The following is a 230,686-nucleotide window of genomic DNA, read 5'->3' as shown; positions in this document are numbered from 1 at the left end:
CGGCCGGCGGCAGGACGGTCGGTCGGCCGCGGGCCGCCCGGCCCGTGTGCCGGGCGTCGCGCGCCGAGCCGCCGGGTCAGTCGGTCGGCCGCTGGTACTTGGCCGCGATCTCCCGGGCCGCGTCCCCGTCCGGGCCGGGCTGCGGGACGAACACCGCCTCGCGGTAGTACTGGAGTTCGGCGATGCTCTCGCGGATGTCCGCCAGCGCCCGGTGGCTGCCGCCCTTCTGCGGGCTGTTGTAGTACGCCCGCGGGTACCAGCGCCGGGCCAGCTCCTTGATCGAGGACACGTCCACGATCCGGTAGTGCAGGTGGCCCTCCAGGGCGGGCATGTCGCGGGAGAGGAATCCGCGGTCCGTCGCCACGGAGTTGCCGCACAGCGGGGTCTTGCCGGCCTCCGGGGCGTGCTCCCGGATGTAACCCAGCACCAGCTGCTCGGCCTCCGCGAGGGTCACACCGTCCGCCAGCTCGTCGAGCAGCCCGGACGCCGTGTGCATCGCGCGCACGACGTCGGGCATGCCCTCCAGCGCCTCCGCGGGCGGACGGATCACCACGTCCACGCCCTCGCCGAGGACGTTCAGCTCGGAGTCGGTCACCAGCACCGCGACCTCGATCAGGGCGTCCCTGTCGAGGTCGAGGCCGGTCATCTCACAGTCGATCCACACCAGACGGTCATTCACGCCACTCACCCTACGGCGCGATCGCGCGAGGCGGACAGCGGCCGGGCCGCCCGGCCGCGTTGCGTCGCACCGGCCGGGGCGCCCGCGGCACCGCCGCCGTCCACAGTCGGATCGGAGGCCCGCTCTGCGGTGCGCTCGGCCGGTTGTCCGCCGCTCCGGTCGGACGGCGGAGCCGGGTGAGCGGCTCCTCGCGGTGCCGTGTGGTCGGCGCGGTGGCCCTGACCCTGACCACGCGCGCTGGGCTGGTCGTAGCCGTTCTCGTCGGCGACGGCGTGCTCCACCGGGCGGTCGGCGCCGCGGCCGCCCGCCCGGTCCCCGGTCCGGTCGGCCGTCGACCGCTCCGTCGGCGAGCGCTCCGCCGCTGTCCGTTCCGCCGCTGTCCGTTCTGCCGTCGACCGGTCCGCGGTGCGCGGCGGGGTCTGGCCGGTGGGCCGCTCGGGCATCGGAGGCCGCGGACGCCGACCGGTCGCCGGCCCCGGCTGCGGGGGCACCAGCAGGCCGGGCCTGCGGCGCGAACCGCCCGCCGTTGCCGTACCGCCGTTGCCGGCGGTGCCGTTCGGCCGGTCGCCGGCAGGTCCGCCCTGATGGACCGCCTGGCCACCGGGCCCGCTCTGATGACCGGGCCCGCCGAGGCCGCCCACGGTCGCCTGGCCCAGCTGGCCCGACTGCGGTGCACCGCCGTGGCCGGCCTGCCCGGGGTGCCCCGGGTGACCGGTGGCGCCGGGGCCGCCGAAGCGGTCGCCCGGGCCGCCCTGCGACGGCACCGAGACCGCACCGGCCGTGCCGATCGGAGCCGCGGCCGGCGCCGGCCGCCGCGCGCGGTAGCTCGTCCGGTACGCCGCCGGGGAGACCCCGAGCTGCCGGCGGAAGTGCCCGCGCAGCGCCACCGGAGAACGGAAGCCGCAGCGCCGGGCGACATCGTCCACCGACAGGTCCGAGGTCTCCAGCAGCCGCTGCGCCTGCAGCACCCGCTGGGTGATCAGCCACTGCAGCGGGGCGCTGCCGGTGAGCGTCCGGAACCGCCGGTCGAAGGTGCGCCGGCTCATGTAGGCACGCGCCGCCAGCACCTCGACGTCGAACTGCTGGTTGAGGTTCTCCAGCGCCCAGGTGACCACCTCGGCGAGCGGGTCGTTGCCGATCTCCTCGGGTAAAGACTGGTCGATGTACTGGGCCTGTCCTCCGCCGCCCCGCCGGTTCGGCACCACCAGACGGCGGGCCAGTGCGTTCGCCGCCTCGGCGCCGTGGTCGCTGCGCACCACGTGCAGGCACAGGTCGATGCCGGCCGCGGTGCCGGCCGAGGTGAGCACGTCGCCGTCGTCCACGAACAGCTCGCGAGGGTCGACGTGGACCCGCGGGTACCGCTTCGCCAGCGTCGGCGCGTACATCCAGTGCGTGGTCGCCGGGCGGCCGTCCAGCAGTCCGGCCGCGGCCAGCACGAAGGCCCCCGTGCACAGCCCGATGATGCGGGCCCCCTCGTGGTGCGCCTTGCGCAGGGCGGCGATCGCCTCCACCGGCGGCGGCTGGGAGATCGACCGCCAGGCCGGGACGACGATGGTGCCGGCCCGGGAGAGCGCCTCCAGCCCGTACGGGGCGGTCAGCGTCAGCCCGCCGGTGGTGGCCAGCGGGCCCTCCTCGCCGGCGCAGACCAGCAGGCGGTAGCGGGGCACGCCGGCGTCCTGCCGGTCCACCCCGAACACCGAGAGCGGGATCGAGCTCTCGAAGATCGGCGCCCCGCCGAAGATCAGGACGGCGACCGTCTCGCGCCGACGCCGGCCCGAGAGCTTGCGGGCCGGCGCGGGGTGCAGGGCGGAGAGCACCGCGGGAGAACCGTGGCCGGCGGGACCGCCCCCGGGTCCGCCGGCGGCGGACATCGCCGAGGGGGGCATCGCCGAGGGGGACAGGGGAGCGCCGGAGGGCGCTGCTCCGGTGTAGTGCGGCTGGTGCGAGGCGGTGTGACCGCCGCCCGGCCCTGCATGACCGGTCGTCAGGAAGCCGTTGCTGCCGCCCGTGCCGTGCTGGACGGCACCGTGCGGGCTGGCGCTGTGGAAGCCGGCGCCGTGCGGGTTCGAGCTTCCCGGGGAGGCGTTGCCGACGGAACCGCCGTGGGCCGGTGCGCCGGGCAGCGGCGAGCCGGTGAGGGGGGAGGACGCGCGCGCGGGGGCGGCTGCGCGGGATGCCGACCCGTCAGCTCTGGCGGGACGGCCCGGGAGGCCGGTCGGCGGCTGGCCGCCGTCAGGACCCGCGTCGCTCCTGCTCACCCTGCTCAAGGCGTTCCAGCCCCCTCGGTGGTGTGGTGTGGTGGTGCGGCACTGCCCGCCAAGATCGAATCTACTGGGTGGACCGTTGCTGTTGTGACAAGTTCACCATCCGACGCTATGTCGACATGGCAATTTGGCGTGATGCATTCGATCACGAAGCGTGGCACCCGTCGACCCCTCTGGGAAGGGGGCGGGCGCAAGCCTGGCTGGTTGTCGCACGACCCGTCCCGGGCGCGTGATGACCCGTCACCCTTGCGGGCGGCTCTGGGCTGCGGCTTTGGCCAACGGCGGGGGGCCGTCACGAGATTGACCGAAAACAGGCGGTACGAAACGGGGCGCACGGGACGCACGTGTGCGCCGGTGCGAGCCCTTCTGCGCAGGGCCGTACCGGCCCCGACGGCTGTGACGGCCGGCGACTAGGGTCCCCTCATGGACACCCGTAGCCGGCTCGAACTGGCCAACGACAACGCCGCCGCCTTCTGGTTGGCCCAAGCACGGTCGCACGGTTGGGAGTTCGTTCGCACGCCGCACTTCACCGCGGTCCGCTGCGACGGGGACGCCGAGGCCCACCGGGTGGTGGTCACCCGCCCCTACGGCGAACCCGAGTCCATGGTGGAGGAGTTGGTGGCGGTCCTCCGCGACTGGCGCACCGCCAGGCTCTGCCTCGAGGACCCGTACGCGCGCCTCGACCTCCGCGGCCACGGCTGCGAGGCCTCGCTCGGGCAGGCGGTGATGGCCCGCGAGCCGGACGGGGCCGGGGTGGGTGCGGCGGTCGCGGGCACCGGCGGCGCTGGTGCCGCCGGTGCGGGTGCGACGGGCGTCGGTACCGCCGGTGCCGGTGCCGGTGCGGCAGGTGTGGACGGAGCGACGGGCGGGCTGCAGGTGCTGCAGGGCGGCACGGCTGTGCTGGAGACGTCCCGGCGGTGGCGTGACCAGCCGGCAGCACGACTGACGGTCGGCGAGGCCCTGGACGCGGACGACCTCGCCGAGGTGGAGCGCACGGTGATCGACGGGTTCCCGATGCCCGCCCGGCTGCCCCACGTCCGCGGAAGCATGCTGCCGCCCGGCCTGCTGCAGACCGACGGCTACCGCGCATGGCTCGCCCGGCTGGACGGCCGCCCCGCCGGTGCCTGCATCAGCTACGACGACGGCACGGCGGTCGGCATCTACTCCGTGGCGACCCTGCCCGAACACCGCTCCCGCGGCGTCGGCCGCGCGGTGGTGGCGGCGGCCCTCGCCGCCCACCCCGACCGGGTCGCCACGCTGGTGGCCACGCTCCTGGGCGAGCCCCTCTACCGCCGGCTCGGCTTCGCCGAGTACGGCGTCTCGCGCTGGTGGCGCTACCCGGCGACGCCGTCCTCGATGACGGTGTAACCGGCCGCGGCGCCTCGCAGGGCGGCCGCGGACGGCGCAACGAACCTCGTCCTGCCGATCTCGGCGGTGACAGCCGACCGGGAGCCCGTCTGGAGGGAGCCTGTCGGCAGGGAGCCGGCCTGTGCGACGCCGGGCTGCCGGGGCGCCGGTCCGGGAGTCGGTGAGAGCTGGGCGGCCGGGGCGACTGCGGCCACCGAGGCGGCTCTCGCGGCGGCCGCCGGCCTGACCTCCAACGGCAGTTGCTGCGCCGTACCGGACGCCGTGGCATCGGCGGTCGCACGGGGGAGTCCTGCTCCGACGCCCGGCAGTCGGGCCGCCCGGTGCTCAGGGGCCGCCCGGCGGGCCGATGCCTGCTGCGCCACGGCGCGGCGGACGGCGCCGCGGTGCACGGTGGCGGCCGTCGGCGCGTTCCGGGCGCTGAGGACGAGCCCGACCGCCTCCGGCAGCCCGGCCGCGCTCAGCGTCGGACGGTACCCCTGCTCGGCCCACGGGCGGCCCAGGTGCAGCCAGACGCTGCGCAGCCCGGCGACCTCGGCCCCGGCGATGTCGGCCGGACCGTGGTCGCCCACCATCCATGTGCTGTTCTCCCACCCGGGAGTGAGCGGTACCCCGCAGCGGCGGGCGCCGATCTCGAAGATCAAGGGGTCCGGCTTCACGCAGCGGGCCTCCTCCGAGATCACCCAGCCGTCGACCAGTGCCCCGAGGCCGGTCCGCCGGATCTTCTCCAGCTGCGGCTTGGTGCCGCCGTTGCTGACGATGCCCAGCGTCCAGCCGGAGGCACGGGCGGCGTGCAGGGCGTCGATGTGGGTGTCCGGGCAGTGGATGTGGGTGTTGATGCCGCGGCGGTAGTGCGCCAGCAGCAGGTCCATGGAGTGGTCGAGGCCGTAGCGGCGCTTTGCGGCGCCGAGTACGGTGCTGCGCGGCACGTAGCCGCTGCCGTCGATTGTGGTGAACCAATCGATGTCGCCGGCGGGCAGGCGGTGTTCGGCCAGGAAGTCCTGGGCCCAGGCTCGGTAGGCGGCGTCCCTGGGCAGCAGGGTGTTGTCGAGGTCGAACAGGAGCAGCGGCATGTCGAAGATGCTGCCAGTGCTCGCGCGTATGCATATGGCAATTGCCAATTGCAGTCCGCCCACAGAGTGAAATGGCCGAATCCGGACGGTGACCGTTCCGTAGCCGACCGCAACGCCCGGTGCGGGTGGGGCGGGGTGTGTGCGTGGGGTGGTCGTGGCCCCCTGTGCTTCAGGGGTGGGTGTGCTGGTCGGGGTGCCTGGGGGGCATGTGACACCCGGGACTCCGGAGGCGGGCTGGCGCCCGTGCGCGGCGCCCGTGCGGAGGCCCGATGTACCTGTGGATGACGGTCGGATCACGTTGTGTGGTCGGCCTGTTGCGCAGTCGGGGGGTTGTCGGTCAAGCTTCCGGGAACCTCCGTGCCCGGTGGCCGCCGGCCGCTGTTCACGGGGCGCGTACAGCACGGTGTGCGCGGTCCTTTCGCGGGAATCCTTGTCGTATCAGGACTCGACTGCTGGGCCGCCTTCCGTGCTCGTCGTACTCTGAGAGGAACAGGTCGCGTTCAGTGGTGCTCGGCGGAGAGCGGCTCGGTGCCGTGGGTGGACCTGCTGCCCCGGCAGCGCTGTCGCGCCCTGTCGGCCCGTTTTCTCCGAATTGCTGTGAGCGATGGCTGGTTTTGAGCCTCCCGTGCCCGCTGGTGCGGATGCCGCCGGGGGCGGTGTGTTGCCGGCCGGTGGCGGGCCCGTCGGTGGCCGCTCGCACGCCCGCCGCGCCGCTCTCGCTGCGGCACGCCACGCAGCCCTCCGCGCCTGGCCGTTGTCGGCCCGCCGCCGTACCGAGCAGGACAGTGCCCGCACGGCTGCTCAGGCACCCTGCAGCGAGCGGCGCCCCGGCAGCGATCAGCGTCCCGGCGGCGAGCGGCGTGGCAGCGAGCAGCGGCCCGGGAGTGCCGGTGGCGGCGGGCGAGGGGGTGACGCGGTGACCGACGGCCAGGGCCCCATGACGGGCCGGACCGAGGGCGACGGCGAGCCCATGCTGAAGGAGCAGGCGGCGCGTCCCTGCGATCCGGTGTTCCAGCACGGTGTGGTGGTGGGCTTCGACGGCTCGCTCTCCAGCGAGCGCGCGCTGGCCTACGCCGTCGGCATGGCACGCAGGTCGCAGTGCGGCCTGGTGATCGTGCACGTGGCGAACCGGCTGCCCGCCACGGTCTGGGCCGGGTGCGAGCCCCCGGTCTTCGTCGACCTTCCCGACCACCGCACGGAGATCCTCGGGTTGGAGCTCGCCTGCGCGGACTTCCTGGCGGGCGTGCCGTGGATCCTCGTCGAGCGGGGCGGCGACATCTGCCACGAGATCGAGGAGGTCGGCCGCGAGTACGCCGCCGACGCGATCGTCGTGGGCAGCACCCGCGGCCTGCTCGGCAAGGTCTTCGGGTCGGTGTCCGGGCGGCTGGCGCGGCGCGCCAACCGCCCGGTGATCGTCATTCCCTGACGGCAGGCCAGGCCCCCGTGGCGGGCTGCCACGGGTCGCCGTACGGCACCCGCACGCCGTGGTCGTGCATGCGGCCGCTGGGGGTCGTACGGGCGGCCGTGCCGCCCCCTGACGGGCTGACAGGGGAGTCGGCGGACGTACTGCTGTCAGGGAGCCGACCGGGGCGTCCTCAGGAGGTCACACCGAGCTCTCGCGCGATGAGCATCCGCTGGACCTCCGAGGTGCCCTCACCGATTTCGAGGATCTTGCAGTCGCGCCAGAACCGGGCGACCGGGAACTCGTTCATGAAGCCGTACCCGCCGTGGATCTGGGTCGCCTCGCGTGCGTTGTCCACGGCGGCCTCCGATGCGTACAGCTTCGCGATCGCAGCCTCCTTCTTGAACGGTTCGGAGTGCAGCAGCCGGGAGGCGGCGTCCCGCCAGGCCAGGCGGGCGGTGTGGGCGCGCATCTCCATGTCGGCGAGCTTGAACTGGATGACCTGATTGGCGCCGATCGGCCGCCCGAAGGCGCGCCGCTGACCGGCGTAGGCGACGGACTGGTCCACGCATCCCTGGGCCAGGCCGGTGGCCAGGGCGGCGATGGCGATGCGCCCCTCGTCGAGGATGCGCAGGAACTGGGCGTACCCGCGGCCGCGGGCACCCAGCAGGTTGGCCGCGGGGACGCGGCAGTCGGTGAAGGACAGTTCGCGGGTGTCGGAGGCGTTCCACCCGACCTTGGAGTACTTCTTGGAGACCTGGAACCCGGGTGTCCCGGTCGGCACGATGATGGAGGAGATTTCCCGGGTTGGCGAGAGCGTCGAGCCGCCTTCACTCGAACGAGTGGACGGTTCGGTCAGGGCGGTCACCGTGACCAGACCCGTGATGTCGGTGCCCGAGTTGGTGATGAAGCACTTGGTGCCGTTGATGACCCACTCGTCGGTCGCCTCGTCGTACCGCGCCGTGGTCCGGGTGGCGCCGGCGTCGGAACCGCCCTCGGGCTCGGTCAGGCCGAACGCGCCGAGCATCTCGCCCGAGGTCAGCCGGGGCAGCCAGGTGCGCTTCTGCTCCTCGGTGCCGAAGCGGTAGACGGGCATCGCGCCCAGCGAGACGGCCGCCTCCAGGGTGATCGCCACCGAGGAGTCGACCCGCGCCAGCTCCTCCAGAGCGATGCAGAGCGCGAAGTAGTCGCCGCCCATGCCGCCGTACTCCTCGGGGAACGGCAGGCCGAACAGGCCCATTTCGCCCATCTCGCGGACGATCTCGTACGGGAACTCGTTCTGCTCGTAGAACTCGCCGATCTTGGGCGCGACCCGGTCGTTCGCGAATTCCGCGACGGTCCGTCGCAGCTCTTCGTACTCGGTGCTCAGCCGGTGGTCGAGCATGGTGATCCTCCTGGATCGCGGCCGGTCGGGCCGGTGTGATGACGGTATTGACGGGGTGTGTCAGGCGGACGGGCCGAGCAGTGCCCGGACGGTCCGCGACTGGCTGGGGCGGCCGAGCTGCCGGGCCATCCAGCCGCTGGTGGCGGCCAGGACGCCCAGGTCGACGCCGGTGTCGATGCCGAGGCCGTGGAGCATCCACACGAGGTCCTCGGTGGCCAGGTTGCCGGTGGCGCTCTTGGCGTACGGGCAGCCGCCGAGGCCGCCCGCGGAGGCGTCCACGACGGTCACGCCGGACCGCAGCGCGGCGAGCGTGTTGGCCAGCGCCTGGCCGTACGTGTCGTGGAAGTGGACGGCGAGCCGCTCCATCGGCACGCCGGCCTCCGCGAAGCCCGCCAGCAGGGCGGTGACCTGGCCGGGGGTGGCGGTGCCGATGGTGTCGCCGAGGCTCAGCTCGGCGCAGCCCATCTCCAGCAGGCGCAGGCCGAAGCCGATCACCTGCGCCGCCGGCACGGGACCCTCCCAGGGGTCGCCGAAGCACATCGAGAGGTAGCCGCGGACGGGCACGCCCGCGTCGGCGGCCCGCTCCACGACCGGGCGGAACATCGCCATGGCCTCGTCGGCGGACCGGTTGAGGTTCCGCCGGGCGAAGGTCTCGGTGGCGCTGGCGAAGACCGCCACGTCGGCCGCGCGGTGCGCGAGTGCCCGGTCGAGCCCGCGCTCGTTCGGCACCAGCACCGGCAGCCGCAGGCCCGGGTACCGGTCGGTCAGCCCGGCCAGGCGGGGCATCAGCTCCTCGGCGTCGGCCAGCTGCGGCACCCACTTCGGGTGGACGAAGCTGGTCGCCTCGACCGTGCGCAGGCCGGCGGCCGCCAGCCGGGCGACGAACTCGGCCTTCACCTCCACCGGGACGAGCGCGCTCTCGTTCTGCAGGCCGTCCCGCGGGCCGACCTCGTGGATGCGCACCCGGGCCGGCAGCGACGGGTCCCGGACCGGGTCGGGCAGGCCGAGCTCCAGCACTCCGGGCTCCGCCGCGGCGGCGCCCGCCTCCTGCTGCTCCGCGGTCACGACGACACCTCGCCGGCGGCGGCCGCGCCGCCCTCCTCGGCCGCCGCGACGACGGCCAGCAGTTCGTCCATGGCCACGGTCGAGCCGGCGGCGGCCCGCAGCTCGCTGACGGTGCCGTCGTGCGGCGCCGCGATCACGTGTTCCATCTTCATGGCCTCCAGGACCAGCAGGGTCTGACCGCGGGTCACCCGCTCGCCGACCGCGGCCTTGACCACGGTGACGGTGCCCGGCATGGGCGCGGTCAGGGCGCCGTGGTGGACGCCGCCCCCGGCGGCGCGGTCCGCCACCGGGTCGTGGGAGTGCACCGCCCAGGCGTCGCCGTCCACGGCGAGCCAGTCGACCCGGCCCGCGGGCCCGTTGTCGGTGGTGTGTGCGAACGTCGTCTGCAGACCGTCCACGGAGATGTGCAGACGGTCACCATTGCGGGCGGCCCGGGCCCGCCGCACGGGGCCGTCGCCGACCCGTACCTGCAGGTCGGATGCGGTCGGTGACGGATTGTCAGTCGGCTCGGCTACGGTGCCGGGCACGATCGGTCGTACCAGTACGGTGACGGGCTCGCGGCCGACGAGCCGCAGTCGGTGGGCGGTCCAGGCGGCCGCGCCGCCCAGGCGCCACCCGGAAGGGAGGGAGTACGGGTCCGTCCAGCCGCCCGGCACGGCGGCGGGGGCGAGGTCCAGCTGCCGCACGAGTGCGGCGGCGACGGGCAGCAGGTCCGGGGAGGCGGCCGCGTCCGACCCGGTGCCGGCGGCGTCGGTACCGACGGTGTCGGCACCGGTGCGGGTGTACGGGGAGCTCAGCAGTACGGGGGTCTGCTGGGTGGTCCGCTCCACCAGCCCGGTGTCGAGCCGGCCGGCGGCGACCTCGGGGTGTGCGAGCAGTCGCCGCAGGAAGCCGGTGTTGGTGGTGACACCCAGGATGCGGGTGTCCGCCAGCGCGGCACGCAGCCGGCGGAGCGCGGTCGGGCGGTCGGGCCCGTACGCGATCACCTTCGCCAGCATCGGGTCGTACAGGCTGCCGACCTCGGTGCCGGCCGCGACGCCGGAGTCCACCCGGATGCCCTCGCCGACGGGCTCCTCCAGCCGGAGGATGCGCCCGCCGGTCGGCAGGAAGTCGCGGTCGGGGTCCTCGGCGCAGATCCGGGCCTCGATCGCATGGCCCTGGAAGGAGATGTCGGACTGCTCGAACGGCAGCGCCTCGCCCGCCGCCACCCGCAGCTGCCACTCGACGAGGTCGAGCCGCTGCGGCTCGCCACCGCCCTGCGCGCGCACGGCGATCGCGAGCTCGGTGACCGGGTGCTCCACCTGGAGGCGCGTGTTCATCTCCATGAAGAAGAAGTCGAGGACGCCCTCGGGTGCGGCTGCACCGGGCTCCAGGCCGGGCACGATGAACTCCACCGTGCCGGCGCCGGTGTAACCGCAGGCCTCGGCGGCCCGCACGGCCGCCGCACCCATGGCCGCCCGGGTCTCCTCGTTGAGCAGAACGGAGGGAGCCTCTTCGATCAGCTTCTGGTGGCGGCGCTGCAGACTGCACTCGCGCTCGCCGAGGTGCACCGTGGCGCCGTGCGCGTCCGCGAGGACCTGCACCTCGATGTGGCGCGGGCGGTCGACCCAGCGCTCCAGCAGCAGGGTGTCGTCGCCGAACGCGGTCCGGGCCACCCGGCGTGCCGCGTCGATCTCGGTCGGGAGATCGGCGGGGTCGCGGACCAGACGCATGCCCTTGCCGCCGCCGCCCGCGGACGGCTTGAGCAGCACCGGGTAGCCGATCGTCTCCGCGGCCGCGACGAGTTCCGCGTCGCTCGGGGAGCCGCCCTGGCTGCCGGGTACCACCGGCACGCCCGCGACGCGGACGGCCTCCTTGGCGTTGATCTTGTCGCCCATGAGCTCGACCGCGGTCGGCGGCGGGCCGATGAACACCAGGCCCGCGTCGGCGCACGCCCGCGCGAAGCCGGGGTTCTCCGCGAGGAAGCCGTAGCCCGGGTGCACGGCCTGGACGCCCGTGCGCCGGGCGGCGGCCAGCAGCAGGTCGGTCCGCAGGTAGGTCTCCGCCGCCGAGCTGTCGCTGTGCCCCTCCGGGCCCAGCCGGACGGCGAGGTCGGCGGCGCGGACGTGCGGGGCGTCGGCGTCCGCGTCGCTGTGCACGGCGACGGAGCGGATGCCGAGCCGCCGCAGGGTGCGGATCACCCGGAGGGCGATCTCACCCCGGTTGGCGACCAGAACGGTGTCGAACATGGGAGGTCTTCCTCCGGGTCGAGGGGTGGGCACGGCCGGTGCGGCCGAGGCGGGTCCGGCGGGGCTGCCGTCCGGGGACGGCCGCTCCCGAGTGCGGCGGGCCCGCCGGGCCGACGGCGGCGAGTGGTGCTGCGGCGAGTGGTGCTGCTGTGGAGGGCGGTGACTGCAGTGCGGCGACCCCGAGGCCTGCGGCGCGGTCGGTGACCGCGGTGCGCCGGCGCCCGGTGCGGCCCGACCGCCGACCGGCCGCGCTGCGCCGGATCGCGGCGGCAGGCCGGACCGCGGTGTTCGCAGTGTTCAGGCCCGCCGCCACGGCTCACATCCGGAAGACGCCGTACGGGCGCGGCTCGGCGAGCGGTGCGTTGGCGCAGGCGGTGAGCGCCAGACCGAGGGCGGTCCGGGTCTCCATCGGGTCGATCACGCCGTCGTCCCAGAGCCGGGCGGTGGCGTAGTAGGCGTTGCCCTGCCGCTCGTACTGCTCGCGAACGGGGCGCTTGAACTCCTCCTCCGCCTCGGCCGGCCAGTCCTCGCCCTGGGCCTCGAACTGGTCGCGGCGCACGGTCGCGAGCACCGACGCGGCCTGCTCGCCGCCCATCACCGAGATCTTGGCGCCCGGCCACATCCACAGGAACCGCGGCGAGTACGCCCGACCGCACATCGAGTAGTTGCCGGCGCCGTACGAGCCGCCGATGACCACCGTCAGCTTGGGCACCCGGGTGCAGGCCACGGCCGTCACCATCTTGGCGCCGTGCTTGGCGATGCCGCCCGCCTCGTACTGGCGGCCGACCATGAAGCCGGTGATGTTCTGCAGGAAGAGGAGGGGGATGCCCCGCTGGTCGCACAGCTCGATGAAGTGCGCGCCCTTGAGCGCGGACTCGGCGAAGAGCACGCCGTTGTTGGCGACGATGCCCACCGGGTGGCCGTGGATGCGGGCGAAGCCGGTCACCAGCGTCGGCCCGTACTCCGCCTTGAACTCGGCGAACCGGCTGCCGTCCACCAGGCGCGCGATCACCTCGCGCACGTCGTACGGGGTGCGCGGGTCCACCGGCACCGCACCGTACAGGCCGGCCGGGTCCACCGCGGGCGCCTCCACCGGGGCGAGCTGCCACGGCGCGGGGGTGCGGGGGCCGAGGCCGGCGACGATGGTGCGGACGATCGACAGGGCGTGCGCGTCGTCCTCGGCCAGGTGGTCGGTGACGCCGGAGGTCCTGGAGTGCAGCTCGCCGCCGCCCAGCTCCTCCGCGGTGACGACCTCGCCGGTGGCCGCCTTCACCAGCGGCGGACCGCCCAGGAAGATCGTGCCCTGGTTGCGGACGATGACGGCCTGGTCGCTCATGGCCGGCACGTACGCGCCGCCGGCCGTGCACGAGCCGAGCACGGCCGCGATCTGCGGGATGCCGGCGGCGGAGAGGCGGGCCTGGTTGTAGAAGATGCGGCCGAAGTGGTCGCGGTCGGGGAACACCTCGTCCTGCATCGGAAGGAAGGCGCCGCCGGAGTCCACCAGGTAGACGCAGGGCAGCCGGTTCTCCAGGGCCACCTCCTGCGCACGCAGGTGCTTCTTGACCGTCATCGGGTAGTAGGTGCCGCCCTTGACGGTCGCGTCGTTGGCGACGACGACCACCTCGCGGCCGGCCACCCGGCCGATGCCGGCGATCACGCCCGCGGCCGGGGCCGCGCCGTCGTACAGGCCGTCGGCGGCCAGCGGGCACAGCTCCAGGAAGGGCGAGCCCGGGTCGAGCAGGGTGTCCACGCGGTCGCGCGGGAGCAGCTTGCCGCGGGCGGTGTGCCGGGCGCGGGCCTTGGCACCGCCACCCAGGGCGGCCGCGCCGAGCTTGCTGCGCAGCTCGTCCACCAGCTCCCGGTGCGCGGCCTCGTTGGCCCGGTACGCGGCGGAGCCGGGATCGGCCGCGGATTCCAGCCGCGGTGCCGGCGCCGCGGCCGCGCCGTTGAAGGCGTTGCGCGGTTCGGTGCCGGCGGCCGGACCGGTGAGCCGACCGGCCGCCGGGCCGACGGCAGATCCAATGGATGAGAGGACCATCCCAAGAGCTCCCTTGCCCTCGGAGCCGAGCGGGCATGCGGACGGATGAGTCCGCTGCCCAGAGGTTAATGAGCGTTAACTCCTGCCGCCAGGTTAACCGCCCTTAACCCGGCTGTCTACGATGGGCAGCATGCCGAACGTGCCAGCAGCCTCCGCGCTCCCACGCCGCGACCAGATCCGCAAGGAGGCCGCGCGGCTCTTCGCCGCGCGGGGCTTCCTCGGGGTGGGAGTGGACGAGATCGGCAAGGCGGTCGGCATCAGCGGCCCCGGCCTGTACCGGCACTTCTCCGGCAAGGACGCCATGCTCGCCGACCTGCTGGTGGGCATCAGCGAGCGCCTGCTGGAGGAGGGGCGGCGCCGGGCCGGCGAGGCCGAGGGGGTGGGTGGCCCCTCCGGCGCCCTGGACGCCCTGATCGGCGGGCACGTGGACTTCGCCCTGGACGACCGGGATCTGATCATCCTGCACGACCGGGAACTGCTCCATTTGAAGGAGGAGGACCGTCGGCGGGTCCGCCGCCTGCAGCGCGGCTACGTCGAACTGTGGGTCGGCGTCGTCCGCGGGGCGTTCCCGGCGCTCGCCGCCCCGGGTGCGGAGCCGCTGGCCCGTGCCGCCGTGCACGCGGTGTTCGGCCTGATCAACTCCACCCCCCACAGCGCCGCACCGCACTCCGCGCAGAGCGACCGTTCGGGACTGCCCCGCGACGCCATGGCCGCCCTGCTGCACAGCCTGGCCCAGGGCGCGTTCGCCGCGGCCGCCGAGAGTGCCGCCTCGGGCGCGGTGGTCGTCCCGGGCGCCGCCGGGGCCGCACCCGGTCCTGCGGCCGAGGAGGGCGCGGCGTAGGCCGTGCGGGTGAGGGAGTAGGACCAGCGCCGGAGGCCCGTCCGGCCGCTCGGCCCGTGCGTCCCGCCGAGTGCGTCGGCGACCCTGGAAGGCGTCGGGAAGGTTCCCCGGCGGCATGTCGTTGAGCCTCCCGGGCGTCCGTCGAAACGCGATGGACGGCGGTCGAGCCGAATGGTTAGTATCCCTAAATATGCCTGAGACTCATGGTTCTACTGCGGAGATGTCCCGGAACGCCGATCCTCAGAGCAGCCGGTCCGGCAAGGCCACCCTGCGCCGCCGCTCCGGCAGATCCGCCGACGGGAGCACACCGCCGGACGGCACGGGCAGTGTCGCCACGGCCTCCCCGGACGACTCCCGCTGGCTCCGCCGCCTGGTCGGCTACTCCTGGCGCTACCGCCGCAACGTGCTGCTCGCCTTCGGCGCCTCGCTCGTCGGCATGGCCGTCAGCGCCGTCGTCCCGCTGATCACCAAGCTGATCATCGACGACGTCATCACCGCGCACAGCCGCCCGCTCGCCCCCTGGGCCGTCGTCCTGCTGCTCGCCGCCGTCCTGGTCTTCGTCTGTGCGCAGATCCGCCGCTACTACGGCGGCCAGCTCGCCCTCGACGTCCAGCACGACCTGCGCGCGGACCTCTTCAAGTCGCTCACCCGGCTCGACGGCCGCCGCCAGGACCGGCTCGACACCGGGCAGGTCGTCGGCCGCGCCACCTCCGACCTCCAGCTCATCAACGGCCTGCTCTCGATGCTGCCGATGATGACCGGCTACTTCCTGATGTTCTGCATGTCCCTGGTGGTCATGCTCTGGCTCTCGCTGCCGCTCACCGTGATCGCCCTGGTCATGGCCCCCGCCCTGTGGTGGTGCGCCGCCCTCAGCCGCAAGCGGCTCTTCCCGGCGACCTGGGCCGCGCAGCAGGAGGCCGCAGCGGTCGCCGGCGTGGTGGACGCGGCCGTCGGCGGCGTCCGGGTGGTGAAGGGCTTCGGCCAGGAGGCCCAGGAGCGCGCCAAGCTGGAGAAGGCCTCCCGCGGCCTGTACGCCGCCCGGCTCCGCTCGATCCGGCTGAACAGCCGATACACCCCGGCCATGCAGGCCGTCCCGGCACTCGCCCAGGTCGCCGTGCTCGCCCTCGGCGGCTGGCTGGCCGTCCAGGGCAAGGTCTCGCTCGGTACCTTCGTCGCCTTCTCCACCTACGTCGCCCAGCTGACCGGCCCCGTCCGGATGCTCGCCATGGTGATCACCGTCGGCCAGCAGGCCCGGGCCGGCGTGGAGCGCGTCCTCCAGCTGATCGACCAGCGCCCGCACGTCCAGGAACGGCCCGACGCCCGCCCGCTCCCGCTCGCCGAGACCACCGCCGGCAGCCCCGCCCCCGGCACAGCGGCCTCGGGAGCCTCCGCACCGGGCGCCTCCGCACCAGGCACCCCCGCCCTCGAACTCGACCAGGTCGACTTCCACTACGAGGGCCACGAGGACGCCGTCCCCGTGCTCGACGGGCTCAGCCTCAGCCTCGCCCCCGGCGAGACGCTCGCCCTGGTCGGGGCCTCCGGCTCCGGCAAGTCCACCGTCGCCCAGCTCGTCCCGCGCTTCTACGACCCGATGGCCGGCGCCGTCCGGCTGCACGGCCACGACCTGCGCGACATCACCCTGGACTCGCTGCGCGCCGCCGTCGGCATCGTCCCCGAGGACAGCTTCCTGTTCTCCGAGAGCGTCCGCACCAACATCGCGTACGGGCACCCCGAGGCCACCGACGCACAGATCGAGGCCGCCGCCCGGGTCGCCCAGGCCGACGGCTTCGTCCGGGAGCTCCCGGACGGCTACGACACCAAGGTCGGCGAGCAGGGCCTGACCCTCTCCGGCGGCCAGCGCCAGCGGATCGCACTCGCCCGCGCGATCCTCACCGACCCCGGCATCCTGCTCCTGGACGACGCGACCTCCGCCGTCGACCCGCAGGTCGAGGCCGAGATCTTCGAGGCGCTGCGCTCCGTGATGGCCGGCCGCACCACCCTGCTCATCGCCCACCGGCGCTCCACCCTGCAGCTCGCCGACCGGATCGCCGTACTCGAACGCGGCCGCCTGGTCGACATCGGCACCCACGAGGAGCTCGACGCCCGCTGTCCCCTCTACCGGGCCCTGATCACCGACCCGGACGCGGCCGACTCCGAGGCCGACGCCGCCACCGCGGACGCCCGCTCCGCACAGGCTGCCGGCACCACCGCCGGCTCCCGGGCGGCCACCGGCACCGACACCCTCGCGGGAACGGCCCCAGCCCCGGCAGCAGCCGACGCCGCCGGCCGCACCGATGCGTCGGCGGCCGGCAAGCCCGCCGCCGACGCCGACCTGCTCGCCAAGGTCGCCGCACTCCGGCCGGCCACCGACACCCCCGACGTCAAGGTCGAGGACGCCGAGGCCGGAGACCCGAACTTCAGCCTCCGCCGGCTGCTCGCACCCTTCCGCGGCCCGCTGGCGCTCGCCCTGCTGCTCGTCTCCCTGGACACCGCCGCCGGGCTCACCCTGCCGATCCTGATCCGGCACGGCATCGACGACGGCGTCAGCAAGGCCGCCATGACCGGCGTCACCGTCGCCGCCCTGGCCGCACTGATCGTCGTCCTGCTCGACTGGGGAGTGCAGAGCGCCGAGACCAGGGTGAGCGGACGCACCGGCGAGCGCGTCCTCTACACCCTGCGGCTGAAGATCTTCGCGCACCTCAACCGGCTCGGCCTCGACTACTTCGAGCGCGAGCTCACCGGCCGGATCATGACCCGGATGACCACCGACGTCGACTCGATCTCGACCTTCCTGCAGACCGGTGTCGTCACCGCGGTGGTCAGCCTGCTCACCTTCTTCGGCATCTTCGCCGCCCTGCTGATCCTCGACGCCGGCCTCGCCCTGGTGGTCTTCGCCGTCCTGCCCGTCCTGGCCGTGGCCACCCTGGTCTTCCGCCGCAAGTCCACCACCCAGTACCAGATCTCCCGCGACCTGATCTCGACGGTCAACGCCGACCTGCAGGAGAACGTCGCCGGCATGCGGATCGTCCAGGCGTTCCGCCGCCAGGACGTCAACACCGCCCGGTTCGTCGCCCGCGGCCTGGAGTACCGCGACGCACGGGCCCGCGCCCAGCTCTACATCTCGCTGTACTTCCCGTTCGTCCAGTTCCTCTCCAGCGTCGCCTCGGCCCTGGTGCTGATCGCCGGCGCCGCCCGGGTCGACGCCGGCACCCTCACCATCGGCGCCCTGGTCGCCTACCTGCTCTACATCGACCTGTTCTTCGCACCGGTCAACCAGCTCTCCCAGGTGTTCGACGGCTACCAGCAGGCGAGTGTGAGCCTCGGCCGCATCCGCGAACTGCTGCGCACCCCGACCAGCACCCCCGAGAGCGAGTCGAGCCTGCCGGTGCGTCGGCTCAAGGGCGACATCCGGCTGGACGGCGTGAGCTTCGCCTACAACGGGGACGGCGAGAGCCGACCCGACGTGCTCAGCGGCATCGACCTGCACATCCCGGCCGGCCAGACCGTCGCGCTGGTCGGCGAGACCGGCGCCGGCAAGTCGACCCTGGTCAAGCTGGTCGCCCGGTTCTACGACGCCACCGGCGGCACCGTCAGCATCGACGGCACCGACGTCACCGCCTTCGACCTCGCCCAGTACCGCCACCGCCTCGGCGTCGTCCCGCAGGAGGCGTACCTCTTCGCCGGCAGCATTCACGAGGCGATCGCCTACGGCCGGCCCGAAGCCACCCGTGCCGAGGTCGAGGCCGCCGCCCGGGCGGTCGGCGCACACGACATGATCCTCGGCCTCTCCGGCGGCTACGAGCACGAGGTCGCCCCGCGCGGACGGAACCTCTCCGCGGGCCAGCGCCAGCTGATCGCCCTCGCCCGCGCCGAACTCGTCGACCCGGACATCCTGCTGCTCGACGAGGCCACCGCCGCTCTCGACCTCGCCAGCGAGGCCGCCGTCAACCAGGCCGCCGACCGTCTCACCGGCGGCCGGACCACCCTGGTCATCGCGCACCGGCTCACCACCGCCGAGCGCGCCGACCGGATCGTCGTCCTCGACCGCGGCCGGATCGTGGAGGACGGCACGCACGCCGACCTGCTCGCCCACGGCGGCGTCTACCACCGGCTCTGGCGGGCCTTCGTCTCCGACGGCCGCCCGACCCCGGTCGGCTGAGTCCACCGGGCCGCCCCGGGGTACGGCGACCTGCGCGCAGGGTTCTGTCCGCGCAGGCCCCGTATCCCGGCGGGCCCTCGGCCGGTCCGCGTCCCGCCGGCTCAGACGGCCATCAGCGCCGCGAACAGCGATGCCGCGTCGGCGCCCCGCGGCAGGTCGCTGACCTGCCCGTCGCCGACCTCGACCACCCGCCACCCCGAACCGTCCGCCCGTCGCGCCAGGTCGGTGCTGACGAACCGGCAGCCCAGGCTGCGCACCAGCGGCCCGACCTCCGACAGGTCCGCATCCGGCGCGGGCCCCGGAGCCGAGTCCGGATGCGGACCGCGCAGCACCGGCACACCGTCCACCCACCACACCCGGGCCTCCACGGCCCGCCCCTGCGCGTCCCGGACGAACTCCTCGTAGCGCCGCAGCACGATCCCGCCCTCCGGGGCGCCGTCCTGCAGTTCGACGAAGCGCGCCACCACCCGGCACAGCCCGTCGGTGTCCGCGAGATCCGGGACGAAGCAGGCCTCCTCCCACTCGTACTTGCGGGACTTCACGAAGTCCTTGACCACCGCGGGGCCGCTCCCGCCCAGCCCGAGCGCCAGGCCGGCCAGGTCGTCGGCGGAGGGCAGCCCGGGTCCGGCCAGCCACCGGCTGTCCGGCGTCGCGCCCTCGAACACCCCGTACCAGCCGGGCAGTTCGTGTGCGTCGGCGTAGCCGGCCGGCGTGGTCAGCAGGGTGCCGCCCCGCTCGGCCAGGGCGACCGCCAGCGCCTGGTACGCGGGGACGCCGACCATCCAGCCGCGGTACCAGAGCGGTCCCACCCCGCCGGGGACGAGGCGCACCGCCCCCTCCGCGTCGCCCGCGACCAGCGCGTCGTGGTCGAGCAGGACGCAGGTGCCGCCCAGGTCGCGCACCACCTGCGTCTCCCACACGTAGTGCGGGTCGGGCCTCCGCGGAAACAGCGGGTCGGTGGGCACCAGGACGGCCGGCGTGGTCATGGCCCACAGCGTACGGCGCACACGGTGGCGCGCACCCCGCTGCGCACCACCCTTCGGGGGACGAGTGTGCCGGTGTCCACCGTTCGGACTGCCCCTGAAGCCAGCCGAATTCGGTCGACACACCCCGCACCGCGTGCCAGGGTGATCCGATGTCCAAGCTGCGACGACTCCTCGGACGAGGGAACACCCGACCCGTCCCCACCCCCGACGGACGGATGCCGCGGAGAGCGGCACGTACCGTCGTCCTCGCCCCGGACGGCTCCGTCTTCCTGCTCCGCAGCGACAACGCCGAGGTCGGCGTCCACTGGACGATGCCCGGCGGCGGCATCGAGGACGGCGAGTCACCGCAGGTCGGCGCCCGCCGCGAGCTGTCCGAGGAGACCGGCTGGACGGACATCGAGCCCGGCCCCCTGCTCTGCACCTGGGAGCACGACTTCACCTGGCACGGCATCCCCGTCCGTCAGCACGAACACGTCTTCCTGACCACCGGCCCGCGGCGAGGGCCCGTCGGCGACGTCAGCCACGTGCACCGCGTCGACGGCATCCTGGACTGGCGCTGGTGGACGCCGGAGGAACTGGCGGCCGCCGACGCCGACGCACTGTGGCCCCCGCAACTCCCCGCCCTCCTGGCCGCCCTCCGCACACCGGCCGCACCCGGCCCGGAGGCCGTACTCGACCTGTCGGCCGTGGAGCCGGTGCACCTCGGCCATGTGCCGCAGGGCACCCCCAACAGCCGCCCCGAGGACCCTCCGCTCCGGGCCGCGGCCGAGCTGCCCGGCTGACACGACATCACCCGACGGGCGGAGCGGACCGGTTCAATGCTGCGGCGGCTCCGCCCGCCAGTCGTGCAGCGTGAGGTCGCGGTCGTGCAGCGCATCCGGGTTGATCAGTACGGTCAGGCAGGCAGCCGCCAGTTCGTCCGCAGCGAGCCCGGTGGAGGCGAGCAGCCGCTCGGTCGGCACGGCCACGGCGATCGCCTCCCGCCACGCGGGCAGCACCACCAGGCAGGTCCCGGCACCCAGCCGGACGAGCTTCGCCGCGACCCGTTCCGGCTCCCGCGGGCCGGCCGCGGCCGCCGGTGCCGAACCGCCGATCAGTATCCCGAGCGGTGTGCCGCCCTCCCCGTCGGCGCCGTCATGGGCCTGCCCTGCGCGGCCCGCACCACTGGCGCGCCACGCCTCCAGCCGCTCGGGCGGACGGGGGTGGAGCCGCCGCAGGCGCCGGGACGGCACAGGCCGCCGCGCCCTCCGCAACTGTCGGCTGCCGTCGCTGCTGTCGGCGGCGCTGCCGACGTTCCTGCCCGCCTCCGTACGGTCGGCGGCACCGGCACTGCCGTCGTCGCCCCTGTTGCCCCCGACCCGATGTCCTTCACCCGGCGCCCGCGGCGCGACGAGATCCGCGCCGGCCTCCTCCAGCAGCCGCCGCACATCCGCCTCCGGCCGATGGCAGGCCGCCGCCAACTCGGCCAGGCCCGCCCCCTGCTCGTACGCACCGCGCAGCCGGCTCGCGAGCCCGGCCAGCAACCGGACCGCGGTCGGATCACCACCCGGCTCGGCGGGGCCGCCCCCGGCAGGCGTCGGCCCCGCCGGGACGGCTCCACCGGACGAGCGGTCGGACGCTGGCTGGTCGAGCGAGGTCATCGGTGCGGGCCCTTCGGTCTGCGGCATGAACGATCCTGCCGCACACGGACCTTGGCGGCCAGGCCGATCCACGATGTGTCGACCGCGCGGACCCGGCCCGTCCGCCGGCCCCCGCCGGCCCCTGTGCGTGTACCCGCTCGCCCGCCGGAAATCCCTTCCTGAAGGCCGCACACGAGCAGGTACCCTGGCCTCCATGAAGCAGCAGCCGTGCCTGAACTGGTGGCCGTCCTAGGGACGGCCACCCTTCACGCACGACCACAGGGCCGTCCGCACGGACGGCCCTGCTGCGTTCCCACACCTCGCGGACGGCAGGCGCCCCGGCGGACGGCCCCCCTACCGACCACCGAGGAGCACCCCTTGACCACCGCCGACTTGACCACCACCGACCGGATCCGCCGCAACCCCGGGCACCACCGCGTCCTCACCGGAGACCGGCCGACCGGCCCGCTCCACCTGGGCCACTACTTCGGCACCCTGCAGAACCGGGTCGAACTCCAGCGCCTCGGCGTCGAACTCTTCGTCGTCGTCGCCGACTACCAGGTCCTCACCGACCGGGACCGCGCCGACAACCCGGCCGAGCACGCCGAGAACCTCGTCCTCGACTACCTGGCCGCCGGCATCGACCCCGACCGCGCCACGGTCTTCGCCCACAGCGCCGTCCCGGCCCTCAACCAGCTCCTGCTGCCCTTCCTCAGCCTGGTCAGCGTCGCCGAACTCGGCCGCAACCCCACCGTGAAGGACGAGATCGCGCACTCCGGCCGCTCCACCGTCAGCGGACTCATGTTCACCTACCCCGTCCACCAGGCCGCCGACATCCTATTCTGCAAGGCGGACCTCGTCCCCATCGGCCAGGACCAGATCCCGCACCTGGAAACCACCCGCACCGTCGCCCGCCGCTTCAACGAGCGCTACGGCCCCGTCTTCCCACAGCCCGAGGCACTGCTCTCCACAGCACCGCTGCTCCTCGGCACCGACGGCGGCAAGATGAGCAAGAGCCGCGGCAACGCCGTCCCGCTCGGCGCCACCGAGGACGACACCGCCCGCCTCCTCCGCGCCGCCACCACGGACGCCGACCGCCGCATCAGCCACGACCCGGAGCACCGTCCCGGCGTCGCCGGCCTCCTGCAGCTCGCCGCCCTCTGCCTGGACCGCACACCCGAGGACGTCGCCGAGGAGATCGGCGACCGCGGGGCCGCAGCACTCAAACGCCTCGTCATCGAAGCCGTCAACGAGTACTTCCGGCCCATCAGGGCCCGCCGCGCCGAACTCGCCGCCGACCGGGGATTCCTGCGGGACGTCCTGCACAACGGCAACGAGCACGCCAACAAGGTGGCCGACACCACCCTCGCGGAGGTCCGCGAAGCGATGGGCACCGTGTGAAGAGGAGCCGTTCCCGGTGAGCGAGTGGCCCGCACGCACTCCCGGTGCGGGGGTGGATCGCTCCACCCCCGCACCGGGGAATACCGTGAGCAGGCGAACCGGTCACCACGGGGGAGAACCTGTCGATGGATCAGCTGACGACCGACGAATCCGCACACCGCCGCCACCCCTCCCCGGCCCGACGCCCCCGCCGCCTGACCGCGGGCGACCGCGTGGCCCTGGTCGCCCCCAGCGGCCCGATCGACCCGCAGCGCCTCGCCGACGGCACCGCCCTGCTGCGCTCCTGGGGCCTGGAGGTCGTCCCCGGCGAACACCTCCTCGACCGCCACCCCGTCCACGGCTACCTCGCCGGCACCGACGCCGACCGCGCCACGGACTTCCGCCGGGCCTGGCTCGACCCCTCCACCGCCGCCGTCATCTGCGCCCGCGGCGGCTACGGCGTCCAGCGCATGGTCGACCTGATCGACTGGGACGAGCTGCGCACCGCGCCCCCGAAGATCCTCGTCGGCTTCAGCGACGTCACCGTCCTCCACGAAGCCGTCTGCCTCCGCCTCGGCCTGCCCACCCTCTACGGCCCGATGGGCACCGCAGCCGCCTTCCTCGGAGACCCGGCCACCGCCGAGCACCTCCGCCGCACCCTCTTCGAACCGGCCACCACCCGCATCCTCACCTCCGCCACGGCCCAACCCCTCGTCCCCGGCCGGGCAGCCGGAACCACCGCCGGAGGCTGCGCCGCCCTCCTGGCCACCGACCGCGGCGCCCCCAGCGCCAGGACCTCCTTCGCCGACACCATCCTGCTCCTGGAGGACGTCAACGAGCTGCCGTACCGGCTCGACCGGACCCTCACCCAGCTGCTCCGCACCGGCGCGCTCGACGGTGTCGCCGGAATCGCCCTGGGCTCCTGGGAGGGCTGCGGCCCCCTGGACCTCGTCCGCGAGGTCATGCTCGACCGGCTCGCCCCGTTGGGCGTCCCGGTGATCTGGGAGCTCGGCTTCGGCCACGGGCCGACCAGCCTCACCGTGCCCCTCGGCGTGCCGGCCGTCCTGGACGCGGATGCCGGCACGCTCACCCTCGACGAACCGGTGCTGGGCGAGCCCGACACGTAGCTCCCGAGGCCGGGCCGAGGCTGTCCTGCGAGGCGTGGGGCGGCACCGGCGGGGCGCCCGGGTGCGCGCTTCGTGCCTGCCGGACCGAAGCGTGAGTAGGGTGCGCCCATGCACGTAGACGTACACGGGGACCGCACGCCGGACCGCTCTCCCGATCGTTCTCCGGACCGTTCCTCGGGCTGCTCCCCGGACCGCCCCGATGGCGCGGATCTGCTTGGTGCGGCCGTGACGGAGGCATCGTCGCGGTCGACGGTCGAGCGGGCGCTGCGGCTTCTGAAGGGGCCCGGGAGTGCCACCGGGCGCGTGATCCTCGGGCTGGCAGGCCCACCCGCCGCGGGCAAGTCGACGCTGGCCCGGCACCTCGTCGCAGAGATCGTGCGAGAGGAGGGCCCCGACGCGGCCGCGTACCTCCCCCTCGACGGATTCCACCTCGCCAACGCCCAGCTCGACCGCCTCGGTCTGCGCGCACGGAAGGGCGCGCCCGAAACGTTCGACGCGGCCGGATATCTGGCCCTGCTCCACCGGGTCGCGAACGAGCGATTCAACGACATCTATGTGCCGGACTTCGACCGGGCACTCGACGAACCGGTCGCCGCCCGCCACGTCATCAGGCCGCACACCCGCCTGGTCGTCACCGAGGGCAACTACCTGGCCTCGCCCGACGTCCCTTGGGCAGCAGTCCGCGGCCTGCTCCGAGAGCTCTGGTACGTCCACGCGGACGACGACCTCCGCCACCGCCGCCTGATCGAGCGGCACACCGCCGGAGGCCAGGACCACCAGGTGGCGGCCCTGCGCACGGCCACCAACGACCACCCCAACGGCGAGTACGTGAAGGCCGGCCGCGCCGCCTGCACCTGGTCCGTCCGGGTGACGGATTTGCCTCCGCCTACCGATGGGCGTACTGTTCTCTAGTCGCTCGGCAGGGAGCACCGGACACGCGTCTGCGCGGACGGTCCCGGGGCGGCCAATCCTCTGAAACACCATTTCCCGGCTCGGGCTGGGTCGCGCCTTGTCGCGTCTCAGTGCGAATTCGGTGTGCGCGTTTTCGGGGATTGTGTTCGGGCCGGCGTCGGATTCGCTTTTCGGAGCGGGGATCGGCTAAGGTTTGAAACGTCGGACGGGCCGTCAGGTCGGTTCCGGCAAAGCGGTGGAGAAAGCAGGTCGGCGAAGAGCACTGACTCGGGTCTGATAAGCTGGAAACACGAAAGAGCGAAACGCCCGGAGGGTCCGCTGGAAGGCGGTCCGAAGGAAGTGTCCGTTCCTTGAGAACTCAACAGCGTGCCAAAAGTCAACGCCAGATATGTTGACATCCCCGGCCGGTCCATCGCGGATCGGTTGGAGATTCCTTTGGAAATAACACAGCGAGGACGCAGTGCGCGGGATCACCCTATTCCGGTGGTTGCCGTGCCGCTCAACGCGAGTGTGCACCCGATAACGGGTCATCATTCACGGAGAGTTTGATCCTGGCTCAGGACGAACGCTGGCGGCGTGCTTAACACATGCAAGTCGAACGGTGAAGCCCTTCGGGGTGGATCAGTGGCGAACGGGTGAGTAACACGTGGGCAATCTGCCCTGCACTCTGGGACAAGCCCTGGAAACGGGGTCTAATACCGGATACGACCCGCCCCCGCATGGGGGCGGGTGGAAAGCTCCGGCGGTGCAGGATGAGCCCGCGGCCTATCAGCTTGTTGGTGGGGTAATGGCCTACCAAGGCGACGACGGGTAGCCGGCCTGAGAGGGCGACCGGCCACACTGGGACTGAGACACGGCCCAGACTCCTACGGGAGGCAGCAGTGGGGAATATTGCACAATGGGCGAAAGCCTGATGCAGCGACGCCGCGTGAGGGATGACGGCCTTCGGGTTGTAAACCTCTTTCAGCAGGGAAGAAGCGCAAGTGACGGTACCTGCAGAAGAAGCACCGGCTAACTACGTGCCAGCAGCCGCGGTAATACGTAGGGTGCGAGCGTTGTCCGGAATTATTGGGCGTAAAGAGCTCGTAGGCGGCCTGTCGCGTCGGATGTGAAAGCCCGGGGCTTAACCCCGGGTCTGCATTCGATACGGGCAGGCTGGAGTGTGGTAGGGGAGATCGGAATTCCTGGTGTAGCGGTGAAATGCGCAGATATCAGGAGGAACACCGGTGGCGAAGGCGGATCTCTGGGCCATTACTGACGCTGAGGAGCGAAAGCGTGGGGAGCGAACAGGATTAGATACCCTGGTAGTCCACGCCGTAAACGTTGGGAACTAGGTGTTGGCGACATTCCACGTCGTCGGTGCCGCAGCTAACGCATTAAGTTCCCCGCCTGGGGAGTACGGCCGCAAGGCTAAAACTCAAAGGAATTGACGGGGGCCCGCACAAGCAGCGGAGCATGTGGCTTAATTCGACGCAACGCGAAGAACCTTACCAAGGCTTGACATACGCCGGAAACTGGTAGAGATATCAGCCCCCTTGTGGTCGGTGTACAGGTGGTGCATGGTTGTCGTCAGCTCGTGTCGTGAGATGTTGGGTTAAGTCCCGCAACGAGCGCAACCCTTGTTCTGTGTTGCCAGCGAGTAATGTCGGGGACTCACAGGAGACTGCCGGGGTCAACTCGGAGGAAGGTGGGGACGACGTCAAATCATCATGCCCCTTATGTCTTGGGCTGCACACGTGCTACAATGGCCGGTACAAAGGGCTGCGATGCCGCGAGGCGGAGCGAATCCCAAAAAGCCGGTCTCAGTTCGGATTGGGGTCTGCAACTCGACCCCATGAAGTTGGAGTTGCTAGTAATCGCAGATCAGCATGCTGCGGTGAATACGTTCCCGGGCCTTGTACACACCGCCCGTCACGTCACGAAAGTCGGTAACACCCGAAGCCGGTGGCCTAACCCTTGGGAGGGAGCCGTCGAAGGTGGGACCAGCGATTGGGACGAAGTCGTAACAAGGTAGCCGTACCGGAAGGTGCGGCTGGATCACCTCCTTTCTAAGGAGCACACAGCAGCTTCGGACGAGTGTTCCGGAGTGCTCGCTCATGGGTGGAACGTTGACTATTCGGCACGGACAGAGTCACGGACGCTAGTACTGCTTCGGCGTGGAACGTGTGATGTGAACTGTTCGGGTCGGGCACGCTGTTGGGTCCTGAGGGAACGATGGTTTCCTCGTGGATGCCGGTCCCATGCGACGCAGCCTTCGGGTTGCCGAGGGTGGGTGTCTGGTCGTTGTTTGAGAACTGCACAGTGGACGCGAGCATCTGTGGCCAAGTTTTTAAGGGCGCACGGTGGATGCCTTGGCACCAGGAACCGATGAAGGACGTGGGAGGCCGCGATAGGCCCCGGGGAGCTGTCAACCGAGCTTTGATCCGGGGGTGTCCGAATGGGGAAACCCGGCAGTCGTCATGGGCTGTCACCCATACCTGAACACATAGGGTATGTGGAGGGAACGCGGGGAAGTGAAACATCTCAGTACCCGCAGGAAGAGAAAACAACCGTGATTCCGGGAGTAGTGGCGAGCGAAACCGGATGAGGCCAAACCGTCATGGTGTGAGACCCGGCAGGGGTTGCCGTGACGGGGTTGTGGGAGTGGGCTTGACCGGTCTGCCGGCCGGTCGGCGAGTCAGAAACCGTTGGTGTAGTCGAAGGACATGCGAAAGGTCCGGCGTAGAGGGTAAGACCCCCGTAGACGAAACATCAGCGGCTTGCTTGCCTATTTCCCAAGTAGCACGGGGCCCGAGAAATCCCGTGTGAATCTGGCGGGACCACCCGCTAAGCCTAAATATTCCCTGGTGACCGATAGCGGATAGTACCGTGAGGGAATGGTGAAAAGTACCGCGGGAGCGGAGTGAAATAGTACCTGAAACCGTGTGCCTACAAGCCGTGGGGGCAGTCTTCGGACTGTGACTGCGTGCCTTTTGAAGAATGAGCCTGCGAGTTTGCGGTGTGTAGCGAGGTTAACCCGTGTGGGGTAGCCGTAGCGAAAGCGAGTCCGAATAGGGCGACCTGAGTTGCATGCCCAAGACCCGAAGCGGAGTGATCTAGCCATGGGCAGGTTGAAGCGCGGGTAAGACCGTGTGGAGGACCGAACCCACCAGGGTTGAAAACCTGGGGGATGACCTGTGGTTAGGGGTGAAAGGCCAATCAAACTCCGTGATAGCTGGTTCTCCCCGAAATGCATTTAGGTGCAGCGTCGCGTGTTTCTTGCCGGAGGTAGAGCACTGGATAGGCGATGGGCCTCACCGGGTTACTGACCTTAGCCAAACTCCGAATGCCGGTAAGTGAGAGCGCGGCAGTGAGACTGTGGGGGATAAGCTCCATGGTCGAGAGGGAAACAGCCCAGAACACCGACTAAGGTCCCCAAGCGTGTGCTAAGTGGGAAAGGATGTGGAGTCGCAGAGACAACCAGGAGGTTGGCTTAGAAGCAGCCACCCTTGAAAGAGTGCGTAATAGCTCACTGGTCAAGTGATTCCGCGCCGACAATGTAGCGGGGCTCAAGCACACCACCGAAGTCGTGTCATTCACAGAATACGCCCAACGGCGCTGTGGATGGGTAGGGGAGCGTCGTGTGCCGGGTGAAGCGGCCGAGGAATCGAGTCGTGGACGGTTCACGAGTGAGAATGCAGGCATGAGTAGCGATACAAGAGTGGGAAACTCTTGCGCCGATTGACCAAGGGTTCCTGGGTCAAGCTGATCTGCCCAGGGTAAGTCGGGACCTAAGGCGAGGCCGACAGGCGTAGTCGATGGACAACGGGTTGATATTCCCGTACCCGCTGTGAAGCGCCAACGCTGAACCCTCTGATGCTAAGCCCGTGAAGCCGCCCCGGATCCTTCGGGTGAAGGGGAGTGGTGGAGCCGGCGGCCCAAGGTGGTAGTAGGTGAGCGATGGGGTGACGCAGGAAGGTAGTCCAGCCCGGGCGGTGGTTGTCCCGGGGTAAGGGTGTAGGCCGAGTGATAGGCAAATCCGTCACTCATCAAGGCTGAGACCCGATGCCGAGCCGATTGTGGTGAAGTGGATGATCCTATGCTGTCGAGAAAAGCCTCTAGCGAGTTTCATGGCGGCCCGTACCCCAAACCGACTCAGGTGGTCAGGTAGAGAATACCGAGGCGTTCGGGTGAACTGTGGTTAAGGAACTCGGCAAAATGCCCCCGTAACTTCGGGAGAAGGGGGGCCAGCCCCGGTGACGAGTCTTGCACTCCGAGCTGGGGGTGGCCGCAGAGACCAGCGAGAAGCGACTGTTTACTAAAAACACAGGTCCGTGCGAAGCCGTAAGGCGATGTATACGGACTGACGCCTGCCCGGTGCTGGAACGTTAAGGGGACCGGTTAGTCCGATTTCGGTCGGGCGAAGCTGAGAACTTAAGCGCCAGTAAACGGCGGTGGTAACTATAACCATCCTAAGGTAGCGAAATTCCTTGTCGGGTAAGTTCCGACCTGCACGAATGGCGTAACGACTTCTCGACTGTCTCAACCACAGGCCCGGTGAAATTGCATTACGAGTAAAGATGCTCGTTTCGCGCAGCAGGACGGAAAGACCCCGGGACCTTTACTATAGCTTGATATTGGTGTTCGGTTCGGCTTGTGTAGGATAGGTGGGAGACTTTGAAGCAGCAACGCCAGTTGTTGTGGAGTCGACGTTGAAATACCACTCTGGTCGTGCTGGATGTCTAACCTGGGTCCGTGATCCGGATCAGGGACAGTGTCTGGTGGGTAGTTTAACTGGGGCGGTTGCCTCCTAAAGGGTAACGGAGGCGCCCAAAGGTTCCCTCAGCCTGGTTGGCAATCAGGTGTTGAGTGTAAGTGCACAAGGGAGCTTGACTGTGAGACTGACGGGTCGAGCAGATACGAAAGTAGGGACTAGTGATCCGGCGGTGGCTTGTGGAAGCGCCGTCGCTCAACGGATAAAAGGTACCCCGGGGATAACAGGCTGATCTTCCCCAAGAGTCCATATCGACGGGATGGTTTGGCACCTCGATGTCGGCTCGTCGCATCCTGGGGCTGGAGTAGGTCCCAAGGGTTGGGCTGTTCGCCCATTAAAGCGGTACGCGAGCTGGGTTTAGAACGTCGTGAGACAGTTCGGTCCCTATCCGCTGTGCGCGTAGGAGTGTTGAGAAGGGCTGTCCCTAGTACGAGAGGACCGGGACGGACGAACCTCTGGTGTGCCAGTTGTCCTGCCAAGGGCATGGCTGGTTGGCTACGTTCGGGAGGGATAACCGCTGAAAGCATCTAAGCGGGAAGCCTGCTTCGAGATGAGCACTCCCACCTCCTGGAGAGGGTAAGGCTCCCAGTAGACGACTGGGTTGATAGGCCGGATATGGAAGCCCCGTGAGGGGTGGAGTTGACCGGTACTAATAGGCCGAGGGCTTGTCCTCAGTTGCTCGCGTCCACTGTGTTGGTTCTGAAACCACGAACAGGCCCCGTGCCGGTCGTTCGATGTGTTTCACAGTGTTTCGGTGGTCATAGCGCGAGGGAAACGCCCGGTCACATTCCGAACCCGGAAGCTAAGCCTCGTAGCGCCGATGGTACTGCAGGGGGGACCCTGTGGGAGAGTAGGACGCCGCCGAACAATTCTTCAGAGAAGCCCCGCCCGGGTCCCGGGCGGGGCTTCTCGCATTTCCGGACCCGACTCGATCGGGGCCGCTCCGACAGCCCTCGGTATTGGCCTCGGCGGGGTGGTGCTAGGTCCACCCCAAAGACGGGTGGCACAGCCAATGTGTCGCCGGTGGCCGACCCGCGACACTGATGTCATCGCCAGTCGGACGTCGATGTCAGGAGCAGCACCGTGGCAGTCACAACTTCCCTTGAAGGGGTGAAAGTGGTCGGTCGGGGAGCGTCGGAGCGGCTCAGGGAGAGCGTTCGGGCGGTGGGCCGATCGGTGCTTGCGGTCGGCGGGGCCTGCCTGAGCGTCTTCGTTCCGTTCATGGTGGTCGTCATCACCGGCGGTGTGACGGTACAGCTCTTCCAGTCCTTCGAGTTCGTTCCGTTCGCCGTGCTCGTGGCAGTGTCGATCACCGGTCTGGTGTCGGCGTACTGGTGTTCCCGGCACAGTGCGGGGTGGACGAGGTCCCAACTCCGCCGCTGGTGCGCGGTGGTTGTCCGGCCCGGCTACTCGTCGATGCCGGCGCTGGAGCGCGACGAGCGCGGCTACTGGTGGACGGGCTTCTCGTACCACCGGCGTCAGAGCACGGCCCGGGTGGCGCGGTTCGTGCACTGGACGGTGCGGGACGCGGCGACCCGGCGGGATGCGGCCTGGTGGGTGCTCAACCCGCTGTCTGCGCTGTTCTTCCTCTGCCCGCCCGCGCTGCTGCTTGTTGGCGGCCTCTCCTTCGCCATGGACGCGATGGCCGATCCCCGGGAGTACGGCCAGCTCAGCAGCGGCCACCCGCTCAGCTATCTGATATCCCTCCTGCTAGGCGGTGCGGCAGCGGTGAGCGGCCTGCTCATCGCGCCGTACGCGCTGCGGGCGCACCTCGACGTCGCCTGCCGTGTGCTGGTGCCCGGGCGGCAGGCGAGCGCCACCCAGCTGCGGCGGCGCGTGGAGGAGTTGACGCTCACCCGGGCGGATGCGATCGGTGACCAGGCGGCCGAGCTCCGCCGGATCGAGCGAGACCTGCACGACGGTGCCCAGGCTCGGCTGGTCGCCATCGGGATGACGCTCGGCACCATCGAACACCTGATGGAGACCGACCAGGCGGCTGCACGTGAACTGCTCTCCGAAGCGCGGCAGTCGTCCGCGAGGGCGCTCCAGGAGCTGCGCGACCTGGTGCGGGGCATTCACCCGCCCGTGCTGGCCGAGCGGGGGCTCGGTGATGCGGTGCGTGCCCTGGCGCTGGACAGCCGGCAGCCGACCGAGGTGACGGTGAGCCTGCCCGAGCGGCCCGATGCGCCGGTCGAGGCTGCGGTGTACTTCTGCATCAGCGAGCTGCTCGCGAATGCGGCCAAGCACTCGGGTGCCGAGCAGGTATGGGTGGACATCCTGTTCCGGGCCGGCCTGTTGCGGGTGACGGTCACCGACGACGGATGCGGAGGTGCCCAGTCGGGCCGGGGGAGTGGGCTGCGCGGCATTGAGCGGAGGTTGGGTACCTTCGATGGCACGCTCTCGCTCAGCAGTCCGCCGGGCGGGCCGACGACCATCACCATGGAGCTGCCGTGCGCGTTGTCCTCGCCGAGGATCTCTACCTCCTTCGACAAGGGCTGATCCAGCTCCTGGAGGTGCACGGTTTCACCATTGCGGCGGCGGTCGAGACCGGGCCCGAGCTGTTGGAGGCCCTGCTGACCGAGCAGCCCGACGTTGCGGTGGTGGACGTCAGGCTCCCGCCGACGCTCACCGACGAGGGGCTGCAGGCGGCCCTCGCCGCGCGGCGGAAGATCCCCGGCCTGCCGGTCCTGGTGCTGTCCCAGCACGTCCAACAGCTCTATGCGCGTGAGCTGTTGGCCGACGGCTCCGGAGGTGTCGGGTACCTGCTGAAGGACCGGGTGTTCAACGCAGAGCAGTTCGTCGACGCGGTCCGTCGAGTGGCCGCCGGCGGTACGGCGATGGACCCGGACGTGATCGCCAAACTGATGGAGAGCCGGGCAGCCTCGGGGCCGCTGCAACGTCTGTCGCCGCGCGAGCGCGAGGTGCTGGAACTGATGGCGGAGGGCTGTTCCAACTCCGCCATCGCCGCCCGACTCACCGTCAGTGACGGTGCCGTGGCGAAACACATTGCCAATATCTTCACGAAGTTGGAGTTGGCACCCGCGGAGGATGCCAACCGCCGTGTGCTGGCGGTGTTGGCGCACCTCAACGGTGCACCTCAGCGAACACAGGCGTCCGGGTGGGAGGCGTGATCAGACGCGTGTACGAGTAGTATCCGGTGGGCCGAGACGGTCCACAGCACGGAGACCCCGTGTCCGGCCGAGGGTGGATTCGGCAGTAACGGTCGCTTACGGCAGCAGCCGAGTCCCAGGGGTTGATCAACTACATGGCACGTCGCCCATCCCTCACCCGCGCCCACCGGGCCCTACTCGGCGTGGTCGCCGCCGGTGCCTGTCTGATCTCCGGAATCGGTTTCGCCGGCTCCTACAACGCGGTGCGCGATCTCGCGATGGAGAAGGGCTTCGGCGCCTTCTCGTACGCATTCCCGATCGGCGTCGACGCGGGCATCGTGGTGCTCCTGTCGCTGGATCTCGTGCTGACCTGGCTGCGGATACCCTTCCCGCTGCTGCGGCAGACCGCCTGGCTGCTGACCGCCGCGACGATCGCGTTCAACGCGGCGGCCTCCTGGGGCGATGCCCTGGGCATGGCGATGCACGCGGTCATCCCGGTGCTGTTCGTCGTGGTGGTGGAGGCTTCTCGGCACGCCGTCGGCCGGATCGCGGCGATCACCGCGGACCGTCACATGGAGTCGGTCCGCCTGATGCGCTGGCTGCTCTCGCCGGTGCCGACGTTCCGGCTCTGGCGCCGCATGAAGCTGTGGGAGCTCCGCTCGTACGACGAGACCGTCCGCCTGGAGCAGAACCGCCTGGTCTACCGGGCCCAGCTGCGCTTCCGCTACGGCCGCGGCTGGCGCCGCTCGGCGCCCTTCCAGGCGCTGCTGCCGCTCAAGCTCGCCAAGTACGGTGTGCCGCTGGACCCGAGCGTTCTCGACCGGATCGACGGTCCGCTCGAGGTCACCAAGGGTGCGGCCACGCCCGCCGTCGGCCCGGCGGTGTCCGCGGCGGCGGTGGCGCCGACGCTGGCCAAGCTGGCTGCGGTGCGGCTGCGGGACGCGCAGGAGCCGACCCAGCAGGACGCGCCGGTGTCCGAGCCCGAGGCCGCCAAGCTCAACGTGTGGATGGCCCGGGCGGTGAAGGGCTACTCGCAGCCGGGCGACGACGCCGACCAGCAGGGCCGGGTGCCCGGGCAGATGTCCCCGTGGTTCAAGCCGCCGCGGGTCGCCGGCCCCCGGCCGGCCGGTGCCCAGGGCGGTCCGATGGACGGCCTTCCCGCCGCCGGCGGGCAGGCTCCGCTCCGGCAGGGCGGCCCGCAGGCCCGCCCGGTGCAGGGCGCCGGCGGCCGTCCCCAGCAGGCCCACCAGGGCATGGGCCGCCCGGTTCCGGGCCAGGTGTCGCCCGGTCGGCTCGGCCGTCCGATCCGCCTGGAGCAGACGGTCCGGGGCGAGGCCGAGCAGCTCGACCAGGACGTGCGCCGTTTCGCGCAGCCCCACCGCGAGCAGGCCGTCGCCGAGCCGCTCCCGTTCGACCAGGCCGAGGTCGACAGGGCCGAGCTGGCGGGGCTGGACTTCCCGGTCGAGGCCGACCTGGTGGAAGGGGACGAGCAGCCCGCCGGTCGCCGCCCGGGTGCCGAACCGCTCGACCCCGACGTCTGCTTCGACGCCCTGATCGCGTACATCGACACCTACGAGCAGCAGCCCGACCCGCAGAGCCTCGCGGAGTACCTGACCGCCGCGTACGGCATGACCGGCTCCCGCCCGGACGGCTCGGTCAACCCCGCCGACGTGAACCGGATCTGGCCCCAGCTGCAGAACCGCTACGTCAGCTCCGGCCGGGAGTAGCCCTCGGCGGCAGCGGCCGCACACCGGCCGCAGGCGGCAGCCGACGGTACGGAAACCGGGCATCGGAGCCCTGCATCGTCACGTACGCGTCCTGCACCCTCGGGTGGCAGGACGCGTCCGTCTGGTGGGCCAGCATTGACGCCTTGCCGCCGCTGACACTACTTTCACATCAACAATTTGTTGAAGCGTCGTTGCGGTGTTGCTCCGGCGCGTCGTGGAGGAGTTCTGATGGCCCAGGTCGAGCTGGACGGCACCGCCCCCGCGGGCGGGCCCTCGTTCTCCGAGGCGGCGCGCGCCGCCGTGGCGGCACTGCTGGCGCCGGTCGACGCCGAGCTGGCCCGCCGCTACCCCGGCGACTCGGGCAGCCGGCAGCCCGTCCACACCGTCTACGTCCCGGCCGACGCCTTCGGCGCCGACACCGTACGCGACTGGGGCCGGCAGGCCCTGGAGGCCTTCGACACGCACGCTGCGACCCCCGAGCAGCTCGCCCGGGCGCTGGGCGTCCCGGCGGACGGGCTGCTCGCCGATGTGCACGCCCGGGTCCGGGCCAAGCTGGAGCGCGAGCCCGTCGAGGACCTCCGGATCGACTTCGAGGACGGCTACGGTCCGCGCCCGGACGCCGAGGAGGACGAGGCCGCCGTCCGGGCCGCCCGCCTGGTCGCCGCGGCGGTGGCCGCGGGCAGCGCCCCGCCGTACATCGGTATCCGGATCAAGTGCATGGAGGCGGCCGTCCGCGACCGGGGCATCCGCACGCTGGAGCTGTTCCTGGCCACGCTCCTCGCCGAGGGCGGGCTGCCCGACGGTCTCGTGCTCACCCTGCCGAAGGTCACCTACGCAGAGCAGGTCACCGCGCTCGTCCGGCTGCTGGAGGACTTCGAGCAGCGGGCGGGCCTGCCGGCCGGGCGGCTCGGCTTCGAGATCCAGATCGAGACCACCCAGGCGATCCTCGGTCCGGACGGTCGCGCCACCGTTGCCCGGATGATCGACGCTGCCGAGGGCCGTGCGACCGGCCTGCACTACGGCACCTTCGACTACAGCGCGGCCTGCGGGGTGAGTGCCGCCTACCAGAGCATGGACCACCCGGCGGCCGACCACGCCAAGGCCGTCATGCAGGTCGCCGCGGCGGGCACGGGCGTGCGGCTGTCGGACGGCTCCACCAACGTCGTTCCGACCGGTTCCACCGAGCAGGTCCACGCGGCCTGGCGGCTGCACCACGGCCTCGTCCGCCGCTCGCTGGCCCGCGCCTACTACCAGGGCTGGGACATGCACCCGGCCCACCTGCCCACCCGGTACGCCGCGGTCTACGCCTTCTACCGCGAGGGCCTGGAGGCGGCCTCCGCCCGGCTCGCCGCCTACGTGGCCAAGGCCGGCGGCGACGTGATGGACGAGCCGGCCACCGCCCGCGCCCTCAGCGGCTACCTGCTGCGCGGACTGGACTGCGGGGCGATCGACCCGTCCGAGGTCACCCGGCTGACCGGCCTCGACCGGGCCGCGCTGGACGCCCTCGCCGGACGCTGACCGCATCCCGGGACAGCGGGGCGCGGGACCCCGGCGGTTAGGCTGGCGGGGCCATGCGCAGGCGCACCGCGCCCGCCCCGCCCGCCCCTCCGGAGACCTGCCGCGCCATGTCGCAGCCCAGCCCGAAGCCGTACCTGACCGTCCGGGGCTCCGGCAGCCACGAGATCGAGATCAAGAAGTCCCGCTTCATCTGCCACCTCGCACGCGTCGCCGACGAGGACGGGGCCCAGGCCTTCATCGCGGCCGTCCGCAAGGAGTACTGGGACGCCCGGCACAACTGCACCGCCTTCGTGGTCGGTGACGAGCAGCGGCGCGAGCGCTCCAACGACGACGGCGAGCCGGGCGGCACGGCGGGCGTGCCGATGCTCGAGGTGCTCCGCCGGCGGGGACTGACCGACACGGTGGCCGTGGTGACCCGCTACTTCGGCGGCATCAAGCTCGGCGCGGGCGGGCTGGTGCGGGCCTACGGCAGCGCGGTGTCCGAGGCGGTGGACGCGGTCGGGCTGCTGGAGCGCCGCCCGGTCGCGCTCTTCGAGGTGTCCGCCGATCACACCAGGGCCGGACGGCTCGAGAACGATCTCCGCGCCGCCGGCTACGAGGTACGCGACCTGGCGTACGAGGCCACCGGGGTGCGCATCGAAGTCGGCGTCCCGGAGCCCGGGGTGACGGACTTTCACGCCTGGCTGGCGGAGGCCACAGGCGGCGCCTCGGAGGCGGTTCCGGCGGGGTGGAGCCACATCGAGTTTCCGATCGAGTGACACTCGAACGAATTAACCATGCCCGGAGGCGGAACTTCCGCTCCGGGCCCTTCCGTTTCCAGCACAAGGACGTCGCGCCGGCACCCGCCGGCCGATGCCGGACAACCCACCCATCGATGGAGGACCGCAGACCCCACCACCGCACCACGGGAGGTACCGAGCATGACTTCCGACCACGCCCCGACCTCCGGCCGACCAGCCGAAACCCGCCGATCGGCCGACACGCAGGGCCTGCCCCGCCAGGCCGCCCCGTCCGGCCGCGCAACCCCCTACCGGATGACCGTCGCCACGCCGCTGCCCTTCGACGACGTCGTGGCCCTGGTGGACGAGGCGCTCGCCGCCTGGCTCAAACAGGAAGGCCACGACGAGCCGCCGGCCGCCCGCGGCCCGGGCGCCGAACGACTGAGACTCGGCGAACGGGTGCTGCTCGACCGGGATACCGGGCGCCTGCCCGCTGCCGGTCCGGCCGCCGTTCCCTCGCCCATCACTGACACCCCCGAAGCCGCGACGGCACCCACGCCCCGTGGCTCCGACCAGCCCCCTGCCACCGGCCACTACGCCCACCGCAGGCTGCGCACCCCCGCCGGCCCGCACCGCACCCACCTGCTGACCATCACCCTCGCCTCCGCCTGCACCGCCGATGCGGCCGGCACGGGAGCCGACGGCGCCGCCGAAGGCGTCGTGCTCCGCCTGGAGGCCGAGTACCTCGCGTCCGGCTCGCAGCTCAGCGGCCCCGGCAGGGTGCCCGTGCCGGAGGTCGCCCGGATATTGCTTCCGCTGCTGGATGCCACCGACGGTCCGGCAGCCCTCACCGCCCAACCGGCCGTCGTGACACCAGCAGAGGTGGACGACCTGATCGACCGTCTCTGCGACCCGGAGCGCCGCCTGGCCGCCGTGGTGGTGAGCGTGCCCACCTCCACCCCGCTGGAGGATTGGCTGGCCGGGCAGGTCCGGCCCGTCCTGCAGCAGGTGACGGGTCTTGCCTCGCTGTACGTCCTCGACCATGCCGCACTGCCGCTGTTCAACGTCGCGTTCGAGTACCACAAGGTGTACGGCGGAGCGGTGCGCACCTTCCTCCCCGAGGTCGACCCTGCTTCCCGGGCCGACGCGGGGCGCCACCAGGTGCTCGCCAGGCAGCGGATGCAGGAGGACACCAGGCGGGCGGCGGTGCTGCTCGCCCGCGAGCCCCGCCGGATCGCAGCCGAACTGCCACGGCCGGCACCGCTCGCCGCGATCCCCCCGCTGGTCGTGCCGGAGGAGTTCCGTCGCCCGGTCCGTCCGAAGCCCGGCGGCGAGGGGCCGCGCACCCGGGCCGACGAGCAGCGCCGCCGCCGCACCGCGCAGCGGCCGGGCCGCTCCGGCGGGCGGCTGTGTTCGGTGCCCGCTCCGCTCGCTGCGGCGGGTACCGGGTCGGGACTCCTGCCGGCCGCTGCCCTGATCGCCCCGGCCCACGCGGAGTTCGCCAGGCTGTCGATGGACGCCTCGGCGGACAAGGGCCTCTTTCCAGCCAGCTTCGGCGAGCTGGTCGGCCGGTTCGCGGAGTTCCCGCTGCTGGAATTCACCGGGGACGAGAAGGAGACGATCGCCCTGGACGGCCAGCCCGACGGCGCCGGCTGGGCGAGGCTCACCTGGGACGGCCTGACGGCCCTTCAGGAGTACGCGGCCGCGGCCGTCCGTGGAGAGGCCGGCGGCGACTTCAAGCAGTGGTGCGAACACACACCGCCGGGATGCCACCACTTCCCGCCGCGCAAGGCGGTCCGCTGGGAGTCCCGTACAGTCGAGAGCCACGCCAAGTGGAAGCGTGAGCGGATGCTCCCGGTGCCGTCCTGCGTGGATGTCTCGCGGCGCGCGTTCATGGGCGCTCACCTGCGGATCGGCGGCGGTTCCACGGCTCCGCGGCTGCACTACCTCGACGACTGTTCCGGCAGCGGTCGCATCTATGTCGGCTACATCGGCCAGCACCTGACCAACACCCGGACCAACTGACCGTCCGGCCCGACCCTCCTACCGAACGGACCCCTACCGAACCGACCCCGTTGCCAACCCGACCCCCTTTCCGAACTGACCCCGAGCTGACGCCTTGCCGGTCCCGACCCCCGTCGGCCCGCGCCCTCGCACCGGACGTCACCCTCGCAGCGTCCCGTCCCGCAGACACCCCGTCGGGTGAGCGGGACGGGGCGTCCACCTGGCCAACTCACAAGTGTTGGCTGACCCGTGCATCCGAACGGTGGACAATGCTGGACGGGGGCCGTGGCCGAGCGACCCCTGCGAGCGCGTGCGGGCTGGTCCGGGCCCACGCGGCCTCGCCGGACGCGCAGTGACGTAGTGGGGGATCGACCGCTGATGCAGCATTCACCCGACAGCCGCCCGGACGCCGTCCCGTCGGCCCGGGCATCCGGCACCCAACCCGTCCAGGAGGCACCCGAACCGCTGCAGGCCGGATTCCTCGCCACACTCTTCCGGGACCTCGGCGCCGAGGCCCCCGCCGATGCCTTCGCCGACGCACCCTCCGAAACCTCTGGCGGGGCGCCGGAGGAGGACGTGGTTGCCGCGCACGGCCGCGCAGCCGCCCTGACCCACCATCGGACGCTCACCGTGCGGGCCCAGCACGAGCACCTCGCCGACCTGCTCCGAAGGGCCGCACTGCCGGTCTCCGCGATGGACTTCGAGAGCCAGCTGCGCACCTACGAACCGCGGCCCTTCCCGGCGGGCACCGACGACCACCCCGCCGAGGCCGAGCCGCGCTGGGCCGACTACGCCCCGGCGGAGCCGCCCGCCGCCGACCCCGACGAGCCGGCCTCCCGCCGCCTGCTCGACTCCGGCTACCAGCGCGAACTCGCCCAGGCCCGGCTGCGCCACCAGCGCGACCTCCGGGAGTGGCGCGCCCGGCAGGCCGAGGGTGCCGCGGCCGAGACCAGGGCCGCCCGGAGCGTCCACGAGCAGGCCGAGCAGGCCCGGGCCCGGGCCGTTCAGGAGTACAACCAGAGCCTGGAGGAGTGCCGGCGCGCCTACCGGCTGTCCGAACCGGCCGCCGTGGAGTCGCTGCTGGAACGCGCCCTGGCCGCCGCCGAGGCCACCACCCGGGACCTCCCCGCCCCCTGCCGGGCGCTGTTCCGCCCGCTCACCAGGACGGCCGTCCTCGATCTCGACCTGCCGCCGCTCGACGTGGTGCCCTCGCTCTCCGGATACCGCCTCGGCGACGGCGGCGAGCCCGAGCCCGTGCCGCGCGCCCCCGCCGACCGCGCCTCCGACTACCTGCGGCTCGCCGCCCGCCTCGCCCTGCGTGCCCTGCAGGCCGCCGACGCCGTCGACACCGACGAGATCCTCGCCGGTGTCGTGTTCAACGGCTGGCTGCGCAGGCCGGGCGCCGCCCCGGTCTGCCTGCTCAGCGTGGACGCCGACCGGGACGCACTCGCCCGCACCCGCCTGGTGGCCGAGCCGGTCGGCGCAGCCGTGCCGACCGACGAGGACGACGAGCCGGCCCACGGGATCTACGCCGATGCCGAGCAGGACGAGGCGCTCGTCCGGCTGCGCGAGCTGTCCGCCGTGGTCACGCCGGACCCGTACGGGCCGCTGCCGGTGGTGCCCAACGGCACGGCGGGTTCGACGGTGCCGTCCGCGGCCGAGCTGTCGCCCAACGAGTTCGCGCAGCTCGTCCGGGAGCTGCTGACCCGCGGCGGCCTGGCCGCGTGGAGCGTGCGGCTGCGCGGTCCGGCCGGGCTGGTCGCCACCGCCGAAGGCGCACCGGACAGCGCCCTGCCGGGCCGCTGGGTGGTGTGGGCGTCCCGCAACACCGAGCCGGTGGCCGAGGAGGAGCTCCGCACCCTGGCCGAGGCCGTCCGTGAGGAGGGTGCCGAGCGCGGACTGCGCCTCACCACCGGCCGGTTCGGGGAGGCCGCACTCGACCTGGCGGCCGAGGAGGGCTACCGGCGCATCCACCTGATCGACGGCGGGGGCGTCCAGGAGCTGTCCCGGACCCATCTCGGGCTGCCGCTGGCGGTCGGCTGAGCACAGGGCCCGGCCGACCGGGCCGACCGCCCGGTGCATCCGGCTCCCGCTGCCGCCCCCCCCGGCTGCCTGCTGCCTGCCGCTGTCGCCCGCTGCCCCGCCGTCCGCCGCCGTACGCGGTCGGCGGGTGGCGGCTGCACCGACCCGGTCGCCCTGTCAGGCTGGAGGGATGGGAATCGGGTTCATGGACCGGTGGCGCGCCCGACACGGCCACCGTCCGGACGGCACCCCACCGCAGCCGGACGAGGCGACGATGGCCGACCTGCTGGCAGAGTGCGGGCTGCTGCGCGAGCTGGCCGGCGAGTCGGGCGTGCAGCTCGACGACGGGGTGTCGTCGTTGACCGACCTCGACCAGCTGCTGCCGCGCTGGCGCGACGATCCGGAGGTCTCCGAGTGGCTGGGCAACGACGCGGGCCTCTACCTCGGCACGGTGCTGCACCGCACCGTCCCCGGCACGGCCTGGCGGCTCGACGAACACGACCGCCCGCTGGTGGTGCTCCCCGGTGGCCGCGAGCTCGACGTCACGGCGATCGGCCACGGCTGGGCGGTCGAGGGCTCGCCCCAGCTGGCCGCCGCCTACCTCGCCGCGACCGACGGCTGACCCCCGGCCCCCTCCCCGCCGCTCCCGCCCCCATGCCCGCAGGGCCCGCACCCACAGGGCCCGCATCCGCAGGACCTGAGCCCGGCCCCACCGGCAGAGCGGCACGCACGGAGGCCCCCCGGTGACCGCGATCGCCGTGGCGGCCGCCGCCTTCCTGATGACCCTGATCGGCGGCTGGGTGGCGCAGCGCACCGGCGACCGGCGGCACCTGGTGCTCGGGTTCGCCGCCGGGCTGATGCTGGGCGTGGTCGCCTTCGACCTGCTGCCGGAGGCGGTCCGGGCCGCGCCCGACGAGGTGCACGGCGTCCCGCAGGCCCTGCTGATGTTCGCGGCCGGGTTCCTGACGATCCACATCATCGAGCGTGCCGTGGCGATCCACCGGGGTCACGAGGGCGAGTACGCCGCGCACAGCCACGGTCACGGCCGGCACGACCACGGCCGCCAGGGCATCGGTCTGACCGCGGCCGGCGCCCTGGTCGGGCACAGCCTGATGGACGGCTTCGCGATCGGTGCGGCCTTCCAGGCCGGCACCACCGTCGGCACGGTGGTGGCGATAGCGGTGGTGGCCCACGACTTCGCCGACGGCTTCAACACGTACACGATCACCCGGATGTACGGGAACGACCGCCGCCGAGCCCTGACCCTGTTGGCCGCGGACGCGCTGGCGCCGATCACCGGTGCGGCGATCACCCTGCTCTTCACCATCCCGGAGCAGGTGCTCGGCCTCTACCTCGGGTTCTTCGCCGGTTTCCTGCTGTACCTCGCGACCTCGGACATCCTGCCGGAGGCGCACAGCCCGCACCCGTCCCGCACCACCCTGCTGTGCACGCTGCTCGGTGTGGGCTTCATGTGGCTGGTGATCGGCTTCGCGGACTGAGCCCGCCCGGGCCCGACGCCGGCCCGGGGAACGTCAGGGGCCCGCAGGTCCGGTGCCCGGTCCGCCTGCCACCGCGGAGGCGGCCTCCACCGCGGCCCACCTCTCCCGCATCGCCAGCAGCGCGGCGGTGATCGCGGGCCGTCGGGAGGCCTGGGTGCGCCACAGCGCGTACACCCGCCGGGCGGGCTCGGGGGAGACCGGCCGGGCGACCACGCCCGGCGGCAGGGCGGCCCGGCCGAGCCGGGGGACGAGGCCGAGCCCGAGCCCGGCCTCGACCAGGGCGATCTGCGTCTCGAACTCGCCGACCTGGTAGAGCACGTCGGGCTCCTCGCCGGCCTCGCGGAGCGTCCGTACCAGCCAGTCGTGGCAGATGTTTCCGGGCGGCACGCTGATCCAGCGCTGCCCGAGGAGCTCGGCCACCGGCACGGTGCCGAGGGCGGCGAGCGGGTGCTCGGCGCGCAGCAGCAGGTCGACCGGGTCGAGGCCGAGGTCGAGGCGGGAGAGCCCGTCCTGGACGGGCAGCGGCACGGTGGGCCAGTCCTGCACCAGGGCGAGGTCGACCTCGCCGCGGGCCACCAGGTCGGCGGCCGGGTACGGGTCGCACTCCAGTAGCCGGACGTCCAGGTCGGGGCAGCGTTCCCGCAGGTCCGCCAGGGCGCCCGGCAACAGCCCGCGGGCGCCGGTCGCGAAGGAGGCGACCAGCAGCCGGCCGACGGCCTGGCCGCGCCGCTCCTCCAGCGTCACCTCGGCCTGCTCGACGAGCGCGAGCAGTTGTCGCGCCGTGTCGGCCAGGCGGACGGCGGCATCGGTGAGCACCACGCCCCGGCCCTGGCGTTCCAGCAGCACCGTGCGGGTCTCGCGCTCCAGTTTGGAGATCTGCTGCGAGACCGCCGAGGGCGTGAATCCGAGGGCGGCGGCCGCGCCGCCGACCGAGCCGTGCACCGCGACCGCGTGCAGCGCCCGCAGCCTGCCGAGATCCAACATGGCGGCCATGCTAAAGCAATGCTGAACGGTTCGGTTCAGAATTCATCGCTGGTGCTACACGGTGTGTGCCCGTCAGGCTCGGTGCATGCCAGCGACCACCGACTCCACCACTGCGCCCTCCACCACCGCCCCCTCCACCACTGCCCCCTCCACCACTGCCCCATCCGCCGCGGTCATGACACCCCGTCACATCGCCCTGGCGGTGCTGATCGCCGCCGTCTGGGGTCTGAACTTCGTGCTGATCCACGTCGGGCTGGAGAACTTCCCGCCCCTGCTGTTCTGCGCGCTGCGGTTCGCGGTGGTGGCCGTGCCGGCGGTCTTCCTCGTCGGCCCGCCGAAGGTGCCGTGGCGCTGGGTGGTCGCGGTCGGCTGCACGCTGGGCGTCGCCAAGTTCGGGCTGCTGTTCCTCGGCATGCACGCCGGCATGCCTGCCGGCCTGTCCTCGCTGGTGCTGCAGAGCCAGGCCGTCTTCACCGCGCTGTTCGCCGCGGCCCTGCTGCGCGAGCGGCCGACCGGGCAGCGCGTCGCGGGGCTCGCCGTCGCCTTCGCCGGCATCGGCCTGGCCGCCGCGGACCACGGCCTGGGCGGCCCGGCCGGCGCTTTCGCGCTGGTCATCGTGTCGGCGGCGTTCTGGGGCCTGTCCAACGTGCTGACCCGCAGGGCCGCCCCGCCGGACGCGCTGCGCTGGATGGTCTGGGTGAGCGCCGTGCCCCCGCTGCCGCTGCTCGCCCTCTCGCTGCTGGTCGAGGGGCCGCAGGCGGACCTGCGCGCACTGGCCGACATCTCCGCCGCCGGGGTGGGGGCCATCGCCTACGTCGGACTGGTCTCCACGCTGTTCGGCTTCGTCGGCTGGAGCCACCTGCTGCGCCGTTACGACGCCTCCGCGGTGGCGCCCTACTCGCTGCTGGTGCCGGTCTTCGGGATGTCCTCGGCCTGGCTGCTGCTGGGTGAGCGGTTCAGCCTCACGGCGGGCGCGGCGGCCGTGCTGGTGATCGCCGGGATCGGGCTCACCGCGCTGCGTCCCGGCTGGGCGGCGAGGCTGCCTCGTACGCGGCCTCGGCGGCCCGCAGTGCCTGCAGCAGCGCCTCCTGGTCGGGACGGCTGACCGCGCCGAAGTACTCCTGGGCGACCTCGTGCCGGATCTGCCCGATCCGCTCCAGCGCTCCCCGTCCCCGGTCGGTCAGCACGACGCGGACGGCCCGGCGGTCGGCCGGGTCCGGCGTGCGGGCGGCCAGGCCGGCCTCCTCCAGGGCGTCCACCACGGCGGTGGCCGAGCGCGGGGCGATGCGCAGCCGGTCGGCCAGCGCGCTGAGCCGCATCGGTGAGCCCGCGGACTCCGCCTCGCGGCTGCACGCGCCGTCGTGGCCGTTGCCCTGGTTCCGGGTGTGTCCCTCGGCGTGGGCGAGGGTGCGCAGGGCGCGGGCCTGGGCAGGGGTGATGCCGTACGGCTCGAGGCGCTGCACCGTCTGCCGCCGGATGCGCTTCATCGCCCGGGTCAGCGCATCGGCGAGTTCCGCTGCGGTGTCGGCGGTCGGCGGCGTGGTCATGGCGGGCTCCCGGCTCGAACTGCCCCGGCCCGGGCCCGGGGCGCGGGGCCAGGCTATCGGGGAGCCGCCGTCTCGCTCCGATAACTTGTTGAGCCTGACTCACTATTCGGTCTAGCGTAGGGGTCGGAGGGTGAGGCCCGCCGTGCTGTGCGGCTCCTGCCGTTCTGCCTGCCCGTGCGCCTTTCCCGCCGGTATCCCCTTCCCGCAAGCCTCCCGGAGGACCCGTGTCCCGATCCCGAGCCCGTGTCACCACCGACCGCCCCGCCCGCTACGGCAAGCAGCTCGCCTCCCACCTCGGCCGGAAGGTGCAGGCCGAGTGGTCCGAGGAGGAGGGCCGCGGCAGCGTCGCCTTCTCCTTCGGCACCGCCGATCTCGTCGCCGAGCCCGGCGCCCTGCTGCTCGCCGTCGAGGGGGAGGCCGACCGCCTCGCCGACCTCGAGGACGTGGTCGGCCGTCACCTCGTCCGCTTCGGAGCCCGCGACGAACTCGTCGTCGAGTGGCACCGCGACAACGGCGAGCCCGGCCTCGTCCACCGCAACCAGGAGGAGCCCCCCGCCGGCGGGTGACCCTCAGCCTCCGCCCCGCCCGGAGCCGTCGGCCCGCCCGGCCGTCCAGTCGGGACCGGCCGTGCCGGGGCCGTCGTCGGGCGTGCAGCGGGGGAGCAGCCGTGCGAGCAGCCGCACGCCGGCCCAGAGGACCAGGCCGGCCAGGCACCAGCTGGCCAGCACGTCCAGCAGCCAGTGGTAGTCGCTCCACACCAGCCCGCAGCCGACCCCGAGGCAGAGCAGTGCGGTGCCGGTGTACAGCAGCAGACGTGCATCGGCGGCCAGGGTGCCGCCGAGCAGCAGGGCCGCGGTGCCGTAGGCGATCGCCGAGGTTGCCGTGTGTCCGGACGGGTACCAGCCCCACTGGTCGGGGGAGAGCGGCTGCCCGTACGGTCCGGGCCGGGCGAACCAGGCCTTGGCCGGCACCACCAGCAGCGGGATCAGCGCCGCGGCCGCCACCGCCGCCGGCAACGGCAGCCACCAGCGGGACGGCGTGCCGCTGCGCCTCCGCCGCACCGCCGTGAGTACCGCAGCGGCCAGCAGCACCGGCACGGCCGGCACCGCGCCGCCGAGGTCGGACAGGGCCGCGCCCAGGTGGTTGACCAGGGTGCTGTGCAGCAGGTGGCGGAGCTCGCGCACCGCGTGCCGGGTGCCGGTGTCCACGCCCATCAGGGGGCCGCCCACCGCGACCTGCCAGGAGACGGCCGCCAGCGCCACCGCGAGCGTCGCGGGCACGACAAAAGACGAAAGCCGCCCCGGAGCAGGGGGGAGAGCTCCGGGGCGGCCGAGGTGATCGCCGCTCCGCGCGGCCCGGGGGGTGTGGGCCGGGCGGTCGGTCGATCGGTCTGGATGCTCAGCCGCCAGTGCCGGGGCGGCAGAGGATGTCGCTAAGGGTCGCGGCTCGCTGTCCATCTGTCATGACAGTACGTCAAAGGCGGTGCCGGGCAGAGATGCGCAAGTGGTTTCGCACAGCATCTTCACCACTGGGAGTACAACCTCCACGCTGCAGTACCCGTCCGGCCGCCCGGGGACCGCGCAGCCCGGAAGCCCGCCCCGAGCCGAAGGGCCCGCCGGTGCCGAAAGGGCGACGGAACGCCGAGCGGCCCGGTCCAGTTCGGACCGGGCCGCTCGCAGCGGGGCGCTGTGCGCTGTCCACCGCCCCGGGACCGTCAGGCGCTGGCGAAGGCGCCCTCGATGATGTCCAGGCCCTCGTTGAGCAGGTGCTCCGGCATCACCAGCGGCGGCAGGAAGCGCAGTACGTTGCCGTAGGTGCCGGCGGTCAGCACGACCAGGCCCTCGGCGTGGCAGGCCTTCGCCACGGCGGCGGTGATCTCCGGGTTGGGCTCCTTGGTGCCCGGCTTGACCAGCTCGATCGCGATCATCGCGCCGCGGCCGCGGACCTCGCCGATCACGTGACCAGCTCGATCGCGATCATCGCGCCGCGGCCGCGGACCTCGCCGATCACGTCGAACTTCTCCTGCATCGCGCGCAGGCGGCCCAGCATGACCTCGCCGATGCGCTGCGCCTTGGCGTTGAGGTCCAGCTCCTTCATGGTCTCGATCGAGCCGAGCGCGGCGGCGCAGGCCACCGGGTTGCCGCCGTAGGTGCCGCCCAGGCCGCCCGCGTGCGCGGCGTCCATGATCTCGGCGCGGCCGGTCACGGCGGCCAGCGGCAGGCCGCCGGCGATGCCCTTGGCGGTGGTGATCAGGTCCGGGACGACGCCCTCGTCCTCGCAGGCGAACCACTGGCCGGTGCGGCAGAAGCCGGTCTGGATCTCGTCCGCGACGAAGACGATGCCGTTGGCCTTCGCGTACTCCACGATCGCCGGCAGGAAGCCCTTGGCCGGCTCGATGAAGCCGCCCTCGCCCTGGATCGGCTCGATGATGATCGCCGCGACGTTCTCGGCGCCGATCTGCTTGTTGATCATGTCGATCGCCTGGGCCGCGGCCTCGGCGGCGCAGTTCTCCGCACCGGTCAGCCAGCGGTACGGGTAGGCGACCGGCACGCGGTAGATCTCGGGGGCGAACGGACCGAAGCCCTGCTTGTACGGCATGTTCTTCGCCGTCAGGCCCATGGTGAGGTTGGTGCGGCCGTGGTAGCCGTGGTCGAACACCACGACGGCGGTGCGCTTGGTGTACACGCGGGCGATCTTCACCGCGTTCTCGACGGCCTCGGCGCCGGAGTTGAACAGCGCGGTCCGCTTCTCGTGGTCGCCCGGGGTCAGCTCGTTCAGCTGCTCCGCCACCGCCACGTAGCCCTCGTACGGGGTCACCATGAAACAGGTGTGGGTGAACGCGGCGAGCTGCTCCGACGCCTTGGCGACGACCGCCTCGGCGCTGTTGCCGACGTTGGTCACGGCGATGCCGGAACCGAAGTCGATCAGACTGTTGCCGTCCACGTCCTCCAGCACGCCGCCGTTGGCGCGGGCCACGTACACGGGAAGGGTCGTGCCGACACCGGCGGCCACCGCGCCGAGCTTGCGAGCCTGCAGCTCCTGCGACTTCGGGCCGGGGATCGCGGTGACCAGGCGGCGCTCCTGCGGGAGCGGGGTTGCAGCGCTCATGGTGGTTCTCCAAATCTCAAGGCACGGTCCTCGAAGGCTACGGCGGCGCCCACGACCCGGGCATGCGCCACTCGGTAGCAGTGGACCGTCCGGAATTGTCCGGCGCGGCCAGCGCACGGAGATCAGGGATCGCGCGCCCCTGCTCCACTACATTGAGCGCGGGCGTGTCGCCGGACCGGCGGCATGGGTATGGCAATGCCGGTGGTGGGACAGGGAGCGGGGCCGGGATGGGACTGGACGGCACACACGGGCGGCAGGCCGCACAGGCGCAGCGGACATCGGCCGTCCCCCCGCAGCGGCACCTCCCCTTCGACCTCGCAGCCTGGGCCGCCGAGCCCCGCCCCGAGACCCCGCCCGGCATCTTCCGCCTCGGCTACCGCCCCCAGGACGGGACCCGCACCGAACAGGCCACCGTCCCGCCCGGCCCGCTGCTGACGCGCGCGGCCCTGAACCTGGTGGTCGGCTGGCTGGTCTTCATCTACGGACGGGCGCTCTGCCTGAACCTCATCGCCTACGCGGTCGACAAGTTCGAGATCGGCAGCCGGATCGACCTCGGACAGGGGCGCTTCCAGTACGTCGTGCCGACCGGCCAGCGCGATCTCGTGGCCCTCGCCGTCAACGTCCTCATGATCCTTCTCGTGGTCCGGTACTTCGGCCGGATGGGCCGTTGGGCGGAGGTGTTCCGCAGGTACGCCGCGCCGCTCCTCGCCCGCACCGTCACGCAGGAGGCCTCCGAGGGCGGTGCCGATGCCTCCGGCCGGACCCACCCCGCCGATCCCTGGTTCGAGGTGCGGGCCGGGGCGCCGGGGGCCGTGCGGCGGTTGGAGGGCGAGCAGTTGGGCGATGTCGACTACGCCCGCATCCGGCACGCCTGGGACACCGTGCTGGCCGACCCGGACCTGCTGCCCGCCTTCGCCGAGCAGGTGGAGGCTCGCGGTGCCGCCGCCTGCGCCCACCCTTCCGAGGCCCGCGACCTGCCGGGCCGCACCGGCCGGCACGACCTGCTGACCCGTCAGGTGCGGCTGGGCACTGCGCAGAACGTGGTGAAGAACCCGCTCGCGCACCGCAGCGCCGGCTTCGCCCTGGACCCGCAGCTGCTCGGCACCTCACTGCTGGCGGTCGGCCCGGCCGGCACCGGCAAGACCGCCCGGCTGGGCCGGCCGGTCGCCGAGGCACTCTGCCTGCAGGCTCTGGCGGGCACCGCCTGTGCGGTGGTGATCGGTGCCGCCGACGCCGATCTGGGCCCGGACGCCTGGTACGACGTGGTGATCGCGCCGGGCGATCCGCGCTCCCCGTACGGCCTCGACCTGTACGGCGCGGCCGCGGACCCGGACGAGGCTGCGGCCCGGCTGGCCGACGCGCTGCTGCCGGACGAGCTGGCGCAGCGCGCGGAGACCGCCCGGACGGCGCTGCAGCAGGTGGTCGGCCCGTACCACGCCGCGCACGGCCGCTACCCGGGGGTGCGCGAGCTGCGGGCGCTGCTGGGCGGGGACCCGGACGCCTGGGCGGTGCTGCGGAAGGCGCTGCAGGCGGCCGGGGTGCTGGCGGTGCACGAGGCTGAGCTGCAGCACCGGGAGCGGCAGCACGGCCGGGCAGACGATCCCGGCGCGCTGCTCGCCGACCGGCTGGCGCTGCTGGACCGCCCGGTGTTCGCGGGTTGCTTCCCGGGCGGGCCGGCCGGGGGCCTGCCGCCGTTCGCGATGCGGGCGCTGGACCACCCGCTGCGGGTGCGGGTGAAGCTGCCGGAGCGCAGCCATCCAGAGGTGGCCCGGGTGCTGTCGCGGCTGGTGGTGGCGCAGTTCGTGCAGGCCGCGTCGGCCCGCACCGAGCGGTCTCTGTTCGCCGGCCTGGTGGTGGACGACGCCTCGGCGGCGGTGGACGTGCACACCGTCCGCGGTCTGCAGCGGATGCGCGGCGCCAACGCGGGTGCGGTGCTGCTGCTGCGCACCCTGGCGGATATGCCCGAGCCGCTGCGGGCGCCGCTGTTCGGTGCGGTGGGCTGCCGGATGGCCTTCCCCGGGATCGCCCCGTGGGACGGCCGGCTGTTCTCCGAGGCCTGGGGCACGCACCTGGTGACCGAGACCGCGGTGACGCACACCCCGGACACCTCGGGCGGGCTGGTGCGCAAGGCGGCCCGGGGCGTCCGCAAGGCGCTGTCGGGGACGACGGCGCAGACCGAGTCGGTGACCACCCGGGACGTGGAGCGGCACCGCTGGTCGCCGTCCGACCTGGCGCACGCGCTGCCGAGCGGCCACGCCGTGGTCTCGCTGACGACCGTGGACGGGGAGCAGGTGCCGCCGCTCCTGGTGGACCTGCGCGGCTGAACGCACCGGCCGCGCGGCTGAACGCGTCCCGGCAGGGTGGACCTCACCCCGGCACGGGTCGGCCGGGGCCTGACTCCGCAGCGGAGGATTCGGTGCCGCCGCTTGTCCGGGGCGTACATAATGGGAGTCGAGCCCCCGAACCCTCACCTGCGCGGTCGCAACGGCGCGACCGTGTCGTACCAGCGAAGGTGCCATGCCCCCCACACTCGCCTCCGTCGTCCGCAACACCGCGCTCCATCTGACCGTGCTGGCGGGTGCGGACCACCTGGAGCGGCAGGTCCGCTGGGTGCACACCAGCGAGCTCGACGACCCGACCCCGTTCCTGGAGGGCGGCGAGCTGCTGCTCACCACCGGGATCAAGCTCGGCAAGAGCTCCTCCCGGCTGCAGGCGTACGTGCACCGGCTGGCCGACGCCGGGGTGGTCGGCCTCGGGCTGGGCGTGGGCCTGTCGCACACCGAGGTGCCGCAGGCGCTGGTGGAGGCTGCCGCGCAGCGCGGGCTGCCGCTGCTGCGGGTGCCGGAGGCGACGCCGTTCATCGCGATCAGCAAGGCGGTGTCGGCGGCCCTGGCGGCCGAGCAGTACGAGGCGGTGACGACCAGCTTCGAGGCGCAGGAGGAGCTGACCCGGGCGGCGCTCGGCAAGGACGGCACGACGGCGGTGGTCCGCCGGCTGGCCGCCAGGCTGGGCGGCTGGGCGGCGCTGTACGACGGTTCGGGTGCGCTGTCCGCGGTGGCACCGGACTGGGCGGCCCGCCGGGCCGGCCGGCTGGCGGCCGAGGTGGACCGGCTGCGCCGCCGCCCGGCACCGTCGAGTGCGGCCCTGCAGGGCCGCTCCCCGGGCATCGACACGGCGGACGAGGACTTCGTGGTGGTCCAGTCGCTGGGCGCGGACCGCCGCCCGCGTGGCTTCCTCGCGGTCGGCACCGAGGACCGGATCACCCCGACCGAGCGGTACGTGCTGAACGCGGCGGTCGCGCTGCTCACGCTGACCCTGGAGCGGTCGCGGGAGCTGCGGCAGGCCGAGGAGCGGATGGGCGCGGCGCTGCTGCACATGGTGCTGGCGGGCGAGGTGGCGACGGCGCGGCAGGTGTCGGCGGGGCTGTTCGGCGGCCTGCCGGAGGGCAACGTCCGGGTGCTGGTGGCCGGTGCGGGCTCCGGCCCGGAGGCGGCGGAGTCGCTGAGCGAGCTCGGCGACCGTGCCGAGCAGGCGGGCGGACGGGTCGGCGAGCGGCTGCTGGTGTCCCGGGAGGACGGCGCGCACGGGCCGCGGCTGCTGGTGCTGGCCCAGGACAACGGCGCCGCGCACCGCGCCTGCCTCGGCGCGGTGGAGGAGCACGAGGGGCTGGCCCTGGGCGTGTCCGGGCCGACCGTGCTGGAGGAGTCCGGCACGGCGTACGCGCAGGCCGAGCGGGCGCTGGCGGTGGCGCTGCGCGGCGGACGCCGCTCGGTGGACCACGAGGAGGTCGGCGCCGGTTCGCTGCTGCCGCTGCTGGGCGAGGAGGCGGTGACGGCGTTCGCCGAGGGGCTGCTGCGGCCGCTGCGCGAGCACGACCGGACGGCCCGCGGCGACCTGGTGGCGAGCCTGCGGGCCTGGCTGTCCCGGCACGGGCAGTGGGACGCGGCCGCCGCCGACCTGGGCGTGCACCGGCACACCCTGCGGTACCGGATGCGCCGGGTCGAGGAGCTGCTCGGCCGCTCGCTGGACGACACCGACGTCCGGATGGAGCTGTGGCTGGCCCTGCGCGCAGGCGAGGAGTGACTGCCGCGCGCTGAGTCCCGTCCTCGGGAAAGCCCCGAGAGTTGGTGCGCCGTTCCGTACCGAAGCGGGCGCGCACTTCTCCACAGCGTCCAATCCGGTCGGCCGGTCCGCCGCCCTACCGTGGGCTGGTATCCACCACCCGAGGAAAGGGCCGGTACGACCGTGACCACCACCCATGAGTTCTGGCTGGCCGGCCGCCGGGCGAGCGGCGACGCGGACTTCGAGGTCCGCCACTCGTTCGACGGCAGCCTGGTCGGCAAGGTCAGCGTCCCCACCGACGCGCAGGTCGAGGAGGCGGTCGCCGCCGCCGCCGCGGTCGCCCCGGCCTTCGCCGCCACTCCCGCGCACGTCCGCGCGGCCGCGCTGGACCACGTGTCCAAGCGGCTGGCCGAGCGCACCGAGGAGATCGCCCGGCTGATCACCGCCGAGAACGGCAAGCCGATCAAGTGGGCGCGCGGCGAGGTCGGCCGTGCCGTCTCGGTGTTCCGCTGGGCCGCCGAGGAGGCGCGCCGCACCAACGGCGAGACCATGCGCCTGGACACCGACCCGGGCGGCGTGGGCCGCTTCGCGGTGGTGCGCCGCTTCCCCAAGGGCGTGGTGCTGGGCATCGCCCCGTTCAACTTCCCGCTGAACCTGGTGGCGCACAAGGTCGCCCCGGCGATCGCGGTCGGCGCCCCGATCATCCTCAAGCCGGCCCCGGCCACCCCGATCTCGGCGCTCGTCCTCGGCGAGATCCTGGCCGAGACCGACCTGCCGGCCGGCTCCTGGAGCGTCCTGCCGGTGCCGAACGAGAAGATGCCGGCCCTCGTCCAGGACGAGCGCCTGCCGGTCGTCTCGTTCACCGGCTCGGACAAGGTCGGCTACCAGATCATGGACTCGGTGCCGCGCAAGCACGTCACCCTGGAGCTCGGCGGCAACGCCGCCGCGGTGGTCCTCGCCGACTGGTCCTCCGAGGCCGACCTGGACTGGGCGGCCACCCGGATCGCGATGTTCTCCAACTACCAGGGCGGCCAGTCCTGCATCTCGGTGCAGCGCGTGATCGCCGACGCCTCGGTGTACGACGCGCTGGTGGAGAAGGTCGTCGCCAAGGTGGAGGCCCAGGTCACCGGCGACCCCTCCGACGACGCGGTCGACGTGGGCCCGCTGGTCGACGAGAAGGCCGCCGAGCGCGTCGAGGCGTGGGTGGACGACGCCGTCGCCAAGGGCGCCAAGGTGCTCACCGGCGGCACCCGCGAGGGCGCCGCGTACGCGCCGACCGTGCTCGCCGACCTGCCCTCCGACGCGATCCTCGCCACCGCCGAGGTCTTCGGCCCGGTGCTCTCGCTGCACAGGGTGAACTCCACCGACGAGGCCTTCGCCGCGGTCAACGACTCCGCCTTCGGCCTGCAGGCCGGCGTGTTCACCCACGACGTGCAGACCGCCTTCCGCGCCCACCGCGAGCTGCAGGTCGGCGGCGTGATCATCGGTGACGCGCCGTCCTACCGCGCCGACCAGATGCCGTACGGCGGCGTGAAGGACTCCGGCGTCGGCCGCGAGGGCGTGAAGTACGCGATGGACGACTTCACCTACGAGCGCGTCCTGGTGCTGACCGGCCTGGACCTCTGACGTCCTGCCGACCCGACGCCCCGTCACCGGCCTCCGGTGGCGGGGCGTTCGCCTGCCTTGACAGGCCCGGGGAGGGGGCGTAGTCCGGAAAGGGAGGAAGGGAGGTCGATCATGCTCGGCGACCTCATCGGAGAGGAACAGGCGCAGATCACCGGTCAGCGGGTGGTCCGCAGCGACCACGGACTCCCGCCCGTGGTGGAGACGTCCTTCCAGGGCACCGGCCAACTGCTCGGTGTCACCGTCCAGGACATGGGCAGCTACACCGGACGGCTGCGCCCCGACGGCACGCTGTACGGCGAGGGCCAGGGGGTCATCATGAGCCCGACCGGCGCGCACGCCTCCTGGCAGGGCGGCGGCGTCGGCACGTTCACCGAGGGCGGCGGCACCAGCTGGCGCGGCACCATCGTCTACAGCAGCGACTCGCCGGAGTTCGCCGGCCTCAAGGGCGTCGCGGGCGCCTTCGAGTGGGAGGTCGGCGCGGACGGGAAGGCGGTCGGCAGGATCTGGGCCTGGAAGTAGCCCAACCGCACAAGCCGGCGACCGGCACCACGGACCGCACGACACAATGGGGGGCATGAACTCGCTCGCCCACCCCCAGCTCCGCTTCACCCCGACGGTCCAGGACCCGGACGGCCCGAGGGAGCTGGTGATCCTCGGCTCCACCGGATCGATCGGCACCCAGGCCATCGACGTGGTGCTGCGCAACCCCGACCGGTTCCGCGTGGTGGCGCTGTCCGCCAACGGAGGCCGGGTCGAGCTGCTCGCCGAGCAGGCCCTGCAGCTCGGCGTCCGCGCGGTGGCGGTGGCCGACGAGGGCGCCCTCCCGGCGCTGCGCGAGGCGCTCGCGGCCAAGGCGGCCGGCCTGCCGCTGCCGGAGGTGCTGGCGGGCCCCGACGCGGCCGCACAGCTCGCCGCCATGGAGTGCCACTCGGTGCTCAACGGCATCACCGGCTCGATCGGCCTGCGGCCGACCCTGGCGGCGCTGGAGGCGGGCCGGGTGCTGGTGCTCGCCAACAAGGAGTCGCTGATCGTCGGCGGCCCGCTGGTGAAGGCCGTGGCCGCGCCCGGCCAGATCGTGCCGGTCGACTCCGAGCACGCGGCGCTGTTCCAGGCGCTGGCCGGCGGCACCCGGGCCGAGGTCCGCAAGCTGGTGGTGACCGCCAGCGGCGGCCCGTTCCGCGGCCGCAGCCGGGCCGAGCTGGCCGGGGTGACCCCGGCCGACGCGCTCGCGCACCCGACCTGGGCGATGGGCCCGGTGGTGACGATCAACTCGGCGACCCTGGTCAACAAGGGCCTGGAGGTCATCGAGGCGCACCTGCTCTACGACGTGCCCTTCGACCGGATCGAGGTCGTGGTGCACCCCCAGTCGGTCGTCCACTCGATGGTCGAATTCACCGACGGCTCGACGCTCGCCCAGGCCAGCCCGCCGGACATGCGGATGCCGATCGCGCTCGGCCTCGGCTGGCCGGACCGCGTCCCGGACTCCGCCCCCGCCTGCGACTGGACGAAGGCCGCGACCTGGGAGTTCTTCCCGCTGGACGACGAGGCCTTCCCGGCCGTGGCACTCGCCCGCGAGGTCGGTACGCTCGGCGGCACGGCCCCCGCCGTCTTCAACGCGGCCAACGAGGAGTGCGTGGCCGCCTTCCTCGACGGCCGGCTGCCCTTCACCGGGATCGTGGACACTGTGGCGAAGGTCGTCGCCGAGCACGGCACCCCCGCGCGGGGAACTTCGCTCACCGTCGCGGACGTCCTCCACGCGGAGGACTGGGCCCGGGCCCGGGCCCGCGAGCTGGCGGCGGGCTGACGACGGACGGCGAGCGGAGCGGCGACGGCATGGCGGAGGGCGAGCGGTGAACAATCTGATGTGGGTGCTCGGCATCCTGATCTTCCTGGTCGGGCTGCTGTTCTCGATCGCGTGGCACGAGCTGGGGCACCTGTCCACCGCCAAGATGTTCAAGATCCGCGTCCCGCAGTACATGGTCGGCTTCGGCCCGACCGTCTGGTCCCGCAAGAAGGGCGAGACCGAGTACGGCATCAAGGCGATCCCGCTCGGCGGCTACATCCGGATGATCGGCATGTTCCCGCCGGGCGCGGACGGCCGGGTCACCAAGCGCAGCAGCTCGCCCTGGCGCACCATGATCGAGGACGCCCGGGAGGCCTCCTACGAGGAGCTGCAGCCCGGCGACGAGCACCGGCTCTTCTACACCCGCAAGCCCTGGCAGCGGGTGATCGTGATGTTCGCCGGCCCGTTCATGAACCTGATCCTGTCGGTGGTGCTGTTCCTGTTCCTGTTCATGGGCATGGGCGTGCAGACCGCGGTGCCGACCGTCTCCACCGTCAGCCAGTGCGTGGTGAAGGCCGGCCAGCCGACCGACACCTGCCCCACCGACGCGCCCAAGTCCCCGGCCAACGTCGCCGGGCTGCGGGCCGGCGACCGCTTCGTCTCCTTCGACGGCGACGAGATCCGCAGCTACAAGCAGCTCCAGGCGGACATCCGCAAGTCGCCGGGCAAGCAGGTCCCGATCGTCGTCGAGCGGGGCGGCCAGCGGCTGACCCTGACCGCCGACATCACCAGCAACACCGTGAACCCGGTCGACAAGGACGGCCGCACCGTCAAGGGCGACCCGGTCACCGCCGGCTTCCTCGGCTTCACCCCGACCACCGGCGTCGTCCGGATGAGCTTCGGCGAGTCCACCCACGAGATGTACGCGATGGCCGAGCACGGCGTCTCCTCGCTGGTCGCCCTGCCCGGCAAGGTCCCCGGCCTGTGGCACGCCGTCGTCGACGGCACCCCCAGGTCCACCGACGACCCGATCGGCATGGTCGGCGCGGCCCGGCTCGGCGGCGACGTCTTCGCGATGGACATCCCGGCCACCCAGCAGATCGCCTTCTTCGTCCAGCTGCTGGCCGGCATCAACCTCTCGCTGTTCCTGTTCAACATGCTGCCGCTGCTGCCGCTGGACGGCGGGCACATCGCCGGCGCGGTCTGGGAGTCGGTGCGCCGCCGCCTCGCCGGGCTGCTCAAGCGGCCCGACCCGGGCCCGTTCGACGTCGCCAAGCTGATGCCCTTCGCCTACGTCGTGGCGACGGTCTTCATCTGCTTCACCGTCCTGGTCATGGCCGCCGACGTGGTCAACCCGGTCAAACTGAACTGACCGACCGCCCGTGCCCCCGGGCCCGCACCGGCGCGGCCGGATGTGCTGGGGCGCACGGGCGTGCCGTACCGTTGTGTGCCGGGCGTGTCCTCGTGGACGCGCCCGGCCCGGCCAGAGCAAACCGGCCGGCTCACCGACCTCACCCTGGGGAACCCTGCGCACATGTCCGCGATCTCGCTCGGTATTCCGTCCCTGCCGCTCAAGCCGCTCGCCAAGCGCCGCTACTCGCGTCAGATCATGGTCGGCAACGTCCCGGTCGGTGGCGACGCCCCGGTCTCGGTCCAGTCGATGACCACCACGCTGACCTCCGACGTCAACGCCACCCTCCAGCAGATCGCGCAGCTCACCGCCTCCGGCTGCCAGATCGTCCGGGTCGCCGTCCCCTCCCAGGACGACGCCGACGCGCTGCCGATCATCGCCAGGAAGTCGCAGATCCCGGTGATCGCCGACATCCACTTCCAGCCGAAGTACGTCTTCGCCGCGATCGAGGCCGGCTGCGCCGCCGTCCGGGTGAACCCCGGCAACATCAAGGCCTTCGACGACAAGGTCGGCGAGATCGCCAAGGCCGCCAAGGACGCCGGCGTCCCGATCCGGATCGGCGTCAACGCCGGCTCGCTCGACAAGCGCCTGCTGGAGAAGTACGGCCGGGCCACCCCCGAGGCGCTGGTCGAGTCCGCGCTCTGGGAGTGCTCGCTCTTCGAGGAGCACGACTTCCGCGACATCAAGATCTCGGTCAAGCACAACGACCCGGTCGTGATGATCGACGCCTACCGGCAGCTCGCCGCGGCCTGCGACTACCCGCTGCACCTCGGCGTCACCGAGGCCGGCCCCGCCTTCCAGGGCACCATCAAGTCCGCCGTCGCCTTCGGCGCGCTGCTCTCCGAGGGCATCGGCGACACCATCCGGGTCTCCCTCTCCGCCCCGCCGGCCGAGGAGATCAAGGTCGGCATCCAGATCCTGGAGTCGCTGAACCTCCGCCAGCGCGGCCTGGAGATCGTCTCCTGCCCGTCCTGCGGCCGCGCCCAGGTCGACGTCTACAAGCTCGCCGAGGAGGTCACCGCCGGCCTCGAGGGCATGGAGGTGCCGCTGCGCGTCGCCGTCATGGGCTGCGTCGTCAACGGCCCCGGCGAGGCCCGCGAGGCCGACCTCGGCGTCGCCTCCGGCAACGGCAAGGGCCAGATCTTCGTCAAGGGCGAGGTCATCAAGACCGTCCCCGAGTCGAAGATCGTCGAGACCCTCATCGAGGAGGCGCTCAAGCTCGCCGAGCAGATGCAGGAGCAGGGCGTCGAGTCCGGCGCCCCGGTCGTGGTCGCCGCCGAGTGACCGGCGGCCGACGCTGACCCGGGCCGTCCGCACGGCCCCCGCTCCCCCGGCCTCCGGGGGAGCGGGGGTGTACGGACGGCCCTCGCGTTCCCTGCCGCGCCGCCCGGGGGAGTAGGGTGCGGCAGAAGTCCCGTGGGGCGTGTCTAGTGAGGTGCCTGTGCTCGATCGAGGTGTGATGCTCCCCGGCCCCTTCCAGGTCGCGCGTGCCCTGGCGGCCACCCGGGTGCTCGAGGCCCCGGATCTCGACGACGCCCTGGAGGTCCTGCACCGGGACCCGGTGGCCAACGCCTTCGTCGCCACCCGCGTCGAGGCGGTCGGCCTCGACCCGTGGCGGCTCGGCGGCGAGATGTGGGGCTGGTACGACGAGGACGGCCGGCTGGAGTCGCTCTGCTACGCGGGCGCCAACCTCGTCCTGGTCAACGCCGGCCCGGAGGCCGTCAGGGCCTTCGCCGAGCGCGCCCGGAGGCAGGGCCGCCGCTGCTCCTCGATCGTGGGCCCGGCCGGGCCCACGGCCGCCCTCTGGGCGCTCCTGGAGCGCAGCTGGGGCCCGGCCCGGGACGTCCGCGCCCACCAGCCGCTGATGGCCGCCACCGAGCCCTCCGCCGAGATCGAGCCGGACCCGCTGGTACGGCGGGTGCTGCGCAACGAGATCGAGACGCTGATGCCCGCCTGCGTCGCGATGTTCACCGAGGAGGTCGGCATCTCCCCGCTGGCCGGCGACGGCGGCCTGCTCTACCAGGCCCGGGTCGCCGAGCTGATCTCCGCCGGCCGCTCCTTCGCCCGCTTCTCCGAGGACGGCGAGGTGCTCTTCAAGGCGGAGATCGGCGCGGTCACCGAGGGCGCCTGCCAGATCCAGGGCGTCTGGGTGGCCCCGGAGCACCGCGGCAAGGGCCTCTCCAAGGCCGGCATGGCCGCCGTCCTCGACATCGCGCTGCGCGAGGTCGCCCCCGTGGTCTCGCTCTACGTGAACGACTTCAACCTGCGCGCCAGGGCCTCCTACCGGCGGGTCGGTTTCACCGAGGTCGGCGCCTTCATGAGCGTCCTGTTCTGACCCTCCCGGGGAGCCCGGGCAGATCCCGGTCTTCGCAGGTCACGGCGGGCCCCGGAGTAGTAACGTCCCGGTCATGGAGCAGCTCACCGAGGTGACGATCGAGGCCATCGATTTGGCGGCCTGGGCACCGTACGCGCTGGAGGTCCAGGCGCTGGCCTTCGGGCTGACGTCCGAGGAGGTGGCGGTGCGGCTGCACATCGTCGGACGGCACGCCCAGCAGCCGGGCGTGGACGCACTCGGGGCGATGAGCGGCGGCCGGCTGGTCGGCTTCGGCTACGGCATGCCCAACTCGCGCGAGCACTGGTGGTCCACCGTCATCCAGCCCTACCTGGAGGCCGGCGGCCACGGCGACTGGCTGGACGGCGTCTTCGCCGTCACCGAGCTGCACGTGCTGCCCGCCTACCAGGGCCGGGGCCTGGGCAGCGCGCTGATCCGCGGCCTGTGCGAGCGCTCCGGCAAGGACCGCAGCATCCTGTCGGCCATCGACGCGGAGACCCCGGCCCGCCGGCTCTACCGCTCCCTCGGCTACCGCGACCTGGCCCGCGCCGTGCGCTTCCCCAACACCGTCCGCCCGTACGCGGTGATGGGCGCCCGGCTGCCGCTGGCGGCGGTTCACAGCCAGGCGGCGAACTCCAGGTAGAGCTCGGCCGCCTCGCGGTCGCCCACCGAGAGGCTCCACAGGCCGGCCTCCACGGTGCGGAACAGCGTCCAGCCGCGCAGCCGGTCCCGGTCGACCTCGACCGCGTCGGAGAGCTGGTGCAGCCGGCGCCGGACGGCCGCGCGCGGGCCGGGGGAGCCGGCCAGGGTGTCCATCCGGTCCTGGGCGAGCCAGGCGAGGTCCCAGGCGCGCTCGCCGACCACCGGCTTGGGATCGATCGCCAGCCAGGGGGAGCGGTCGGCGGCGAGGACGTTGCCGTGGTGGAAGTCGCCGTGCAGCAGGAAGCGCTCTGGCTCGGAGGCGATCAGCCCGGCGGCCGTCTCCAGCGCCTCGTCGACCAGGGCCGAGGCCTCGGCCGCGCCGGGCAGCACACGCCGCTCGCCCATCCGACCGGACATGCCGGCCGCGACGTCGACGACCAGCCGGAACGGGTGCCCCTCGGCCGGCGGCACCCACAGCCGGTGCAGCAGGGCGGTGGCCTCCAGCATCGCCTTGGCCTCGGCGAGCGAGCGCAGCGGGATGTCGCCGTGCAGCCGCTCCAGCAGCAGCACCCCGGCCTCCGGGTCGGCGTCGGTCATCAGGACGGCTCCGCGGCCCGCCCAGTGCCGGAGCGCGGCGTGCTCCTGCGCGGTCTCCTCGGTCACCAGCCCGGCCTTGAGCACGGCCGGCGCCAGGTCGTCGTCCCGGTGCACGTAACCGACCAGGCTGATCAGCCCGCCCGGGTCGGCGATCCGCTCCAGGGTCAGCCCCCAGCGGTCCAGGTACTCGGCGACCAGGTCGGGCAGCGCCGCCAGCCAGGCCCGTCCGGCCTCGCCCTCCCAGGCCTGCACGGTGTCCGCGAGCCGCTCGGGAATGGTGATCTGCTGCCCTGGCAGTGCCGACATGGTGGCCTCTCGCTCGGTGCGCCCGGGGGTGGTGCCGCCCGCCCATTGTCGGCCATGGGAGGGAAGCCGCTGGTCAGGTACTCGGTGACGCGCTGGCGCCCGCGGTCGTGCTCGCCCCGTCGGCGGCATCCGCGCCGGGCAGGCCGGGCAGCGCGGACAGGTCGGCACCCCACTGCGCGGCCCGCAGCGCGGTCTCCCGGAGCGCGGTCGCCGCAGTCTGCCGCAGCGCCCCGGTGGTCGCCGCGACGGCATCGGCCCAGACGGCGGTCAGCTGGATCTCGATGTGGGCGGCGAGCCGCCCGCCGCCGTCCGCGTCGGTGACCGCGAACGGGAGCCGGTAGCCGGCCGCCGCGGCGGCGGGGGTGCTGCCGGCGTCCTCGAGCAGCCGCTGCAGGGCGTCGCGGCGTGCCTGGTGGGCGGTGTAGCCGGCACGGGCGCTGTCGCGCTGCGGACCGGCGGCCGTCCGGGCGCCGACCACGCCGTAGCCGTAGACGGCCGCGTGCTCGGCGGCGAGGGCGGCCTGCAGGGCGCCCGTGGCGCCGCTGGGCAGCGGGGCCGGGCGGCTGCTCGCGGCCCCGGAGGCGGAGGTCTGCGCGGATGCCGGGGCGGAGGCCGGCCCGGATGCCGTGGCGGAGGCCGAGGCGGACCCGGAGGCCGTGGTGCCCGCGGAGGGGGCAGGTGCGGGGGCGGTGATCGGCCCGCCGTCGCCGAGGGCGCGGGCGTGCAGCGCCCCGGAGGCCGAGACCGCGGCGAGCAGCCGGGCCAGGTCGGGGGAGGCGGTCTCCAGGTCGGCCAGCCGGGCGGCGGCGGTGCGCCGTTCGGCGGCGGCCAGCTCCGCCACCGACGCCGCCGGGGCGGCGGCCGGGCCGGACGCGGTGGCGGAGCCGGATGCCGGGGCGGAGCCGGACGGCGCGGCCGGGGGCAGTCCGGCGGCGAGCGCGGCCCGGTGCTCCTCGACGTCGGCGCGCAGGTCGTGCAGGGTGTCGGCCCGGTCGGTGCCGGGCCCGGCGAGCACCGCGTCGTAGGAGGCGAGCAGCGCGTCGGTGGCGGCCACCGCCCGGCGGCGCAGCGGGAGGTCGGGGTCGGGGCGGCCGCGGTCCGGGTCCCGGCGGTCCTCGGTGCAGCCGGACACCAGCAGCGCGCCGGTCAGCGCGCCGAGGGCCAGGACGGTCCGCCGGCTGGGGGACGGCATCGGCGTGCTCCCGCTCGTTCGTGCGGGGCCGGATGCCCCGAGGTCACGGTGCATCATGGCAGGGCGTGTTCGAGACCGGACCGGCGTGCGTCCGAACAGCCGGATGTGAGCTTGCTCGCAGCACGCGCTGTCACCCGGGCGGGCGGCACGGTCGGAATCGGTGGTTGCCGGGTGGACCGGATAGGCTGCGCGATGAGTTAGCACCTGACAACAGCAGACGCGGCCGAGGAGTCACCCGGATGAGCACCCCCCAGATCGACCGGCTGCGTGCGCTGCTGGAACCCCTGGCCGCCGAGGCGGGCCTCGACCTGGAGGACGTCAGGATCACCCAGGCGGGCAGCCGCCGCCAGGTCCAGATCGACGTGGACGCCGACGGCGGCGTGGACCTCGACGCGATCGCCGAATTCAGCCGTGAGGTCGGCCGGGCGCTGGACGAATCCGACCTGATGGGCAGCGCGCCCTACCTGCTGGAGGTCGGCTCGCCGGGTGCGGAGCGCCCGCTCGTGCTGCCCCGCCACTGGGCCCGCGCCGAGGGCCGGCTGGCGAAGATCCAGCTGGCCGAGGGCGGCGAGATCACCGCCCGGGTGCTGGAGAGCGACGAGGAGGGTGCGCTCGTCGAGGTGCAGCCGGTCAAGGGGCGGGGCCGTCCCAAGGAGCGCCGGCTGGACTTCGCCGAGATCGCCAAGGCCCGGGTGCAGGTCGAGTTCAACCGCAAGGACGACGCGCTGCTCGACGAGGCCGGCGAGGACATCGTCGACGCGGACGACACGGACGACGCCGGCGACGACGGCTCGCACGACGCGTAGTCGGGGTTCGGCCCCGATCATGAATCTGAAGAGAGAAGAGGAGGCGTAGCCGTGGACATCGACATGAGCGCCCTGCGTGGGCTGGTTACCGAGAAGGGCGTTCCGTTCGACCTGCTGGTCGAGTCGATCGAGTCGGCGCTCCTCATCGCGTACCACCGCACCGAGGGCTCGCGCCGCAGGGCGCGGGTCGAGCTGAACCGCAAGACCGGCCACGTGACCGTCTGGGCGCTGGAGGACGCCGCCGAGCTGGAGGAGGGCGTCGAGCCCAAGGAGTTCGACGACACCCCGAGCGGCTTCGGCCGGATCGCCGCGTCCACCGCCAAGCAGGTCATCCTGCAGCGCCTGCGGGACGCCGCCGACGACCAGACCTTCGGCGAGTACGCGGGCAAGGAGGGCGACATCGTGACCGGTGTCGTCCAGCAGGGCAACGACCCGAAGAACATCCTGGTCGACATCGGCAAGCTGGAGGCGATCCTGCCCCCGCAGGAGCAGGTGCCGGGCGAGGAGTACAAGCACGGCACCCGGCTGCGCTGCTACGTGGTCGGCGTGCGCCGCGGTGTCCGCGGCCCGTCGGTGACGCTGTCGCGCACCCACCCGAACCTGGTGAAGCGCCTGTTCGCGCTGGAGGTGCCGGAGATCGCGGACGGCTCGGTGGAGATCGCCGCGATCGCCCGCGAGGCCGGCCACCGCACCAAGATCGCGGTGTGGTCGCGCAAGCAGGGCCTGAACGCCAAGGGCGCCTGCATCGGCCCGATGGGCGGCCGGGTGCGCAACGTCATGGCCGAGCTGCACGGCGAGAAGATCGACATCGTCGATTTCTCGGAGGACCCGGCCGAGATGGTCGCCGCCGCGCTGTCGCCCGCCCGGGTGACCAAGGTGGAGATCGTGGACTACGCGCAGCGCTCCGCACGGGTGATCGTGCCGGACTACCAGCTGTCGCTGGCGATCGGCAAGGAGGGCCAGAACGCCCGCCTGGCAGCCCGTCTGACGGGCTGGCGGATCGACATCCGGCCGGACACCGAGGCCCCCGCCGGGGAATCCCCGGCCCAGTAGTTCGCGTTGTAGCAGTCCCGCGGTGATCGGCGGGCGGCGCCATGTCCCATCGGAGGGGTAGACTTGAGGTTGTCTGGCCGGACGCATGTCCGCGCATGCCCTGAACGCACCTGCGTGGGCTGCCGCAAGCGCGCGGCCAAGCATGAGCTGCTGCGTGTCGTGGCGGTCGAGGGCGTCTGCGTCCCCGATCTCCGCGGCGCACTGCCGGGGCGGGGTGCACATCTGCATCCCGATCCCGCCTGCCTCGACCTCGCGGTCCGCCGTCGGGCGTTCCCCAGGGCCTTCCGGCTCCAGGGTCCGCTCGACACCGATGCACTGCGGTCACACGTCGAGCAGCGGGCGGGCGCGGCCCCGGCGTCCTGAGTCCTCAGGCGCGGCGGAGCACCGCAGGAAGTGCACGGCACACGTTCGTCGTGTGCGGTGCAAAACGTCAGGTACCTCGCGAGATGGAAGTAGGTCGAGATTGCGATGAGCACTCGATGAGTACGCGATGAGTACGCCCATGAAGTAGCGACAGTCCGGCGGACGATTACCCCGGACGGATAGACAGGAGCGAAGTGGCTAAGGTCCGGGTATATGAGCTCGCCAAGGAACTTGGCTTGGAGAGCAAGGCCGTCATGGCCAAGCTCACCGAGCTTGGTGAGTTCGTGCGTTCGGCGTCCTCGACGATCGAGGCGCCGGTCGTTCGCAAGTTGACTGACGCTTTGGGAGCGACGCCGCCTGCCGGTGGTTCCTCCGCGAAGCCTGGCCCGCGGAAGCCCGCGGCGCCCCAGCCCGCCGGCGGTGCCGGTGCGGCTGCACCCAAGCCGGGTGCGCCCACCCCCGGCCCGCGTCCCACCGTGACGCCGGGCCCCCGTCCTACCCCCGCCGCCGCGGCACCCTCCGCGCCGGCCGCCCCCGCGGCTGCCCGCCCGGGCGGCGCGCCGACGCCGGGCCCGCGCCCGGCGGCCCGCCCGGCCGCGCCTGCCGCTCCTGCGGCGCCGGCGGCCGAGTTCTCCTCCCCGGCCCCGGCCGGCGAGGCCCGTGAGTCCCGTCCGGCCGCTCCGCGTCCGGCCAACCCCGCGGCCCGTCCGGGCCCGCGTCCGGCCGGCCCGCGTCCGGGCAACAACCCCTTCACGTCCAGCAACACCGGCATGGCCCGTCCCGGCGAGCGCCGTCAGGGCGGTGCCGGTGCCGGTGCGCCGCGTCCCGGTGGCGACCGTCCGCGTCCGGGTGCCGGTGCTCCCGGTGCCGGCGGTGCCCCCCGTCCGGGTGGCGACCGTCCGCGTCCGGGTGCTCCCGGTGCCGGTGCGCCGCGTCCCGGTGGCGACCGTCCGCGTCCGGGTGCCGGTGGCCCCGGTGCGGGTGCCCCGCGTCCCGGTGGCGCTCCGCGTCCGGACGGGCTGCCCCGTCCCGCCGCGCCGCGTCCCGGCGGCCCGAGCCCCGCGGGCATGCCCCGTCCCAACCCCGGCATGATGCCGCAGCGTCCGGCCGGTCCGGGCCCGCGTCCGGGCCCGCGCCCGGGTGGCGGCCCCGGTGCCCGTCCGGGTGGCGGCGCCGGTGGCGGCCGTCCCGGCTTCACCGGTCGTCCGGCCGGTCCGGGCTCGCGTCCGGCGGGCGGCGGCTTCGGCGGCCCGCGTCCGGGCGGTGGCGCCGGCGGCGGTGGCGGCTTCGGTGGCGGCGGTGCCCGTCCCGGTGGCTTCGGCGGCCGTCCCGGTGGTCCGGGTGGCCGTGGTGGCACGCAGGGTGCCTTCGGCCGCGGCCCCGGTGGCCGTCCGGCCCGTGGTCGCAAGTCGAAGCGGGCGAAGCGCCAGGAGTACGAGGCCATGCAGGCCCCGTCCGTCGGCGGTGTGATGCTGCCCCGCGGCAACGGACAGACCGTCCGCCTGTCGCGCGGTGCCTCCCTGACGGACTTCGCGGAGAAGATCAACGCCAACCCGGCGGCGCTCGTCTCGGTGATGTTCAACCTGGGCGAGATGGTCACCGCGACCCAGTCGGTCTCCGACGCCACCCTCGAGCTGCTGGCCGGCGAGATGGGCTTCGTGCTGGAGATCGTCAGCCGTGAGGACGAGGACCGCGAGCTGCTCGAGTCCTTCGACATCGACTTCGGTGCCGACGAGGGCGACGAGGAGATGCTGGCGCCGCGTCCGCCGGTCGTGACCGTCATGGGTCACGTCGACCACGGCAAGACCCGCCTGCTCGACGCCATCCGCAAGACCAACGTGGTGGCGGGCGAGGCCGGCGGCATCACCCAGCACATCGGTGCGTACCAGGTGCAGACCGAGGTGAACGGCGAGGAGCGCCGCATCACCTTCCTGGACACCCCGGGTCACGAGGCGTTCTCCGCCATGCGTGCCCGTGGTGCCAAGTCCACCGACATCGCGATCCTGGTGGTCGCGGCCAACGACGGTGTCATGCCGCAGACGATCGAGGCGCTGAACCACGCCAAGGCCGCCGGTGTGCCGATCGTGGTCGCGGTCAACAAGATCGACGTCGAGGGTGCCGACCCGACCAAGGTCCGCGGTCAGCTGACCGAGTTCGGTCTGGTGGCCGAGGAGTACGGCGGCGACACCATGTTCGTCGACATCTCCGCCCGCCAGGGCCTGCACATCGACAGCCTGCTGGAGGCCGTGGTCCTCACCGCGGACGCCTCGCTCGACCTCCGGGCCAACCCGGAGCAGGACGCGCAGGGCATCGCGATCGAGGCCCACCTGGACAAGGGCCGCGGCGCCATGGCGACGCTGCTCGTCCAGCGCGGCACGCTCCGCGTCGGCGACTCGATCGTCGTGGGCGACGCCTACGGCCGCGTCCGCGCGATGCTGGACGAGAACGGCAACAGCCTCACCGAGGCCGGCCCGTCCCGTCCGGTCCTGCTCCTCGGTCTGACCTCGGTGCCCCGCGCCGGCGACAGCTTCATCGTCGTCGACGAGGACCGCACCGCCCGCCAGATCGCCGAGAAGCGCGCCGCCCGCGACCGCAACGCGTCCATGGCCCAGCGCCGTGTCCGTGTCTCGCTCGAGGGCCTGGAGGCCGCCCTGGCCGCCGGCTCCATCGAGAAGCTCAACCTCATCATCAAGGGTGACGTCTCCGGTTCGGTCGAGGCCCTCGAGGACGCCCTCGTCAAGCTGGACGTCGGCGACGAGGTCGAGCTGCGGATCCTGCACCGCGGTGTGGGTGCCATCACCGAGTCCGACGTGGACCTGGCGATGGGCTCGGACGCCATCATCATCGGCTTCAACGTGCGCGCCGAGGGGCGTGCCCGTACCGCGGCCGAGCGCGAGGGCGTCGACATCCGGTACTACTCGGTCATCTACCAGGCGATCGAGGAGATCGAGGCCGCGCTCAAGGGCCTGCTCAAGCCCGAGTACGAGGAGGTGCGCCTCGGCTCCGCGGAGATCCGGGAGGTGTTCCGCTCCTCCAAGTTCGGCAACATCGCCGGTGTCCTGGTGCGCGAGGGCGTCATCCGCCGCAACGCCAAGGCCCGCCTGCTGCGCGACGGCAAGGTCGTGGCGGAGAACCTCAACATCGAGGGCCTGCGCCGCTTCAAGGACGACGCGACCGAGGTCCGCGAGGGCTTCGAGGCCGGTGTGACCCTGGGCTCGTACAACGACATCAAGATCGACGATGTCATCGAGACCTACGAGATGCGCGAGAAGCCGCGCTCGTAACGGCTCACGTCCGGGGCCGGTCGGCGGGTGTTAACCCGTCGACCGGCCCCGGTCTCGCTGTGTAGGGTCCTCGTACATCCCCCCGAGGGATCACTCCGAGGCCTTCAGGTCGGCTCTGACCTGCCCACACATGTTCGTAGGAACACTCACCTTCGACCTCCTCCTGGGCGATGTGCACTCGCTCAAGGAGAAGCGTTCGATCGTGCGGCCCATCGTGGCCGAGCTGCAGCGCAAGTACAGCGTGTGCGCTGCCGAAGTCGGGAACCAGGATCTGCACCGCCGGGCCGAGATCGGCCTCGCCGCGGTCTCCGGGGACGCCTCGTACGTCACCGAGATCCTGGACAGCTGTGAGCGGTTCGTCGCCGGCCGCCCCGAGGTGATGCTGCTCTCCGCACGGAGGCGCTACCACCACGACGACGACGAGTGACCACCGGTGCGCCGGGCGCCACCCGCACGAGCGGAAGTCGCCACCGTCACACCGATCAGGACCGAGAGCGCCCACAAGGTTGGGCGCGGGCAGGTACGTTGGGGCAGGGGCCCCACCGGGTGCGCGACCGACCCGGGTACCGGCCCACTTGCACGAGGAGGCAACGTGACCGACACCGCAAGGGCGCGCAAGCTCGCCGACCGCATCCAGGTGGTCGTCGCCGAGACCCTGCAGCGCCGGATCAAGGATCCGCGCCTGGGCTACGTGACCATCACCGACGCCCGGGTCACCGGGGACCTGCGCGAGGCCACCGTCTTCTACACCGTCTACGGTGACGAGACCGAGCGGCAGGCCAGCGCGGCCGCGCTGGAGAGCGCCAAGGGCGTGCTCCGCTCGGAGGTCGGCCGGCAGACCGGGGTCCGCTTCACGCCGACCCTGACCTTCGTCGCGGACGCGCTGCCCGACAACGCCAAGAACATCGACGACCTGCTCGACCGGGCGCGGCAGTCGGACGCGGCGGTGCGCACCGCCGCCGCCGGCGCCACGTACGCCGGCGACGCGGACCCGTACCGCAGCCCCGCCCGCGACGACGCGGACGAGGACGAGTAGGCATGACCGGCGAGCCGACGGCGGCCGGTACCGCGGGGGCGGTCTCCACCAGCACGGTGGAGCCTGCCCTCGCGGTGCTTCCGGGGCCACGCAGCGAGGTCTCCGGCCTCGAACACGAGTGGCAGCGCGTGGTGGCGGCGATCCGGCAGGCCACCACCGTCGACCTGATCTGCCACATCAACCCGGACGGCGACGCCCTGGGCTCCGCGCTCGCCGCGGGCCTGGCGCTGCGCTCGCTCGGCCACCGCGTCCGGGTCTCCTTCGGCGACGACCCGCAGATCGTCCCCGAGTCGCTGTCCTTCCTGCCCGGGCAGGAGCTGATCGTGCCCGCCTCGGCCGTCCCCGACGTGCCCGAGCTGGTGCTCTGCTTCGACGTCGCCTCCGAGGGGCGGCTCGGCCTGCTCCGCGACAAGGCGTTCGCCGCCCCGGTCATGGCGGTCTTCGACCACCACGCCTCCAATCCCGGTTTCGGCACCCACCGCCTGATCGACCCGGACGCCCCGGCCACCGCCGTCCTCGTCGACGAGCTGCTCCGTCGGCTCGGCGTGCCGCTCGACCAGTCGCTCGCCACCTGCCTCTACACCGGCGTCGCCACCGACACCGGCTCGTTCAAGTACGCCGCCACCACGCCGGCCACCCACGAGCTCGCCGGACGGCTGCTCGCCACCGGCATCCGGCACGACCTGATCTCCCGTCAGCTGTGGGACACCTCCTCCTTCGGCTACCTCAAGGTGCTCGCCGGAGCCCTCGGCCGCGCGGTGTTCGAACCGGACGCGGCCGGCGGCCGGGGTCTGGTCTGGACGTGGGTGCCCTACGAGGAGCTCGCCCTGTTCGGCGTCACCGTCGAGGAGATCGAGGGCCTGATCGACGTGCTGCGCCGCCCCGCCGAGGCCGAGGTCGCCCTCGTGCTCAAGCAGGACCCGGACGGCGTCCTGCGCGGCTCCTGCCGCTCCAAGGGCGCCGTGGACGTCGCCGCGGTCTGCGCCGAGCTCGGCGGCGGCGGACACGTCTACGCGGCCGGCTTCGCCGCCCACGAGGACGCCGAGACCGTGGTGGCCCGCTTCCGGGCCGCGCTGCCCGGCTGACCCCGCCCGAACACCTTTCGAAGAAAGATCCGATGAAGCGCAAGGGAACAGCTGCTGACGGCCTGGTCGTCGTCGACAAGCCGGAGGGCATCACCTCGCACGGGGTGGTCGCCAAGCTGCGATGGCTGGCCGGCACCCGCAAGGTCGGCCACGCCGGCACGCTCGACCCGATGGCCACCGGCGTGCTGGTGCTCGGCCTCGAGCGGGCCACCCGCCTGCTCGGCCACCTGATGCTCACCAGCAAGACCTACGAGGCGACGATCCGACTCGGGCAGACCACGATCACCGACGACCGCGAGGGCGAGATCACCGCCTCGACGGCCGCCGACGGCGTCACCCGGGAGGCGATCGACGCCGGGATCGCCGCGCTCACCGGCGACATCCTGCAGGTCCCGTCGAAGGTCTCGGCCATCAAGATCGACGGCAAGCGCTCCTACGCCCGGGTGCGCGAGGGCGAGGACTTCGAACTCGAGGCCCGGCCCACCACCGTGCACTCCTTCACCGTGCACGAGCAGCGCTCCGCCCTCGCCGAGGACGGCACCCCGGTGATCGACCTCGACGTGACCGTCGAGTGCTCCTCCGGCACCTACATCCGCGCCCTGGCCCGCGACCTCGGCGCCGCGCTCGGCGTCGGCGGCCACCTCACCGCGCTGCGCCGCACCAAGGTCGGCCCGTACGGCCTGGAGCACGCCCGCACCCTGGAGCAGCTGGAGGAGAAGCTCGAGGTGCTGCCGATCGCGGAGGCCGCCGCGGCCGCCTTCCCGCGCTGGGACATCGACGCCGAGCAGGCCAGACTGCTCTCGCACGGCATGAAGCTGCGCGCCCCCGGCCTGGGCGTGGACGGCCCGATCGCCGTCTTCGACCCGGAGGGCCGCTTCCTCGCCCTGGTCGAGGAGAAGGGCGGCAGCGCCCGCCCGGTCGCCGTCTTCGTCGGCTGACACCTGCCCGCGCAACCCCGGCAGGGCGTCTTCACGGCAGTGGGTGGCCGCTCAGGGCGGTACCCACTCACCCGGACGGGCGAGCGCGCGAGGTGAACCGGTGTCGTGAACGGCGCGCGCACGGTGGTGCGAGGTTCGGTGGGGGCAGACTGCCCGCGGCGGGAACGGCGGCCGCACCGGCCGCCTACCGACCCGGCGGGAGGGCGGCGCGGATGGCGGGCAGACACCAGCCGGGGGCGGCAGCACGACAGCGGCCGCCCGACCCCGGGGACGCACTCGTCGCGGTCCGCGACAGCGCCGGACTCCACCGCGGCCTCGGCTTCACCGCCGACCCGCAGGGCACCGTCGTCACCGCGTACGAGGTCGCCGAAGGCGCCGCCGGGCTCGTCCTTCACCTGCCCGGCGGCACCACCCGCACCGTCCCGCCCGACGGCATCGAGCTGCTGCCCGCCCACGGACTGGCCGTACTGCACCCCGCCGGGGGCGGCCCGGCCGCACCCGCCCTGCCGATCGCCCCGGACACCGGCGCGCCACCCCCGGAACGCCCCCTGGCGCTGCTCGGGCCGCCCGGCGCGGGCGGAGCGGCCACCCTGCTCCCGGTCACCGCGGTCGGCCGCTGTACGGCCGTCCAGCCCCTCCGGGACGGCTTCAAGGCCGTCCCCGGCGCCCTGCTGCTCGACCTCCCGCCCGGCACCGCCGACCCCGGCACGCCCGTGCTGGACACCGCAACCGGGGCCGTCCTGGCCGTGCTGGCCCCGACCCTGCGCGGTGACCGGCCCGGCACCACCGCCGCCGCCGCGCTCGCCGGCGAAGGCCTGCAGGCCCTGCGACAGCGCAACGCGGCGGGCGTCCCCTGCCACGGCACCGCCCTCAACCTCGGCGGTGTCCTGCAGCTCGCCGCCGTCCAGCTCGGCACCGCCAGCGCAGGCCCCTCCCGGATCGCCGACCTGGCCGCCGACCGGACCGACCGTACCGACGGCCTCACCGGCGAGGAGCCGCCCGACCTCCTGACCGTCCTGCTCGGCACCGCCGGCAGCGGCCGCAGCACCGAACTCGCCGCCCTCGCGGCCCGCCGTACCGGCGCCCGCCACCCGCTGCCCACCCTCTGGCTGCGCGGCGCCGACCTCGCGCCGGACGACGCCTCGCTCGCCGGCGCCGCCGGCCGCACCCTCGCCCTGGCCGCCGCCCGGCTCGGCGTCCCGGCCCCCGCCCCCGAGGACGCCGCCCGGCTCTGCGCCGACGCCGGCCGCCCCCTGCTCCTGCTGCTGGACGCCCCCGAGGAGGCCTCCGCGGCACCCTCCGACACCTGGTGGACCCAGACCGCGGACTGGCTCGCCGACCACCGCGTCCGGCTGCTCACGGCCTGCCGGCCCGAGACCTGGGAGCACCTCGCCGCCGTCCTGCCCGGCAGCCGGCCGATCGGCCTCGGCCCGCTGCCCGCCGACGCCGCCGACCGGATCGCCCGCCGCCACGGCGCCGACCCCGCGGCCCTCGCCCCCGCCGACCGGACCCACCCGCAGGCCCTGCGCACCGCCGGCGACCTGCGCGCCGCAGGCCTCACCGGCACCCCGGCCGGCCGCGGCGAGCTGTACGCCGCCCACCTCGACCTGCAGTGCCTGCGGATCGCCCGCCGGATCAGGGCCGCGGAGGACCGCCGCCCCGGCGCCCACCGCCGCGGCGCACCCCCGCCCCGCGGCGAGGACACCGGCCGGCTGCGCCGCACCGCCGCCACCGTCGCCGGACGCGTCCACGAGGCCGCCCGGCTGCTGCTCGGCGCCGGCCACGCCGGTCTCACCGGCGCCGACTTCGACCGGCTGTTCCCCGCCGACGGCGGCTGGGGCGCAGCCGTCCTCGCCGAGGGCCTGTTCGTGCCCGCCGGGGACGGCCACCGGCTCGCCCACGAGGACCACGCCGACTGGCTGCTGGGCCGCCACCTCGACCTCGACCGCGCCCTGGACCTGCTCCTCGGCCCGCCGGGGGAGCCGGCGGGCGGCACCCCGGCCGACCACGACGGCCACGGCGTGCCCCGGCACCGCGTCGGCCCGGTCGCCGCCGCACTGTGCCGACTCGCCGAGAGCGGCGAGCGCCGGGCCCTCGACGAACACCTGCACCGCCTGCAGCACACCCTGGAGACCGCCCCGCCGGGCTCCGACGCCTCCTGGTGGGCCGCCCGGCTGATCACCGACGTGGTGCCCGCCCTGCCCCGGCCCGCCGACCACCGCGCCCTGCTGGAACGGCTCACCCGGCACGGCGGATTCACCCCCGCCTGGTGGTCGACGCTGCCGCTGGCCCCGACGGACCGGCTGGACCTGCTGCGCCGGCTGGTGCGCACCGACCCGCCCGGCGGCCCCCACCGCGCCGCCGCCGAGGCCCTGCTGGCGGCCGACCCGGCCGCCGTCCAGCCGCTGCTGTGCGCCTGGTTCGCCGACACCGGCCCGCTCGCCGACGGCACCGGTGCCACCGTCGCCGACCTCGCGCACGACCTGCTGTACGCCCACCGGCGGCTCGCCCTCGACGAGTTGGCGGACGCCCTGGCCGCCGCCGCCCACCCGCGCGCCGACGCCCTGCTCGCCCGGCTCGCCGAGGACGAGCCCTCGGCGGTCTGCCGCGCCGTCGACCGCTGGGCCCACGACCCCCGCCCCGAACGGCACGTCGCCGCCGCCGTGCACGCCCAGCGCACCGCCCCGCACGCCGGTCCCGCCGGGCAGCGGCTGCTGCGCTTCGCCGCACTCGCCCTGCTCGCCCGCGAGAACGAGCCCGCCCTGCACGGCGCCGCACTCGCCCTGCTGCTCCGCGACCCCGACGACCGGGCCGCCCACCTGCCGCGCGCCCTCGAGGCGTACGACGCCGACGACCGCTTCGTCGGCGCGGCCGCCCTCGCCCCCGCGCTGGCGGACCACCCCGAGGAGGTGCTGGCGGCCGTCCGCAGCCGCCTCGCCCGGCCCGCCGCGCCGGTCGCGGACGGCCTGCGGCTGCTGGCCGGCGCCGCCGACCCCGGGACGGTCCGCGAGGGCGTCCTGCTCGCCGCCCGCCAGCTGCGCGAACACCCGGAGCGCGCAGGGCAGTTGGCCGCCCACCTGGAGGTCCTGCTGGCGGCCGGGCACGACGCCCGCCCGCTGCTCGCCGAGGTCGTCGCCGCCCCCGCCACCGTCCGCAAGGTCTTCGCCCCCGTGCTCGCCGCCCAGGACGGCCCCGACGGCCCCGGCCGCGACGCCCTGCTGGACGCCCTGCTCGCCGCCGAGCGCGACCCCGGCGTCCTCGCCGCCGTCCTGGACCGCCTCGCCGACGGCTGCACCCGCACCGCCCCCGAGCGGGCCCGCGAACTCGTCCGGCGGATCGCCGCACGCTGGCCGGAGGCCGACACCGCACTCGTCCGCGCGGCCGGGCGGACGGCCGCCTTCGCCCGGCTGCTCGCCGACTGGCCCGACACCGCGCCGCCCCCGCCCGAGGGCCCGCTGACCGCCCGGCTGCGCGCCCTCGCCGCCGCCGGACGCGACCCGCAGTACGCCGCGGCCGAGGCCGAACGCACCGGCCGGGCCGCCGAGGCCATTCCGGTGCCGAAGCAGGGACGGGCTCATGGCACGCTATAGGGGTTCGGGTTGAGTGTTCGAGCGCCTCCCGAGGCGCGGCAGAGGGACAAGGAGCGGTCAGGTGCAGCGCTGGCGTGGCCTGGAGGAGATCCCCGGGGACTGGGGGCGCAGCGTCGTCACCATCGGATCGTTCGACGGTGTGCACCGGGGCCACCAGCTGATCGTCGAGCGGGTGGTGGCACGCGCCCGCGAGCTCGGCGCCAAGTCCGTCGTGGTCACCTTCGACCCGCACCCCAGCGAGGTCGTCCGGCCGGGCAGCCACCCGGCCCTGCTCGCCCCGCAGCCCCGCCGGGCCGAACTGATCGAGGGGCTCGGTGTCGACGCGGTGCTCGTCCTGCCGTTCACCCTCGAATTCTCCCAGGAGTCACCGGAGTTCTTCGTCCGGTCGGTGCTGGTGGACGCGCTGCGCGCCAAGGCCGTGGTCGAGGGCCCGAACTTCCGTTTCGGCCACCGGGCCGCCGGCAACGTCGCGCTGCTCGCCGAGCTCGGCCGCGCCGACGACTTCGAGGTCGAGGTGCTCGACCTGCAGGTGAGCGGCGCCGCCGGCGACGGCGAGGCGTTCTCCTCCAGCCTGTGCCGCCGGCTGGTCGCCTCCGGCGACATGGCCGGCGCCGCCGAGGTGCTCGGCCGCCCGCACCGGGTCGAGGGCGTGGTCGTCCGCGGCGCCCAGCGCGGCCGCGAACTCGGCTACCCCACCGCCAACGTGGAGACCGTGCCGCACAGCGCCGTCCCCGCCGACGGCGTCTACGCCGGATGGCTCACCGCCGGCGGCGAGCGCATGCCGGCCGCCATCTCGGTCGGCACCAACCCGACCTTCGACGGCACCGCGCGCACCGTCGAGGCGTACGCCATCGACCGGGTCGGCCTCGACCTGTACGGCATGCACGTGGCCGTGGACTTCCTGGCCTACCTGCGCGGCATGGAGAAGTTCGACTCGATCGAGGCTCTGCTGGAGCGGATGGCCGACGACGTCAAGCAGTCCCGCGAGCTCACCGACACCGTCGGCTGACCGGCCCCGGACGCACCGCAGGCCCCCGACGTCCGGCGTCGGGGGCCTGCGGCGTTTCCGTCACTGCTGCGGCGGCGGGTATCCGTACCCGGGCGGCGGGGGCTGCTGGCCGTCCTGCGGCGGGGGGTATCCGTACCCCGGCTGCTGCGGCTGCTGCCACTCCTGCGGCAGCGGCTGCGCGCCGGGCTGGGCCGGCGGGGGCTGCTGGCCCCAGCCGGGCGGCGGGGCCTGGCCCGGCTGCGGCGCCCACGGCGCGCCCGGCGCGGGCTGGCCCGGGTAGCCGTAGCCCTGCTGGGGCTGCTGCTGCGGGTAGCCCGGCTGCTGCGGGTACGGCTGCTGCTGGGGCGGCATCTGCTGGCCGTAGCCCTGCTGCTGCGCCCAGGCGGCCTGCTGGGCCTGCTGGGTGCGGGCGATGTCCTCGCCGACCAGGGTGGCCAGCTCGAAGTACGCGTCGCGGACCTTGGGCTTCATCATGGCCAGGTTGACCTCGGCGCCGGCCGCCAGGCTCTCGTCGAACGGCACCACCACGACGCCGCGGCAGCGGGTCTGGAAGTGCGCGACGATGTCCTCGACCTTGATCATCTTGCTGGTCTCGCGGACTCCGGAGACCACCGTGATGCTGCGCTGCACCAGATCGGCGTAGCCGTGCGCGGACAGCCAGTCGAGCGTGGTGGAGGCGCTGGAGGCGCCGTCCACGCTCGGCGTGGAGACGATGATCAGCTGGTCGGCCAGGTCGAGCACACCGCGCATCGCGCTGTACAGCAGACCGGTGCCGGAGTCGGTCAGGATGATCGGGTAGTGCTGGCCGAGCGTCTGGATGACCTGGCGGTAGTCCGAGTCGTCGAAGGTGGTGGAGACCGCCGGGTCGACGTCGTTCGCCAGGATCTCCAGGCCCGAGTGCAGGTCCTGCGAGGTGAACTGGCGGATGTCCATGTAGCTGCGCAGGTGCGGGATGGCCGTCACCAGGTCGCGGATGGTCGCGCCGGTCTGGCGCTTCACCCGGCGGCCGAGCGTGCCGGCGTCCGGGTTGGCGTCGATCGCGATGACCTTGTCCTGGCGCTCGCTGGCGAGCGTCGCACCCAGCGAGGTCGTCGTCGTGGTCTTGCCGACACCGCCCTTGAGGCTGATCACCGCGATCCGGTAGCAGCTCATCACCGGCGTACGGATGATCTCCAGCCTGCGCGCCCGGTCGGCCTGCGCCGCCTTGCCGCCGAACTGGAACCGCGGCTGCTGCCGCTGCGCCTTCGGCTGGCCGCGCAGCAGACGGTCCGAGGACAGCTCGACCGCCGCGGTGTAGCCCAGCGCAGCACCGTGCGCCATGCCCTGCTGCGGGCCCGGCTGCTGGAACGCCGCGGGAGCCTGCGGCACCCCGCCCTGCTGCGGGTACGGCTGCTGCTGCGGGTACGCGTGCGGCTGAGGCCAGCCGCCCGTCCGCGGATCGACCGGCGGACCGGGCACCGGGGCAGGACCGGGCTGCGGCGCAGGACCGGGGCCCGGCTGCGGCGCGGGGCCGGGCACCGGGGCGGGACCGGGCACGGTGGGCGGCACAGCCTGTTGCTGCGGCCACGGACCGGGCTGCGGCGCGGGACCCGGCTGCGGCACGCTCTGCTGGAACGGCGGCGGGCCCGGCGGGCCCGGCGGCACCGGCTGCTGCGGCGGGGCGTACGCGGCGTTCTGCTCGGGCGCGGGCGGCCACGGCTGCGCCACCTGCTGCTCCGGGGCCGGCGCCGGAACGGGCGCAGGCGCGGGAGCGATCGGAGCGGGAGCCGGCTCGGCCGACTGCAGCTCGACCGCGGGCTCCGCCTCGGCCGCGACCGGAGCAGGAACGGGAGCAGGAACAGGGGCCGGCGCGGGAGCAGGGACCGGCTCGGCCACCGGCGGCACCGGCGCCTCCTCCGCGGTGGGCGCCACCGGCTCCGGCGACGGCACCGGCACGGCCGGCGGCTGCTCGGCCACCGGTACGGGAGCAGGAGCCGGGACGGGGACGGACTCCGCGGCCGGCGCGGGAGCGGGCGCCGGCACGGGCGGCTGCGCCACCGGGGGCTCGGGGGCGACCGGCGGCTGGGGCACCGGCTGCGGCACGGCAGGCGGTGGCGAGGGGGCGGGCGCGGGTGCCGGCTGCGCCGGCGCCGCGCTCTGGGTGTACCAGGACGGGGGAGCGTAATCGGGCTCGTCCGACCAGTCGTCGTCGTCCTCCGCCGCGTTGTCGCCGACGTAGACGCCGTCCCGATCGCTGCTCACTGGGGCTCCCTCGTTTTCGTCGACGCTCTTCGCGGTGGTCGGGCTACAAGACTAGGACGTGATCCGCGGTCACCTGAAGGCGGTACCGGCTGCCGGACCACGGCGGGCACGGCAGATCGTCGCACCGGGAACCGTCCAAAGGGTGAACGCCCGCCGCGCGGCCTCCTGCCTCCCCCGTCCCCGGCCGTGACCGCTCGAAACGGTCGCGGCCGACACGGGTGTCCGTGCCGGCCGCAGCGGGCACGGACGCCGTCCGTGCCATGAGGTGCTGTCAGTCCATCCGGCGGGGGCCGCCCAGCAGCTGGGCCTCGGCCTCGACGGGGTTGGTCATCACGTACTGGCGGCGCATCCGGGTCGCCCACAGGGTGATGTTGTCGCCGAGCGTCGGCAGCGCGGCGACCTCCTGGTCGCCGAGCGACAGGATGCGCGAGACGGTCTCCGCCTCCTGCGGCGAGATGCGCTGCACACCCACCAGGTCGGCCGAGTTGAGCACGCGGCTCGCGTTCGGGCCGAGGTACGGCAGCAGGGTCAGTGTGGTCTGCCAGGGAGCGGCCGACAGTCGGCTGCGCGAGGGACGCGCACCGAGGTCGCGGATCACCAGCACCGGGGACGCCACCGAGGCGCCCTGCGGGCCGAGCCGGCCGACCTGGTGGATCGTCACGCAGGGCTGGCCGCCGCCGGCGGCCTGCGCCATCGGCGCCCAGGCCTGCGGACGGCCGGTCTCCACGGCCACCCGGGCGCCGGTCGCCGCCGCGCGCAGGGCGATGACCTGGGCCGTCCACATGCCGCCGACCAGTACCACGTCGTAGGCGTGCGGGCGGAACAGGCCGATCACCGCGGGCTGCTGCTGCGGGTCGACGCCGATGACCACGCCGTCGTCGCCGACCGGGAAGGACAGCGCGCCCAGGTCCTCGGTGGTGAGCACGTGCTTCTCGCGCTTGGGGCCGCGCAGCCCGAAGCCGGGCCGGACGCGGACCGGCCGGGCCTGCTCGGCGGCAGGCTGCGGCGCCTGGGTGGGGTAGGACTGATAGGCCATCAGGACGTCCCTCCCAGGGGCAGCGTGGCGAGCAGGCCGGGCGCCTGCTCCAGGTCGAGGCGGGTCAGGCCGACGCCGGCGCTCTGCGCGCGCGACTCCACCAGGCGCCCGACCTGGGCGACCTCGCTCTCGCTGCGGCCGGTGACCCGGACGTGGCCGCTGACGGCGACCGAGCCGCCGGTGCCCCGGCTGGCCGTCAGGCTGAAGGTGCTCGCCAGCGCGGGCGTGCCGGTGACCAGGTTGACCATGTCGGGCGCGGAGATCCGGCCGGGGGCGCCGCCCGGGCGGCTGAGCTGCGGCCACTTGGAGATCCAGAAGGTGCTGTGCCAGCGGTCGTCGATCCGCCAGAACTTGCTGCTCTCCTGGGTGCGGCGGGCGGCCGCCCCGCCGCCGCCGCTGCCCTGGCGGCCGGCCACGGCCACCGGGTTGGCGCAGATCGAGATGGCCAGGGCGGCGATCAGCTCCTGCTCGTCGAGCACGGTGGCGGTGAACCCGGCGGCGTTGAGCCGGCCCGCGAGCTGGTCGGTGACGCGCTGGAGGGTCTTGCGGGCGCCCTCCTCGCCGCCGCCGCGGGCGAGCACCGCGGTGGACGAGGTCTCCGGGTTGAGCTTGAGCGCGACCCAGGTCAGCCGCAGCGCCGGGGTGGCGGGGCCGTCCTGCAGCTGCTGGTAGGCGCGGGCGGCCAGCGACTGGTCGGGCAGGTGCGGGGCCGGCGCGGGCTGGGTGTGCTGCACCAGCTGGACGGACTCCAGGGAGATGTCGTCGACCTGGAGCGCCGAGCAGACGATGTCGAGCGGCAGCGGCAGCGCGGTGCGGGCCGGGCGCAGCGGCTGGTCCTTGGCCTGCACCAGCAGCACGGAGGTGTAGAAGGTGCCGTCGCCGACCATGCCGGTCTCCCGGCGCATGGGCCGGCCGTCGCCGAGGTCGGTCTCGGTGACGTGGGTGCAGGTGCGCAGCGCGGGCTCGACCTCCAGGGCGGGGGCGAGCGCCGGGTCGGTGCCGGGCGGCGGCACGTTGTACTGCGCCTCCTTGCGGCGGGCCTTCAGGGCCGACCGGATGCGCAGCGCCTCGGGCAGGGTGCGGCCGCCGAGCGGGAGCAGGGCCACGATCGCCAGCAGCACGGCGGGCACGGCGAACGCGCCGGCCATCGCCGGGGCGATCGTCCAGCCGACCGCGACCAGGGCGGCCGCGACCTCCAGCATCACCAGCTGCTGCAGCTGGAGCCGGCGGCCGAGCCGGCCGGGGCGGGGGTGGACGCGCAGCGCCACCGGTGCGGTCGCGGGCGCCGCGGACCGGGCCCGACGGCCGCCCGGGTCGGCCCCCCGGCCTCCCGGCCTGCGGCCGTGCGAGGCGCTTCGTCGAGCTGGAGCGGTCTGGCTTGGCATCCCCCGATGGACCCTCTCTGATCAGATGTCACGGCCCGGCCGACCGGGCGGTGAACCCTACCCGTTACCGTACTCACCGTCTGCTGCGGCATCGTAGAGGGTTCAGCGCGAGCGGTGCCCGCCGGGTGGCAGACTCGCGCACGGCGAACGTGCGTTGACGGACGTACAGGCGCCGTACAACAGGGGAGACGGGGACGAGCATGGCATCACGCAGGGACGAGCTGAACGCGTACAACTTCGCCCGGCGGCGGACGGTGGGCGCGTTCCTGCAGCCCGGTGGCGGGGGCAACGACGAGGACGCGCCGCGCCCGGTGCGGGCGGTGCTGCCCAGCTTCGTGGTGGCCGCGGTGGTCGTGGCGGGCTTCGGCATGTGGGGCGTCATCAAGCCCAGTGCCCCGATGAACTGGGACGACGGCAAGAACATCATCCAGGGCAAGGACTCCACGACCCGGTACGTGGTGCTGGAGGACCCGCAGACGCACGAGAAGGTGCTGCACCAGGTCCTCAACATGTCGTCCGCCAAGCTGCTGCTGCCGGCCGGCTCCAAGGTCGTCCAGGTCGCCGACAAGGTGCTCGACAACTACAAGAACCACGGCGCCACCATCGGCATCCCGTACGCGCCGGACAAGCTGCCGTCCTCCGCCGACGCGGGGGAGGCGAAGAAGTGGTCGGTGTGCGACCGCCCCGGTGTCGACACCAGCCAGGTGAGCATCAACCAGGCGGTGTTCGTCGCGGCGGGCCAGGACGCCAAGGTGCTGTCGGACCCGGCCAGGGTGCTGCAGGAGGGCCAGGGGCTCTACGTGCAGGCGCCGCCGGTGCGCAAGGGCGACGAGGGCAGCAAGTACCTGGTCGACATGAACGGCGTGAAGCACGCGGTCGGCAAGACGGATCTGGAGGGCCGCAACCGGAAGGCGCTGGAGTCCGGCCTGTTCGGCGACGGCGCGCAGCCCCAGCAGGTGACCAAGGCCTGGCTGGACACCCTGGAGAACGGCGATCCGATCGTGTTCCCGGAGATCAAGGACCTGAACAAGGAGGTCAGGACCTCCTCCAACGTCCCGATCAGCAACACGCAGGAGCGGTTCGTCGGCCGGCTGCTGGTCTTCCAGAACACGTACTACGTGGTCGGCAAGGAGAAGCTGTTCGTGGTGACGCCGTTCCAGGCCGAGGTGATCCGCAACAACCCCGACCTGCAGGTGGCGTACGGCCGGGCAGCGACGCCGAAGGCCACGGAGATCTCGCCGAAGGACAACGCCGAACTGGCGTCGCTGGTCGACAAGTCGATGCTGGACACCGGCGACCTGCCGGACGCCAAGCCGCAGCTGCCGCTCAACGCCGGCCCCAAGGGCACCCGCACGGTGATCTGCAGCACCTTCGAGGGCTACGACAAGGGCGCCGTGAAGCGCACCGTATGGGCGCACACCGACTATCCGGCGAAGGTGTCGCTGGGCTCCGCGAGCGCCCATGTGACGCCCGGTCACGGCCTGCTGTACCGCGCGGTGGACGGCCAGACCGGCCCGGGCGCGCAGGACAGCTCCGGCACCACGTTCCTGATCACCGAGACCGGGCTGCGCTACTCGCTGCAGGCCAACAACGACGGTGGCAACGGGCCTTCGCCGGCGCCGAGCGCCGCGCCGCAGCAACAGCAGCAGGGCAACGGCGAGGAGAACGGCGCCCAGGCCCGGCTCGGCTACAAGACCGTGGTGCCGACCATGGTTCCGCTGAGCTGGTCGATGCTGGTGCCGGCCGGCGGTTCGCTGAGCACCAAGGCCGCGGAGACCGCTCAGACCGCGTGACGCGACGTCAGGGCGGTTGCGTGGCGGCCGTGTCATGGTCTGGTAACTACCGGTACTCCGGTGTTGGGTGACTTGCGCTCGGCGGCTACAGTGCTGGGGACACCGCAACGTGGTGTCGCCGGGTAGGCCGTATCGGCACTACCCGAAAACAAATGTCAGTCTCATGGGGGACGGTGGATCATGGCTGGTCAGTTCAAGACGACCGCTGAGGAAATGAATGCCTTCGCCAACCGCATCGGCGAGGTGAACGCGCAGGTCCAGGGCGAGATTCAGCGGCTCAACTCGCTGGTCGACTCGATCAAGTCGGGCTGGCAGGGTGCGGCGGCGCAGGCCTACCAGCAGATGCAGACCCGCTTCAACGAGGACGCCACGGCGCTCAACAAGGTGCTCGACGAGATCAAGCAGGCGATCGAGGCGACGACCAAGCTGTACGCGCAGACCGAGCAGGACCAGCAGTCCTCGATGACCGGCGTCGGCGGCTCTTTCTGATCCTCGCGGGTCCGTACGGCCGCGGCCGTAAATCGGCCCGCGTGTCGGGTCGCGCCGATTCCATCGACTAGGAGACACCATGTCCGACCACATTCTCGTCAATTTCTCCACCATTCAGAACTCCGCGTCGGAGATCCGTCAGACCGCCCAGCGCATCCAGTCGCAGCTGGACGAGCTGAAGGCCGGCGTCCAGCGCATCGCCGCCAGCTGGGAGGGTGCGGCCCAGCAGGGCTACCAGGCCCGCCAGGCCGAGTGGGACAACAAGGCCGCCGACCTGCAGCAGGTGCTCGGCCAGATCGCCACCACGCTGGACAACGCGGCGCAGAGCTACCAGGCGACCGAGTCCAAGAACGCGAACGTCTGGGGCGCCTGAGCCCCTGCCGCCTCGCGGCGCGGCTTTTCTGATGTGGGCGGGCGTCCGACCGGGCGCCCGCCCACGGCGCGTACAGACGCGCACGGCATCCGGAGCATGAGGGGAAGACAGGTGTCGTTGGGTACGTTCCGCAGGGCGGCCGCCGCATCCGTGGTGCTGGGGGTGGTCGGCTCGTTCGCCGCGGCCCCGGCGTACGCGGCCACGCCCACGCCCTCGCCGTCGGCGTCGCAGGGTTCGGCGCTCTGGTCGCCGATCGGCATAGCCGCGGCCGGTGAGTGCAAGTTCCCGTCCGACAACGTGCAGGGCACGCCGTGGGCGCTCCAGCGGGTGCTGCTCAACGAGCTCTGGAAGGACGGCCGGACCGGCAAGCTGGCCAAGGACGTGCCGGGCCGGAAGAAGGGCGACCCGGTGAAGGTCGCGGTGATCGACACCGGCGTGGACGACCGCAACCTGCAGCTGCAGGGCAAGGTCTTCGCCGGCGGCTCCTACCTGGTCGACAAGCAGAGCAACCAGAAGCCCGACGCCAAGACCGACACGGTCGGCCACGGCACCAAGGTGGCCGGCATCATCGCGGCCAAGCCGATCGCCGGGACGGGCTTCGTGGGGCTCGCGCCTGACGCGGTCATCCTGTCCTTCAAGCAGAACGACGACCAGGGCAGCGGCTCGGTCGAGAGCCTGATCACGGCGATCAACGACGCGGTGAAGCAGGGCGCTGACGTCATCAACATCTCGCAGGACGTCCGGGCCGAGGGCGACAAGGCCGACTTCACGTTCAAGGACCAGCTCGAGGCCGCGGTCCTGGCCGCGGACAAGCAGGGCGTGGTCATCGTCGCCTCCTCCGGCAACGACGGCCGCGAGGGCGACACCTTCCCCGCCGCCTTCAAGCCCGTGCTGGCGGTCGGGGCCTCGGACCGCAACAACGAGCGCGCGCCGTTCTCCGAGTACGGCGAGTTCGTCAAGGTCGCCGCGCCGGGTGTGGACATGCTCTCCACCGTGCCGGCCGGCGGCCAGTGCGTCGACAACGGCACCAGCTTCTCCGCACCCTACGTGGCCGGCGTGGCCGCCCTGCTGAAGGGCGCCTACCCGGACTGGACGGCGGCGCAGATCTGCGCGCGCATCATGCAGACCGCGCAGCGCAACCAGCGCGGCCCGAACAAGTTCATCGGCTGGGGCGTCGTCGACCCGGTGAAGGCCGTGCAGAGCGGCGACGAGCAGGCGAGCGAGCCGCACGAGGACCCGAAGGTGGCGCTCGACCGGGTGCCGGTCGTCGCGCAGCCGCTCGGCCTGGCGGAGACCCAGGCCGACCGGGACCGCCGGACGGGCACCTACGTGCTGGGCGGCGGCGTCCTCGCCGTGGCGGCCCTGGCGGGCGGTTCGGTCGTCCTGCGCGACCACCGGCGCCGCCGCGAGGGCTGAGCCTCCGCAGCGCCCGTACGACGCCGTCGGCCCGGCCCCGCAACGGGGGCCGGGCCGACGGCGTTCGCGGTGTCCGGGCGGGTCAGACCTGCTCGTCCTCGGGCAGGGTGATCACCCAGCGCTCGGACTGCCGGGGGCGCAGGTAGAACAGCCAGTACAGGCTCGCCGCCACCGTGATGCCGCCGGTCCATAGCAGGGCCTTGGCGTCCAGCTGGGTCAGCAGGTAGGCCAGGCCGACGGTCAGCAGGACGGGCAGCACCGGCCACAGCGGCTGGCGCCAGGCGGGGGCGTGCTTGTGGTGGGCGCGGCGGGAGAACAGCGCGGCCACGGCGACCAGCAGGTAGAGCGCGGTGACCGCGACGCCGGTGATGTTGGTCAGCTGGTCCTGCGGGACGAAGCAGAGCACCGCGCCGGGGACGCCGACCGCCAGCGTGGAGACCCACGGGGCGCTGAACCGGTTGAGGGTGCCGAAGGCGCGGTTGACCGGCTCGGGCCAGGCCTTGTCGCGGCCGGAGGCGAACAGCACCCGGGAGTTCTGGATGACCATGACGATGCCGGCGTTGATGATGGCCAGCGCGACGCAGAGGCTGATGAAGGTGCCGACCGCGGAGTTGCTCCAGCCGGTCACCAGGTCGGAGATGTTGCCTGCGCTCAGGGCGGCGAGGTCCGGGGCGCCCATGGTGATGGCGACGACCGGGACGATGATGATGACGACCGACAGGGCCAGCGTCCACAGCACGGTGCGGGCGACGTTGCGGCGGGGGTTCTCCAGCTCCTCGGAGAGGTAGATGGCGGTGGAGAAGCCCTGGGTGACGAAGAGTGCGGTGCCCATGGCGGCGACGATCGCACCGAGGCCGACCGCGCTCGTGGCGCCGTCCGTGACGACCGAGCCGTGGAAGAGGCTGCTCGCGCCGCGCTCGGCGTGGCCGAAGCCCAGGAAGGCGACCACCGCGGCGGCGATGACCTCCAGGACGAGGAAGATGCCGGTGATCCAGGCGTTGGCGCGCAGGTCCAGCAGGCCCGCCACGGTGGCGGCGATCATGACGGCGGCGCCGGCCCAGCGGGCGTCCACGTGGACGATGGGTGCCAGGTAGTCGGCGGTGCCGATCGCGATCAGTGAGGGCACGATCATCACGACGATGAGCGACTGGATGAAGACCAGCCAGCCCGCGAAGCGCCCGGCCAGGGTGCCGACCATGGCGTACTCGCCGCCGGCGCTGGGGACGAGGGTGCCGAGCTCGGAGTAGCAGAAGGCCACCGCGATGCAGATGAGCGCGCCGATGGCGATCGACATGGCGGTGAAGGTGCCGAGCGAGGAGAACAGCTCCGGCACGATGACGAACAGCGAGGACGCCGGGGTCACGCAGGAGAGCGTGAGCAGGGTTCCGCCCACGACACCGATCGAACGGGTGAGCTTCTTGGGAGTGCCCGTCGCCGCCGTGGGTTCGGCTACGGCGAGTGGCGGGCGAAGCGTGTCGGTCATGGGGCATCCGATCGGCTGTGCGGGGCTTGGGGGAGGGAGCGGTATCGCCTCCGATGGGCGCTGGGCGGCCTTGTGTCTCGTCGCTCCCGGATGGCCATGGAACCGCGACGCTTTGCTTGCGTCAACGCGCGATCTGCTACGGAATCCGTTGCGCCGAGCCGCATAAACATGCGATCTGTTGATGCCGTGTGGCAATTTTCACCTTTGTCCGTCTTGTCAACTCGGATGAGTGAAGATTGAATCAAAGGCAAAACTGCGACTATGATCAATGAATCGAAGGCTGTGAGCCGTTTCACTCCTTGGGCTGCAGGCGGCCCTCCCGGGGCCCGGGCGGCGCCCCGACCGGTACGGGAACCGCAGCCGGCGCCGGCAAAAAAGTAGATAACGTTCTGGCACCGTCCACGGCCTGGGACGCCGGAAGGGCCGGACTCCGAGGAGTCCGGCCCTTCCGGTCACGCAAGGTCACCACCACGGGGCGGTCACGGGGCGGGCAGCCAGCCCGTCTGCACCGTCTGGCCGGAGGCGATCCGGCGGGAGACGAACACACCGCGGCCCGGCGGCAGCGGCTGCGGCTTGACCGTGCCGAGCAGCGCACCCTCGTTCTTGTCGCCCGAGAGCAGCACACCCTGGCCGCCCAGCTCGCGCATCCGCTGCATGACCGGCTCGAACAGCGAGCGGCCGGCACCGCCGGCGCTGCGCGCGATGATCACGCGCAGGCCGATGTCGCGGGCGAACGGCAGGAACTCGGCCAGCGGCGCCATCGGGTTGCCCGAGGAGGTGGCGACCAGCTCGTAGTCGTCCACGATCACGAACATGTCCTTGCCGCTGTACCAGCTGCGGTTGCGCAGCTGCTCCGGCGTGACGTCCGGGCCGGGCAGGCGGCGCGAACAGGCGCCGCGGAGCATCTCCACGGCCGCCGACATCGCGGGCGCCGCCGCCGAGTACTCCACCAGGTACTCCTGCGGCACCACGCCGAGCAGCGAGCGGCGGAAGTCGCCGACCACGATGCCCGCCTGGTCCGGGGTGTACCGCTCGGTGATCTGCTTGATCAGCATCCGCAGCAGCGCCGACTTACCGGACTCGCTCTCGCCGAAGACGATGAACAGCGGGTCGGTCTCGAAGTTGACGAAGACCGGCGCGAGCTCGACCTCGTCCACACCGAAGGCCACACCCAGCTCGGGGTGCTCGAAGCCCTTCGGCAGCGCGTGGCCGTCCAGGACGGCCGGCAGCATGCGGACCTGCGGGGCGCGCGGCCCCGTCCACGCGGCGTCGATCTGTGCCACCAGGTCGGCCACGCCGTCCGCCAGGTCCTCCGTCCCGGACGAGCCGTCCAGGCGCGGCAGGCCGGACAGGAAGTGCAGCTTGGCTGCGGTCAGACCGCGGCCGGGCGAGCCCGCCGGGACGTTGACCGCGACCTTGCGGTCGATCTCCGACTCCATCGAGTCGCCGAGGCGCAGCTCGGTGCGGTTCTGCAGCAGGTCCTTGAGGGCCGGCCGCACCTCCGCGTACCGCGCCGCGGTGACGATCACGTGCACGCCGTAGGTCAGACCGCGCTGCGCGATGTCGTTGATGACCGGCTCGAGGACCTCGTACTCCTGCTTGAAGGTCAGCCAGCCGTCGATGATCAGGAAGACGTCGCCGAACTGCTCGTCCGGCAGCTGGCCGGCCGCGCGGCGGGAGCGGTAGGTGGTGACGGTGTCGATGCCGGCCGAGCGGAACAGCTCCTCGCGCCGGTTGAGCACACCGTGCACCTCGCTGACCATGCGGCGCACCTTCTCGACGTCCAGGCGTCCGGCCACCCCGCCGACGTGCGGCAGGCCGGCCAGCGCGCCGAACGCGCCACCGCCGAAGTCCAGCAGGTAGAACTGCACCTCGACCGGGGTGTGCGTGACCGCGAACCCGGAGACCAGGGTGCGCACCATGTTGGACTTGCCGGACTGCGGACCGCCCACGATCAGACCGTGGCCGGCCGCGCCCGAGTAGTCCTGGTACATCACGTCGCGGCGCTGGTCGCGCGGCTTGTCGACGATGCCGACCGGCACCACCAGGCGGCCGAGCGCGCCGAACTCCGGCGAGGTCAGGCCGCGCTCCGCGGTGACCTGCAGCGGTGGCACCAGGCCGTCGATGCTCGGCGCCTCCTCCAGCGGCGGCAGCCACACCTGGTGGGCCGGCGGGCCCTGGCTGATCATGCGCTGCACGAACACGTCGAGCATGGTGTCGAGCAGCGAGTCGTCGATCTCCTCGACCTCCTCGAACACCTCCTCGACCACCGGCTCGACGACCGCCACCTCGGCGGCGGTGAACAGCACCGGCTGCGCGGTGATCACCTGGCCGCCGCTGGTGCGCTGCTGGCCCGGCGGACGGTAGGGGCCGGAGACGTACGCGGCCCGGAAGCGCTCCATGACGTCGGAGCCGAACTTCAGGTAGCCGACGCCGGGGATGGGCGGCAGGTGGTAGGCGTCCGGCACACCGATCGCGGCCCGCGACTCGGCGGCCGAGAAGGTGCGCAGACCCAGGCGGTAGGAGAGGAAGGTGTCCAGACCGCGGAGCTTGCCCTCCTCCAGTCGCTGCGAGGCGAGCAGCATGTGCATACCGAGCGAACGGCCGATGCGGCCGATCTGGATGAACAGGTCGATGAAGTCCGGCTTGGCGGTGAGCAGCTCGGAGAACTCGTCGATGATCATCAGCAGCGAGGGCAGCGGGTCCAGCGCCGCACCCGCCGCACGGGCCCGCTCGTACTCGTTGATGTTGGCGTAGTTGCCCGCCGCCCGCAGGAGCTCCTGGCGGCGGTTCATCTCGCCCTCGATCGCGTCGCGCATGCGGTCGATCAGGGTCGCTTCGCCCTCGAGGTTGGTGATCACGGCCGCGGTGTGCGGCATCTCCGCCATGCCGGCGAAGGTGGCACCACCCTTGAAGTCCGCGAGGACCAGGTTCAGCACCTCGGAGGAGTGGGTCACCGCGAGCGCCAGCACGATGGTGCGCAGCACCTCGGACTTGCCGGAACCGGTCGCGCCGACGCACATGCCGTGCGGGCCCATGCCCTGGAGCGAGGCCTCCTTGATGTCCAGCCAGACGTACTCGCCGTTCTGGCCGACACCCAGCGGCACCTTGAGCTTCTCGGCCATCGGGCGCGGCCGCCAGTGCCGGGCCGGGTCGAAGGAGCCCGGGTCGCCGGTGTTCATCATCTCGGTGAAGTCCATGGACACCAGCGACGGGTCGCCGTCGTCCCCGCCGGCCGACACCCGGAACGGGGCCAGCTGGCGGGCCAGCGCCTCGGACTGCCAGGCGGACAGCGTGTCCGGCCGGCCCGAGTAGGACGCGCCGGAGGCGGACTCCAGCAGCAGGCTGTCCTTGCCGACCGTGACGACCAGGTGGCCGCTGGGCTCGTCCAGGTCACCGGGGACGACCTCGACGACGGTGACGCCCTCCACGCCGTCCGGGCCGGCCAGGATCGAGTCGTGCGGCACCGAGGCGCCGTCCATGACCACGATCAGGTGCGGCTTGTCGGCACTCGGCACGTTGTCCCGGGAGAAGCCCTTGCGGCCCTCCAGCTCCTTGGCGAGCAGTTCCTCAAGCTCGCCGAGGCCGGTGGCGATCAGGCGGCGCGAACCGGCGCCGTCGTTCTCCTTGCGGTGCTGCGCGTGCGGCAGCCACTTCGCCCACTCCCACTCGTCGACCGCGCCCGGGGCGGCGGCGACGGCGACCATCAGGTCGTCCGGCGAGTGCAGGGTCGTCAACTGGGCGATCATCGCCCGGACGTTGCCGTACACGGTGTCCGGGTCGCCGCACACCGTGATGTGGTAGAAGGCGCGCAGCGAGACCGCCAGCGGCAGGTCCTGCAGGGTGCCGTGCGACTTGATGAAGGTGCCCATGGCCTCGGCGGCCATCGGCTCCAGCTCGTCCATCGGGGCCGTCTGCGGCGCGACGATCGGCGTCGACAGCTGCTGCGGCCCGGTACCGAGCCGCACCTGCGCGAAGTCCGCCTCGGTGGGCCTGCGCTCCCACAGCCGGCGGCCCTCGGCCACGATCGACCACAGCTGGTCCGGCTCGGGGTGGGTGAACAGCAGCGCACCGCGCTGCCGCTCCGCCGTGCGCCGCACCTGCCGGCGCATTTGCTGCAGGTACTTGAGGTAGTCCCGGCGCTCGTCCGCGGTGCCGGCATTGCCGCCGCGGCGCGCCTTGACGATCTGCGCGACCGCCATACCCGCGGTCGAGGCGACCATCAGGACACCCATGATCTTCATCGGGCCCTGGGCGCCCGGGGAGAAGAAGAACGCCGCCGAGCCGCCCATGCCGAGCAGCGGCAGCAGGGACATCATCCAGTCCTCGCCGCCGGCCCGCGGCAGCTCCGGCGGAGCCACCAGCTCCACCGGCTCGTCCGGCACCGGCGGCGGATACGCCCGCGGCGGACGCTTCACCGTCACGACACTCATGCGGCCGCCCCGCTCCGCCCGGCGGCCGCTGCGCGGAACCCGGACCTCTTGACGGTCCGTTCGCTTCGCTCGCTCACTGGCACCAACCCTCACGCACACCGATTACGTACGGGTGAGGGCGCCCCGTGCGATGACGCCGCCCCCGCTCCGCCGACCGCAGACGCAATCGAGGGTGCTGCACCAGCCGGCCCCCGTACGCCTTGCGCAGGGGCCGATCCTACTGGGCAGCGGCGACGGTTCGACCACGGGGTCAGCCGAGGAGATTTCCGGTACGAAGCGTCGAATCTCCTCCACCAACGGCACACCGTTGCACGGCATTTCACCGCCCCCCGCGAGGGGGTGGGAATTCGGGCGGGGTACCCGGAGACATCGCACCTCCGGCGGGCGGTAGGGTAACGCCGCGCCAACTCTGGCCGCGACCGTGACAGTTCCGGTCGGGCCGGGAGAAGGGCGACGGGAAAGCAAGAGCTGACGAGCAGGCAAATCCGACAAGGGGGAGCGCCGGTGAGCGAGCACAGCGAGCGGACAGGTCAGAGGTGCGCGGTGTGCCACGCGTCCTCCGGGCTCGTGGAGGTGACCGCATGAGCGCCGGCGCAACGACCGGTTTCTGCCGGGTGACCGTCGTCGCACCGGACAGCCGGATCGACGTCGCACTGCCCGAGGACGTGCCGCTCGCCGACATCTACCCCGAGGTGCTCCGCCTCACCGGGCAGACCCAGGTTGACGGCACGCCCACCGGGTTCCACCTGGTGCGCCGCGACGGCACCGTGCTGGACAGCGGCCTGCCGCTGGCCGCCCAGCAGGTCCGCGACGGTGACCTGCTGATCCTGCGCCCGTTCGCCGAGTCGCTGCCGCCGGCCGTCTACGACGACGTCGCGGACGCCATCGCCAGCGCCGTCGAGGCCGACCGCCGCTTCTGGAGCCCCGACCTCATGCGGGCCTTCGGCCTGACCGGGGCCACCCTGCTGCTGGCCCTGCTCGGCTTCGCACTCTGGTTCTCCGACCTGCGCCACGACATGCACGGCCTGCCCGGCATCCTCTCCGGCGTGACCGCGGTCGTCCTGGTGACCTTCGCCGGCGTCCGCGCCCGGGTCTACGGGGACCACGCCGCCGGCCTCGCGCTCGGCCTCGGCGCCCTGCCGCACGCCCTGATCGCCGGCTCCGGCGCGGCCCCGGTCGGCCACGTCGGCGACGGCCCCGGCCGTCTGCAGTTCCTGATCGGCTGCGTCGCGGTGCTCGTCGTGTCCGTGCTGCTGGTCGGCCTGCTGCCGGAGAAGGACTCGGTCTTCGTCGCCTCCTCCTTCCTCGCCGCCGCCGGCACCCTGGCCACCTTCGCCGCCGTGCTGCTCGACGGCACCCCGGCCACCCACATCGCGGCCGTCACCGGCGTCGCCGCGGTCGCCGCGGTCGGCTTCCTGCCCGCGCTCTCCGCCCGCTTCGCCCGGCTGCCCGTCGGGTTCAGCGCCCCCGGCCAGACCCGCACCCGCGGCACCGCCTACGGCGAGGAGAGCAGCCGCTCCGAGGCCGTCCAGTACGAGCGGATCGCCCACCAGGCCCGCCGCGGCCACGAGGTCCTCGTCGGCCTGGTCGGCGGCTGCGCGGCCACCGTGATCGGCGCCTGCGCCGTGCTCGGCTTCAGCAACTCCACCTTCGGCGAGCTGCTCGCCCTGGCCGTCGGCGTCTCGACGATGCTGCGCGCCCGGCTGTTCCGCTACACCGCGCAGGTCTTCAGCCTCACCGTCGCCGGCCTGGCCGGCCTCGGCCTGCTGATCCTCGGCCTGTCCCTGCACACCCCGCTGTTCATCCTGGAGCAGATCCAGCAGGGCGGCACCGACACCTCGATCGACCTGCGCACCGTGTGGCTGTCGGCCTCCGTCGCGGTCGGCGCGGCGCTGCTCACCGCGATCGCGCTGGTCGTGCCCCGGCTCGGCGTCTCCCCGTTCTGGGGCCGCATCCTGGACATGGTGGACAGCCTGATGCTGATCTCGCTCGTCCCGCTCGCGCTGGCCGTGCTCGACATCTACGCACTGGTCCGCGGCGCCACCAGCTGACGCCGCCGCACCCGCTCCCGCGCCCGCCGGCGCCCCGTGCAAGGGGACGCCGGCGGGCGCTGGTACGCTTGGTCAGTCCGAGTTCTGTCAGATCCTGTGTCGTCTACCGGGATCACTCGGCCACCCCGAAGGAGATGCCGTGGCTCTCGCCGCCGACGTCAAGAAGCAGATCATCGCCGAGTTCGGCCAGAAGGAGGGCGACACCGGCTCCCCCGAGGTCCAGGTGGCCATGCTCTCCCGCCGTATCTCGGACCTGACCGAGCACCTGAAGGCCCACAAGCACGACCACCACTCCCGTCGTGGTCTGCTGATCCTGGTCGGCCAGCGCCGCCGCCTGCTGCAGTACCTGGCCAAGAAGGACATCGAGCGTTTCCGTACCCTCGTCGACCGCCTCGGCATCCGCCGCGGCGCCGCGGGCGGCGCTCGCTGACACCGCTCCGTGGGGCGGCTCCCCTGCCCAGGGGGGCCGCCCTTCGGCGCATCCGCCGCAGGGAACTGCCGCGGAACACCCCCGGAGAATCACTGCCACACGCGTGGTAATGGCGCGCTCTGTAGGGTGTGAATTTGTAAGGTGAAGGGCATGCCCGGTTAAGTGCCCGACCGCGCGTCACGCGGACGGCACCGGGCAGCACCCATTACCCTGCGCGGGCCGCAGGCCTCAAACGGAGGCCGCCCGCATCCGGGGAGCGTCCACACGCGACCGCCGACCAGGCAAGCCGAGAGGCGCCGGTCCTCGGTAGTGGCCGCCGGGAGTCGTCGACAGACGCCCGGGGGCTTCGATCGAAGACCGGCCCGCAGGGCCTGACGGGCGGACGCTGGGGGACGCTCCACCGGAGACGTACGAAAGAGGAGATCTTCCAGGTGGAAGAGAACGTGTTCTACGCCGAGGCCGTCATCGACAACGGCAGCTTCGGCACCCGTACCATCCGCTTCGAGACGGGCCGCCTGGCCCGTCAGGCCGCCGGCTCCGCCGTCGCCTACCTCGACGACGACACCATGGTGCTGTCGGCGACCAGCGCGTCCAAGCAGCCGAAGGAGCACTTCGACTTCTTCCCGCTGACCGTCGACGTCGAGGAGCGGATGTACGCCGCGGGCCGCATTCCCGGCTCGTTCTTCCGTCGCGAGGGCCGGCCCTCCGAGGACGCCATCCTCACCTGCCGCCTGATCGACCGCCCGCTGCGCCCGTCCTTCGTCAAGGGCCTGCGCAACGAGATCCAGGTCGTCGTCACCGTGATGGCGCTCAACCCCGACCACCTCTACGACGTGGTGGCCATCAACGCCGCCTCCGCGTCCACCCAGCTCGCGGGCCTGCCCTTCTCCGGCCCGATCGGCGGCGTCCGCGTCGCGCTGATCAAGGGCCAGTGGGTCGCCTTCCCGACCCACAGCGAGCTCGAGGACGCCGTCTTCGACATGGTCGTGGCCGGCCGCGCCCTGCCGGACGGCGACGTCGCGATCATGATGGTCGAGGCCGAGGCCACCGACAAGACCATCAAGCTGGTCGCCGACGGCGCCGAGGCCCCGACCGAGGAGATCGTGGCCGCCGGCCTCGAGGCCGCCAAGCCGTTCATCAAGGTGCTCTGCGCCGCCCAGGCCCAGCTGGCCGCCCAGGCCGCCAAGCCGACCGGCGAGTTCCCGGTCTTCCTGGACTACCAGGACGACGTGCTCAACGCCCTCAGCGCCGCGGTCAAGGACGAGCTCGCCCAGGCGCTCACCATCGCCGGCAAGCAGGAGCGCAACAACGAGCTCGACCGCATCAAGGCGATCGCCGCGGACAAGCTCCTCCCGGACTTCGAGGGCCGCGAGAAGGAGATCAGCGCCGCCTACAACGCGCTGACCAAGAAGATCGTCCGCGAGCGCGTCATCAAGGACAAGGTCCGCATCGACGGCCGCGGCGTCACCGACATCCGCACCCTGGCCGCCGAGGTCGAGGCCATCCCGCGCGTCCACGGCTCCGCCCTGTTCGAGCGCGGCGAGACCCAGATCCTGGGTGTCACCACGCTGAACATGCTCCGCATGGAGCAGCAGCTCGACACGCTCTCCCCGGAGACGCGCCGCCGCTACATGCACAACTACAACTTCCCGCCGTACTCCGTCGGCGAGACCGGCCGCGTGGGCTCGCCCAAGCGCCGCGAGATCGGCCACGGCGCGCTGGCCGAGCGGGCGATCCTGCCCGTGCTGCCCTCCCGCGAGGAGTTCCCGTACGCCATCCGCCAGGTCTCCGAGGCGCTCGGCTCCAACGGCTCCACCTCGATGGGCTCGGTCTGCGCCTCCACCATGTCGCTGCTGAACGCCGGTGTGCCGCTGAAGGCCCCCGTCGCCGGCATCGCCATGGGCCTGATCTCCCAGGAGATCGACGGTGAGACCCACTACGTGACGCTGACCGACATCCTCGGCGCCGAGGACGCGTTCGGCGACATGGACTTCAAGGTCGCCGGCACCCGCAACTTCATCACCGCCCTCCAGCTCGACACCAAGCTGAACGGCATCCCGGCGTCGGTGCTCGCCGCCGCGCTGAAGCAGGCCAAGGACGCCCGCCTGCACATCCTCGACGTGATGAACGAGGCCATCGACACTCCGGACGAGATGTCGCAGTACGCCCCGCGCATCATCACGATCAAGATCCCGGTGGACAAGATCGGCGAGGTCATCGGCCCCAAGGGCAAGATGATCAACCAGATCCAGGAGGACACCGGCGCCGAGATCACGATCGAGGACGACGGCACCATCTACATCGGTGCCTCCGACGGCCCGGCCGCCGAGGCCGCCCGCACCACGATCAACCAGATCGCCAACCCGACCATGCCCGAGGTCGGCGAGCGCTACCTGGGCACCGTGGTGAAGACCACGACCTTCGGCGCCTTCGTCTCCCTCATGCCCGGCAAGGACGGTCTGCTGCACATCTCGCAGATCCGCAAGCTCGCCGGCGGCAAGCGCGTGGAGAACGTCGAGGACGTGCTCGCGGTCGGCACCAAGGTGCAGGTCGAGATCGCCGAGATCGACCCGCGCGGCAAGCTCTCCCTCGTCCCCGTGATCGAGGGCGAGGAGGGCGGCGAGGCCGCCTCCGAGTGACGCAGTCCCGAGGGACGAGGTAGTCCTCCCGCGGCCCGCACGCCCCTCGCGGCGTGCGGGCCGCACCCTGTTCTTCCCCGATCTGAGAGGTACACCCTGGTGGCTCAGGCCTCCGCGGCGCAGCAGCGCCCCGGCACCACCAAGACTCTGCTCAAGGGCGTCGACGGCGCCGGTACGGTGCGCCGCACCGTCCTCCCCGGCGGTCTGCGGGTCCTCACCGAGACCCTGCCCACCGTCCGCTCGGCGACCTTCGGCATCTGGGTCGGCGTGGGTTCGCGCGACGAGACGCCCGTCCTCAACGGCGCCACCCACTACCTGGAGCACCTGCTCTTCAAGGGCACCGCCCGGCGCAGCGCCCTCGAGATCTCCGCGGCCCTGGACGCCGTCGGCGGCGAGATGAACGCCTTCACCGCCAAGGAGAACACCTGCTACTACGCGCGGGTGCTCGACACCGACCTGCCGCTCGCCATCGACGTGGTCTGCGACATGCTCACCGGCTCGCTGATCCGCCCCGAGGACGTCGACGCCGAGCGCGGCGTCATCCTCGAGGAGATGGCGATGGCCGAGGACGACCCGGGCGACGTCGTCCACGACCTCTTCGCCAAGGTGATCTACGGCAGCGGCCCGCTCGGCCGGCCCATCCTCGGCACCGAGGAGACCGTCACCAACCTCACCCGCGACCAGATCGCCGGCTTCTACAAGCGCCGCTACAAGCCCGAGCACCTGGTCGTCGCCGCCGCCGGCAACCTCGACCACCACAAGGTCGTCAAGCTCGTCGAGGAGGCCTTCGCGCCCGTCCTCGAGCGCTCCACCGGCCACCCCGCAGAGGTCCGCCGCGGCGTGAAGGCCCTGCGCACCGCCGGCCGCACCGAGGTCCTCAACCGGCCCACCGAGCAGGCCCACCTCGTCCTCGGCGTGCCCGGCGTGCCCCGCCACGACGAACGCCGCTGGGCCATCGGCGTCCTCAACGCCGCCCTCGGCGGCGGCATGAGCTCCCGCCTCTTCCAGGAGATCCGGGAGAAGCGCGGCCTCGCCTACTCCGTCTACTCCTACTCGTCCTCCTACGCGGACAGCGGCATGTTCGGCATCTACGCCGGCTGCCAGCCCAAGCGCGTCGAGGAGGTCCTCGCGATCTGCCGGCAGGAGCTCGCGAAGGTCGTCGCCGACGGCATCACCGAGGAGGAGCTCCACCGGGCCATCGGCCAGATCTCCGGCTCCACCGTGCTCGGCATGGAGGACACCGGCTCGCTGATGAACCGCATCGGCAAGGCCGAACTCTGCTACGGCACCCACCTGTCCGTGGACGACATGCTCGCGAAGATAGCGGCGGTGACCCTGGACGACGTCCGGGCGGTCGCCCGTGATGTGCTGGGTGCGCACCGGCCGTCGCTCGCCCTGATCGGCCCGATCAACGCCAAGCGGGCGGCCGCCATCGCCGACCAGCTCGCCAAGGAGGAAACCGCATGACGCTGCGAGTCGCCGTGATCGGCGCCAGGGGACGGATCGGTTCCGAGGCCGTGAAGGCCGTCGAGGCCGCCCCGGACATGGAGCTCGTCGCCGCCCTCGGCCGCGACTCCAAGCTCTCCGAGCTGACCGACGCGGGCGTCCAGGTCGTCGTCGAGCTCACCCACCCCGACTCGGTGATGGGCAACCTCGACTTCGCCCTGCACCACGGCATCCACGTGGTCACCGGCACCACCGGCTGGACCGACGAGCGCCTCGCCACCGTCGACGGCTGGCTCGCCGAGGCCCCCGCGACCGGCCTGCTCATCGCGCCGAACTTCTCCATCGGCGCCGTGCTCGGCATGCAGTTCGCCCAGAAGGCCGCCAAGTACTTCGAGTCCGTCGAGGTCGTCGAGCTCCACCACGACCGCAAGGCCGACGCCCCCAGCGGCACCGCCACCCGCACCGCGCAGCTCATCGCCGCCGCCCGCGCCGCCGCCGGCCGCCCCGCACAGCAGGACCCGACCACGCACTCCCTGCCCGGCGCCCGCGGCGCCGACGTCGACGGCATCCCCGTGCACGCCGTCCGCCTGCGCGGCCTGCTCGCCCACCAGGAAGTGCTGTTCGGCGACGCCGGCGAGACCCTCACCATCCGCCACGACTCGCTGCACCACAGCTGCTTCATGCCCGGCATCCTGCTCGGCGTCCGCAGGATCGTGGACACCCCCGGACTCACCCTCGGCCTCGAACACTTCCTGGACCTGTGAGCCCGGCATGACCTCCCGCACCGGCTTCTTCCTGCTCGCCGCCGCCCTGGTCGTCACCTCCCTGCTCTGCATAGGAGAGGGCGTCCAGCTGGTCGCCACCGGCAAACCGCTCGGCATCGGCCTCGGCATGTGCGCCTTCGTCATCCCGCCGATCGGCATCTGGTTCCTCCGCCAGACCGTCCGCTTCGGCCGGGCCAGCGAGCAGCTCGCCCGCGAACTCGAGGCCGAGGGCGGCCTGCCCGTCGACGAGCTGCGCCGCACCGCCGGCGGCCGGATCGACCGCGCCTCCGCCGACGAGGTTTTCGCCCGCCGCAAGGCCGAGGCGGAGGCCTCCCCGCACGACTGGCGGGTTTTCTTCCGCCTCGCCGTGGCCTACGCCGACGCCGGCGACACGCCGCGCGCCCGCAAGGCCATGCAGCACGCCATCAAGCTGCACGGCACCCCACTCGAAACGAGGAGCACCGCGTGAGCGACGACCTGGCCCCCACGTTCCGCAGCGACGTCACGGTGGAGCTCGTCCGCAGCGCCGCCACCGACACCGACGTCCTCTGGGCCGCCCGGGTCTCCACCAAGGGCGAGCAGTCCCTGGAGACGATCGGCGAGGACCCGGAGAAGTCCAAGGGCCTGATCAACTTCCTGATGCGGGACCGCCACGGCACGCCCTTCGAGCACAACTCGATGACCTTCTTCATCAGCGCGCCGATCTTCGTGTTCCGCGAGTTCCACCGGCACCGCAGCGGCTGGTCCTACAACGAGGAGTCCGGCCGCTACCGCGAGCTGCAGCCGGTCTTCTACGTCCCCGGCCCCGAGCGCCGCCTCGTCCAGCAGGGCAAGCCCGGCCGGTACGAGTTCGTCGAGGGCACCGCGGAGCAGCACAAGGTCGCCAGCGAGGCGATGGAGGAGTCCTACCGGGCCTCCTACCGCGCCTACCAGGAGATGCTCGCCGCCGGCGTCGCCCGCGAGGTCGCCCGCGCCGTCCTCCCGGTCGGCCTGTTCTCGTCCATGTACGCCACCTGCAACGCGCGCTCGCTGATGCACTTCCTGTCGCTGCGCACCAAGAACGAGCAGGCCACCGTGCCGTCGTTCCCGCAGCGGGAGATCGAGATGGTCGCCGAGCAGATGGAGGAGCATTGGGCGCAGCTCATGCCGCTCACCCGTGCGGCCTTCAACGCGCACGGCCGGGTCGCCCCCTGACCTGCGGCGACGGGCGAACGGGCGGCCCCTCCGGCATGTCCGGATTGCAGGGGTTCCGCCCGCTCCCTACGCTCGGATCACGGATTCCGGTGCTGCCCGAACCCCCGAGCGGGCAGCACCGGAATCCCATGTTCCGGCGCCTCTGCCCACCGCCGACCTCGTGCGATTCTGTCCGAACCGTGGACCGGCGTGACTGCCTCCCGGTGGCCTACGAGTAGTTTTGGACGCATGGCTCCGACCTCCACCCCCCAGACGCCCTTCGGCCGGGTCCTGACCGCGATGGTCACCCCCTTCACCGCCGACGGCGGGCTCGACCTCGACGGCGCCCAGCGCCTCGCCGCCCACCTCGTGGACGCCGGCAACGACGGTCTCGTGCTCAACGGCACCACCGGCGAGTCCCCGACCACCAGCGACGCCGAGAAGGCCCAGCTCGTCCGCGCCGTGGTGGAGGCGGTCGGGGACCGGGCGCACATCGTGGCGGGGGTCGGCACCAACGACACCCACCACAGCGTCGAGCTGGCCCGCCAGGCCGAGGCCGCCGGCGCCCACGGCCTGCTCGCGGTCACGCCGTACTACAGCAAGCCCCCGCAGGAGGGCCTGTACCGGCACAGCGTCGCCGTCGCCGACGCCACCGAGCTGCCGGTCATGCTCTACGACATCCCGGGCCGCAGCGGCGTCGCGCTGAGCCACGAGACGCTGGTCCGGCTGGGCGAGCACCCGCGGATCGTCGCCAACAAGGACGCCAAGGGCGACGTCGGCGCCGCCTCCTGGGCGATCGCCCGCTCCGAGCTCGCCTGGTACTCCGGCGACGACATCCTGACCCTGCCGCTGCTCTCGGTCGGCGCCGTCGGCGTGGTCAGCGTCGTCAGCCACGTCGTCACCCCCGAACTCAAGGCCATGGTGGAGGCCTTCGCGGCCGGCGACACCGCCAAGGCCACCGCCGTCCACCAGTCCCTGCTGCCGGTCTTCACCGGCGTCTTCCGCACCCAGGGCGTGATCCTCAGCAAGGCCGCGCTGAACCTGCAGGGACACCCCGCAGGCCCGCTGCGCCTCCCGCTGGTGTCCGCCACGCCGGAGGAGATTGCACAACTGAAGCAGGATCTGGCCGCCGGCGGGGTACACCTCTAACAGACACAGACGTGCGCGCCCCGGCTCGCCGGGCCTTCCGAGGCCTGCCGCTGGACCGGACCGAAGGCGCGGAGGCACCTGGTACGTAGGAAGCCAACGATGGACGCACGCCATATGTCGCCGGACGATCCCGGGCATATGGCGTGCGTCGTGAGGAGAGTCTTTTGAGCCACCCGCATCCCGAACTCGGCGCACCTCCGGCACTCAAGGAGGGCGCTCTCCGCATCACCCCGCTCGGCGGCCTCGGTGAGATCGGCCGCAACATGACGGTCTTCGAGTACGGGGACCGCATCCTGATCGTCGACTGCGGCGTGCTCTTCCCCGAGGACGAGCAGCCCGGCGTCGACCTGATCCTCCCGGACTTCACCTACATCCGGGACCGCCTCGACAAGATCGACGGCATCGTCCTGACCCACGGGCACGAGGACCACATCGGTGCCGTCCCGTACCTGCTCCGGGAGAACCCGGACATCCCGCTGATCGGCTCGAAGCTCACCCTCGCCCTGATCGAGGCCAAGCTCGCCGAGCACCGCATCCGCCCGTACGTCCTGGAGGTGAAGGAGGGCGAGCGCGAGCGCATCGGCCCCTTCGACTGCGAGTTCATCGCCGTCAACCACTCCATCCCGGACGCCCTGGCCGTCGCCGTCCGCACCCCGGCCGGCATGGTCGTCGCCACCGGCGACTTCAAGATGGACCAGCTGCCGCTGGACGGCCGCCTCACCGACCTCCCGGCCTTCGCCAAGCTGGCCGAGGAGGGCATGGACCTGCTGCTGGTGGACTCCACCAACGCCGAGGTCCCCGGCTTCATCCCGCACGAGCGGGACATCTCCGCGGCCCTGCGCAACGTCTTCGCGGGCGCCAACCGCCGCATCATCGTGGCCTCCTTCGCCAGCCACGTGCACCGCATCCAGCAGGTGCTGGACGCCGCGCACGAGTACGGCCGCAAGGTGGCCTTCGTGGGCCGCTCGATGGTCCGCAACATGGGCATCGCCCGGGACCTCGGCTACCTGAAGGTCCCCGGCAACCTGGTCGTCGACGTGAAGACCCTGGACGACCTGCCGGACGACAAGGTCGTGCTGATCTGCACCGGCTCGCAGGGCGAGCCGATGGCCGCGCTGTCGCGGATGGCCAACCGGGAGCACCAGATCCGCATCGTCGAGGGCGACACCGTGGTGCTCGCCTCCTCGCTGATCCCGGGCAACGAGAACGCGGTGTACCGGGTCATCAACGGCCTGACCCGCTGGGGCGCCAAGGTCGTGCACAAGGGCAACGCCAAGGTGCACGTCTCCGGCCACGCCTCGGCCGGCGAGCTGCTGTACTTCTTCAACATCTGCCGCCCGCGCAACCTGATGCCGGTGCACGGCGAATGGCGCCACCTGCGGGCCGCCGCCGACCTGGGCATCCTCACCGGCGTTCCCAAGGAGCGCACCGTGATCGCGGAGGACGGCGTCTGCGTCGACCTCGAGAACGGCGTCGCCCGGATCGTCGGCAAGGTGCAGGCCGGCTACGTGTACGTGGACGGCTCCTCCGTCGGCGACATCACCGAGGCCTCCCTGAAGGACCGCCGCATCCTCGGCGAGGAGGGCTTCATCTCGGCCTTCGTCGTGGTGGACTCCACCAACGGCAAGATCGTGAGCGGGCCGACCATTCAGGCCCGCGGCTCCGGCATCGACGACAGCGCGTTCGTGCCGGTCGTCGCCAAGCTGGAGGAGGCGCTCACCCGCTCCGCCGGCGACGGCGTGCTGGAGGTCCGCCAGGTGCAGCAGCTGGTGCGCCGGACCATCGGCAAGTGGGTGGCGGACAACTACCGCCGCCGGCCGATGATCCTCCCGGTCGTGGTCGAGGTCTGAGTCCTCGGCCCTGCCCGGTCAGGTTTGACGTGGGGCGACTCGGAGCGTAACGTTCTCCGAGTTGCCCCACTGCCGGACGGCACCGATCGAATTCAGTTCGAGGCGGTAAATCCGGTGAAAGAACTCTGATAGAGTTCGGGAGCGCCGAAAGGCGAAAGCAAATCCGATGAAACAGGCTCCGGAAAATGGAGCGGAAAACATCTGATAAGCTGGAAACGCGAAAGAGCGAAACGCCCGGAGGGTCCGCTGGAAGGCGGTCCGAAGGAAGTGTCCGTTCCTTGAGAACTCAACAGCGTGCCAAAAGTCAACGCCAGATATGTTGACATCCCCGGCCGGTCCTTCGCGGATCGGTTGGAGATTCCTTTGGAAATAACACAGCGAGGACGCAGTGCGCGGGATCACCCTATTCCGGTGGTTGCCGTGCCGCTCAACGCGAGTGTGCACCCGATAACGGGTCATCATTCACGGAGAGTTTGATCCTGGCTCAGGACGAACGCTGGCGGCGTGCTTAACACATGCAAGTCGAACGGTGAAGCCCTTCGGGGTGGATCAGTGGCGAACGGGTGAGTAACACGTGGGCAATCTGCCCTGCACTCTGGGACAAGCCCTGGAAACGGGGTCTAATACCGGATACGACCCGCCCCTGCATGGGGGTGGGTGGAAAGCTCCGGCGGTGCAGGATGAGCCCGCGGCCTATCAGCTTGTTGGTGGGGTAATGGCCTACCAAGGCGACGACGGGTAGCCGGCCTGAGAGGGCGACCGGCCACACTGGGACTGAGACACGGCCCAGACTCCTACGGGAGGCAGCAGTGGGGAATATTGCACAATGGGCGAAAGCCTGATGCAGCGACGCCGCGTGAGGGATGACGGCCTTCGGGTTGTAAACCTCTTTCAGCAGGGAAGAAGCGCAAGTGACGGTACCTGCAGAAGAAGCACCGGCTAACTACGTGCCAGCAGCCGCGGTAATACGTAGGGTGCGAGCGTTGTCCGGAATTATTGGGCGTAAAGAGCTCGTAGGCGGCCTGTCGCGTCGGATGTGAAAGCCCGGGGCTTAACCCCGGGTCTGCATTCGATACGGGCAGGCTGGAGTGTGGTAGGGGAGATCGGAATTCCTGGTGTAGCGGTGAAATGCGCAGATATCAGGAGGAACACCGGTGGCGAAGGCGGATCTCTGGGCCATTACTGACGCTGAGGAGCGAAAGCGTGGGGAGCGAACAGGATTAGATACCCTGGTAGTCCACGCCGTAAACGTTGGGAACTAGGTGTTGGCGACATTCCACGTCGTCGGTGCCGCAGCTAACGCATTAAGTTCCCCGCCTGGGGAGTACGGCCGCAAGGCTAAAACTCAAAGGAATTGACGGGGGCCCGCACAAGCAGCGGAGCATGTGGCTTAATTCGACGCAACGCGAAGAACCTTACCAAGGCTTGACATACGCCGGAAACTGGTAGAGATATCAGCCCCCTTGTGGTCGGTGTACAGGTGGTGCATGGTTGTCGTCAGCTCGTGTCGTGAGATGTTGGGTTAAGTCCCGCAACGAGCGCAACCCTTGTTCTGTGTTGCCAGCGAGTAATGTCGGGGACTCACAGGAGACTGCCGGGGTCAACTCGGAGGAAGGTGGGGACGACGTCAAATCATCATGCCCCTTATGTCTTGGGCTGCACACGTGCTACAATGGCCGGTACAAAGGGCTGCGATGCCGCGAGGCGGAGCGAATCCCAAAAAGCCGGTCTCAGTTCGGATTGGGGTCTGCAACTCGACCCCATGAAGTTGGAGTTGCTAGTAATCGCAGATCAGCATGCTGCGGTGAATACGTTCCCGGGCCTTGTACACACCGCCCGTCACGTCACGAAAGTCGGTAACACCCGAAGCCGGTGGCCTAACCCTTGGGAGGGAGCCGTCGAAGGTGGGACCAGCGATTGGGACGAAGTCGTAACAAGGTAGCCGTACCGGAAGGTGCGGCTGGATCACCTCCTTTCTAAGGAGCACACAGCAGCTTCGGACGAGTGTTCCGGAGTGCTCGCTCATGGGTGGAACGTTGACTATTCGGCACGGACAGAGTCACGGACGCTAGTACTGCTTCGGCGTGGAACGTGTGATGTGAACTGTTCGGGTCGGGCACGCTGTTGGGTCCTGAGGGAACGATGGTTTCCTCGTGGATGCCGGTCCCATGCGACGCAGCCTTCGGGTTGCCGAGGGTGGGTGTCTGGTCGTTGTTTGAGAACTGCACAGTGGACGCGAGCATCTGTGGCCAAGTTTTTAAGGGCGCACGGTGGATGCCTTGGCACCAGGAACCGATGAAGGACGTGGGAGGCCGCGATAGGCCCCGGGGAGCTGTCAACCGAGCTTTGATCCGGGGGTGTCCGAATGGGGAAACCCGGCAGTCGTCATGGGCTGTCACCCATACCTGAACACATAGGGTATGTGGAGGGAACGCGGGGAAGTGAAACATCTCAGTACCCGCAGGAAGAGAAAACAACCGTGATTCCGGGAGTAGTGGCGAGCGAAACCGGATGAGGCCAAACCGTCATGGTGTGAGACCCGGCAGGGGTTGCCGTGACGGGGTTGTGGGAGTGGGCTTGACCGGTCTGCCGGCCGGTCGGCGAGTCAGAAACCGTTGGTGTAGTCGAAGGACATGCGAAAGGTCCGGCGTAGAGGGTAAGACCCCCGTAGACGAAACATCAGCGGCTTGCTTGCCTATTTCCCAAGTAGGCGGGGCCCGAGAAATCCCGTGTGAATCTGGCGGGACCACCCGCTAAGCCTAAATATTCCCTGGTGACCGATAGCGGATAGTACCGTGAGGGAATGGTGAAAAGTACCGCGGGAGCGGAGTGAAATAGTACCTGAAACCGTGTGCCTACAAGCCGTGGGGGCAGTCTTCGGACTGTGACTGCGTGCCTTTTGAAGAATGAGCCTGCGAGTTTGCGGTGTGTAGCGAGGTTAACCCGTGTGGGGTAGCCGTAGCGAAAGCGAGTCCGAATAGGGCGACCTGAGTTGCATGCCCAAGACCCGAAGCGGAGTGATCTAGCCATGGGCAGGTTGAAGCGCGGGTAAGACCGTGTGGAGGACCGAACCCACCAGGGTTGAAAACCTGGGGGATGACCTGTGGTTAGGGGTGAAAGGCCAATCAAACTCCGTGATAGCTGGTTCTCCCCGAAATGCATTTAGGTGCAGCGTCGCGTGTTTCTTGCCGGAGGTAGAGCACTGGATAGGCGATGGGCCTCACCGGGTTACTGACCTTAGCCAAACTCCGAATGCCGGTAAGTGAGAGCGCGGCAGTGAGACTGTGGGGGATAAGCTCCATGGTCGAGAGGGAAACAGCCCAGAACACCGACTAAGGTCCCCAAGCGTGTGCTAAGTGGGAAAGGATGTGGAGTCGCAGAGACAACCAGGAGGTTGGCTTAGAAGCAGCCACCCTTGAAAGAGTGCGTAATAGCTCACTGGTCAAGTGATTCCGCGCCGACAATGTAGCGGGGCTCAAGCACACCACCGAAGTCGTGTCATTCACAGAATACGCCCAACGGCGCTGTGGATGGGTAGGGGAGCGTCGTGTGCCGGGTGAAGCGGCCGAGGAATCGAGTCGTGGACGGTTCACGAGTGAGAATGCAGGCATGAGTAGCGATACAAGAGTGGGAAACTCTTGCGCCGATTGACCAAGGGTTCCTGGGTCAAGCTGATCTGCCCAGGGTAAGTCGGGACCTAAGGCGAGGCCGACAGGCGTAGTCGATGGACAACGGGTTGATATTCCCGTACCCGCTGTGAAGCGCCAACGCTGAACCCTCTGATGCTAAGCCCGTGAAGCCGCCCCGGATCCTTCGGGTGAAGGGGAGTGGTGGAGCCGGCGGCCCAAGGTGGTAGTAGGTGAGCGATGGGGTGACGCAGGAAGGTAGTCCAGCCCGGGCGGTGGTTGTCCCGGGGTAAGGGTGTAGGCCGAGTGATAGGCAAATCCGTCACTCATCAAGGCTGAGACCCGATGCCGAGCCGATTGTGGTGAAGTGGATGATCCTATGCTGTCGAGAAAAGCCTCTAGCGAGTTTCATGGCGGCCCGTACCCCAAACCGACTCAGGTGGTCAGGTAGAGAATACCGAGGCGTTCGGGTGAACTGTGGTTAAGGAACTCGGCAAAATGCCCCCGTAACTTCGGGAGAAGGGGGGCCAGCCCCGGTGACGAGTCTTGCAATCCGAGCTGGGGGTGGCCGCAGAGACCAGCGAGAAGCGACTGTTTACTAAAAACACAGGTCCGTGCGAAGCCGTAAGGCGATGTATACGGACTGACGCCTGCCCGGTGCTGGAACGTTAAGGGGACCGGTTAGTCCGATTTCGGTCGGGCGAAGCTGAGAACTTAAGCGCCAGTAAACGGCGGTGGTAACTATAACCATCCTAAGGTAGCGAAATTCCTTGTCGGGTAAGTTCCGACCTGCACGAATGGCGTAACGACTTCTCGACTGTCTCAACCACAGGCCCGGTGAAATTGCATTACGAGTAAAGATGCTCGTTTCGCGCAGCAGGACGGAAAGACCCCGGGACCTTTACTATAGCTTGATATTGGTGTTCGGTTCGGCTTGTGTAGGATAGGTGGGAGACTTTGAAGCAGCAACGCCAGTTGTTGTGGAGTCGACGTTGAAATACCACTCTGGTCGTGCTGGATGTCTAACCTGGGTCCGTGATCCGGATCAGGGACAGTGTCTGGTGGGTAGTTTAACTGGGGCGGTTGCCTCCTAAAGGGTAACGGAGGCGCCCAAAGGTTCCCTCAGCCTGGTTGGCAATCAGGTGTTGAGTGTAAGTGCACAAGGGAGCTTGACTGTGAGACTGACGGGTCGAGCAGGTACGAAAGTAGGGACTAGTGATCCGGCGGTGGCTTGTGGAAGCGCCGTCGCTCAACGGATAAAAGGTACCCCGGGGATAACAGGCTGATCTTCCCCAAGAGTCCATATCGACGGGATGGTTTGGCACCTCGATGTCGGCTCGTCGCATCCTGGGGCTGGAGTAGGTCCCAAGGGTTGGGCTGTTCGCCCATTAAAGCGGTACGCGAGCTGGGTTTAGAACGTCGTGAGACAGTTCGGTCCCTATCCGCTGTGCGCGTAGGAGTGTTGAGAAGGGCTGTCCCTAGTACGAGAGGACCGGGACGGACGAACCTCTGGTGTGCCAGTTGTCCTGCCAAGGGCATGGCTGGTTGGCTACGTTCGGGAGGGATAACCGCTGAAAGCATCTAAGCGGGAAGCCTGCTTCGAGATGAGCACTCCCACCTCCTGGAGAGGGTAAGGCTCCCAGTAGACGACTGGGTTGATAGGCCGGATATGGAAGCCCCGTGAGGGGTGGAGTTGACCGGTACTAATAGGCCGAGGGCTTGTCCTCAGTTGCTCGCGTCCACTGTGTTGGTTCTGAAACCACGAACAGACTCATGTCCGGTTCACGGTTTCATAGTGTTTCGGTGGTCATAGCGCGAGGGAAACGCCCGGTCACATTCCGAACCCGGAAGCTAAGCCTCGTAGCGCCGATGGTACTGCAGGGGGGACCCTGTGGGAGAGTAGGACGCCGCCGAACAATTCTTCAGAGAAGCCCTGCCCGGGTCCCGGGCGGGGCTTCTCGCATTTCCGGACCCGACTCGATCGGGCCCAACCCGGCCGGGGCCGTCCCCGTGTGTGTCGGCGGTACGACAGGTTTCTTGCGGGCCTGGAACATTCGTTGACCCGGGTCCGGCGGGCTGGAACGCTGAGAGTGTGAGTCAAGCCGAGAGCCTCGTAGGCCGCCTGCACGTCGATCTTCGACGGCACGCGAGCGCCATCTGTGCTGCCTGCCACTGACAGGCAGCCCCGCACCGCGCCGTGACGGCGCACGGCCTCGCTGTCCTCACCCGAGCTTGTACGGCTCACCGCCGCTGAGCTCTTCTCTCACACCCACCCGGCCCCTCGCGCCGGCCGTGGGCGTTCACTCCACTCTCCCTGCGTCGCCGTTCCCCGCTGACGGGCCGGCGCACGCCGTCCCAGGCTGCTGCCGTGACGGCGTGGCGCCGTGCTGCCGGTCGCCGGGGCACGGTGTGCCGCCCTTCCGCAAAGGATCTCCGCCATGCCCGCCGCTGCCTCCTCCCGCCGCCAGTTCCTCGCGCTCGCCGCCGTGGGGGTCGCCGCCGCCGCGTGTGGCCGGGCCACCGCGTCGTCCGGTGCCAAGGCCGAGACGAAGAAGCTCAGATACCAGGGCTGGGCAGGGCAGGTGACACTGCCCGAACTCGCCGAGGACCTCGGCTACTTCGGCGATGTGAAGCTCGAGTGGGTCGGCAACACGATCAGCGGGCCGCAGGACATCCAGTCGGCGGCGACCGGCCAGATCGACTTCGGCGGCGCGTTCAACGGCGCGGTCGTGAAGCTCATCGCGGCAGGGGCCCCGGTGAAGGCGGTGATCAGCTACTACGGCGTCGACGAGGCCGCGTACAACGGCTTCTACGTGCGGGAGGACAGCCCGATCCGCTCGGCCAGGGACCTGCTCGGCAAGAAGGTCGGGATGAACACCCTCGGCGCGCACAGCGAGGCGATCCTCGACATCTACCTGCAGCGCAACGGCCTCTCGAAGGCGGAGATCGCCAAGGTCGAGCCGATCGTGGTGCCGCCGGTCAACACCGACCAGTCCCTGCGCCAGCGGCAGATCGAGGTCGGTGTGCTGGGCGGCGTGCTGCGGGACAAGGCCCTGGCCGCCGGCGGCATCCGCCCGCTGTTCACCGACTACGACCTGCTCGGCCGGTTCAGCGCCGGCACGTACGTGGTGACCAACCGCTTCCTCAAGGAGAACCCGAACACCGCGCGGACCTTCGTCACGGGTGTCGCCAAGGTCATCGAGTGGACCAGGACCACCCCGCGCGAGGAGGTCATCGCCCGCAGCATCGAGATCGTCAAGAAGCGCGGCCGCAACGAGGACACCGCCGCACTGAAGTACTGGAAGTCGGCGGGTGTCGCGGAGACCGGCGGCCGGATCACCGACGAGGAGTTCAAGCTCTGGATCGACTGGCTGGTCGAGCACGGCGACATCAAGGCCGGTCAGGTGAAGCCGGGCGACCTCTACACCAACGAGTTCAACGGCTACCCCGCGTCCGCGGCGGCAGCCGGCACCCCGAGCCCCTCCCCGAGCAGGAGCTGAGCCGATGAGCGCCGACATCTCCTTCCGTTCCGTCAGCAAGGCGTTCCGCGTCCGCGGCGGCGGCGAGTTCACCGCCGTCGACCGGGTCGACCTCGACATCGCCGCCGGTGAGTTCGCGGTGCTCGTCGGGCCGAGCGGCTGCGGCAAGTCGACGCTGCTCGACCTGCTCGGCGGCCTCACCGCGCCGACCTCCGGCGAGATCCTGCTGAACGGCAAGCCGGTCGACGGGCCCGGCCCGGACCGCTCCACCGTCTTCCAGCAGTACGCCCTGCTGCCCTGGCGCACCGCGCAGGGCAACGTCGAGTTCGGCCTCGAGTCCATCGGTGTGCCGAGGCGCCAACGGGCCGCCCGCGCAAGGGAGTACCTCGCCCTGGTCGGCCTGCAGGGCTTCGAGGACCGCCACCCGCACGAGCTGTCGGGCGGCATGAAGCAGCGGGTGGCGATCGCCCGCAGCCTCGCCTACGACCCCGAAGTGCTGCTGATGGACGAGCCCTTCGCGGCACTGGACGCACAGACCCGCGAGTCGCTGCAGGACGAGCTGCTGCGGATCTGGCAGCAGACCGGGAAGACCGTCGTCTTCATCACCCACGGCATCGAGGAGGCGGTCTACCTCGGCGGGCGGGTGGCCGTGCTCACCTCCCGTCCCGGGCGGGTCAAGCAGGTCGTCCCGATCGACCTCGGCGACCGCACCGCCGCCCAGGACCTGCGCTCCAGCCCGGAGTTCGCCCGGTACCGGCACGAGATCTGGAGCCTGCTGCACGACGAGGTCAGCCGGGCCCAGCAGTTGGAGAGAGAGGTCAGCGCCGTATGAGCACCGACGTCCGCCCGTCCCCCCCGCCCGTCCTCACCAAACCCCGGCCGCCGGCCGCGGCAGCCCCCGCCGCGGCGAAGCCGGCCGGCCCGGCAGCGCGCCGCCCGTCCCTGCTGCCCCGCCTGCTGGGCGGCGCGCTGACCAAGAGCGTGGCGATCGTCGCCCTGCTCGCGGTCTGGGAGACCGCACCGCGGCTGCAACTCGTCGACCCGACCTTCCTGCCGCCGTTCAGCGAGGTCGTGGACGCATGGTTCGGCCTGCTCGACAGTGGCCAGCTCGCCACCAACACCCAGGCCAGCCTGACCCGTTCGCTCAGCGGCTTCGGCCTCTCGGTGGTGATCGGGGTGCCGCTCGGCCTGCTGATCGGCTGGTACCGGCCGATCGCAGACCTGCTCAGCCCGCTGCTGGAGCTCTTCCGCAACACGGCCGCGCTCGCACTGCTGCCGGTGTTCGTGCTGATCCTCGGCATCGGGGAGACGTCCAAGATCTCCATCGTGCTGTACGCGTGCATCTGGCCCGTGCTGCTGAACACCGTCAGCGCCGTCCGCACCGTCGACCCGACCCTGCTGCGGCTGGCCCGGTCGCTCAACCTCCCGCCGTTCCGGCTGTTCCAGAAGGTGATCCTGCCGGCGTCCGTGCCGACCGTGTTCACCGGCATCCGGCTCGCCGGAGCCGTCTCCATCCTCGTCCTGGTCGCCGCCGAGATGGTCGGCGCCAAGGCCGGGCTCGGCTACCTGATCAACGCCTCGCAGTTCAACTTCGCGATCCCGCAGATGTACGCGGGCATCGTCACCATCTCCGTCATCGGCGTCGCCTTCAACCAGCTGCTGGTCGCCCTGGAGCGCAGGTTCACCGCCTGGCGCGCCCCGGTGGGGCGCTGAGATGGGCGCACCGACGGAGGAACTCACCGCGGACGTCCTGGTGGTGGGCGGCGGACCGGCCGCCACCTGGGCCGCCCTGGAGGCCGCCCGGGCCGGCGCGGGCGTCGTCCTCGCCGACAAGGGCTACTGCGGCACCAGCGGCGCGACCGCCGCCGGCGGCACCGGAGTCTGGTACGTACAGCCCGAACCCGCCGCCCGCGAGGCCGCGATGGCCAGCCGGGAGGGGCTCGGCGGGTACCTCGCCGACCGCGGCTGGATGGCCCGCGTCCTCGACCGGACCTACGCCAACATCAACGAGCTCGCGGAGACGGGGAGTTACCCCTTCCCGACCGCGCCGGACGGGCGGCAGCTGCGCAACGGGCTGCAGGGCCCCGAGTACATGCGGCGGATGCGCATCCGCACCCGCCGGGCCGGGGTGCGCATCCTCGACCACAGCCCGGTCACCGAACTCCTCACCGCCGCCGACGGATCGGTGGCCGGAGCGGCCGGACACCGGCGGCAGGCCGGCCACCCGTACCGGGTGCGGGCCGGCGCCGTCGTCCTCGCCACCGGCGGCTGCGCCTTCCTCAGCGGCGCGCTCGGCACCGACACCGACACCGGCGACGGCGCCCTGTACGCGGCCGAGGTCGGCGCGGAGCTCTCCGGCATGGAGTTCTCCAACGCGTACGGCATCGCGCCCGAGCACACCTCCGTCACCAAGACCGCCTTCTACTCCTTCGCCACCTTCTACCGGGAGGACGGCAGCGTGCTGGAGGGCGCCGCCAGCCAGGGCGGCCGCTCGGTGATCGCCCGGGAACTGCTCGGCGCCAAGGTGTACTGCACCCTCGACCGGGCCGACCCGGCGGCACAGCAGGCGATGCGGCTCGCCCAGCCGAACTTCTTCCTCACCTTCGACCGGCTCGGCATCGACCCGTTCACCGAGCGGTTCGCCGTCACCCTGCTCGCCGAGGGCACCGTCCGCGGCACCGGCGGCATCCGGATCGCCGGCGAGGACTGCCGCACCACCGTGCCCGGCCTGTACGCGGCGGGCGACGCCGCCACCCGCGAGCTGATCTGCGGCGGCTTCACCGGCGGCGGCAGCCACAACGCCGCCTGGGCGATGTCCTCCGGCAGCTGGGCCGGACGCGGTGCGGCACAGTACGCCCTCGGGCTCGGCGGCCGGGCCCGCACCCGGTCGGTGCGGGCCGCCGGCGGGGCGGGGCTGCGGCCGACCGGCCGGGGCGGCGCCGACCACCGCGAGGTGATAGCCGCCGTGCAGGGCGAGGTGCTGCCGTACGAGAAGAACTACCTGCGGCACGGCGACACCCTCACCGGGGCGCTGCGGGTGCTCGACGACACCTGGCGGCAGCTGCGCCAAGGCCTGCACGGCGAGGGCCGGGACACGATCCGGGCCCGGCAGGCCGCCGCGCTCGCCGCCAACGCCCGCTGGATGTACCGCTCGGCGCTCGCCCGCACCGAGAGCCGCGGCATGGCCCGCCGCCTGGACTTCCCCGACCGGGACCCGGCCCAGCACCACCGGATCGCCACCGGTGGCCTGGACGAGGTCTGGACCCGCCCCCTGAAGGAGCCCGCGTGAGAACCCGCGAGAAGGAGACCCCGTGAAGGAGCCCGCGTGATCGAACTCGTCTCCGCCGCCCGCTGCATCGCCTGCGACAAGTGCATCAGGGTCTGTCCGACCGACGTCTTCGACCGCGGCCCGGACGGCATCCCCGTGATCGCCCGGCAGAGCGACTGCCAGACCTGCTTCCAGTGCGAGGCCAACTGCCCGGTCGACGCCCTGTACGTCGACCCGCGCACCCATCCGCAGGACCGCCCGCACGACGAGCACGAACTCGCCGGAGCCGGCCTGCTCGGCAGCTACCGGGCCCGCATCGGCTGGGGCCACGGCCGCACACCGGGCGCACTCCGCGCCATCGGCCCGGCCCTCGGCACCGCACCCATCACCTCCTGAACTCCCTTACGGACCAACAGAGAAGGAGCACTCCCGTGACCGCATTCGAGCTCCACAAGGTCGGCGGCCGCATCGGCGCCGAGATCACCGGCCTCGACCTCGCCCAGCCGCTCGGCGAGGAGACCGTCGCCGCGCTCAACGACGCGCTGGTCGCCCACAAGGCCCTGTTCTTCCGCGGACAGTACCTCGACGACGAGGGCCAGACCCGCTTCGCCGCCCACTTCGGCCCGCTCACCACCGCCCATCCGACGGTGCCCGCGCTCGACGGGCAGCCCAACGTCCTCGCCGTGGACAGCGAGGACGGCGGCCGCGCCAACCAGTGGCACACCGACGTGACCTTCGTCCGCACCCCGCCGAAGGCGTCCACGCTGCGCAGCCTGATCGTCCCGCCCTACGGCGGCAACACCCTGATCGCCAACGCCCAGACCGCCTACCGCGACCTGCCGGAGCAGCTGCGGGAGTTCGCCGACCGGCTGTGGGCGGTGCACACCAACGACTACGACTACGCGCAGGGCAAGGAGCCGGACGACGCGGAGGCCGAGCGCCGCCGGGTCTTCACCTCCCGCACCTACCGGACGGCCCACCCGGTCGTCCGGGTCCACCCGGAGAGCGGCGAACGGGGCCTGTTCGTCGGCGGGTTCGCCGAGCGCATCCTGGGCCTGCCGAGCGGCGCCTCGCTCGACCTGCTGCGCACCCTGCAGTCGTACGTGACCCGGCCGGAGAACGTGGTGCGCTGGCGCTGGTCGGTGGGCGACGTGGTGCTGTTCGACAACCGCTCGACCCAGCACTACGCGCCGGACGACTACGACGACCTGCCGCGCCGCCTGCACCGCGTCACCGTCGCCGGCGACGTGCCGGTCGGCATCAGCGGCGAGCCCAGCTACATCCTCGAGGGCGACGACGCCGCGCACTACACCGGCTGAGCCGCACCCCGGCCACCGCACCGGCCGCGCCGCAGGGCACCCGCCCGCGGCGCGGCCGTCGGCGTGCACGGCGTCCCCCGCAGCGGTGGCGCAGGCGCGTCCGTCCCGCCGGACACGCGAGGGGGCGCAGCAGTCGGTGACTGCTGCGCCCCAGATACGAGTGCAGGTACGGGTGCCGTCAGGCGGCGGTCGACCAGCGGCCGGCCGGCCGCGGCAGCCCGTAGTGCTCGCGCAGGGTGCGGCCGGTGTAGCCCTCCCGGAACAGGCCGCGCTTGCGCAGGATCGGCAGCACCTGCTCGACGAAGTCGGTCAGCCCGGCCGGGAGGATCGGAGGCATCACGTTGAAGCCGTCCGCGGCGCCCTCGGTGAACCAGGTCTCGATGTGGTCGGCGATCTGCTCGGGCGTGCCGACGACGACCTGGTGGCCGCGGCCGCCGCCGAGCCGGCCGATCAGCTGTCGGAGCGTCAGGCCGTTCCGCACGGCGAGGTCGCGCACCAGCTCGAAGCGGCTCTTGGCGCCGTTGATCTCGGTGACGGGCGGCAGCGGCGGCAGCGGGGCGTCCAGCGGGTGGTCGGTGAGGTCGACGCCGAGGACGCCGGAGAGCACCGAGACGGCCCGGGCGGGGCTGATCAGGCCGTCCAGTTCCTTGTCCAGGCGGCGGGCCTCGGCCTCGGTGGAGCCGATCACCGGCACCACCCCGGGCAGGATCTTCACCTGCTGCGGGTCGCGGCCCGCGGCGGCGGCCTGCCGCTTGAGGTCGCCGTAGAAGGCCTGCCCCTCGGCGAGGGTCTGCTGCGCGGTGAACACCGCCTCGGCCCACCGGGCGGCGAAGGCGCGCCCGCTGCCGGAGGACCCGGCCTGCACCAGCAGCGGGTGCCCCTGCGGGCTGCGCGGGATGTTCAGCGGGCCGCGGACGCGGAAGTGCGCGCCGGCATGGTCGATCTCGTGCACCCGCTCCGGGTCGGCGAAGGCGCCGCTGGAGCGGTCCAGCAGCAGCGCGCCGTCCTCCCAGCTGTCCCAGAGCGCGGTGACGACGTCCAGGAACTCGGCCGCCCGCTTGTAGCGCACGGCGTGCTCCTGGTTGGCGCTGCGCCCGAAGTTCTGCGCGGCCCGGTCGCCGGCCGAGGTGACGATGTTCCAGCCGGCGCGGCCGCGGCTGATGTGGTCGAGCGAGGCGAACTGCCGGGCCAGGTTGTACGGCTCGGAGAAGCCGGTGGAGACGGTGCCGATCAGGCCGATCCGCTCGGTCACCACGGCCAGCGCGGTGAGCAGGGTGAACGGCTCGAAGTGGCTGATCAGGCCCCAGCCGCCGTCGGAGCGGGCCTCCACGCCGTCGGCGAGGAACACCGAGTCGAAGGAGGCGGCCTCGGCCTGCCGGGCGAGGTTCTGGAAGTGCGTGACGTCGGCGGCCTGCGCCGGGTCCGTACGGGGGTGGCGCCAGGCGGCCTCGTGGTGGCCGACGCCCATCAGGAAGAGGTTGAAGTGCAGCTGGCGGTCGTTCTCGGGCATGGCGGAGGGCTCCGGCTCGGAGGAGGGAAGAGGGGTCCCTGCCATCCTCCGGGCCGCCCCGCGGCCGGACAACGATTCGCCGGCCCGGCGGAATTAATGCGGCGTTGACCGCCCGTTCGCACCGGTGCGCCCCGGCTGCGCGGCGGTCAGGACGCCCGGGCGGTGCGCAGTTCCATCGGCCGCCGGTAGGCGCTGTCGAGGACGCCGGCGCAGGCCGCGACGGCCAGGATGTCCAGGCCGAAGGAGCCCGCAGTGACCAGCTGTCCCGGCTCCGGCCGGGCGTGTGCCAGCACCTGCCGGTGCAGCACGCCGGCGAGGTGCGGGGAGACGGCCGTCCCGGCCTCGCTGACCACCAGCACCTCCGGGTTGAGGACGTCCAGGAGCAGGGCGGCGGCGGGCGCGACCAGCCGCAGCCGTTCCTCGAAGAGTTCCAGTGCCGCGGTGTGCCCGGCGGCGGCCCGGGTGAGCAGCAGGTCGAGGTCGGGCTGCGGGACGACGCCCTGCCGGTGGGCGCGGCGTACCAGGGCGCGGTCGGAGACGGTGGCCTGGAGGCAGCCGGTCCGGCCGCAGGGGCACTGCTCGGCGGAGCCGGGCACCGGCAGGTGGCCGATGTCCCCGGCGCGGGAGCGCCGGCCCTGGAGGACACCGCCGCCGGTGGCGATGGCGGCGTCGACGACGTTGCCGACGAAGAGCTGCACCAGTTCGGTGCTGTCCCGGCCGGCGCCGAACAGCAGCTCGGCCCTGGCGAGGGCGCGGGCGTGGCCGTCGACGTGGACGGGGAGGCGGGTCGCGCCGGAGAGCAGGTCGCGAACGGGGACGTCGTGCCAGCCGAGCGGGCCGTGCTCGACGACGACGCCGCGCTCGGAGTCCACCCAGCCGCCGGTGACCACGCCCACGCCGAGCAGCGACCTGCCGGCGGCGCGGCGGGCGGTGAAGGAGGGCAGGTGGCCGCGGACCGCCCGCAGGACGTCGGCGGCGCCGCCCTGCCGCGGGATGCGTTCGTGGGCGACGACCCGGCCGCGCAGGTCGAGCAGGGCGAAGGTCAGCCAGGGCACGCCGATGTGCACGCCGCAGGCGAGGTGGTGGCGGGTGTCGATGTCCAGCGGCAGCCGGGGGCGGCCGGCCCGGGGCGGTCCGTCCGGTGGTGGGAGTTCGCGCAGCAGGCCGAGGGCGATGAGGTCGGCGGTGTGCCGGGAGACGGCGGCCGGGCTGAGGCCGGTGGCCCGGCCGACCGCGGGGCGGGTCATCGCACCGCCCGCCAGGACCTTGCGCAGCACGGCGCCGGCGCCGCCGCCCTCGGCCGGCTGCGCGGTTCGTCCGAACGTGGGGGAGGCGACCAGGGAGAGCATGCGGTCGATGGTCCCAGCGGGGTGTTGCGCGGGCGTGGCGGCGGCGTGAAGCGGCCGCCCGCGCCGTCCGTGCCTCCGACGGGGCCGCGGCGGGCTGCGGTGACCTGCGGCCCTGCCACCGGGGGCCTCCCAACCGGTAGCCTTTCCGACATGAGTGGTGACATCCGCAGCGACCAGCCGCAGGGCCGTTTCCGGCGCATGCTCAACCGGCTGACCTCCTCGACCGAGGAGCTCGAGGCCGAGGAGCTGCGCCAGGACACCGCCGAGTCGGGATGCACCCCGATCGCCAGCTGCGGGGACCGCGAAGTGGTCACCGTGGCCGGGACCCTGCGCACCGTGACGCTCCGCCCGCGGGCGGGCGTGCCGGCCCTGGAGGCCGAACTCTTCGACGGCAGCGACGCGCTGGACGTGGTCTGGCTGGGCCGCCGCTCGATCGTGGGCATAGAACCGGGCCGGCGGCTCATCGCCTCCGGCCGGATCAGCCATGCACGCGGGCGCCGCGTGCTGTTCAACCCCCGCTACGAGCTGCGTCCGGTTGGACACGGGAGCGAATCAGCGTGAGCAACCTTCCCGGCGGCGAGCCCGCCGCCCGTACAGCCGACCTGCCCACCGGGTTCGAGCCGGCCGTGGCGCACGACCCGGAGCCGCAGCCCGGCACGCCGGCGCACGACGAGGCCGCCTCCAAGGAGGCCGCCGAGACGGTGATCAAGGCCTTCGGCGGCATCCGCGGCATGATCGACATGACGCTGCCGGGCCTGGTCTTCATCGTCGCCTTCAACCTGACCCACCAGGTCGCCACCGCGGCGTGGTCGGCGCTCGGCCTGAGCGCGCTGTTCGTGGTGGTCCGGCTGGCCAAGCGGGAGACCATTCAGCACGCGTTCAGCGGCGTGTTCGGTGTCGCGATCGGCGCCTGGATCTCGATGAAGACCGGCAAGGCGGAGAACTTCTACCTGCCGGGCCTGCTCTACAACGTGGGCTACTGCGTGGCGCTGGCCGTCTCGGCACTGGTCCGCTGGCCGCTGATCGGTGTGATGCTCGGCCCGATCACCGGCGAGATGTTCACCTGGCGCACCCAGAACCCGGGCCGGCTCGCCGCGTACACCAAGGCCACCTGGGCCTGGGTCCTGATCATGGGCATCAAGCCGCTGATCCTCTTCCCGCTGTACTTCACCGGGAACGTCAACCTGCTGGGCTGGCTGAAGGTCGCGCTGGGCATCCCGCCGATGCTGCTGGCGATGTACGTGACCTGGCAGATCCTGCTGAAGGCGCCGCCGCCGATCAAGGCGCAGACGGACACGGAGTGACGAGAAGGGGCCGTACCCGCCGGGTACGGCCCCTTCTCCGTGCAGTGCGCGCCGCTACTGGGCGCCGGAGCCCGCCGAGAGCAGGTTCTCCAGCTCCTCCTCGCGCTCCTGGGCGGCCACGAACAGCAGCTCGTCGCCGGCCTCCAGGGTGTCGTTCTTGCCCGGCACCAGCACCCGGCCCTCACGGATGATCGTCACCAGGGCGGTGTCGACCGGCCAGGGCACCTCCGCGACGCGGGTGCCGACCAGCTCGGTGTCGGCGGCGAGGGTCAGCTCGACCAGGTTGGCGTTGCCCTGGCTGAAGCGCATCAGCCGGACGAGGTCGCCGACGCTGACGGCCTCCTCGACCAGCGCCGACATCAGGCGCGGCGTGGAGACGGCCACGTCGACGCCCCAGGACTCGTTGAAGAGCCACTCGTTCTTCGGGTTGTTGACCCGGGCGACCACCCGCGGCACGCCGTACTCGGTCTTCGCGAGCAGCGAGACGACCAGGTTGACCTTGTCGTCGCCGGTGGCCGCGATGACCACGTGGCAGCGCTGCAGGGCGGCCTCGTCCAGCGAGGTGATCTCGCAGGCGTCGGCCAGCAGCCACTCGGCCATCGGCACGCGCTCGACCGAGATCGAGTTGGGGTTCTTGTCGATGAGGAGGACGTCGTGGCCGTTCTCCAGCAGCTCGCCCGCGATCGAGCGGCCGACCGCACCGGCCCCGGCAATGGCGACTCGCATCAGTGACCACCCTCCTCGGGGCCCTTCGCGAACGCGGCCTCGACCGCGTCCAGCTCGGTCCGGTGCAGGGTGACGTGCACCAGGTCGCCCTCCTGGAGGACCATGCCCGCCGACGGCAGCACGCCCTCGCCGAGCCGGGTGAGGAAGGCCACCCGCACCCCGGCCGCCTCCTCCAGCGCGCTCAGCTTGTGCCCGACCCAGGTCGGCGCGTACGCGACCTCGGCGAGCTGGATGCTGCCGCTCGGGTCCTGCCAGAGCGGCTCGGCGCCGCTCGGCAGCAGCCGGCGCAGCATCTGGTCGGCCGTCCAGCGGACGGTGGCGACGGTCGGGATGCCCAGGCGCTGGTAGACCTCGGCGCGGCGGGGGTCGTAGATCCGGGCGGCGACGTGCTCGACGCCGAAGTTCTCGCGGGCGACCCTGGCCGCGATGATGTTGGAGTTGTCACCGCTGGAGACGGCGGCGAACGCGCCCGCCTCCTCGATGCCCGCCTCGCGCAGGGTGTCCTGGTCGAAGCCGACACCGGTCACCCGGCGGCCGTTGAAACCGGCGCCGAGCCGGCGGAAGGCGGTCGGGTCCTGATCCACCACGGCCACCGAATGACCCTGTTTCTCGAGCGCTCTCGCGAGGGCCGAGCCCACGCGTCCGCAACCCATGATGACGATGTGCACGGGACGTTACCTCACCCTGTCCGTTGGGGCCATGACCTGCGCAAACACCGCTCATCATCCTTCCGCACCCCGCATTCGGGGGTGAATTGTCGTCGGTGCCTTCAACCTCTGCACCCCGGGCAACCAGGGTGTTGCCCGCAAACTCTTCATCCGACACGCTAGCCGGTTCGCCGAACACAGTCTCGACGGAGGGGGCACCGGTCGTCGGAGCAGGAGTCGGCAGCCCCTACGATTCCTTGATGTGCCTATGCCTGCCGATCTTCCGAAACGCATCCTGATCGGGCGAGCGCTCCGCAGCGACAAGCTGGGGGAGACGCTCCTGCCCAAGCGGATCGCGCTGCCCGTGTTCGCCTCGGACGCGCTGTCCTCCGTCGCCTACGCCCCCGAGGAGATCCTCCTCACGCTGTCCATCGCCGGGGCGTCCGCGATCCACTTCTCCTGGCAGATCGGCGTCGTCGTCGCCATCGTGATGCTCGCGGTGGTCGCCTCGTACCGGCAGAACGTGCACGCCTACCCCAGCGGCGGCGGCGACTACGAGGTCGCCACCGTCAACCACGGCCCCAACTCGGGCCTGATCGTGGCGAGCGCCCTGCTCGTCGACTACGTGCTCACCGTCGCCGTGTCCACCACCTCCGGCGTCGCCAACGTGGTCTCCGCCGTGCCCGCCCTGCGCGGCCACGAGCTGCCGCTGTCGATCCTCGTGGTCATCCTGCTCATGGGCATGAACCTGCGCGGTGTTCGGGAGTCCGGCAGCGCCTTCGCCGTCCCCACCTACGCCTTCATGGTCGGCGTGATGGGCATGGTGGTCTGGGGTGCGATCCGCTCCGTCCTCGGCCAGGACATGAACGCCGAGAGCGCCGGCTTCCACCTGGAGGCCACCCCCGGCAACGACTCGCTGGCCGGCTTCGCGATGGTCTTCCTGCTGCTGAAGGCCTTCTCCTCGGGCTGTGCCGCGCTCACCGGCGTCGAGGCCATCTCCAACGGCGTCCCGGCCTTCCGCAAGCCGAAGAGCAAGAACGCCGCCACCACGCTGCTGATGATGGCCTCCGTCGCCGTCGTGATGTTCATGGGCATCATCTGGCTGGCCCGCCTCACCCACGTGCAGATGGCCGAGGACCCGGCCGAGCAGCTCGTCGGCTCCGGCCCCGACTACCACCAGAAGACCGCGCTGGCACAGATCAGCGAGGCCGTCTTCTCCAACTTCACGCCCGGCTTCTACTTCGTCGCCGCCGTGACCGGCCTGATCCTGGTGCTCGCCGCCAACACCGCCTTCAACGGCTTCCCGGTGCTCGGCTCCATCCTCGCCCAGGACCGCTACCTGCCCCGCCAGCTGCACACCCGCGGCGACCGCCTGGCCTTCTCCAACGGCATCATCCTGCTGGCCGGCGTGGCGATCCTCTTCATCATCGCCTTCGACGCGGACCCGACCCGGCTGATCCAGCTCTACATCGTCGGCGTCTTCGTCTCCTTCAACATGAGCCAGTCCGGCATGATCCGGCACTGGACGCGCCTGCTGCGCACCGAGACCGACCCGAAGAAGCGCTCGCACATGCAGCGCAGCCGGGCCATCAACACCTTCGGCCTGGTGATGACCATGGCCGTGCTGATCGTCGTCCTCGCCACCAAGATCAGCCACGCCTGGATCGCCATCGCGACCATGGTCGTGCTGTTCGTGATGATGAAGGCCATCCGCCGCCACTACGAGCGGGTCTCCGCCGAGCTGGTCGCCGCCGAGGAGCCCGACGACGTCGCCCCGCCCACCCGGGTGCACGCCATCGTCCTGGTCTCCAAGCTGCACAAGCCCGCGCTGCGCGCCCTCGCGTACGCCCGCCTCGCGCGGGCGCACACCCTGGAGGCCGTCACCGTCAACGTCGACCCGGCCGACACCGAGGCGCTGCGCAAGGACTGGGACGCCCGCGGCATCGAGGTGCCGCTGAAGGTCCTCGACTCGCCGTTCCGCGAGATCACCGGCCCCGTCCTCGACTACGTCAAGAACCTGCGCCGCAGCAGCCCGCGCGACGTCGTCTCCGTCTACATCCCGGAGTACGTCGTCGGCCACTGGTACGAGCACCTGCTGCACAACCAGAGCGCCCTGCGCCTCAAGGGCCGACTGCTGTTCAAGCCCGGCGTCATGGTGACGTCCGTACCCTGGCAGTTGGAGTCCTCCGAGCGCCGCAAGCCGCAGAAGGCCTGGTCCGCCCCCGGCGCCGTCCGGCGCGGCGAGCCCAGGCACCAGGGTGCGCGGGCGTTCGACACCTCCGACACCGCACAGACCGGCAGCAAGGACGGATCCCCGTGACCCGCAACAACCCGCCCCGACGTTCCGGCGCCGCCGGCAAGGCAGGCAAGGCCGGCCGCTCCGGCGCCCGTCCGGGGCAGGTGGCCCACCCGCGCTGGAGCAACCGGTCCGCCCGGCCGGCCGCCACCGACCGCGAGGGCTACACCGCCCAGACCGCGCCCAAGGCGCCCGCCGAGCCCACCCCCGCCTCCGAGGAGCGCGACCGGGACCGCGGCGCCGCACAGGCGCAGCCCGCCCGTCCGAAGGGCGCCAAGGACGCGAAGGGCGCCAAGGGGCAGCGGCCGCGCAAGCAGACCGTCCGCCCGCCGAAGGCGCTGCGCACCGCCGAGGACCGGCCCAAGGCCCAGCCGAAGGCCCCGACCGGCGACCCGCTGGTCGGCGAGCGGTACGAGGTCGAGGTCGGCCCGGTCGCGCACGGCGGCGGGCACTGCGTCGCCCGGCACGAGGGCCGGGTGCTGTTCGTCCGGCACACCCTGCCCGGCGAGCGCGTGATCGCCGAGATCACCGAGGGCACCACCACCTCCCGCTTCCTGCGGGCGGACGCGGTGGAGGTCCTGGAGCCCGCCAAGGAGCGGATCGCCGCGCCCTGCCCGTTCTCCGGTCCCGGCAAGTGCGGCGGCTGCGACTGGCAGCACGTCACCCCCGGCGGCCAGCGCAAGCTCAAGGCGCAGGTGCTGACCGAGCAGCTCGCCAAGCTCGCCGGCCTCACCCCCGCCGAGGCCGGCTGGGACGGCTCGGTGGAGCCCGTCGGCGGCAAGCTGCCGGCCGGCGAGGTGCCCGCCTGGCGCACCCGCGTCCAGTACACCGTCGACCCGGAGACCGGGCGGGCCGGGCTGCGCAAGCACCGCTCGCACGACGTCCAGCCGATCGACCGCTGCCTGATCGCCGCCGAGGGCGTCGCCGAGCTCGGCGTCGAGTCGCGCGACTGGCCCGGGGTGGCCTCCGTCGAGGCGGTCGCCGCGACCGGCTCCTCGGACCGTCAGGTGATCCTCCGCCCGCGGGACGGCGCCCAGCTGCCGCTGGTGGAACTGGACCGGCCGGTGTCCATCTCCCGGGTGGACGAGCAGGGCCTGTTCCACCGGGTGCACGGCCGCACCTTCGTCCGCGAGCGTGCCGCCGAGCGCACCTGGCGGGTCTCCGAGGGCGGCTTCTGGCAGATCCACCCGCTCGCCCCGGACACCCTGGTCGACGCGGTGCTGGAGGGCCTGGACCCGCAGTGGGGCGAGATGGCGCTCGACCTGTACTGCGGCGTCGGCCTGTTCGCCGGCGCGCTCGCCGACCGGGTCGGCGAGGACGGCGCGGTGCTCGGCATCGAGTCCTCCAAGCAGGCCGTGGTCGACGCCCGGCACAACCTGGCCGAGCTGGAGAACGTCCGGATCGAGTGCGACCGGGTGGAGACCCTGCTGCCGCGTACCGGCATCACCTCCACCGACCTCGTCGTGCTCGACCCGCCGCGGGCCGGGGCCGGCCGCGAGACCGTCGCGCACCTGGTCGGCCTGGAGGCCCGCCGCATCGCGTACGTCGCCTGCGACCCGGCCGCGCTCGCCCGGGACCTGGCGTTCTTCCGCGAGGGCGGCTACCGGCCGGTCTCGCTGCGGGCCTTCGACCTGTTCCCGATGACCCATCACTTCGAGTGCGTGGCGATCCTGGAGCCGGTCGGCGATGGCTTCGGCGGGGACGGCCCCGCGGGCGAGTAGCACCCCGGCGGGTGGGCACCGCCTCGATCGGCGGGCACCGGAGGAGACTCCGGTGCCCGCCGATCGGCGTTCCGGGGCAGGCGGCCGCCGTCCGGGGGGCGGTGGCGGGAATTCGCCGTACACCCGTTTGCGGCCGGCCGGCAGCCCGCAGGACACCCGGATGCCGGGTTCCGTTCGCGTCGGACGGTCCCGCGCAGGTCGGGGCCGTTCCCGTGCGGCGGGCGCCGCACGGGCCGCCCGGCTGGTTTCCGGTGGGGCGCGAACGGACATCTGAGGGGAGCGGGTGCGGAGAGGCGGCCGGAATGCGCCCTTGCTGTGCTAGCACCCCAGCGCTAGCTTGAAGTCATGACCAAGAAACAACTCAACGTACGGGTGGACGCAACCACCGCCGAGATGGCCCGGGAACGGGCCGAGCAGCAGGGGATCAGCATGAACCAGTACATCGAGCGACTCGTCCAGCAGGACATGGGCGAAGCAGGACGCCTCTTCGTGGACACCGCGGCACAGTTCATGAAGGAGTACGAGACGGCCTTCCTGGCCGAGTTCGGGGAGCCGGGCGCCCAGGATGTGCGCCGTTGAAGCTCGAGGTCGACCTCTCGTGGCTGCTCATGACCGCTGAGCAGTACACCCCGGGCGACCCCCAGGTCACCGACTACGGGTCGCTGCTGGCCGCGGTCGCCCGGCACCAGGCCGAGATCTTCGACATCGCCGTCTACCCCGAACCCCACGACCGGGCAGCGGCCCTGATGCACCAGCTGATCCGCATCCCCTCGCTGGAGCGGAACAACGAGCTGTTCGCCACCGCCGTCGCCTACGCCTACCTGGTGGCCAGCGGCTGCAGCGTCGCCACCACCGCGCGCGAGGTCCGCAGCCTCGCCCGCGGTATCCGGGAGGGCAAGATCGGCGTCAGCGGGGTCGCCGAACGGCTCTCCGCCTGGGTCGTCGACGAGCCCGAGGAGGAAGAGGTCGGCGGGGACGACGACGAGGACGACACCGACTGACTCGTTAGGCTTGGGCCCCACCCCCGAGCCCGACGAGGAACGCGACGTTGCTGCAGGACATCGAGCCCCACCTGGCCTGCCCGCACTGCGCGCAGCACCTCGCCCTCGACGGCCGCACCCTGCGCTGCCCCGCGGGGCACAGCTTCGACCAGGCCCGGCAGGGATACGTCAGTCTGCTCCCCGGCGACGCGCACACCGGCACCGGCGACACCGCGGAGATGGTCGCCGCCCGCGCCGACTTCCTCGCCGCCGGGCACTACCTGCCCATCGCCGAGGCGCTCGCCGAGGCCGCCTCCGCCGCTTTCGACGGGCGATCCGAAGGGCGGGCCGAGGGGCTGGTCGCCGACCTCGGCGCCGGCACCGGTCACTACCTCGCCCACGTCCTGGACCGCCTCGACGGCCCCGCCGGAGCCGCCCTCGACATCTCCAAGTACGCGCTGCGCCGCGCAGCCAGGGCCCACCCGCGGATCGGCGCCGTGGTCTGCGACGCCTGGCGCCCGCTGCCGCTGCTGGACGGCTGCGCCGACCTCGTCCTCAACGTCTTCGCCCCGCGCAACGGGCCGGAGATCCGCCGCGTGCTGCGCCCCGGCGGACGCCTGCTGCTGGTCGCGCCGACCGGCCGCCACCTGCGCGAGCTCGTCTCCGGCCTCGGCCTGCTCTCGGTCGACGAGGAGAAGGAGCGCCGCATCGACGAGAAGCTCAGCCCCTGGCTGGGCCTCCTCGACCGCACCGAGGTGGAGTTCACCCTGCGGCTCTCCCGGACGGACGCCGCCGCCGTCGTCGGCATGGGCCCCAACGCCTGGCACACCGCCCCGGACCGGCTCGCCGCCGCGCTCGACGCCCTCCCGGAGCCGGTCGAGGTCACCGGCTCCGTCCGGCTCGCGGTCTACGGCTGAGCCGGAGTCCGGGCGGCGGGAACGCGGACTCCCCGGGACGTCCTCGGGAGCGCCGACTGCTCGGGAACGCGGACTCCCCGGGAAGGCCGTGGCGGGCGTGTGCGAATGCTGAGCCGTTCGTGTGAACCGGCCGGAGCAGGGACGTTTCATCTGGCGGATCGGCCGCTAGGGTCCCCGGGTGACCAGCGAAGCCGCAGCTCCCGCCGCCCCGATCGCCCGTCCCACCCGTCGCCCTGCCGTCGAGGAACTCCGGCTCACCTCGTTCAAGTCCTACCGACGCACCACGCTGCCGCTCACCGGCCTGACGGTGCTCCACGGCCCCTCCGGCGTCGGCAAGTCGAACGCCATGGACGCCCTGGCGGTGCTCTCCCGGCTGGCGATCGGCGAGGAGATCGGGCCCTCGCTGGACGGCATCGGCGGCACCGCGGGGCCGCTGGCCGGGCCGGTGCGCGGCGGGCTCGCCGGCTGCGTCCCGCACGGCCGCAACGCGATCATCCTGGGCTGCACCGTCCGCTCCTGCGCCGGACCGATCCGCCTGGAACTCGTCGTCCGCACCGACGGCCGCGTCCGGGTGGCCCGCGAATGGCTGACCCTCGCGGGCGAGACCCTGGTGGAGAGCGGCGAGCAGGACATCGCCCAGGGCCGGGTCAACGTCACCTGGCACAACGACACCCGGCAGGGCGACATCCGGGCGCCCTTCCCCAGCGACAGCCTGATCACCGCCCAGATCCCGCTCCGCGTGGCCGGCTCCTCGCCCGGCGAACGCAAGGTGCTCGCCGCCGCCGAGCAGATGCTCACCGCACTGCGCGAGGTGTTCCCGCTGCACCCCGTGCCGGCCGCGATGCGCAGCTGGACGAGGCCGGAGCCGCAGGCGCGGCTGGTCGGCACCGCCTCCAACATCTCCGCCGTCCTCGCCCGGCTCTCGCAGGAGTGCAGCCGCCGCTACGGGCGCCTGCTCAAGGCCGTCCAGGCCGCCGCGCCGCACCCCCTGCTCGGACTGGAGGTCGCCCGGCGCGGCGAGGGCGTCCAGGAGCGGCTGATGGCCGTCTTCGACGAGGGCGTGCTCGGACGCACCGGCGCCGACCAGGCCTCCGACGGCATGCTGCGGCTGCTCGCCTTCGCGGCGGTGCTGCTCACCGGCGCCGGCGTGCTGGACGTGGACGCGGCGGCCGAGGTCCCCTCGGCCCACCGGCAGCTCACCGTCCTCGCCGAGGACCTCGGGGCCGGCCTCGGCACCGAGCAGACCGCCTCCCTGCTGCGGGTCGCCCGCGAGGTCTGCGCCAAGGGGGACGTCCGGTTGCTGGCCGCCCTGCAGGAGCCGTCGGCGGCCGCCGACGTCGACGGGGTGGACATGGTCGAGTGCCGCCGCGACCCGGCCAGCGGCCACAGCGTGCTCGTCCTGCCGGACCGGCCCCGGGTTCCGCTGCAGACCGTTCGTGGCGACGGCGATGCGGTAGACCTGGGGGCGTGAGCGACCACATCGACCCCGACCGGCCCGGACCCCACTGGCCGGACGCCGAGCAGTCCGAACCCGGTCGGCCGGATTCTGAGCAGCCCGCCCCTGCCGCCCGCGGGCCCGAGGACGACGCCCTGGTGCGGCTGAGCCGGCGGCTCGCCGACTTCGCGGCGGCGCGCAACTGGCAGCCGTACCACACGCCCAAGAACCTGGTGGCGGCGCTCAGCGTGGAGGCCGGCGAGCTGCTGGAGATCTTCCAGTGGCTGACGCCGGAACAGGCCGACGACGTGATGGCGGACCCGGAGCGGGCGCACCGGGTGCGGGACGAGGTGGCGGACGTGCTGGCGTACCTGCTGCAGTTCTGCACGGTCGTCGGGGTGGACCCGGCGGAGGCGCTGGCCGCGAAGATCGAGCGCAATGAGCAGCGGTTCCCGGTACCGGAGGTGGCGCTGCCGGAGCGCCCGGGGCCGGAGCACTCCGGGCCGGAGCGCTCGGCGCCGGGCGACGATCAGTCTGACGATCGGACCGGGTGAGCCGCTTCCGGCGGTAAAGCTCCCCCGAGTGGGTGATGCCGGTTGTCCACAGGGGCGGGTTTTCCACAGGTCTGCGGCGGGCGGGCCGTGAAGACAGGGCCTGCCCGCACGCTTGCGTCGTGACACACCGTCGGCAACGGCGGTCCGATGCGAGCGAGGGGAGCGGCGGTCATGGACGCGCTGCGACTGATCAAGACGGCCCGCCATGCACTGGCCGAGGCGAGGACGGTGCCCGACGTCCTGCAGGAGGCCCGTCAGGCCGGGCTGCTCACCGAGGCCGTCGGCGCGCGGATCGCCGAGCAGGAGCAGGGCGGGATCGGTGCCCTCGGCAGGCTGCTCTGCGACGCCGGCTCGCACGCGGCGGGCTGCCTCGACCACCCGCCGGACGATCCCGATGCGGCCGGCGGTCCGGAGGGGGACGGCGGTCCGGGCGCGGAGTGGACGTGCGGCGGCCGGGCCGAACGCCTCGGCGAGCTCGGCGAGCTCGAGCCGGTCCTGCAGGAGCTCGGCAGCCTGCTCCACGAGGTCGCCGAGACCCTCGTCGTACTGGCCTGCGGGGCCGAGGCGGAGAGCGTCTACTGGCGCTGCATCGACGGCGTCGACGCCGGGGCCGAGTGCAAGGACGTCGCGGCCGAGCTGCTGCGCGCCGTCCGGCGGGAGAACGGCTCCCTGCCGCCCGGGGTCGACCCGGCGGACTTCCCGGACCCGGTGGATGTCCCGGACGCCGTGGACGACTTCGCCGAGGAGGACCTTCCGGACACGGACACGGACACAGGTACCGGCGCCGGGCCGGACGGCGCGGTCGGCGTCCTCCCGCGCAGCCGTCGGGTGCCCGAGGGCGGGGCCGGCGGCCCGGTGCTGGCCGTCCGGCTCGAGCCGCCGGTCGCTGCGGCCGTGGGTCAGTCGTGAGTGCCCTGCTCGGGGGCTTCGTCGTCCGGCGCGCCGGCCCGGGCGGCGGACGACCGCAGGTCGGCGCCGAGGCCGGCCAGGTTGGCGCTGACGGTCGCCAGCAGCTCCTCCATCTGCTGCAGCAGGTCCTTCGACGCCTCGGCCGCGGCCAGGTCCTGCGCGAGAGGCACGGACGCCCCGGGGGACGCCTCCGGGGTCGGCTCGGACACGGGATCGGACATGGGGGTGTCCTTCCAGCTCGGTGGTGCGGAGTGCGGCGACCGATACCGGCCCCGCCAGTCCAACGACCCCCGCCCGCGGGCGGTCACCTCGTACCACCCGTTGAGTCCAAGACCGCCGCCGCACCGGCCCACCGGGTGATCACGGCTTGCGGCCCGCCGTGGGCCCGGCTGGACGGCCCGTCCCCGTCCGCCGCTTCGTGCGGCCCCGACAACGGACGCGGGCCCGGGCGGCGTACCGGAGAGTACGCCGCACGGGCCCGCCCGGAGCACCGGAGATCAGTTGTGTGCGTGCAGCTCGGCGTTCAGGCCGCCCCACGAGCCGGACCGCGCGATGACCTCGACCGCACCGCTCTGCGAGTTGCGGCGGAACAGCAGGTTGTCCTGGCCGGAGAGCTCGACCGCCTTGGCGATCTTGCCGTCCGGGGTGGTCACCCGGGTACCGGCGGTCACGTACAGGCCGGCCTCCACCACGCAGTCGCTGCCCAGCGAGATGCCGATACCGGCGTTGGCGCCGAGCAGGCAGCGCTCGCCGACCGACACGACCTCCTTGCCGCCGCCGGAGAGGGTGCCCATGATCGAGGCGCCGCCGCCGATGTCGCTGTGGTCGCCCACCACGACACCTGCGCTGATCCGGCCCTCCACCATCGAGGTGCCCAGGGTGCCGGCGTTGAAGTTGACGAAGCCCTCGTGCATCACCGTGGTGCCCTCGGCGAGGTGCGCACCGAGGCGGACGCGGTCCGCGTGGGCGATCCGTACGCCCGTCGGGCCGACGTAGTCGGTCATCCGCGGGAACTTGTCGATGCCGTAGACGGCCAGCTGGCCGCCCTGGGCGCGCACGGCCAGGCGGGCCTGCTCCAGGTTCGCCACCGGCACCGGGCCGATGCTGGTCCAGGCGACATTGGCGAGCAGGCCGAAGATGCCGTCCAGGTTCTGGCCGTGCGGCTTGACCAGGCGGTGGCTCAGCAGGTGCAGCCGCAGGTACACGTCGTGCGTGTCGAGCGGCTTGTCGTCCAGCGAGGAGACGACGGTGCGCACCGCGACGACCTCGACGCCGCGGCGGGCGTCGCTGCGCAGTGCCTCGGCGGCACCGGCGCCGAGCGCAGCCTCGGCCTGCTCGGCGGTGAGCCGCACGGTGCCGGCCGGGCCGGGCTCGTCGGTCAGCTCGGGCGCGGGGAACCAGGTGTCGAGGACGGTGCCGTCGGCGGCGATCGTCGCCAGGCCGGCCGCAACGGCGCCGCGGGCGGAAGAGGAGGTTTCAGCAGTCACATCGTGCACGTTAACGAATCGGGGGTGGCCCTGCCGAACGCGCTCACCGTGCGGACATCGCCGAGCTGCTCCCGGGCGCACGCCCTGCGGCCCGTCCGGGGCTCCGTGCAGCGGCCGTCCCGGCCCGAAATCCCGATGACCCGGCGATCACCCGTCGGCAATACTCGACCGGGTGTTCATCTCGATCTCCACCACGGCCACAGCCGATCGCCCGGCCACCGACCTGGGCTTTCTGCTGCACAAGCACCCGGAGAAGGTGCAGCGCTTCTCGACTTCCCACGGGGTGGCGCACGTCTTCTACCCGGAGGCGACGGAGCATGCGTGCACGGCCGCGCTGCTCCTCGACGTCGACCCGGTCGCCCTGGTGCGGCAGGGCCGCGGCAAGGGCCGCTCCGGCTCGCCCGACCTCGCCCTCGCCCAGTACGTGAACGACCGGCCCTACGCCGCGTCCTCCCTGCTGTCGGTGGCGCTGCGGACGGTCTTCCGGTCCGCCATGAAGGGTGTCTGCGAGAAGCTGCCCGGCCGCGCCGACCTGCCCATGCCACTGCGGATCTCGCTGCCCGCAGTGCCCGCCACCGGCGGCAACGAGGGCGGCCCGGCCATGGTGCAGCGGCTCTTCGAGCCGCTGGGCTGGCAGGTGGATGCCGTGGCGATCCCGCTGGACGAGGCGTTCCCCGAGTGGGGCGAGTCCCGCTACGTCCGGGTGGAGCTGACCGGCGAGCTGCGGCTGGCCGAGGCGCTGCAGCAGCTGTACGTGCTGCTGCCGGTGCTCGACGGGGCCAAGCACTACTGGGTGGCTCCGGACGAGGTCGACAAGCTGCTCGCCGCCGGCGAGGGCTGGCTCGGCGACCACCCCGAGCTCGCCCTGATCACCCGCCGCTACCTGGCCCGCCGATGGTCGCTCACCCGGCTCGCGATGGAACGGCTGGCCCTGGCCCGCCTCGCCGAGGCCGACGACCGGGAGGCGGAGGAGCTGGACAACGCGGTGGACGACGACCCGGACACCGAGCCCGCCACCGACGCAGCTCCCGGCAGCGCCACCGACACGGAGGAGGGGAACGGCGCCGGCGACGCCCGCCCGGCCCCGGCCCCGGCTCCGTCGGACGACGCCGAGGACGGGGCCGAGAAGCCCGTCCCGCTGGCCGTCCGCCGACGGGAGGCGATCCTCGCCGCGCTCGCCGAGACGGGGGCCGCCCGGGTCCTCGACCTCGGCTGCGGCCAGGGCGAGCTGGTCGGCGCACTGCTCAGGGACGCCCGGGTGACGGAGGTGCTCGGCGTGGACGTCTCCTCGCGCGCGCTGTCCGCCGCCGCCCGGAAGCTGCGGCTGGACCGCATGACCGAGCGTCAGGCGTCCCGCGTGCGGCTCGTCCAGGGCGCGCTCACCTACACCGACGCCCGGCTCAAGGGGTACGACGCCGCCGTGCTGTCCGAGGTGATCGAGCACCTCGACCTGCCCCGGCTGCCCGCCCTGGAGTACGCGGTGTTCGGCGCCGCCCGTCCGACGGCCGTCGTGGTGACCACGCCGAACGTCGAGTACAACGTCCGCTGGGAGTCGCTGCCGGCCGGTCACGTCCGGCACGCCGACCACCGGTTCGAGTGGGACCGCGCCGAGTTCCGCGACTGGGCCGAGCGGGTCGCCCGCACCTACGGCTACACGGTCGACATCCGGCCCGTCGGCCCGATCGACGAGGAGGTCGGCGCGCCGACCCAGCTCGCCCTGTTCCGCACCACCACCGCCGACAATGCCCCTGAAGGGAGCGTGACCCGATGACCTCCGACGTCCGGCCCACCGGCGGCAGCCTCCCCGACGGCGCCGCCACCGATACCGACACCGCAGAGGCCACCGCGGCCGACACCGCCGCCACCGGGGCCGCCGGCAGCAGCGCTGTCGAGGCTCCGCCGTCCGCCCGCCGGCTCCCCGTCACCGACGTGTCCCTGGTCGTGCTGATCGGTACCAGCGGCTCCGGCAAGTCCACCTTTGCGCGCAAGCACTTCCTGCCCACCCAGGTGATCTCCTCCGACTACTGCCGAGGGCTGGTCGCCGACGACGAGAACGACCAGTCGGCCTCCACCGCCGCCTTCGACGTGCTCCACTACATCGTCGGCAAGCGGCTCGCCGCCGGCCGCCTCACCGTGGTCGACGCGACGAACGTCCAGCCGGAGTCCCGCAAGGCGCTGATCAAGCTCGCCCGGGATCACGACGTGCTGCCCATCGCGATCGTCCTGGACGTGCCGACCGCGGTCTGCGCCGAGCGCAACCGCAGCCGGCCGGACCGGCAGCTGCCCGCCCACGTCCTGCCGCGCCAGCAGCGCGAGCTGCGCCGTTCGCTCCGGGGCCTGGAACGCGAGGGCTTCCGGAAGGTGCACATCCTGCGCGGCGAGGCGGAGGTCGGCGCCGCCGAGATCGTGCCGGAGAAGCGCTACAACGACCTGCGCCACCTCACCGGCCCGTTCGACATCGTCGGCGACATCCACGGCTGCCGCTCCGAGCTGGAGACGCTGCTCGTCCGCCTCGGCTACCGCCTGACCCGGGACGGGCTCGGCCGGGCCGTCGACGCCGAACACCCGGAGGGCCGCACCGCGGTCTTCGTCGGCGACCTGGTCGACCGCGGCCCCGACACCCCGGGCGTGCTGCGCCTGGTGATGGGCATGGTCGCGGCCGGCCACGCCATCTGCGTGCCCGGCAACCACGAGAACAAGCTCGGCCGGTACATGGACGGCCGCAAGGTCACCGTCTCGTACGGCCTGCAGGAGTCGATCGACCAGCTGGCCGCCGAGCCGGAGGAGTTCCGGGCACAGGTCCGGGCGTTCATGCGCGACCTGGTCAGCCACTACCTGCTGGACGGCGGCGCCCTGGTGGTCTGCCACGCCGGCCTGCCGGAGAAGTACCACGGCCGCAACTCCGGCCGGGTCCGCTCGCACGCCCTCTACGGCGACACCACCGGCGAGACCGACGAGTACGGCCTGCCGGTGCGCTATCCGTGGGCGGAGGAGTACCGGGGCAAGGCCCTGGTCGTCTACGGCCACACCCCCGTGCCCACGGCGAGCTTCGTCAACAACACCATCTGCCTGGACACCGGCTGCGTCTTCGGCGGCAGCCTGACCGCGCTGCGCTACCCCGAGCGCGAGCTGGTCTCCGTGCCGGCCGAGCAGGAGTGGTACGCGCCGGTGCGCCCGCTGCACAGCGACGCGCCCGGCGGCCGGGAGGGCCGTCCGCTGGACCTCGCCGACGTGGCCGGCCGCCGCATCGTCGAGACGGCGCACCACGGCCGGGTCTCCGTCCGCGAGGAGAACGCGGCCGCGGCGCTGGAGGTGATGAGCCGCTTCGCGCTCGACCCCCGGCTGCTCGCCTACCTGCCGCCGACCATGGCCCCGTCCGCGACCTCCCGGCGCGAGGGGTATCTGGAGCACCCCGAGGAGGCGTTCTTCGCCTACCGCCACGACGGGGTGCAGCAGGTGGTCTGCGAGGAGAAGCACATGGGCTCCCGCGCGGTCGTCCTGGTCGCCCGGGACGGCGAAGCGCTGGACAAGCGGTTCGGCATCGCCGGGCCCGGTGCGATCTGGACGCGCACCGGTCGGGCCTTCCTCGGCGACGAGGAGCTCACCGGCGCCGTGCTCGACCGGGTGCGGGCGGCCGCCGAGAAGGCGGGCCTGTTCGACGAGCTGGCCACCGGCTGGCTGCTGCTGGACGCCGAGCTGATGCCGTGGTCGCTGAAGGCGGCCGACCTGCTGCGCCGTCAGTACGCGGCGGTCGGTGCGGCGGCGGGCGCCGCCCTGCCGCAGGTGATCGACGCCCTCGACCGGGCCGCCGACCGCGGCCTGGACGTGGCCCACCTGACGGCCCGGCAGCGGCAGCGCGCCCTGGACGCGGAGGCCTTCACCGCCGCGTACCGGCGCTACTGCTGGCCGACCGAGGGCCTCAGCGGCATCCGGCTGGCGCCGTTCCAGCTGCTCGCCGCGGAGGGCGCCAACCTGGCCGTGCTCCCGCACGACCGGCATCTCGACTGGATCGACCGCATGGCGGCCGCCGACGACGGGGACGAGCCGATCCTGCAGCGCACCGGCCGCATGGTGGTCGACACCTCGGACGAGGCGTCGGTCGCGGCGGGCATCGCCTGGTGGGAGGAGCTGACCGCGGCGGGCGGCGAGGGCATGGTGGTGAAGCCGCTGGCCTCGCTCGTCCGGGACGCCGGCGGGCGGCTGGTGCAGCCCGGTGTGAAGGTCCGCGGCCGGGAGTACCTGCGGATCATCTACGGCCCCGACTACACCGAGTACCTGGACCAGCTGCGCCAGCGCTTCCTCGGGCACAAGCGCTCGCTGGCGCTGCGCGAGTACGCGCTGGGCCTGGAGGCGCTGGACCGGCTGGCCGCGGGTGAGCCGCTCTGGCGGGTGCACGAGCCGGTCTTCGCGGTGCTGGCGCTGGAGTCGGAGCCGGTCGACCCCCGGCTGTGAGGCTCCGCATTGGCCCGGCGCAGCGGTCGGCAGCCCGACCTGCCGCCCGGGCCGCCCGGCCCGCCCCCGTGAGTGCGGGGGCGGGCCGGGCCACCCGCATCACATCCCCCAGCCCTGCATAGAAATTCCGGTGGTCGTATACACTTCCCGTCTCACCATCGATGACCCAGGAGCCCGGCATGGCGTTCAACCTCCGGAACAGGCACTTCCTCAAGGAGCTCGACTTCACTCCCCAGGAGTTCCGCTTCCTGGTGGACCTCGCCGCCCAGCTCAAGGCCGCCAAGTACGCCGGCACCGAGCAGCCCCGGCTGCGCGGCAAGAACATCGCGCTGATCTTCGAGAAGACCTCCACCCGCACCCGGTGCGCCTTCGAGGTGGCCGCCCACGACCAGGGAGCCTCGACCACCTACCTCGACCCGGCGGGCTCCCAGATCGGCCACAAGGAGTCGATCAAGGACTCGGCCCGTGTCCTCGGCCGGATGTTCGACGGCATCGAGTACCGGGGCCACGGCCAGGCGATCGTGGAGGAGCTGGCCGCCTACGCCGGCGTCCCGGTGTGGAACGGCCTGACCGACGAGTGGCACCCGACCCAGATGCTCGCCGACGTGCTGACCGTCCGGGAGCACTGCGCCAAGCCGCTCTCCGAGGTCTCGCTCGCCTACCTCGGCGACGCCCGCAACAACATGGGCAACTCGCTGCTGGTCACCGGCGCCCTGCTCGGCATGGACGTGCGCATCGTCGCCCCCAGGCAGCTCTGGCCGACCGACGACGTCCAGAAGGCCGCCCGGGAGCTCGCGGAGACCACGGGCGCCCGGATCACCGTCACCGAGTCCGTGGCCGAGGGCGTCGCCGGTGCCGACTTCCTCTACACCGACGTCTGGGTCTCCATGGGCGAGCCCAAGGAGGTCTGGGCCGACCGGATCGCCCTGCTCAAGCCGTACCAGGTGTCGATGGACACCGTCCGGGCCACCGGCAACCCGGCGGTGAAGTTCCTGCACTGCCTGCCCGCCTACCACGACCTCGGTACCGAGATCGGCCGGCAGATGTTCGAGGAGACCGGCATGACCGAGCTGGAGTGCACGGACGAGCTCTTCGAGTCCGCGCACTCGGTGGTCTTCGACCAGGCCGAGAACAGGCTCCACACCATCAAGGCCGTCCTGGTCGCCACCCTGGGCTCCTGACCCCCGCCGGCCGGGCCGGGCAGGAGCCCGCGACGGGTCAGAAGTCCACGTTGACGCACGCCACCCGGGCGCCCGCCGCGTGGGCGCCCGCGGCGTGCACGGTGTGCAGGACGAGCGAGTGCGCCCCGCCGGGCCGGAACGCCCAGCCGACCCGCGTCCGCGCCGCCGCGTCCCCCCGGGCGTCCGTCCGCAGCGCCAGCCTGACCTCGTTCCGGTCGTTGGCGAAGGCCGGGTCGGTGGACGGCTGCACCGGGTCCTGGACGTCCTGGTAGTGCGCCCCGGAGGAGGCGGGGTCGGCCCCGCAGTACCCGGCGTGCACGTGTGCCGCCAGGTCCGTGGCCGGTGAGGCGCCGGTGAGTTCCACCGCGACCGCCGTTCCGCCGCCGGACCGGGCCGCGGTGACCCGGACGTGCGCGCCGTAGGGCACCACGTCCGGCGCATGGCTGATCGCCACCGGTGGGACGAAGACCGAGGCCCGGTCGAAGTCCGCCTCGACGACCGTGCCCGGCGAGGTCAGCGCCGGCAGCAGCAGGAGCGCCGGTAGGGCAGCGGCGAACGGGACGGGCATCGGCACACCTCTCGACGGGCCGCGGCGGACGCCGGGCGGGGACCGCCCACCACGGTGGCCGCCCGCGGTGCACCGTGCACGTCGCCGTGCCGACGTATCACCCGGACGAGCGGTCACCCCAGCGCCACCCCGACTCCCGCGCCCCTTACGGGGCACCTGGATGCCTGGACGGCAGGCCCCAGGGCGTGTCCTAGCTGTTCCGGCCCCTGCCCGTGGGGCGGTCCGTGGCCGGCTTCCCGGCGGGGGCGGGCCGGATGCCGCGGATCTCGCAGCGCGGCCCGCTGGCCCGCATCAGCCGCAGGTCCGCGGTGACCAGCGGCGCCCCGAGGTCCTCGGCGACCGCGACATAGGCCGCGTCGTCGGGCGTCAGATTGTCCTTCAGTTCCCAGATCCGCCCGAGCAGCGGCGTCACGTCGACCCGCCGTACGGTCAGCCCGGGCAGCCGGCCGGCGATCTCGGACACCCGCTCCGCCGTCACCTCGCGCGCCAGGTACAGCCCGCGCAGGGACTGCATCACCTCGATCAGCACGTGGTCCGGCGCGGCCCACTCGCCGTCGCGGGCCAGCTCGGCCCGGGCGGCCTCGCCGCGTTCGCCCTCGTCCGCCAGCGCCAGCACCAGCGCGGACGCGTCCACCACGATCATTCAGCTGCCCCCGGCCCGTCTGCTCCGCGCCGCCGGCCCGTCCGGCCGTCGGCTCGGCTCAACCGTAGTCGCCCGCCGACCCCGGACGGACGGTCCCGCACGCCCCCCACCGTCCGTTCCCGCCCCCGTCTGCTTCGACCGCTGCCCCGGGCACACCCGACCCGGTGCACACCCGACCCCGGTACGCACCCTGCCCGCTCAGCCGGAGGCCAGCAGCCCCACCAGCACCGAGCCCGCATTGGCGGTCAGCGCGGCGGCACCGAGCAGCGGCAGCGGCGGCCGGAACGGGCGCAACAGCACCGCCAGCAGCCCCGCCTCGACCAGGCAGACCGAGGTCTCGGCAAGGGCGAAGGCCGTCCAGTAGGCTGCGGCGGGCCCGTCGGCGGCCTGCCGGAGCAACCACCAGAGCACCGGGTGCGTCACAAGGTTGACCGCGGCGCCCGCCAGGACGACCCGGGCGGCCTTGGCGGCCGGGCCGACCGGCACGGGCGCGGTGACGGCCGCGGTGCAGGTGAGTGCCGCGGTGTAGAGGGGCACCTCGACGAGCAGGGTGAGGGCGAGGGCCAGGGGATACGGCACGGGCGTGATCGTGCCACGGGGAGGTCCGGCATGGCGACAAGCGTGGTGCCGGTGGCGCGGTCGGCCGGTGGCGTGCTGCCGACGGCGGGCTTCGCAGTGGCCGCCGTTCTGGCGCTGATGCTCGCGCTGCGGGCGCCGGCGACCCTGGCGGTGCTCGGCCTGGCGACCTTCGGCATCCTCCACAACGTCCTCGAGCTGCGCTACGTGGCGGGCCGGTTCGAACAGGTCCTGGCGGGCCCGTTCCTGCGCCTGCTGCTGGTGCTGATCACCGGCATCGTGGTCTGCCGGCTGCTCCCGCCGGGGGCCTTCTCCCGGACGGCGGAGATCCTGCTGGCGTACGGGCTGCTGGCGGCCGCCTGCCTGCACGCACTGCGCGGGCGCCTGCTGCCCCTGGCCGCGGCACTGCTGGTGCTGGGGGCCGCCGCGGCGGCCTCCCTGGCGTTCCCGGCGTACCACTTCGTGGTGCTGGCGCACCTGCACAACCTGGTGCCGCTGGTCTTCCTGTGGGAGTGGTCGAGGGCGCTGCCGCGCGGCCGCGGACTGTTCCTGGCGGTCCAGTGCGGCTGGGTGCTGGCGGTACCGGCGCTGCTGCTGGCGGGCGCGCTGGACGGCGTGCTGGCGCCGGCCGCCGGGGGAGTGGCGCGGCTGGAGGCCGCGTACACGCCGCCGGCCTGGCTGCACACGGCGGCGGGGCTGCGCTTCGTCGCCGTGTTCGCCTTCCTGCAGACCATGCACTACGTGGTGTGGGTGTGGTTCCTGCCGCGGTACGCGCCGGACGCGTCCGCGGCCTTCGAGCGGCGGGTGCCGGTGCTGCGCGGCGGGCGGGCGTGGGCGCTGGGTGCCGCCGCGGGGGCGGCGCTCGCCGTGCTGTTCGCCACCGACTGGGCGCAGGGCAAGGCGCTGTACGCGGCGGTGGCGAGTTACCACGCCTATCTGGAGTTTCCCGTTCTGCTGCTGCTCGTCTCGGGGCTCGCCCCGGCCGTGCTGTCCGACCGTCGAAAGGACCTCTTGTGAACGCAACCGCCGTGCTGCTGGCCGACATCGCTCCCGAGCCCCGGGAGACCGCGGGTCCGGTGGTGGTCGTCGTGGTGGGGATACTGGCGCTGGCCGGGGTGCTGGCCCTGGTGTGGCTCGCGCGTTCGCGCCGCCGGGGCTGACCTGCTGCAGTTGCGCAGGGGCATCGCCGGGTGAAGTTTGGACGCAGCCATGCACTATGGTTTATCTCGACATCGAGATAACTTCGCACTATCATTTATCTTGACGTCAAGATAGTTGCCGAGAGCCGCACGCCTTCCACATCGGCGAGGTGGGCTTAGCTAAGGCTTACCTTACCATCGAGTGGACCCAGAAGGAGTCAGTCGTGTCCGCGAACAGCTTCGACGCCCGCAGCTCGCTGCAGGTGGGCGACGAGTCGTACGAGATCTTCAAGCTCTCCGCCGTCGAGGGTTCCGAGCGGCTGCCGTACAGCCTCAAGGTCCTGCTGGAGAACCTGCTCCGCACCGAGGACGGCGCGAACATCACCGCCGACCACATCCGTGCGCTGGGCAACTGGGACGCGACGGCCGAGCCGTCCGAGGAGATCCAGTTCACCCCGGCCCGCGTGATCATGCAGGACTTCACCGGTGTGCCGTGCGTCGTCGACCTCGCCACCATGCGCGAGGCCGTGAAGGAGCTGGGCGGCGACCCGTCCAAGATCAACCCGCTGGCCCCGGCCGAGCTGGTCATCGACCACTCCGTCATCGCGGACAAGTTCGGCACCCCGGACGCCTTCGTCCAGAACGTCGAGATCGAGTACGGCCGCAACAAGGAGCGCTACCAGTTCCTGCGCTGGGGCCAGACCGCCTTCGACGAGTTCAAGGTCGTCCCGCCCGGCACCGGCATCGTCCACCAGGTGAACATCGAGCACCTGGCCCGCACGGTCATGGTCCGCGGCGGCCAGGCCTACCCCGACACCTGCGTCGGCACCGACTCGCACACCACCATGGTCAACGGCCTCGGCGTGCTGGGCTGGGGCGTCGGCGGCATCGAGGCCGAGGCCGCGATGCTCGGCCAGCCGGTCTCCATGCTGATCCCGCGCGTGGTCGGCTTCAAGCTCAACGGCCAGCTCCCGGCCGGCACCACCGCCACCGACCTGGTGCTCACCATCACCGAGATGCTGCGCAAGCACGGTGTGGTCGGCAAGTTCGTCGAGTTCTACGGCGAGGGCGTCTCCGCCATCCCGCTGGCGAACCGCGCCACCATCGGCAACATGTCGCCGGAGTTCGGCTCGACCTGTGCGATCTTCCCGATCGACGCCGAGACCATCAACTACCTCAAGCTCACCGGCCGCGACGAGCAGCAGCTCGCCCTGGTCGAGGCGTACGCCAAGGAGCAGGGCCTCTGGCACGACCCGTCGGTCGAGCCGGTCTACTCCGAGTACCTGGAGCTGGACGTCTCCACCGTCGTCCCGTCGATCTCCGGCCCGAAGCGCCCGCAGGACCGCGTGGTCCTGGCCGAGGCCGCCGCCAAGTTCGCCGAGGCGCTGCCGACCTACTCCGCCGAGGCCTCGAAGCCGACCGCCGTCACCGCCCCCGACGGCTCGTCCTACGAGATCGACAACGGCGCGGTCGTGATCGCCTCGATCACCTCCTGCACCAACACCTCCAACCCCTCCGTCATGCTGGGCGCCGCCCTGCTGGCGAAGAAGGCCGTGGAGAAGGGCCTGCACGTCAAGCCCTGGGTCAAGACCACCCTGGCCCCCGGGTCCAAGGTCGTCATGGACTACTACGAGAAGGCCGGCCTGCTCCCGTACATGGAGAAGCTGGGCTTCAACCTGGTCGGCTACGGCTGCGTCACCTGCATCGGCAACTCGGGCCCGCTGCCCGAGGAGGTCTCGGCCGCCGTCAACGAGTCCGACCTGGCGGTCGTCTCGGTGCTCTCCGGCAACCGCAACTTCGAGGGCCGGATCAACCCCGACGTCAAGATGAACTACCTGGCCTCCCCGCCGCTGGTGGTCGCCTACGCCCTCGCCGGCAACATGAACGTCGACATCACCCGCGACGCGCTCGGCCAGGACGCGGACGGCAGCGACGTCTTCCTCGCCGACATCTGGCCCTCCGAGCAGGAGGTCGCCGCGGTCGTCGCCGGCTCCATCGACCAGGACATGTTCGACAAGGGCTACCAGGACGTCTTCGCCGGCGACCACCGCTGGCAGTCGCTCCCGGTCCCGACCGGCAACACCTTCGAGTGGGACGCCGAGTCCACCTACGTCCGCAAGCCCCCGTACTTCGAGGGCATGGCCAAGACCCCGAGCCCGGTGACCGACATCGCCGGCGCCCGCGTCCTGGCCAAGCTGGGCGACTCGGTCACCACCGACCACATCTCCCCGGCCGGCAACATCAAGCCGGGCACCCCGGCGGCGCAGTACCTCACCGAGCACGGTGTGGAGAAGCGTGACTTCAACTCCTACGGCTCGCGCCGTGGCAACCACGAGGTCATGATCCGCGGCACCTTCGCCAACATCCGCCTGCGCAACCAGATCGCGCCGGGCACCGAGGGCGGCTACACCCGCGACTTCACCCAGGCCGACGGCCCGGTGTCGTTCATCTACGACGCCTCGCAGAACTACCAGGCCGCCGGCATCCCGCTGGTCGTCCTGGCGGGCAAGGAGTACGGCTCCGGCTCGTCCCGCGACTGGGCCGCCAAGGGCACCGCGCTGCTCGGCGTCAAGGCCGTCGTCGCCGAGTCCTACGAGCGCATCCACCGTTCGAACCTGATCGGCATGGGCGTCCTGCCGCTGCAGTTCCCCGAGGGCCAGACCGCCGACACGCTCGGCCTGACCGGCGAGGAGACCTTCTCCATCACCGGTGTCACCGAGCTCAACGAGGGCCGCACCCCGAAGACCGTCAAGGTCAAGGCCGGTGATGTCGAGTTCGACGCGGTCGTCCGCATCGACACCCCCGGTGAGGCGGACTACTACCGCAACGGCGGCATCCTGCAGTACGTGCTGCGCAGCCTGATCGGCTGAGTCCCGCAGTAGAGCACGAGCGGCCGGGCCGCACCCCTTCGCGGGGTGCGGCCCGGCCGTCGTCGTAGTGGCCCGGAAGCACGGCGCAGCACTCCGAGGTGCGGGACCCGTCCACGCCGAGCGGCTGGCCCCTCTGCCGGCCGTCACCGGCCGCCCTGCGGGCCACGCCGACCTGTCCGGCGACGGCCTTCCGGCCCTCGCCGCCCGGGGCTGACACCCCCCTGCCGACGCCCGTTTGCCAACGCCCGCCCGTGACCGCCCCCTTGTGCGCACAGGCCCCAGTGGACTAAACCTCTGTCTCGGCTTGGTTCAGACCAATTGACGCCGACTCAGAGAAGGCAACGGCATGCCCAGACGCACCTCCGCAGTCCTCGCGATGGCCCTGGCCACCGCGCTCGCCGTACCGACCGCCGCACAGGCCCACGACCACGGCCCGCGCCTCAAGGGGCAGCGGGTCGGCTACTTCACCCAGTGGGGCGTCTACAGCGGCTTCTCCGCCAGGAAGGTGCAGGACTCCGGCCAGGCCGGGAAGCTCACCGTCCTCAACTACGCCTTCGGCAACGTCTCCGCCGAGGGCACCTGCTTCGAGGCCAACGCCGCCGGCGTCGGCGACGCCTGGGCCGACTACCAGCGCCCGGTCGGCGCCGAGGAGTCGGTGGACGGCACGGCCGACACCGCCGAACAGCCGCTGAAGGGCAACTTCAACCAGCTGCGCAAGCTCAAGGCGAAGAACCCGCAGCTGCGCGCCGTGATCTCGCTCGGCGGCTGGACCTGGTCCAAGTACTTCTCGGACGCCGCCGCCACCGACGCCTCGCGCAAGAAGTTCGTCGCCTCCTGCATAGACCTCTACGTCAAGGGCAACCTGCCGCAGCTCGGCTCCGCCGAGGGCGGCACGGGCGCGGGGGCAGGCGTCTTCGACGGCATCGACATCGACTGGGAGTACCCCGGTGGCGGGGGCGACCCCGGCAACGTCGTCCGCCCCGAGGACGGCCGCAACTACACGCTGCTGATGCAGGAGTTCCGCCGTCAGCTGGACGCGCTCGGCCGGCAGCGGCACGCCCACTACCTGCTGACCGCCGCCGTCCCGGCCGGCACCGACAAGGCCGACCGGCTGGAGGTCCGTCAGGTCGCCAAGTCGGTGGACTGGCTCAACCTCATGACGTACGACCTGCACGGCCCCTGGGAGGCGCAGGGCCCGACCAACCACCAGGCGAACCTGTACTCCGACCCTGCCGACCCCTCCCCGGCGAACGCGGGCTACAGCGCCGACCGGGTGGTCCGGCACTACCTCGCCAAGGGCCTGCCGCCGGCCAAGGCGGTGCTCGGCGTACCGTTCTACGGCTACGGCTGGACGGGCGTCCCGGACGGCGGGAGGGCCGGCCTCTACCAGAGCGCCACCGGGCTCGCCCAGGGCGGCAACCTGCCGTGGAACCGGATCAAGGACCTGCCGGGCACCGTCCACGAGGACCGGCTGCACGGCGCGACCTGGAAGTACGACGGCACCGAGTTCTGGACGTACGACACCCCCGCGCTGCTCACCCGCAAGGCGCGCTACGTGTCGGCGCACGGCCTCGGTGGTGTGATGGCCTGGTCGCTGGACAGCGACGACGCCGCAGGGACGCTGGTCGCCGCCCTGGACGCCGGCCTGCGGAGGTAACGGCCGGCTGTCGGCCCCCCGGGAGCGCGCAGCTTCACGCATCACGATTTCGGTTCGTTTGATGCGCGAAGCTGCGCGTTTCCATGTTCAAACGCGCAGGAACGCGCTACCTTCTCGGTACCGGTCGGGCGGCTGCAATGGGCAGGCTCCCTGCGCATTGCACATGCTGCACCGCCCGCAACGCTTTGACTCCCAACCTGACCCATCCAGCGGCCCGACTATTGCCGGAGGGTGAACAGTGGACTATACCTTTGCGCATCGACCGCACGCCTCTGACCGGCTCAGTTGCCGCTAGGCGGGCTTGAATCACCGGGAATTGACATCTCGTCATACCCCGCCGCATCACCATCTTCTTGGACATCGAGGGGCTAGGGGCACACTTCATGGGCTCTGCAACCGAGTACAACCGCCGGGACATCTTCAAGCGCGCCGCCGGCATCGCCGTGCTCGCTGCCACCGGCGGCTCCCTGCTCACCGCGTGTGCCGGCGGCACCGGCGGCAGCAGCGACAAGGGCGCCAAGGGCGCCGCCGGATTCAACCTGACCGACGCCAAGAACCCGTTCGGCGTCAAGGACGGCGAGGGTCTCGAGGTCTTCATCTTCGACGGCGGCTACGGCAACGAGTACGCCAAGACGTTCGAGGCGATCTACTCCAAGAGCTACCCCGGCGCGAAGATCAACCACCAGGCCGACAAGGACGTCACCGGCAAGCTCCAGCCGCGCTTCAACGCCGGCTCCCCGCCGGACGTCATCGACGACTCGGGCGCCAAGCAGATGAAGCTGGACGTCCTCGCCGACTCCGGCCAGCTCACCGACCTGGCCCCGCTGCTGGACGCGCCGTACATCGACGACCCGTCGAAGAAGATCCGCGACGTCCTGATGCCCGGCACCGTCGAGTCCGGCACGGTCAAGGGCAAGGTCTACAACCTGTCCTACGTCTACACCGTCTGGGGCTTCTGGTACTCCGGCAAGCTCTTCAAGGACAACGGCTGGACGGCGCCGAAGACCTGGGCCGAGTTCATCGACCTCTGCGGCAAGATCAAGGCCAAGGGCATCGCGCCGCTCGCCCACCAGGGCAAGTACCCGTACTACATCAACGTCGTCATGATGGACATGATCGCCAAGCAGGGCGGTCTGGACCTCATGAAGCGGATCGACAGCCTCGACGCCGCCGCCTGGGACGACCCGGCCGTGAAGACCGCCGTCGAGTCGTTCTTCCAGGTCGTCGACAAGGACTTCCTGCTGCCCGGCACCAACGGCATGACCCACACCGAGTCGCAGACCGCCTGGAACCAGTACAAGGCCGCGTTCATCCCCTCCGGCTCCTGGCTGGAGAACGAGCAGCTGCCGACCACCCCGGCCGACTTCGACATGAAGTTCCTGCCCGTCCCGTCGCTGCCCGGCGACAAGCTGCCCTTCGAGGCGATCCGCGCCGGTGCGGGCGAGCCCTTCATCGTCCCGTCCAAGGCCAAGAACGTGGCCGGCGGCCTGGAGTTCCTCCGGATGATGCTGACCAAGGAGGCCTCGGGCAAGTTCGCCCAGACCGCCAACAGCCTCACCTGCCTCAAGGACGGCGTCGGCCCCGAGGTGAAGCTCAAGCCCGGCACCCAGTCCACCGTGGTGGCGCTGAAGGCGGCCGGCACCAACACCTTCAACTTCCAGTACCCGAACACCGCCTCCAAGTTCGACGAGGACCTGCAGAACGCCTCGGGCGAGCTCATGGCCAAGCGCATCACTCCGGCGGAGTGGATCAAGCGCGCCAAGGAGTCGGCCACCAAGAACAAGACCGCCTGACCGGTCGGACTCGAACAGCGCACCGGGGGCCCCGAACCGCCCCCGGTGCGTCCGCCTGACGGACAGGAGAAGTGACCGCGATGCGTCACGGCAAGTACCCCTTCATCGTGGGGTTCCTCTTTCTCCCGATCGTGCTGTACGTCGGCCTGGTGCTCTGGCCGTACGCACAGACCTTCGGATACTCCCTGACCAACTGGTCGGGTGCGAGCCAGGAGATGGACTTCATCGGCCTGGACAACTACACGAGACTCCTCGATGACGAGGTCTTCGGCGGGGCGCTGTGGCACAACCTGCTGCTGCTGATCCTGCTGCCGATCGTGACCATACTGATCGCGCTGTTCTTCGCCTTCATGCTGAACGTCGGTGGCAAGAGCGGCACCGGCGGTGTGCAGGGCGTGGCCGGAGCCGCCTTCTACAAGGTGGTCTTCTTCTTCCCGCAGGTCCTGTCCATCGCGATCCTCGCCGTCCTGTGGGGCGCGGTCTACCGCACCGACGGCAGCGGCCTCGCCAACGGCATCCTGATCAAGCTCGGCCTGGCCTCCGCCGACGACCCGGTGCAGTTCCTGTCCGACCCGGACATGGTGCTCTGGTGCGTGCTCGCCGTTCTCGTCTGGTCCGGCGTCGGCTTCTACCTGGTGCTCTTCTCGGCCGCCATGCAGTCCATCCCCAAGGACATCTACGAGGCCGCCCTGCTGGACGGCGCCAAGCGCGGCCAGACCTTCTTCCGGATCACCCTGCCGCTGCTCTGGGAGACCGTGCAGACCGCCTGGGTGTACCTGGCGATCGTCGCCATGGACGCCTTCGCGCTGGTCTCCAGCATCACCCCGGGCGCCTACTTCGGCGGCGGCCCGGACCACCACAGCGAGCTGATCTCGACCTACCTGATGCGCAGCTTCCTGCGCAACGGCGAGGCCGGCTACGCCTGTGCCATGGGTGTGGTGATTTTCTTCTTCACCCTGATCCTGACCATCGTCTCGCTCTGGGTCACCAAGCGCGACAAGATCGAGTACTGAGCGGGGGCCGGGACATGAGCGAACGAAGTGAGCTCATCAAGAAGACCTGGGCGTTGTGCGAAGCACGCGCTGAGCGGAGCGAGGCGTGGGCATGAGTACTCTCGACAAGGCTGCGAGCCTTCCCGGCCAGCGCACCGGTAGCCGGCCCGCCGACCGGCCGCAGCGCTTCGCCGACGGCGGCGGCGTCCTGAACGTCTTCTCGCACGGCTTCCTCGCCCTGTGGGCGCTGATGATCATCCTGCCGCTGGCCTGGGTCGTCCTCGGCTCCTTCAAGACCGACGCCCAGATCAACGGCTCCGCCTGGAGCTGGCCCGAGTCCTTCGGCTTCGACGCCTTCGGCCGGGCCTGGGAGAAGGGCATCGGCGGATTCTTCGTCAACACCCTGATCGTCCTCGCCGGTTCGCTGACGCTGACGATGCTGCTCGGCTCGATGGCCGCCTACGTGCTGGCCCGCTACGAGTTCAAGGGCAGCCAGGTCATCTACTACCTGTTCGTCGCCGGCGCGATGTTCCCGGTGTACCTGGCCCTCGTCCCGCTGTTCTTCATGGTCCGCAACCTGGGCGAGATCAGCCCGCTGCTCGGCCTGAACAGCTACCTCGGCCTGATCCTGGTGTACGTCGCGTACTCGCTGCCGTTCACCGTCTTCTTCATGTACTCGTTCTTCCGCACCCTGCCGACCGCCGTGCACGAGGCCGCGATGCTGGACGGCTGCTCGCACACCCGGGCGTTCTTCCAGATCATGGTGCCGATGGCCAAGCCCGGCCTGATCAGCGTCGGGATCTTCAACGTCCTCGGCCAGTGGAACCAGTACATCCTGCCGGTGACCCTGATGCAGCCGACCACCGCCGGCGAGGCCGACCACTCGATGCTCGCCCAGGGCCTGGTCAACCTCGCCCTCCAGTCCGGCTACAAGAGCGACGCCCCGGCCCTGTTCGCCGGCATGACGATCGCCATGCTGCCCGTGCTGGTGGTCTACCTGTCCTTCCAGCGCCAGGTCCAGGCCGGCCTCACCTCGGCCACCCTCAAGTAGCAGGGGGCAACACCAAGGGGCGTGTGGGGTACCTCCCGGTTTTCGGCCGGTAGGTACCCCACACGCCCCTGTCGGTTTCCCGTCAGCCCCGGTCGCAGGCCTGCGCCCGCAGCGCCCGGGCCAGGTCGTCACGGCACTCGATCACCAGCCGCCGCAGCGCCGGCGCCGCGTCCTTGTGCTCCGACAGCCAGGCATCGGCCGCGTCCAGCGTCCTCTGCTCGGTCTGGTACTTCGGGAAGAAGCCGCCGACGATCCGCATCGCGATCTCGATCGACCGCTGCGCCCAGACGTCCTCCAGCATCGCGAAGTACGGCTCGGTGTAGCCGGCCGTCAGATCCCGCTGGTCGGCCTGGGCGAAGCCCGCGATCTCCGCCTCCACCAGGGCGTTCGGCAGCTCGTCGGAGTCGACCACGGCCGTCCAGGCCGCGGCCTTGGCGCCCGGCGTGGGCAGCGCCGCCAGGCACTGGGTGAGCTGGCGGCGGCCGCTGGCGGTGTTGTCCCGCTGCAGCTCCTGCTCGACCTCCCCGCCGGTGGCGGCACCGGCGGCGGCGAGCGACAGCCACAGCGCCCAGCGCAGCTCCTGGTCGACCTCCAGCCCGTCGATCCGGGCGGTGCCCTCCAGCAGGCCGCGGACCAGCTGCAGCTGCTCGGGGCCGTTCGCGGCGGTCGCCACGAACCGCGCCCAGGCCAGCTGGTGGTCGCTGCCCGGCACGGCCGCCCGCAGCTCGCGGACGGCGCCCTCGGCGAGCAGCCGGCCGCCCTCCCCGCGCCAGGCCGGGTCCGCGTACAGGTCGAGGGCGGTGCGGGCCTGCAGGTGCAGCGACTGCAGCACGCCGATGTCGGACTCCTGGCCGGCGAAGCGCAGTACCAGCGACAGGTAGTCGCGCGCCGGCATCAGGCCGTCCCGGGTGAGGTTCCACACCGCGGACCAGGCCAGCGCCCGCGCCAGGTCGTCCCGGATCTCGCCGAGCCCGCCGCGCAGCGTCTCCAGCGACACCTCGTCGAAGCGGATCTTGCAGTACGTCAGGTCGTCGTCGTTGACCAGCACCAGCGCGGGCCGCGGGTGCCCGGTGGCCTCCTCGACGACGGTGCGGGCGCCGGTGACGTCCAGCTCGATCCGCGCGGTGCGCACCAGCGCGCCCTCGGCGTCCCGGTCGAAGAGGCCGACCGCGACCCGGTGCGGGCGCAGCGTGTCGCCGTCCTGGACGACGGCCAGCTCGGTGATCCGGCCGTCCGCGTCCACGGTGAGCTGCGGGGTGAGCGCGTTGACGCCGGAGGTCTGCAGCCAGGCGGCGGACCAGGCGGTCAGGTCGCGGCCGCTGGTCTCCTCCAGTGCGTCCAGCAGGTCGGTGAGCACGGTGTTGCCGTAGGCATGCCGCTTGAAATAGCGGCGGGCACCGGCCAGGAAGGGCTCGCGGCCGACGTACGCCACCAGCTGCTTGAGCACCGAGGCGCCCTTCGCGTAGGTGATGCCGTCGAAGTTGAGCTTGGCGTCCTCCAGGTCCCGGATGTCCGCGGTGATCGGGTGGGTGGTCGGGAACTGGTCCTGCCGGTACGCCCACGCCTTGCGGCGGTTGGCGAAGGTGAGCCACACGGCCCGGTACCTGGTCGCCTCCACCTGCGAGAACGAGCCCATGAAGTCCGCGAAGGACTCCTTCAGCCACAGGTCGTCCCACCACTTCATGGTGACCAGGTCGCCGAACCACATGTGCGCCATCTCGTGCAGCACCACGTTGGCCCGGCCCTCGTACGCCGCCTCGGTCACCTTCGAGCGGAAGACGAACTCCTCGCGGAAGGTCACGCAGCCCGGGTTCTCCATCGCACCGATGTTGTACTCGGGGACAAAGCACTGGTCGTACTTGCCGAACGGGTACGGGTAGTCGAACTCGTCGTGGAAGAAGTCCAGGCCCTGCTTGGTGACGGTGAAGATCTCGTCCGAGTCGAAGTACGGCGCCAGCGAGCGGCGGCAGGTCGCCGCGAGCGGGATCTCCAGCACGGTGCCGTCCGGGAGCGTACGGCTGTAGTGGTCGCGGGCCACGTGGTACGGGCCGGCCACCACCGCGGTCAGGTAGGTGGAGATCGGCTTCGTCGGGGCGAAGCGCCAGGTGCGGGCGCCGCTGCCGTCCGCGGTGACCTCCTCGTGCACGGCGTTGGCGTACACGTCCCAGGCCGCCGGGGCGGTCACCGAGAAGGTGAAGGGCGCCTTCAGGTCGGGCTGCTCGAAGTTGGCGAACACCCGGCGGGCGTCGGCCGGCTCGAAGTGGGTGTACAGGTAGGTCTCGTCGTCCGCCGGGTCGACGAAGCGGTGCAGGCCCTCGCCCGTACGGCTGTACACGCAGTCGGCCTCGACCACCAGCTCGTTCTCCGCGGCCAGGCCCGGTACGACGACCCGCGCGCCGTCGAACACCTCGGCCGGGTCCAGCGCCCGGCCGTTCAGCGTCACCGAGCGGACCGCGGCCGCCAGCAGGTCCACGAAGGTGTCCGCGCCCGGCTGCGAGCAGCGGAAGGAGACGGTCGTGGTGGACCGGAAGACGGCGGCCGCCGGGTCGGGCGCAGAGGTGACGTCGAGATGGACGCGGTAGCCGTCCACCTCGACCAACTGGGCCCGCTGCTGGGCTTCTTCGCGGCTCAGGTTCTTGCCCGGCACGGCGGTACTCCTTTGTCCGGATCGCACGCTGTGAGGTCTTGCCCGGCCGCGCCGGTGGGCCCGGCCGGGGGCATCCTTTCACGAAGGACCCGCGCCGCCCGGGCACAGCCCGCGTGGTGCGCACGGAATCAACCGCCCTGCCGCACGGTTGGCACCGCCGGGGACCACCCCGCACCCGACCGCCGACCGAAGGACGCCGTCCGTGACGACTGCCGACTCCCGCAAGATCGCCGACTTCTGGTTCGACCCGATCTGCCCCTGGGCCTGGATGACCTCCCGCTGGATGCTGGAGGTCGAGAAGCTGCGCCCGGTGGACACCCGCTGGCACGTGATGAGCCTCTCCGTGCTCAACGAGGGCCGCGACGAGCTGCCCGAGAAGTACAAGGAGCTGCTCGCCAAGGGCTGGGGCCCGGTGCGCGTCCTGATCGCCGCGGCCCAGTCGCACGGCGACAAGGTGCTCGGCCCGCTCTACACCGAGCTCGGCCTGCGCTTCCACAACCAGGGCCTGCCGAACGAGCGGGCCACCATCGAGGCCGCCCTGGAGGCCGCCGGCCTGCCGGTCGAGCTCGCCGACGCCGCCGACACCGACGCCTACGACGAGGCCCTGCGCGCCTCCCACCACGAGGGGATCTCCCTGGTCGGCGAGGACGTCGGCACCCCGGTGATCGCCGTGGACGGCCCCGAGGGCGACCGCATAGCCTTCTTCGGCCCGGTCGTCACCCCGACCCCGCGCGGCGAGGCCGCCGCCCGCCTGTGGGACGGCACCGTCCTGGTCGCCTCCACCCCGGGCTTCTACGAGATCAAGCGCACCCGCACCGCCGGCCCCTCCTTCGAGTAGGAGCCGGCCGGTCCGAGGGCCGGCGCTCCCGCACCGGGGCAACCGCAAGGGGCGCGGGGAGCGGCGCGAGTCGGAGGGCACATCGTGTGCCTTCCCACTGCGCGCAGCTCCCCGCGCCCCTTCGTCCGTTCGCCGTGCGTCAGGCCTTGACGGCCCGCTTCTGCTTGATCCAGCCCGCTGCGGCCAGCGCGACCGCCAGGCCGGCCGTGAAGTACAGCTGGATGCGGTTGCTCTGGTCCATCAGCATCAGCGACAGCACGCCCAGGATGCCGACCAGCGCCACCCAGGTCAGGTACGGGAAGGCCCACATCTTCACCGACAGCTTCTCCGGAGCCTCACGCTCCAGCCGGCGCCGCATCCGCAGCTGGGCGACGGCGATGAACGCCCACACCACCAGCACCGCGGCACCGACCATGTTCAGCAGCCAGGTGAACACGGTGTCCGGCCACCAGTAGCTCAGCAGCACCGCCAGGAAGCCGAAGCCGGAGGAGGCCAGCACGGCCCGGCGCGGCACGCCGCCGCTGATCTTCGACAGCCCCTTCGGGCCCTGGCCGCGCTGGACCAGCGAGTAGGCCATGCGGGAGGAGCCGTAGATGTTGGCGTTCATCGCGGACAGCAGGGCGATCAGCACGACGACGTTCATGACCTGGCCGGCGCCCGGGATGCCCAGGCTGTTCAGCACCGCCACGTACGGGCCGGGACTCAGGATCGAGGAGTCGTTCCACGGGACGAGGGTGACGATCACGACCATCGAGCCGATGTAGAACAGCGCGATCCGCCACATCGCGGTGCGCACCGCGCCGGCCACGCTGCGCCGGGGGTCCTTGGACTCGGCGGCGGCGATGGTGACGGTCTCCAGACCGCCGTACGCGAAGACGGAGGCCAGCAGACCGGTGACCAGGCCGGTGGTGCCGTTCGGCAGGAAGCCGCCGTGGCCGGTCAGGTTGGCGGCGCCGGGGGAGTCGCTGCCGGGCAGCACGCCGGTGATGGCCAGGATGCCGATCACCAGGAAGGCGGCGATCGCGGTCACCTTGATCGCGGCGAACCAGAACTCGAACTCGCCGAAGTTCTTCACCGCGGCCAGGTTGCTGGCGCAGAAGAAGGCCATGAAGACGGCCACCCACACCCAGAGCGGCACACCGGGGAACCAGCCCTGCATCACGTGCGAGGCGCCGATCGCCTCGGCCGCGACGCCCACGCACAGCAGCGTCCAGAACATCCAGCCGACGGTCAGGCCGGCCCACGGGCCGATCTCCTTCTCGGCGTGCACCGAGAAGGAGCCGCTGGCCGGGCGGGCGGCGGACATCTCGCCGAGCATCCGCATCACCAGCATGACGAGGACGCCGGAGATGGCGAACGCCAGGATGATCGACGGGCCGGCGGCGGCGATGCCCGCGCCGGAACCGACGAAGAGGCCGGCGCCGATGACGCCGCCGAGCGCGATCATGGACAGATGGCGAGGCTTGAGGCCCGCGGCCAGCGTGCCCTCGGCGGCGGGCTCGGTGGCCTGCCGCTCCAGGGTGGGCGTGGGGGTGGTCGTCATCGGCGCATCCAGTGTTCGTCGAATATCGGAACGAGTTGTCCACTATTCGGCAGGCCGGATGGGCGCGCCAAGAAATCCCGGCGGGAGACCGCAATTCGGACACTCCGGTGACGCTGCGTGCCGGAGATGTCACCGCCGATGCGGGATGTCGCAGGCAGGACCCCACAAAGCCCGGGCCTGACGCTTTGTCGGAGACGGCGCCGTCAGTTCGCGTACCGGAGCGTAGGTTCACAACTGTTCACTGATCACGATCGTTCGCCGATCGCGATCGATCACCGATCACGCCCTGCCCGCCGAGCCGAACCGGAGCCCTCCCGATGGCCACTGCCACGCCGATCACCGGCACCCCCGTCCTCGCCGACCTGCTGCCCCGTGCCACCACCCGCCTCGGCGCGCAGGCCCGCGAACTCGCCCTGGTCGCCGGCGGCGCCGCGCTCACCGGCCTCGCCGCCCAGCTCTCCGTGCCCGTGCCCGGCTCGCCCGTCCCGGTCACCGGCCAGACCTTCGCGGCCCTGCTGGTCGGCACCGCCCTCGGCGCCCGCCGCGGCATCGCCTCCCTCGCCCTCTACCTGCTGGCCGGCATGGCGGGCCTGCCCTGGTTCGCCGACGGCACCTCCGGCTGGACGATGCCCAGCCTCGGCTACGTGCTCGGCTTCGTCCTCGCCGCCGGCCTCACCGGCGCCCTCGCCCGCCGCGGCGCCGACCGCAGCCCGCTGCGCACCGCCGGCGCCATGGTCCTCGGCAACCTCGCGATCTACGCCGTCGGCGTCCCCTACCTCGCCGCCGCGCTGCACGTCCCGCTGGCGAAGGCGGCCGACCTGGGCCTCTACCCCTACCTGTTCGGCGACGCGCTCAAGGCACTGCTCGCCATGGGCGCCCTGCCGCTCGCCTGGAAGCTGCTCGGCCGCACCTCCTAATGATGTTGTCAAGCCGCTGCTGTGACCGGGAGTTCATGTTGGAAGCACCGTCCGTCACGGATCAGGGCCCACAGGACGTTGACCCGTCGCCGGGCCAGGGCGAGGACGGCCTGGGTGTGCCGTTTGCCTTCGGCGCGCTTGCGTTCGTAGAAACGACGAGACGCGTCGCAGCTGCGGATGCTGATCAGTGCGGAGGTGTAGAAGACGCGCTGCAGGCCGCGGTGGTAGCGCCGGGGGCGGTGCAGGTTGCCGCTGACATTGCCGGAATCCCGGGGCACCGGAGCGACTCCGGCAAGGCTGGCCAGGCGGTCGGCCGTGCCGAAGCGGCTCATGTCGCCTGCAGTGGCGGCGATGAACTCGGCGCCCAGCAGTGGACCGATTCCGGGCATGCTGGAGATCATCTCGGCGAGTTCGTGCTCGCGAAACCGGGCCGCAATGAGCTTGTCGATCTCGGCGATCTGCTCGTTGAGGCCCATCACCTCCTTCGCCAGGGTGTGGATCACCTGAGCGGTGATCTTCTCTCCGGGGACGGCGGTGTGCTGGCGCTCGGCCGCCTCGACAGCGGCGTCGGCGAGGACTTCGGGGCTGCGGACCTTGCGGTTGCGCAGCCAGGTCTCCAGGCGTCTGCGGCCGGTGCGGCGCAGGGCGGCCGGGGTCTGGTAGCCGGTGAGCAAGGTCAGCGGGCCGACGTTTCCCAGGTCGAGGCTCCGCTCCAACGCGGGGAAAACGGTGGTGAGTTGGCCCCGCAAACGGTTGATCCGGCGGGTGCGGTCGGCGTTCAGGTCGGCCCGGCGGTTGGTGAGGACTCGCAGCTCGATGGTGTGTTCATCATCCGGCCGCAGAACGGTCAGGTCGCGGCGCATCCGGGCCTGGTCGGCGATGACGGTGGCGTCCTTGGCGTCGGTCTTGCCGGTGCCCCGGTAGCCGGCCGATGCCCGGTTGACCGCGAGGCCGGGGATGTAATGCAACTGCTGGCCGTGGTTGAGCAGCACGCTGATCAGCAGCGTGGCCATGCCCTCGGTGACATCGACCGCCCATACGACGTCCTCGCTGATCGCCAGCACGTCGGCGAGCAGGGCAAGCAGTTCCGGCTCGTCGTTCAGCGCGCGTCGCGACAGCAGTCGCTTGCCCTCGGCGTCCAGGACCACGCAGTGGTGATGGGTCTTGCCGATGTCCACGCCCGCCCATATCTGGGGCACGGGATCCTCCGGTTCGTCGGTGTGCGCTGTTCTCCCGAACGACCTCGCCAGCGTGGTCCTACTCAGCGATGCACCCGCAGGGGCTCGCAGCTCCTAATCAGCGGCCGAGTCGTCGTGAGACACCGGGCGGCCAGGTGCGGTCGAACCATCGAGTGCAACCCGCTGAAAGCCATACCCGGCGTCTCTGGGCCTCTGGACCTTACGACGGCCCGTCCAACCCACCAACAACGTAGGACCCGCTGACCGCCCGACCGGCGCGCCCCCGGCGCACGGCCCCCTGCCGCACACCCGGACACGCGCATGCCACACTCATGGTCATGCGCGTGTACCTGGGCTCCGACCATGCCGGATACGAACTGAAGAACCACCTCGTCGAGTGGCTGAAGGCGGCCGGCCACGAGCCGGTCGACTGCGGCCCGCACATCTACGACGCCGAGGACGACTACCCGCCGTTCTGCCTGCGCGCCGCCGAGCGCACCGCCGCCGATCCGGAGGCACTGGGCGTCGTCATCGGCGGCTCGGGCAACGGCGAGGCCATCGCCGCCAACAAGGTCAAGGGCGTCCGCGCCGCGCTCGCCTGGAGCGAGCAGACCGCCGCCCTCGGCCGCGAGCACAACAACGCCAACGTCATCTCCGTCGGCGGCCGCATGCACACCCTCGACGAGGCCACCAAGTTCGTCGAGATCTTCCTCAACACCCCGTACAGCGGCGAGGCCCGGCACACCCGCCGGATCGCCATGCTGAGCGAGTACGAGACCACCGGCGAGCTCCCGCCGATCCCGGCCCACCACCCCCAGGGCTGATTCCCGTCCGACGCCGCCTGGGCCGCACGGGCCGTCAGAACCCGTGCGGCAGCCAGGGCGCCACGTCCGAGGCGAAGGCCCGCGACACCTGCGCGAGCGCGCCCGCCCGCAGCTCGGCCACCAGACCCGCCCCGGCCAGCGCCGCGAGCGTCGTCCCGCCGAGATAGGCAGCCCCCAACTCCCTTACGTCCAGCACCAGATCGGCCGGTGCGCCGGTGCGGACACAGCTCGTCGCCCGGCCCGGGCCGGAGCTCTTCAGCCGCCAGCGGCCGGCGTTCCACGGACAGAATCCGTCCACCACCTCCAGCACCGCGTCCACCGGCTGCGCATAGCCGCGCGACTCCAGCGCCGCCCCCACGTCCACCAGCCGCAGGTGGAGCGAGTCGGCCAGCCGCGCCTCCAGGCGCCGTACGTCCGACACCAGGTGCAGCAGCGGATCGTCCACCGGCAGGTTCCCCGCCTCCACGGTGTCGACCAGGTCCATGTCGATCAGATAGCGCCACAGCCGCGCGTACACCTGCGGCGTCACCGCCTCGATGTCCCGGACCTTGACCCGGCCCGCCGCATTGCCGGCCTCCGTCCAGGACACCTTCGACGAGTAGCGGGCGTAGCCGAGCAGCCGGCCGCTCTCGGTGTCCTCGGCGAGCACGCACTGGCGCGGCGAGTAGCCGCCCCGGGAGGACGGCACGTCCAGCAGCGGATGCCGCTCCCAGCCCGGGCGGCGCTCCAGCCGGCCCGGGCGCAGCGGCACCAGCGACGCGTACAGCTCCTCGCAGGCGGGCGAGGCCTCCACCGGGTCCGCCAGCCGCAGCCGCAGCGCCGGGTTGTCCGCCACCGGCAGCGACACCCGGTGGCACGGCACCGTCACCGCCATCCGCCAGGCCGCCGCGCCGAAGCCGAACCGGCCGTAGATGCCCGGCTCCGAGGCGGTCAGCGCCGCCAGCGGCTCGCGGGCGGCCCGCACGTCGTCCAGCAGCCGGCGCATCAGCACCGACAGTCCGCCGCGGCGGCGGTGCGTGGGCAGCATGCCGACCATGGTGACGCCCGCGACCGGCAGCACCGCCCCGCCGGGCACCGCCATCCGGAAGCTGAACGCGCCGCCGCCACCCACCGGCTCCGCGCCGTCGCACACCACCAGCGCGCGATGCACTTCGGTGAGCGAGCGGTACAGCGCGCGCTCCTCCGCTTCCTCCTCCTCGCCGCCGAACGCGATCTCCAGGCGGCGGTACCAGCCGTCCCACTCCTCGGCGGCCAGCGGACGAACCGTCAGTGCCGCGGCTTCTCCTGTCGTCATACGGTCACCCCTACCACCGGCGGCGCACCGTACGCGACCGACTTTTCCGGCAGCCCGTCACCACCGGGCGCGCGTGCGCCGCCACGCGCCCCGGGGCGCACCGGGAACGGCGCCCCCACCACCCGGCCGAAACCCGCCGCACCGCACCCGGGAGCCCGCGCAGCCCCGGCGCAGGCGTCGACGCCGACCCGCAACCGTGGATAAGGTCGGACCCCATGGCTGGCAGCACGGAGGGCACCACGCCCCGGACGACTGCGACGGGCCCCACCGCGAGCGCGGCCAGGGAGCCCGTGACGGCCCGGTTGCGCACGAGGCTCCGCCGGGCCCGCCGCACCCTGCGCCGAACCGGCGTCGACTACTTCCGCGGTGCCGCACCCGACTGGCTCGCCTTCGCCCTCTTCCTCGCCGCCGTCCCGGTGCTCGTCGTCCTCAACATCTGGATACCCGCCTGGGTGCCGCCCACCTCCCTGGTGCTCCCGGTGCTCGCCGGCTCCCTGCTGCTGCGCCCCGGCACCCTGGTGCTGCTGTACGCGGCCGCCGCGGTCGGCCTCTCCACCGAGTCGCTCATCCACACCGGCGAGCGGGTCGCCAGCGAGAACCCGGACACCTACGTCTACGGCGTCACCCCCGGCGCCGCCCTGGTGGTCGGCGCGGTCGGCGTCGCGGGCCTGCTGCTCGCCCAGTTCCGCAGCCGGGTCGGCGTGCCCTGGCGCGGCGGCGGCACCATGCTCTTCGACCTCCGCGAACGGCTCCGGGTGCAGAGCCAACTGCCCCGGCTGCCCGAGGGCTGGTCCGCGGACATGGCGCTGCGCCCGGCCGGCGGCCAGTCCTTCTCCGGCGACTTCGTGGTCGCCGCCCGGACGGGCCCCGGCGGCCGCATGCTGGAGGTCGTCCTGGCAGACGTCTCCGGCAAGGGCATGGACGCGGGCTCCCGGGCCCTGCTGCTCTCCGGCGCCTTCGGCGGCCTGCTCGGCTCGCTGCCCGCGCACGACTTCCTGCCCGCCGCCAACGGCTACCTGCTCCGCCAGGAGTGGGAGGAGGGCTTCGCCACCGCCGTCCACCTGGTGCTCGACCTGGACACCGGCCAGTACGAACTGCTCTCCGCCGGCCATCTGCCGGGGATGCAGCGGAGCGGCGGCACCGGCCGCTGGGAGGTCAAGGAGTCCGAGGAGGGCCCGCTGCTCGGCATCTACGACGGCGCCAAGTTCGAGGGCCTGCGCGGCCGCCTCGACCGCGGGGACGTCCTGCTGCTGTGCACCGACGGCATGGTCGAGATCCCCGGCCGGGATCTCGGCGAGGGGATGGACCGGCTGATGGGGGAGGCGGACCGGCTCGTCGTCAACGGCTTCCGCGGCGCGGCCGGGCGCCTCATCGAGACCGTCGCCAAGGACGTCAACGACGATCGCGCCGTGCTGCTGGTGTGGCGCCAGTAGCGTCTGTCAACCCCTGGGGAGTGATCTTCGGCCAATCCTCACAGCCGGACCACCCGGTGGAACACAGGCCACGGGCCTGCCGATTGGCCATTCCGGCGTGTTGACACCCGGCCCCGCCGACGGTTCGTCAGAAGGCATGGGCTATCGTCTCGGTCGGCGGAAATTCGTCTCACATGGCAGGATCTTCGCCCCGGGCTCCCGGCTAGTCCTTTACGCAGGCAGCACGAACGACCACACTGAGTCCGGGTGGGCTGGTCGATGCTCGGGGGATTGGGGGCGGCAGGTGCGGCAGACAGCAGGCGGTATCGGCGCCACGGGCACCTCCACGACGGCGGGATCGGTCGACTCGTGCCAGGGACGGTCGGCGCAGGCCGCGGTCCGGTTTCGACACGGGGTTCCAGCACGAACCCCCGCCACAGATTGAGGAAGTGAGTCCGGGTGGCCTTCTCCGTCTCCGCGTTGTTCCTGTTCGGCGTCATCGTCGTGATCTTCATCCGCAACAAGCAGCTGAAGACCAGCCACGCGATCGTCGCAGCGCTCTTCGGCTTCATGGTGAGCCAGTCCACGGCGGCCCGGCCGATCCAGGACTTCCTCAACCAGCTGGCGAAGACCATCTCGTCCGTGGCGAGCTGACCCGCCCTACTGCCCGACCCCGGCCCGCCGCCAGCGCGCCAGCAGCCCGCGCCGCACGGCCGGCGCGGCGGCCGGCGGCACCTCGGCGGCGGCCGGAGCGGCCTGCGCCGCCGCCGCGCCGTCCGGCACCAGCAGGACGAACAGCCTTGCCCAGCACAGCCGTTCGCCGCGCGGCCAGTCGAGGCCGCGCAGCGCGGCCGAGGCCTGCTCCGACACGGTGCCGTTGATCCGCACCTCGGCGACGTCCTCCCCGGCCCGGCCGCCGAGGAACAGCTTCACCCCGGTCACACCGGTGCCCGCCGACAGCGCCAGGGCCCCGGCGAGCGCCGGCAGCACCTGGTGGTCCGCAAGCCACTCCGCCAGCAGGTCGCTGCCGAAACCGAAGACCGCAGCCGGACCCTGCACCGCCTGCCATCCCGGGAGCTCCGCCGGGCGGCAGCGGTCGGCGTGCTCGCCGCGCCCGTCCTGCAGCTCCACCACGGCCGCGGCCGTGGTGGTCGCCCACATCCGTACCGCGCTGTCGAGCCGCTCCTCCTCGGTGCGGCCCAGGCCCGCCGTGCAGTCCCACACCACCGGGCCGTCCGCCTGCCCCAGGTTCAGCACGAAGCCCAGGTCCACATGGCCGGCCGCACCGCCCTCTCCCGGATGCTCGCGGACCGCCACCGCCGTCGTCCCCGGGCCGCGCACCACGCTGCCCTCGACCGTGAACCGCTGCCCGTACCGGGCGGCCATCTCGCGCACCACGCTGCGCTGGATCACGTCCAGCCGGGACTGCGGCCGCACCCGCGACTCCTCGCTCGAAAAGGGGCTCGAACACCGATCGCGAGCGAGGTTATCGGCCCGGGCCGACGGCCTGCAGAGGGGCCCGCGTGACCAGCGTCACCGGGTGGGCCATGATCCGTGCCCGGCCGCGACCGGCCGCGCACACGGGGTGTCCGATTTGCCGGACTGCTGATGATCCGGACACGTACGGTCACTGCATCGACTGCGCTCCGCCCACCACTCGCGGGCGGAGAGTGACCCTCCGGGCGGCCGTCGACGGTCCGTGAGGCCGAGACGCTTGCCTCCGAGGCGCCCATCGGGTTTTCCTCGAGTCCTGCCCGGCCACCGGCTGGGCGGGCCACCGGGCGGAACGCCGAGTCCTGCCGCCGCCCGGGGTCACGCACCATTCCGTGCACGGCAGGAGCGGGGGACCCAAGGTAAGTCGCCGCACCGGGCAATCCGGGACGGCTTGGGGTGAAGTCGCGCCTTTTCGCGACCGGGCGAACTCCCCGCCCGAACCCGACAGCTCACCTCGCAGGCGTCGGAGAGGAACAACTCCATGTCCGTTCTGGGCACCCGTCTGTCCCGCGTCGCCGTCGCCACCGGTGTGGCCGCCGCCGCCATCGCCATCCCCGCCACCGCCGCCAGCGCCCACAGCGCCCCCGCCGCGGCCCCGGCCGCCGCCCAGGCTGCTGCGCCGGCCGCCGCCCAGGCCGCCGCGCCCGCGCAGGCTCCCGCTGCCGCTCCGGCCGCCGACACCACCTACAAGGTCGTCCGCGGCGACACCCTTTCCAAGATCGCCAACGCGCAGCACGTCGACGGCGGCTGGAAGAAGCTGTACCAGGACAACCGCCAGGTCATCGGCGGCAACCCGAACCTGATCTTCCCGGGCCAGAAGCTGGCCGTCGGCGGCGCCGCCGTGCAGGCCGCCGCGCCGCAGGCCGCTGCTCCCAAGGCTGCTGCTCCCAAGGCCGCTGCGCCGAAGGCTGCTGCGCCGCAGGCCGAGGCGAAGAAGGCCGACACCGCCGCCGCCTCCCGCTCCGAGAAGCGCACCCCGGTCCAGGCCGCCCCGAAGCCGGCCGCCCCCAAGACCGAGGCCGCCAAGCCGGCTGCCCCGAAGCCCGCCGCCGCCCCGAAGACCGAGGCCGCCAAGCCGGCCGCGGCCGCCTCCGGCTACGTCGCCCCGGTCTCCTCCGGCCTGGGCACCCCGTACCACAAGGCCGGTTCCAACTGGTCCAGCGGTTACCACACCGGCGTCGACTTCGCCGTCAGCACCGGCACCTCCATCCACGCCATCGCCGGCGGCACCGTCGTCGAGGCCGGCTGGGGCGGCGCCTACGGCAACAACGTCGTCATCAAGCACGCCGACGGCAAGTACTCCCAGTACGCCCACTTCTCGGCGCTGAAGGTATCGGTCGGCCAGACCGTCACCGCCGGCCAGGTCATCGGCCTCTCCGGTGCCACCGGCAACGTCACCGGCCCGCACCTGCACTTCGAGATCCGCACCACCCCGTCGTACGGCTCCGACATCGACCCGGTCGCGTACCTCGCGGCCCACGGCGTCCGCGTCTGACGCACACCGCCGCACGGCACCACACCCGAAGGCCCGACCCGGGGATCAACCGATCCCGGGGCCGGGCCTCGGCCGTTCTCCGCCGGCCTGCGGCTGCGCGGCCGCGGCGCGGAAGTCGTATCCGCAACTCCCACAGACCAGTACGCCGCGCCGGACACCGTTCCCGCAGACCGGGCAGTCCCGCCGCCCCCGCCGGTCGGTGACCAGCCACAGCACGCCGAGGATCACGTCACCCATGGCCCAGAGCACGACGATCAGCGTCGCACCGATGCCGGTCCCGACGTTGCTCGCCTCGCAGTCCGTCAGGGCGTTGCCCACCAGGCCGTCGCAGTCCCGGGCGGTCGAGGCCACACCGGAAACCAGCCAGATCAGCATGACCAGGTTGAAGAGAAGGATCACCCAGGTGAAGAACCGCCAGTGGGGTAACCGCCACCGCTGACCGCCGCCCGGTACGTTCGTCTGCTGCCCTGTTCCCATCGGAACCACCCCGTTCCGCCGGCACACGGCCAGCGCCCGGGGACGGGGGCCGCCGCCGATGTTCGCCTCACCTTCCAGGCTCTCCCCGGCCGAATGGGCGGGCAACAGCACGACCGGCGGACTGCGAACGTGCGGACACAGAGGGCCTCGCAACAGCCTGAACAACCACCGCTCGGTCGCCCCGGAGGGGAAACGGGGTGGTGTTCGCAGGGCCCACGGGCGTGGCGCCGCGCCGCAACCCCCCCGGCCGGGGCTCGGCAGAGGGCGTGCGCCGGGGTGGGAGTCGGCGGTCTCCACTTCCGTGACGCAGAACAGAGCACGAGCGGTCGATCGTGCGGGCGGTCCGTGGACTGGTGAGCGAGGCCGTCCACGGGCACGGAACGGGCGTGGCGGCCTGAAATTCCCTCAGACGACGAAGGCCCCAGCTCTGCGATCAGGTCGCTGAGCTGGGGCCTTCGTGTTGGAGCGGGCGACGGGAATCGAACCCGCGTGGCCAGTTTGGAAGACGACGGCACTGGATGTGGGCTGAGCTGGCGACTCGCTGACCTGCGGGGGAGCGGGGCGCCTCGCCGTTGTTCCCCGGGATTCCCCGCCGAGGCCTGGCCGAACGGGCACGCAAGGGGCACGGTGCGGCTCACAGCAGCTTGTACGCCCACCGCTCGGTGGCCCAGTCGCCCGACGGCCGCTCGACCGCCCCTGAGGCCCGTAGAACGGCTACAGAGCGCGCCTCGGCGCACACCTGATCACCCGGCATCAGGAAGAGCGGCTGATCCAGCGTGAAGACGTAGCAGCCCGGCTCGAAGTCGACCCGGTTGAGCAACAGCATCCTTGGCGCGGTGATCCGCGGCCCCGCGAGCATCATGCCGGCCATGGTCTACGGCCTCGGCCGGGAGAACCAGCAGATTTACAGGCCGCTGACCAAACACGCTCTGACCATGTCACTCTCGATCTTCGGCCCAGTTTGGTCCGTCGTTGGTCCGGATCATGCCGGGAAGGGCCTTCAGTCCGGAAGACTAATGGCGGGGCCTCGCCCTCATAAGAGCCATCTGTGGAGCTCGGATTTGGCTGCATGATGCGGGTGGGTGGTTCTACGGTGGTCGCATTCATGACGGGACGTCGGATCGGGATGGGTGCAGTGGATATTCTTCTGGTGGATGCGGTGGCGGCCGTGCGGGACGAGCTCATCGCTGCGGCAGCCGTGGGTGGAAGCCATCCGGACGTGGTGTTCGCGGTGGGTCCGGTGGAGATGGAGTTCGAGGTCGAGGTACGGGCGGACGCGAAGGCGAAGGCCGGGTTCAAGCTGTGGGCCGTTGGCGCGGAGACCGAGGCTGGGGTGTCCCGGGGGCGTACGCATCGCGTGTCCTTCACGCTCACGCCTCGCAACGTCCGCGGTGGTGACCTGCTGGTCGCCGGTGCTCCGCGCCTGTCCAGCGACGAGGAGACCGAGGAACTTATCCCCGAATGATCACCTCCAGGGTGATCCCTACCGGACAGCGAGTTCAGGTTTTCGACGTGAGCGGGAGTTGGGGTGGAGCGGGGTCGCCTGATGGCGGTGACCGGGCCCGGTGGTCCGGGGTCGGGGTATGTGGTGGGTGGCCGATTGGTGCTGACCTCCGCGCACGTCGTGGGGCGGGCCGGAGCACGGGTGCAGGTGATCCACCCGGACGCGCCACGCCGTAAGGGCGAGCCGTCACCCGACGGAACGGTGGTGTGGTGCGGTACCGCAGGTGGCCGGGACGACGCCGCTCTGGTCCTGGTCGAGGAGGACCAGCGGTGGCAGGCGCCAGTAACTACGGTGCGCTGGGGGCGGATGGTCACCGATCGGCCCGGTACGGGGTGCGAGACCTGGGGCATGCCGGACGTCGCCCAGTGCGAAGGCAAGGCGGTTGAGGCCGTACAGCTGCGCGGGGAGATGAATCCGGGCAGCGGACGCAACCGGTACGTGATGGACCTTGCCCAGCATCCCCCTCGGTGGCCGTCCGACGATACGTCTCCGTGGGGCGGCCTATCAGGCGCGGCAGTGTTCTGCGGCCGCCTGCTCGTCGGCGTGGTTACCTCCGACCGAGCGCACTCCGCCAACGCGCAGCTCAACATTGCACCCGCCTACGTACTGCACCACGATTCCGACTTTCGCGCCGCCCTTGCCGCATACGGCGCCGCTCCTACCGGTCTGGAGGCAGTGGAGCTTCAGCACCTCGCCGACCCGAGCGCCTCACCCGGCGGCCCAGGTTGCCGCCTCGCATCGCCGGCGGCGTTACTCCAAGCGGGGCGGCAGATCGTCCCCTTCCATGGCCGCCAGCAGCTGCTGGACGAGCTGACGGGTTGGTGTGCCAGGAGTGGATTCGGGGCGTGGCTGCTGCACGGACCTGGCGGACAGGGCAAAACCCGCCTTGCCCACCAGCTGGGTTCGCTCCTCACCGCGGACCGGTGGGCCGTGCTGTGGCCGCGCCCGGAGGCCACGGCAGACCAACTTAGGGAGATCCGCCACGCTGCCAAGTCGCTGCTGGTTGTGCTCGACTACGCCGAAACTCGTCCCGGCCAGCTGGCTGCGGTGGTCGAGGCCGCCGCCGAGCATCCCGGCGCTACGCCGCTCAAGCTGCTGCTGCTGGCCCGGACCGCTGGGGACTGGTGGCGCCAGGCCAGCACCGCCAGCAGCCTCGCCCAGGACTACCTGGACTCCGCACACACCCGATTGCTAGGTCCTCTTGAGGATGACCCGGCCGCTCGGCCCGATGCTTACCGCGCTGTCGCCGGAGCCTTGGCCGCCTCTCTCAGCAAGGTTGAGGGCCTAGCCGGACACGACTGGCTTGACACTGTGAACAGCCTGCCCCTGCCCGCGCGGCTAGGCCAGGATGCCTACGGCAACGCCCTCACCCTTCACATGACCGCCCTAGCAGACCTCCTCGACACCACCACCAGTCCCGGTAAGCCGGCCAGCCTCAACAGGTCCGAATTGCACCATGAGTTGAGCAACACGACACGCGAGAAAGCCGAGGATGTCGAGGACCGGCTACTGGGGCACGAGCGCCGGTACTGGCGCCACGGCGCCGCCTCACACGGCATCACACCGGGTCTGTCCGCCGCCACGCTGGAGACGGCCCTTGCTGCCGCCAATCTGGCTAGCGCCGCCGACCGCGAGAACGACTACTCAGGTTGAACTCGTCTTGTCGTAGGCGCTGACGGACCTTGATCCCTGCGGTACGACATCGGAGTGCGATACGCGCAGGGGGGCGGGTTCACCGCCCAGGAGCAACAGCGTCGGGAGCGGGTGCGGCTGGAGGCCGCCGAGCGGTTCGAACGGGGCGACGGCAACCGGGTGATCGCGGTCGACCTGCGGGTCACCGTGCGGTCGGTGGAGCGGTGGCGTCAGGCCTGGCGGCAGGGCGGTTCGGCCGGCTTGGAGTCGAAGGGGCCGCAGTCCGTGCCCCGGCTCGGTGAGCGGCAGTTCACCCAGCTGGAGCGGGAGCTGGAGAAAGGGCCGCTCGCTCACGGCTGGGAGGACCAGCGGTGGACGCTGGCGCGGATCAAGACTCTGATCGGCCGCCGGTTCCACGTCTCCTACACCGTCCAGGGCGTGTGGAAGCTCCTGCGGCGCAACGGGTGGTCGTGCCAGCAGCCGGTCCGCCGGGCGATCGAGCGTGACGAGGGGGCGGTCGAGGTGTGGAAGAAGCAGGTGTGGCCGCAGGTAAAAGCCTAGTGGCGGCGCTCGGGGCCTGGCTGGTGTTCGAGGACGAGGCCGGGGTCTCGATGACGCCGGCGCGGGCCCGCACCTGGGGACGCCGCGGCCGAACGCCCGTCGTCCGGGTGCGCGGCCGCTCCCGCCGGCGCATCTCGATCGCCGCCCTGACCTGCTACAAGCCCGGAGAGCGGTCCCGACTGATCTACCGGCCCCGGCTGGACGACGGCCAGGGCAAGAGCAAGGGTCGCAAGAGCTTCGCCTGGACCGACTATCGCGACTTGATCATCGCGGCGCACACTCAGCTCGGCGGGCCGATCGTGCTGATCTGGGACAACCTGAATACTCACCTGGCCGTCGGCATGAAGGAGTTCATCGCCGCCCAGGACTGGCTCACCGTCTACCAGCTGCCCCCGTACGCGCCCGACCTCAACCCGGTCGAGGGCATCTGGTCGCTGCTGCGACGCGGCTTCCTGGCCAACGTCGCCTTCGCCGATCCCGACCACCTCGTGCAGACGGTCAGACGCGGCTTACGGAAGATCCAGTATCGGCCGCAGCTCATCGACGGCTGCCTGACCGCGACCGGGCTGACCACTGCTTTGCCGTGATCGCGTCCAACCCCGGCAGGTCTTGAACGGATCAGCGAACGCCACGTGGTCCGCGAGCGATGATCGGCGAGCCACCGTCCTGCGGCAGGACGACGAGGAACCGCCAGAGGTCGTACTCGACGTTCGCCAATCCGATTGTCGCCGCGGACGCGAAAGCCTCGGCAGCAGGCCCGGCACCGTCCGTCAGCTCATCGAGCCTTGCATAGAACTTCTCCAGATCTGTGGAGCGGCCGTTGAGCCACAATCGGACGTTCGCCCCCTTGCGAAGCGCGGCGAGCAACTCGTCACGCATCGCGCCCTTGGCCGATTCTAGGACCCGGTCGTGAAGGCGCTCCTGGATACACGGCTGCGTCGGGGACGCGTCAGCCTCCTGGCCACACCGCCGGCACGACTGCAGGGCGCCGGGAACGAAAAGATGCAGATACCGGGTGGTATGCCGGGCTGAGATGCCGCACAGCGTCCCGCGCCCGCCCGCCGCATGCTCGACACCGGGAACGCCGTTCACCTCGCAGGCACCGAAGCGGGCCGCATCCACGCGCTGTTGCAAACGACCAGTCATCGTTCGGCGCATCGATCACGCGGACGAGCATGCCACAGCCGCCCCTCGCCTGATCTCGATCACCGACATCGCGAGTTCAACCTGAGTACCTACCTCCCCAACCTCGCCGTGTCCCTGAACAACCTGGCCCTCCAGCTGGGCGAGCTGGGCCGGCGGGAGGAGGGCCTGGCCGCGATCCGCGAAGCCACAGCCCACTACCGCGCACTCGCCGAAGCGAACCCGGACGCCTACCTCCCCAACCTCGCCGCATCCCTGAACAACCTGGCCATCCGGCTGGGCGGGCTGGGCCGGCGGGAGGAGGGCCTGGCCGCGATCCGCGAAGCCGTCGACATCCGCCGCACACTCGCCGAAGCGAACCCGGACGCCTACCTCCCCGGCCTTGCCATGTCCCTGAACAACATCTCCGTCCGGCTAGGCGAGCTGGGCCGGCAGGAGGAGGGCCTGGCCGCGATCCGCGAAGCCACAGCCCACTACCGCGCACTCGCCGAAGCGAACCCGGACGCCTACCTCCCCGACCTCGCCGCATCCCTGAACAACCTGGCCATCCGGCTGGGCGGGCTGGGCCGGCGGGAGGAGGGCCTGGCCGCGGTCCGTGAAGCCGTCGATATTCGCCGCGCACTCGCCGAGGAGAGCCCGGAGGCCTACCTCCCCGACCTCGCCGCATGCTTGAACAACATGTCCGTCTGGCTGGGCGAGCTGGGCCGGCGGGAGGAGGGCCTGGCCGCAATCCGCGAAGCCGTCGACATCCGCCGCACACTCGCCGAGGAGAGCCCGGACGCCTACCTCCCCGACCTCGCCATGTCCCTGAACAACATCTCCATCCAGCTGGGCGAGCTGGGCCGGCAGGAGGAGGGTCTGGCCGCGGTCCGCGAAGCCACAGCCCACTACCGCGCACTCGCCGAGGAGAGCCCGGACGCCTACCTCTCCGACCTCGCCATGTCCCTGAACAACCTGGCCATCCGGCTGGGCGGGCTGGGCCGGCGGGAGGAGGGCCTGGCCGCAATCCGCGAAGCCGTCGACATCCGCCGCACACTCGCCGAGGAGAGCCCGGAGGCCTACCTCCCCGACCTCGCCGTGTCCCTGAACAACCTGGCCATCCGGCTGGGCGAACTGGGCCGGCAGGAGGAGGGCCTGGCCGCAATCCGCGAAGCCACAGCCCACTACCGCGCACTCGCCGAGGAGAGCCCGGACGCCTACCTCTCCGGCCTCGCCGTGTCCCTGAACAACATCTCCGTCCGGCTAGGCGAGCTGGGCCGGCGGGAGGAGGGCCTGGCCGCGATCCGCGAAGCCACAGCCCACTACCGCGCACTCGCCGAGGAGAGCCCGGACGCCTACCTCCCCGACCTCGCCATGTCCCTGAACAACCTGGCCATCCGGCTGGGCGAACTGGGCCGGCAGGAGGAGGGCCTGGCCGCGATCCGCGAAGCCGTCGACATCCGCCGCGCACTCGCCGAAGCGGGACCTAGGTTTTTCGGGGATGACCTACAGCAATCGATGGGTGTCATGGCCTGGCTTGAGACGATTCCCCGGTAGCTCCATGTGGACAGCTGGTAGTACACCGCACGCGGGTGGTGGAGCGGTTTTGGCCGGTGTCCTGTCCGGGCTAGGGTCGAGCATGATCGGGGGCCGTAAGCTTGCCCGCGATCTCGGGCAGGCTCCTCGCCTGTCCGCAATCTGGCCGAGTGGCCCCCCGGTCTTGCTCGACGCGGGTCCCGGTCCGGGCAGGTGGGTAAAACCGCGGAGCCGCCCGCCCCGGCCCCGACGGGCCCGGTTCTGACGTTTGCCCTTCCGCGCCTTCCTCCGCCCGTGCGGGGGTGGAAGTTGGGACCTGTCCGTCTCTGCCCCGGCCTTAGCTCTTCGCCCCTTGTGGGCGCGGCCGACGATGGCGAAGCCCCAGCCGGGGCGAAGACAGGAGGCGGGGCGCGCGCCGGAGGAAGGCCGGCGCCGCCGCGCGCAGCGCGGCACCCCGAATATTGTGAGGCTACGTCTAGTAGTTCAGGAGGCCGGGAATCCTCGCCGGTGATCTCCGATCCCGCCGTGATGCGCCTTCCCCGTGGGCTCCGCCCGCCCCGCCCGCCGAGCGGAGCGAGGCGCCTTGAACCCGTAGAGAAGGTTTTTACGCGCTCGTGGGACCTGTTGTCGGCGGCGGCTGAATTCGGGCCGGTATCGACGGTTCAGTTGTGGGCCAGCCGCGGTCTCGCTGGATGGTGTGTGTCAGTCGTTGTCGTTCATGGGGACGTGCCCGAGTTCCCGCCCCCGCATGCGGTAGGACTCGCCTTTGAGGGAGTGGACCTCGGCGTGGTGGACGAGCCGGTCGATCATGGCCGCGGCGACGGTCTCGTCACCGAAGACCTCTCCCCAGCGCCCGAAGGGCTTGTTCGAGGTGACGATCACGCTCGCCCTCTCGTATCTGTTCGAGATCAGCTGGAAGAACAGGTTCGCGGCCTCCGGTTCGAAGGGGATGTAGCCCACTTCATCGACCACGATCAGTGGGTAACGGCCGAGCTTGACCAGTTCGTCCTGGAGCCGGTCGGCCTGGTGGGCGGCGGCCAGGCGGTCGACCCACTGGGCGGCGGTGGCGAACGCGACCCGGTGGCCGGCCTGGCAGGCCCGGACGGCGAGTCCGGTGGCCAGGTGTGTCTTGCCGGTGCCCGGCGGGCCGAGGAAGACGACGTTCTCGCGGGCGGTTATGAAGTCCAGTGTGCCCAGATGAGCGAGTTGTTGGCGCGTTATGCCCCGCAGGTGGGATGCGTCGATCTCCTCGATGGTCTTGACCGAGGGGAAGCGGGCGGCCCGGATGCGTTGCTCGCCGCCGTGGCTGTCGCGGGCGGAGACCTCGCGTTGCAGACAGGCGACGAGGTATTCGAGGTGGGTCCAGGACTCGGTGCGGGCGCGCTCCGCCAGGCGCTCGGCGGCGTCCAGCAAAGCGGGCGCCTTCATCGCGCGGGAGAGGAAGGCCAGGTCGGCGGTGGTCTGTCGGCCGGTTTGGGCCGCCGGTGTGTCGGTGGCGGTTGTGGCGTTGGGAGCGGAGGTGCGGGCCATCAGGTGTCCTCCTTTCCGGCGCCGCCCTCGATGAGGGTGAAGATGCGGTCGTAGGAGCCGAGCTGGCGTTGTTCGACCTCGATGCCCAGGTCGTCGAGTGCGAGGGCGGTCAGGCCGCGGGCCTGGGCGCGGGAGGCGCGCTGGTGGATTGCCTGGCCGCGAAGGGTTTCGGCCGCGGCGGCGTGCTCGGGGTCGGTGATGGTCTGGTGCCGGGCCCAGCAGCGGGCGTGGCGGGCGACGGTCTCGCCGGTGCGGGTGGTGGCGGTGATCTCCTCGGTGTCAGCCCGGATGGTGATCTGCTGGCCGATGGCGCGGGGGTGGACGGAGTAGTCGCAGGTGTCGACGCGGATGTAGTGGTCACGGCCCAGTCGGGTGCTCTGGGGCCACCAGTGGGGCGGGGCGACCGGTGGCAGGGTGAGCATCGCGCCCCGGTCGGCTTCCCAGCGTTCGGTGGGCCGGCAGCCGATCGTGCGGTGGTGTCGGCGGTTGGCGATCTGCAGCCATGCGGTGAGCTGGGTGTTGAAGTCGCCGGGTCCGGCGAATGTGCGGCCGGGCAGGAAGCTGGTCTCCAGATAGCCGTTCACCCGCTCCACCAGTCCTTTCGCCTCCGGATCGCGGGGCCGGCAGAGGCGGATCCTGATCGCGAGCAGGCCGGCGAACGCCGCGAACTCCGAGGTCAGCTTCCCCTGGCCGACGCCACTCTCGTTGTCCCAGACCAGCGTCTTCGGGACGGCCTGCCAGCCGGTCAGCAGCCGCCAGTGCCCATCGATCAGGTCGGCGGTGGTCCGGGACGGCAGCATCCGAGCCGTGATCATTCGTGAATAGCCCGCCACCATGACCAGCACCGGCGGGCGTCCCGTTTGTCCGTAACCCAGCGGGATGTCCACCGGTGGGAACCACAGATCGCACTGGGCGAGCTCACCTGGCTGGTAGACCGTCCGCGAGACGGGATCCACGGGAAGGTAGCCGGGCCGCAGTTCGCGCACGCGTTCCTTGAGGATGGTCAGCCCGCGTGTCCAGCCGATCCGCTCGGCGATCACCGTGGCCGGCATCGTCGGCGTCTGCTTCAGCAGCTCGCGGATGGCCGGCTCGAAGACGTCGACCGCCGATCCCTTCAGCGGGCGCTGGTAGACCGGCGGCCGGTCCGAGGCCAGGGCCCGTGCCACGGTGCCCCGGGAGATCCCCAACTGCCGGGCCACGGCCCGCGCCGACAGACCCTCGGCCCGGTGCAGCCGACGGATCTCAGCCCAGTCCTCCACCCCGATCACCTCTTTCCTCCTGACTCCCGTACCAGTGAAGTCAGGATGATCAAGAGATCACGCAGTGACCCGCTTTTGATCCGCCGTCCGTGGTCCTCGTTTCACCCGTCGCCGACACCTGTTTGCTTCAGGTTGTGGCGGTTGCTGTTGGCGGACAGGTCAACGGGCTCAGCCTGTGCACGTGAATGCGCTCACGTCTCGGGATGGGACGGGCCGGTGCAGCTTGCCCTCAGGTTGACCAGGGCAGCCGTACCGCCTCGACACCGGTGTCGTCCAGCAGCGCCTCGATGAGGGCCGGAGGCCCGGCGACCTTGGTGGCCCACAGGTCGTAGTCGGTGCACAGGATCCATGAGCGGTCTTCGGCCCAGAGGTTGGTGGGGCTGAAGTCGGCCAGGTCGGCCTCGGGCATGTCGTAGAGGATCCCGGCGTCGCTGAGACGCCCCGCCCGCACATGGAGATTGTCGAAGTCGACGGCGCCGAGCGTCAGCGGGTTGTAGTAGGCCAGGCAGCGGGTGTCCGGGCCCGCGGGGCTGTGCGCGGTGAGGATGTCGATCAGCCGGATCCAGGTCTCACGGTCCAGGCTCCCCTCGGTGGGTGGGGTGATACCGAGCGGCCAGCTGCCGCTCTTCGTGGCCGAGGGAAAGCAACGGTAGGAGGGCAGCAGCCCGTCGGGGACGATGGGGTCGCCGGTCCGCCGGGCGAGTTCCGCCCAGCGCAGCCGCCGCCAGCCGGGGCCGGGGTGCCCGGAGCGGCCCAGACCGCCTCCCACGACGACGACGCCCACGGCGTCGAGATCGATGCCCCCGACGATGTCGCGCGGGGTGCTCCCGCCTGCCAGACGTGCCCGGCGGTACTCGTGGTGCGAAACGTCGCCCGGCCCGTGCTCGTGCTCGTACATGGCGTTGAGTACCCAGGCCGCATCGGGCATCGCCGGCGGCATGAACCCGGTCAAACCATCGCCGCACAGCTCAAGCAGCCAGTCCGTCGCGCCGGCCGGCGCGAGCGGCCATAGGTCTGACAACAGGTTCGATCCCTTGGGCATGGGTTCATGATCTCAGTTGCGGCCACAGGCCACGCGAGGGCCGGCATCATGTAGCCGCCCCGCCACTGGGCACGTTCCGGTGTATCTGGCTGGGCATCGGGACATGTACTTCGACAGTTACCCGCGGCCATCGTGAGTGCGGACGCCGGCAGCCACATCGTTGCGGAGCACGTCCAGCTGCTCGATCACGAGTCGAAGTCGTACTCAAGGACATAGGAGGCAGAGTCGAGGGTCATCTCGTTGACCTCAACTGCCCGTCCTTCCTCGGCGAAGGCCGTGCGACAGATGAGCATCACAGGTGTGCCGATGGATAGCCTCAGTCGGTCGGCTTCCTCCTGCGAAGGCATCCGGGATCGGATCTCCTCGCGGAAGTGCACCGGCTTGTAACCGAGTTCTGCGAGTCGGGCATAGGTCCCACCAGGGCCGGTGTCTTCGTGGGTGATTGCGGATCCCGCTACCAAGTCAGCCGGCAGGTAGGACGTGGACAGCAGAACTGGCTTGCCATCCAGCACGAAGCGGCGACTGCGGACGCAGGCCGCCTCGCCCTGCTCCATGCCCAGCACGGCAGCAACATCCTTCGGGACGGCTTCTTCGGTGACGCTCACCTGGTCAACAACCAGGGTCCGGTCCTCGATGTCTGCCGACCAGATTGAGCGCCCACTGCCCCACTGCTGCTGGGAGAGCCGCTTGATGCCCTGTCGGCGGAGCGGTCGGAAGTCGCGAACGAACACGCCCACGCCCTTCCGGGCTTCGGCAAGTCCTTCGGCTTGGAGCACTCCGAGCGCCTGGCGCGCCGTCATCCGCGCCACCTCGTAGGTGGCCATCAGGTCGTTCTCGCCGGGAAGACGGTCGCCTGGGCCGTACTGACCAGACCGGATGGCTTCCTTGAGCGCATCGGCAATCTGTTGGTACTTCGGCTGGCGGCGGTCGTCCTGGCTGGCCATGTCTCGGCTCCTCGCTTGTTCTCTAGACATCGTAGGGGCGCCCTCCTCCGCCTCGCATCCGCGCTCGTGCCCCAACTTCACCGAGCTACATCTCTAGAGATCTCGTTGACTTCTCTAGAGATGGGCGCTTCACTGGAGGCATCTCTAGAGAAGGGCTCCACTCGGGGGCTCCTCAGTGAAGGGGAGATGTCGTCATGGCTACGTTCAAGATCGACACGTCCACTGCGGTGGTCTTCGTGGTCGTCCCGCCGGCGCCGAAGGTGGTGAACAAGCAGACCGGTGAGATCGCGATCGACCGGGAGACCGGTGCGCGGATGCTGACGGTCGGGCTGACCATCGCGGACGACGGTGAGGCGAACCTGTACACGGTGTCGGTGCCGGAGACCGGGATCAGCGAGGGTCTGACAGTGGGCACGGTGGTCGCGGTGACCGGGCTGAAGGCGCGGGACTGGGAGAACGAGTTCAACGGGCAGAAGCGGCACGGCATCTCCTTCCGCGCGACGGCGATCACCTCGCTCGTCCCGGCGCCGGCCCGGGGCTGATCGCCATGTCCGAGCTGCTGACGCTCGCCGAGCTGGGTGCCCCCGCGGCGGCTGTGGCCGGTGGCGCCGTGTACGCCCGGGTCAAGGCGTCGGCGCTGTTCTGGTCGGCGGTGGGTCTGCCGGTGGCGGCGGTGCGGTTCTCCGCCACCTACGGCAGCACGATGGACGCCTGTGGGCTGACGGTGGAGCCGTCCCGGTTGCGGGTCTTGCTGGTGCGGGCGACCACCCGCCGGGAGATCCGGCCGGTGCCGCCGCGGATCCTGCGGGTCCGGCCGACCTCGACCGGCCTGCGGGTGCGGCTGCGGCTGGCCCCGGGTCAGGAACCGGCGGACGTGCAGGCGTCGGCCGAACGCCTCCGTCACGCCTGGGGTGTGCACTCCGTCCACGTGGCGGTGCTCAAGCCCGGTGTGGTGGAGCTGCGGATGACCGGCTTCGACGTGCTCCGCACCGTGCGGATGCCGCGCCGCCTGCCGGCCGGTGACCTGGTGGTGCCGGTGGCGCTGCGGGAGGACGGGACGGCGTTCGTCCGGGACTACCGGGCGGTGCCGCACGGCCTGAACCTCGGCGCCACCCTGTCCGGGAAGTCGGTGTTCATGCGGAACCTGATCGCCGGTCTCGCCCGGCGGCCGGTCGCCCTGGTGGGGATCGACTGCAAGCGCGGTGTCGAACAGGCACCGTTCGCGCCGCGGCTGTCCGCGCTGGCCACCGACCCGGAACAGGCATCCCTGCTGCTGGATGCGCTGGTCGGCGAGATGGAAGACCGCTACGAGCTGATCCGCCGCCACCAGGGCATCCCCGGGTCGGTGCCGGCGGAGGACATCACCTCGGACATCTGGGGTCTGCCCGAAAAGCTGCGGCCGGTGCCGCTGGTCCTGCTGGTGGACGAGGTGGCCGAGCTGTTCCTCGTCGCCACTCGTCGGGAGGAGGAGCGGCGCGACCACATGGTCACCCAGCTGATCCGCCTCGCTCAGATCGGCCGCGCGGCCGGGATGTCCCTGGAGGTGTGCGGGCAGCGGTTCGGCTCCGAGCTGGGCAAGGGTGCCACGATGCTCCGCGCCCAGCTGACGGGGCGGGTCGTGCACCGGGTGAACGACCGGCAGACCGCCGACATGGGACTCGGCGACATCTCCCCGGAGGCGGTCCTCGCCTCGACGCAGATCGCGCCCGAGAGGCCGGGCCTGGCCGTGGCCGGTGACACCTCCGGCGGCTGGTCCCGCATCCGCACCCCTGACCTGTCGCTGGCCGACGCGGCCCGGATCTGCCGCGAGCACGCCCACCTGGTCCCCGACGTGCCTGCCCTCGCCGCCTTCCGCCCCGCCGTCGCGCAGGCCGTGGTGATTCCGCCGAAGCCCGCGGCGCCGCCCCGGCTCGTCCCGACGCCGGCCACCGAGTAACACCCTCGCCCGCCGGTCGGCGCGACCGTCTCGCGCCAGGTCCCTACCCCTGCCATGCCCGACGCCGGAAGGAACCCGGTCATGCCCGCCAGGAAGACCAGCACCAAGCAGGCCCCGCCCACGTGCACCGGTTGCGCCGGTGCCGGCTGGGTCCGCGAGACCCACACCGTCGGCCGCGGCAAGAAGTCCCGCCCCGCCGGAGAGGTCGAGGTCCTGTGCCCCACCTGCCTCGGCACCGGCACCGCCGCCCAGTAGCCCCCGACCACTCCCGGAAGGAGGACCCACCGATGCGACTGCCCCGCCCGGATGCCGTGCTCGTGCAGGCCGCCATCGCCGGTGCCCTGTCCTTCGCCCACCTGCACGACCTCGCTGCAGCCGCCGGCCAGCACGGCTGGAAGGCCTGGGCCTACCCCGTGTCCGTTGACCTGCTCCTCGTCGCTGCCTGGCACCGCATGCGCACCCTGCGGGCCGGTGGCGCCCCGGCCCCGGCCGCCTGGACCTGGTTCGCCATCGCTCTCACCGCCTCGCTCGGCGCGAATGTCGCCACCGCCGGACTTCTCGACCTCGCCCACGTGCCCGCGTGGCTGCGGATCCTGGTCGCCGGCTGGCCCGCGCTCGCCTTCTTCGGCGGCACGCTCCTCGCCCACGCCGCCCCGCCCGCCCCGGCGCCGGTGTCGGCGGTCGATGTCGATCCCGAACTCCCGCTCTACGAAACCGAACCCGCCGTCCCGGTGGAACCCGCACCGGAAGTGGTCAGCGCGCCCGAGCCGCTGCCCGAGCTCCCGCCCATCCCGGTACCCGAACCCGCACCCGTGTCCCGGCCCGTTCCGTCGCTGGCCGTGCCGGTTGCGCTGGTCGACCACGCCCGGAAGGTCGCCGACGACCACCGTGCCCGCACCGGGGAGCCGATCGACACCGACACCCTCCGCGCCCGGCTCGGTGTCCCGCCGCACTTCGCCGACGCCATCGCCGCCCAACTCGCCTGACAGGAGCACCCGTCATGCCCCGCCCGATCCGCCCGCGCAACGTGATCCGCATCGGCCCGGTGCAGGTCGCCACCTACTACGACGGCCGCGGCCGTGAACGGCACACCGCCGCCTGCACCGCCCCGCGCTGCGGCTTCTCCGCCGACTACGCCTCCCGCGCCGCCGCCGAGATCGCCGCCCGCACCCACCACTGCCCCGTCCGCTGACAGGAGACACCCGCCATGAACGTCACCCTGCCCCTGGTCGTCGTCCTCGGCGCCCTCGCCTGGACCGCCGTCAAGCTCCTCGGCATCCGCATGTGGGTCGCCGCCCTGATCGCCCTCTTCGGCTTCTACGTCGCCGGCACCTTCCTCGCCCCGGCCATCGACCAGACCACCCGATCCGGCGTCACCGCCGTCACCGGCAAGTAGCGGGCCCGCCATGACTGCCGCGCTCCTGCTGCCCGCCTCGCTCACCCTCACCCCGGAGGGCGCCGCCCTCGTCGCCGAGATCGAGACCTACCTCGCCACCGCGCGGCCGGCCGTGCCGTACGTCTGCCCGCTCGGCACCACCCTCCGTCCCTGGAACGCCGGACACCCGGCCCCGACCGCCACGCTCCTTGACCGGCTCACCCGCCGCCCGGCCCGCCCGGCGCCGGTGACCGTCGCCGACCACCTGCAGCTCGCCTCCCGGTACATGACGGCCTTCGGCTGGACGCAGGGCTGCCTGTGGGACTCCGCCGGCCGGGTGTGTCTCCTCGGCGCGCAGGCCGCCGTCCTCGCCCACGGCTACGGCACCCCGACCACCGTGCTCCGGGCCCGGGTCCAGGTGATGGAAGTCCTCCACGCCACCGGCCGGCCGCACGCCTCGCCGGACCGCTTCAACGATGCGCCCGGCACCCGCCAGGCCGATGTGCACCACCTGCTCGACCGGGCGTCCGCCCGCGCACTGTCCCTCGGCATCTGACCGGGCCTCGGGGCGGCAAAGCCGCCAAGCATCCCGCCCCGCGGTTCCGCACCCCTTCGAGAGGAACTGCCCCGATGGACCTCGCCCCGATCCTCGCCGCCGGCGTCCCGCTGCTCGGCTGGACCACCCACGGCACTTGGCTCGCCCGCCGCCTGGCCACCGCCCGCCGTGACCCGCTGACCGGCCTGCTCACCCGGGACGGCTTCACCACCCGAGCCGAACGCCTCATCCGCAACCACCCCGACCGGGCCACGGTGCTCCTGGTCGACCTGGACGACTTCAAGACGGTCAACGACACCCACGGCCACGCCGCCGGGGACGCCGTCCTCACCGCCACCGCCCAGCGACTCACCACCTGGTGCGGCCCGCACGGCCTGGTCGCCCGTCTCGGCGGGGACGAGTTCGTTGCCGTCGCCCTGGACTCCGCCGACCGCATCCCGCAGCTGCACACCGCACTACGCCGGCCGGTTGACGTCGGCGGCCTGGTCCTCGACGTCAGCGCGTCTGTCGGGGCCTCCCGCCCCGCGGCTTTGCTCCTGACTGAGGCCCTGTCGGCTGCCGATCGCGACATGTACGCCCGCAAGCCCGGCGGCCGGACCTCCCGTCGCCGCTAGTGGTCGGACTCGGGCCCTCAAGGGGCCACAGAGGATCAAGGCTGTTCGCCGACCTCGCAGTGGTAGCACCGGGCGGTAACGCCGTCCTGGTTGTACCACTCGTGCGCCCCGCAGTCCCGCTTCCCCTTGGCGGCGAAACCGCGATCCAGCAGGAACCACGGAAGGTGCTCACGCAAGCGTGTGCGCCACCGATACCTGCCTGCCCGAGTCACGAGCAGGAGGTTAGCGCTACGGGCGCGATCCTCCGAGCGAACTAGCTGCCAGAGATCGCCGACAAGCCGCTCGCAAGACCAGTCCCCGGGACGGCAAAGCCGCCAAGCATCCCGCCCCGGGGACCGCACCCCTCCACGAACCCAAGGCCCACGAAGGAGACCTTCATCATGCCCCAGCACACCCACGCCAACGCCCCGATCTGCCCCGCCTGCGACGGCTTCGCCCGCGCCGCCATCGCCACCGGCACCCGCTACCTCGACGGCACCCGCGTGACGATCACCGCCGACTGCCGCACCTGCCACGGCACCGGCCACCTGCCCGCCCGCCGCCTCACCGCCGCCGCCCGGGCCTGAGACGTGGGCGCGCTCCTCGACTGGCGTGACTCCCGGCACTGGGACAACAAGCCCGCCCCCTGCGGCGTCTGCCAGCGGCCCACCAACCTGCGCTCCGACCGCGGCAGGCCCGTCCACAAGGTCTGCGCCGAGACCTGGACCGACCAGCACACCAAGCCCGCCCCCGACCCGTCCTGACCTGCCCAGCCCCGAAGCCACCCACCACTCGGCTTCGGGGCCGGCATCCCACAGGAGGCACAGCCCATGACCGCCACCGCCTTACCCCCGGTCGCCGATCTCCTCGACCTCGCCCGACTCGGCACCATGCCCGCCCTCATGCGCCAGCTCTCCGGCCTCGCCGGCTGTACCACCCCGATCCGCCTCACCGGCTGGCGCACCGAGCACAGCGTCGACACCGCCACCGGCGAGATCGGCCCCGTCCTCCACCACCTGGAATCGTCCGAGCTGCCCGCCGGCAGCCTGCTGCTGCGCTGCGGCAACCGGCGCACCACCCGCTGCGCGTCCTGCGCCGAGACCTACCGCCGCGACACCTACCACCTGATCACCGCCGGACTGACCGGCGGCAAGGGCACCCCTCAGACCGTGGCCGCCCATCCGCGGGTGTTCGCCACCTTCACCGCCCCCAGCTTCGGCCCCGTCCACAACCGGCCCACCTCCGGCCGCTGCCGCTGCGGAACCGAGCACCCGGCCGACGACCCGGCCCTCGGTTCACCCCTCGACCCGGACCGCTACGACTACCAGCAGGCGGTGCTGTGGAACGCCCACGCCGGCAAGCTCTGGGCCCGCTTCTCCATCCACCTGCGCCGCGAGGTCGCCAAGCGCGCCGGACTCACCCAACGCGCCTTCCGCCAGTTCGCCCGGATCTCCTTCGGCAAGGTCGCCGAGTACCAAAAGCGCGGCGCGATCCACTTCCACGCCGTGATCCGCCTCGACGGCCCCGACGGCGGCGACACCCCACCCCCGGACTGGGCCACTCCCGAGCTGCTGAGCGATGCGATCCGGGCCGCCGCCCGCCGCACCGACATCCCCGGCCCCCTGGTCGACGGCCGCGAGTACCGCTTCGCCTTCGGCCGCCAGCTCGACATCCGCACCATCCGCAGCGCCGACTTCACCGGCCCGGTCCAGATCACCGAACGCGCCGTCGCCGCCTACATCGCCAAATACGCCACCAAGGGCGCCGAGACCGCCACCGGCACCCTCGACCGCCCGGTGCGCCTGATCGCCGAGATCACCCACCTGGACATCCCCGAACATGCCCGCCGCCTCATCCGCACCTGCTGGACCCTCGGCAACCGTCCCGAACTCGCCGACCTCCGCCTGCGCGCCTGGGCCCACATGCTCGGCTTCCGCGGCCACTTCTCCACCAAGACCCGCCGCTACTCCACCACCCTCGGCGCACTCCGCGCCGCCCGCGCCGCCTGGCGCCGCGCCCAAGCCCTCGAACACCTCCACGGCCCCGACACCCCGGACGGCGAGGAGACCACCCTCGTCCTCTCCCACTGGGCCTTCGCCGGCACCGGCCTGACCCGCGGCGAAGCCTGGCTTGCCCAAGCACTGCAACCCGCACCCGGAACGGAAGGAGAACCGACCCATGGCTGACCGGCTGCTGAGCGTCGAGGAGGTGGCCGACGTCCTCGGGACCACGGTGCGCTTCCCGCGGCGCCTGATCGAGGAGCGGCGCATCGAGTACGTGAAGGTCGGCCGGCACGTTCGGATCAGGGCGTCGGTCCTGGCGGCCTTCATCGAGGCGGGCACCGTCCGCCCGGCCGTCCGTCGCTCCCGGCTGGGGGTGGCTGCCTGATGGCTGGCCGTCGTGCCTTCGGCCGGGTCCGCAAGTTGCCCTCCGGGCGCTGGCAGGCCCGGTACATCGGACCGGACGGCGTTCTCCGGGCCGCCCCGGAGACCTTCGACACCAAGCGGAAGGCCGATGACTGGCTCGCCTCCACACAGACTGAGCTGCGGGCGGGGGAGTGGTCCGACCCCGACGCCGGGAAGATCGCCTTCGGCGTGTTTGCCCAAGCCTGGATCGCCGAGCGTGGGCTCGGCGTGCGCACGGTCCAGCTGTACGAGACGCTGCTCCGTCTCCACCTGGCGCCTACTTTCGGACGCACTCCCGTCGCAGACATCACCCCGGCCGCCGTCCGGGCCTGGCGCGCCGCCCGGCTTTCTGCCGGCATCGGGGCCTCGACCGTGGCCAAGTCCTACGCCCTGCTGCGGGCCGTGCTGAACACCGCCGTCGCCGACCGGCTGATCCGGCGCAACCCGTGCCAGATCAAGGGAGGGAGCAAGGAAGAGACCCCGGAGCGGCCGATTGCGACCGTTGCCGAGGTCTACGCCGTGGCCGGGCAGATCGGGGAGCGGTACCGGGCGCTCGTGCTGCTCGCCGCCTTCTGCGGGCTGCGGTGGGGCGAACTGCTGGGGCTGAGCCGGCGGGATGTTGACCCGGGCCTCGGCACGCTCCGGGTCCGTCAGTCCGTGGCCGAGCTGCCCAACGGGGAGCGGATCACCAAGCTGCCCAAGACCGCGGCCGGTGTCCGGACGGTGGCGATTCCCGAGGTGATCCTCGCCGAGGTGAGGCGGCACCTGGACCTCTTCGCCGAGCAGGGGAGCGACGGGAAGGTGTTCGTCGGGCCCACGGGTGTCATGCCGCGGCGCAACCACTTCAACCGGCTCTGGCGCAGGGCGTGCGCCGGGGCGGGCGTCACCGGTCTGCGCTTCCACGATCTTCGGCACACCGGGAACACCCTGGCGGCCTCGACCGGGGCCAGTACCCGGAAGCTCATGGCGAGGATGGGCCACAGCACCGCACGGGCCGCGCTGATCTATCAGCACGCCACCGCGGAGCGCGAGCGCTCGATCGCCCGGGCGGTCAGCGAACTCGTGAGCAAGGCCCGTCCGAGGGCACGGAAGGACACGACCGATCCGAAGGGGCACGCGAGGGGCACGAAGCCCTGAAAGTGCCTCAGACGGCGAAGGCCCCAGCTCCGCGATCACATCGCTGAGCTGGGGCCTTCGTGTTGGAGCGGGCGACGGGAATCGAACCCGCGTGGCCAGTTTGGAAGACTGGGGCTCTACCATTGAGCTACGCCCGCGTACGTGCCTTGACGGCACGTCGCCCCTCGATGCGGTGGTCGCCTCGGGGACGGTGGCCAGCCTACCTGGTCGGGTCGGCCGAATGCACACCGCTTTCGTTCAGGTGCCCGCCGATATTGCGGCGAGGGGGCCCGGACCGGCGTGTACTCTCTCTTTGGCACTACGGGGTGTGGCGCAGTTTGGTAGCGCGTCCGCTTTGGGAGCGGAAGGCCGTCGGTTCGAATCCGGTCACCCCGACAGTTGTCGGCAGGGTCTCGTCAGGCGGGCGGGGCCCTGTTGCTTTCGTGGTACCGGTAGGATGGGCCGATGGCGGCAGTGCTTGTGGCATGCACACGGGCCGAAGCCGCACGAGGGCGAGGAGTCACGCTCACCGTCCACCCCGTACGGGAGATGCAGCCCCAATCGCCCATCGCCCGTCTCGCCCGACCGGCCGTCCGGCCAAGATGTCGGGCGGAGACAACCTGACCGCAAGCCCATAGGAGACCAAACCGTGAAGAGCGCCGTCGAGACTCTGAACCCGACCCGGGTTCGACTCACCGTCGAGGTGCCCTTCGAGGAGCTCAAGCCCAGCCTCGACGCGGCGTACAAGAAGATCAACCAGCAGGTCACGGTTCCGGGCTTCCGCAAGGGCAAGATCCCGGCTCGCGTCATCGACCAGCGCTTCGGCCGTGCCGCGGTGCTGGAGGAGGCCGTCAACGACGCCCTGCCGCGCTTCTACACGCAGGCCGTCGACGAGGGCAAGATCGAGGTCCTCGGCCAGCCCGAGATCACCGACATCGAGGGCGTCGAGCGGATCGCCGATGGTGGCGACCTGAAGTTCACCGCCGAGGTGGACGTCCGCCCGGAGATCACCCTGCCTGACTTCTCGGAGATCTCGGTCACCGTCGACGCCGTCTCGGTGTCCGACGAGGACGTCGACAAGTCGCTGGAGCAGCTCCGCGAGCGCTTCTCCTCCGTGAAGGACGTCGAGCGCGCCGCCGCCGCCGGCGACGTCGTGGTCGTCGACCTGGAGGCCAAGGTCGACGGCGAGGTGCCGGAGGACGGCACCGCGTCCGGCGTCAGCTACGAGATCGGCTCCGGCCGCCTGCTGGACGGCATCGACGACGCCGTGATCGGCCTGTCCGCCGGTGAGTCCAAGACCTTCACCACCGAGCTCAAGGGCGGCACCCAGGCCGGCAAGAGCTCGGAGGTCACGGTCACCGTGACCGCCGTCCAGGAGAAGGAGCTCCCCGAGCTCGACGACGAGTTCGCCCAGCTGGCGAGTGAGTTCGACACCCTGGACGAGCTCAAGGCCGACTCCCGCAAGCGCCTCGAGCGTATGAAGGAGTTCGACCAGGCCACCCAGGCCCAGGAGAAGGTCCTGGACGAGCTGCTGACCCGGGTCGAGATGGAGTACCCGGAGAAGCTCCTCAAGGACGAGGTCGAGACCCGCAAGCACAACCTCGAGCACCACCAGCTCGAGCCCATGGGCCTGACCCTCGAGTCCTACCTGGCCACCCAGGACAAGTCCGTCGAGGACTACGAGACGGAGACCGCGGACCAGGCGAAGAAGGGCATCAAGACCCAGTTCGTCCTGGACGAGATCGTGGCGAAGGAGGAGCTCAACGTCAGCCAGGAGGAGCTGACCGAGCACCTCATCCGCCGCGCCGCCGGCTCCGGCCTCACCCCGGACCAGTTCGCCCAGCAGATCGTCCAGGGCGGCCAGGTTCCGCTGCTGGTCGGCGAGGTCGCCCGCGGCAAGGCGCTGGCGCTGGTCGTCGAGGCCGCCACCGTCACCGACAGCAACGGTGAGACCGTCTCCTTCGAGGACGACGAGGACGAGACCGAGGCCACCGACGCCGTCGAGACCGTCGAGGTCGCGGACGAGGCCACCGAGGCCTGATCCTCCACCCGCTGAGAGCAGTGGCCCGGACACCACGAGGTGTCCGGGCCACTGCTGCGTCCTCGCCCGCTCGCCTCTCGACGGGCTCGGGGCGGTCTCCGCATTTCCGCGCACACCCTGCGCTCACAGCGAACAGTTCTGCGTGGGGGATTCTGAGCCGCGGCCTGCGCGTTAGGGTCGGTGGACAGCGACACACACGCAGATCGACTGAGCAGGTGGCTAAGTGACGTTCCCGCAGATGCAGATGGATGGCCTGACGGCGCCGCGCGCCGCCGCCGGTGACGTGCTCGGCGGCCTGGGCGACCAGGTCTACAACCGGCTGCTCAACGAGCGCATCATCTTCCTCGGCCAGCAGGTCGACGACGACATCGCCAACAAGATCACCGCCCAGCTCCTCCTCCTGGCCGCCGACCCGGAGAAGGACATCTTCCTGTACATCAACTCGCCGGGCGGCTCGATCTCGGCGGGCATGGCGATCTACGACACCATGCAGTACATCAAGAACGACGTGGTGACCATCGCGATGGGCATGGCGGCCTCGATGGGCCAGTTCCTGCTGACCGCCGGCGCCAAGGGCAAGCGCTTCTCGCTGCCCAACGCCAACATCCTGATGCACCAGCCCTCCGCCGGTCTCGGCGGTTCGGCCTCCGACATCCGGATCCAGGCCGAGCAGCTCCTGCGCACCAAGAAGCGGATGTCCGAGCTGATCGCCTTCCACAGCGGCCAGAGCTTCGACCAGATCACCGCTGACTCCGACCGCGACCGCTGGTTCACCCCGGAGGAGGCCAAGGCGTACGGCCTCATCGACGAGATCATGCACAGCGCCGCGGACGTCCCCGGCGGCGGCGGCACCGGCGCAGGCTTCACCGCCTGACGGCCGGCCCCAGACTTCCAGACCGCACGCTTCGGAGGACCGAACACCCCATGAACACTCCCTACACGCCGCGCGGCGAGTTCGAGGGCCCCCGCGCCGAGGGCCGCTACATCGTGCCGCGCTTCGTCGAGCGCACCTCCCAGGGCATCCGCGAGTACGACCCGTACGCCAAGCTGTTCGAGGAGCGCATCATCTTCCTCGGCTCGCAGGTGGACGACGTCTCGGCCAACGACATCATGGCCCAGCTGCTGTGCCTGGAGTCGATGGACCCGGACCGCGAGATCCAGATGTACATCAACTCGCCCGGCGGTTCGTTCACCGCGCTGACGGCCATCTACGACACCATGCAGTACGTGAAGCCGGACATCACCACCGTCTGCATGGGCCAGGCGGCCTCCGCCGCGGCCGTGCTGCTGGCGGCCGGCACCCCCGGCAAGCGGATGGCGCTGCCGAACGCGCGCATCCTGATCCACCAGCCGTACACCGAGACCGGCCGCGGCCAGGTGTCCGACCTGGAGATCCAGGCCAAGGAGATCTTCCGGATGCGCGAGCAGCTGGAGGAGATGCTGGCCAAGCACTCCAACAAGCCGGTCGAGACCGTCCGCGACGACATCGAGCGCGACAAGATCCTGACCGCCGAGGAGGCGCTGGAGTACGGGCTGATCGACCAGATCATCTCGACCCGCAAGTCCTCGCTGACGGGCTGAGCCCTTCGCGGCTTCGGGGGCGGGCCGTGCGGGCTGTCGGCCGCCGCGGACCACCGGTGCGGGAGCGCTCGGTGGGGCGCGGGGGCGCGACAGTGACGTACGCCCCGCCCCGATCCGTTCCGGTCGAGGCGGCCGGGCGGGCACAATGCATATGGGCGCATGCCCGTGAGACGGCTTCTGTTCGGTATCAATTCGCCCAGGGCGTAGGGCAGAGCTGTCGAAGTCGGCGGAATCTCCGGCTCGGCAGAGTACCGTCGGATAGCGAGACCGACCGCCGACGGCGCAGCCGGTCCACAGCACCAGGCCCCGGACCGCTGCGGGGCCCCTGGCGAAGGGGAAGCACCTCGTGGCACGCATCGGAGACGGTGGCGACCTGCTCAAGTGCTCGTTCTGCGGCAAGTCGCAGAAGCAGGTGAAGAAGCTGATCGCCGGGCCTGGCGTCTACATCTGCGACGAGTGCATCGACCTCTGCAACGAGATCATCGAGGAGGAGCTCGCCGAGTCCTCGGAGGTCCGTTTCGAGGAGCTGCCGAAGCCCCGCGAGATCTACGAGTTCCTCGACCAGTACGTGGTGGGCCAGGACCTCGCGAAGAAGGCGCTGTCCGTCGCGGTCTACAACCACTACAAGCGCGTCCAGGCCGGAGAGAACGGCCGGGCCGGCAACGGCCGCGAGGACGCGATCGAGCTGGCCAAGTCCAACATCCTGCTGCTCGGCCCGACGGGCTCCGGCAAGACGCTGCTGGCGCAGACGCTGGCCCGGATGCTGAACGTGCCCTTCGCGATCGCGGACGCCACCGCGCTGACCGAGGCCGGCTACGTCGGCGAGGACGTCGAGAACATCCTGCTCAAGCTGATCCAGGCGGCGGACTACGACGTCAAGAAGGCCGAGACCGGGATCATCTACATCGACGAGATCGACAAGGTCGCCCGCAAGAGCGAGAACCCGTCGATCACGCGCGACGTCTCCGGCGAGGGCGTGCAGCAGGCGCTGCTGAAGATCCTGGAGGGCACCACCGCCTCGGTGCCGCCGCAGGGCGGGCGCAAGCACCCGCACCAGGAGTTCATCCAGATCGACACCACCAACGTGCTGTTCATCGTCGGCGGTGCGTTCGCGGGCCTGGAGCGGATCATCGAGGGCCGGGCCGGCGCCAAGGGCATCGGCTTCGGCGCGACCATTCGCTCCAAGCGGGAGTCGGACGCCAGCGACCACTTCCGCCAGGTCATGCCGGAAGACCTCGTGAAGTTCGGCATGATCCCCGAGTTCATCGGCCGCCTGCCCGTGATCACCAGCGTGCACAACCTGGACCGCGAGGCGCTGCTGCAGATCCTCACCGAGCCGAAGAACGCGCTGGTTAAGCAGTACCGCAAGCTCTTCGAGCTGGACGGCGTGGAGCTGGAGTTCACCCGGGACGCGCTGGAGGCCATCGCCGATCAGGCGATCCTGCGCGGCACCGGCGCCCGCGGCCTGCGCGCGATCATGGAGGAGGTGCTGATGTCCGTGATGTACGAGGTGCCCTCGCGTCAGGACGTCGCCCGCGTGGTGGTGACCGGGGACGTCGTCTCCAAGCACGCCATCCCGACCCTCGTGCCGCGCGACATGATCAAGCGTGAGCGCCGGGAGAAGAGCGCCTGACGCTCCTCCCCACGACAGACGGCGAAGGCCCTGCACCCGGAAGCGGTGCAGGGCCTTCGCCGTGTCGCGGGCCCGGAGCAGGGCCCGGCATCACGTGCCGGACGCTACTTCGGCACCTCGGCGATGCGGCGCAGTTCGCGGGCTGCGGTCGCGGCCTCGTCCAGGTCGACCTCGGAGTCCTGGTCCACCTCGCCGGTGAGCACGGCGACGAAGGTGGAGCCGTCCGCCCAGGCGCACAGGCTGTCGTCCTCGGTCGGGGCGTGCATGACCTCGCAGGTCAGGCGCCCGCCGAGCGGCCCTGCGTCGAAGTCGCGACGGCCGCTGAAGGTGGTGCCCTGGCTGCGCGCGCCCTCCTCGAAGTTCTTGAAGAAGTCGTCGATCTGGGAGCTCGGGGCCAGCACGGTGCCGTAGCCGCCGAAGACCGCGACCACCGTCTGCCGGTCGGTGTAGACGGTGCTGACCGGGGTCGGCGACCAGGCGTTCTCGCCCTTGCCGAGGGAGTCGTTCAGCCCGGACTCCAGCTTCTGCGCGAGCGGGTTGGAGTCCTCGCGGGGCAGGCCCTGGAAGGAGCTCGGCAGGGAGATCCGGTACTTGTCGGTCTTTGACGTCACGTCATAGACGAAGTAGCCGAGCAGGCCGCCGCCGAGCAGGATGGCGCCGCCGACGCAGCCGAGCACGATCCACAGGCCCTTGCGGGACTTCTGCGGCTGCGGCGTGATCCCGCCGCCCCAGGGCTGCTGGGCGGGGACGCCGTAGCCGGCGGGCTGGCCGCCGTAGGGCGCCGGCTGCTGCGGGTAGCCGTAGGCGGGCGGCTGCGGCGGGCCGAAGCCCGGCGGGCCGGGCGGCGGGGGCGGTGCGCCGTAGGGCTGGGAAGCGGGCGGGGGACCGCCGTACGGATTCTGCTCGGACACCGGACGTCCTTTCGACGGAGGTGGGGCCCTGGCTACTTCTTCACTTCGACGACCGCGCGGATGGCCTTGGTCTTCTCGGCCGCCTCCGCCGGGGTGATGGGCTTCCCGGTCAGACCGAGGTCGGCGAAGATCACCTCCACCGCGGTCGAGCGGTCCGCCCAGATGCAGATCGTGTTGCCGCCGGTGGTCTTGGTGGCCGAGGTGCTCAGCACCCCGCACTTGAGCTTGGCGCCGGGCGCACCGCCGGTGCCCGCCGGGTACTCGGTGGGCCGGGTCCGCCAGGTGGCGGTGATGGTGGTGCCCGAGATCGTCTTGGGCTTGACGGCCTCCGTCTCCACCAGGGCCAGCACGAGGTCCGGGCTGGCGACGGCGCCGTAGCAGCCGATCACCTGCACCATCGACGTCTGGTTCTTGGTGTAGCTGCCGGCCACGGCGGTGCCGTCGGTGCAGGCCGGCTTCTGGCCGTCCGGGCCGGGGGTGGCCGGCGCCGAGGTGGCGCTCTTCTGGGTGTGGCCGTCCGGCAGGGCGGCCGGCAGTTCGAGCTTGTACGCGGCCGAGGCCGTGGTGCCGCCGCCACCGGTGGTGCCGCCCGTGCTGCCGCCCGAGCTGTCCTTGCCGGACAGGCCCCAGACGGCGAGGCCGCCGCCGATCAGCACCACGGCGCCGATCACCAGGCCGATGACCAGGCCGTTGTTGCCCTTCGGCGGGGTGGGCGGCGGGTAGCCGCCGGGGGAGCCGTAGGGCTGCTGCTGGCCGGGCACCGGGGCGCCCGGGTAGCCGGGCTGGGCGCCGTACGGCGGGGCGGGCTGCTGCTGGGGGTAGCCGTACTGCGGCGGCTGCGGTGCGCCGTACGCGGGCGGCTGCGGTGCGCCGCCGTACTGGGGCGGCTGGCCGTACGGCTGCTGCGGCTGACCCTGCGGATACTGCTGACCCTGGCCGTACATGGAAAATCGGTCTCCCCCGCCACGGCGCTCCGCGGCCTGCTTCTCGGCGTACTCCTCGTCAGTACCCGCACGGTTCCCCGCGCGAGTATCCGGGCACGCTACCGCACGGCCGTCGGCACCCGCCGGGGTGGTCCGGACGGCAAGTGGTTCGTAACGGCGCCCCCCTCTTACGTAAACTGTGCGTCGTGACCGACACGACGAACCAGCGCCCCGAGAGCTCTTACCCCGGGGACGACGCAGCCACCCTCCCGACGACCTACGCCCCGGCCGAGGTAGAGGGCGAGCTGTACGAGCGCTGGGTGGAGCGGGGTTACTTCAGCGCCGACGCGAAGAGCGACAAGCCCGCCTACACCATCGTCATCCCGCCGCCGAACGTGACCGGTGCGCTGCACCTCGGCCACGCCTTCCAGCACACGCTGATGGACGCGCTGACCCGCCGCAAGCGGATGCTCGGCTTCGAGGCGCTCTGGCTGCCCGGCATGGACCACGCCGGCATCGCCACCCAGAACAAGGTCGAGCAGCAGCTCGCCGAGTCCGGCCTGTCCCGGCACGACCTGGGCCGCGAGGCCTTCGTCGAGAAGGTCTGGGAGTGGAAGGAGAACTACGGCGGCAAGATCCTCGGCCAGATGCGCCGCCTCGGCGACGGCGTCGACTGGTCGCGCGAGCGCTTCACCATGGACGAGGGCCTGTCGCAGGCCGTCCAGACCATCTTCAAGAAGCTCTTCGACGACGGCCTGATCTACCGCGCCGAGCGCATCATCAACTGGTGCCCGCGCTGCCTCACCGCGCTCTCCGACATCGAGGTCGAGCACGACGAGGTGCCGGGCGAGCTGGTCTCCATCCGCTACGGCGAGGGCGACGAGTCGATCGTGGTCGCCACCACCCGCGCCGAGACGATGCTGGGCGACACCGCGGTCGCCGTCCACCCGGACGACGAGCGCTACAAGCACCTGGTCGGCCGCACCATCAAGCTGCCGCTGACGGACCGCCGCATCCCGGTCGTCGCCGACGAGCACGTCGACCCGGAGTTCGGCACCGGTGCCGTCAAGGTGACGCCGGCCCACGACCCGAACGACTTCGCCATCGGCCAGCGGCACGGCCTGGAGTCCCTGACCGTGATGGACGAGCGCGGTGTGATCACCGTGCACGGCCCGTTCCTCGGCCTGGACCGCTTCGAGGCCCGCTCCGCCGTGGTCGGCGCGCTGCGCTCCGAGGGGCGCATCGTCGGCGAGAAGCGCCCGTACATGCACGCCGTCGGCCACTGCTCGCGCTGCAAGACCGTGGTCGAGCCGCGCCTGTCGCTGCAGTGGTGGGTCAAGGTCGGCCCGCTCGCCCAGGCCGCCGGCGACGCCGTCCGCGACGGCCGGGTCCAGATCCACCCGAAGGAGCTGGAGAACCGCTACTTCAACTGGGTCGACAACATGCACGACTGGTGCATCTCGCGCCAGCTCTGGTGGGGCCACCGCATCCCGGTCTGGTACGGCCCCGAGGGCGAGGTCGTCTGCGTGGGCCCGAACGAGGAGCCGCCCACCGGCGAGGGCTGGACGCAGGACACCGACGTCCTGGACACCTGGTTCTCCAGCGGCCTGTGGCCGTTCTCCACCCTCGGCTGGCCGGAGAAGACCCCGGACCTCGAGAAGTTCTACCCGACCGACGTCCTGCTGACCGGCCACGACATCATCTTCTTCTGGGTCGCCCGGATGATGATGTTCGGCCTCTACGCGATGGACGGCACCCCGCCGTTCCACACCATCGCGCTGACCGGCCTGGTCCGCGACGAGTTCGGCAAGAAGATGTCGAAGTCCTTCGGCAACGTCGTCGACCCGCTGGACTGGATGGACTCCTACGGCGCCGACGCCGTCCGCTTCACCCTGGCCCGCGGCGCCAACCCCGGCGCCGACGTGCCGATCGGCGAGAGCTGGGTCCAGGGCTCGCGCAACTTCTGCAACAAGATCTGGAACGCCACCCGCTTCGCCCTGATGAACGGTGCGACGGTCGAGGGCCCGCTGCCGGCGCCGGAGGACCTGACGGCCGCCGACCGCTGGATCCTCTCCCGCCTCAACGCCGCCGTCGCCGAGGCCGACGCGCTGTACGACGACTACCAGTTCGCCAAGCTGTCGGACGCCCTCTTCCACTTCGCGTGGGACGAGGTGTTCGACTGGTACGTCGAGCTCTCCAAGACCACCCTGGCGGCCGGCGGCCCGCAGGCCGACGCCTCCCGCCGGGTGCTCGGCGAGGTCCTGGACGTCACGCTGCGCCTGCTGCACCCGATCGTCCCGTTCGTCACCGACGCCCTGTGGACGACGCTCACCGGCGCCGAGTCGGTGGTCGTCGCCGAGTGGCCGAAGGACAGCGGCTACCGGGACGCGGACGCCGAGGCCGAGATCGCCACGCTCCAGCAGGTGGTCACCGAGGTCCGCCGGTTCCGCAACGACCAGGGCCTGCGGCCGAGCCAGCGCGTCCCGGCCAAGCTCGACCTGGCGGGCACCGTCCTGGTGCCGCACGAGGCCGCGATCCGCTCGCTGCTGCGCCTGACCGAGCCGGAGGAGGGCTTCGGGGCCACCGCCTCGCTGCCGGTCGCCGGTGCCACCGTCGCGCTGGACCTCTCCGGCACCATCGACGTGGCGGCCGAGCGCAAGCGCCTGCAGAAGGACCTCGCCGCGGCCGAGAAGGAGAAGGCGCAGACCACCGCCAAGCTCGGCAACGAGGCCTTCCTCGCCAAGGCGCCGGACGAGGTGGTCGCCAAGATCCGTGGCCGCCAGGAGGCCGCCGAGGCCGACATCGCCCGGATCACGGCCCAGCTGGCCGCCCTGCCGCAGGCCTGACGCACGGCACGAGGAGGGCCGCACCCCGCACGGGGTGCGGCCCTCCCGCGTTTTCCGGGCCCCGAATTGGGCCATTCGGTATATCGGCACCGGTTCTTGATAGTCCGTTCGGCGGTATTTCATCGTGTGCGACCGAGGTCGGCCCGGTGAATCGCCGCGGCCGATGTCCTGCCGATTTATCCCCGTTTCTGCGTGCGCGCGTTCCGCCGGTGTTCGGAGTTGGGATGTGTACGGTGTGCAGATGTCCCCATTCGGGTGTGCGACTGACGGGAGGGCACGTCATGGTGGCGACCAGGGAGTTGGCTGACGAACTGCCGCAGCACGAGGTGGAGGCGGCAAAGGCCCGGGCGGCGGCTCTGCTTCTGGCATTCCGGCACGGGAACCAGCTGTCCTTCGACGAGCAGTTGGACCGCCTCTTCGCCGACCGCGTCGAACGCGAAGTCACCACCCTGCTGGTGTGGATCGCGGCCGAGGCCGTCCGCAAGGCGTACGCGCCCGAGGCTGCGGACCGGGTGCTGCGGGGGCTCGCCCGGCGCGCCCCCGCCGACGCCTCCGGCGTGCTGCTGGACGAGGAGGCCACCGACCCGGCCAGGCTGATCGAGGCCGTCGACGCCGGCGACGTGGCGGCCGTCCGCGCCCTGGTCGCCGCCACCCCCGACACCACCTACCTGGTCGGCGGGCTGCTGCAGGCCGTCGCCATGATGCTGCCGCTGCTGCCCGAGGGCGAGAGCGCCGAGATCGCGGCCGAGCTCCGCCGCCGGCACGGCGGCCGCACCGCCCAGGTGCCCGGGGCCCGGCACGCCTGACCCGCCGGGGCGCAGGGCGGAGGCGTAAAACACGTGCAAAGCCTTATGTCCGCAAGCGAGTTGTGGCATGCACGCTACTAGGCAGAGTGTCAGCAGCGGTCCTACCGTCGAGTACCGCAATGCATCCGCAACTCGACCGAGGAGCCGGTTTGCAACGACGCCCCCACCCGCGCAGATTCGCCGCCGCCACCCTTGCGGCGGCCCTGCTGGCCGTCTTCACCCCCACCGCGGCCCCCACCGCCGCGGCCGCCCCCACTGCCGCCACCAACGACTACTGCGCCGGAAAGTGCCTGGACATCCTGCCGCCCGGCGAGAACGGCAATGCCACCCTCTCCGAGATCCTGCTCAACAAGGTCTTCGGTTCCCGCCCCGCCCACACCGACGACCAGCTCGGCCCCTACGGCAACCTCGCCGGCGCCTTCCCGCAACTGACCGAGGCCCAGCTGCGGAACTTCTTCAACGACGCCTCCTTCGGCGTCCCCGCCGACCAGGTCGCCTCCACCGCCCGCCCGCGCGCCGACGTCGCCATCGTCCGCGACAAGGCCACCGGCGTCCCCCACATCACCGGCACCACCCGCTACGGCACCGAGTTCGGCGCGGGCTACGCCGCCGCCCAGGACCGGCTCTGGGTGATGGACCTCTTCCGGCACGTCGGCCGCGGACAGCTCTCCGGCTTCGCCGGCGGCGCCGCCGCCAACCGGCAGCTGGAACAGAGCTTCTGGCAGGCCGCCCCCTACACCGAGGACGAACTCCAGCGGCAGATCGACGCCATCGCCGGCCAGGGCGACCGCGCCCGGCAGGCCCTCGCCGACGCGGGCGCCTACCTCGACGGCATCAACCAGTACATCCGCGAGGCCTACAACGGCCGGTACTTCCCCGGCGAGTACGACCTCACCGGCCACATCGACGCCGTGACCAACGCCGGCGGCATCGAACCCTTCAAGCTCACCGACCTGGTCGCCCTCGCCTCCGTGGTCGGCGCCCTCTTCGGCTCCGGCGGCGGCGGCGAACTCGCCTCCGCCCAGGTCAGACTGGCCGCCGAGGCCCGCTACGGCCAGGCCGAGGGCGACCGGCTGTGGGCCTCGCTGCGCGAGGCCGACGACCCGGAGGCCGTCCTCACCCTGCACGACGGGCAGCGCTTCCCGTACGCCCTGCCGCCGGACGACCCGCAGGGCACCGCCCTCCCCGACCCGGGCTCGGTCGTCCCCGAGACGATGGTCCACGACGCCACCGGCACCGGCTCCCAGACCGCCACCACCGCCCCCGGCCTGCTGCCCGGCAACCTGCTCACCGCCAGGCACGGCATGTCCAACGCCCTGCTCGTCTCCGGCGCGCACACCGACGACGGCCACCCCGTCGCCGTGTTCGGCCCGCAGACCGGCTACTTCGCCCCGCAGCTGCTCATGCTGGAGGAGATCCAGGGCCCGGGCATCAGCGCCCGCGGCGCCGCCTTCGCCGGCCTCGGCTTCTACGTGCAGCTCGGCCGCGGCCAGGACTACGCCTGGAGCGCCACCTCGGCAGGCCAGGACATCACCGACACCTACGCCGTCCCGCTCTGCACCACCGACGGCAGCCCGGCCACCCTCGCCGCCGACCACTACCTCTCGCGCGGCCGGTGCCGGCCCATGGAGCGCCTGGAGCGCAAGAACGCCTGGAAGCCCACCACCGCCGACTCCACCGCCGCCGGCTCCTACACCCTGGTGATGAACCGCACCGACTACGGCCTGGTCACCGCCCGCGGCACGGTCGGCGGCAGGCCCGTCGCCTTCACCTCGCTGCGCTCCACCTACCGCCACGAGGCCGACTCCATCATCGGCTTCCAGATGCTCAACGACCCCGGCGCCGTGCACGACGCCGCGAGCTTCCAGCAGGCCGCGCAGAACATCAACTACACCTTCAACTGGTTCTACGCGGACTCCCGGGACATCGCCTACTACAACTCCGGCACCAACCCGGTGCGCGCGCCCGGCGTCGACGGCGGCCTCCCCGTCCGCGCCGAACCCGCCTACGAGTGGCGGGACTTCGACCCCGCCGCCAACACCGCCCGGTACACCCCGCCCGCCGAGCACCCGCAGTCGGTCAACCAGGACTACTACGTCTCCTGGAACAACAAGCAGGTCGCCGGCTTCGCCGCCGCCGGATTCGGCAACGGCTCCGTGCACCGCGGCAACCTGCTCGACGACCGGGTGAAGGCACTGATCGCCGGCGGCGGGAAGGCCGGCCGGGTCTCCCTCACCAAGGCCATGGAGTCCGCCGCCCTCGCCGACCTGCGCGCCGAGGACGTGCTGCCCGAACTGCTCAGGGTGATCCGCAGCGCCCCGGTCACCGACCCCGCGCTCGCCACCGCCGTGCAGAAACTGGAGGCCTGGAAGACCGCCGGGGGGCTCCGCCGCGAGACCTCCCCCGGCAGCCACAAGTACGCCGACGCGGACGCGATCCGCACCCTGGACGCCTGGTGGCCGCTGATCGCCGACGCCGTCCTCCGCCCCGGCCTCGGCGACTCCCTGTTCACCGCGCTCACCGGCGCCCTGCAGATCAACGAGTCGCCCTCCGGCGGCCAGACCGGCCCCTCCGGAGGCCCGGTCAGTGCCAACGAGTCCATCCCGCACAAGGGCTCGGCCTTCCAGTACGGCTGGTGGAGCTGGGTCGACAAGGACCTGCGGTCCGTCCTCGGCGACCCGGTGGCCGGGCCGCTCGCCCGCCCGTTCTGCGGCGGCGGCGACCTCGGGGCCTGCCGGACCGCCCTGCTCGACAGCCTGAAGAAGGCCGCGGCGCAGACCCCGGCCCAGGTCTACCCGGGCGACGCGGACTGCACGGCCGGCGACCAGTGGTGCGCCGACTCGATCGTCCAGCGCCCGCTCGGCGGGGTCACCGACCCCAAGTCCACCTGGCAGAACCGGCCCACCTACCAGCAGGTCGTGCAGTTCCCGGCACACCGCTGAGCCGCGCCGGCGCAGGCGCCGCGGCCCGGCCCACCGGGTCGGGGTGCCTGCGCCGGGCACGCCCGGAACGCTACGTAGACTGGGGCCGTGAGCGACAAGGCCGAGCAGAACCCGTACACCACCCGCCCCTCCGACGCCGGGGCCACCGGCCCGGAGGCCGAGCTGCGGGCGGTGGAGACCGAACTCTCCGGCCGCTGGCCAGAGAACAAGCTGGAGCCCTCGCTCGACCGGATCGACGCCCTGATGGACATCCTGGGCCGGCCCCAGCGCTCCTACCCGTCGATCCACATCACCGGCACCAACGGCAAGACCTCGACCGCCCGCATGGTCGAGCAGCTGCTCGGCGCCTTCGAGCTGCGCACCGGCCGCTACACCAGCCCGCACGTCGAGTCGGTCACCGAGCGGATCAGCCTGGACGGCGCGCCGATCAGCGCCGAGAAGTTCGTCGAGACCTACCGCGACATCGAGCCCTACGTGCGGATGGTGGACGAGAGCCAGCCGGTGGCGATGTCCTTCTTCGAGGTGCTGACCGGCATGGCGTACGCGGCCTTCGCCGACGCCCCGGTGGACGTCGCCGTGGTCGAGGTCGGCATGGGCGGTTCCTGGGACGCCACCAACGTCATCGACGCCGCCGTCGCGGTGATCACCCCGATCGGCCTGGACCACACCGACAAGCTGGGGGACACCCCCGGCGCGATCGCGGTGGAGAAGTCCGGGATCATCAAGCAGGGCGCGCTCGCCGTCGTCGCCCAGCAGCAGCTGGACGCCGCGCAGACCATCCTCAAGCGCGCCGTCGAGGTGGACGCCACCGTCGCCCGCGAGGGCATCGAGTTCGGCGTGATCCGCCGCGAGGTCGCGGTCGGCGGCCAGCTGGTCACCCTGCGCGGGCTCGGCGGCGCCGAGTACGAGGACGTCTTCATCCCGCTGCACGGCGCCTACCAGGCGCACAACGCCGCCCTCGCGCTCGCCGCGGTCGAGGCGTTCTTCGGCGTCGGCGCGGCCGGCGGCGGGCAGCTCGACACGGACAAGGTCCGCCGGGCGTTCTCCGGGGTCTCCTCGCCGGGCCGCCTCGAGGTCGTCCGCCGCAGCCCCACCGTCATCCTGGACGCCGCGCACAACCCGCACGGCGCCGAGGCCACCGTCGCCGCGATCGGCGAGGCCTTCGGCTTCACCAAGCTGGTCGGCGTGATCGGCACCAGCGGCGACAAGGACGTCTCGGGCCTGCTGGAGGTCTTCGAGCCGATCCTCGCCGAGGTCGTCATCACCCAGAACTCCACCCACCGCGCGATGCCCGTCGACGAGCTGGCCGCGCTCGCCGTGGAGATCTTCGGTGAGGATCGTGTGCAGGTCGAGCCCCGGCTGGACGACGCCATCGACGCGGCCGTCACCCTCGCCGAGGAGGAGGACCTCGGCGGCGCCGGCGTCCTGGTCACCGGCTCGGTCATCACGGTGGGCGAGGCACGCCTGCTGTTCGGAAGGAAGTAGCCACCGATGCGGACCCTCTGCTCCTCGACGCTGATCGGCGAGGCCCTGCTCATCCTCTTCGCCGGTCTGGTCGCCATGCAGCTCTCCGACGTGCCCGCCGGCACGATCTGGGCGGTCAGCGGCGTCGCCATGGCGCTCTGCGTGCTGCTCTGCGGCATGATCGAGCGCCCCGGCGCGGTCGCGATCGGCTGGGTGCTGCAGATCGGCCTGATCGCCAGCGGCCTGGTGCTGCCCACCATGTACGGCCTCGGCGCGGTCTTCGCCGCGCTGTGGTGGTGCTCGGTGCACTACGGCCGCAAGATCGACGCGATCAAGGCTGCCCGCGCCGCCGAGGCCGTGCAGGCCGCCTGACCCTCTCTGAGCGGCCCTTTCGTATCCGCGGGCTGCGCACCCAGGTAGGGTCTGCGGTGGCGCACTCACCCTGCCGAAGCCGACCCTCTGGAGCCCCACCGTGTCCCAGCGCACTCTCGTCCTGCTCAAGCCCGACGCCGTCAAGCGAGGCCTGGCCGGCGAGATCATCAGCCGTATCGAGCGCAAGGCGAACTGGCGGCTCGTCGCCCTGGAGCTGCGCACCTTCGACCGGGCGACGCTGGAGCAGCACTACGCCGAGCACGTCGGCCGCCCGTTCTACGAGCCGCTGCTGGAGTTCATGACCTCCGGCCCGTCGATCGCGCTGATCGTCGAGGGCGAGAACGTCATCCCCGGCATCCGCGCGCTGGCCGGCGCCACCGACCCGCTGCAGGCCGGCCCCGGCACCATCCGCGGCGACTACGCCACCATCACCCGTGAGAACCTGATCCACGCCTCCGACTCGGAGGCCTCCGCCGAGCGCGAGATCAAGATCTTCTTCCCCGCGAACGCCTGATTCCCGTCTGACGTACGCCCAGGTCGGGCCGGGTGCAACCGCCCTGGCCCGACCAGGTGGAATCGGACGGACCGGCCCCGAAAACGCGGAACCCGGAGCGCCGACACGGCGTCCCAATCCCGGGAAGAGCGGATCGGCCGCCGGAGAATGGCCAGCATGCCGTACCTCGCCGTCCGCGGTGAGCGGGCCTGGCTACGATGGACGCAACTCATGGGTCCGGTACGGCTGCTCAGCTGATGTCAGCCCTGTCGTGGGCGCGCGATCGGCCCACTCCCCGCACATGCACAACGAGCTCGGGAAGGCACTGCACACCCCATGGCCAACAATCTGTCGTTCATCGGCCGTGACATGGCGATCGACCTCGGCACTGCCAACACGCTGGTGTACGTCAGGGGCAAGGGGATCGTCCTCAACGAGCCGTCGGTCGTCGCGGTGAACACCAACACCGGCGGCATCCTCGCGGTCGGCGCCGAGGCGAAGAAGATGATCGGGCGCACGCCCGGCAACATCGTCGCCATCCGCCCGCTCAAGGACGGCGTCATCGCCGACTTCGAGATCACCGAGCGGATGCTCCGCTACTTCATCCTCAAGATCCACCGGCGCCGCTACCTGGCCCGCCCGCGCGTCGTCGTCTGCGTGCCCTCCGGCATCACCGGCGTCGAGCGCCGCGCCGTCATCGAGGCCAGCGCCCAGGCCGGCGCCCGCCAGGTGCACATCATCGAGGAGCCGATGGCCGCCGCGATCGGCGCCGGCCTGCCGGTGCACGAGCCCACCGGCAACATGGTCGTCGACATCGGCGGCGGCACCACCGAGGTCGCCGTGATCTCCCTCGGCGGGATCGTCACCGCGCAGTCCCTGCGGGTCGCCGGCGACGAGCTGGACAACGCCATCGTCCAGCACATCAAGAAGGAGTACAGCCTCCTCCTCGGCGAGCGCAGCGCCGAGCAGATCAAGATGTCGATCGGCTCCGCCTTCGCGCTGGAGGGCGAGAAGGACGAGCACGCCGAGATCCGCGGCCGAGACCTCGTCAGCGGCCTGCCCAAGACCGTCGTCATCTCCGCCGCCGAGATCCGCGAGGCCATCGACGAGCCGGTGGACTCCATCATCGACGCGGTGAAGACCACCCTCGACCAGTGCCCGCCCGAGCTCGCCGGCGACGTCATGGACCGCGGCATCGTGCTCACCGGCGGCGGCGCACTGCTGCGCGGCCTCGACGAGCGGCTGCGCCGCGAGACCGGCATGCCCATCCACATCGCGGAGAACCCGCTGGACTCGGTCGCCCTCGGCGCCGGCAAGTGCGTCGAGGAGTTCGAGGCACTCCAGCAGGTCCTGGACGCCCAGCCGCGCCGCTAGCCCCTCCCGAGGGGGGCGACCGGCGCACACGGCGTCACATCTCCAACTGAACAACCGGTACCAGGGAACGAAGGGGCGCTCCAGCACCGTGAGGGACACACGAGAGAGCCGACTACTGCTCATCCTGCTGGTCGCGGTCGCCTTCGCCCTGATCACCGTCGACATCAAGGGCGGCGAGGACTCGCCGCTCGGCGGGGCCCGCCGGGCGGCGGCCGGCGTGCTCGGCCCGGTCGAGCGCGGCGCGTCCGGCCTGGTCGACCCGGTGGCCGGCACCATCAGGGCCGTCCGCGACGCCTCCACCCACCAGCAGCGCCTCGACCTGATCACCCGGGAGAACACCGAGCTGCGCCAGCGGCTCGCCTCCTCGGACACCGCCTCCGGCCGCACCAAGCAGCTCGACGACCTGCTGCGTACGGCCGGCAACGGCGGATACACCATCAAGGCCGCCCAGGTCATCGCGATCGGCGCCGCCCAGGGCTTCTCCTGGACGATCACCATCGACGCCGGCAGCGACGACGGCCTCACCCGCGACATGACCGTCATCAACGGCCAGGGCCTGGTCGGCCGGGTCACCACCGTCGCCCCCACCACCGCCACCGTGCTGCTCGCCTCCGACCCCGGCTTCACCGTCGGCACCCGGCTGGAGGGCAGCGACGAGATCGGCTTCGCGGCCGGCCAGGGCACCAGCCCGATGAAGGTCCAGCTGCTCAACGGCCGGGCCAAGGTCCAGACCGGCGACCGGGTCGTCACCTTCGGCTCGCAGAGCGGCCGCCCGTTCGTCCCCGGCACGCCGGTGGGCCGGGTCGTCGAGGTCCAGGCCACCCCCGGCGAGCTCACCAAGACGATCCTGGTCGAACCGTACGTGCAGTTCACCCGGCTCGACCTGGTCGGCGTCGTGGTGGTGCCGCCGCGCAGCGACCCGCGCGACGGGGTGCTGCCGCCCAAGCCGACCGCCGCCGCGGCCAACCCGCCGGCCACCGCCCCGGCGCAGCCCACCGCCTCCACACCCGCAGGGGGGAACTGACCGTGCGTCCGAACCGCATCCTGCTCTCCGTCGTCCTGCTGCTGCTCGGCCTGGTCGTCCAGGTCAGCGTGCTCGGCCGGCTCCAGCTGCCCGGGGCCACCCCGGACCTCCTGATGCTCGTCGTGGTCGGCCTCGCCCTGGTGTACGGCCCGACCGGCGGCTGCCTGGCCGGCTTCACCGCCGGCCTGCTCGCCGACCTTGCCCCGCCCTCCGACCACGCCATCGGCCGGTACGCGCTGGTGCTCTGCCTGGTCGGCTACGCCGCCGGCCTGCTCCGCCCCGAGGGCGGCCGGCAGCGCTCCGCGGTGAGCGCCCTGATGGTCGTCGCCGTCGCCGCCGTGGTCTCCACCGGCCTGTACGCCTCGGTCGGCGCGCTGGTCGGCGACACCGCGGCCCGCCACGTCGGCCTCGCCGGGCTGGTGTTCAGCGCCCTGCTGTACGACGTGCTGCTCGCGCCGTTCGTGGTCCCGGCCGTGATGATGCTCGCCCGCCGCTTCGACGGCGGCGGCAGCAGCACGGAGACCGAGGACCTGGGGGGCTCCGGCCTCGGCAGCCTCGCCCGGTACAAGACCACCCGGGAGTCCTCGCCGATGCCGACCGGCCGCAAGAAGCGCGTCCTCGGCCTCGCCCGCCGCCCGTGACGCCCCCGCAGACCTCCGAGGAGGAGTCCCCCCAGTGAGCAACATCCCGGAGACCGGTCGCACCCAGCGGGTGACGATCCGTCTGGTGGTGCTGCAGATCCTGGTGCTCTCGCTGCTCGCCACCCTCGGCGGGCGGCTGTGGTACCTGCAGATCCGGACGGGCAACCAGTACGCCGCGCAGGCACAAGGGAACCACATCCGGGAGGTGGTGGAGCCCGCCGTCCGCGGCGAGATCCTGGACGCCTCCGGCCGGGTGCTGGTCGGCAACCAGACCAAGCTGGTCGTCTCCGTCAGCCGTACCTCCCTGCTGCAGCAGAAGGACCGCGGCAAGGCCGTGCTGACCCGGCTCGCCGAGGTCCTCGGACTGCCCGCCAAGGAGGTCCAGGACAAGGTCCGGCTGTGCGACGCCAAGACGCCCAAGCCGTGCTGGAACGGCTCGCCCTACCAGCCGATCCCGGTCACCCAGCAGGCCACCACCCAGCAGGCGCTGCAGATCATGGAGCGCCGCGAGGACTTCCCCGGCGTCACCGCGCAGTCGACCGCCCTCCGCCGCTACACCGGCGTGGAGGGCGCCAACGCCTCCCAGGTGCTCGGCTACCTCTCGCCGGTCACCGACGAGGAGGTCACCAAGACCGCCGAGAAGACCGGCCGGGAACGCCGGCTGCCCAGCGACCAGATCGGCCGGGCCGGCCTGGAGGCCGTCTACGACGACGACCTGCGCGGCACCACCGGCATCGACAAGCTGGAGGTCGACAACCTCGGCAAGGTCATCGGCAGCGCCGGCACCGTCCCCGCGCAGTCCGGCAACAACCTGGTGACCAGCATCGACGCCCGGGTGCAGAAGGCCGCCGAGGACAACCTCGCCCGGGCCATGGCGGACGCCCGCAAGGTCTACGACGACGAGACCCACAAGAACTTCGAGGCCGACTCCGGCGCCGTCGTGGTGATGGACGTCAAGACCGGCCGGATCATCGCCATGGCCAGCGCCCCGACCTTCGACCCCAACATCTGGGTCGGCGGCATCTCGGCCAAGGACTACCAGGCGCTGACCAGCAAGGAGTCCAACTACCCGCTGATCAACCGGGCCATACAGGGCCAGTCCGCCCCCGGCTCCACCTTCAAGGTGGTCTCCGCCGCCGCGGCCGCCCAGGCCGGCTACCCGCTCAGCAACAACTACCCCTGCCCGAGCAGCCTGACCATCGGCGGCCGCGAGTTCAAGAACTTCGAGAGCCAGGGCCACGGCTCCATCACCCTGGCCCGTGCCCTGGAGGTCTCCTGCGACACCGTCTTCTACGGACTGGCCTACGACCAGTGGATGAAGGACGGCGGCATCAAGCCCAAGAAGGACGCCAAGGACTGGTTCTTCGTCACCGCCAAGCAGTTCGGCCTCGGCGCCAAGACCGGCATCGACCTCCCCAGCGAGGTCACCGGGCGCATCCCGGACCGCCAGTGGAAGCAGTCCTACTACAACGCCAACAAGGACGCCTGGTGCGAGCAGGCCAAGACCGCCAAGCCGGACGACTACGCGGCGCAGATCGCCAAGGAGAACTGCGTCGACGGCTACATCATGCGCGCCGGTGACCTGGTCAACTACTCCATCGGCCAGGGCGACACCCTCGTCACCCCGCTCCAGATGGCCCGCATCTACGCGGCCCTCGCCAACGGCGGCACGCTCTACCGGCCGACCATCGGCAAGGCGATCATGAGCCCGGACGGCAAGCTGGTCCGCGAGATCGCCCCGCACGTCGACGGGAAGATCCCCACCGACGAGAAGACCCTGGAGTACATCGACGACGCCACCAAGGGCGTCATCGAGCGGGGCACCGCCGCCTGGAAGTTCACCGGCGTCGGCTGGCCGCAGAAGCAGATCGAGCTGCACGCCAAGACCGGTACCGCCGAGGTCGCCGGCAAGCAGACCACCTCGTACCTGACCACCTACAGCCGCGACTATGCCGTCGTCATGACGATGAGCCAGGCCGGTACCGGCTCGGGCGCCTCGGGCGACGCCGTCCGCCGCATCTACCAGGCGCTGTACGGCGTCGACGACAAGGGCACCATCGACAACGGCAAGGCCCTGCTGCCCAAGCCGCAGGCCGAGCTGCCGAAGTTCAACCCGGACGGCACCGCCATCATCAAGCAGGCGTCCTTCACCGGCAGCCGCACCTTCCTCGACCCGGTCCCGGGCCCGACCACCGGCACCGGCCCTGCCGTCCTCGCCCTGGCCGCCCTGGAGCCCGCCCGCGCCACCGGAAGGAGCCGGGGATGACCTCGTACGGCTCGTACCGCACCGTCCGGCTCGCGCCGCAGCGCGGCTCGATCTCCAAGGCACTCGCCAAGGACTCGCCGCTGCGCCGGATGGACTGGATCATGATCCTGGCCGCCCTGGCACTGTCCCTCGGCAGCTCGCTGCTGGTCTGGTCCGCCACCCGCGGCCGGGACACCCTCACCCACGGCGACCCGCAGTACTTCCTCTACCGGCACCTCACCAACGCCCTGGTCGGCGCGGCCCTGTGCGCCGTGACCGTCGGGATAGGGACACGGCGGCTGCGCACCGCGGTGCCGTTCGTCTACCTCGGCGTCCTGCTCATGCTGGTCGTCACCCTCACCCCGCTCGGCTCCACCATCAACGGCCAGCACTCCTGGATCCAGTTCGGCGGCGGCTTCTCGCTGCAGCCGGCCGAGTTCGCCAAGCTGTCCATCGTGATGGGCATGGCCGTGGTGCTCTCCGCCCGGGTCGACGCGGGCGAACGGGAGTTCCCGTCCTCGCGCAGCGTCGTCCAGGCGCTGGTGCTCGCCGCCGTACCGATGGGCGTCATCATGCTGATGCCCGACCTCGGCTCGGTCATGGTCATGGGCGTCGTCATCATGGGCGTCCTGCTCGCCTCCGGCGCCGCCCGGCGCTGGGTGTTCGGCCTGATCGCCGCCGGCGCCGGCGGAGCGGTGCTGATCTGGAAGCTCGGCGTGCTGAGCAAGTACCAGATCGACCGCTTCGCCGCCTTCGCCAACCCCTCGCTCGACCCGGCCGGCGTCGGCTACAACACCGCCCAGGCCCGCATCGCCATCGGCTCCGGCGGACTCACCGGCATGGGCCTCTTCCACGGCTTCCAGACCACCGGCCAGTTCGTCCCCGAGCAGCAGACCGACTTCGTGTTCAGCGTCGCCGGCGAGGAACTCGGCTTCGTCGGCGGCATCGCCCTGATCGGCCTGCTCGGCGTCATCCTCTGGCGCGCCTGCAAGATCGCCCGCCAGGCCACCGACCTGTACGGCACCGTGCTGGCGGCCGGCGTCATCACCTGGTTCGCCTTCCAGGCCTTCGAGAACATCGGGATGAACCTCGGCATCATGCCGGTGGCCGGCATCCCGCTGCCGTTCGTCTCCTACGGCGGCTCCTCGATGTTCGCCGTCTGGATCGGCATAGGGCTGCTCCAGTCCGTCCGCTCCCAGCGGCCGATAGGGGTCTGACCCGGCGGCTCACAGCAGCGCCCCGGCGGCGGCCACCACCGCCCGGGCCTGGTGCGCCACCTGCTCGCCGACCGGCACCGGGCGCACCCCGAAGCCCGTCCGGAAACGCTCCACGCGCGCGGCCAGCAGCCGCCCGGCCCGGCGCCGCAACTCCGCGGCGGCCGGGCCCTCGGCGTCCCGGAGCAGCCGCACCAGCAGCGCCGCGATCCGCACCGGCATCCGCGCCGTCTGGATCGCCACCCCCGCCAGGTGCGCCCCGCTCAGCACCGACAGCGAACCCACGTCGGCGGCCACCGCCTCCGGCGCCCAGTCCAGCGCGAGCTGCGGCACGATCGACAGGTGCCACAGCGCGGACCGCAGCAGCGGCCCCTCCGGCGCCGGCAGCAGCGGCCGGGCCAGCGCCAGCAGCTCCGCCAGCGGCTCGGTCTCCCGCAGCAGCACACCCGCCGCCTCGCCCAGCGCCCCGGCCGGATCGGGGTGCGGGGCCGCATCCGCCACCCCCGGCGCCGCCCACATCGGCACCTCCACCACCGCCGTCACCCCGCCGTGCCGCTGCACGTACGACCACGTCGAGTGCGCCGAACTCTCCGCCAGCGCCGCGAAGCGGTCCTTCGCCCCCGCCGCCGGCATCACGTACAGCCCCGGCCCCGGGCTCGGCCAGAAGAACGCGTCGTACGGGCCGCGCTCCAACGGCAGCCCCGCCGCCGCCGCGGACCGGGCGAACGGCTCCGCTAGCCCCGGCACCGGACCGGTCAGCTGCACGAACGTGCCGCCGACGTCCACCCCGTGCAGCGAGCACTGCAGGAACGGCCGCAGCTCGTCGATCACCGCCGTCAGCGCGGCCGTCTCCGGCAGCGCCGCCCGCCCCGAACCCGCCGTCGGCAGCCACTCCGGCTGGTCCTCCAGCGCCGGCCGGTAGAACGAGCGGTAGTGCCGCTCCATGGTGAGCGGCCCGCCCAGCCAGCCCTCGTTCAGCGCCGCACCGTCCGGATCGAGGCACAGCAGCACGTTCCAGGTCACCTCGCCGCCGCGGCGCAGCTCCGGCTCCTGCACCGCCCGCTCGGCCAGGTGCAGCGCCGTCGCCGTGCCGACCGGCTCGTTGGGGTGCGGCCCACCGACCGCCAGCACGTGCCGCGGCCCGCGGCCCACCGACACCAGCACCAGCGGCCGCCCGCCCCGCGAGCGGCCGACCTGCCGCACCGCGACCAGACCGGGATGCAGCTCCGCCAGCCGGGCCGCCCGGACGGCGGCCTGCCCCGCGGACAGGTACCGGCCCGACCCGCTCGGCCGCACGGCGACCGCGCGCACCCCCGCCCTGCTCACGCCGCCGCTGCCCGTCCCGCGCAGACCCGACTCCCGTGTGACCCAGGCCCGTTGGACACAGCAGCTCCCGTGGAATCGTCGGTGCGCCGGCATGTGGGATGTGCCCCGTCAGTAGTCCACGAGTGCACGGAGGGTGTCAACACCGTTGCAGCGCGCGGAACACCGGGCGGCACCCGCACCGGCCCGGCCGCCCGTGCGCACGGCCCCGCCGTCCGGGCGGACAGGGAGAGCGGCCGGTTCGGCTACCCTTGAGGATCACCCCGTCCACGTCTCAAAGGGCTCACCGCATGCCAGTCGAATCGGTCTTCCCACGCCTGGAGGCCCTCCTCCCGCACGTCCAGAAGCCGATCCAGTACGTCGGCGGCGAGCTCAACTCGACCGTGAAGGACTGGGACAGCTGCGACGTGCGCTGGGCCCTCATGTACCCCGACGCCTACGAGGTCGGCCTCCCCAACCAGGGCGTCATGATCCTCTACGAGGTGCTCAACGAGCGCGAGGGTGTCCTCGCCGAGCGCACCTACAGCGTCTGGCCCGACCTCGAGGCCCTGATGCGCGAGCACGGCGTCCCGCAGTTCACCGTCGACGCCCACCGCCCGGTGAAGGCCTTCGACGTGTTCGGCCTGTCCTTCTCCACCGAGCTCGGCTACACCAACATGCTGACCGCGCTCGACCTCGCGGGCATCCCGCTGGAGTCCAAGGACCGCGGCATCGACGACCCGATCGTCCTCGCCGGCGGCCACGCCGCGTTCAACCCCGAGCCGATCGCCGACTTCCTCGACTGCGCCGTCGTCGGCGACGGCGAACAGGCCGTCCTCGACGTCTCCGAGATCGTCCGGGCCTGGAAGGCCGAGGGCCGCCCCGGCGGCCGCGACGAGGTGCTGCTGCGCCTCGCGAAGACCGGCGGCGTGTACGTGCCGCGCTTCTACGACGTCGAGTACCTGCCGGACGGCCGGATCGGCCGCGTCGTGCCCAACCGCCCCGGCGTCCCGTGGCGGGTCTCCAAGCACACCGTCATGGACCTCGACGAGTGGCCCTACCCCAAGCAGCCGCTCGTCCCGCTCGCCGAGACCGTCCACGAGCGGATGTCGGTGGAGATCTTCCGCGGCTGCACCCGCGGCTGCCGCTTCTGCCAGGCCGGCATGATCACGCGCCCCGTGCGGGAGCGAAGCATCACCGGCATCGGCGAGATGGTCGACCGCGGCCTCAAGGCCACCGGCTTCGAGGAGGTCGGCCTGCTCTCGCTGTCCAGCGCCGACCACTCCGAGATCGCCGACGTCACCAAGGGCCTCGCCGACCGCTACGCCGAGGACAAGATCGGCCTGTCGCTGCCGTCCACCCGCGTCGACGCCTTCAACATCGACCTGGCGAACGAGCTCTCCCGCAACGGCCGCCGCTCCGGTCTGACCTTCGCTCCCGAGGGCGGCAGCGAGCGCATCCGCAAGGTGATCAACAAGATGGTGTCCGAGGAGGACCTCATCAACACGGTCGCCACCGCCTACGGCAACGGCTGGCGCCAGGTGAAGCTGTACTTCATGTGCGGCCTGCCCACCGAGACCGACGAGGACGTCCTCCAGATCGGCGAAATGGCGAAGAACGTCATCGCCAAGGGCCGCGAGGTCACCGGCGGCAACGACATCCGCTGCACCGTCTCCATCGGCGGCTTCGTGCCCAAGCCGCACACCCCCTTCCAGTGGGCGCCGCAGCTCTCCGCCGAGGACACCGACGCCCGCCTCGCCAAGCTGCGCGACTCCATCCGGCACGACCGCAAGTTCGGCAAGAATATCGGCTTCCGCTACCACGACGGCAAGCCCGGCATCGTCGAGGGCCTGCTCTCCCGCGGCGACCGCCGGATCGGCGCCGTCATCCGCGCCGTCTACGACGACGGCGGCCGCTTCGACGGCTGGCGCGAGCACTTCTCCTACGACCGCTGGATGGCCTGCGCCGAGAAGGGCCTCGCCGGCACCGGCGTCGACGTCGACTGGTACACCACCCGCGAGCGCACCTACGAGGAGGTGCTGCCCTGGGACCACCTGGACAGCGGCCTCGACAAGGACTGGCTCTGGGAGGACTGGCAGGACGCCCTCGAAGAGGTCGAGGTCGAGGACTGCCGCTGGACCCCGTGCTTCGACTGCGGCGTCTGTCCTCAGATGGACACCCACATCCAGGTCGGCCCCACCGGCAAGAAGCTGCTGCCGCTGACCGTGGTCAAGTCGTAACACCGCAGCGCAACCCGACGGCCCTCTCCGGCGTACCTGCCGGGGAGGGCCGTCGCACGACGAGGGGGGACAGATGACCGAGGACCGGCCGGGCGAGGGGTGCCTGGTGGCGTTCGTCCGGGTGCCCGCGCGGATCTTCGCGCTGTTGGTCGTGGTGCCGCTGCGCTTCGTGTGGGAGCTGCTGCTCGCCGTCGTGCTGCGCCCGCTCGGCCGGGTGCTGGAGTGGCTCGTGGTGCAGATCGGCCGGCTCCTGTACTGGACGGTGGTGTGGCCGCTCGTCCAGCTGTACCGGTACGTGCTCACGCCCTGCGGACACGCGCTGGCCTGGCTCGGCCGGTACCTGGTGGTCGTCCCGCTGGCCTGGCTGGGCTGGGAGGTGCTGGCGCCGGCCGGGCGGGCCGTGTGGGCGGCGCTCTGCTGGTGCGGCCGTGTGCTGTTCGCGCTGCCGCTGCGCTGGCTGGGCCGCAACGCCCTGATGCCGCTGGGCCGCGGGCTGCTGGTGCTGCTCGAGGCGGTCGGCACCGGCCTCGCCTGGCTCGGCCGCTGCCTGGTGGTCGTGCCGCTCGCGGCGCTGTGGCGGTACGTGCTGGCGCCGTGCGGCCGCGGGGTGCTGTGGCTGCTGTCCGCCCTCGCCCGCGGGTTCGCCTGGACGGCCCGCGTCCTGGTGGCGGTGCCGCTGGTGTGGCTGTGGCGGGTGCTGCTGTACCCGGTGCTCCGCGAGGTGGGGAGGGCGATCGCCTGGGCCTGGCGGATCGGCGGGCGGATCTGGCGCTTCCTGGTGGTGCGGCCGTGCCGCTGGGTGCGGCGCGAGGTGTGGTGGCCGGCCAAGGCGGAGATCGCGCGGGTGCTCCGGGAGGTCCGGCGGGCCCTCGTGGGGTGACCCGGTCCGGGCGGCGGGCCCGGGCGCGTACCCTTGTCCTGACAAGCAACCGGCCGCGACGGCCGGTCGGGACACCGATCTAAGGACTGAGCAGCCCTGGCACGCCGCACGCCCGACGGTCCGCCGCCCGCGCCGACGGTGCAGCGCATCCGTCTCCGCTACACCAAGCGCGGCCGTCTGCGCTTCACCAGCCACCGGGACTTCCAGCGGGCGTTCGAGCGCGCGCTCCGCCGCTCGGCCGTTCCGATGGCGTACTCCGCCGGCTTCACCCCGCACCCGAAGGTCTCCTACGCCAACGCCGCCCCGACGGGTGTCGCCAGCGAGGCGGAGTACCTGGAGATCGGTCTCGCGGAGGCCCGCGACCCCGAGGCGCTCCGCGCGCAGCTGGACGAGTCGCTGCCGCCCGGCCTGGACATCGTCGACGCCGTCGAGGTCCGCACGCCCAACTTCGTCGAGCGCCTGGAGGCCTCCGAGTGGCGGGTGCGGCTGGCCGGCGTGGAGGGCGGGGAGGCGGCCCGCGCGGTGGCCGCGTTCCTGGCCGAGGAGGCCGTCGAGGTGCAGCGGCTGACCAAGAACGGCATGCGGGTGTTCGACACCCGTGCAGCCGTCGCCGCCCTCGAACTGCTCCCGCCGCAGGTCGGCGATGGTAACGACACTGGCACAGACCGTGCCGACGATGTTCGTCCGGGCGCTCCCTGTGCGATACTGCGGCTGGTAGTACGACACGCCACACCCGCCGTACGACCCGACGACGTTTTGTCCGGTCTCCGTGCGACGGCCGACCTGGCGCCGCCGGTCCCCGCTGAGGTGACCAGGCTGGCGCAGGGGCCGCTCGACGAGGGGACCGGCACGGTGACCGACCCGCTGGCGCTCGATCGCGCCGCGGCCCCTGCAGGCCGATAGCGGCCGCAGGGCCGCGCGCCTCGTGCCGACCGCCGAGCGGGCAGGGAGCCAGGGCCCGCCACCGGGCCGTGGCTCCCCGGTTCCCGCGGCTTCCCAGGGGAGCGAGCGCCGTCGCACGCAGCCGGGCCCCGCGGCCCGACCTGGACAACCGAGAAGACTGGTCAGACCAGAAGACTTTCGGCACCCCGCGCCGTGCGGGGCGTCGAGCGAGACTACGAGCTCCTGTGCGGCCTCGCGTCCGCACGGCGGCACCGTGGGAGTCGCCACGCAATCACCGTGGCCGACCGTGACCCAGGTGTCGAGCCGTGCCCGGATGCGGAGCCCGGGGGCCTGACGGGAGATCCACCCGCATGCTCGAGAACACCGAACCGCAGTCCGCTGCGGAACCGGCCGACACCCCTGTCGACGGCGCGTCCGCCGCTCCGCCGCGCCGCCGGCGCCGGGCGGTGTCCCGCCCGGCCGGTGCGCCGCAGGGCGCTGCCGCGGAGACGGCCGAGACCGTCCTGCCCGTGGAGCCGGAGCCGGCCGAGGCGCCCGCTGCCGAGGCTCCGGCCGTCGAGGCCGAGGCGCCCGCCGAGAAGCCGGCGCGCCCGCGCCGCACCCGCAAGCGCGTCGAGGCCCCGGCCGGCGCACCCGAGAAGACCCCGATCGTGGTGACCGAGCCCGTGGAGGCCCCGGTCGCCGAGATTCCCGCCGCGGAGGCGCCCGCAGTCGAGGCTCCGGCCGCCGAGGTGCCGGCCGTAGAGGTCGAGGCGCCCGCCGAGAAGCCCGCCCGTGCCCGCCGCACCCGCAAGCGTGCCGAGTCCCCGGCCGGTGCGCCGGCCGCCGAGGAGGCCCCGGCCGCGCCCGCCGCCGAGCCGGCTGTTGCTGAGCCTGCTGAGACCGCCGAGGAGCCCGCCACCGAGGCCGCGGAGGCCGTCGAGCAGCCGGCCGCCCCGGCCCGCCGCACCCGCCGTCGCCGCGTGGTCGAGCAGGCCGCGCCGGCCGTCGAGGAGGCGCCCGCCGAGCCGGTCGCCGAGGATGCCGCCGCCGAGGAGCCCGCCGCCGAGGCCGAGCCTGAGGCCGTCGAGGAGGAGCCGGAGGCCGCCGAGGCCCCGGCCGCCGAGCCGGAGCCGTCGCACCGGGTGCGCCGCCGCGCCGTCCGCCCGTCCACCGCGATCTTCCAGGCCCCGGTCTTCCAGGAGCCCGCCCCCTACGTCGCCCCGGCCCCCGCGGAGAAGCCCGCGCGCGCCGAGAAGCCCGTGCGCGCCGAGGCCGCCCCGGCCGCCGAGGGCACGGAGGAGGAGTACGAGTACAGCGGCGTCGGCCGCCGCCGCCGGGTCCGCACCCCCGTCCGGGTGCAGCCGCCCGCGCGGGTCGAGGTCGCGCCCGCGCCGCAGGAGCCCGCCGAGGAGCCCGAGGCCCCCGAGGCCGGCCCCGAGCAGGAGGGCGAGTGGGAGGAGGACGGCCGTCCGTCCCGCCGCCGCCGTCGGGGCGGCCGTCGCCGCCGCCGCGGTGAGGCCGAGGAGCCGGAGGCCGTCGAGGCCGCTGCCGAGCCGCAGGCCGAGGACGAGGGCGCCGAGGAAGGTGCCGAGGAGGAGCCGGAGGAGGACGAGGACGAGCTCGCCGCCGGGCTGTCCTCCTCGCGCCGCCGTCGCCGTCGCCGCCGCCGCGGCGGTGAGGGTACCGCCGAGCAGGGCGAGACCACCGAGGACGGCGTCCGCACGGTGGTGAAGGTGCGCGAGCCGCGCCGCCGCTCCACCGAGCCGTCGTTCGACCCGGACGAGGTGCAGTCCATCAAGGGCTCCACCCGCCTGGAGGCCAAGAAGCAGCGCCGCCGCGAGGGCCGCGAGCTGGGCCGCCGCCGGGTGCCGATCATCACCGAGGCCGAGTTCCTGGCCCGCCGCGAGTCGGTCGAGCGGGTCATGGTGGTGCGCCAGAACGGCGAGCGCACCCAGATCGGCGTGCTCGAGGACGGCGTGCTGGTCGAGCACTACGTCAACAAGGAGCAGGCCACCAGCTACGTCGGCAACGTCTACCTGGGCAAGGTCCAGAACGTGCTGCCGTCCATGGAGGCCGCCTTCGTCGACATCGGCAAGGGCCGCAACGCGGTGCTCTACGCCGGTGAGGTCAACTTCGGCGCGCTGGGCGGCCACGGCGGCCCGCGCCGGATCGAGTCGGTGCTGAAGTCCGGCCAGTCCGTGCTGGTGCAGGTCTCCAAGGACCCGATCGGCCACAAGGGCGCCCGCCTGACCAGCCAGATCTCGCTGCCCGGCCGCTACCTGGTCTACGTGCCCGAGGGCTCGATGACCGGCATCAGCCGCAAGCTGCCGGAGAACGAGCGGGCCCGCCTCAAGCAGATCCTCAAGAAGATCGTCCCGGACGACGCCGGCGTGATCGTGCGCACCGCCGCCGAGGGCGCCAGCGAGGAGGAGCTGACCCGGGACGTCCAGCGCCTGCAGCAGCAGTGGGAGGACATCCAGAAGAAGGCCGCCTCCGGCAACGCCCCGGTGCTGCTCTACGGCGAGCCGGACATGACCGTCCGGGTCGTCCGCGACATCTTCAACGAGGACTTCACCAAGGTCATCGTCAGCGGCGGCGACGCGTGGAACACCATCCACGACTACGTCTCCAACGTGGCTCCGGACCTCGCCGAGCGCCTGCAGCGCTGGACCTCGGACGTGGACGTCTTCGCCACCTACCGGATCGACGAGCAGCTGATGAAGGCGCTGGACCGCAAGGTCTGGCTGCCGAGCGGCGGTTCGCTGGTGATCGACCGGACCGAGGCGATGGTCGTTGTCGACGTCAACACCGGCAAGTTCGTCGGCCAGGGCGGCAACCTCGAGGAGACCGTCACCCGCAACAACATCGAGGCGGCCGAGGAGATCGTCCGCCAGCTGCGGCTGCGCGACCTCGGCGGCATCATCGTGATCGACTTCATCGACATGGTGCTGGAGTCCAACCGCGACCTGGTGCTGCGCCGCCTGCTGGAGTGCCTGGGCCGCGACCGCACCAAGCACCAGGTGGCCGAGGTCACCTCGCTGGGCCTGGTGCAGATGACCCGCAAGCGGGTCGGCCAGGGCCTGCTGGAGTCCTTCTCCGAGGCCTGCGTGCACTGCAACGGCCGCGGCGTCATCGTGCACATGGACCAGCCGCACACCCACGGCGGCGGGGGCGGCACCCCGGCCACCGGCGAGGCGGGCGGTTCCAAGCGCCGCCGCCGCGGCAAGGGCGGCGCCCAGGCCGAGCCGCAGGGCGAGGCCGTCGCCGAGGCCACGGAGGCCGCCGAGATCGAGGTCGTCGAGATCGAGGTGCCGGAGCCGGTGGAGGCCGCCGCCGCGGTGGCCGTCGAGGAGGTCGAGGCCCCCGAGGCCGCGCCCGTCGCCGAGCAGGCCGAGCAGCCGGAGGCGGAGCCGGTCGCGGCCCCCGCGGGCCGTCCGCGCCGCCGTGCGGTGCGCAAGGCGACCGCGCCGGCGGGTGCGCCGGCCGGGGCCGAGATCGTGGTCCTGCAGGCCCGCGCCGAGGCCGCGATGGAGGCGGCCCTGGCCGCCGCCGAGCAGCCGGCCGGGGAGCCCGTTGTGGCCGAGGAGCCGGTCGAGAGCCCCGTCGCCGCCGAGCCCGAGACCGTCGAGCCGGTGGCGGAGGAGGCCGAGCCGGTCGCCGAGGCCCCGGTCGTCGAGGAGGCCGCCGCGGAGGAGGCCGAGGAGCCCGCGCCCAAGAAGCGCGCGCCCCGCAAGGCCGCCGCCAAGAAGACCGCCGCCGCGAAGAAGACCACGGCGGCCAAGAAGACCACCGCCCGCAAGACCGCCACCAAGCGGACGAGCGCGGCGGCCAAGAAGGCCGCGGCCGCCGAAGGTGACGGCGCCGCCGAGTAACGCCTCGCGGCCCGGGGCGGCAGCCGCCGCCCCGGGCCCGGTAGGGCCCGGTTTGCCCCTGAGGAGGCCGGTCCGTATTCTTGACCCTCGGCGTGTTGACGCCATGCTCCCGAGCACTTCACCTCCTGTTTCGCGGCTTCCGGGCCCGGAACGGGGGAGGCTCCTGTGTTCGTACCCAGGCAGCTGGCATCGGTGAGCTCCGACCGAGTACAGAAAGCAGGTACCGCATGTACGCGATCGTTCGCGCAGGCGGCCGCCAGCACAAGGTCGCCGTGGGCGACGTGCTGGAGATCGACCGTATCGAAGCCAAGCCGGGTGACTCGGTCGAGCTGTCGACCGTCCTGGTCGTCGACGGTGACGCCGTCACCTCCGACCCGTGGGTCCTGGGCGGCGTGAAGGCTCACGCCGAGGTCGTCGAGGAGACCAAGGGCGACAAGATCGTCATCCTCCGCTACAAGAACAAGACGGGTTACCGCCGTCGTCAGGGTCACCGCCAGAAGTACACCGCGGTGCGCATCACGAGCATCGACTCCGTCAGCAAGTAAGGGGATAGCGAGATGGCACACAAGAAGGGCGCAAGCTCTACCCGTAACGGCCGTGACTCGAACGCCCAGCGCCTCGGCGTCAAGCGCTTCGGCGGCCAGGTCGTCTCGGCCGGCGAGATCCTCGTCCGCCAGCGCGGCACCCACTTCCACCCGGGTGCCGGTGTCGGTCGCGGTGGCGACGACACCCTGTTCGCGCTGACCGCCGGTGCCGTGCAGTTCGGCAACCGCCGCGGCCGCAAGGTCGTCAACATCGTGGCCGTCGAGGCCTGAGTCTGACCCCACGTCAGGACTCGTCGTGAAGGGTGGGCCGGAATGATCCGGTCCACCCTTCACGCTTTACCGCAGGACCCCATTTTTTCGTCGTACTGGAGGCACACCCCATGACCACCTTCGTGGACCGCGTCGAGCTGCACGTCGCCGCGGGTAACGGGGGCCACGGCTGCGCCTCCGTGCACCGGGAGAAGTTCAAGCCGCTCGGCGGGCCCGACGGCGGCAACGGCGGTGAGGGCGGCAGCGTCACCCTCGTCGTCGACAGCCAGATCACCACCCTCCTCGAGTACCACCACTCGCCCAAGCGCAAGGCCACCAACGGCAAGCCCGGCGCCGGCGGCAACCGCACCGGTGCCGACGGCCAGGACCTCGTCCTGCCGGTGCCGGACGGCACCGTGGTGCTCGACCGCAAGGGCAACGTGCTCGCCGACCTCGTCGGCCACGGCACCACCTTCGTCGCCGCCGCCGGCGGCCGCGGCGGCCTGGGCAACGCCGCCCTGGCCTCCGCCCGCCGCAAGGCCCCCGGCTTCGCGCTGCTCGGCGAGCCCGGCGAGGCCCGCGACATCGTCATGGAGCTCAAGTCCGTCGCCGACGTGGCCCTGGTGGGGTACCCGAGCGCCGGCAAGTCCTCGCTGATCTCCGTGCTGTCCGCCGCCAAGCCGAAGATCGCGGACTACCCGTTCACCACACTGATCCCCAACCTGGGTGTGGTGACCGCCGGTTCGACCGTCTACACGATCGCCGACGTGCCCGGCCTGATCCCCGGCGCCAGCCAGGGCAAGGGCCTCGGCCTGGAGTTCCTGCGGCACGTCGAGCGCTGCGAGGTGCTGGTGCACGTCCTCGACTGCGCCACCCTGGAGCCGGGCCGCGACCCGCTGTCCGACCTGGAGACCATCGAGGCCGAGCTCGCCGAGTACGGCGGCCTGGAGGACCGTCCGCGGCTGGTCGCCCTCAACAAGGTCGACGTGCCCGACGGCCAGGACATCGCCGACCTCACCCGCGAGTCCCTGGAGGAGCGCGGCTACCGCGTCTTCGAGGTCTCCGCCGCCTCGCACAAGGGCCTGCGCGAGCTGAGCTTCGCCCTCGCCCAGATCGTCGGCGAGGCGCGCGCCGCCAAGCCCGTCCAGGAGTCGACCCGGATCGTGCTGCGCCCGAAGGCCGTGGACGACGCCGGCTTCACCATCACCGAGGAGGACGGCGCCTACCGCATCCGCGGCGTCAAGCCGGAGCGCTGGGTCCGCCAGACCGACTTCAGCAACGACGAGGCCGTCGGCTACCTCGCCGACCGCCTGGCCCGCCTCGGCGTCGAGCAGGAGCTGTGGAAGATCGGCGCCCACGAGGGCGACACGGTCGTCATCGGCGCCGAGGAGGACGCCGTCGTCTTCGACTGGGAGCCGACCATGGCCTCCGGTGCCGAGATGCTCGGCCGCCGTGGTGAGGACCACCGCTTCGAGACCCAGCGGCCCGCCGTCGACCGCCGCCGCGAGCGCCAGCGCGGCCGGGACGCCGCGGAGGAGGAGTTCAAGGCGTTCGAGGCGCTCTCCTCCGGCCGCCAGGCCATCGAGGGCGACGACGAGGACTACTGAAAAACCCGGCCCGGCGCCCGCTGACCTCCCTCCCGTCCGAAGACCACCGGACGGGAGGGGAGGCACCGCGGGCCCGGAGAGGGGGGCCTCGGCGCGGCGGCGCGGGGTCCACCGGGTGACGATCTTCTCCACCCGTTCGCCCGGGGGCCGGGAGCAGGTCCACCCCGCCCCCGCGGTGCCGTCCGCCAGCTGATATCCCGACGAGCCCGCCGCGCGGATCGCGTAGATTGCGACCGAGCAGCGGGCTCGATCCAGCACGACCGGAGGACACTGATGACGGGTCAGACACTGCGGCAGGACGTCCTCGCCGCCCGGCGGATCGTCGTGAAGGTCGGCTCGTCCTCGCTGACCACCGCCGCCGGCGGGCTGGACGCGGACCGCGTCGACGCCCTCGTCGACGCGGTCGCCAAGGTCCGGGCCCGCCCGGACGCCCCCGACATCGTGCTGGTCTCCTCCGGCGCCATCGCCGCCGGCCTCTCCCCGCTCGGTCTGGAGAAGCGTCCCAAGGACCTCGCCCGCCAGCAGGCCGCCGCCAGCGTCGGCCAGGGCCTGCTGGTCGCCCGCTACACCGCCTCCTTCGCCCGGTACGGCATCCGGGTCGGCCAGGTGCTGCTCACCGCGGAGGACGCCAGCCGCCGCTCGCACTACCGCAACGCCTACCGCACCCTCGACCAGCTGCTGGCGATGGGCGCGATGCCGGTCGTCAACGAGAACGACACCGTTGCCACCGCCGAAATCAGGTTCGGTGACAACGACCGGCTCGCCGCCCTGGTCGCCCACCTCGTCCGGGCCGACCTGCTGGTCCTGCTCTCGGACGTCGACGGCCTGTACGACGGCGACCCGGCCAGGCCCGGCACCAGCAGGATCGAGACCGTCCGCGGCCCGCACGACCTCGACGGCATCGAGATCGGCAGCGCCGGCAAGGCCGGCGTCGGCACCGGCGGCATGGTCACCAAGGTCGAGGCCGCCCGGATCGCCACCGGCGCCGGCATCCCCGTCGTGCTCACCGCCGCCAGCCACGCCGCCGAGGCCCTGGCCGGCCGCCCCACCGGCACGCTCTTCCAGCGCACCGGCAGCCGTTCCGCCGACCGCCTGCTGTGGCTGGAGCACGCCTCCACCCCGCGCGGCGCACTCCACCTGGACGCCGGCGCGGTCGACGCGGTCGTCCTGGGCGGGAAGTCCCTGCTGCCGGCCGGTGTGACCAGGGTCGAGGGCGACTTCACCGCGGGCGATCCGGTCGACCTTCTTGGGGAAAACGGCCACATCGTCGCCCGCGGACTGGTCAACTTTGATGCGAGGGAGCTGCCCCGTCTGCTCGGCCGGTCCACGCGGGAGCTGGCCCGGGAGCTCGGTGCCGCGTACGAGCGCGAGGTCGTCCACCGCGACGACCTGGTCGTCCTGCGCGGCTGACGGGGCCGCCAGGTGCCGGCGCCGCTGGCCGGCGCCGACAACGGGCATCGCCGAACAGGAGGCCGCCGATGGCAAGCAGGCGCCCGGGAACACTGCCCGGCGAGACGTCGGGCCGGCGGCTCGCCGGCATCGCGGGCGGCCGCGCCGACGGCACCGCGACCGACGAAACCCCGCAGAACGTCCGGGAGTTGCGCCCCCGCTCGGAGGGTGACGACACCGTCGAGGAGCAGGGCAGGCTCTGGCACGTGGTGCTTTCGGTGGCCGGCCGGGTCACCCCCCTCCCGGAGCTCCGGGCCGGGCTGGAGCAGCTGGCCCACGACCACGCCTTCTTCCTCACCGCCCGCTACGCCGCCGACCACGCCGAGATCCGGTACTGGGAGCAGGCCCGCGACCTGCACGACGCCGCCGCGGTCGCGCTGCGGCTGTGGGGGGAGCACAAGGCCTCCGCGAACTTACCGCCCTGGGAAATCGTGGGCCTGGAGGTCGTGGACCGCGCCACCTACCACCAGCGGGTCGCCGAAGGCTTCGGCGACCCGCCCCCGCAGCTGGGCGGCGTCCACCCGTACTGAGGGCGCCGCCGGGCACCCTCAGGGCGCGGGGAACTGCGCGATTCGGCAGAGACGGCGCCGTACCTCCGCCTCGCGCAGTTCCGCCCCCGGCCTTCGGCCGGGAGGTGCCCCGGCGCCCCCGGGCGGCCCGTGTCCGTGTCTCAGCCGCCGAAATGCGGGCCGGGGACGGGGCGGCGAGTCGCTACCCTTCAGGCATGACCAGCGACCACGCCATCACCGACAGCCCCGTCCTCGCCGTTGCGCGCCGAGCCCGTGAGGCGGCCGCCGCGCTCGCCCCGCTCCCGCGCAGTGCCAAGGACGCCGCGCTGCTGGCGATCGCCGACGCCCTGGTCGCCAGGAGCGCCGAGATCACCGCCGCCAACGCGGAGGACGTGGCCCGCGCCCGCGAGGCCGGCACCCCCGAGTCGGTCGTCGACCGGCTCAGCCTGGACGAGCAGCGGATCGCCGCGATCGCCTCCGACGTCCGCGACGTGGTCGGCCTGCCCGACCCGGTCGGCGAGGTGGTACGCGGCTACACCCTGCCCAACGGCCTCGACGTCCGGCAGGTCCGGGTCCCGCTCGGCGTGGTCGGCATCATCTACGAGGCCCGCCCGAACGTCACCGTGGACGCCGCCGCGCTCTGCCTGAAGTCCGGCAACGCCGTGCTGCTGCGCGGTTCGGCCTCCGCCTACCGCTCCAACACCGCACTGGTCGCCGTGCTGCGCGACGCGGTCGCCTCCGCCGGGCTGCCGGCCGACGTGATCCAGCTGGTGCCCGGCGAGAGCCGGGACTCGGTGCAGGAACTGATGCGCGCCCGCGGCCTGGTGGACGTGCTGATCCCGCGCGGCGGCGCCTCGCTGATCCGCACCGTGGTCGAGGGTTCGACCGTGCCGGTGATCGAGACCGGCACCGGCAACTGCCACGTCTACGTCGATGCGCAGGCGGACCTCGCGATGGCGGTCGGCGTCCTGCTGAACTCCAAGGCGCAGCGGGTGAGCGTCTGCAACTCCGCCGAGACGCTGCTCGTCCACCAGGACGTCGCGGACGCCTTCCTGCCGCTCGCCCTGGAGGCGCTGGCCGGTGCCGGGGTGACGGTGCACGGCGACGACGCCGTCCTGAAGGCCGCCGAGGGCACCGCGGTGACGGCCGTGCCCGCCACCGACGAGGACTGGGAGGCGGAGTACCTGTCGTACGACATCGCGGCCGCCGTGGTGCCCTCGCTGGACGCGGCGGTGGCGCACATCCGCCGCTGGTCCTCGGGCCACACCGAGGCGATCGTGACCACCTCGCAGGGTGCGGCGCGGCGTTTCACCCAGCTGGTCGACTCCACGACCGTGGCGGTCAACGCATCGACGCGGTTCACCGACGGGGGTGAGTTCGGCTTCGGTGCGGAGATCGGCATCTCCACCCAGAAGCTGCACGCCCGCGGCCCGATGGGCCTGCCCGAGCTGACCTCCACCAAGTACATCGTCACTGGTGACGGCCATGTGCGGGGCGAGGCGCAGCAGACCGTCGGCTCCTGACGCCGGGGGCGCGCGCTCCCGGCAGCCGGGCCATCTGCCGGGAGCCCCAGACAAACCGCCCGCCCGGTAATACGCTGAATCCCGTGGCTGAGGATGTGGGGGGCTCGCCGTACCCCGACGGCGCCGACCACGGTGGTGCGGACGACGAGTTCGCCACCGTGGTGCTCGACGAGGCCTTTGTCCGGTCCGCTGCCGTGCACGAACCGAGCGCCCTGGAGCGGCAGCTGGCCGCGGCCGAGGCGAGGTTCGAGCCGGAGACCGCGGGTCCGGCCCGGCCCTACGACCTGACCGCTCCGGAGATGGCCGGCACCGGCGACGTTCTGCCGCTGGAGCTGCGCCCGCATCCGCGCGGCCTGGACGACGACCGGCAGTACCCCGATCCGTGGTCGGGCACCGACCGGGCCCGCCGCCGGGCGCGGTGGAGCCGGACGGTCGGCTGGGACCCGCTGCGCCACGACGGGCGGTACATCGCCCAGCAGCGCTGGCACCGGCCGGTGGCCTGGGTGCTGGCGGTGGTGATGGGGGTCGGTGTGGTGGCCGTGGCGGCCGCCGCGATCTACCGCGGTGCCGGTGGTGCCGGCGAGTCCCCGCGGCGTCCCGAGGTGGGTACCAGCAGTACGCCGGGCACCCCGCCGGCGGTTCCGCTGCCCACTGCCGTGGCCCTGCCGAGCGGCTGAGCGGGTCACCGGATGGCGCCGCGTACGGCCGCCGGACGGAATCTGCCCGCGGCCGGTCGAACCGTGGGCCTGCCGGTCCTACCCTGGTTCTATGGGTGACCCGCGCGAGCCTCCGGAGGGTGCGCCCGAGGGCGGTTCCGGCAGTGACGACGAGTTCCGGTCCGTCGTGTTCGACGAATCGTTCGTCCGGGCTGCCCGGATCCAGGAGCTCTCGGCGCGCGAGCGGCTGGGCGGCACGTACCGGGCGACCCGGCCGCGGGTCGGCTTCGGCCCGTTCGGGACGCTGCCGCGGCAGGCGGTCGCGCTGCTGCTGGTCGTCTTCCTCGCCTTCGCGGCCGCGGTGTACTTCGGTGTCAGTTCGCCGCACCGTCAGGCCGCCCCGCCGTACGGCAACCAGCTGACCACGGGCCTGGTGGCGCTGAGCCCGACCGCGGCGGTGGCCGCGGTGGCCGATCCCTCCGATCCGTTCGCGGGCCTGCCGGCCGGCTATGCCGAGGGCGCCACCGGGCTGGCCCTGCCGGCCGGTGCGGCGACGGCCCACTTCACCAGGACGGACGTCAACCGGGCACTGTCCGTGGTGCAGCGCTACCTCACGGCCTCCGCGCTGGCCCCGGCCACCCTCGTCGAGGGTGAGACCGGCGAGGTGCGGACCCTGGTGACGCCGGGCGAGCAGGAGCAGTACGACCAGAGCGTGAACAGCCCGCGGGACGACCAGCACCATGCGGCCACCGGCTGGCTGGTCCGCTTCGACCCCGGGCAGGTGGCGCTGGCCGGCGATGCGGTGCGGACGGCGGGGACGGTGCGGATCGGCGAGGCCGACAGCGGCACCCTGGAGGTCACCACCGACCACACCTTCGTCTACGCGGTGCGGGCGGCGGGCACCGCGGACGGGCCGGTCAGCCTGTTCTCCGTCCGCCGCGAACTGCGCTTCGCCTTCGACCGGGCGGACCTCGGCGCGGACCGGCTGCGGCTGGTCGACGCCGTCGTCCAGGCCGGGCCGACCGCCTGCGGCGCCTCGATGAGCGGCTACCTGCAGCCGCTGCTGGCCGGCAGCACGGCGGCAGCCCCGAAGGCGGTCGACCCGGGCGACCGGAGCCGCCCGGCCTGGCAGGTGTGCGGGGTGCTCGGGCCGCTGACGGTGCCGCCGGCCACCGGGCGGTGAGCGGCGGCCCCGGCCGGGCCCGGCACCCCGCCGGGTGTCACTCCCCGTTGCTGCTCTCGCCGCCGGAGCCGTTGGCGCGGGCGCCGGCGAAGGTGTCCCGCAGCTTGCCGCCGACCGTGCCGACCCCGCCGGCCACGTCGCGCAGCAGGCCCATCAGCGGGTCCTTGCTCTCCTTGACGGACTGCGAGTAGGAGTCGGCCGCGGCCTTCCACTGGGCGCCGACGGAGGCGTCCGGGTCGTCCCCGCGGCGCGGGTAGGCGCCGGCCAGGATCGAGCGGTACTCGTCGCTCTCCGCCCACTTCTTCAGCTTGGCGACCCGGACGACCGCGAACGGGTGGGTCTGCGGCAGCACCTGCAGCAGCTTGAGCACGCCGTCGCGCAGGTCGCCGGCGCGCTCGTACTCCTCGGCCTGCTCCAGGAAGGCGTCGACGTTCATCTCCGCCAGGTCGTGGCCGCCCGCCAGCTTCATCAGGCCGCGCATGGAGGCCTGCAGGTCCTGGCCGGCGAGCAGGCCGGCCCGGTCGCAGGAGAGCTCGGCCTTGCGGAACCACTCCTTGAGCGCGGTGATCACGCCCATGATGGCGAGGCTGCCCAGCGGCAGCCAGGCGATCCGCGCGGCGATGTTGGTGAGGATCAGCAGCATCGTCCGGTAGACCGCGTGGCCGGACATGGCGTGGCCGACCTCGTGGCCGACGACCGCGCGCAGTTCCTCCTCGTCCAGCAGGTCCACCAGGCCGCTGGTCAGGACGATGATCGGGGTGTCCATGCCGATGCACATGGCGTTGACCGCCGGGTCCTGCGTGACGTACAGGTCCGGCACCTTCTCCAGGTCGAGCACGTAGGCCGCGTCCCGCACCATGGAGTGCAGCTCGGGGAACTGACGCTCCGAGGCCTTCACGGCGGTCGCCAGGAACATCAGCCGGACGCTGCGCTCGGACACCAGCCCGGCGAGCTTCTTGAGGATCTCGTCGAAGCCGCTGAGCTTGCGCAGCGCCACCAGCGCGGAGCGGTCCGCGGGGTGCTCCCAGGCCCGGGTGGAGATCTCCGGGAAGCGCTGGCGGCGGCGGCTGGGCGTGCTGCTGCCCTTGGAAAAGTCGGTCATGTGTGAGTACCTCCTGGTCGTCGCCGGCACCGGCCTGCGGCCGGCCCCCGCTGCTGTTGGCTCCAACGTCCGTGTGCGCGTACTCGTCCCCGGCGCCCACCGTACGCCCCGCGTGCGGCGCGGGTCCTCCGGTTCGCGCCGGGGGGCGGTGGCGGCTGTCCGGTACGCCCCGGTCTACGCTGGTCCTCCGGAGCGAGAGGAGCACCGCCGATGTCCCCTGCCACCCTGGCGCACCTGGCCGGACCGATCTCCAGCGAGAACGGGCCCGGCCTGTTCCTGCGGATCATCGTCGTCGGCTCCATCGTCGGCGTAGGCCTGCTGGCCTGGATCCTGGTCCGCGCGGGCCGCAACAACTGACGGTCCCGGCGGGCCGCCGCTGCTCCGGCACCTACGAGGGGTCAGACGCGGTGGGCCGCCGCGCGGTTGCGCGGCGGCCACCCGTACGATGAGGCCGCAGGCCGCACGGCCCGCACCCTCGTCCGCCCCCGAGCCGAGAAGGTCCTGCCGACCATGAGCACTGCTGCACTGCCCGCCCTGACCCGCCTCGCCGAGGAGGGCGGCAACCACGAGAGCCTCAACCCGTACCTGACCGGTGGGGCCGCACTGTTCATCCTGCTGCTGATGCTCTTCATCACCACCCGCTTCAACCGCGACCGCTGAGCCGGCCGCCGCGGGGAGCGCCTGCACAGAAGCTGCGCGCTCCCTCCCGCGGACCTCTCCGGGCGGCTTGCCGCCCGGTGATGCGCGTCGCGTAAGGTGTGGCGGCATGGGACAGCAGGCCGGGACCACCGGTGCGCCGCGGGCGCGGAAGCGCCTCGGTGTGATGGGCGGCACCTTCGACCCGATCCACCACGGGCACCTGGTCGCCGCCAGTGAGGTCGCCAGCGCCTTCCACCTCGACGAGGTGGTCTTCGTGCCGACCGGGCAGCCCTGGCAGAAGTCGGACCGGCAGGTCACGTCCGCCGAGGACCGCTACCTGATGACGGTCATCGCCACCGCCGAGAACCCGCAGTTCTCCGTCAGCCGGATCGACATCGACCGCGAGGGCCCGACCTACACCGTCGACACCCTGCGCGACCTGCACGCCCTGCACCCGGACGCCGAGCTGTTCTTCATCACCGGCGCCGACGCGCTCGCGCAGATCCTCTCCTGGCGCGACTCCGACGAACTCTTCGAGCTCGCCCACTTCATCGGCTGCACCCGCCCGGGGCACACTCTGTCGGACGCCGGGCTTCCGGTCGGCGGGGTCTCCCTGGTCGAGGTGCCGGCGCTGGCCATCTCCTCCACGGACTGCCGCAACCGGGTCGCCAAGGGCGAGCCGGTCTGGTACCTCGTCCCGGACGGTGTGGTCCGTTACATCCACAAGCGGGCGCTCTACGCGCCGGCCCAGCCTTGATCCCGGGAGGGACGGCGTGACCGGAACGGCAGACCGCGGCGGGCCCCAGGGGTACCAGCACGACCCGTACGGGCAGGGCTACGACCCCTACGGCAGGCCCGAGGAGCAGCAGCCCCAGCAGCAGGGTTACGGCTACGACCCGTACGCGGGCTACCAGGAGCAGCAGCCGCAGGCCTACCAGCAGGACCCGTACGGCCACGGCGGCTACCAGCAGCAGGGCGGCCAGGGCTACCCGCAGCAGCAGGGCTACCAGGGCCAGGACCAGTACCAGCAGCAGGCGTACTACCAGCAGCCGCAGCAGCCGCAGGGCTGGGACCAGTACGGCGGCGGCTACCAGCAGCAGCAGGGCTACGCCCAGGACCCGTACCAGCAGGCCCAGGCCGCGCAGACGCAGGCCCCGCCGCCGGTGCAGCAGCCCGCGCGGCGGCCCCCGGTGCCGCAGCCGCCGCTGCAGCAGGTCGCCCCGGTCGCCCCCGCGGCGGCCGCTACCGCCGCCCCGGCGCGGACCGCGCCCGCGCAGCCCTCGGAGCAGGTCGCCGGCAGCCGCACGCCCCGGCGCCCGGCCGGCGCGGGGGACAACTACGCCACCGGCGAGTTCACCTTCGTCGACGAGGAGTCGGAGCAGTCCGAGGACGTCATCGACTGGCTGAAGTTCGCCGAGTCCCGCAGCGAGGTCCGGGCCGAGCGCCGGCGCCGGCTGCGCAACCGGCTGATCGGGCTGGCGGTGGCCGCCGCACTGGTCGGCGGCGGCGTCGGCGGCTACCTGTGGTGGACGGGCCGGGACTCCGGCGGCTCGGCCGCGGCCGCCGCGGGCGGGCGCCAGGTCAACGTCGTCCACCTGCGCGACCTGAAGGGCAAGGTCAGCACCGCGCTGCTGGTCAACGACGCCTCCGGGCACAAGGGCACCGTGCTGCTCATCCCGGACACCCTGAAGCTGCCCGGCGACTCGGCCACCACCACGGCCGCCACCGGCCTCGACGACGTCGGCCCGTCCGGCACCCGCGAGGGCCTGGCGACCGTCCTCGGCGCCCCGGTGGCCGGCACCTGGCGCCTCGACACCCCGTACCTGACGCTGCTGGTCGCCCAGCTCGGCGGCATCAAGGTGGACACGAACGCCGAGGTGAAGGCCGCGGACGGCAAGGTCCTCGCGTCGGCCGGCAAGGGCGTCTCGCTGAACGGCCAGGCCGCCGTCGCCTACGCCACCCTGCAGGCGCCCGGCGAGGCGCGCGAGGCCCAGCTGGCCCGGTTCGGGCAGGTCATGGAGGCGGTGCTGCACGCCATGCCGACCGACCTCGCCGAGGCCACCGAGGACGTGCACCGGATGAACGCGGTGCTCGACCCCTCGCTGCCGGAGAAGGCGCTGGCCGGCGTGCTCGTCCAGCTCGCCCAGCAGGGCAAGGACGGGCACCTCGGCACCCAGCTGCTGAAGGCCAAACCGGACGGCACCCTGGACGAGGCGACCGCCGGCCGGCAGGTCAAGGAGGTGCTCGGCGGCACCGTGAAGAACGCCCCCGTCACGGGCAGCACCACCCGTGTGTCCGTGCTCGACGCCTCGGGCCAGAAGGAGGCTGCCGGGGACGCCTCGGTGCAGATCACCAACGCCGGCATGGAGGTCGTGCCGAGCAGCGGCAAGGCGGGCGCCGTCCAGGCGACCAGCGAGATCCGCTACACCGACGACACCCGCGCCGAGGCCGCGAAGACGCTGGCCGGGGCGCTCGGCCTCAAGCCGGAGTCCGTGAAGAAGGTCACCGATCCGCAGAACGCCGACCTCGTGGTGGTGCTGGGCAAGGACTACAAGGGCCTGCCCCACGAGACGAGCAGCCCATCGGCGTCCGCCCGCCCGTGACGCCCTCGCGGCCGGCCCGCCCGGGCCCCCGGTCAATTCGATCGGGGGCGCCGGGCGTTCGTGAGATCCTGGAACGGAGAAACACGTAGCCGAGCCGGAAGAACACTGTGACTGCCACTGACCGGAGCCAGGAACTCATCAACGTCGCCGCCCAGGCGGCGGCCGACAAGCTGGCGCACGACGTCGTCGCGTTCGACGTCAGCGACGTACTGTCGATCACCGACGCCTTCCTGATCGCCTCCGCGGCCAACGACCGCCAGGTGCGGGCCATCGCCGAGGAGATCGAGGACAAGCTCCGCGAGGAGCTCGACGTCAAGCCCGTCCGCCGCGAGGGCGAGCGGGAGGGCCGCTGGATCCTGCTCGACTACCTCGACATCGTCGTGCACGTCCAGCACTCCGAGGAGCGCTCCTTCTACTCCCTCGACCGGCTCTGGAAGGACTGCCCCGAGCTGCCGCTGCCGGCCGACGCGCTGGCCACCCGGAACCGCCCCGAGGGCGCCCGCACCGACGCCGCGGGCAATGCCGTCGCCGGGGACGAGAGCTGAGCCGCGCCGCGCGGGGGCCGCGCATCGTCTTCTGGCGGCACGGCCAGACCTCCTGGAACCTCGAGTCGAGGTTCCAGGGCAGCACCGACATCCCGCTGACCGACCAGGGCATCTTCCAGGCCCAGCGGGCCGCCAGGCTGCTCTCCGGGCTGCGCCCCGACCTGCTGGTCTCCTCGGACCTGCAGCGCGCCGCCCGCACCGCGGCCGAGCTGGCCAAGGTCACCGGGCTGGAGGTGCACCACCACGAGGGCCTGCGCGAGACGTACGCGGGGGAGTGGCAGGGGCTCACCAACGCCGAGATCCGGGCCCGCTACCCGGAGGAGTACGAGGCGTGGTCGCAGGGCCACCCCGTGCGCCGCGGCGGCGGCGAGCTGGCGACCGAGGTGGCGGACCGCGCCGTCCCGGTGGTGCTCTCCGCGGTCGAGAAGCTGCCCGAGGACGGCACGGTCGTGGTGGTCTCCCACGGCGGCACCATCCGCACCATGATCGGCCGGCTGCTCGGCCTGGAGTCGGTGATCTGGGAGCGCCTCGGCGGCCTGTCGAACTGCTGCTGGTCGGTGCTCGGCCAGGGCGCGCGCGGCTGGCGGCTGCTGGAGCACAACGCCGGCACCCTGCCGCAGCCGGTCATCGGCGACGAGACCTGAGCCCGCTCCGGCAGGCGATTTCGCAGTTCCGGGCCTGACCGGCTAGAGTCTTCCTCGTTCGCAGCGAGGACGCCGACCGGAAGGAAGGCGGACAACCGGGACTGCGGGGCTATAGCTCAGTTGGTAGAGCGCTTGCATGGCATGCAAGAGGTCTGGGGTTCAATTCCCCATAGCTCCACTCCGCACCTGCGGCCTGGGGTCGTACGTGTCGCGGGGCTATAGCTCAGTTGGTAGAGCGCTTGCATGGCATGCAAGAGGTCTGGGGTTCAATTCCCCATAGCTCCACAGCAGTACAGGAGGCCGCCACCCGTCGGGTGGCGGCCTCCCGGCGTTCCCGGGCCCGGGCGGCTCAGCCGCCGGCCCGGTGGACGCACGATTCCCGGTGGTCGACCGGGGCCGCCACCAGCCGCTCCAGCGCCCGCCGGTCCTCGGCGCCCTCCGGCGTGTAGACCACGATGTACGCCTCCGGTGCGGCCGGGATCGTCAGGTACGAGGCCTGGAAGTGCATCACCCCGCCCACGGCGTGCCGGAACACCTTGCGGGTGTTCCGCGGCGGCGCCACCTCCTGCCGGGCCCACAGCTCCCGGAACCGCGGGCTGGCCGCCGACAGGTCCCGGACGTACGCCTCCCAGGCCGGCTCGCCCAGGTGCCGCCCGTACGCGGCCCGCAGGACCCCGACCATCCGGGGCAGCTCCTCGTCCCGGTTGAGGAATGGGTTGCAGCAGTCCGGCACGGTGAACGCGCACCACATGCTGTTGCGCGGCTGCCCGGGCCGCGACGGGCGGGTGGCCGCCGGGAAGAGCGCGTCGTAGGCCGCGTTGTAGCGCAGCAGGTCGTAGCGGCTGTTGCAGATCGCCGCGGGCAGCGGGCACAGCTGGTCCAGGATGGTCCGCAGCGCGCCGTCCAGCTCCGGGCACTCGGTGTCGGCGGCCGCGGGCGGCCGTACCCCCGCCAGCCGGAACAGGTGCTCGCGCTCGGCGCCGTCCAGCCGCAGCGTCCGCGCTACCGCCTCCAGCACCTGCTCGCTGGCGTTGATCGGACGGCCCTGCTCCAGCCACGTGTACCAGGTGACCCCGAGCCCGGCGAGCTGCGCGACCTCCTCGCGACGCAGGCCCGGGGTGCGCCGCCGCAGCCCCGGCGGCAGGCCCACGTCCTGGGGGCGGACCCTCGCCCGGCAGGCCCGGAGGAACTTGGCGAGTTCGTCGCGCCTCAGGTCCCGGCGGGGCGGCGCGGTGGTGTCTGCGTCCAGCACGGTCATGCCGACCATCGTCGCGCACCGCCGCGGCCGCTTACAGGTGCTGCCAGTACCAGGATCGGCAGGCTCTAACCACCGGTACCGGGCGCCGCCGAGCATGGCCGCATGACCGATCTACGGATTCCCGCCAGTGCACCACCGGCCGCCCCGGGCACCGCCGCCAGACCCGGCGCGGTCCTCGGCCTGGTGCTCGCCGGCCAGTTCATGGCCCTGCTCGACGTCTCCGTCGTCAACGTCGCCGTCCCCACCGTCCGCACCGACCTGCACGCCTCCGGCGCCGCCCTCCAGCTGGTCGTCTCCGGCTACACCATCGCCTACGCGGTGTTCCTGATCACCGGCGCCCGGTTCGGCGCCCGCTTCGGCTACAGCCGGATGTTCCGGTACGGCCTGGCGGCCTTCACCGCCGCCTCGCTGGCCTGCGGACTGGCGCCCGGCACCGGCTGGCTGATCGGCTTCCGGGTGGCGCAGGGCGTCGGCGCCGCCGTCATGGTGCCGCAGGTGATGAGCCTCGTGCAGCGGCTGTTCACCGGGCCCGCCCGGGTGCGCGCGCTCGGCCTGTACTCGGCCGTCCTGGCCGGCGGCATGGCGGTCGGACAGGTGGTGGGCGGCCTGCTGGTCAGCGCCGACCTGTTCGGCAGCGGCTGGCGGCCGGTGTTCCTGGTCAACGTGCCGATCGGCCTGGCCCTGCTGGCCGCCTCCCGCAGGCTCCTGCCCGAGCTCCCCGGGGACGCCGGCCGCGGCTTCGACCTGCCCGGCCTGCTCACCCTGGCCGCCGCCCTCGGCCTGCTCGTGGTGCCGCTGGTGCTCGGGCACGAGCTCGGCTGGCCCGCCTGGGGCTGGGCGATGCTCGGCGGCAGCGCGCTGATGTTCGCCGTGTTCGCCGCCGTCGAGCGGCGCACCGCGGTGCGCGGCGGCCGTCCGCTGATCGCCGGCCGGGTGCTGCGCGCGCCGGGCCTGCTGCCCGCCGCCGGGGCGATCTTCCTGATCATGGCCGGGTTCGCCGGCTTCATGTTCGCCTTCGCGCTGCACCAGCAGGCCGGCCTCGGCCGCAGCGCGCTGCTCGCCGGCCTGAACTCGGCCCCGGTGGCGGTGGCCTTCGGGGCGGCCAGCCTGTTGTGGCAGCGGGTGCCGCAGCGGCTGCACCGGCCGTTGCCGGTGCTCGGCCTTGCCCTGGTCGCCCCGGGTTACGTCCTGGTCGGCCTGCTGCTCGGCGGCGGCGGCACGGTCGGCCTGCCCGAGCAGGCCGTGCTGACCGTCACGGGGCTGGCCGCCGGCTGCGCCTACAGCCCGCTGTTCGCCCGTGCGCTGGGCCGGGTCGACCCGGCGGACGCCGCTGACGCCAGCGGGGTGATGGTCACCGTGCTGCAGCTCGGCCAGGTGATCGGAGTGACGCTGCTCGGCACGGTGTTCCTCGGCCGGGTGAGCTACCCGGCGAGCGCGGCCGCCTCCGGCCACGCCCTGCTGGTCACCACCGCGGTCATCGGCTGTGCGCTGGCGGCGGCGGCCGTTCTCGCGGGGCGGACCGGGCGCGCGGTCTGAGACCGCGGCCCGGCCCCGCCCGGCGGGACGGTCAGGCGGTGACCGGCAGGCGGCCCAGCAGCTCCCGGCCGTCCGCCCGGAAGGCGGTGGCGAAGGTCAGCTTCAGGCCCCGCTCCTCGCCCGCGATCGACAGCTGGGAGGTGAGCAGCAGACCGAACGCCGCCTTGGCGGCCGGGGAGGCGGTCACCGCCCCCCGGTCGATCGCCATGAGCAGCTTGGCGGGCCTGCCGCTGAGCTGGTCGACGTCGAAGAAGAGCAGCCGCCGGTCGGTCAGGGCCAGGTACGCGGGGCGGGGGGAGGCGATCGCGGTCACCGTGCCGGCCGTCAGCACGCCGACGACGGCGGTCGTGGCCAGTCGGCGGGCCGCGGACACGGAGCCCACCTTGGTCAGGGTGGCGAACTCGACGTGCTCGTCGGCGATCAGCAGCGGGGCGGCGGCCTTGAGCAGTTGCTCCCGGCGGCGGTTGTTCATGGTGCTCCTCGGTGTGCGACCGGCCTGATGGCCGGTCATCGGCGGGAGCCTAGAAGCGCTCCACCGCAACCGGAGCGGATCATTCCGTAAATTCTTCGTCAAGCCCGCGGCGACTTGCCCCCTTCCGTGGTGATTCCGCCCGCCTGTGGCGCCCGGTGACCCTCCGTACGCACCCTACGATCGCCGCTCATGAGCACCGAACCGGTCTTCGACCCGGCCGCCGCGTTGCCCGAGCTCGGCACCGTCCGGCACGCCGTGGAGCGCGGCGACTGGCCCGCCCTCCGCGCAGCCTTCGCCGCCTGCCAGGAGGAGTACGGGCAGCTCGTGCTCGCCGACGAGGCCGTCGGTGTGCCCGGCGTCGAGCACCTGCTGCGCCAGGTGCTCGCCCACCACCCGGGGGAGCCGCTCGCGACCGCCCTGCTGGCCGACCGCCTGATCCACGTGGGCTGGCAGGCCCGCACCAGCCGGCAGGCGAAGGACGTCACCCCGGAGGGCTGGCGGGAGTTCCGCGCCCGGCTCAACGAGGCCGAGCAGCTGCTGATCGGCGCCGTCGCCCGCGACCGCTCCGACGTGCTCGCCTGGACGCTGCGGATGACCGTCTCCCGCGGCATCTCCCTCGGCATCAACGAGACCCGCCGCCGGTACCGCGCGCTCACCGCCGCGGCACCCCACCACTACGCGGGCCAGCGCAGCCTGCTGCAGCAGCTGCTGCCCAAGTGGGGCGGCAGCTGGGAGGAGGCCCACGCCTTCGCCCGCGACAGCTTCCGCGCCGCGCCGCCCGGCAGCATCAACGGCGCCATGCTCGCCCTCTACCACTCCGAGCGGCTGACCACCCTCGACCGGGCCGGCCGGGCCGCGTACGCCGCCCGCGCGGACGTCCGCCAGGAACTCGCCGAGGCCGCCCACGGCTCCGTCCTGCACCCCCACTGCCGGGCCCGCTTCGGACGGATCGCCGCCCACAGCCACTTCGCCCTGCTCGCCTCCCTGGGAGGCGACCGGGACGCCGCCCGCGCGCACTTCCACGCCATGGGCCCGTACGGCAGCACCGACCCGTGGGAGTGGTTCGACAACACCCCGGAACGGTCCTTCAGGGACCACCGCGATCGTGCACTGAGAGGCTGAGCCGTGATCCACCACTTCGAGGTCGACGGCGTGCCCGCCCTGCACGCCCCGCGGCCCGGCCGCAGCGCCGCCGGCCTGGTCTTCCGGGTCGGCCGTGCGGACGAGAGCCTCGCCCGCACCGGCATCACCCACCTCGTCGAGCACCTCGCCCTGCACCGCAGCGGCGTCCAGGTGCACCGTTTCAACGGCGCCACCGGGCAGCTGCACACGCACTTCCTCCTCGAGGGCGACGACCAGGAGATCCGCGCCTTCCTGCGATGCGTGTGCGAGTCGCTGACCGCCCTGCCGATGGACCGCCTGGAGACCGAGAAGGCGATCCTGCGCACCGAGGAGGCCGGCCGCGGCACCAACGCCGCCGAGGCCACCGGCCTGTGGCGGTACGGCGCCCAGGGCCACGGCCTGGTCAGCTACCCCGAGTGGGGCGTGCCCGGCCTCGACCCGCAGACCGTCCAGCACTGGGCGGACACCTGGTTCACCCGGGACAACGCCGCACTCTGGATCGCCGGCGAGCGGGTGCCGGAGGGCCTGCGGCTGCCGCTGCGCCCCGGCCGGCGGATGCCCGCGCCGCAGCCCACCTCCGCCCTGCCCGAGGCCCCGGCGTACTTCGCCGCCGGACGGGGACAGGTGCTGTTCGAGACGGTGCTGCCCAGGACCGCCGCCGCCGACCTCTACACCGCCTGCCTGGACCGCGAGTTGTTCCAGGACCTCCGGCAGGACGGCGGCCTCTCCTACACGGCCGGCGCCGACCACGCGCACCGCGGCGACGGCGTGCTCACCGTCACCGCCCTCGCCGACGCCCTGCCCGAGCAGCAGGACGCCGCGCTCGGCGGCTTCGTCGACGTGCTGGCCAGACTGGCCGTGGCCGGGGTCGACCCCGCCACCCTGGACGCCCTGCGGCGCCGCGCCGACGCCGTCCACGCCGAACCCGACGCGGACCCGGCCCGCCTGCCGGGCTGCGCCGCCGACCTGCTCACCGGCCTGCCGGTCCGCAGCCGCGAGGAGATCCGCGCCGAGCTCGCGGCCGTCACCCCCGACGACGTCCGGACGGTGGCTCAGCAGGCGCTGGCCGGCGGCCTGTTGCGGGTGCCGGCCGGGCACCGCGCGGACTGGGCCGGCTATGCGGCGGCGCCGCTCCACTCGGCCGAAGCGGTCGACGGCACCCGCCACCGCTCCCGCGAGGCGGGCGGGCCCGACCTGCTGGTCGGCCGGGCCGGCGTCAGCCTCGTCCGCGAGGGCGAGGCCGCCACCGTCCGGTACGACGCCTGCGCCGCCTTCCTGGCCTGGCCGGACGGCGGACGGCGGCTCATCGGCACGGACGGCATCAGCGTCGAGGTCGAGCCCGGCTGCCACGCCGTCGACGCGCACACCCTCGCGACGATCGACGCCGCGGTGCCGCCGCAGGCGTACGTCCGGATGCCGCCCCGCGCGGCCCAGGCCCGCCCCTCGCAGGCCGGCGCCCCGCGACCCGGGGCCGCGGCGCCCGCCCGCCGCTCCTCCCCGCTGCAGCTCGCCGTCAACATGGTCCTCACGCTCGTGGCCGGCGTGTTCCTGCTGTTCGCGCTCGGCGGCGCGCTCGGCGCGGACGACGAGTCCCGCAGCGACCCGGTCTACTGGGGCGTGCTGGTCGTCGCCGCCGGCATCGCCGCCCTGCTGCTGCGCAGCGTGTGGCGGCGCAGCAGGCCGCGCGCCCGCTGAATCCCGCCGCCGGGCGGGGCCCCGGAAACGGATTAGGGGAGCACCCCGGCGACCGTGTAAAGTGGTGCGTGTCGCCGGGGGAGACCGCCGGGGGCCGCAGCAAGGGGCTATAGCTCAGTTGGTAGAGCGCTTGCATGGCATGCAAGAGGTCTGGGGTTCAATTCCCCATAGCTCCACAGGAAGTGAAGGGCCGTCTCCCGTCGGGGAGACGGCCCTTCACCGTTGTAGGGTCTTCACCCGCAGGCCCGCCCGGCCCGCTACGGTCGAGGCATGGCCGACCTGGTGCGCAAACGGAACGAAGAGCTCGCCCGGATACTCCACCAGCTCGGGTGGAGCCCCGAACGGCTCGCCCGCGAGGTCAGCGCAGTCCTCCCGGCCGGCCTGGCGATCAGCGCCACCGCCCCCTACAAGTGGCGCGACCGCGGCATGGTGCCGCGCGCCCCGCACGACCAGACCGTCTGCGAGGTGCTCGGCCGCGCCGTCGGCATCGCCGTCACCTACGAGCAGCTGTGGGGCCGCATGGGCAGCGGCCGCGGCGCCAAGATCCTCTCGCCGCGGCTGCTCACCGACCCGTGGACGGCCGACACCGCGCAGACCGCGCTCCGTGAGGCCGGCACCGACGCCGCCCCCGTCCGGCTGACCGACCTCTTCCGCGGCGACGAACTCGAACAGGCCGCCCGGCACTGGGCCTCGCCGCCGCCCGAGGTCACCGGCGGCGCCGGCGCCCTGCGCATCGCCCCCGAGCAGCTCGCCGACCTGCGGCTGAGCTACGACAGCAAACGGCGCCTGGAGCGCGCCTACGGCGGCGGCCTGATCCTCGACCTCGCCAAGGCCGAACTCGCCATGGTCGGCAAACTGCTGGAACTCGGCGCGTACGACGAGAAACTCGGCCGCGAACTGTACGGGGCGGCCGGCCGCCTCGCCCGGCTGGTCGGCTGGGCCAGCTACGACATGGGCAACGACGCCGCCGCCCAGCGGGCCTTCGTCGCCGCACTCCGGGCCGCCCACGTCTCCGGCGACCCGCGGCTGGGCGTCGGCGTGGTCGGCTGCCTGGCCGTGCAGGCCACGTACAACTCCGGCGGCCGCGGGCTGGACGCGGTGGCGATGCTGTCCACCGCACTGCGCGCCGCCGACGAGGTGCTGACCCCCCGTGAGCGGGCCCTGCAGCTCGGCCGGATCGCCCGCGCGCACGGCCGCAAGGG

The 230,686-nt window shown here is 72.2% G+C and carries 182 protein-coding genes, 5 tRNA genes, 6 rRNA genes, 3 pseudogenes and 1 riboswitch (1 of these 197 running past the window's edge); of the genes and pseudogenes, 148 read left to right on the top strand and 48 right to left on the bottom strand.

Annotated features, from left to right (window positions below; translation table 11 throughout):
• Nucleotides 1-76: 76 nt before the first annotated feature.
• Both orn and ACQ614_RS12985 read right to left on the bottom strand, forming a co-directional pair.
• On the bottom strand, nt 77-679 hold the full coding sequence (gene orn, locus ACQ614_RS12990; RefSeq protein ID WP_431678691.1) for an oligoribonuclease: 603 nt from the start codon (nt 677-679) through the stop codon (nt 77-79).
• A 668-nt stretch (nt 680-1,347) separates the two neighbouring features.
• A pseudogene (locus ACQ614_RS12985) lies at nt 1,348-2,550 on the bottom strand (helix-turn-helix domain-containing protein); the annotation flags it as partial.
• Nucleotides 2,551-3,366: 816 nt separating this feature from the next.
• On the opposite strand from ACQ614_RS12985, the gene ACQ614_RS12980 reads away from it, so the two are divergent.
• Nucleotides 3,367-4,311: a GNAT family N-acetyltransferase gene (locus ACQ614_RS12980; RefSeq protein ID WP_431678689.1), complete on the top strand. Its 945-nt coding sequence runs from the start codon at nt 3,367-3,369 to the stop codon at nt 4,309-4,311.
• Here ACQ614_RS12980 and ACQ614_RS12975 read toward each other — a convergent pair.
• Nucleotides 4,278-5,381: an HAD family hydrolase gene (locus ACQ614_RS12975; RefSeq protein ID WP_431678688.1), complete on the bottom strand. Its 1,104-nt coding sequence runs from the start codon at nt 5,379-5,381 to the stop codon at nt 4,278-4,280. The two genes, ACQ614_RS12980 and ACQ614_RS12975, sit on opposite strands and share 34 nt — an antisense overlap.
• A gap of 994 nt (nt 5,382-6,375) precedes the next feature.
• Between ACQ614_RS12975 and ACQ614_RS12970 the strand changes: the two are divergent.
• Nucleotides 6,376-6,807, top strand: a pseudogene (locus ACQ614_RS12970) (universal stress protein); the annotation flags it as partial.
• 169 nt (nt 6,808-6,976) lie between these two features.
• Here the strand turns inward: ACQ614_RS12970 and ACQ614_RS12965 are convergent.
• The 4 genes from ACQ614_RS12965 to ACQ614_RS12950 all read right to left on the bottom strand — a co-directional run bounded on the left by ACQ614_RS12965 (nt 6,977) and on the right by ACQ614_RS12950 (nt 13,498).
• Nucleotides 6,977-8,167, bottom strand: coding sequence for an acyl-CoA dehydrogenase family protein (locus tag ACQ614_RS12965; RefSeq protein WP_363487431.1), 1,191 nt, complete (start codon nt 8,165-8,167; stop codon nt 6,977-6,979).
• A gap of 60 nt (nt 8,168-8,227) precedes the next feature.
• The gene (locus tag ACQ614_RS12960) at nt 8,228-9,181 is read right to left on the bottom strand and encodes a hydroxymethylglutaryl-CoA lyase (RefSeq protein ID WP_431683907.1); all 954 of its coding nucleotides are present in this window, start codon (nt 9,179-9,181) and stop codon (nt 8,228-8,230) included.
• 47 nt (nt 9,182-9,228) lie between these two features.
• The gene (locus ACQ614_RS12955; protein ID WP_431678687.1) at nt 9,229-11,460 is read right to left on the bottom strand and encodes a biotin carboxylase N-terminal domain-containing protein; all 2,232 of its coding nucleotides are present in this window, start codon (nt 11,458-11,460) and stop codon (nt 9,229-9,231) included.
• A 316-nt stretch (nt 11,461-11,776) separates the two neighbouring features.
• Entirely contained in the window at nt 11,777-13,498 is a 1,722-nt protein-coding gene (locus tag ACQ614_RS12950; RefSeq protein WP_431678686.1) for a carboxyl transferase domain-containing protein, read from the bottom strand.
• Nucleotides 13,499-13,628: 130 nt separating this feature from the next.
• On the opposite strand from ACQ614_RS12950, the gene ACQ614_RS12945 reads away from it, so the two are divergent.
• Complete coding sequence (locus ACQ614_RS12945; protein WP_431678685.1) at nt 13,629-14,339, top strand: TetR/AcrR family transcriptional regulator; 711 nt, start codon at nt 13,629-13,631, stop codon at nt 14,337-14,339.
• Between the two features lie 220 nt (nt 14,340-14,559).
• The gene (locus ACQ614_RS12940) at nt 14,560-18,498 is read left to right on the top strand and encodes an ABC transporter ATP-binding protein (protein ID WP_431678684.1); all 3,939 of its coding nucleotides are present in this window, start codon (nt 14,560-14,562) and stop codon (nt 18,496-18,498) included.
• A gap of 101 nt (nt 18,499-18,599) precedes the next feature.
• Here the strand turns inward: ACQ614_RS12940 and ACQ614_RS12935 are convergent, their stop codons facing one another.
• Nucleotides 18,600-19,484 carry an ATP-grasp domain-containing protein gene (locus ACQ614_RS12935; RefSeq protein ID WP_431678683.1) on the bottom strand — a complete coding sequence of 295 codons (885 nt, stop codon included), beginning with the start codon at nt 19,482-19,484 and terminating at the stop codon, nt 18,600-18,602.
• A gap of 215 nt (nt 19,485-19,699) precedes the next feature.
• Here ACQ614_RS12935 and ACQ614_RS12930 point away from each other — a divergent pair, with 215 nt between their 5' ends.
• The gene (locus tag ACQ614_RS12930) at nt 19,700-20,266 is read left to right on the top strand and encodes an NUDIX domain-containing protein (protein WP_431678682.1); all 567 of its coding nucleotides are present in this window, start codon (nt 19,700-19,702) and stop codon (nt 20,264-20,266) included.
• A gap of 33 nt (nt 20,267-20,299) precedes the next feature.
• On the opposite strand, the gene ACQ614_RS12925 is transcribed toward ACQ614_RS12930, so the two are convergent.
• Nucleotides 20,300-21,151, bottom strand: coding sequence for a hypothetical protein (locus ACQ614_RS12925; RefSeq protein WP_431678681.1), 852 nt, complete (start codon nt 21,149-21,151; stop codon nt 20,300-20,302).
• Nucleotides 21,152-21,481: 330 nt separating this feature from the next.
• On the opposite strand from ACQ614_RS12925, the gene trpS reads away from it, so the two are divergent.
• The 15 genes from trpS (at nt 21,482) to ACQ614_RS12850 (ending at nt 41,874) form a co-directional block, all read left to right on the top strand.
• On the top strand, nt 21,482-22,504 hold the full coding sequence (gene trpS / locus ACQ614_RS12920) for a tryptophan--tRNA ligase (RefSeq protein ID WP_431678680.1): 1,023 nt from the start codon (nt 21,482-21,484) through the stop codon (nt 22,502-22,504).
• Between the two features lie 125 nt (nt 22,505-22,629).
• Nucleotides 22,630-23,610, top strand: coding sequence for a S66 peptidase family protein (locus ACQ614_RS12915; protein ID WP_431678679.1), 981 nt, complete (start codon nt 22,630-22,632; stop codon nt 23,608-23,610).
• Nucleotides 23,611-23,913: 303 nt separating this feature from the next.
• Nucleotides 23,914-24,522, top strand: a complete 609-nt coding sequence (locus tag ACQ614_RS12910) for a nucleoside/nucleotide kinase family protein (RefSeq protein WP_431678678.1) — start codon at nt 23,914-23,916, stop codon at nt 24,520-24,522.
• A gap of 533 nt (nt 24,523-25,055) precedes the next feature.
• A 16S ribosomal RNA gene (locus tag ACQ614_RS12905) occupies nt 25,056-26,570 on the top strand.
• A 271-nt stretch (nt 26,571-26,841) separates the two neighbouring features.
• Nucleotides 26,842-29,948: ribosomal RNA gene (locus ACQ614_RS12900) — 23S ribosomal RNA — on the top strand.
• 77 nt (nt 29,949-30,025) lie between these two features.
• Nucleotides 30,026-30,142, top strand: a 5S ribosomal RNA gene (gene rrf / locus ACQ614_RS12895).
• The 16S, 23S and 5S rRNA genes sit together here, the layout of an rRNA operon.
• Before the next feature lie 216 nt (nt 30,143-30,358).
• Nucleotides 30,359-31,774, top strand: coding sequence for a sensor histidine kinase (locus tag ACQ614_RS12890; protein ID WP_431678677.1), 1,416 nt, complete (start codon nt 30,359-30,361; stop codon nt 31,772-31,774).
• Entirely contained in the window at nt 31,726-32,406 is a 681-nt protein-coding gene (locus tag ACQ614_RS12885; protein WP_431678676.1) for a response regulator transcription factor, read from the top strand. Before ACQ614_RS12890 ends, ACQ614_RS12885 begins: the two co-directional genes overlap by 49 nt.
• A 134-nt stretch (nt 32,407-32,540) precedes the next feature.
• Nucleotides 32,541-34,112 carry a DUF2637 domain-containing protein gene (locus ACQ614_RS12880; RefSeq protein WP_431678675.1) on the top strand — a complete coding sequence of 524 codons (1,572 nt, stop codon included), beginning with the start codon at nt 32,541-32,543 and terminating at the stop codon, nt 34,110-34,112.
• 228 nt (nt 34,113-34,340) lie between these two features.
• A complete protein-coding gene (locus ACQ614_RS12875; RefSeq protein WP_431678674.1) occupies nt 34,341-35,630 on the top strand; it encodes a DUF6986 family protein in 1,290 nt (429 codons plus the stop codon).
• 107 nt (nt 35,631-35,737) lie between these two features.
• A complete protein-coding gene (locus ACQ614_RS12870; protein WP_431683906.1) occupies nt 35,738-36,388 on the top strand; it encodes a YigZ family protein in 651 nt (216 codons plus the stop codon).
• Between the two features lie 162 nt (nt 36,389-36,550).
• Nucleotides 36,551-38,374, top strand: coding sequence for a hypothetical protein (locus tag ACQ614_RS12865; protein ID WP_431678672.1), 1,824 nt, complete (start codon nt 36,551-36,553; stop codon nt 38,372-38,374).
• A 357-nt stretch (nt 38,375-38,731) separates the two neighbouring features.
• On the top strand, nt 38,732-40,396 hold the full coding sequence (locus tag ACQ614_RS12860) for a restriction endonuclease (protein WP_431678670.1): 1,665 nt from the start codon (nt 38,732-38,734) through the stop codon (nt 40,394-40,396).
• A gap of 169 nt (nt 40,397-40,565) precedes the next feature.
• Nucleotides 40,566-40,997: a DUF6278 family protein gene (locus ACQ614_RS12855; protein WP_431678668.1), complete on the top strand. Its 432-nt coding sequence runs from the start codon at nt 40,566-40,568 to the stop codon at nt 40,995-40,997.
• Nucleotides 40,998-41,154: 157 nt separating this feature from the next.
• The gene (locus tag ACQ614_RS12850) at nt 41,155-41,874 is read left to right on the top strand and encodes a ZIP family metal transporter (protein ID WP_431683905.1); all 720 of its coding nucleotides are present in this window, start codon (nt 41,155-41,157) and stop codon (nt 41,872-41,874) included.
• Nucleotides 41,875-41,907: 33 nt separating this feature from the next.
• Here ACQ614_RS12850 and ACQ614_RS12845 read toward each other — a convergent pair whose 3' ends face one another.
• Nucleotides 41,908-42,858 (bottom strand): LysR family transcriptional regulator, encoded by a 951-nt coding sequence (locus tag ACQ614_RS12845; RefSeq protein WP_431678666.1) that lies wholly within the window; start codon nt 42,856-42,858, stop codon nt 41,908-41,910.
• A 175-nt stretch (nt 42,859-43,033) separates the two neighbouring features.
• Here ACQ614_RS12845 and ACQ614_RS12840 point away from each other — a divergent pair, with 175 nt between their 5' ends.
• Nucleotides 43,034-43,963, top strand: a complete 930-nt coding sequence (locus ACQ614_RS12840) for an EamA family transporter (protein ID WP_431683904.1) — start codon at nt 43,034-43,036, stop codon at nt 43,961-43,963.
• Here the strand turns inward: ACQ614_RS12840 and ACQ614_RS12835 are convergent.
• Entirely contained in the window at nt 43,866-44,405 is a 540-nt protein-coding gene (locus ACQ614_RS12835; protein ID WP_431678665.1) for a MarR family winged helix-turn-helix transcriptional regulator, read from the bottom strand. The two genes, ACQ614_RS12840 and ACQ614_RS12835, sit on opposite strands and share 98 nt — an antisense overlap.
• A 224-nt stretch (nt 44,406-44,629) precedes the next feature.
• On the opposite strand from ACQ614_RS12835, the gene ACQ614_RS12830 reads away from it, so the two are divergent.
• Nucleotides 44,630-44,971, top strand: coding sequence for a DUF2218 domain-containing protein (locus tag ACQ614_RS12830; protein ID WP_431678664.1), 342 nt, complete (start codon nt 44,630-44,632; stop codon nt 44,969-44,971).
• A 3-nt stretch (nt 44,972-44,974) separates the two neighbouring features.
• Here the strand turns inward: ACQ614_RS12830 and ACQ614_RS12825 are convergent, their stop codons facing one another.
• The gene (locus ACQ614_RS12825) at nt 44,975-45,685 is read right to left on the bottom strand and encodes a phosphatase PAP2 family protein (RefSeq protein WP_431678663.1); all 711 of its coding nucleotides are present in this window, start codon (nt 45,683-45,685) and stop codon (nt 44,975-44,977) included.
• A gap of 434 nt (nt 45,686-46,119) precedes the next feature.
• A pseudogene (gene gabT, locus ACQ614_RS12820) lies at nt 46,120-47,513 on the bottom strand (4-aminobutyrate--2-oxoglutarate transaminase).
• A gap of 227 nt (nt 47,514-47,740) precedes the next feature.
• On the opposite strand from gabT, the gene ACQ614_RS12815 reads away from it, so the two are divergent.
• The 9 genes from ACQ614_RS12815 (at nt 47,741) to ACQ614_RS12775 (ending at nt 59,370) form a co-directional block, all read left to right on the top strand.
• On the top strand, nt 47,741-49,837 hold the full coding sequence (locus tag ACQ614_RS12815) for an ATP-binding protein (protein WP_431678662.1): 2,097 nt from the start codon (nt 47,741-47,743) through the stop codon (nt 49,835-49,837).
• A gap of 193 nt (nt 49,838-50,030) precedes the next feature.
• Nucleotides 50,031-51,596, top strand: coding sequence for a PucR family transcriptional regulator (locus ACQ614_RS12810; RefSeq protein ID WP_363496166.1), 1,566 nt, complete (start codon nt 50,031-50,033; stop codon nt 51,594-51,596).
• Nucleotides 51,597-51,758: 162 nt separating this feature from the next.
• Nucleotides 51,759-53,201, top strand: a complete 1,443-nt coding sequence (locus ACQ614_RS12805) for an aldehyde dehydrogenase family protein (protein ID WP_431678660.1) — start codon at nt 51,759-51,761, stop codon at nt 53,199-53,201.
• 111 nt (nt 53,202-53,312) lie between these two features.
• Nucleotides 53,313-53,720 carry a hypothetical protein gene (locus ACQ614_RS12800; RefSeq protein ID WP_431678658.1) on the top strand — a complete coding sequence of 136 codons (408 nt, stop codon included), beginning with the start codon at nt 53,313-53,315 and terminating at the stop codon, nt 53,718-53,720.
• Nucleotides 53,721-53,775: 55 nt separating this feature from the next.
• Entirely contained in the window at nt 53,776-55,005 is a 1,230-nt protein-coding gene (gene dxr, locus ACQ614_RS12795) for a 1-deoxy-D-xylulose-5-phosphate reductoisomerase (protein WP_431678657.1), read from the top strand.
• A gap of 46 nt (nt 55,006-55,051) precedes the next feature.
• Nucleotides 55,052-56,356, top strand: coding sequence for a M50 family metallopeptidase (locus ACQ614_RS12790; RefSeq protein ID WP_431678655.1), 1,305 nt, complete (start codon nt 55,052-55,054; stop codon nt 56,354-56,356).
• Between the two features lie 162 nt (nt 56,357-56,518).
• A complete protein-coding gene (ispG, locus tag ACQ614_RS12785) occupies nt 56,519-57,679 on the top strand; it encodes a flavodoxin-dependent (E)-4-hydroxy-3-methylbut-2-enyl-diphosphate synthase (protein WP_431678653.1) in 1,161 nt (386 codons plus the stop codon).
• A 175-nt stretch (nt 57,680-57,854) separates the two neighbouring features.
• The gene (locus tag ACQ614_RS12780; RefSeq protein WP_363496277.1) at nt 57,855-58,730 is read left to right on the top strand and encodes a GNAT family N-acetyltransferase; all 876 of its coding nucleotides are present in this window, start codon (nt 57,855-57,857) and stop codon (nt 58,728-58,730) included.
• Nucleotides 58,731-58,803: 73 nt separating this feature from the next.
• Nucleotides 58,804-59,370 carry a GNAT family N-acetyltransferase gene (locus tag ACQ614_RS12775; protein ID WP_431678652.1) on the top strand — a complete coding sequence of 189 codons (567 nt, stop codon included), beginning with the start codon at nt 58,804-58,806 and terminating at the stop codon, nt 59,368-59,370.
• On the opposite strand, the gene ACQ614_RS12770 is transcribed toward ACQ614_RS12775, so the two are convergent.
• Both ACQ614_RS12770 and ACQ614_RS12765 read right to left on the bottom strand, forming a co-directional pair.
• A complete protein-coding gene (locus ACQ614_RS12770; RefSeq protein WP_431678651.1) occupies nt 59,343-60,272 on the bottom strand; it encodes an aminoglycoside phosphotransferase family protein in 930 nt (309 codons plus the stop codon). The genes ACQ614_RS12775 and ACQ614_RS12770 overlap by 28 nt on opposite strands.
• Before the next feature lie 73 nt (nt 60,273-60,345).
• A complete protein-coding gene (locus tag ACQ614_RS12765; protein WP_431678650.1) occupies nt 60,346-61,464 on the bottom strand; it encodes a DUF4439 domain-containing protein in 1,119 nt (372 codons plus the stop codon).
• A 239-nt stretch (nt 61,465-61,703) separates the two neighbouring features.
• On the opposite strand from ACQ614_RS12765, the gene rimP reads away from it, so the two are divergent.
• The 10 genes from rimP (at nt 61,704) to ACQ614_RS12715 (ending at nt 74,628) form a co-directional block, all read left to right on the top strand.
• A complete protein-coding gene (gene rimP, locus ACQ614_RS12760; RefSeq protein WP_431678649.1) occupies nt 61,704-62,270 on the top strand; it encodes a ribosome maturation factor RimP in 567 nt (188 codons plus the stop codon).
• A 51-nt stretch (nt 62,271-62,321) separates the two neighbouring features.
• On the top strand, nt 62,322-63,323 hold the full coding sequence (nusA, locus tag ACQ614_RS12755; RefSeq protein ID WP_431678648.1) for a transcription termination factor NusA: 1,002 nt from the start codon (nt 62,322-62,324) through the stop codon (nt 63,321-63,323).
• A 69-nt stretch (nt 63,324-63,392) separates the two neighbouring features.
• Complete coding sequence (locus ACQ614_RS12750) at nt 63,393-63,686, top strand: YlxR family protein (protein ID WP_078661451.1); 294 nt, start codon at nt 63,393-63,395, stop codon at nt 63,684-63,686.
• A 194-nt stretch (nt 63,687-63,880) separates the two neighbouring features.
• Nucleotides 63,881-66,970, top strand: a complete 3,090-nt coding sequence (gene infB / locus ACQ614_RS12745) for a translation initiation factor IF-2 (protein ID WP_431678647.1) — start codon at nt 63,881-63,883, stop codon at nt 66,968-66,970.
• A 130-nt stretch (nt 66,971-67,100) separates the two neighbouring features.
• Nucleotides 67,101-67,397, top strand: a complete 297-nt coding sequence (locus ACQ614_RS12740; protein WP_363496205.1) for a DUF503 domain-containing protein — start codon at nt 67,101-67,103, stop codon at nt 67,395-67,397.
• Nucleotides 67,398-67,562: 165 nt separating this feature from the next.
• A complete protein-coding gene (rbfA, locus tag ACQ614_RS12735) occupies nt 67,563-68,006 on the top strand; it encodes a 30S ribosome-binding factor RbfA (protein ID WP_363496208.1) in 444 nt (147 codons plus the stop codon).
• A gap of 2 nt (nt 68,007-68,008) precedes the next feature.
• Nucleotides 68,009-69,091: a DHH family phosphoesterase gene (locus tag ACQ614_RS12730; RefSeq protein WP_431678645.1), complete on the top strand. Its 1,083-nt coding sequence runs from the start codon at nt 68,009-68,011 to the stop codon at nt 69,089-69,091.
• Nucleotides 69,092-69,123: 32 nt separating this feature from the next.
• Nucleotides 69,124-70,029 (top strand): tRNA pseudouridine(55) synthase TruB, encoded by a 906-nt coding sequence (gene truB / locus ACQ614_RS12725; RefSeq protein WP_431678644.1) that lies wholly within the window; start codon nt 69,124-69,126, stop codon nt 70,027-70,029.
• A 212-nt stretch (nt 70,030-70,241) separates the two neighbouring features.
• Nucleotides 70,242-73,619, top strand: coding sequence for a serine protease (locus ACQ614_RS12720; RefSeq protein WP_431678643.1), 3,378 nt, complete (start codon nt 70,242-70,244; stop codon nt 73,617-73,619).
• Nucleotides 73,620-73,680: 61 nt separating this feature from the next.
• Nucleotides 73,681-74,628: a bifunctional riboflavin kinase/FAD synthetase gene (locus ACQ614_RS12715; RefSeq protein ID WP_431678642.1), complete on the top strand. Its 948-nt coding sequence runs from the start codon at nt 73,681-73,683 to the stop codon at nt 74,626-74,628.
• Nucleotides 74,629-74,688: 60 nt separating this feature from the next.
• On the opposite strand, the gene ACQ614_RS12710 is transcribed toward ACQ614_RS12715, so the two are convergent.
• From ACQ614_RS12710 to eccE, 3 genes are all read right to left on the bottom strand, one after another.
• Nucleotides 74,689-76,869: a MinD/ParA family ATP-binding protein gene (locus tag ACQ614_RS12710; protein WP_431678640.1), complete on the bottom strand. Its 2,181-nt coding sequence runs from the start codon at nt 76,867-76,869 to the stop codon at nt 74,689-74,691.
• 271 nt (nt 76,870-77,140) lie between these two features.
• Nucleotides 77,141-77,905, bottom strand: coding sequence for a hypothetical protein (locus tag ACQ614_RS12705; protein ID WP_431678639.1), 765 nt, complete (start codon nt 77,903-77,905; stop codon nt 77,141-77,143).
• Nucleotides 77,905-79,173 carry a type VII secretion protein EccE gene (gene eccE / locus ACQ614_RS12700; protein ID WP_431678637.1) on the bottom strand — a complete coding sequence of 423 codons (1,269 nt, stop codon included), beginning with the start codon at nt 79,171-79,173 and terminating at the stop codon, nt 77,905-77,907. Before eccE ends, ACQ614_RS12705 begins: the two co-directional genes overlap by 1 nt.
• A gap of 317 nt (nt 79,174-79,490) precedes the next feature.
• Between eccE and ACQ614_RS12695 the strand changes: the two genes are divergently transcribed.
• From ACQ614_RS12695 to mycP, 4 genes are all read left to right on the top strand, one after another.
• The gene (locus ACQ614_RS12695; protein WP_431678636.1) at nt 79,491-81,083 is read left to right on the top strand and encodes a type VII secretion protein EccB; all 1,593 of its coding nucleotides are present in this window, start codon (nt 79,491-79,493) and stop codon (nt 81,081-81,083) included.
• A 180-nt stretch (nt 81,084-81,263) separates the two neighbouring features.
• The gene (locus ACQ614_RS12690) at nt 81,264-81,572 is read left to right on the top strand and encodes a WXG100 family type VII secretion target (protein ID WP_363496234.1); all 309 of its coding nucleotides are present in this window, start codon (nt 81,264-81,266) and stop codon (nt 81,570-81,572) included.
• 79 nt (nt 81,573-81,651) lie between these two features.
• Nucleotides 81,652-81,945, top strand: a complete 294-nt coding sequence (locus ACQ614_RS12685; RefSeq protein ID WP_431678635.1) for a WXG100 family type VII secretion target — start codon at nt 81,652-81,654, stop codon at nt 81,943-81,945.
• A gap of 111 nt (nt 81,946-82,056) precedes the next feature.
• On the top strand, nt 82,057-83,361 hold the full coding sequence (mycP, locus tag ACQ614_RS12680) for a type VII secretion-associated serine protease mycosin (protein WP_431678634.1): 1,305 nt from the start codon (nt 82,057-82,059) through the stop codon (nt 83,359-83,361).
• 82 nt (nt 83,362-83,443) lie between these two features.
• On the opposite strand, the gene ACQ614_RS12675 is transcribed toward mycP, so the two are convergent.
• Both ACQ614_RS12675 and eccCa read right to left on the bottom strand, forming a co-directional pair.
• The gene (locus ACQ614_RS12675) at nt 83,444-84,844 is read right to left on the bottom strand and encodes an APC family permease (RefSeq protein WP_431678632.1); all 1,401 of its coding nucleotides are present in this window, start codon (nt 84,842-84,844) and stop codon (nt 83,444-83,446) included.
• Between the two features lie 479 nt (nt 84,845-85,323).
• A complete protein-coding gene (gene eccCa, locus ACQ614_RS12670; RefSeq protein WP_431678631.1) occupies nt 85,324-89,277 on the bottom strand; it encodes a type VII secretion protein EccCa in 3,954 nt (1,317 codons plus the stop codon).
• Nucleotides 89,278-89,858: 581 nt separating this feature from the next.
• Between eccCa and eccD the strand changes: the two genes are divergently transcribed.
• The 19 genes from eccD to ACQ614_RS12575 all read left to right on the top strand — a co-directional run bounded on the left by eccD (nt 89,859) and on the right by ACQ614_RS12575 (nt 112,471).
• Entirely contained in the window at nt 89,859-91,328 is a 1,470-nt protein-coding gene (eccD, locus tag ACQ614_RS12665) for a type VII secretion integral membrane protein EccD (protein ID WP_431678629.1), read from the top strand.
• 139 nt (nt 91,329-91,467) lie between these two features.
• Nucleotides 91,468-91,758 (top strand): 30S ribosomal protein S15, encoded by a 291-nt coding sequence (gene rpsO / locus ACQ614_RS12660; protein ID WP_030274764.1) that lies wholly within the window; start codon nt 91,468-91,470, stop codon nt 91,756-91,758.
• 431 nt (nt 91,759-92,189) lie between these two features.
• Entirely contained in the window at nt 92,190-94,397 is a 2,208-nt protein-coding gene (locus ACQ614_RS12655; protein ID WP_431678628.1) for a polyribonucleotide nucleotidyltransferase, read from the top strand.
• A gap of 96 nt (nt 94,398-94,493) precedes the next feature.
• Nucleotides 94,494-95,864 carry a M16 family metallopeptidase gene (locus ACQ614_RS12650; RefSeq protein ID WP_431683903.1) on the top strand — a complete coding sequence of 457 codons (1,371 nt, stop codon included), beginning with the start codon at nt 94,494-94,496 and terminating at the stop codon, nt 95,862-95,864.
• Nucleotides 95,861-96,607, top strand: a complete 747-nt coding sequence (gene dapB, locus ACQ614_RS12645) for a 4-hydroxy-tetrahydrodipicolinate reductase (RefSeq protein ID WP_431678627.1) — start codon at nt 95,861-95,863, stop codon at nt 96,605-96,607. Before ACQ614_RS12650 ends, dapB begins: the two co-directional genes overlap by 4 nt.
• Nucleotides 96,608-96,614: 7 nt before the next feature.
• Entirely contained in the window at nt 96,615-97,076 is a 462-nt protein-coding gene (locus ACQ614_RS12640; protein ID WP_363496259.1) for a hypothetical protein, read from the top strand.
• On the top strand, nt 97,073-97,801 hold the full coding sequence (thyX, locus tag ACQ614_RS12635) for an FAD-dependent thymidylate synthase (protein WP_431678626.1): 729 nt from the start codon (nt 97,073-97,075) through the stop codon (nt 97,799-97,801). The genes ACQ614_RS12640 and thyX overlap by 4 nt, the downstream gene beginning before the upstream one ends.
• A 228-nt stretch (nt 97,802-98,029) precedes the next feature.
• Complete coding sequence (gene dapA, locus ACQ614_RS12630; protein WP_431678624.1) at nt 98,030-98,929, top strand: 4-hydroxy-tetrahydrodipicolinate synthase; 900 nt, start codon at nt 98,030-98,032, stop codon at nt 98,927-98,929.
• A gap of 164 nt (nt 98,930-99,093) precedes the next feature.
• Nucleotides 99,094-100,779, top strand: coding sequence for a ribonuclease J (locus ACQ614_RS12625; RefSeq protein ID WP_431678623.1), 1,686 nt, complete (start codon nt 99,094-99,096; stop codon nt 100,777-100,779).
• Between the two features lie 461 nt (nt 100,780-101,240).
• Nucleotides 101,241-102,755 (top strand): 16S ribosomal RNA (locus tag ACQ614_RS12620).
• Nucleotides 102,756-103,026: 271 nt separating this feature from the next.
• Nucleotides 103,027-106,132 (top strand): 23S ribosomal RNA (locus ACQ614_RS12615).
• Nucleotides 106,133-106,204: 72 nt separating this feature from the next.
• A 5S ribosomal RNA gene (rrf, locus tag ACQ614_RS12610) occupies nt 106,205-106,321 on the top strand.
• Between the two features lie 98 nt (nt 106,322-106,419).
• Nucleotides 106,420-106,581 carry a putative leader peptide gene (locus ACQ614_RS12605; RefSeq protein WP_431678622.1) on the top strand — a complete coding sequence of 54 codons (162 nt, stop codon included), beginning with the start codon at nt 106,420-106,422 and terminating at the stop codon, nt 106,579-106,581.
• A gap of 262 nt (nt 106,582-106,843) precedes the next feature.
• On the top strand, nt 106,844-107,905 hold the full coding sequence (locus ACQ614_RS12600) for an ABC transporter substrate-binding protein (protein ID WP_431678621.1): 1,062 nt from the start codon (nt 106,844-106,846) through the stop codon (nt 107,903-107,905).
• A gap of 4 nt (nt 107,906-107,909) precedes the next feature.
• A complete protein-coding gene (locus ACQ614_RS12595) occupies nt 107,910-108,716 on the top strand; it encodes an ABC transporter ATP-binding protein (protein ID WP_431678619.1) in 807 nt (268 codons plus the stop codon).
• Nucleotides 108,713-109,597, top strand: coding sequence for an ABC transporter permease (locus ACQ614_RS12590; protein WP_431678618.1), 885 nt, complete (start codon nt 108,713-108,715; stop codon nt 109,595-109,597). The genes ACQ614_RS12595 and ACQ614_RS12590 overlap by 4 nt, the downstream gene beginning before the upstream one ends.
• Nucleotide 109,598: 1 nt before the next feature.
• Nucleotides 109,599-111,173, top strand: coding sequence for an FAD-binding protein (locus ACQ614_RS12585; RefSeq protein WP_431678617.1), 1,575 nt, complete (start codon nt 109,599-109,601; stop codon nt 111,171-111,173).
• A gap of 36 nt (nt 111,174-111,209) precedes the next feature.
• Nucleotides 111,210-111,548 carry a 4Fe-4S dicluster domain-containing protein gene (locus ACQ614_RS12580; RefSeq protein ID WP_431678616.1) on the top strand — a complete coding sequence of 113 codons (339 nt, stop codon included), beginning with the start codon at nt 111,210-111,212 and terminating at the stop codon, nt 111,546-111,548.
• 35 nt (nt 111,549-111,583) lie between these two features.
• Nucleotides 111,584-112,471 (top strand): TauD/TfdA dioxygenase family protein, encoded by an 888-nt coding sequence (locus ACQ614_RS12575; protein ID WP_431678615.1) that lies wholly within the window; start codon nt 111,584-111,586, stop codon nt 112,469-112,471.
• A 178-nt stretch (nt 112,472-112,649) separates the two neighbouring features.
• Here ACQ614_RS12575 and ACQ614_RS12570 read toward each other — a convergent pair whose 3' ends face one another.
• Both ACQ614_RS12570 and ACQ614_RS12565 read right to left on the bottom strand, forming a co-directional pair.
• Entirely contained in the window at nt 112,650-113,981 is a 1,332-nt protein-coding gene (locus tag ACQ614_RS12570) for an LLM class flavin-dependent oxidoreductase (protein WP_431678614.1), read from the bottom strand.
• Nucleotides 113,982-114,127: 146 nt separating this feature from the next.
• Nucleotides 114,128-115,330 (bottom strand): ROK family protein, encoded by a 1,203-nt coding sequence (locus ACQ614_RS12565; RefSeq protein ID WP_431678613.1) that lies wholly within the window; start codon nt 115,328-115,330, stop codon nt 114,128-114,130.
• 150 nt (nt 115,331-115,480) lie between these two features.
• Between ACQ614_RS12565 and ACQ614_RS12560 the strand changes: the two genes are divergently transcribed.
• Both ACQ614_RS12560 and ACQ614_RS12555 read left to right on the top strand, forming a co-directional pair.
• Entirely contained in the window at nt 115,481-115,891 is a 411-nt protein-coding gene (locus ACQ614_RS12560; RefSeq protein ID WP_363500691.1) for an OB-fold nucleic acid binding domain-containing protein, read from the top strand.
• On the top strand, nt 115,888-116,634 hold the full coding sequence (locus ACQ614_RS12555; RefSeq protein ID WP_431678611.1) for a DUF3159 domain-containing protein: 747 nt from the start codon (nt 115,888-115,890) through the stop codon (nt 116,632-116,634). Before ACQ614_RS12560 ends, ACQ614_RS12555 begins: the two co-directional genes overlap by 4 nt.
• 54 nt (nt 116,635-116,688) lie before the next feature.
• Here the strand turns inward: ACQ614_RS12555 and ACQ614_RS12550 are convergent, their stop codons facing one another.
• Together ACQ614_RS12550 and ACQ614_RS12545 are read right to left on the bottom strand one after the other, a co-directional pair.
• Entirely contained in the window at nt 116,689-117,360 is a 672-nt protein-coding gene (locus ACQ614_RS12550) for a potassium channel family protein (protein WP_431678610.1), read from the bottom strand.
• Complete coding sequence (locus ACQ614_RS12545) at nt 117,360-118,028, bottom strand: potassium channel family protein (protein ID WP_431678608.1); 669 nt, start codon at nt 118,026-118,028, stop codon at nt 117,360-117,362. The genes ACQ614_RS12550 and ACQ614_RS12545 overlap by 1 nt, the downstream gene beginning before the upstream one ends.
• A gap of 247 nt (nt 118,029-118,275) precedes the next feature.
• Here ACQ614_RS12545 and ACQ614_RS12540 point away from each other — a divergent pair, with 247 nt between their 5' ends.
• From ACQ614_RS12540 to ACQ614_RS12505, 8 genes are all read left to right on the top strand, one after another.
• The gene (locus tag ACQ614_RS12540; RefSeq protein WP_431678607.1) at nt 118,276-120,327 is read left to right on the top strand and encodes an APC family permease; all 2,052 of its coding nucleotides are present in this window, start codon (nt 118,276-118,278) and stop codon (nt 120,325-120,327) included.
• A 314-nt stretch (nt 120,328-120,641) separates the two neighbouring features.
• Complete coding sequence (locus tag ACQ614_RS12535) at nt 120,642-122,024, top strand: class I SAM-dependent RNA methyltransferase (protein ID WP_363500721.1); 1,383 nt, start codon at nt 120,642-120,644, stop codon at nt 122,022-122,024.
• Between the two features lie 345 nt (nt 122,025-122,369).
• Nucleotides 122,370-122,603, top strand: coding sequence for a toxin-antitoxin system HicB family antitoxin (locus ACQ614_RS12530; RefSeq protein ID WP_363501562.1), 234 nt, complete (start codon nt 122,370-122,372; stop codon nt 122,601-122,603).
• Nucleotides 122,600-123,025 carry a fic family toxin-antitoxin system, toxin component gene (locus tag ACQ614_RS12525; RefSeq protein ID WP_263105354.1) on the top strand — a complete coding sequence of 142 codons (426 nt, stop codon included), beginning with the start codon at nt 122,600-122,602 and terminating at the stop codon, nt 123,023-123,025. The genes ACQ614_RS12530 and ACQ614_RS12525 overlap by 4 nt, the downstream gene beginning before the upstream one ends.
• 47 nt (nt 123,026-123,072) lie before the next feature.
• Entirely contained in the window at nt 123,073-123,921 is an 849-nt protein-coding gene (locus ACQ614_RS12520; RefSeq protein WP_431678605.1) for a putative RNA methyltransferase, read from the top strand.
• Nucleotides 123,922-124,099: 178 nt separating this feature from the next.
• Nucleotides 124,100-125,392 carry an AAA family ATPase gene (locus ACQ614_RS12515; RefSeq protein WP_431678603.1) on the top strand — a complete coding sequence of 431 codons (1,293 nt, stop codon included), beginning with the start codon at nt 124,100-124,102 and terminating at the stop codon, nt 125,390-125,392.
• A gap of 119 nt (nt 125,393-125,511) precedes the next feature.
• Nucleotides 125,512-125,910, top strand: a complete 399-nt coding sequence (locus ACQ614_RS12510; RefSeq protein ID WP_431683902.1) for a nucleotide pyrophosphohydrolase — start codon at nt 125,512-125,514, stop codon at nt 125,908-125,910.
• A 171-nt stretch (nt 125,911-126,081) separates the two neighbouring features.
• Entirely contained in the window at nt 126,082-126,819 is a 738-nt protein-coding gene (locus ACQ614_RS12505) for a DUF6099 family protein (protein WP_431678602.1), read from the top strand.
• On the opposite strand, the gene ACQ614_RS12500 is transcribed toward ACQ614_RS12505, so the two are convergent.
• Nucleotides 126,810-127,040 (bottom strand): hypothetical protein, encoded by a 231-nt coding sequence (locus ACQ614_RS12500; protein ID WP_431678600.1) that lies wholly within the window; start codon nt 127,038-127,040, stop codon nt 126,810-126,812. The two genes, ACQ614_RS12505 and ACQ614_RS12500, sit on opposite strands and share 10 nt — an antisense overlap.
• Before the next feature lie 276 nt (nt 127,041-127,316).
• The gene (gene dapD, locus ACQ614_RS12495; RefSeq protein ID WP_431678599.1) at nt 127,317-128,306 is read right to left on the bottom strand and encodes a 2,3,4,5-tetrahydropyridine-2,6-dicarboxylate N-succinyltransferase; all 990 of its coding nucleotides are present in this window, start codon (nt 128,304-128,306) and stop codon (nt 127,317-127,319) included.
• 172 nt (nt 128,307-128,478) lie between these two features.
• Here dapD and ACQ614_RS12490 point away from each other — a divergent pair, with 172 nt between their 5' ends.
• The 3 genes from ACQ614_RS12490 to argF all read left to right on the top strand — a co-directional run bounded on the left by ACQ614_RS12490 (nt 128,479) and on the right by argF (nt 133,939).
• On the top strand, nt 128,479-130,077 hold the full coding sequence (locus tag ACQ614_RS12490; RefSeq protein ID WP_431678597.1) for a 3' terminal RNA ribose 2'-O-methyltransferase Hen1: 1,599 nt from the start codon (nt 128,479-128,481) through the stop codon (nt 130,075-130,077).
• Nucleotides 130,074-132,758 carry a polynucleotide kinase-phosphatase gene (locus ACQ614_RS12485; protein WP_431678596.1) on the top strand — a complete coding sequence of 895 codons (2,685 nt, stop codon included), beginning with the start codon at nt 130,074-130,076 and terminating at the stop codon, nt 132,756-132,758. The genes ACQ614_RS12490 and ACQ614_RS12485 overlap by 4 nt, the downstream gene beginning before the upstream one ends.
• A gap of 179 nt (nt 132,759-132,937) precedes the next feature.
• A complete protein-coding gene (gene argF / locus ACQ614_RS12480) occupies nt 132,938-133,939 on the top strand; it encodes an ornithine carbamoyltransferase (RefSeq protein ID WP_431678594.1) in 1,002 nt (333 codons plus the stop codon).
• Between the two features lie 37 nt (nt 133,940-133,976).
• Here the strand turns inward: argF and ACQ614_RS12475 are convergent, their stop codons facing one another.
• The 3 genes from ACQ614_RS12475 to ACQ614_RS12465 form a co-directional block, all read right to left on the bottom strand.
• Nucleotides 133,977-134,507 (bottom strand): superoxide dismutase family protein, encoded by a 531-nt coding sequence (locus tag ACQ614_RS12475; protein WP_431678592.1) that lies wholly within the window; start codon nt 134,505-134,507, stop codon nt 133,977-133,979.
• A 190-nt stretch (nt 134,508-134,697) separates the two neighbouring features.
• The gene (locus tag ACQ614_RS12470) at nt 134,698-135,150 is read right to left on the bottom strand and encodes a type II toxin-antitoxin system VapC family toxin (protein ID WP_431678590.1); all 453 of its coding nucleotides are present in this window, start codon (nt 135,148-135,150) and stop codon (nt 134,698-134,700) included.
• 198 nt (nt 135,151-135,348) lie between these two features.
• Nucleotides 135,349-135,729 (bottom strand): hypothetical protein, encoded by a 381-nt coding sequence (locus ACQ614_RS12465; RefSeq protein ID WP_431678589.1) that lies wholly within the window; start codon nt 135,727-135,729, stop codon nt 135,349-135,351.
• Between the two features lie 30 nt (nt 135,730-135,759).
• Here ACQ614_RS12465 and ACQ614_RS12460 point away from each other — a divergent pair, with 30 nt between their 5' ends.
• From ACQ614_RS12460 to ACQ614_RS12430, 7 genes are all read left to right on the top strand, one after another.
• Entirely contained in the window at nt 135,760-136,743 is a 984-nt protein-coding gene (locus ACQ614_RS12460; protein WP_431678587.1) for a hypothetical protein, read from the top strand.
• Complete coding sequence (locus ACQ614_RS12455) at nt 136,740-136,886, top strand: hypothetical protein (protein ID WP_431678586.1); 147 nt, start codon at nt 136,740-136,742, stop codon at nt 136,884-136,886. The genes ACQ614_RS12460 and ACQ614_RS12455 overlap by 4 nt, the downstream gene beginning before the upstream one ends.
• Before the next feature lie 203 nt (nt 136,887-137,089).
• Entirely contained in the window at nt 137,090-139,735 is a 2,646-nt protein-coding gene (gene acnA, locus ACQ614_RS12450; protein WP_431678584.1) for an aconitate hydratase AcnA, read from the top strand.
• 346 nt (nt 139,736-140,081) lie between these two features.
• Nucleotides 140,082-141,392: a glycoside hydrolase family 18 protein gene (locus ACQ614_RS12445; protein WP_431678583.1), complete on the top strand. Its 1,311-nt coding sequence runs from the start codon at nt 140,082-140,084 to the stop codon at nt 141,390-141,392.
• 383 nt (nt 141,393-141,775) lie between these two features.
• Nucleotides 141,776-143,185: an N-acetylglucosamine/diacetylchitobiose ABC transporter substrate-binding protein gene (gene ngcE / locus ACQ614_RS12440; protein ID WP_431678581.1), complete on the top strand. Its 1,410-nt coding sequence runs from the start codon at nt 141,776-141,778 to the stop codon at nt 143,183-143,185.
• An 80-nt stretch (nt 143,186-143,265) separates the two neighbouring features.
• Nucleotides 143,266-144,198: a carbohydrate ABC transporter permease gene (locus tag ACQ614_RS12435; RefSeq protein WP_363500061.1), complete on the top strand. Its 933-nt coding sequence runs from the start codon at nt 143,266-143,268 to the stop codon at nt 144,196-144,198.
• 91 nt (nt 144,199-144,289) lie between these two features.
• Nucleotides 144,290-145,228 (top strand): carbohydrate ABC transporter permease, encoded by a 939-nt coding sequence (locus ACQ614_RS12430; RefSeq protein ID WP_431678580.1) that lies wholly within the window; start codon nt 144,290-144,292, stop codon nt 145,226-145,228.
• A gap of 82 nt (nt 145,229-145,310) precedes the next feature.
• Here ACQ614_RS12430 and pepN read toward each other — a convergent pair whose 3' ends face one another.
• Entirely contained in the window at nt 145,311-147,875 is a 2,565-nt protein-coding gene (gene pepN, locus ACQ614_RS12425; protein ID WP_431678579.1) for an aminopeptidase N, read from the bottom strand.
• A 202-nt stretch (nt 147,876-148,077) separates the two neighbouring features.
• On the opposite strand from pepN, the gene ACQ614_RS12420 reads away from it, so the two are divergent.
• A complete protein-coding gene (locus ACQ614_RS12420; protein ID WP_431678578.1) occupies nt 148,078-148,713 on the top strand; it encodes a disulfide bond formation protein DsbA in 636 nt (211 codons plus the stop codon).
• A 139-nt stretch (nt 148,714-148,852) separates the two neighbouring features.
• On the opposite strand, the gene ACQ614_RS12415 is transcribed toward ACQ614_RS12420, so the two are convergent.
• Complete coding sequence (locus ACQ614_RS12415) at nt 148,853-150,256, bottom strand: amino acid permease (protein WP_431678576.1); 1,404 nt, start codon at nt 150,254-150,256, stop codon at nt 148,853-148,855.
• A 317-nt stretch (nt 150,257-150,573) separates the two neighbouring features.
• On the opposite strand from ACQ614_RS12415, the gene ACQ614_RS12410 reads away from it, so the two are divergent.
• Nucleotides 150,574-151,173 carry a biotin transporter BioY gene (locus tag ACQ614_RS12410; protein WP_431678575.1) on the top strand — a complete coding sequence of 200 codons (600 nt, stop codon included), beginning with the start codon at nt 150,574-150,576 and terminating at the stop codon, nt 151,171-151,173.
• A gap of 8 nt (nt 151,174-151,181) precedes the next feature.
• On the opposite strand, the gene ACQ614_RS12405 is transcribed toward ACQ614_RS12410, so the two are convergent.
• A complete protein-coding gene (locus ACQ614_RS12405) occupies nt 151,182-152,372 on the bottom strand; it encodes an IS110 family transposase (RefSeq protein ID WP_431678574.1) in 1,191 nt (396 codons plus the stop codon).
• Nucleotides 152,373-152,689: 317 nt separating this feature from the next.
• Between ACQ614_RS12405 and ACQ614_RS12400 the strand changes: the two genes are divergently transcribed.
• Entirely contained in the window at nt 152,690-153,175 is a 486-nt protein-coding gene (locus ACQ614_RS12400) for a ribose-5-phosphate isomerase (RefSeq protein WP_431678573.1), read from the top strand.
• A gap of 34 nt (nt 153,176-153,209) precedes the next feature.
• Here the strand turns inward: ACQ614_RS12400 and ACQ614_RS12395 are convergent, their stop codons facing one another.
• A complete protein-coding gene (locus ACQ614_RS12395; RefSeq protein WP_431678572.1) occupies nt 153,210-154,469 on the bottom strand; it encodes a GNAT family N-acetyltransferase in 1,260 nt (419 codons plus the stop codon).
• A gap of 215 nt (nt 154,470-154,684) precedes the next feature.
• On the opposite strand from ACQ614_RS12395, the gene ACQ614_RS12390 reads away from it, so the two are divergent.
• Entirely contained in the window at nt 154,685-155,902 is a 1,218-nt protein-coding gene (locus ACQ614_RS12390; protein WP_431678570.1) for a PP2C family protein-serine/threonine phosphatase, read from the top strand.
• Between the two features lie 438 nt (nt 155,903-156,340).
• Nucleotides 156,341-156,535 (top strand): hypothetical protein, encoded by a 195-nt coding sequence (locus ACQ614_RS12385; RefSeq protein ID WP_363500039.1) that lies wholly within the window; start codon nt 156,341-156,343, stop codon nt 156,533-156,535.
• 6 nt (nt 156,536-156,541) lie between these two features.
• On the opposite strand, the gene ACQ614_RS12380 is transcribed toward ACQ614_RS12385, so the two are convergent.
• Complete coding sequence (locus ACQ614_RS12380) at nt 156,542-157,318, bottom strand: DUF6348 family protein (RefSeq protein WP_431678569.1); 777 nt, start codon at nt 157,316-157,318, stop codon at nt 156,542-156,544.
• Between the two features lie 370 nt (nt 157,319-157,688).
• Nucleotides 157,689-157,853: riboswitch (cyclic di-AMP (ydaO/yuaA leader) on the top strand.
• Nucleotides 157,854-157,856: 3 nt separating this feature from the next.
• Between ACQ614_RS12380 and ACQ614_RS12375 the strand changes: the two genes are divergently transcribed.
• Nucleotides 157,857-158,870: a M23 family metallopeptidase gene (locus ACQ614_RS12375; RefSeq protein WP_431678567.1), complete on the top strand. Its 1,014-nt coding sequence runs from the start codon at nt 157,857-157,859 to the stop codon at nt 158,868-158,870.
• A 45-nt stretch (nt 158,871-158,915) separates the two neighbouring features.
• Here the strand turns inward: ACQ614_RS12375 and ACQ614_RS12370 are convergent, their stop codons facing one another.
• A complete protein-coding gene (locus tag ACQ614_RS12370) occupies nt 158,916-159,458 on the bottom strand; it encodes a hypothetical protein (RefSeq protein ID WP_431678566.1) in 543 nt (180 codons plus the stop codon).
• A 523-nt stretch (nt 159,459-159,981) separates the two neighbouring features.
• Entirely contained in the window at nt 159,982-160,218 is a 237-nt protein-coding gene (locus tag ACQ614_RS12365; protein ID WP_431678565.1) for a hypothetical protein, read from the bottom strand.
• A 177-nt stretch (nt 160,219-160,395) separates the two neighbouring features.
• Between ACQ614_RS12365 and ACQ614_RS12360 the strand changes: the two genes are divergently transcribed.
• From ACQ614_RS12360 to ACQ614_RS12350, 3 genes are all read left to right on the top strand, one after another.
• On the top strand, nt 160,396-160,812 hold the full coding sequence (locus ACQ614_RS12360) for a trypco2 family protein (RefSeq protein ID WP_431678563.1): 417 nt from the start codon (nt 160,396-160,398) through the stop codon (nt 160,810-160,812).
• A gap of 180 nt (nt 160,813-160,992) precedes the next feature.
• Nucleotides 160,993-162,504, top strand: coding sequence for a hypothetical protein (locus ACQ614_RS12355; protein WP_431678562.1), 1,512 nt, complete (start codon nt 160,993-160,995; stop codon nt 162,502-162,504).
• Nucleotides 162,505-162,558: 54 nt separating this feature from the next.
• Nucleotides 162,559-163,631 (top strand): IS630 family transposase gene (locus tag ACQ614_RS12350; protein WP_431676048.1). Its coding sequence is split into 2 segments (ribosomal slippage): nt 162,559-163,005 and nt 163,008-163,631, totalling 1,071 coding nucleotides; the frame shifts between segments, so codons are not numbered across the junction.
• Nucleotides 163,632-163,662: 31 nt separating this feature from the next.
• Here ACQ614_RS12350 and ACQ614_RS12345 read toward each other — a convergent pair.
• A complete protein-coding gene (locus ACQ614_RS12345; protein ID WP_431678561.1) occupies nt 163,663-164,166 on the bottom strand; it encodes a hypothetical protein in 504 nt (167 codons plus the stop codon).
• A 132-nt stretch (nt 164,167-164,298) separates the two neighbouring features.
• Between ACQ614_RS12345 and ACQ614_RS12340 the strand changes: the two genes are divergently transcribed.
• Nucleotides 164,299-165,723 carry a tetratricopeptide repeat protein gene (locus ACQ614_RS12340; RefSeq protein ID WP_431678559.1) on the top strand — a complete coding sequence of 475 codons (1,425 nt, stop codon included), beginning with the start codon at nt 164,299-164,301 and terminating at the stop codon, nt 165,721-165,723.
• A gap of 681 nt (nt 165,724-166,404) precedes the next feature.
• On the opposite strand, the gene istB is transcribed toward ACQ614_RS12340, so the two are convergent.
• From istB to ACQ614_RS12320, 4 genes are all read right to left on the bottom strand, one after another.
• The gene (gene istB, locus ACQ614_RS12335; RefSeq protein WP_431675965.1) at nt 166,405-167,232 is read right to left on the bottom strand and encodes an IS21-like element helper ATPase IstB; all 828 of its coding nucleotides are present in this window, start codon (nt 167,230-167,232) and stop codon (nt 166,405-166,407) included.
• Entirely contained in the window at nt 167,232-168,500 is a 1,269-nt protein-coding gene (gene istA / locus ACQ614_RS12330) for an IS21 family transposase (protein ID WP_431678558.1), read from the bottom strand. The genes istB and istA overlap by 1 nt, the downstream gene beginning before the upstream one ends.
• 220 nt (nt 168,501-168,720) lie before the next feature.
• Nucleotides 168,721-169,533, bottom strand: a complete 813-nt coding sequence (locus tag ACQ614_RS12325) for a hypothetical protein (protein ID WP_431678556.1) — start codon at nt 169,531-169,533, stop codon at nt 168,721-168,723.
• 185 nt (nt 169,534-169,718) lie between these two features.
• Complete coding sequence (locus ACQ614_RS12320) at nt 169,719-170,477, bottom strand: GntR family transcriptional regulator (protein ID WP_431678555.1); 759 nt, start codon at nt 170,475-170,477, stop codon at nt 169,719-169,721.
• A gap of 194 nt (nt 170,478-170,671) precedes the next feature.
• On the opposite strand from ACQ614_RS12320, the gene ACQ614_RS12315 reads away from it, so the two are divergent.
• The 13 genes from ACQ614_RS12315 to ACQ614_RS12255 all read left to right on the top strand — a co-directional run bounded on the left by ACQ614_RS12315 (nt 170,672) and on the right by ACQ614_RS12255 (nt 178,479).
• On the top strand, nt 170,672-171,019 hold the full coding sequence (locus tag ACQ614_RS12315) for a hypothetical protein (protein ID WP_431678553.1): 348 nt from the start codon (nt 170,672-170,674) through the stop codon (nt 171,017-171,019).
• Nucleotides 171,020-171,024: 5 nt separating this feature from the next.
• Nucleotides 171,025-172,413: an FtsK/SpoIIIE domain-containing protein gene (locus ACQ614_RS12310; protein ID WP_431678551.1), complete on the top strand. Its 1,389-nt coding sequence runs from the start codon at nt 171,025-171,027 to the stop codon at nt 172,411-172,413.
• 81 nt (nt 172,414-172,494) lie between these two features.
• Nucleotides 172,495-172,668, top strand: a complete 174-nt coding sequence (locus ACQ614_RS12305; RefSeq protein ID WP_431678550.1) for a hypothetical protein — start codon at nt 172,495-172,497, stop codon at nt 172,666-172,668.
• A gap of 32 nt (nt 172,669-172,700) precedes the next feature.
• Complete coding sequence (locus ACQ614_RS12300; RefSeq protein ID WP_431678549.1) at nt 172,701-173,399, top strand: DUF2637 domain-containing protein; 699 nt, start codon at nt 172,701-172,703, stop codon at nt 173,397-173,399.
• Nucleotides 173,400-173,413: 14 nt separating this feature from the next.
• Nucleotides 173,414-173,605 carry a mobile element transfer protein gene (locus ACQ614_RS12295; protein WP_431678548.1) on the top strand — a complete coding sequence of 64 codons (192 nt, stop codon included), beginning with the start codon at nt 173,414-173,416 and terminating at the stop codon, nt 173,603-173,605.
• 15 nt (nt 173,606-173,620) lie between these two features.
• On the top strand, nt 173,621-173,809 hold the full coding sequence (locus ACQ614_RS12290) for a hypothetical protein (protein ID WP_263105389.1): 189 nt from the start codon (nt 173,621-173,623) through the stop codon (nt 173,807-173,809).
• Between the two features lie 10 nt (nt 173,810-173,819).
• Nucleotides 173,820-174,344, top strand: a complete 525-nt coding sequence (locus tag ACQ614_RS12285; RefSeq protein WP_431678547.1) for a DUF6197 family protein — start codon at nt 173,820-173,822, stop codon at nt 174,342-174,344.
• A gap of 74 nt (nt 174,345-174,418) precedes the next feature.
• Nucleotides 174,419-174,958: a GGDEF domain-containing protein gene (locus ACQ614_RS12280; protein ID WP_431678545.1), complete on the top strand. Its 540-nt coding sequence runs from the start codon at nt 174,419-174,421 to the stop codon at nt 174,956-174,958.
• A 380-nt stretch (nt 174,959-175,338) separates the two neighbouring features.
• Nucleotides 175,339-175,524: a hypothetical protein gene (locus ACQ614_RS12275; protein ID WP_431678544.1), complete on the top strand. Its 186-nt coding sequence runs from the start codon at nt 175,339-175,341 to the stop codon at nt 175,522-175,524.
• A 3-nt stretch (nt 175,525-175,527) separates the two neighbouring features.
• Nucleotides 175,528-175,701: a hypothetical protein gene (locus ACQ614_RS12270; protein WP_431678543.1), complete on the top strand. Its 174-nt coding sequence runs from the start codon at nt 175,528-175,530 to the stop codon at nt 175,699-175,701.
• A 66-nt stretch (nt 175,702-175,767) separates the two neighbouring features.
• Entirely contained in the window at nt 175,768-177,123 is a 1,356-nt protein-coding gene (locus tag ACQ614_RS12265) for a replication initiator (RefSeq protein ID WP_431678541.1), read from the top strand.
• Nucleotides 177,116-177,325: an excisionase family DNA-binding protein gene (locus ACQ614_RS12260; RefSeq protein ID WP_431678539.1), complete on the top strand. Its 210-nt coding sequence runs from the start codon at nt 177,116-177,118 to the stop codon at nt 177,323-177,325. The genes ACQ614_RS12265 and ACQ614_RS12260 overlap by 8 nt, the downstream gene beginning before the upstream one ends.
• Nucleotides 177,325-178,479, top strand: coding sequence for a tyrosine-type recombinase/integrase (locus ACQ614_RS12255; protein ID WP_431678538.1), 1,155 nt, complete (start codon nt 177,325-177,327; stop codon nt 178,477-178,479). Before ACQ614_RS12260 ends, ACQ614_RS12255 begins: the two co-directional genes overlap by 1 nt.
• Before the next feature lie 63 nt (nt 178,480-178,542).
• Here the strand turns inward: ACQ614_RS12255 and ACQ614_RS12250 are convergent.
• Nucleotides 178,543-178,616 (bottom strand) — tRNA-Gly (locus ACQ614_RS12250).
• 164 nt (nt 178,617-178,780) lie between these two features.
• Here ACQ614_RS12250 and ACQ614_RS12245 point away from each other — a divergent pair.
• From ACQ614_RS12245 to clpX, 5 genes are all read left to right on the top strand, one after another.
• A tRNA-Pro gene (locus tag ACQ614_RS12245) sits at nt 178,781-178,854 on the top strand.
• Nucleotides 178,855-179,107: 253 nt separating this feature from the next.
• Entirely contained in the window at nt 179,108-180,499 is a 1,392-nt protein-coding gene (gene tig / locus ACQ614_RS12240) for a trigger factor (RefSeq protein ID WP_363497016.1), read from the top strand.
• Between the two features lie 244 nt (nt 180,500-180,743).
• Nucleotides 180,744-181,373 carry an ATP-dependent Clp protease proteolytic subunit gene (locus ACQ614_RS12235; protein ID WP_052390707.1) on the top strand — a complete coding sequence of 210 codons (630 nt, stop codon included), beginning with the start codon at nt 180,744-180,746 and terminating at the stop codon, nt 181,371-181,373.
• A 50-nt stretch (nt 181,374-181,423) separates the two neighbouring features.
• The gene (locus tag ACQ614_RS12230) at nt 181,424-182,080 is read left to right on the top strand and encodes an ATP-dependent Clp protease proteolytic subunit (protein WP_363497013.1); all 657 of its coding nucleotides are present in this window, start codon (nt 181,424-181,426) and stop codon (nt 182,078-182,080) included.
• A gap of 346 nt (nt 182,081-182,426) precedes the next feature.
• Entirely contained in the window at nt 182,427-183,713 is a 1,287-nt protein-coding gene (gene clpX, locus ACQ614_RS12225; RefSeq protein WP_263105397.1) for an ATP-dependent Clp protease ATP-binding subunit ClpX, read from the top strand.
• A 104-nt stretch (nt 183,714-183,817) separates the two neighbouring features.
• On the opposite strand, the gene ACQ614_RS12220 is transcribed toward clpX, so the two are convergent.
• Entirely contained in the window at nt 183,818-184,624 is an 807-nt protein-coding gene (locus tag ACQ614_RS12220; protein ID WP_431678537.1) for a hypothetical protein, read from the bottom strand.
• Nucleotides 184,625-184,656: 32 nt separating this feature from the next.
• Nucleotides 184,657-185,568: a hypothetical protein gene (locus ACQ614_RS12215; protein WP_431678536.1), complete on the bottom strand. Its 912-nt coding sequence runs from the start codon at nt 185,566-185,568 to the stop codon at nt 184,657-184,659.
• A gap of 185 nt (nt 185,569-185,753) precedes the next feature.
• Here ACQ614_RS12215 and ACQ614_RS12210 point away from each other — a divergent pair, with 185 nt between their 5' ends.
• The 11 genes from ACQ614_RS12210 to ACQ614_RS12160 all read left to right on the top strand — a co-directional run bounded on the left by ACQ614_RS12210 (nt 185,754) and on the right by ACQ614_RS12160 (nt 200,971).
• Nucleotides 185,754-188,393 (top strand): valine--tRNA ligase, encoded by a 2,640-nt coding sequence (locus ACQ614_RS12210; RefSeq protein WP_431678535.1) that lies wholly within the window; start codon nt 185,754-185,756, stop codon nt 188,391-188,393.
• Nucleotides 188,394-188,674: 281 nt separating this feature from the next.
• The gene (locus ACQ614_RS12205) at nt 188,675-189,199 is read left to right on the top strand and encodes a hypothetical protein (RefSeq protein ID WP_431678533.1); all 525 of its coding nucleotides are present in this window, start codon (nt 188,675-188,677) and stop codon (nt 189,197-189,199) included.
• A gap of 119 nt (nt 189,200-189,318) precedes the next feature.
• Nucleotides 189,319-192,141 carry a penicillin acylase family protein gene (locus ACQ614_RS12200; protein WP_431678532.1) on the top strand — a complete coding sequence of 941 codons (2,823 nt, stop codon included), beginning with the start codon at nt 189,319-189,321 and terminating at the stop codon, nt 192,139-192,141.
• A gap of 87 nt (nt 192,142-192,228) precedes the next feature.
• Nucleotides 192,229-193,626, top strand: a complete 1,398-nt coding sequence (gene folC / locus ACQ614_RS12195; RefSeq protein WP_431678531.1) for a bifunctional tetrahydrofolate synthase/dihydrofolate synthase — start codon at nt 192,229-192,231, stop codon at nt 193,624-193,626.
• Nucleotides 193,627-193,632: 6 nt separating this feature from the next.
• A complete protein-coding gene (locus ACQ614_RS12190) occupies nt 193,633-193,977 on the top strand; it encodes a DUF4233 domain-containing protein (RefSeq protein ID WP_431678530.1) in 345 nt (114 codons plus the stop codon).
• Nucleotides 193,978-194,077: 100 nt separating this feature from the next.
• Entirely contained in the window at nt 194,078-194,491 is a 414-nt protein-coding gene (gene ndk, locus ACQ614_RS12185) for a nucleoside-diphosphate kinase (protein ID WP_431678529.1), read from the top strand.
• Between the two features lie 327 nt (nt 194,492-194,818).
• Entirely contained in the window at nt 194,819-195,844 is a 1,026-nt protein-coding gene (locus ACQ614_RS12180; protein WP_431683901.1) for a rod shape-determining protein, read from the top strand.
• Between the two features lie 88 nt (nt 195,845-195,932).
• Nucleotides 195,933-196,868: a rod shape-determining protein MreC gene (mreC, locus tag ACQ614_RS12175; protein ID WP_431678528.1), complete on the top strand. Its 936-nt coding sequence runs from the start codon at nt 195,933-195,935 to the stop codon at nt 196,866-196,868.
• Between the two features lie 2 nt (nt 196,869-196,870).
• Nucleotides 196,871-197,509 carry a rod shape-determining protein MreD gene (gene mreD / locus ACQ614_RS12170; RefSeq protein WP_431678527.1) on the top strand — a complete coding sequence of 213 codons (639 nt, stop codon included), beginning with the start codon at nt 196,871-196,873 and terminating at the stop codon, nt 197,507-197,509.
• Between the two features lie 34 nt (nt 197,510-197,543).
• A complete protein-coding gene (gene mrdA, locus ACQ614_RS12165; RefSeq protein WP_431678525.1) occupies nt 197,544-199,775 on the top strand; it encodes a penicillin-binding protein 2 in 2,232 nt (743 codons plus the stop codon).
• Complete coding sequence (locus ACQ614_RS12160; protein ID WP_431678524.1) at nt 199,772-200,971, top strand: FtsW/RodA/SpoVE family cell cycle protein; 1,200 nt, start codon at nt 199,772-199,774, stop codon at nt 200,969-200,971. Before mrdA ends, ACQ614_RS12160 begins: the two co-directional genes overlap by 4 nt.
• Before the next feature lie 9 nt (nt 200,972-200,980).
• Here the strand turns inward: ACQ614_RS12160 and ACQ614_RS12155 are convergent, their stop codons facing one another.
• Nucleotides 200,981-202,279, bottom strand: a complete 1,299-nt coding sequence (locus tag ACQ614_RS12155; RefSeq protein WP_431678523.1) for a M14 family zinc carboxypeptidase — start codon at nt 202,277-202,279, stop codon at nt 200,981-200,983.
• 302 nt (nt 202,280-202,581) lie between these two features.
• On the opposite strand from ACQ614_RS12155, the gene ACQ614_RS12150 reads away from it, so the two are divergent.
• The 12 genes from ACQ614_RS12150 (at nt 202,582) to ACQ614_RS12095 (ending at nt 217,868) form a co-directional block, all read left to right on the top strand.
• On the top strand, nt 202,582-204,510 hold the full coding sequence (locus tag ACQ614_RS12150) for a TIGR03960 family B12-binding radical SAM protein (RefSeq protein WP_431678522.1): 1,929 nt from the start codon (nt 202,582-202,584) through the stop codon (nt 204,508-204,510).
• A 73-nt stretch (nt 204,511-204,583) separates the two neighbouring features.
• On the top strand, nt 204,584-205,390 hold the full coding sequence (locus tag ACQ614_RS12145; RefSeq protein WP_431678521.1) for a hypothetical protein: 807 nt from the start codon (nt 204,584-204,586) through the stop codon (nt 205,388-205,390).
• Between the two features lie 138 nt (nt 205,391-205,528).
• Nucleotides 205,529-206,293: a TIGR03936 family radical SAM-associated protein gene (locus ACQ614_RS12140; protein ID WP_431678520.1), complete on the top strand. Its 765-nt coding sequence runs from the start codon at nt 205,529-205,531 to the stop codon at nt 206,291-206,293.
• A 350-nt stretch (nt 206,294-206,643) separates the two neighbouring features.
• Nucleotides 206,644-210,147: an Rne/Rng family ribonuclease gene (locus ACQ614_RS12135; RefSeq protein WP_431678519.1), complete on the top strand. Its 3,504-nt coding sequence runs from the start codon at nt 206,644-206,646 to the stop codon at nt 210,145-210,147.
• 227 nt (nt 210,148-210,374) lie between these two features.
• Nucleotides 210,375-210,692 carry a 50S ribosomal protein L21 gene (gene rplU, locus ACQ614_RS12130; RefSeq protein ID WP_030270532.1) on the top strand — a complete coding sequence of 106 codons (318 nt, stop codon included), beginning with the start codon at nt 210,375-210,377 and terminating at the stop codon, nt 210,690-210,692.
• Between the two features lie 12 nt (nt 210,693-210,704).
• Entirely contained in the window at nt 210,705-210,962 is a 258-nt protein-coding gene (rpmA, locus tag ACQ614_RS12125; protein WP_030058248.1) for a 50S ribosomal protein L27, read from the top strand.
• A 110-nt stretch (nt 210,963-211,072) separates the two neighbouring features.
• Nucleotides 211,073-212,548, top strand: a complete 1,476-nt coding sequence (gene obgE / locus ACQ614_RS12120) for a GTPase ObgE (RefSeq protein WP_431678518.1) — start codon at nt 211,073-211,075, stop codon at nt 212,546-212,548.
• 273 nt (nt 212,549-212,821) lie between these two features.
• Nucleotides 212,822-213,958 (top strand): glutamate 5-kinase, encoded by a 1,137-nt coding sequence (proB, locus tag ACQ614_RS12115; RefSeq protein ID WP_363496953.1) that lies wholly within the window; start codon nt 212,822-212,824, stop codon nt 213,956-213,958.
• A 68-nt stretch (nt 213,959-214,026) separates the two neighbouring features.
• Nucleotides 214,027-214,527 carry a hypothetical protein gene (locus ACQ614_RS12110; protein ID WP_431678516.1) on the top strand — a complete coding sequence of 167 codons (501 nt, stop codon included), beginning with the start codon at nt 214,027-214,029 and terminating at the stop codon, nt 214,525-214,527.
• A 194-nt stretch (nt 214,528-214,721) separates the two neighbouring features.
• Nucleotides 214,722-216,029, top strand: a complete 1,308-nt coding sequence (locus ACQ614_RS12105) for a glutamate-5-semialdehyde dehydrogenase (RefSeq protein ID WP_363496947.1) — start codon at nt 214,722-214,724, stop codon at nt 216,027-216,029.
• A gap of 83 nt (nt 216,030-216,112) precedes the next feature.
• Nucleotides 216,113-216,706 carry a hypothetical protein gene (locus ACQ614_RS12100; protein ID WP_431678515.1) on the top strand — a complete coding sequence of 198 codons (594 nt, stop codon included), beginning with the start codon at nt 216,113-216,115 and terminating at the stop codon, nt 216,704-216,706.
• A 91-nt stretch (nt 216,707-216,797) separates the two neighbouring features.
• A complete protein-coding gene (locus ACQ614_RS12095) occupies nt 216,798-217,868 on the top strand; it encodes a hypothetical protein (RefSeq protein WP_431678513.1) in 1,071 nt (356 codons plus the stop codon).
• Nucleotides 217,869-217,905: 37 nt separating this feature from the next.
• Here ACQ614_RS12095 and ACQ614_RS12090 read toward each other — a convergent pair whose 3' ends face one another.
• Nucleotides 217,906-218,970 (bottom strand): M48 family metallopeptidase, encoded by a 1,065-nt coding sequence (locus tag ACQ614_RS12090; protein ID WP_431678512.1) that lies wholly within the window; start codon nt 218,968-218,970, stop codon nt 217,906-217,908.
• Between the two features lie 210 nt (nt 218,971-219,180).
• Between ACQ614_RS12090 and ACQ614_RS12085 the strand changes: the two genes are divergently transcribed.
• From ACQ614_RS12085 to ACQ614_RS12050, 8 genes are all read left to right on the top strand, one after another.
• The gene (locus tag ACQ614_RS12085) at nt 219,181-219,327 is read left to right on the top strand and encodes a hypothetical protein (RefSeq protein ID WP_363496934.1); all 147 of its coding nucleotides are present in this window, start codon (nt 219,181-219,183) and stop codon (nt 219,325-219,327) included.
• 153 nt (nt 219,328-219,480) lie between these two features.
• The gene (locus ACQ614_RS12080) at nt 219,481-219,630 is read left to right on the top strand and encodes a hypothetical protein (RefSeq protein WP_431678511.1); all 150 of its coding nucleotides are present in this window, start codon (nt 219,481-219,483) and stop codon (nt 219,628-219,630) included.
• A gap of 106 nt (nt 219,631-219,736) precedes the next feature.
• Nucleotides 219,737-220,366, top strand: a complete 630-nt coding sequence (nadD, locus tag ACQ614_RS12075; protein ID WP_363496928.1) for a nicotinate-nucleotide adenylyltransferase — start codon at nt 219,737-219,739, stop codon at nt 220,364-220,366.
• Between the two features lie 16 nt (nt 220,367-220,382).
• A complete protein-coding gene (locus ACQ614_RS12070; RefSeq protein ID WP_431678509.1) occupies nt 220,383-222,212 on the top strand; it encodes an LCP family protein in 1,830 nt (609 codons plus the stop codon).
• Nucleotides 222,213-222,319: 107 nt separating this feature from the next.
• Nucleotides 222,320-222,757 carry a ribosome silencing factor gene (gene rsfS, locus ACQ614_RS12065; protein WP_363496922.1) on the top strand — a complete coding sequence of 146 codons (438 nt, stop codon included), beginning with the start codon at nt 222,320-222,322 and terminating at the stop codon, nt 222,755-222,757.
• A complete protein-coding gene (locus ACQ614_RS12060) occupies nt 222,754-223,401 on the top strand; it encodes a histidine phosphatase family protein (RefSeq protein ID WP_431683900.1) in 648 nt (215 codons plus the stop codon). Before rsfS ends, ACQ614_RS12060 begins: the two co-directional genes overlap by 4 nt.
• Nucleotides 223,402-223,506: 105 nt before the next feature.
• Nucleotides 223,507-223,579, top strand: a tRNA-Ala gene (locus ACQ614_RS12055).
• Nucleotides 223,580-223,613: 34 nt separating this feature from the next.
• Nucleotides 223,614-223,686: transfer RNA gene (locus ACQ614_RS12050), tRNA-Ala, on the top strand.
• Between the two features lie 64 nt (nt 223,687-223,750).
• Here ACQ614_RS12050 and ACQ614_RS12045 read toward each other — a convergent pair.
• Nucleotides 223,751-224,659: a helix-turn-helix transcriptional regulator gene (locus ACQ614_RS12045; RefSeq protein WP_431678507.1), complete on the bottom strand. Its 909-nt coding sequence runs from the start codon at nt 224,657-224,659 to the stop codon at nt 223,751-223,753.
• Between the two features lie 102 nt (nt 224,660-224,761).
• On the opposite strand from ACQ614_RS12045, the gene ACQ614_RS12040 reads away from it, so the two are divergent.
• On the top strand, nt 224,762-226,195 hold the full coding sequence (locus ACQ614_RS12040) for an MFS transporter (protein ID WP_431678506.1): 1,434 nt from the start codon (nt 224,762-224,764) through the stop codon (nt 226,193-226,195).
• Between the two features lie 31 nt (nt 226,196-226,226).
• Here the strand turns inward: ACQ614_RS12040 and ACQ614_RS12035 are convergent, their stop codons facing one another.
• Nucleotides 226,227-226,667 carry a hypothetical protein gene (locus tag ACQ614_RS12035; protein WP_431678505.1) on the bottom strand — a complete coding sequence of 147 codons (441 nt, stop codon included), beginning with the start codon at nt 226,665-226,667 and terminating at the stop codon, nt 226,227-226,229.
• Nucleotides 226,668-226,856: 189 nt separating this feature from the next.
• Here ACQ614_RS12035 and ACQ614_RS12030 point away from each other — a divergent pair, with 189 nt between their 5' ends.
• From ACQ614_RS12030 to ACQ614_RS12015, 4 genes are all read left to right on the top strand, one after another.
• Nucleotides 226,857-227,789: a hypothetical protein gene (locus ACQ614_RS12030; protein WP_431678504.1), complete on the top strand. Its 933-nt coding sequence runs from the start codon at nt 226,857-226,859 to the stop codon at nt 227,787-227,789.
• A gap of 3 nt (nt 227,790-227,792) precedes the next feature.
• A complete protein-coding gene (locus tag ACQ614_RS12025; RefSeq protein WP_431678503.1) occupies nt 227,793-229,484 on the top strand; it encodes an insulinase family protein in 1,692 nt (563 codons plus the stop codon).
• Nucleotides 229,485-229,587: 103 nt separating this feature from the next.
• Nucleotides 229,588-229,660 (top strand) — tRNA-Ala (locus ACQ614_RS12020).
• Nucleotides 229,661-229,754: 94 nt separating this feature from the next.
• Nucleotides 229,755-230,686: the 5' portion of a hypothetical protein gene (locus tag ACQ614_RS12015; RefSeq protein ID WP_363499296.1), read on the top strand. Its footprint extends 376 nt past the window's final position; 932 of the gene's 1,308 nt are visible here — the first part of the coding sequence; the start codon lies at nt 229,755-229,757; its stop codon lies beyond the right edge, outside the window.

The organism is Kitasatospora dryopteridis, from assembly GCF_050749075.1.
In the GTDB taxonomy this organism is placed as follows: Bacteria; Actinomycetota; Actinomycetes; order Streptomycetales; family Streptomycetaceae; genus Kitasatospora.
The sequence above is the reverse complement of the archived record's forward strand: the minus strand, read 5'-3'. Positions and strand labels throughout refer to the sequence as shown.

Excerpts from the sequence above, each read along its gene's own strand:
- ACQ614_RS12230 (WP_363497013.1), top strand. The coding sequence starts at position 181,424 with ATGAACACTCCCTACACGCCGCGCGGCGAGTTCGAGGGCCCCCGCGCC.
- ACQ614_RS12550 (WP_431678610.1), bottom strand. The coding sequence starts at position 117,360 with ATGCGAGTCGCCATTGCCGGGGCCGGTGCGGTCGGCCGCTCGATCGCG.
- ACQ614_RS12540 (WP_431678607.1), top strand. The coding sequence starts at position 118,276 with ATGCCTGCCGATCTTCCGAAACGCATCCTGATCGGGCGAGCGCTCCGC.
- ACQ614_RS12255 (WP_431678538.1), top strand. The coding sequence starts at position 177,325 with ATGGCTGGCCGTCGTGCCTTCGGCCGGGTCCGCAAGTTGCCCTCCGGG.
- argF (WP_431678594.1), top strand. The coding sequence starts at position 132,938 with ATGGCGTTCAACCTCCGGAACAGGCACTTCCTCAAGGAGCTCGACTTC.
- ACQ614_RS12950 (WP_431678686.1), bottom strand. The coding sequence starts at position 13,498 with ATGGTCCTCTCATCCATTGGATCTGCCGTCGGCCCGGCGGCCGGTCGG.
- ACQ614_RS12860 (WP_431678670.1), top strand. The coding sequence starts at position 38,732 with ATGCAGCATTCACCCGACAGCCGCCCGGACGCCGTCCCGTCGGCCCGG.
- ACQ614_RS12285 (WP_431678547.1), top strand. The coding sequence starts at position 173,820 with ATGACTGCCGCGCTCCTGCTGCCCGCCTCGCTCACCCTCACCCCGGAG.
- ngcE (WP_431678581.1), top strand. The coding sequence starts at position 141,776 with ATGGGCTCTGCAACCGAGTACAACCGCCGGGACATCTTCAAGCGCGCC.
- ACQ614_RS12965 (WP_363487431.1), bottom strand. The coding sequence starts at position 8,167 with ATGCTCGACCACCGGCTGAGCACCGAGTACGAAGAGCTGCGACGGACC.
- ACQ614_RS12685 (WP_431678635.1), top strand. The coding sequence starts at position 81,652 with ATGTCCGACCACATTCTCGTCAATTTCTCCACCATTCAGAACTCCGCG.
- ACQ614_RS12305 (WP_431678550.1), top strand. The coding sequence starts at position 172,495 with ATGCCCGCCAGGAAGACCAGCACCAAGCAGGCCCCGCCCACGTGCACC.
- ACQ614_RS12840 (WP_431683904.1), top strand. The coding sequence starts at position 43,034 with ATGACACCCCGTCACATCGCCCTGGCGGTGCTGATCGCCGCCGTCTGG.
- ACQ614_RS12930 (WP_431678682.1), top strand. The coding sequence starts at position 19,700 with ATGCCGCGGAGAGCGGCACGTACCGTCGTCCTCGCCCCGGACGGCTCC.
- rimP (WP_431678649.1), top strand. The coding sequence starts at position 61,704 with ATGAGCACCCCCCAGATCGACCGGCTGCGTGCGCTGCTGGAACCCCTG.
- ACQ614_RS12560 (WP_363500691.1), top strand. The coding sequence starts at position 115,481 with ATGAGTGGTGACATCCGCAGCGACCAGCCGCAGGGCCGTTTCCGGCGC.
- ACQ614_RS12105 (WP_363496947.1), top strand. The coding sequence starts at position 214,722 with ATGACCAGCGACCACGCCATCACCGACAGCCCCGTCCTCGCCGTTGCG.
- ACQ614_RS12870 (WP_431683906.1), top strand. The coding sequence starts at position 35,738 with ATGTCGCAGCCCAGCCCGAAGCCGTACCTGACCGTCCGGGGCTCCGGC.
- ACQ614_RS12770 (WP_431678651.1), bottom strand. The coding sequence starts at position 60,272 with ATGTCGGCACTGCCAGGGCAGCAGATCACCATTCCCGAGCGGCTCGCG.
- ACQ614_RS12445 (WP_431678583.1), top strand. The coding sequence starts at position 140,082 with ATGCCCAGACGCACCTCCGCAGTCCTCGCGATGGCCCTGGCCACCGCG.
- ACQ614_RS12955 (WP_431678687.1), bottom strand. The coding sequence starts at position 11,460 with ATGTTCGACACCGTTCTGGTCGCCAACCGGGGTGAGATCGCCCTCCGG.
- ACQ614_RS12090 (WP_431678512.1), bottom strand. The coding sequence starts at position 218,970 with ATGACCGACTTTTCCAAGGGCAGCAGCACGCCCAGCCGCCGCCGCCAG.
- ACQ614_RS12570 (WP_431678614.1), bottom strand. The coding sequence starts at position 113,981 with ATGCCCGAGAACGACCGCCAGCTGCACTTCAACCTCTTCCTGATGGGC.
- istB (WP_431675965.1), bottom strand. The coding sequence starts at position 167,232 with ATGGCCCGCACCTCCGCTCCCAACGCCACAACCGCCACCGACACACCG.
- ACQ614_RS12640 (WP_363496259.1), top strand. The coding sequence starts at position 96,615 with ATGACCTCCCGCACCGGCTTCTTCCTGCTCGCCGCCGCCCTGGTCGTC.
- ACQ614_RS12585 (WP_431678617.1), top strand. The coding sequence starts at position 109,599 with ATGGGCGCACCGACGGAGGAACTCACCGCGGACGTCCTGGTGGTGGGC.
- ACQ614_RS12485 (WP_431678596.1), top strand. The coding sequence starts at position 130,074 with ATGACCTCCGACGTCCGGCCCACCGGCGGCAGCCTCCCCGACGGCGCC.
- ACQ614_RS12375 (WP_431678567.1), top strand. The coding sequence starts at position 157,857 with ATGTCCGTTCTGGGCACCCGTCTGTCCCGCGTCGCCGTCGCCACCGGT.
- ACQ614_RS12800 (WP_431678658.1), top strand. The coding sequence starts at position 53,313 with ATGCTCGGCGACCTCATCGGAGAGGAACAGGCGCAGATCACCGGTCAG.
- ACQ614_RS12080 (WP_431678511.1), top strand. The coding sequence starts at position 219,481 with ATGAGCACTGCTGCACTGCCCGCCCTGACCCGCCTCGCCGAGGAGGGC.
- ACQ614_RS12040 (WP_431678506.1), top strand. The coding sequence starts at position 224,762 with ATGACCGATCTACGGATTCCCGCCAGTGCACCACCGGCCGCCCCGGGC.
- ACQ614_RS12695 (WP_431678636.1), top strand. The coding sequence starts at position 79,491 with ATGGCATCACGCAGGGACGAGCTGAACGCGTACAACTTCGCCCGGCGG.
- ACQ614_RS12320 (WP_431678555.1), bottom strand. The coding sequence starts at position 170,477 with ATGGCCAGCCAGGACGACCGCCGCCAGCCGAAGTACCAACAGATTGCC.
- ACQ614_RS12365 (WP_431678565.1), bottom strand. The coding sequence starts at position 160,218 with ATGGCCGGCATGATGCTCGCGGGGCCGCGGATCACCGCGCCAAGGATG.
- ACQ614_RS12160 (WP_431678524.1), top strand. The coding sequence starts at position 199,772 with ATGACCTCGTACGGCTCGTACCGCACCGTCCGGCTCGCGCCGCAGCGC.
- ACQ614_RS12850 (WP_431683905.1), top strand. The coding sequence starts at position 41,155 with ATGACCCTGATCGGCGGCTGGGTGGCGCAGCGCACCGGCGACCGGCGG.
- dapA (WP_431678624.1), top strand. The coding sequence starts at position 98,030 with ATGGCTCCGACCTCCACCCCCCAGACGCCCTTCGGCCGGGTCCTGACC.
- ACQ614_RS12740 (WP_363496205.1), top strand. The coding sequence starts at position 67,101 with ATGTTCGTAGGAACACTCACCTTCGACCTCCTCCTGGGCGATGTGCAC.
- ACQ614_RS12110 (WP_431678516.1), top strand. The coding sequence starts at position 214,027 with ATGGCAAGCAGGCGCCCGGGAACACTGCCCGGCGAGACGTCGGGCCGG.
- ACQ614_RS12295 (WP_431678548.1), top strand. The coding sequence starts at position 173,414 with ATGCCCCGCCCGATCCGCCCGCGCAACGTGATCCGCATCGGCCCGGTG.
- ACQ614_RS12675 (WP_431678632.1), bottom strand. The coding sequence starts at position 84,844 with ATGACCGACACGCTTCGCCCGCCACTCGCCGTAGCCGAACCCACGGCG.
- ACQ614_RS12940 (WP_431678684.1), top strand. The coding sequence starts at position 14,560 with ATGTCCCGGAACGCCGATCCTCAGAGCAGCCGGTCCGGCAAGGCCACC.
- ACQ614_RS12815 (WP_431678662.1), top strand. The coding sequence starts at position 47,741 with ATGGGACTGGACGGCACACACGGGCGGCAGGCCGCACAGGCGCAGCGG.
- ACQ614_RS12705 (WP_431678639.1), bottom strand. The coding sequence starts at position 77,905 with ATGGCCTATCAGTCCTACCCCACCCAGGCGCCGCAGCCTGCCGCCGAG.
- ACQ614_RS12205 (WP_431678533.1), top strand. The coding sequence starts at position 188,675 with ATGGTGGCGACCAGGGAGTTGGCTGACGAACTGCCGCAGCACGAGGTG.
- ACQ614_RS12730 (WP_431678645.1), top strand. The coding sequence starts at position 68,009 with ATGACCGGCGAGCCGACGGCGGCCGGTACCGCGGGGGCGGTCTCCACC.
- ACQ614_RS12835 (WP_431678665.1), bottom strand. The coding sequence starts at position 44,405 with ATGACCACGCCGCCGACCGCCGACACCGCAGCGGAACTCGCCGATGCG.
- obgE (WP_431678518.1), top strand. The coding sequence starts at position 211,073 with ATGACCACCTTCGTGGACCGCGTCGAGCTGCACGTCGCCGCGGGTAAC.
- ACQ614_RS12300 (WP_431678549.1), top strand. The coding sequence starts at position 172,701 with ATGCGACTGCCCCGCCCGGATGCCGTGCTCGTGCAGGCCGCCATCGCC.
- ACQ614_RS12765 (WP_431678650.1), bottom strand. The coding sequence starts at position 61,464 with ATGCCGTCCCCCAGCCGGCGGACCGTCCTGGCCCTCGGCGCGCTGACC.
- ACQ614_RS12430 (WP_431678580.1), top strand. The coding sequence starts at position 144,290 with ATGAGTACTCTCGACAAGGCTGCGAGCCTTCCCGGCCAGCGCACCGGT.
- ACQ614_RS12085 (WP_363496934.1), top strand. The coding sequence starts at position 219,181 with ATGTCCCCTGCCACCCTGGCGCACCTGGCCGGACCGATCTCCAGCGAG.
- ACQ614_RS12925 (WP_431678681.1), bottom strand. The coding sequence starts at position 21,151 with ATGCCGCAGACCGAAGGGCCCGCACCGATGACCTCGCTCGACCAGCCA.
- ACQ614_RS12590 (WP_431678618.1), top strand. The coding sequence starts at position 108,713 with ATGAGCACCGACGTCCGCCCGTCCCCCCCGCCCGTCCTCACCAAACCC.
- ACQ614_RS12235 (WP_052390707.1), top strand. The coding sequence starts at position 180,744 with ATGGATGGCCTGACGGCGCCGCGCGCCGCCGCCGGTGACGTGCTCGGC.
- ACQ614_RS12135 (WP_431678519.1), top strand. The coding sequence starts at position 206,644 with ATGCTCGAGAACACCGAACCGCAGTCCGCTGCGGAACCGGCCGACACC.
- ACQ614_RS12390 (WP_431678570.1), top strand. The coding sequence starts at position 154,685 with ATGGCTGGCAGCACGGAGGGCACCACGCCCCGGACGACTGCGACGGGC.
- ACQ614_RS12975 (WP_431678688.1), bottom strand. The coding sequence starts at position 5,381 with ATGCCGCTGCTCCTGTTCGACCTCGACAACACCCTGCTGCCCAGGGAC.
- ACQ614_RS12720 (WP_431678643.1), top strand. The coding sequence starts at position 70,242 with ATGGCGGGCAGACACCAGCCGGGGGCGGCAGCACGACAGCGGCCGCCC.
- ACQ614_RS12265 (WP_431678541.1), top strand. The coding sequence starts at position 175,768 with ATGACCGCCACCGCCTTACCCCCGGTCGCCGATCTCCTCGACCTCGCC.
- ACQ614_RS12855 (WP_431678668.1), top strand. The coding sequence starts at position 40,566 with ATGGGAATCGGGTTCATGGACCGGTGGCGCGCCCGACACGGCCACCGT.
- ACQ614_RS12530 (WP_363501562.1), top strand. The coding sequence starts at position 122,370 with ATGACCAAGAAACAACTCAACGTACGGGTGGACGCAACCACCGCCGAG.
- ACQ614_RS12475 (WP_431678592.1), bottom strand. The coding sequence starts at position 134,507 with ATGCCCGTCCCGTTCGCCGCTGCCCTACCGGCGCTCCTGCTGCTGCCG.
- ACQ614_RS12260 (WP_431678539.1), top strand. The coding sequence starts at position 177,116 with ATGGCTGACCGGCTGCTGAGCGTCGAGGAGGTGGCCGACGTCCTCGGG.
- nadD (WP_363496928.1), top strand. The coding sequence starts at position 219,737 with ATGGGACAGCAGGCCGGGACCACCGGTGCGCCGCGGGCGCGGAAGCGC.
- truB (WP_431678644.1), top strand. The coding sequence starts at position 69,124 with ATGAAGCGCAAGGGAACAGCTGCTGACGGCCTGGTCGTCGTCGACAAG.
- ACQ614_RS12395 (WP_431678572.1), bottom strand. The coding sequence starts at position 154,469 with ATGACGACAGGAGAAGCCGCGGCACTGACGGTTCGTCCGCTGGCCGCC.
- ispG (WP_431678653.1), top strand. The coding sequence starts at position 56,519 with ATGTCCGCGATCTCGCTCGGTATTCCGTCCCTGCCGCTCAAGCCGCTC.
- dxr (WP_431678657.1), top strand. The coding sequence starts at position 53,776 with ATGAACTCGCTCGCCCACCCCCAGCTCCGCTTCACCCCGACGGTCCAG.
- ACQ614_RS12435 (WP_363500061.1), top strand. The coding sequence starts at position 143,266 with ATGCGTCACGGCAAGTACCCCTTCATCGTGGGGTTCCTCTTTCTCCCG.
- ACQ614_RS12325 (WP_431678556.1), bottom strand. The coding sequence starts at position 169,533 with ATGCCCAAGGGATCGAACCTGTTGTCAGACCTATGGCCGCTCGCGCCG.
- ACQ614_RS12865 (WP_431678672.1), top strand. The coding sequence starts at position 36,551 with ATGACTTCCGACCACGCCCCGACCTCCGGCCGACCAGCCGAAACCCGC.
- ACQ614_RS12845 (WP_431678666.1), bottom strand. The coding sequence starts at position 42,858 with ATGTTGGATCTCGGCAGGCTGCGGGCGCTGCACGCGGTCGCGGTGCAC.
- ACQ614_RS12275 (WP_431678544.1), top strand. The coding sequence starts at position 175,339 with ATGCCCCAGCACACCCACGCCAACGCCCCGATCTGCCCCGCCTGCGAC.
- ACQ614_RS12215 (WP_431678536.1), bottom strand. The coding sequence starts at position 185,568 with ATGTACGGCCAGGGTCAGCAGTATCCGCAGGGTCAGCCGCAGCAGCCG.
- ACQ614_RS12030 (WP_431678504.1), top strand. The coding sequence starts at position 226,857 with ATGAGCACCGAACCGGTCTTCGACCCGGCCGCCGCGTTGCCCGAGCTC.
- ACQ614_RS12280 (WP_431678545.1), top strand. The coding sequence starts at position 174,419 with ATGGACCTCGCCCCGATCCTCGCCGCCGGCGTCCCGCTGCTCGGCTGG.
- ACQ614_RS12505 (WP_431678602.1), top strand. The coding sequence starts at position 126,082 with ATGGACGCGCTGCGACTGATCAAGACGGCCCGCCATGCACTGGCCGAG.
- ACQ614_RS12150 (WP_431678522.1), top strand. The coding sequence starts at position 202,582 with ATGCCAGTCGAATCGGTCTTCCCACGCCTGGAGGCCCTCCTCCCGCAC.
- ACQ614_RS12980 (WP_431678689.1), top strand. The coding sequence starts at position 3,367 with ATGGACACCCGTAGCCGGCTCGAACTGGCCAACGACAACGCCGCCGCC.
- ACQ614_RS12500 (WP_431678600.1), bottom strand. The coding sequence starts at position 127,040 with ATGTCCGATCCCGTGTCCGAGCCGACCCCGGAGGCGTCCCCCGGGGCG.
- ACQ614_RS12145 (WP_431678521.1), top strand. The coding sequence starts at position 204,584 with ATGACCGAGGACCGGCCGGGCGAGGGGTGCCTGGTGGCGTTCGTCCGG.
- rplU (WP_030270532.1), top strand. The coding sequence starts at position 210,375 with ATGTACGCGATCGTTCGCGCAGGCGGCCGCCAGCACAAGGTCGCCGTG.
- proB (WP_363496953.1), top strand. The coding sequence starts at position 212,822 with ATGACGGGTCAGACACTGCGGCAGGACGTCCTCGCCGCCCGGCGGATC.
- eccCa (WP_431678631.1), bottom strand. The coding sequence starts at position 89,277 with ATGAGTGTCGTGACGGTGAAGCGTCCGCCGCGGGCGTATCCGCCGCCG.
- ACQ614_RS12045 (WP_431678507.1), bottom strand. The coding sequence starts at position 224,659 with ATGACCGTGCTGGACGCAGACACCACCGCGCCGCCCCGCCGGGACCTG.
- ACQ614_RS12200 (WP_431678532.1), top strand. The coding sequence starts at position 189,319 with ATGCATCCGCAACTCGACCGAGGAGCCGGTTTGCAACGACGCCCCCAC.
- ACQ614_RS12095 (WP_431678513.1), top strand. The coding sequence starts at position 216,798 with ATGGGTGACCCGCGCGAGCCTCCGGAGGGTGCGCCCGAGGGCGGTTCC.
- ACQ614_RS12690 (WP_363496234.1), top strand. The coding sequence starts at position 81,264 with ATGGCTGGTCAGTTCAAGACGACCGCTGAGGAAATGAATGCCTTCGCC.
- ACQ614_RS12600 (WP_431678621.1), top strand. The coding sequence starts at position 106,844 with ATGCCCGCCGCTGCCTCCTCCCGCCGCCAGTTCCTCGCGCTCGCCGCC.
- ACQ614_RS12810 (WP_363496166.1), top strand. The coding sequence starts at position 50,031 with ATGCCCCCCACACTCGCCTCCGTCGTCCGCAACACCGCGCTCCATCTG.
- ACQ614_RS12290 (WP_263105389.1), top strand. The coding sequence starts at position 173,621 with ATGAACGTCACCCTGCCCCTGGTCGTCGTCCTCGGCGCCCTCGCCTGG.
- ACQ614_RS12775 (WP_431678652.1), top strand. The coding sequence starts at position 58,804 with ATGGAGCAGCTCACCGAGGTGACGATCGAGGCCATCGATTTGGCGGCC.
- ACQ614_RS12595 (WP_431678619.1), top strand. The coding sequence starts at position 107,910 with ATGAGCGCCGACATCTCCTTCCGTTCCGTCAGCAAGGCGTTCCGCGTC.
- ACQ614_RS12035 (WP_431678505.1), bottom strand. The coding sequence starts at position 226,667 with ATGAACAACCGCCGCCGGGAGCAACTGCTCAAGGCCGCCGCCCCGCTG.
- ACQ614_RS12315 (WP_431678553.1), top strand. The coding sequence starts at position 170,672 with ATGGCTACGTTCAAGATCGACACGTCCACTGCGGTGGTCTTCGTGGTC.
- ACQ614_RS12935 (WP_431678683.1), bottom strand. The coding sequence starts at position 19,484 with ATGACCACGCCGGCCGTCCTGGTGCCCACCGACCCGCTGTTTCCGCGG.
- eccD (WP_431678629.1), top strand. The coding sequence starts at position 89,859 with ATGAGCGCCGGCGCAACGACCGGTTTCTGCCGGGTGACCGTCGTCGCA.
- ACQ614_RS12410 (WP_431678575.1), top strand. The coding sequence starts at position 150,574 with ATGGCCACTGCCACGCCGATCACCGGCACCCCCGTCCTCGCCGACCTG.
- ACQ614_RS12415 (WP_431678576.1), bottom strand. The coding sequence starts at position 150,256 with ATGACGACCACCCCCACGCCCACCCTGGAGCGGCAGGCCACCGAGCCC.
- ACQ614_RS12915 (WP_431678679.1), top strand. The coding sequence starts at position 22,630 with ATGGATCAGCTGACGACCGACGAATCCGCACACCGCCGCCACCCCTCC.
- ACQ614_RS12945 (WP_431678685.1), top strand. The coding sequence starts at position 13,629 with ATGCCGAACGTGCCAGCAGCCTCCGCGCTCCCACGCCGCGACCAGATC.
- ACQ614_RS12310 (WP_431678551.1), top strand. The coding sequence starts at position 171,025 with ATGTCCGAGCTGCTGACGCTCGCCGAGCTGGGTGCCCCCGCGGCGGCT.
- rpmA (WP_030058248.1), top strand. The coding sequence starts at position 210,705 with ATGGCACACAAGAAGGGCGCAAGCTCTACCCGTAACGGCCGTGACTCG.
- ACQ614_RS12190 (WP_431678530.1), top strand. The coding sequence starts at position 193,633 with ATGCGGACCCTCTGCTCCTCGACGCTGATCGGCGAGGCCCTGCTCATC.
- ACQ614_RS12780 (WP_363496277.1), top strand. The coding sequence starts at position 57,855 with ATGCTCCCCGGCCCCTTCCAGGTCGCGCGTGCCCTGGCGGCCACCCGG.
- dapB (WP_431678627.1), top strand. The coding sequence starts at position 95,861 with ATGACGCTGCGAGTCGCCGTGATCGGCGCCAGGGGACGGATCGGTTCC.
- ACQ614_RS12400 (WP_431678573.1), top strand. The coding sequence starts at position 152,690 with ATGCGCGTGTACCTGGGCTCCGACCATGCCGGATACGAACTGAAGAAC.
- ACQ614_RS12880 (WP_431678675.1), top strand. The coding sequence starts at position 32,541 with ATGGCACGTCGCCCATCCCTCACCCGCGCCCACCGGGCCCTACTCGGC.
- ACQ614_RS12460 (WP_431678587.1), top strand. The coding sequence starts at position 135,760 with ATGGCGACAAGCGTGGTGCCGGTGGCGCGGTCGGCCGGTGGCGTGCTG.
- ACQ614_RS12875 (WP_431678674.1), top strand. The coding sequence starts at position 34,341 with ATGGCCCAGGTCGAGCTGGACGGCACCGCCCCCGCGGGCGGGCCCTCG.
- ACQ614_RS12470 (WP_431678590.1), bottom strand. The coding sequence starts at position 135,150 with ATGATCGTGGTGGACGCGTCCGCGCTGGTGCTGGCGCTGGCGGACGAG.
- ACQ614_RS12565 (WP_431678613.1), bottom strand. The coding sequence starts at position 115,330 with ATGCTCTCCCTGGTCGCCTCCCCCACGTTCGGACGAACCGCGCAGCCG.